The sequence below is a fragment of the Paenibacillus sp. JT22N1 genome (genome assembly GCF_059692155.1).
Window position 1 is genome coordinate 1 of sequence record NZ_JCAUAW010000015.1, and the last position, 230,686, is coordinate 230,686.

Consider the following 230,686-nt stretch of genomic DNA (forward strand, 5'->3'; position numbering starts at 1 on the left):
CAAACGTACTTCTTCTCCTAATCTTTTTCCCATCCCGGATCATCCCCTTTGTAAATAAGTTTAATTTATTTAACGGGAGGACTCCAGTTTATTTAGGGGGCCTAGGAGTTACAACAGTGAAAAGAAGAGGATCATTTGTTAGAACGTTTTAGCTAATGCTTGCGCGCGGCTAATCGCTTCCTCTTTAATTTGCGGAGCCTTATCGGGTGACTGAGCCATGCCCTCAACAAAAAGTCCTTGGAAATCCGTAATGCCGAAGAATGACATGATGACACTTATATAACGATGTCCCATTTCCATAGCGGCAGCAGGTCCTTCCGAATAAACGCCGCCGCTTGCTTGGATATGCAGCGCTTTTTTGTCAGGTAACAAGCCTAAAGGTCCAGTTTCTGTGTACTTAAACGTCTTGCCAGCGATACAAATAGCATCAATATAGGCTTTCATAAGCGGCGGGAATGAAAAATTCCACATTGGCGTAACGAATACATATTTATCCGCTGCTACAAACTGATCCGTTATTTCGCCAAGTCGACCTACTTTTGTTTGTTCTTCCTTGCTCAAATCTGAGAATTGTTGACCGCCTCGTAATTTCCCCCACCCGCTGAATACGTCGGCATCAATGTGAGGTAATTGAATGCTGTACAAGTCCAGATGGATGACTTCATCATTAGGGTTGGTTTCCCGATAGGTATCAATAAAGGCTTTTCCTACAGCCATACTGAATGATGTTTGGTGGTCATGGGGATGTGCTGTGATGTGTAAAACAGTTGCCAATGTAATCCGCCCTTTCATTTGGTTGCATGGTAAAGCCATATATAATGTTCATTAAAAGCAAACAAAATATGCAGGGCAGAGCAAATTGGTTTTTAACGATTGCTAAATTTGTAAACCTATGTACATTGAGCCGAAGCTCCTTTTGGTATATGATGAAAGACGGTGCTTTTGACTTGAATATTTGCCCTTCATATGGCTGCCAACAAATTTATATAAAGTGAGATGGATGAGATGAAACCTAAGGATTTACACTATAGAATGCCAGCAGAGTGGACAACACACGAACGTACATTTATTTCTTGGCCCGTTCAATCTTCGATGGTTTATCCGGAGGATCATGCGGTTGTATCAAAAGGCTATGCTGATTTGGCCAAGGCCATTGCTGAGTTCGAGCCAGTGACAGTGATCGTGAACCCGGCGGATGCTGAGCAAGTAAAGGCTATGTTCGACGAGACGAACGTTGATTTTCTGATCATTCCGCATAACGATGCTTGGTTCCGTGATAACGGGCCGACGTTTTTGTTAAATGAGCAGCAGGAAATCGCAGCTGTGAATTGGAAATTCAACGCATGGGGCGGCAAATATGCGCCGTGGGATCTAGATGATAACGTGGCTCCGCAAATTTTGGAGCATCACGGTGTGAAGCGTTTTGACGCTCCGCTCGTTATGGAAGGCGGCTCCATTCATGTGGATGGAGAAGGTACGCTTTTGACAACGGAGGAATGTCTCCTTAACACGAACCGCAATCCAGACCTAAGCCGTGAACAAATCGAAGAGTATGTGAAAAACTTCGTCAACGTCGAGAAAATCATCTGGCTGAATAAAGGGCTGGACGGCGATGAAACGGACGGCCATGTCGACAATATTGCTTGCTTCGCGGCTCCAGGTAAAATCATTTTGCAGGTTTGCAACGACCCAGAGGATGCGAACTACGCGATTACACAGGAGAATCTAGAAATTTTGCGCCATGCGACGGATGCTAAAGGACGTTCTTTTGAAATTATCCCGATCGAACAGCCTCCTTTAACGTTTTTTGAAGAGCAGCGTCTGACGCTGAGCTATTTGAACTTTTATTTCGTAAACGGCGGCATTATTTTGCCAGTGTTCGGCGGAACGGCAGAAGAGACAGATCGTAAGGCGGAAGAAGTGCTAAGCGCAGCTTTCCCAGATCGCAGAATCCGCACAATAAACGGCATGTCCATCATCAAAGAAGGCGGCAACGTCCATTGCACGACACAACAAATGCCAGCAAGCAAGAAAGGGTGATTCCATTGAGAAATGTCACAGTAGCAGCAACGCAAATGAGCTGTTCCGATAATATAGAAGAAAACATTCGCAAAGCAGAGGCCTTGGTTCGCCAAGCAGCCGCGAAGGGCGCTCAAATTATTTTGATCCAAGAGCTGTTTGAGACACCGTATTTCTGCCAAAAAGAGAAGTCCGACTACTATCATTACGCGACGGAGTTGGAGAACAACAAAGCGATCAAACATTTCCGCGAAATTGCTAAGGAGCTTAAAGTCGTACTGCCGATAAGCTTTTATGAGAAAAAGAATTATGCGCGCTACAATTCATTGGCTGTCATCGATGCAGATGGTGAAGTGCTTGGCCTTTATCGCAAAAGTCATATCCCTGATGGTCCGGGGTATGAAGAAAAGTTTTATTTTAACCCTGGTGATACCGGGTTCAAGGTTTGGAAAACACGCTATGCCAAAATCGGCGTAGGCGTTTGTTGGGATCAATGGTACCCGGAAGCTGCAAGGGTTATGGCATTGATGGGTGCGGAGCTGCTGTTCTACCCGACTGCTATCGGCTCTGAGCCGCAGGACGGTTCGATCGATTCTAAGGATCACTGGCAAATGTGCATGCGCGGCCACGCCGCGGCGAACTTGATGCCGGTTATCGCGTCGAATCGAATCGGTAAGGAAGAAGATGAAGAATCCAGCATCAACTTCTATGGTTCGTCTTTCATCGCAGGCCCGCAGGGCAATATGATTGAGGAAGCTGGCCGCAATGAGGAAACGGTGCTTGTTGCCGAATTTGACCTCGATCAGCTGGAAGTTCAACGTATCGAGTGGGGCATTTTCCGCGATCGCCGTCCGGATCTTTACAAGAAAATTGCTACGTATGATGGTGAGCAGGTACTGTAATCACGATGCTCATTCCGTTGTTGAAAGGAATTTTACTGGGGCTCTCGATCGCTGCACCGGTCGGGCCTATCGGTATTTTATGTATACGAAGAACGATCACCTTAGGCAGACTGCATGGCTTTTTGTCAGGATTGGGAGCTGCGTCGGCCGACGCTTTCTACGGCTTTATTGCCGGTTTTGGTCTTACGCTGATAACCAGCTTCCTGCTTGACCAAAAGGTGCTGCTGCAAGCGGTTGGTGGCTTATTCCTATGTTATTTAGGCGTGCGGACCTTCCGCTCTAAGCCGGCTGCCGATGCAGCCAAAGCCTCAGGCAATACGCTTTTCAGATCGTACGCCTCCACGCTGATGCTGACCATTACGAATCCGATGACCATAATGTCTTTTCTTGGTGCTTTTGCTGGTTTAGGGATGGGCGGCTCACAGACAGGCATTGTTTCAGCTGTTGCTCTGGTGATCGGCGTATTCGTAGGCTCCGCCTTATGGTGGCTTACGCTAAGTACTGTGATTGGCATGCTTCGAGATCGTATTCATGTTACCGCTTTTCGTTGGATCAACCGAATATCGGGTGTGATATTAACCATGTTTGGCTTGGTAGCCATCATAGGGCTGCTCCTTGGGGAGTAGCTCTTTTTTTTATCATTTATGCAACCCAGAAGCTTGACCTGAGTTCATTGTCGAACACAAAATTGGTGGAGGTGGAGAGCGCCTCTACGTTCCCTTTCATGAGGTTGTTTGTGAGTTGGGGACTGCAAACTCTCAAAGCCAGTGAGAAAAATGGTCTCAAAGAATGGATCATGGCTTATGCATGCACAGACATTCTGGGGGAGAAGAACCCGGTGAAAGCATGGGGAAACGGCAAAGAATGGCTGGCTAGCTACGAGATGCTAAGTAAAGAAAAATAACGAGTACCTATAAAAATCAGCGATTGCAAATTCTCAAAATTCATTCCTGAAAATCGAAATTTACTTTTCTCTATGCCTACTTTATGATCAAAAACATCACAAATAGGAATGGGGAGAAGGTACATTGACACTTTCTTTGCGTAACGAAGTAAAGTCCTCCAAGCAGCTGCTAGAGGCATTCAACAAGAAAGCTTACGGTGCGGAAAAGCTTGTTTTCGCAGGCGTTGGCGATAAGGATGTATATAATATTGCGGCTCCTTTTATGGACGGTGGAGAGATGGTTCTTGCTGGTCGTGTGGAGTCCCGTGATTCAGAGCGTTCAGAGGTTATGTTTTTCGTAAATCGCGGCGGTACATGGATACCGAGGGCAGAGACCGTATCCTTTGGTTTACAGGACCCTTTTTTCACGTTTATCTCCGGGGAGTTAGTTTTCGGTGGTGTCGAGGTCGTCTTTGATACGGAGAATCCTAAGCAGGTCGTAACATGGCGCACCTTGTTCTATAAGGGAACGGATATACAAGATTTAACTTACTTTGCTTGCGGTCCTGATCACATGAAAGATATCCGCCTAATCGAGTATGCAAACGGTCGAATAGGTGTATTTACACGGCCATTTGGTGTTGAAGGAGCCCGGGCTGTTATTGGTTATACAGAGCTTGAAAAGCTCGAAGATTTGAATGAAGCTGTGATCAGTGCAGCTCCTGTATTCACGGACCAGTTTCTGAAGGATGAGTGGGGAGGCGTTAATGAGGTACACGTGTTAAAGAACGGGCTTGCGGGTGTTCTTGGTCATATTTCTTACATGGAAGAAGGCGAGATTCGCCATTACCATGCCATGACGTTTGCTTTCGATCCGAAGACTTCGGAAAGAAGTCCAATTAAGATCATCGCAACGCGTGATCAATTTCCGCAAGGACCTGCCAAGAGAAACGACCTCATCGATGTGATTTTCAGCGGAGGACTTCATCGCTTGGAGGATGGAAAGGCGATGCTGTATGCAGGTGTAAGCGATGCAGAAGCACATAGACTGCTTATTGATGATCCATTCGAGGAATACGAATATATGTAAGAACATCGCTCCTCCTGATTATCGTTCAGGTGGGGCTTTTTGCTGATTTTTAAAATAGAGTCATCTTTTTCAAGGATGCTTTAATGAAGGTGGATGAGTTATGATGGAGTCAAGGGGGACTACATCATGGGATTTTTAAAGCGCATACAACATTATCGCGTATATAGAAGACTAATATTGTCCTACTTGTTCTTAATTATGGTGACGATCGGTTTATTATGCACCATTTTATATTCGATGTTTTCAAGCAGAGCAGTCAAAGAAATCGATCTCTCTTCTCGAGAAATACTTTCGCAAGTAAGCTATACGGCGAATGTCGTTTTTGAACAAGTGCAGAACATTTCGAACCAACTGATGAGTGATAACCAGATTATCACCTTCATGTATGCCAATGATGATGATAAAGTCGCGAATTATAACGCTAATCTTCTATTAACGAAGATGCAAAGCGTTTATCCTTTCTTAGCCAATATCAGCATTTATAATTTTACCAATAAGGCTTATGTCGATGTCGCTTCTCTGGCTCCAGACCCGCAAATGGGCGAAAGAAGTCAAACCGGTTATCTTGGCTTTTATCCTCGTAAAGTCTTAGATGGAAATGGGCATTCGCTTCAATTACTAACGTTCAAGATTATTCCTGAACCTGTCTTTTCGGGGCCGACGAAGTCAGCTATCGTACTCGATTTAAAAGAGACGTATATTCAAAATACGATGAGCAGTATTAGCAGTTCGTCTAGCAATACAAGTACCTTTGTTATGGACTCAAAAGGCACCGTGATCTCTCATTCGAATTCTGAACAATTTATGAAAAATTTCTCGGATAACGATTATGTTCAACGTATTTTATCAGAGGAGGGAAGTCAGGGCAGCTTTGTTCAATCACTTGAACATCATAAATTCCTCATTACTTATGTGAAGTCAGAAAAATTAGATTGGGTGTTTGTTAGCGCTCGCCCTTATGATCAATTGCTTTCGAACATTTATGAGCTTCGTAATTGGACGCTCCTTATTGCGCTATTTCTTTTCATTACAGGGGCTTGCATATCATTAATTGTAACTGGTAACCTGTATAACCCAATCAAAGCACTAGTAGACAAGGTAACGGAGGGGGGAACTTCTGAAAGCAAATCACTTCTCCGGTTGGATGAGTACAAACTGTTATCGGAGGCATTCTCTAACTCCATACAGGTGACTAAATCAATGGAAGTGACACTGTCTCGTTCTTCTGATTTACTGAAAAATGGCTATATGTACAACATGCTGAAAGGACGTTTGCAGTCATCTGGCTATAAAGGGGATATTGAACAGCAGCTGCTTTCTCGTATGCAAGGTCCTTATTTTACCGTAATTCAGTTTCAAATTGATCAATACCATAGTTTTAAGAACACGTTCAGCGCTCTTGACAGGGAGCTCATTCGTTTTGCCATAAGCAATATTGCACAAGAGATGCTCAGTAAGATCTATCGAACGGATCAGGTTATTCTCGAAGAAAATGAAATAACGATGATTATTCAATTGGAGCAGTCTTCACCGGATATGCAGTTATATTACATCCTTAATGAAATTCAAGCGACTGTTACAGACTATTACAAGACATCTATATCGGTAAGTATTGGTGATACGGTTTCGGCTATTGGAGACATAGAGCGCTCGTATCGATCTACGCAAAGGTATATGGCATTGAAGCTGTTTTGGGGGTATGGCAGCTTGCTCGATGCGACGAAGTCTATCGTTCCAGGCGAACATATTCGTTATCCAGCAGCAATGGAGCGCAAGATTATCGATGCCATCAAACTTTGTCAGCCCAAAACCATTCAGAAAGAGATCGCGGAATGGACCTCCCTATTATCCCGCTGCGGTTCTCCGTCACTAACGTTCCAGTATGCAAGCTTTTTACATCTGGCTATCACGCGAGAATTTGAAAGTATTGTGGAATGGTGGGATGCAGATCCCAAGGAGCTGTATTTGGCTATGAATGAACTTTCACAGACGGAAACGCTGGATGAAATTCAAGCCATGATGAAGCAGTTTTGCTTAAGAATTGTAGATATGATCGAAGAAAATAAAACGAGTTTGGCCGCTTTGAAGAACTCCAAGGTGATTGAAGAGGTTAAGCTATATTTACTGCAGCACTTCCACGACCCTAATCTTTCACTGGAGATCGTATCGGATCAGGTAGGATTAACTTCGGGCTACATTGGAAAAATGTTCAAAAGTATGGTGGGTACGTCTTTTAATGATCATGTCACACATATTCGCATGGAGCAGGCAAAAACACTGTTGGCAGGTACGAGCGAAACCGTGGCTCAGATTGGCGAGCAAGTCGGGATTTACAATGTTTCTTATTTTTCAACGCTATTTAAGAAAAAATACGGAGTTACGCCCTCACGCTATCGAGAACAACATCAACAAAATACGTAAAAAAAGGACGATTGGGGCTCTAACCGGCACTCAATCGTCTTTTTTGATAGCATATCTTATTTTTAATAAGCCGAAACACGAATTATTGAAAGTAAAACGGATACTCGAAATTTACAGTGCTGGTGCAATCTCCTATGCTGAAGTCAACCCGAAAGTGAGAGGTGCTGTATGCAGACACGAACATCCTTAACAAAAGAGAGCGTTTCCAAAGTCAAGAAGAAAACAGGAGTACTGCAAGAACTTTTCATAAATCGGTTCTCCTACTTATTAATTGTCCCTGCCCTCCTATATGTTTTTATTTTCTCGTATGCCACTTACCCATACCTCTTGATAGCCTTTCAACATTTTAATTACCAAAAGGGTGTGTTCGGCAGTGAGTGGATCGGCTTCAAAAATTTCGAATTTTTCTTTAAGACGAGCGATGCTCTGCTGATTACCGTAAATACGGTGAAGTTAAATGTGATGTTTCTTATCGCCGGCACCATTAGCGCGGTATTCATCGCGATCTTATTTAACGAAATTAGAAGCCGCTTGTTTCAACGATTCGCACAAACAACGATGATATTTCCGAATTTTCTTTCATGGATTATTGTCAGCTACATGATGTACGGACTATTTTCTACTGATTTTGGAATGATCAATCAGGCGCTTACATTCTTCGGGATGGAAACCGTGAATTGGTACACCAAAGCGGAGGCCTGGCCATGGATTCTCGTGGCTATGAAGATTTGGAAAGAAGCCGGAATGGGCTCGATCATTTATTTGGCATCGATAACTGGCATCGATCATTCGCTTTATGAATCTGCTGAAATCGATGGGGCCACGAGGTGGGACAAAATTTGGAGGATTACAATGCCTCTCTTAGCACCGACAATTGCCATATTGACCTTACTAAACTTAGGCAAAATCTTCTATGGGGATTTCGGCATGATCTATGCCATCATCGGCGATAATGGTGTGCTGTACCCAACGACGGATGTCATTGATACGTATGTGTTTCGATCGCTTCGTCAAATAGGAGATCCATCCAATGCAGCAGCTGTAGGCTTGTTCCAATCAACAGTAGGTTTAGTGCTTGTTTTCGTCGCGAATTGGTTTACCCGCAGATATTTCAAGGAAGGGGCGCTTTATTAAGATGAAGACAATGAAACGCTTCGACACGGCGGGGATGTTGATCTATATCGTGCTGGCCATCTATGCGCTCCTATGTATTCTGCCTATGTTCCTTACGGTGATGGTATCCATATCGGATGAAAACAGCATTATTCGGCACGGGTATCAGCTGATTCCAGAGCATTTTTCACTCGAGGCTTATCGCACTTTACTGGGCAATAAGGCCGTATTGCTCAAGAGCTATCTGGTGACGATCACGGTAACCGTGGTCGGAAGTCTGATCGCAGTGGTTATCACCGCCATGGCTGCTTATACGCTCTCTAATCCGAATGTGAAATACCGAGCAGGACTTAATTTATATTTTTTCATTACGCTGCTTTTTAATGGCGGTTTGGTTCCATGGTATATCATGTGCAAAAAATTAGGTCTGGTAGATAATCTGTTTGCTCTTATTGTTCCTATGCTGCTATTCAATGCATTCAATATGTTTCTAGTACGCAACTTTATGGAAGCACTACCCAATGCGTTAAGGGAATCAGCCTATATGGATGGAGCTAATGATGTACGAATTGCTTTTCAGATTTACTTGCCCTTATGCATCCCTGTGTTAGCGACCATTCTTCTTTTCTATGCGCTGGCCTACTGGAATGATTGGTTCAATGCCATCATGCTAGTAGATGATAAGAGCCTATATCCTCTTCAGTACGTTTTATTTAAAATCCGGTCCAACATTGAAATGCTCAGCATGATTCCGGCAGGTGCAAGCAGTCAATATACCGCTCCTGCAGAATCCGCGAAGATGGCAACCGTAGTGATAACACTTGGCCCTATCGTGTTTTTATATCCATTTCTCCAACGATATTTCGTCAAAGGACTTATCGTAGGTTCAGTTAAAGGTTGATATTTTCCTCGGAAGAGGTTTATATAAGATTAACTCAAAGGGAGAGGGTCAAATTGAAAAAATTATCCATGATTTCAATGTCTAGTCTGTTGGCAGTATCCTTTATTGCAGGCTGCGGATCAACAAATGATAAGCCCGTAGCTTCTGCAACGACTAAAACGGATGATAAGGTCATCAAAGAATCAGCAAAACCAGCAGAAGTCGTCACTTTGAAATATGTGTTACCTGGTAATGAACCGAAAGAGTGGGCAGCCGTTAAAGACGCTGTAGATAAGAAGCTGCAAGCAGACGGCGTGAATGTGAAAATCGTCAAAGAATATATTGACTGGGGAGCTTGGGAACAAAAGCTGAACCTCAAGCTTTCAACAGGTGAAGATTTTGATATGTTCCATGTCATGAACGACTTGGTTTCTTTGGCCAATTATATTGGACGCGGAGCTGTCAAAGATGTTGGACCAGAAGTCGCAAAATATGGGCCTGAATTAAAGAAAGCTATACCTGATTCTGTATGGAGCGGCGTACAAAAAGACGGGAAAACATTTGGTATTCCATCCTATTGGTATGAACCTGCTGTTGACGGTTCTTTCACGGCGAATCGCATCCTGTTGAATCAAGCAGGTGTCAAGGAAGTTCCTAAGACCCAGGAAGAAATGCTGGCAGCTATGGAAAAGGTAATGGCAACAGATCATGGAGCTTCCAAGCCGTATCTTCCTATTCGCGGCGGATTGCGTGATGCATCCGATGTGCTGCACCGTGCGTATGATTCGTATCCATTTGCAGTGAAAGATAAGATTGCTTTCATCGATAAGGACGGCAAAGTGAAGAGCTGGGCTGAAACAGAAGAGTTTAAAAAGGATTCGGCTTTCTTCCGTACGGCTTATCAGAAAAAACTTACGAATCCAGATATTCTAGTAGTTAAGCAAGAACAGATCGATAAGCAAATCAATAGCGCTATTTATCCATTCTTATTTGGAACGCCTAATAACGTCAACGAAATGAAAAAGACGTATCCAAACATGAAAGACGAAGATTTTACGCTTCAGCGATTAAATCCTGATAAACCGCATTACAGAATGTTTAACGCGAAGAACGTGAATGCTGTGGCTGTGAACAGCAAACATCCGGAAGCTGCGGTTAAGTTTTTGAATTGGCTATACACTTCACAGGAAAATTATGATCTATTCATGTACGGCATTGAAGGCAAAACATATAAAAAAGTTGGAGACCGCGGCATTGAAAACCTGAAGGATGCCGATGGTAAAACGAATCTCTATGTACAGGAAGACTGGATGATCGGGAACCTAAAATATATTCGTATCGATCCCAATACGTTAAGTGCTAACAAAGCTTTGTTCGTCGCAGATCCGAATGCGAAAACATTCTTCGCAGCAGACTTCTTCTTTGATCCGACTGCGGTTAAATCAGAGATGTCTAATATTCAGGCTGTCTATACATCTGATATCATGCCTATCTATGATGGTGTGCTCGATTATGATCAGAAGAGCAAAGCAGCTATTGATAAGCTAAAAGCAGCAGGTATCGATAAAGTGATAGCTGAGTATCAAAAACAGTTAGATGCTTATAAAGCATCCAAAAAATAATGAACTACGGGGCTACTCCAAAAGAAAAGATGGAGTAGCCTCATCTATAAGTGAGGGGAACATGTACATGTATAGAGATGGTAAGTTGGAATGGGAGCTGGGTCCATTTATCAAAGCTACAGCGGATTCCAAGATCGCTATAGCCAGGTGTGAAGGTTAATATGAAGATACAGACAATCTCAACGCAAGGGAACGGTGTATGGAACGAGGATTCGCTAATTGTTAACGATACTATTCAACTTTATGGTGTCATAGATGGGGCTACTTCGTTAGAACCTTACAGAGGTTTGGGCGGTGAGACGGGCGGTTATTTGGCTGCACAGCTGATTGCTAAAACAATAACGAATATGTCTCAGGATAACGTTGGGCAAAAGCTGTCTCTTCCTACGATGCTGCTTCAAGCCAATAAGCAGCTGCGCAGCGAGATGCTCAAAGCAGGTGTGGATGTGACTCGTAAAGAACAATTGTGGAGCGCTTGTGCTGTACTTATTCGTGTAAATGATACCTATGTTGAGTTCGCACATGCAGGTGATTGTATGCTGATCGCAATGTATGAAGATGGTACGATTAGGCTTGTAACCCGAGACCAGTTGGAGGTTGTGGACCGCCCCACCCGTCAGCTTTGGGCGGAGGGAGTTGCGTCAGGACTCACTTCCCGTGATGAATTATGGCAGCTTGTAATGCCGCAGATTCATGCAGGAAGGGCATTAATGAATACCATAAATGGGTATTCCGTATTAAATGGAGAACCAGAACTGGCAGATCATATGGAATATGGCCGAATTAGCAGAGCACAATTAACATCATTGCTTCTAATCTCTGATGGCCTAATTGATCCTCAGCGGGAGCATTCACTAGAGCAGGGGTTAAAGCAGATCGTCTTGAGAATCAAATCTATGGGGCTGGAAAATTATATCCAGTGGCTTATCCAAGTGGAAGAAGCAGATCCAGAGTGCTTACAATTCCCAAGAGTGAAAAAGTCTGATGATAAAACAGCCATTTATCTAGAATTTTAAATGAGGCATGTGCTTCAAGACGCACTTCTTTGTTAGAACTAGGTCGGAGAGATTCACTCTTCGGCCTAGTTCTTTTTTTTCAGGGACCAAAGGTATGTTTTGACCAAAATACTTGAAGACACCTTGCAAATTGCTGCTCTTCTGTGACAAAATCAACATAGATTCACCTAGTGAGGGAGCAAGATTAGAAACGTGAGTTTCTTGGCGTTAGGGAGAGCACACTAACGAAATAACAACATGTGATCATCATCTGGAAATGCTTTATTTCTATTGTATATGGGTTATATATATAAAAATGATTGGAGTGATCGTGCGATGGACTCTTCCAAATATCAGAAATATTTCTCAACCGACGGCTTCTGGCTGAAACTGAAAAAGGGCGCTAAAAAGGCAGGCAGCAAAGTCATCTACAGCGGATTGCTGCTCTTCTACGCCGTAGAAAGCCCGAAAACACCGCTTAGAGCAAAAGTTCAAATCTACGGTGCGCTGGGCTATCTCATTTTGCCGTTGGATCTCTTGCCTGATTTGCTGCCGATTGTGGGATATGTAGATGATTTAAGTGCTTTGGGGTTAGCGCTGGCATCTGTCGCAAGGAGTATCGATGACGATGTGAAGCGCAAAGCGAAGAATAAGCTGAGGGATTTTCTCGGTGATGATGTGATGAACAGCAAGGGTATTATCGATATCGATGGGCAGCTTGTTGAGCAGAAAGAGAAGGAATCAGAGAGTGATGGGCAAGGAGTAAAATAGGGGGTTACCGATAGAACTCCTGGGCTGTTCGCATACACACTGCAGACCCCTGATTTAAATTACAGTAGTCTCCAAATGAGAAAAGACACCCACGAGGTGTCTTTTTTAATAACAGCTGGAATTCAGCAAGAAATCGTCCACCCGTAAGAATCCTCGATCCTTCCGTATTGAATCCCAGTAATCGTATCGTAAAGCCTACGAACCAAACCACCAATATTACCTTGGTTAATCACCATAGGCGTACCGTTCCACAGGAGACTGCCAATTGGGGACACGACGGCAGCTGTACCGGTACCGAAGGCTTCCTCCAAGGTTCCATTCTCATAGGCTAGAACAATGTCATCGATCGAAATTTTCCGCTCTGTAACCGGAATGCCCCACTCTTTCAGCAGGTGAATGATGCTTTTTCGTGTGATGCCATCCAGAATACTGCCGCTAAGGTTCGGGGTCACAACTTCCCCGTTGATTTTGAAAAAGACATTCATGCTGCCTGCTTCTTCTATATAAAGCTTCTCGATGGCATCCAGCCAGAGCACTTGAGCGCAGTTGTGTTCTTTGGCGAGGGCTTGTGCTTTGAGGGTTGCAGCGTAGTTACCAGCTGTTTTGGCACTGCCTGTACCACCTTGAACGGCCCTGGCATAATGGCTTTCTACAAGGATGTTGATGGGTTGAAGCCCTTCCTCATAGTAGGAGTCTACCGGCGACATAATGATTACGAACGAATAGCACGATGAGGCACGCACACCTAAGCCGGCTTCGGTAGCTATCACAAAAGGGCGAATATATAAAGAGGACCCCTTCTTTCTGGGCACCCACTCGGCATCCACACGAACGAGGGTTTGAATGGCGTCTACGACGAAATTCTCATCCATTTGAGGCATTTGCAGCCGGTCGCTGGAACGGTTTAGTCGTTGTGCATTTTGGTCAGGTCGAAATAGAACAATCTCATCCTTTTCCGTACGAAAAGCCTTTAACCCCTCGAACACGGCTTGCCCATAATGAAAAACCATCGCTGAAGGATCATGGGAAATGCGCCCATAAGGGATAATACGCGGATCGTGCCAGCCCTTTCCTTCCTCGAAATCCATCATAAACATATGATCGGTAAAATGACGCCCAAACCCTAAGTCCTCTTCAAAGCGGGGCTTTGTTTTACAACTCAGATTGTGTTCGATTCGAATCTGTCCATACATCGCCATCAACCACCTTTTCGAATGTTCTTACTTGTTATCGTTACTATAGATAAATAACAATCATTGATCAATTACAAATAATCAATTACCATCATAGTTAATAACTATGATCGGAGGCATACCAAGATGGAGCATCGATTGTTGGAATACTTTTTAGCGGTATGCGAAGAACTTCACTTCACGAAGGCAGCGGAAAAGCTCGGCATCAGCCAACCCACACTTAGCCAACAGATTCGTTTGTTGGAGCATCGGGTAGGATCACCCCTTTTTCAGCGAATCGGAAAAAAGATTTACATCACAGAAGCAGGCGAGATCCTTCATAAACACAGCAGGAACATGTTCCACGAGTTGGATCAAGCTCAGGCGGCTATTAATGAGATCCAGGGTATGCAGCGGGGACGGCTGCGTATTGGCTGCTCCGGTAATCATTTGCTCACCGAGACGATTATTGCCTTCCATGCCCTCTACCCGAAGATCGAGCTATCTGTGACAGAGCTCGCGACCGAGGAGACGAAGGAGCGTCTGCTGAGCAACCAGCTTGACATTGGTGTTGTTTTCCTGCCTGATGAAGATGAACAGTTCCATTACATTCCGTTGTACAATGAACAACTGCGGCTTGTTATTTCGGATAAGCATCCGCTTGCCCAGGCGAAAACCATTCGTTTGGCTGACTTGGCCCAGCTCCCAGTCGCTATGCTCCAGAGAAAGTTTTATGTTCGGCAAATGATGGATGATTGCTGTGAGGTGTCTGGCTTTGAATGGAAGCCGGCGATAGAGCTCTCAACATTGGAGTCACTACTTCAAATGGCCAAAAATAATGTAGGCGGAGCTATTTTGCCACAGTCTTATGTCGACAGCATCCGCAGCAACGGCATCAGGAGCATCCCGATTATAGACCCGATTCCCCAGAAGGACGTCGGCATTGTTTATCGTAAGGATATGTTCCTATGTAAGACGACGGATATGTTTATGAAGCAGTTGATGCAGCAGTTTTTGTAGACATAGGAAAGATAACAGAGAGCGGAAAATTGAAAGACATAAGGCAAAAGACAAAAGACATAAGACAAAAGGAAAAAGGCAAAAGGCAAAAGACAAAAGACATAAGACATAAGACAAAATAGATTTTGCCATTAACATGTAAAATGAGGGATGAAGCATGGAACATATATACGTATACGCCTGCCACGAAGACGAGCAGGCGCTGTGCCAGTTAGAGCTGCGCACCTTACTGGGCGCAGAGGCAGTGCTTGGCGCGCGCTACGCCGTTAGCGCGCGCCGTGTGGAGCCGAGCCGCAGCCCTTTTCTGAAGCTGCGGCTGGATGTTTTGTTCGAGGCCGGCAGTTTGCCGGAGCTGGCCTCGAGGGTGGAGACGTTGACCGTGCAGGGGTCAACGTTCAAGGTTGCGTTCGCGGAGACAGACGCTGCGGTCAGTACGGACCGCCAGCGCGAGGTCGCTCGCGAAATAGGCCGGCATCTCCGCGGCAAAGCCGAGATGCGACGGCCGGAGCAATGGTTCGCCGTGACGGAGCTGGGAGGCCGATGGTTGTTCGGCCACTGCAGCTACGGCGAAGCTGTGTGGCTTCAGCATCAGCAGAAGCCACAGAACTACTCCACCGCCCTGAGTACGCGCGTAGCGCGGGCGGTGGTGAACATTGCCGTGCCCGACGTAGCGGGCACGAAGGCCATTGACCCGTGCTGCGGCATCGGCACGGTGCTGGTGGAGGCGATGTCGATGGGGATCGACATCGTGGGCTGCGACATCAACCCGCTGGCGGTGCGCGGCGCGCGGGTGAATCTCGAGCACTTCGGCATGCCGAACGTGGTGAGCATCGCAGATATGCGGACCCTAGGCTTGGTAGGTGAGGAGGCTTCGTCACCGACCAGCCTTGGACGCATAGGCGAGCAGGTGACTCAGTCACCGACCAGCCTTGGATGCATAGGCGAGCAGGTGACTCAGTCACCGACCAGCCCGCTGCTCCGCTACGATGCGCTCATCCTAGACATGCCGTACAATCTCTGCTCGAAGCTGCCGGAGGACGAGCAGCTTCAAATGCTCCATAGCGCCCGCCGATTAGCGAAGCGCGCGATTATCGTTACGACGGAGCAGATCGATCCACTCATCGCGAAAGCAGGATTTTGCATCGCAGAGCGCTGCACCGTCAATAAAGGTAACTTCAGCAGACAAATTATCGTCTGCGTTTAGCATTAATAAATCATCTTACCAAGCGGTCCATCTTCAGCGATGATATCTTGAATGGCATATACAGAAATAGGAAAATACAAAAATCCATAGACATAAGCGGCCAGCTCATATACTTGAAAATAAATGACCAAAGCCTTATCAGCGATATAAAAATCCTGATCTGGTTTGATACTATTAAATTCTACCAACAAAGGAATATCCCGCGTTTTAAGCTCTGCCTTAATAATGGCACTAAGTTTGGCAACGTAATCGCTGCCGGGCTTAAACAGATCTTTGAGCGCATAGGCTTTGCCCGTTTCCGTGTTGAAGGTCAGTGCGTTTTGGATCGTTAGTCCATGGGCTCCGCCCGAAAAAGCATAATTCCATAAGGTCAAGCTAAGGATGCCGCGTTCATTCGCCTTAAGCTCATAATGAGCCGTCACATCTGTCTGCGGATTTTGTGGATAACCTTGCTCGCGAAGCTGCTTATTAACTGCGTTAACAATCGCTGTGTTCATTGCAAGCTCTGCCGTGTAAGGCGTATGTTTCACAACAGCTGGGTACAGCAGCTTTAATTTATCACGAAGCACTTTATACGTCTGTATACTAACGGGTTCATCTAATCCGTTCATCTTCATCATCCATCCATACGGTTTTGCTACAATTTATTCCGTGGGTGGGCGTTTGGTTCAACGTTATTGGGGATGTTGGGGAATAAGAGTCTCGAAAGGCTCCTATTGCGGAAAAAGTACTGCAAACAGAGGAATAGAAGCCTCCAAAGACTCCTATTTCCCCCATATACCCGTCACTCCACCCTTTTTTCGAGAATAAAAGTCTCTAAAGGCTTCTATTTTTATCATAAAGGATGAAATCGGTGAAATAGCGGCCTCTAGAAACTCTTATTGAATGGATACCCAAAAAAAGAGCTCTTCCTCGGTCTATATAGACCAGCAGGAAAAGCTCTTTTTGCAATACTTTATAGTTATCTAACGGTGCTAATACTTAATCATCTAAAATAATTTGCAGCGGATTACTCTTGTGAGGACGTATCTTCATTGGCGCTGGAGTTTGTTGCTGTACCTTGAAGCAAGGAGTTTAACTCCTCCACTTTTTGTTTAGATTCGCTATCTTCCGCGTTGGCTTGTGCGGCATTAATGCCATGGCTCACCACATCATCACTGCTGTTGTTCGTTGACATTTGAAATCACCTCCTCTAAGTTTCAGTTGATAAGTAAGTATAAGTTGGTAACTTATCTTACTTTGCATCAACCCTGACAAACGCACTCGTCCTAAAGGACAGCGTAAGCCGTTTATCTTTGACTATCTAAGTATGTCTCCATTTTCCAGTAAACATACAGGTTATTTATTTGATATTAGATTGCTATATCTCTAAATCATAGGTAATGACTATAAAGAATGTCTATTTTAACTATTTCACAAATATCGTAAGGGAGAGCATAATAGAAGAAAATGGAAAGGCGATGAGTCGCGTATGGGGAAATCATTTGAAGCACTGCTGCCGGAGCATGAAGCATTTATCGCGAAGCAGCACATTTTTTTTGTGGGGTCGGCACCGTTATCTGCGGAAGGGCACGTTAATCTTTCTCCGAAGGGTCATGATGTGCTGCGTATTTTATCAGCGAATGAAGTGGCCTATTTGGACTTAACGGGGAGCGGGAATGAGACAAGTGCGCATTTGGAGGAAAATGGCCGAATTACGTTGATGTTCACGGCCGTGGAAGGACCTCCTATGATACTGCGCCTATATGGGAAGGGGCAAGTTGTTTTACCAGGGACCCCAGAGTGGGAGAAACTGTCTCCGCGTTTTACGCTGCTGCCTGGAGCTCGGCAAATCATCGTCGTCCACGTTCATGAGGTCAAATCATCATGCGGCTACAGTGTTCCCTTTTATACCTATGAAGGAGAGCGGAAAACCCTGCAGAATTGGGCGACGAAACAAGGCGAGCAAGGGCTGAATGACTATTGGCAAGAAAGAAACGTGACAAGCATGGACGGACTGCTGACAACAATCGGTCAAAAGTTATCCACAGACACTGTGTAAGATCGCATTTTTTTTATTCAAAATGTTTCCGCAACGCCTCCGGCGCTTCTCGGCTTTTACGCGTCGTGCTATCCATCGTTACGCTGGTGACAAGGGCGTCAGCACATAGCTCGCCTTGCTTGTTGAAAATTTCTTGCTTCAGCACGTAGCTGGAGCGTCCCATTTTGTCAGGGCGGCAGGTGACCGTTAGATGATCTCCCTGTTTGCATTCTTTTTTATAATTGATGGTGATGTTCACGGTAACAGTTTGAATCCCCATCGCACCAAAGGTTTCATAGGATAGCTGGGACTGCTCATACCATTCCTCGCGCCCCCATTCTAGGTACTCCAAATATTTGGCATTATTGACGTGTCCATTCACATCAATTTCCGTTGATCTGACGATAATATCGAGTTTGGATTCCATGAAAATGAGCTCCTTCTATACACCTGACATGGGCAGGTGTTTTTGTTCATTATAGCTCGTCTACGGGTGTGAAAACCAGTAAAAGGCTCATACTGCTGCATAACGTGGGCAAACTATGCCATGCGTGTTTGATGATGTCAGTAGATTGGTTAATTTATTTTATCTGCACAAAAAGCTAGGTAACAGGAGGCGGTATAAAATGGCACAAGATTATCGCATTGAAAAGGATACGATGGGTGAAATCAGAGTACCTGTGGATAAGTTATGGGGGGCTCAGACGCAGCGCAGCTATGAGAATTTTAAGATTGGCACAGAACGGATGCCGGTGCGGTTGATTGGGGCTTTTGCCTTGTTGAAAAAGGCCGCTGCGCAGGTGAACCGCGAGCTTGCCGGGTTAACGCCCGAGAAGGCGGCGGCGATTGCGCAGGCGGCTGATGAAATTGTGGAGGGTCGCTGGAACGACGAGTTCCCGCTCGTCGTCTGGCAGACGGGCAGCGGCACGCAGTCGAACATGAACGTCAATGAGGTGATTGCTCACCGCGGCAGCGAACTGCTGGGGGATGGAGGCGAACGCATACATCCTAACGATGATGTGAATCGTTCGCAAAGCTCGAACGATACGTTCCCAACCGCGATGCATGTCGCTGGCGTCATCGCGGTAGAGGAGGAGCTTTTGCCTGCGATGGCGCTTTTGCAGGCTACGCTCCATAGCAAGATGACGGCCTTCGCCGACATCGTGAAAATAGGCCGCACCCACCTGCAGGATGCCACCCCGCTGACGCTGGGGCAGGAGATCAGTGGCTGGTGGGCGATGCTAGAGCAGACGGCGCGCATGGTGCGCAGCAGCGTCGATACGATGCGCGAGCTGGCTATCGGCGGCACCGCTGTCGGCACCGGGCTGAACGCGCATCCCGAGTTCGGCGCACGCGTCGCCGAAGCTTTGTCTCGCGAGACGGGCACGCGCTTCGTCTCAGCCGCGAACAAGTATCATGCGCTGACCAGCCATGATCAGATCGTTTACGCCCACGGCGCGCTGAAGGCGCTGGCGGCGAACTTAATGAAGATAGCCAACGATGTGCGGTGGCTATCGAGCGGTCCCCGCTGCGGGATCGGTGAAATCACGATTCCGGAGAACGAGCCCGGCAGCTCGATCATGCCGGGCAAGGTCAACCCCACGCAGAGCGAAGCGATGACGATGGTCGTTTGCCAGGTGATGGGCAACGATGCGGCCATCGGCTTCGCCGCCAGCCAGGGCAACTTCGAGCTGAACGTGTTCAAGCCCGTGATCATACACAACTTCCTGCAGTCCGTGCGGCTGCTGGCTGATAGTATGCGCTCGTTCAACGATAACTGTCTCGTTGGCATGGAGCCGAATCGCGAGGTCATTCAGCGCAATCTCGAGCAATCCCTCATGCTGGTTACAGCGCTCAACCCGTATATCGGGTATGAGAAAGCAGCCAGCATCGCGAAGCAAGCCCACAAAGAAGGGCTGACACTTAAGGAGTCAGCCGTGCGCAGCGGCTACTTAACGGCTGAGCAGTTTGACAGCTACGTGCGTCCGGAAGACATGGTACATCCGAAGACAACGTGAATAGTAACGGGGGAGACGGAGGGAGTGCCTCCCACCACAAAAGAGGTTGGGTCGCAGTTTAAAACTGCTGCTCAACCTCTTTTTGTGCCTGTCCCGCCCGCACTCAACTGTACGAAATGCAGCAAAATCCCCAAATGCGCTCTATTCTACGAATTTAACTGCACAAAATGCAGCTTTTACTCGCAAAGCTGGCTTTTGAAGTGATTTGCAGGATCGGACGTTGGCGGTGGGTGCTTCAGACATGGTGTACAGGGTATCAGACGGAGGTTGCAGCAGGAATCAGCTGTGATGTGTAGGTTATCAGATGTAGGTTGCAACAGCAATCAGCTATGGTGTACAGGTTATCAGACGGAGGTTGCAGCATTAATCAGATGTGGTGTGCAGTGTACTAGACGTAGGTTGCAGCAGGAATCTTTTATGGTTTGCAAGGTATCAGATGCAGGCGGCAGCTGATATCCAATGTTGTTCACAGGGTTTCAGCAATCTTTTGCAATAGGCTTCAAATGTCGTTTGCATAGGTCTTCAGCCGTCTGTCACAGTTAGCCCAATAACCCCACCCACCTTTTCCCTTCACATGTAGTTATGCATGTTTAATTTTCGTTATATAACGGAATATAAGAATCAAGTACTCTTAGATATGTAAGCACATACATTTTCAGATTACCTGGGAGGTCACATATCAGATGAAAAAATCATTGAAACAATGGGTCGGTGTTGGAACGACAGTTATCATGGCAGCAACGGTTGTTGCAGGATGCGGGAGCACGCCGGAGAAAACGCAGCAACCAACCCCTGCAGCTGGCGCAACTGCTAATGCGAAGCCTTTTGCAGGAAAGACGATCTCTTTAGTAGCAGCGAACCATCCTTGGGCAGATGCGATCAAGCCTTTGCTGCCTGACTTCGAGAAGGAAACGGGCATCAAGGTCAACGTAGAGAGCTTCTTCGAGGATCAGCTAACACAAAAATTAACTGTACAATTTACATCCGGTTCTGCGACACCAGACGTTTTCATGTATCGTCCGCTTCAGGAGGGCAAGCTTTTCTATAAAAACGGTTGGGTTCAACCGCTTGATGATTACGCTCAAAAAGCAAAGAACTATGACTTCGCCGATTTTGCTAAATCCGCTGTTGGTTCCACAACGGTTGATGCGAAGCTAGCTGGTATTCCGATTATTACTGAGCAAGAAATTTTGTACTACCGCAAAGATCTGCTGCAAAAAGCTGGTATTGCGGTACCGAAAACGTTAGATGAGCTGCAAGCAGCAGTTAAGAAGCTGCATGATCCGAAGAACGAAATGTACGGTTTTGTGGCTAGGGGCCAACGTTCACCGCTAGTTACGCAAGTATCTTCCTTCTTATACTCAGAAGGTGCAGACTTCACGAATGGCGACAAAGCGTCGATTAACACGCCAGAAGCAATCAAAGCATTTACAACATACGGCACTCTACTTAAAGATTATGCGCCACCAGGCGTACTCAATATGTCTTGGCCGCAAGCTTTCGGTATTTTCGCTCAAGGGAAAGTTGCTTTCTTAACAGATGCGAACTCACTCTACAAAAATGCGACTGACCCAGCGAAGTCCCAAATCGCCGATCAAGTTGGTTTTGCCGTTATGCCAGGTGGTAAAGCAGGTTCTAAGCCTTACAGTATTACATCTTGGGGTCTTGCAATGAACGCCAAATCGGGTAACAAAGATGCGACTTGGGCATTCATTGAATGGGCGACAAGCAAAGATATCGTGTTGAAAACGCAGCAAAAAGGGAACCCAGGCGCTCGCGCATCGGTATGGGATAAACCAGAAGGTACGACAGGCTTCCCAGCGGATCTTGTTCCTATCATTAAAGAAAGCTCCAAAAACGGTGTTGACCACGACCGTCCAACAGTAATTAGTGTAGGTGAAGCTCGTGATGCCGTTGGTGAAATCGTACAAAAATTAATGACTGGTGAAACGAACATTCAGCCAGTAGCAGACAAAGCGAATGCAGCTTTGCAAGCGATTATGGATAAAGATAAAACGAAATAAATACAGCACGAATGCAACAAATGAGGGTCATCTCAAGTGGCCCTCTTCACCCTTTGCATAAGGGTACAATTTCATCAGGAAGGGTGAATGAAGTCATGCAATATAGTTGGTTTAACCGCAATTTAAAATGGATTTATACACTTCCGGCGGTCATCTTCGTCCTGTTGATGATGCTGTTTCCAATCATCTATACATTCCGAATCAGCTTCTATGAGTGGAGCATGTCCGCAACAACACCGCCACTTTTTGTAGGGTTGTCGAATTATATCGCCTTATTCAAAGATGAGCGCTTTTGGCATGCAACAGGTTCAACGTTCTACTTCACGATCATGGCCCTTGGGCTTGAAGTTATCCTGGGGATCGCGATTGCCTTGCTGCTGTCGAGGGAATTCAAAGGAAAAAACATCGTAAAAACGGTATTCCTACTGCCCATGGTAGCAACACCGGTAGCTATGGGCTTGGTGTGGATGCTCATCTATGAGCCGACCATTGGGGTAGCTAATATGATGCTCAAATCGATGGGCTTGAAGCCTTTACTATGGCTAGCCTCACCTAATCAGGTTATACCTTCCTTGGTTATTGTAGACGTCTGGCAATGGACACCGATGATTGCTCTAATTATTATGGCAGGCTTAGCTACACTTCCAACCGATCCTTATGAGGCGGCGGATGTAGACGGTGCAACGGCATGGAGAAAATTCGTTTCCATTACGCTACCCTTGCTGAAACCAACGATCATTGTAGCAGCGATGCTTCGCTTAATCGATGTGTTGAAGACGTTCGATATTATTTATGCGACCACACAAGGCGGACCGAATTTTGCTTCAGAGACATTGAACTTGTATGGCTATGTGCTCGGATTCCAATACTTTAAGTTGGGTATGGCTTCATCGTTACTTGTTATCTTCTTTGCTCTGGTGATGGGACTGACTTTATTTATGATTTGGATGCGCAAACGATTGGAGGGAACCTCATCATGAAGCCAAAGAAGGGCTTAAGATTTATACAAATGCTGCTAACGTTCCTAGTCCTAATCGCTTTTGGTTTTCCATTTATCTGGATGTTATTGGCTTCTTTTAAGACGCAATCACAGATTTTATCGACAGGCGATATCTTCTTTTTCAAACCGACTTTTCATAACTATGTCAGTGTATTCAAAGAGTACAATTTCCTGAAGTTTATTTGGAATAGTTTCCTTGTTGCTGCTGGTTCGACGCTTTTGTCCCTCATTTTAGGGCTTCCTGCAGCTTATGCCATTGCAAGACATCACCTTCACAAGCTGGGACTTCTCATCTTAGTTGCGAGAATTATTCCGGGAATCACATTCTTGATTCCTTGGTTCATCCTGTTCTCCAAGATCCATTTGGTAGACACGTATACAGCTTTAATTCTAAGTCATATGCTTGTTGGATTACCGTTTATTATTTGGATTATGATTTCATTTTTCGAGGCACTTCCTACGGAAATTGAAGAATCTGGGCTTATCGATGGATGTACGCATCATCAAGTGTTTCTGCGCATTATTTTGCCTATCTCAGGACCAGGTGTCATTACAGCATCGCTGCTCTCGTTCATTTTTTCGTGGAACAATTTTATGTTCTCGGTTATCTTGGCAGGGGACAAAACCAAAACATTACCAATCGCAGTGTTTAACTTTATGTCCTATTCCGAAATCAATTGGGGTGCGCTGATGGCTGCTGCCTGCATCATTACACTCCCAGTTCTGATCATTGCTTTAGTGTCTCAACGCTACGTGGTAAGCGGACTTTCTGCTGGTGCAGTTAAAGGCTAATAACGAAGACATAACGAATACGAGGGAAGTCGTCGCCTTTTCTTTGCATGACTTCTCTCGTATAGTTAACTCTAAGTTAGAAAGCTTAGCAGAAGCATGGAAGGTGAGCCCAGCGTGCCGTATAAACTTAATATTTTTAGCAAAATTCTCATTCTATTGGTTCTACTCCTTATCCCTATTGTGCTGCTCTACAGCTATACGAATCGGATAACGAATAACGTTGTTCAAGACCAGATTCAGTCATCGAATTTAAACCAGCTGTCTTTCTTCATGCATCAATTGGATGGGGACGTGGAGCGATTAGCGATGTCTCCCGTTATTCTTGGCAGCGATCCTTACATAAGGGAATTTATCGACAGGAATGAGTCGCCCGATTATGACATGCTGAAAGAACAGTCGCGTATTATACAAAAACTTAGCCTTCAAAGTGTATCCAGTGGATGGGTGAATGAACTGACCATTGCCATTCCACATGGGAAGCAAGTGTTATCTTCCAGTATTTTTGTGAATGGGACGGATACTTGGCCTTGGGATAGCCCGATAAAGCGAACATGGACGTATGAGGAACGCAAGGGTGACAATGGGGTAGGGTCGTTCGTTAGGGAAATTAGTGAGCCAATACGTGCCCAGGTTGCCGGTCAAGCTAATGTGCTGTATCAAGTAAGGTTCAGCGTGCAGAATATGATTCAACTGCTGGATGTGTACAAGCAAGATAAACGAAGCGATCCTTTTTTGGTTGATGGGCAAAATAGGGCGGTTTTCAACAGCTCGTCGAATCCGTCGATTACACATACAATTCATGAAAGAATGGCTGGTCAAAGCTTACCGCTTACCGGCCAAGTTCAATTTGAAATCGCGAATCAACAGTATTTGATCAGCTTTGTCAAATCGGAACAGTTGGATTGGTACTTGGTTGATTATGTACCTGTGCAGAAGATACTTTCTCCTATTACCATGACGCGTAAATTGTTTTATGTTTCTATTGCTCTGCTGCTTGTGATGAGTATTCTGGCTTCTTTCTTGCTGTATCGCAACGTGCAAATTCCGATTGGCAAGATGATTCAAAGTGTACAGCAAGTGAAGCGAGGCGATTTATCAGCTCGGATCGTCTATAGAGCCAAAAATGAATTTGATTTCCTCATTCAGCGATTTAATGAGATGGCTGAGCAAATTCAAGTGCTTGTAGAGGATGTTTATGCGGAGAAAATACGTTCACGTGAAGCGACCTTGAAGCAGCTGCAATCGCAGATTCACCCGCATTTTCTATATAACTCCTTATTCTTCATTATCAATTCAGCAGAGATGGAAGATAAAGAATCAGTCGTAGCCATGTCGCAGAATTTAGCTGAGTTTTACCGTTACACGACGAGAGTCGAAAAACAAAGCGTGCGATTGCGAGATGAGCTTGATTTGGTAGGCCATTATTTAACGATTCAGAATCTCCGCATACACCGGTTGAAATATGAGATAAATGTGCCGGAAGAGATGTTGGACGAATGGGTTCCCCGACTTATTTTGCAGCCGTTAGTAGAGAATGCCATTGTCCATGGAATTGAGCGCAGCGCAGAGGGTGATCGAATCACGATCACGGGTGAGCAGAAAGACGGTTGGAATCGTCTGATTGTTGAAGATAACGGTGGAGGGTTGGATGAAGCGGGCTTAGACAAGCTGCTTAAACAGCTGGAGGCTCCAATGTCTGATGAGATTGGCTGTGGAACATGGAATGTCCACCACCGTTTGTATTATCAGTTCGGGGAAGGCTCCGGACTTACTTTTGAACGAGTACATGACGGTGGTTTAAGGGCCGTACTGACTTGGAAACACAACTCGCAGGAGAGTGATCTAGCCACCGAGGTGATAAAACGATGATTCAACTATTGATTGTCGATGACGAAGCGCATGTCGTGGATCGGCTTCAGTCTACGATTGACTGGGCATCTATCGGGATTGAGCAGGTTTTTAAGGCTTATTCCGGTAAAGAAGCGCTGGAGCTGCTCGAACAAATGTCGATTAATATCGTGATTACGGACATTCAGATGCCAGGTATCTCCGGTTTGCAATTAATTGCTGAGATCAACCGTCGTTGGGCGAAGACCAAGTGTATTCTCTTGTCCGGATACTCGGACTTCAACTATGCCAAAGAAGCGATTCTACAGGGTTCGGAGGATTATTTGCTCAAGCCTGTCACTGAACAAGCTTTACTGGCTACTGTAAGCCGGGTGATGGAAAAGCTGCAGAAGGAATGGGAGACCGTCATCTCTACGCAGCGTCTTACGTATACTCTCAAGGAAAACCTCCCTCTGCTAAGGGGGAATTTATTGAATGATTTACTTCAAGGGCACAAAATATCGGAGCATTCACTTCGAGAAAAAATGCAGATTCTAGAGCTCCCTGATTACCATGAGCATGCTTGCGTATTGATGATGGTTAGGTTGGAATCGGATTTTCTGGAATATGATACCGGACATTTGTCGTTAATGGAATATGCGATTAGCAATATGGCCGACGAATTATTTGCGGAGAAATTCGATAGCTGGAATACGAAGGATGCTCACGATTATTTGGTATTTGTGATGAAGCATAAGCAGGAAACATCCGACAAGGAAGACGCTGCTTGGCTGGAACGTACGGCTGCTGATCTCCAATCAGCCGTGAACAATTATTTGAAAGGCAAAATTTCCATCCTTCTGAGCAGTTGGGGCGAGTTCCCGGTCGAAATAAATGCGCTATACAATAGCTCGCTTAGCGCCTTTCGCAAACGTATCGGGAGTGAGCACGAGCTGTTCATGCGGCTTGGCGATGAGTCTGTTCAGACCGAACTATCAGCCTTGCAAAGGCTGTACGAGCCGCCAACACTTAATCATTTGTTGGAAGCAGCAAGATGGGAAGATACAGAGGAAAAGCTGTCCCTGATTTTTGATGAAATGGAAGTTAGATTTTCTGAATCTCAGGAACATCTATTAGAGGTTTATTTCTCGATAGCATCCGCTTTTGCTTATATTGCACATAAGAATGGCCGACAGCTGCATCAGCTCATTGGCGGTGATTACGAACGAATGATGGAAGGTATACCTTTTCGTACGGTGAATCAGCTGCGCGAATGGTCGATTCGTTCTTTACATCGCATGAAGGAGGATATGGATCAAGAAAGGCAGGACAGCCGTGCAACGCTGATCAAGGATATTAGGTCTTTCATCGATCAGCATCTGGCTAGCGACGTCTCCTTACAATCGATTGCCGATCATGTGTACATGCATCCGGTTTATATATCGAAGATCTATAAACTTGAAACGGGTGAAAATTTAAGCGACTACGTCAATCATGCCCGGATGGATAAAGCTGCGTACTTGCTGAAGAATGGTCAGGATAAGATTTATGAAATTGCCGCACAGCTTGGGTATCAACGCCCACATTCCTTTAACCATGCGTTCAAGAAGCATTATGGCATGACTCCGCAAGAGTATCGAGATCAATATTCGTAGCGAACAAATCGTGCTGATTGGTGAGAGGAGTTTGGTCTTGCCCAGCGAATTCAACAAGGGAAAGAGGAGGACGATAATCATGAAAATTACGAAGTTGGAACTGTTTAAGGTGCCACCAAGATGGTTATTTCTGAAAATCGAGACGGATGAAGGCATTACGGGATGGGGAGAGCCAGTTGTAGAGGGCAAGGCGGATACGGTTGCAGCAGCGGTGATGGAAATGAGCGATCACATCATTGGCAAGGATCCGATGCGGATTGAGGATATGTTCCAAGTACTGTACCGCGGCGGCTTCTACCGCGGAGGACCCATCTTGACCAGCGCAATCTCAGGCATTGAGCAAGCGCTCTGGGACATTAAGGGCAAATTCTACAATGCGCCTGTCTATGATCTGCTTGGCGGCGCTTGCCGCGATAAGACGCGTGTCTATTCGTGGATCGGCGGAGACCGCCCGAGCGACGTAGGTCAAGCGGCCAAACAGCAGGTCGCAGCTGGATTTACGGCGGTGAAAATGAACGCCACCGAAGAAATGCACTACATCGACTCCATCAGCAAAGTAGATGAAGCTATTGCGCGCATTGCCGCGGTACGTGAAGCCGTCGGCAAGGACGTTGGTATCGGCATCGATTTCCACGGCCGCGTGCACAAGTCGATGGCCAAAATCATCGTCAAGGAACTAGAGCAGTACCGGCCAATGTTCATTGAAGAGCCTGTTTTGCCTGAAAATAATGAAGCGCTTAAAGAGATCGCTCGTTACACCTCGTGTCCGATTGCCACGGGAGAGCGGATGTATACGCGCTGGGGCTTCAAAGAGCTGCTGGCCCAAGGAATCGTGGACATTATCCAACCCGATCTTTCCCATGCTGGAGGCATCTTGGAAACACGCAAAATCGCCGCGATGGCGGAAGCCTACGATATTGCAATTGCGCCGCACTGTCCTTTAGGCCCTATCGCTTTGGCAGCATGCCTACAGCTGGATACGTGCTCTCCGAATGCTTTCATTCAGGAGCAAAGTCTCGGCATTCACTACAATCAAGGCAGTGATTTGCTCGATTATTTGAAAGATCCTTCAGTATTTAAGTATGAAGATGGCTTCGTTGCCAATCTAACTGCTCCTGGTCTTGGTATCGAGATCAATGAAGATAAAGTACGAGAGATGGCTGGAATTGGTCATAATTGGAAAAATCCGGTTTGGCGTCAAGCCGATGGTACAGTAGCCGAGTGGTAAGTGAAAGAGCGTGAAAGAGCAAGAAAGAGCATGAAAGAGCATGAAAGAGCCTCAACTCCATTTTCATGGAATTGAGGCTCTTTTTGTTTTTGTAAAGGAATTTATGATTTTCGCAGTTTGTGGATATGGTGCTTAATCTGCATGGACGCGCGGGATGATCTGCCGAGAAGTCGATTTCCGACTTCTCAGACTCAGTTGGCGGGCTTCGGCTCGCATAGCTCTGGCTGTAAGGGCGGTTTTCGCACTTATTTGCTCTGGCGCTCCTGATTAAGCGCGTTTTCCGCGCTTAATCAGCTTTGATGCGCGGGATGATCTGTCTGAGAAGTCGATTTCCGACTTCTCAGACTCAGTTGGCGGGCATCGGCTCGCATAGCTCTGGCTGTAAGCGCGGAAAACGCGCTTATTTGCTCTGGCGCTCCAGATTAAGCGCGTTTTCCACGCTTAATCAGCTTTGATGCGCGGGATGATCTGCCGAGAAGTCGATTTCCGAATTCTCAGACTCAGTAGGCGGGCATCGGCTCGCATAGTTCAGGCTGTAAGCGCGGTTTTCGTGCTTATTTGCTCTGGTGCTCCATATTAAGCACGTTTTCCACGCTTACTTGCTTATCCTTAACCTACTGAATCGGATCAGGAATCATATTCTTTTCCAGCAGTTCGCTATTCGTCTTCATATGCTTCATTTCATTACCCAACTTCTTCATCTCATCCATATCCTGCGCCATGGAGCCATTGTTGGCTTCTGCCAAGGATCTGCTGGCTGATCCATTACAGAGTCGCTCTAATTCAATTAGTTTGTCCAGCGCCGTCCGGCGAACTTGCAGAGGAACGAATTCGTTCTCTTGAAAGTCGGCTTCATGGAAATGAACGGTTGTGTTCCCATGCTCAGAGGTGAATGTAGTTAACGTAAGCGGGTAGGCAGCTGATGTGGCATCGTGATAAATATCGAATTTATAGACCGATTTCTCCGTGTACTCGATACGTTCCAACCCCAAATCGGTTAACTGTTGATGCAAGGTGCCTTTATCCATCGTAATCTACTCCTTTCAAGCAAGCGGAAATCGTTAATCCGTCCTTACGAATCTATGTGATACCCTTAGTGTTGATTGTTTTGGTAATTCGTTTTGGCAGCCTGTAAAGACTCATCTACAAGCTGTTTGCTTTCTTTGACCTTATCAACGGCTTCTGATGCTTGATGGCTAACGGAGCCCGCCATATCCTTTGTTTTCTCACTGACTCCTGAAGCAACTTCCTGTGTCTTCTCACTAACAGCTGACGCGATATCTTGTGTTTTGTCACTTACGGTCGAGACAATGTCCTGTGTTTTCTGACCTACAGCGGAAGCCAATTGGCTTGTTTTATCATTGAACGTGCGATACGTATTCGACAAGTCTTCACGCAGCTCCGACCCGGCTTTAGGGGCTAATAACAATGAGGTTATTGCGCCTACAGCGCCGCCGATTACTAAACCTAACAATAGTCCGCCTTTGTTTGTTCCGACTGCTTCACTCATGAGTCATCTCTCCTTTAGTTTGGGTGTTGTGGTGTTGCCATGCTTCATACTAGGATGTAACCTTCTTTCTTTTATTTGAAACACAAAAAGCTCATTTTTATTTCCGTTTCATTAATATAAGCGAGGAAGCCCGAGCATCCTTGTGATTGAATTTTTTTCAAATGGGTAGTAAATAAAATAAACGATCAACATGTTTGATAATAAATTATGGTAAACTACGATGAGGGTTTCCGCTAACTTTTACCCGAAAGGGGTTTGAGCAATGAGTATTGTGATAGTAGACGATAACGCGACAAATTTACTTATTATTGAAAAAATCCTGCTTAAAGCCGGTTACACCGATTTAGTTATGGTGTCTTCTGCCAGAGAGCTGTATCAATTATTAGATATGGATTCGCCAAGCACGGTTGAAGTGCCGGTTGATTTGATTTTGATGGATATGATGATGCCGGAAATTGATGGGGTGGAAGCTTGTCGAACGGTGCAAGCCGACGAAAGGTTCCGAGATATTCCGATTATTTTCGTAACGGCGATGGGGGATTCCAATAAGCTGGCTGAAGCTCTGGATGCTGGAGCACTCGATTATGTGATGAAGCCGATTAACAAGGTGGAGCTGCTTGCGCGTATTCGTTCTACGCTCCGCTTGAAATATGAGAAGGATTGGCACAAAGAGCGGGACAAGCGGATTAAATATGAGCTTGATTTGGCCAAACAAGTACAGCTTAGTGTACTGAGCAGCCCCATTAAGGATGAGCACATCCAGATCTCCGCAGTCTATAAGCCCTCTTCTGAGCTCGCGGGTGACTTCTATGCCTGGTATCCGATTGGACCCAATCGGCAAGGGATCATTTTGCTGGATATGATGGGGCACGGCATTTCGTCTTCGCTTGTCTGCATGTATATTTACTCTGCTTTGAAGGATACCATCACGAACATCTGTGATCCGGAAGGCGTGATGCGTGAGCTGAATGGGCGGATGAATCAACTGCATCAATCAGATAACCTGATTAATTACTATTTTACGGCGATTTATATGGTCCTCGACACGGAACGACGTACGATTGAGTATGTGAATGCCGGACATCCTGCAGGTATCGCCCTTCTGGATGGTGAAGTGAAATTAATGACAGAAGGCTGTTGTGCCCTTGGCTTTTTTGAGGGGATTGAGATTACCAAAGGTGTTATTCCCTATGAGAAGGATGCTCGAATTGTCTTGTTCACTGACGGTCTGTCGGAGTGGCTCGATGATGAACAGGAGGACGGCATCACCAAAATCATGGGAAGCTTGAAGGAGACGACGACGCACGATCCCGATGGCTTGGTTGAGCGTATTTATCCTTATGCCAAAACGGGTTCTCCGCAAGACGATATGTGCTTGGTTATGATTACGACGTAGTAGTTAACGATGAAAAACATCGTTTCAGCCAGCCGATTGGCGAAGAATGGTCTATAAGAAAAAACGCACAAGTTTTATCCCAAATAGGGAATAAAACTTGTGCGTTTTTTGTTTCAATAGACCCGAAGGCGTGTAATAAGGAGTATTAGAGTCCAACACGTTGGGAGGAATTGGGATGGCGACATTGGCATCGGAAGCCAGTTCAGACGCTTTGTATTTGTTACATGAGGGTACGCAGTATCAAAGTTATCATTTTCTGGGTTCCCATGTGGAAGAGCGCAGCGGTCAGATGGGGGTTAACTTCGCAGTTTGGGCGCCAAATGCCAAGCAGGTTAACGTTTCAGGCAGCTTCAATGGATGGGATGGCAGCAATCACCAGATGTCGCTAGCAGATGGCGTATGGACGCTGTTCATTCCGGAACTCGGTGAAGGCACGCTATATAAATATGAAATCGTCACATTAGACGATGAATGCTATCTGAAGTCAGATCCTTATGCGTTTCATTCCGAGCTTCGGCCCGGAACGGCTTCCATTGTTACCTCATTGGAAGGTTATGAATGGCAGGACGAGGAGTGGCTGGCGAACAACACGTCAAACCAATTCTTACAACAGCCGCTCCTGATCTACGAGGTGCATTTGGGCAGTTGGAAGCGCAAGGAAGACGGCGGGTTCTACAGTTATGTGGAACTAGCTGACGAGCTGGTCGATTATGTGCATGAACGGGGCTATACCCATATTGAGCTGATGCCATTAGAAGAACATCCTCTGGATGCGTCTTGGGGCTATCAGGTAACCAGCTATTTCTCAGTGACGAGCAGGTTTGGATCACCGAAGGACTTCATGTACTTCGTAGACCGCTGCCACCAGAAGGGGATTGGCGTCATTATGGATTGGGTGCCCGCGCATTTCTGCAAAGACGCTCACGGCTTGACCCGATTCGATGGGACACCGCTTTATGAATATGCAGACATCCGAAAAGGTGAACATCCTACTTGGGGGACACAGGTATTCGATTATGCGAAGCCGGAAGTTCTTAGTTTCTTAATCTCCAATGCCCTATTTTGGATGGATGTCTATCATATTGATGGGTTAAGAGTGGATGCTGTTTATAGCATATTATCGCTAAATTTTGATCGAGAAGAAGAGGACCGTATTGTAAATGAACAAGGCGGCGATGAGAATCTCGAAGGAATTGCCTTCCTCCAGAAGCTGAATGCCGTCGTATTCTCTAGGTATCCCAATGCACTGATGATGGCGGAGGATACGAGCTCTTATCAAGGTGTAACGGCTCCTGTCGAGAATGGCGGACTAGGCTTTAATTACAAATGGAACTTAGGCTTTACTTGGAACACGCTTGCGTATATGAAGAAAAATCAGGAAGAACGCAGCAGTCAGGAAGAACAATTAACGAATTCGCTGCTAAATGCTTGGGATGAGAATTATATTCTCCCCTATGCGCATGATGAAGTGGTTCATTCCAGTAAATCCCTTCTCGGTAAAATGTCAGGTGACGACAACTGGCAGCGTTTCGCTAATTTGCGAGTGCTGTACACCTATATGATGGGTCATCCGGGCAAAAAGCTGCTTTTCATGGGGAATGAATTCGGTCAGATCGATGATTGGAATTCGGAAGCTTCGCTGGAATGGGATTTACTGAAATTCGAAGAACATCAACAATTTGAGCATTTTGTAAAAACGATGAATCACTTCTACATAGCGGAGAGAGCCTTATGGGAGTTGGATTATGAACCGAGCGGCTTCGAACCGATTAACGCTGAGGATAAAAACGATGGACTGGTGTCCTTCATTCGGAACGCGGAAAACGGCGATGAACAGCTCGTCATTCTCTGTAATTTCAAGCCTGAGGCTCATGAGGGATATCGACTAGGGGTGATGAGGCCCGGGCGTTATCAGGAGGTCTTTAATAGTGATAAGCAAGAATTCGGCGGATCGGGTGTGACGAACGACAATACGTTAGTCTCCGAAGAGTGGACATGTCAGGATTGTCCATACAGCATAACGGTATCAATACCTCCCCTTGCAGCAATCGTAATCAAATATATTCCTTCGGAAGGATGAGATGACTATGAAAAAGCAGGAATGTGTAGCCATGCTATTAGCTGGCGGTGAAGGTACTAGACTAGGTCCTCTAACTAAAAATATCGCTAAACCGGCTGTTCATTTTGGCGGAAAATATAGAATTATCGACTTTACCTTGAGCAATTGCCGTAATTCCGGTATCGATACGGTCGGGGTGCTGACGCAGTACAAGCCAGCTGTTTTGCATGCCCATATTGGCAATGGGGAAGCCTGGGGCATGGCGAGTGAAAGCGGCGGCATCTCCATTCTGGAGAGGCAGGCTGGCACGCCGAATGCTTATTCGGGAACAGCGGATGCCATCTATCAAAATATATCCTACCTTCGTAAACATGATCCAAGCTACGTGTTAATTATTTCTGGTGATCATATCTATAATATGGATTACAGAGCTATGCTCGAGCATCATAAAACTTCTGGTGCCGATGCAACGCTTTCGGTTATTCCAGTGAGATGGGAAGAAGCAAGCCGGTTCGGTATTATGAGCACGGATGAGCATCACCGGATTACCGGATTTGCTGAGAAACCGCTCAAACCTGTTAGCAATCTAGCTTCTATGGGCGTTTATATATTTAATTGGGATGTGCTAAAGACGTGCCTGGAACAAGATGCGAAAGATATGACATCTAGTCATGATTTTGGTCATGATATTATTCCTGGACTGTTGACTGCAGGGGCCCATTTATCCGCCTATCCGTTTGAAGGGTATTGGAAAGATGTCGGTACGATCGAAAGTCTATGGGAATCCCATATGGATTTACTAGGTTATACGCCAAGGCTGCAATGGGATCACGAAACATGGCCTGTGCTGACCCAAGAGCGTGATCTTCCGAAAAGCCATGTCGCCCTAAATGCCAGAGTGAACAATGCGGTGATAGGAGACGGCGCAGCCATTCATGGTAATGTAAGTCATTCTGTACTATTTGATGGCGTTAGGATTGGAGAAAATAGTAGAGTCTTGAACAGTGTCATCATGCCGGGCGTTCAGATTGGAAAAAATGCACTTATTCTTAATGCCGTTATTGGAGAAGGATCCATTATTAAAGATGGAGCTATTGTTGGTAAGCCAGGTGGTGCAGAGATTATTGCAGTAGGTGAGAAAACAGTGGTAGGACGCCATTATCCAGCTGCGATACCTGCTATGCTGACGGATACGAGGCTGAATTTCGGCTAATCGGACGTAGTAAATGCTTACGATGCAAGTCTTGCTAAAGCAAGACTCAGTGAATGCTTACGAAGCTAGTTTTGCTAACGCAAAACTCAGTTAATGCTTACGATGCAAGTCTTGCTAAAGCAAGACTCTGAGGAGGAGTGTATGATGAAAAATGTTCTTGGCATGATCAATCTCATGAATGAACAGGATGATTTATCAACGCTTACACGCAATCGTTGTGTCGCTGCTGTGCCTTTTGCCGGTCGGTATCGACTGGTCGATTTCGCGCTTTCCAATATGAGCAATTCGGGCATTCAGAAAGTCGTCGTTCTGGCCAATTCGAAGGCGGATTCGCTGCTTGAACATGTGGGTGACGGGCATCACTGGGGTTTAGATGCTTCGGATGCAGGAGGGGTCTCAATTCTCCCTCCTTTCTCCCTATGGATTGATCCCGCGAGTGATACGCGGACCCTCGACCATGGCGACCTCCTTCATCTATACAGTCATCTCGATTATTTAAAGTCGTGCACCGAAACCTATATTTTACTAGCGCCTAGCAGTGTTATTTATCGCTCTAATTTCGAAAATATGGTCGACTATCACCTCAGCAGCGGCGCAGAAATTACAGTCCTTTTTAAGCATTTGACTGAAATTGACCGTCATGCGCATATTGGTCACGCTTACAACTTGGAGATGAATGATCAAGGACGCGTTATCAGCGCCTCTCCCACTTATCACGCTCTGCCATGCATAACACCGCAAAATATCGATTTGGATACGATGGTTATGGAGCGGAAGCTACTGATTAGTCTTATTGAGCAAGGCTTGAAGCGCGGAAGCGAGATCTATCTGAAAGAGGTCATCTGGGCTCATCTGGCCGATATTCATGTACAAGGTTATGCCAATCATGGGTATATGGCGATTATGGATTCCATAGACAGTTATTATGTGCACAGCATGGATCTCCTGCAACCGCAAGGCTGGAAGCAATTCATGATTAATCAAGAGTTTGTCTATACGCGGAAAGTGGAAGAACAAGAAACGGCCTGTAACCATGACGCGCTGATCCGCAATTCGTTCGTCTCTCATGGCTGCCAGATTGAAGGCTATGTGGAGAACAGCATCTTGTTTCCAGGTGTGACGGTAAGCAAAGGCGCCAGTGTTAAGAATAGTGTCATCATGCATGACTGTGCAATTGAAGCAAGCGTGTATTTGGACCGAGTTATTTTGGACAAGCAGGTCGTAGTAGAGCAAGGGGCCGTGTTATGCGGTCAGTACGCACACCCCTTTGTGGCTGAGAAAAGTGAAGTGATCTAATCCAAAGGTGCGAGAGTAGGAGGATCAGATATGAACGTAATGTTACGTGATAAAGGTGCTAAGCTGCTAACACACATGACAGGCTACCGCAGCCGTGTCTATAAGCTAGCTTTGTTCTTACTAGTCGTTATTCTAGCGATGATTATCGTCAGATGGACAACTTCTGAACAAATCGGTGAACCTGAGATTATCCTTTCACCGGAGATCATCAGTCTGAATCCGGAAGGATCAGATAACACTTTCGTCCCCGTCCTGCCGCCTACTCTCGCCGCTGTCCAAGCGGAGTCTAGCAGTGATAGTAGTGTTAATTTACAGGTAGCTGAAGCTAACTCATTGGTTCCTATGCTCAATAGCCTAGAGGGAATCTCACTTTATGATGATACAGAGTCAGTCATTGCCAAGAAAGGGTACCCACTAACGTTTGTCCAGGATCCCAACTTTGTAGAAGCCTTTACGTATGAATACCCGGATATGAATATTGGCTTCCAAGATGATATCGTGACTTTTGTTCAAATTCCAGCCAAGGTTGGGCACGTTCAAATCAATGATCAACGGATTCCGTTGACGATAACGGATGTGAAGCGGCTGCTAGGAGAACCCGATTATGTGGCGGAGGACGGTATCGTCTTTCAGCGGAGAGAAGCATTAATTAAGCTTTTTATTGAACCAGAGACACAAGAACTGATATCCATCGATTATTATCATCTTTCAAGTACCTAATGTCTGCAGCTGGCCCTATGGTCAGCTTGAAGGCATATGCAGGGAGATCATCCTATTTTAGGCAAAGCTTGTGTAAAAGGTAGAGGCTTGTTACTATTTAGAGAAAGAATAACGTAAGGGAGTGTGGCTGATGTCAGCAGAGAAGTTCCAAGTTGATCAGGAAGAATTGGAGAAATCTATACAGCTTCGTATCAGTGGGGAGCTCGATTTGGCTGCGGCCTTAACGTTCCGTCATGCGCTCGAAGCAGTTGTTCATCGGGCGGATAAGGCGTTAATTCTCGATGTGGGGCAGTTGAGGTATATTGATAGCACGGGGATTGGTATTGTAGTCTCGGCATTGAAAATTCGGGATGAGTTGAAAGCGCCGTTCACGGTCAGTAATATCCCGGCCGGCATTAAGCGGCTGTTTGATCTTACGGGAATCTCTGGATTCCTGAACGAAGGGATCGAAGGAAGCGCATGAATGTGATTCGTTTACAAATACCCGCGGCAGGGGAATACTTGGATATCGTAAGACTCAGTCTTTTTGGGGTTGCTACCAAGTTAGGTTTCTCTTATGAAGATATCGAGGATATGAAGGTAGCGGTTTCGGAGGCTTGCAACAACGCTGTACTTCACGGGGAACCGCAGAGTGGCAGTGGGCAAATCGAAATTAGCTATGAGCCCGGAGACGACAGATTGACTGTGAAAGTGAAAGATGATGGCACAGGCTTTAATTATCAAGAACGCGACGAGCATACGGTGCCATTTTCAGGGGCTTCGCCCAGCGAGCTAGAGTCTGGAGGCCTCGGGATTTATCTCATGCAAGCGCTGATGGATGAGGTTATCGTGAACACAGACCGAGGAACCGAAGTCACGCTCGTCAAATATGTCCAAAACAAAACCACGGATTGACGGGAAAACCGCCGATCCGTGGTTTTTTGTTAAGCTAGGTGAGAGTGTGATACAAGCATGATCTCTCAGTAAGAGAATATATTCTCCTGGATTTTTGTTTTCTGGTTCTTAGGAAAATGGCCAATCAGATAGGCAAGTTGTACAACGTACAACAATTTCCTTGATTACTTCTTGAAAAACTCAGGATGTTGTAGTTTATACAACAATTAATCCCTTTTGTAGGCTGTAGAGCTACTTTAGGCTGGAATTGTTGTATTTTCTGCAACAATCGTACGGAAAACGCGGATTAGATTGCTTAATGTTGTACAAAGTACATCAAGTACACGATAAGCAAAAGAATGAAGATACGTTTTGGGCGCCATAACTTACTTGCACCAACCATTACACACTCACGACCAAGTATGGCCTAAGCCGGTGTTTTTATTTGCCAAGATACGCATCCAGCATCCAGCTGTGCTTCTCAAGCGATGCGCGAATCCCGATGAGCAGATCGGCTGTCGGTTGATCCTTTTGCTCTTCAGCAAGTTCAATTCCCTCAGTCAGCTCCGAGCAAATGCGGGTGAAATCACTCACCAGCTGCTTCACCATTTGCTCAGCCGTCTCCTCATTTTTAGCTTCCTTAATGGACGCTGTGGCCAAATGTTCCTGCAAGGTTGCTGTCGGAATCGTACGAAGAGATAGCATTCTCTCCGCGATAACGTCTAGATGCAAGGCAACCTCTGTATATAATTCTTCGAATTTGATATGGAGGGTAAAGAAATTCTCGCCTTTCACATACCAATGATAATTATGCAGCTTCATATAAAGAACCGAAAAGTTAGCGACCTGCTTGTCAAGAATCTCTGTAATCGGACTTGCTTTCGTTGCAGCTTTGACCATTGTAAAATCCCTCCACTTAATTGGTATAGTTGTGCATACGTATATGTACCCTGCCTTATGCCTCTTGAAACAGAAAGGAAAGTAAATCGAAAATTTCTGCATAAATTGTTTCAGATGCCAAGAACAGGGGTAAGCAATAAGTAATTAAGCAGATAGGGGTGATTGAAATGTTAGTACAAATTAGTGCGATCATTGCAGCCGTTGCGTTTGTGTTCCTTGTCTTCTATTTGATTCAAACTTTGAAATCACTGAAAAACTCATTAGATGAGATCACATTAACGATGGGCCAAATGAAGGATGAGGTCACACAGATCAGTTCGGAAGTACAGGACGTTATTCTCAATACCAATGAGATGGCCATAGATGTGCGTGTGAAGCTGTCGAAGCTTAATCATTTGTTCAGCTCGGTTAACGATGTAGGGCAAGTGATTCACGAGTTAACATCGTCGGTGAAACAATCAGCTACGAGCCTAATCACAGCAGTTAAACAAACGAATTTAACCCAACAAACTCAGCCGCTTAGTACGAAATGGAAGACGATTTTGCAAGGAGTAGCCATCTCGTATGAGATGTTGCAAAAAATGAAAGCCAAGAAATCACCGCAAACTGGAATTACGAAATAGGAAGGGGTCATCTTGTGAACGCTATACGTAAATTTACTGTCTACAAACAATCGAATGGGAAAGAAAATATCATATACTTAAGTGGAGAACTTGATTTATCTGCTGCATCGGAGTTAGCCACAGTGCTTGACTCGGTCGTTCATAAAGGAAATGAGATTCTAACGTTGGATTTAAAAGAGTTGCGTTATATTGACAGTACCGGAATTGGTATGATTGTCTCCGTGCTTAAAGTGAGAGCTGCGATGAAGGCAGCCTTCCATATACATCACATTCCTGCCAAAGTTCAGCGATTATTCGAACTAACCGGCATTGCCCGCTATTTGGTAGATCGTGAAGACCAAAGTCAAAACCAAGGTGTAACAGAAAGGAAAGAAGAAATCATATGAGCCCATACATTGGCCTTACGATACCGGCAAAGGCGGAATATCTAGATATTGTTCGACTCACTTTATATGGCGTTGCCACCAAAGCGGGCTTTTCCTTCGAAGAAATTGAAGACATGAAGGTTGCTGTGGCAGAAGCTTGCAACAATGCGATCCTGCATGCTTACTCTCATGACCAGTCAGGAACCGTGGAGGTTCAATTTGAGCACAGCAGCGGCTTTTTGAGAATTTCTGTGAAGGATGAAGGCAATAGCTTTAATTACGTTCAAACAGATGCCGAAGCTGCCTCGCTGCACCATAAATCCATCAGTGAAGCGACGGTGGGGGGACTAGGTTTGTTCCTGATGCAAGCTTTAATGGATGATGTACAAGTATTGACGCATAGCGGTAAAGGAACCGAGGTTATTCTGACGAAGCAACTGGCAAGCCAGCTGAATAGAAAAGAGGAAATGGTATGAATGCGAATGCATCATCCTCGAAACCGTTATATGAAATGTATTCGAAAATGAAGATTTATCGGGAAACCTCATGTCAAGAGACGGCTACGGCTCTGCTGCTGCACTATGAACCCATTGTTCGTATGGCAGTAGGTAAGATGTCGCGGAGCCGTCCTGATTTATATGAGGATTTATTTCAAGTTGGACAGATGTCGATGCTGCGGCTTTTTGTACAGTATGATAGCACCATGGAGATTCCGTTTGAAGCCTATGCAATGAAAAGCTTAATTGGTCACCTGAAAAATTATTTGCGTGACAAGTCATGGTACATACAGGTTCCAAGACGAATTAAGGAGAAAGGTTCGCTTGTCCAGCGTGCCCTAGATGAGCTAACTGTGAAGTTCGAACGTTCGCCGAGTATCGATGAGATTGCGGCTTATTTAGAGCTGAGTCCGGAAGAAACGATTGAAATTCTAGCAGGCCGCGATTATTATAATTACACATCATTGGATACTCCGCTCACGAGTGATGGGGATAGTGCGACGATTGGTGATATGATCGCCGGTCCAACGGATGACTTTCAAACCCTCGAGAGACGTATGGATCTCGAAGAGGCGATGACTTGTTTGAAAGAGGAAGAACGTACGGTTATTGGTCTCATTTATCATGAAGGACAATCGCAAAGGCACATTGCTGACCAATTAGGGATTTCTCAGATGAGTGTATCCCGGATTCAGAAACGGGCGATTGATAAGCTGAAGACTGTATTAAACCAGAGCACGTAAGGAGGCTACCCGATGCCGGGCAACCATTTTCAATTGGAGTACGGGAAGAAAGTACGCTTAGAAAGCATTGATCCTAATGAAACCGGAGCCCTTCACGATCGTGAAGAGGCCGAACCGAATATAGAACGTCTGAGCGAACGATTAGAAACCTTGCAAAATATCCTGTACGCCGAGAAGAAACAGTCTGTTCTTTTTGTGATTCAGGGCATGGATTGCAGCGGCAAAGACGGCGTCGTTAAGCGTGCGCTCGGAAGACTCCATCCACAGGGCTTTCAAGTAAGCAGCTTCAGAACGCCTACTGAAGAGGAAACGGCTCATGATTTCTTGTGGCGCGCTCATAAGGTTGTGCCTGCGAAAGGAATGATCGGGGCCTTCATTCGGTCTTATTATGAGGATGTACTGATAACCCGAGTACACAACTCGATTAGTGATTCAGAAGCGAAAAAGCGATTCAAACACATTAATCGATTTGAGAAATTGCTGGAGAGCAGCGGTGTGAAAATCGTTAAGATTTTCCTGCATATCTCCAAGGATTTTCAACTTGCAAAGCTGCGGAATCGGCTAACGGATCCAACGAAACGTTGGAAATTCGACAAGAATGATCTCGTGGAGCGAGAATCCTGGGACGAATACCAGAAGGCTTATGAAGATGTGTTTAAGCAGTGCAGCACACCTTCTGCTCCGTGGTATATCGTGCCTGCTAATCATCGCTGGTACCGAGATTGGGCCGTTCTGCAAATTGCTGTAGAAGTGTTGGAAAGCATGAATTTAGCTTATCCAGAATCCGATCCGGAGCTCGATCAGTTACTTGATCAGTTATAGAAGCAAGCTCAAACTATCTCTCTAGCTCTCTTAATGTGGTATAGTGAGAATAGTAGAATGTTAACATAACATTCTCTACGAACTGTACTAGGAGGCACACATGTTTAAATCTATTCCTATCAACATAAAGACGAAAATCACGTTAGGATATGTCTGTATTATTCTATGTTTAGGGGCTGCCCTCTTAGTAGTGAGTGATCGAATAACCTCTCTTCAGAAGGAAGTAGACTACATATCCACGCATGATATTGAAGTGCGCGATCTCCTTAACGTTATACAGAAAAACATGACCGATATGGAAACGGGGATGCGAGGCTACATCATTACAGGGGATGAGCAGTACCTGGATCCCTATGAGGCCGGCAGCCGAGCATGGCTCGATAATTATAATAAGCTGCATTTATTAATAAGTGATAATCCTGCACAGCAGAAAAGTTTGGAGCAGATCAAACCGACGATTCAGAACTGGATCAAGAATGCTGGCGATAACGTTGTTAAGTTGAAAAAAGAAAACAATACTGCAGCCATTAATGATTTTTTTAAACAAAACTCAGGAAAAAAATTGATGGATCAGCTGCGCACGCAGTTTGATTCCTTTCTTAGGGTTGAACAGCAGTTAACGGCTGCAAGAGTCGATCAATTAGCAAAAAGCAACTATAATCTTAGAGTTGTGCTTTTTACCGTTTTGGGCATTACTTCTATTTTTGCGGTTCTGGTGGCTGTATTTTTGTCCAATTCAATAACTAGCACGATCAATCGAGTTATTAAGACAATTCGAGATATTACAGCTGCTGAAGGAAATCTAGACGCAAGAATTGAAGTGAGAACCAATGACGAGATAAGAGTGCTGGCAGAAGCAACGAATGATTTGCTGGCAAGCTTAGACAAGCAAAACTGGATTCAAACCAATATAACCGAAGTATCAACTTTGTATCAGGGGATTAGCGATATCACGGAATTGAGTGAAACTTTCGTGAGTAAGCTAGCTCCTATGCTGGATGCCGTCTATGGTGTTGTTTACCTCCGTAATAACGCTGGGGGCGAGACTCGGTATGTGAAAATAGCAGGGTATGCGGCATCCGGGGTGGATCCCTCAACTGCTAGCTTTCGGTTAGGGGAAGGCTTAGTCGGTCAATGTGCCATAGATAAGAGGATTTTCCTGATGGACAATCTTCCGGAGAACCATGTTAAACTAACGTCAGGTTTAGGCGTTTCCCCACCTCGAAGCTTATTGGTTGCTCCTATCATGGTGGAAGGCAAAGCAGAGGCAGTTATTGAATTAGCTTCACTTCAACCCTTCCAATCGAAGCATCTTACTTTGGTCGATTCGCTGCAAGAGAAATTCGGAACGGCGATTACGAGTGTGCGAAGCCGAATGGAAGTAGAGCGTCTGCTTTCGGAGTCACAGATGTTGACGGAAGAATTGCAGGCACAATCGGAAGAGCTGCAGACACAGTCTGAAGAACTCCAGATGCAGCAAGAACAGCTGCGGATGACGAATGAGTTCCTAGAGGAACAGAACCATTTCGCGGAGCAGAAAGCGTTAGAGTTGAAGAAAGCAAAAGATGAGCTGGAAGAGTTCTCGCTTAAGCTTCAGACGAGTTCGCGGTACAAGTCCGATTTTCTAGCGAATATGTCCCATGAGCTGCGAACACCGCTCAATAGCATAATGATTTTGTCGCAAATGCTTGCGGAAAATAACGGTGACATACAAATGTCGGAGGTTGTGGATTATTCGCGTGTCGTTTATGCCGCAGGCAATGATCTGCTCACGCTGATTGACGATATTCTTGATTTATCCAAAGTAGAAGCGGGTAAAATGGAAATTATGACGGACGAGGTCAATGTGACCGAAATTCCGCAATTAATGAAGCTGATGTTTGATCCCGTAGCGGATAAGAAGGGGCTGGATTTCGAGGTCATTTTGGAGCCTAATGTGCCTAATGTGATTTTGACGGATGGCCAACGCATGCTGCAAATCGTGAAGAATCTGTTATCTAACGCATTTAAATTTACTGAGCAAGGCTTTGTAACCATGAAAATTGCGCTCGCTGACCCTTCCCGAGTCAAAGAGCTGCTTCATAGAGATCCGGAAGAAACCGTACTGGCTATTTCGGTTACAGATACCGGAATAGGTATCCCGATCGATAAGCAACAGGTTATTTTCGAAGCGTTCCAGCAGGTGGATGGTACAACGAATCGTCAATACGGCGGAACGGGACTTGGTTTATCGATATGCCGCGAGTTTACGCGTTTGCTTGGTGGATCCATTGTCGTGAAAAGCGAGCTTCACAAGGGCAGCACGTTCACCCTCTATATGCCTAATGCGCGTGAATTGGAGCCTGAGGTCCAAGAGAACGATCATCCGCGGGGGGAAATTGCAGCAGCTATAGAGGAATTGAAACTAGATACCACTGTAACAGTTTCGACGGAACCTAGTGCCTTAATAGCAGACCAGCAAATGGCTGAGCCCATAAGCTCTGATTCGCAATTGTTTCACGGTAAAAGGGTGCTTCTCGTAGACGATGATGCGCGTAATGTTTTCGCGCTTGTCACAGCACTTGAGACGAAGGGAGTTACCGTGGAGATTGCTGATCACGGCAAGCATGCCCTGGAGCTTTTATCCGTAGATTCCGACTACGACCTTGTGTTAATGGACATTATGATGCCGGTCATGGGGGGCTATGATGCGATGAAAGCGATTCGCGGTCAGCTGCAGCTGAACGATTTACCCATCATTGCACTAACGGCGAAAGCAATGAAGAGTGAGAAAGAGAAATGTCTGGAGTCCGGCGCTTCCGACTATATCACCAAGCCGCTGAATATGGATCAGCTATTCTCGCTTATGCGGGTATGGTTGACGAAGCAGGTGAAGAAACATTGATTCGCCAGTCCTTAGATAATTACTCGGAATTAGAAGAACTGCCCTACGATGAGCTGCAAAATATCGAGATTAATCTGCTCTTGGAAGGCCTATATCAAATGTATGGGTTCGATTTCCGCCATTATGTGCGCTCATCCTTACGCAGGAGAATTCTCAATCGCATGAAAGCAGAGAAATTGCCATCCATCACAGCGCTGCTAGAAAAAGTCCTGCACAAACCCGGCTTCGTGGAACAATTACTGAACGACATGTCGATCCGAGTGACAGAAATGTTCAGAGATCCAAGCTTTTTCAGCGCTTTTCGTAATCAGGTAGTTCCCGAGCTAAGGAAGTATCCTGAGATTCGGATTTGGCATGCAGGCTGTGCGACCGGAGAAGAAGTGTACGCGATGGCGATCCTGATGCAGGAAGAAGGCTTGGCCGAGAGAACGAAGATATATGCGACGGATATGAATGAGAAAGCGATTGAGAGCGCGCAAAAGGGCGCTTTCCCGCTGAAGCAGATGCAGGTCTATACGAAGAACTACTTGGAATCTGGCGGGACCAAAGCCTTCTCCGAATACTATACAACAGACCATCAATATGCTTATTTTCAGCCGCTGATGAAAGAAAATCTGATGTTTGCACAGCACAATCTCGTAACGGACGGCTCCTTTAATGAATTCCATGTCATCCTGTGCCGCAATGTCATGATCTATTTCGATACGAAGCTGCAGCAGCAAGTGCACAGCCTATTTCATGGCAGTTTAATTCCAGGTGGATACCTAGGCTTAGGAAAAAAAGAATCCATCCTTTTCGTGCCTGAAGGTGTGCAATATGATGACTTCGTACCGCAGGAACGAATTTATCGTAAGAGATAATTTTGCTGGACACTCTCCGTTGGAGAGTGTTTTTTGTTTTGAATAGGGGGGAGGCGGAGTCTATTCTACGCGAGCAAATAATGGGGATTTCTGCGGGGAGTACAACTAAATCGATTAAGTTTGCTGTGCTTTATGCATCTTTCTGTTCGGCAACAGACGCGTAAGATACAATGCCCGTACGTGTAATCGCGTAGCGCCAACCTCTGCGGAACGTAGATACCTTATTTCGCTCGAAACCGCGTATTTCATGGTTTCGCGGAACGAGGAGTCGCTATTTCATGATTCAGAAGTGTAAAACTGCAAAAACACCAAAATAGCGTACCCACGTTCCGCATATGGGCTCGATATCGACATATTAACCGAAATAGTGGATCCTCGTTCCCCGTCAGCCTCAGATCAGCAGCTTAGTACCGAGATTTTAGTTGTTCATATGTATTTGAACAAAATCATATCTATTTACCTGCCCTCGCACTCTCCTTTTTACTACAACCCCCATAACGGAGCACGTCCACTGGTCTATACAGGTAATAGGGACCCACATCCCCCTACAATGCTCAGAGTCCTGCTATCTATATCCTCGACTCGACCCAACCCAACCCAACTCGCATGCTGATTATGGTTTTATTGTTGGGAAAATAAGAGTTGTTTCATCAGCAGCGGGGAACGTTTACATATAAAGTAGCTTGTACTTTAGAGCAGAAAGAAGGGAAACGAATGGAAACAGATATCGATGAGAAGAAATCTACAGACGATTGCACGCCTGAGAAGTTGTTTCAGGAACTGGACAACGATCCGAGCACCAAGCTAGATAATGACCAGTTAGATCGCATAACGGCCATGGTGAATGAATATCAAGGGAATATTAAGTCCCATTTGATTGAACAGCAGGAGAAGAAGTCTTCAAGGGCTGATCGTCTTGCTGATCATATCGCCTCTTTTGGCGGCAGTTGGACATTTATAGTGCTGTTTTGCACTTTTTTGGGCATTTGGATGATCATTAATCTGATGAGCTTCGCATTTGATAAACCGCCGTTTATCCTGCTTAACTTGATTCTATCTTGCGTTTCGGCTTTGCAGGCACCGGTTATTCTGATGAGTCAGAATCGTCAAGCGGCGCGAGATAAGCAGGAGGCGATCCTTGATTTCGCGATCAATTACCGAGCCGAACAAGAGAATATGGAGTTAAAGGTACTGCTCGAACGTCTAGATAAAAGGCTGGTAAGAATTGAACAGATGGGCTTAACACGGCAAGCTGAAAGAGAAGAAAACAATGGATGAGATCCTATTTTTCAGTTGAAAAGTGTTTCATTACTAGGCGAAGTGGTTAATAGATAACATAGCAAGAACAACCAATATCCGATGATAAGAAAGGGTGTTTCCTATGTTAGGTTGGGCAATTATGTTTCTAATCATTGCGCTTGTAGCCGGTGTTTTTGGATTTTTTGGGATTGTCTCGGCAGCGGTAGGGATTGCCAAAGTCTTATTCTTCGTATTCCTGATTATGTTCGTCGTATCCTTGATTTTCGGAAGACGAAGAGGCTTTTAGCAAAAGTTTAATACATCACTAACCCAATAAATAATAGCCAAAGAGGAGGAAATACCATGAATACTTATACCAGAGTGAGTGTGACATCGAATCTTCAAGAGGCACAGAATAAAGTGCAGCAATTGTACAGAGAAGGCTTTGAGCGAGAGCATATTTATGTGCTGACGCATAGTGCTGAAGGTACTGATTACGTTGCTAACTATACGGGCGCTGAGCAGATCACCATAGCGGAAGAGGGGGTGCTGACGTCGATCGCTAATCTGTTCCGTTCTCGCGGCGATGAGCTGCGGGCGAAGATGAGGGCACTCGGTGTGCCTGATGTGGAGGCCGGTCGTTTGGAAGGCGAGTTGGATAAAGGAAAAATCCTTGTTCTGGCTACCCCTTCAAACGAGGTTAGAGAATATAATGGCGAAGACTTTCAACGCACTATTTTATGATAAAGGGATGAAAAAAGGGACTCCTTCCTTCAAGGAGTCTCTTTTCTGTGTAGATAAGAAAGTATAAGTTTTATACTTTTGCTTCGCATCTACCTTGACAAACGCGCTCGTCCCTAAGGACGACGGAGTCGTGTATCCTTGCCTCATGAAAAAATAAAAACAAAAAACCCTAAACGCCTCCATTCGAAGACGCTAGGGTTTCTCGTGAAATCAATTGCTACCTTCTTGCATTCATCGCCTGCTGCTTGTGTTCGATAAGGTTGGGAGCATCTTTAAATCCTTGACCATGGATGAATTGCAAATTGGACATGCAGGACTATCAGCGAATGAAAAATTATCTCTCATCCAGCATGAGCACTGTTCTGTGCTGCAGGTCCAGATGCTGGTTTGCTCCTCGGGGACAGGTTCCAACGATTTCTTTGAAAAGTACAATCGAACTCCTCCTTGTCATAGTAGACTCAGACTCGCAAGCAGTTAAAGCAATATGTGGTGAAGGACTACAGCTTGACTACATTTTCAGCTTGCGGTCCGCGGTTACCTTGAACAACTTCAAACTGTACGCTTTGGCCTTCATCCAAGCTTTTGAAGCCTTCCCCAGTAATAGCGCTGAAGTGAACGAAGACATCTTTGCCGCCTTCCATTTCAATGAAACCAAAACCTTTTTCTGCATTAAACCATTTAACCGTGCCTGTTTCCATGTATACAAAAACCTCCAACAATAATTTGTGCCTGCGCTACTGTTTCCGAAGACCACGTAGATCCCGATAGCTTGTTAACGCAGCTTTGATAATATATCCATTTATAGGGGAGCTTATTCCATTTTTACTAAAAATTCATTTATCGAAAAATGTATCACAAGGTCGTTACATCGATAAATATTGACGTACCGCCATTCTCTGCTCTATACTGGGGCTAATTGTAAGCCGATAGACACAACTTCATAGTTCGTATAACCTCGATAATTCGGTTCGGGGGCTCTACTGGGAACCTAAATCCTAACTACGAACACAATATATGCTCATATATTGTGTTTGTTGTTAGGATTTTTTTGGTTTCCTCATTTACGTTGAGGAGGAAGATGGATGGGTTCATTGTTGATTCGTGGTGCAAAAGCAATTATAACGGTGGATGCGGAGGATCGTGTGCTGGAACAGGCGAATATCCTGATTGAAGACAATCGGATAGTGAAGATGGGGAAAGACTTGTATGAGGCAGACCAGGTGATTGATGCTTCACAGATGTTCGTGTATCCCGGTCTCATTAACGTACATCATCATTTATATCAAACGTTCACACGCAATCTGCCGCAGGTGCAGAAGCTGGAGTTATTCGACTGGCTGCGTTATCTCTACGAAATTTGGAGAGGAATTACGCTAGACGCCGTGTATCATAGTTCGCTTACGGGGATTGCTGATCTGATGAAGAACGGTTGTACGACAGTTTTCGACCATCATTATGTGTTTCCACAGCAAAATAGTGCCCATTTTATAGATAAACAGTTCGAAGCCGCGGAGCGCCTTGGTATCCGTTTCGTCGCTTCGAGAGGATCCATGACGCTGGGCAAGGATCAGGGAGGGCTGCCTCCCATGAGCGTTGTTCAGGACATAAATACGATTCTAGTCGATAGTGAGAGGCTAATTGATCTCTACCATGATGCCAGCGCGGGTTCAATGCGGCAGGTAGTGCTCGCTCCGTGTTCACCGTTCAGCGTATCCGCGGATATCATGCTTGAATCGGCAAAGCTCGCCAGGTCGAAGGGTGTGCGGCTGCACACGCATCTAGCTGAGACGAAGAACGAGGAAGCCTACACGCTCGAACGTTTCGGGATGAGGCCTTTGGCCTACATGGAAAGTCTCGGCTGGTTAGGCTCCGATGTGTGGTATGCGCATGGTATATATTTTAACGATGACGAAATGAAGTTGCTTGCACATACCAAAACAGGAGTCGCGCATTGCCCGATTTCGAACATGAAGCTTTCGTCCGGCATAGCCAGGGTTCCCGAAATGCTTGCGATGGGGATTCCCGTAGGCTTAGCCGTTGATGGGAGCGCCTCAAACGATGGCTCGAATCTGCTAGAGGAACTCCGAGTCTCGTATCTCTTGCACAGACTTCAGTCTAGCAGTCAGGCACCGACCGGATATGATCTCTTGAAGGTAGCAACCAGAGGCGGCGCAGAAATATTAGGAAGAAGCGACATTGGGTCGCTTGAGATTGGTAAGACAGCAGACTTGTTCATGGTGCGTGTAGATCAAATTGATGCTGTGGGGACTCTAACAGATCCAAAGTCGTGGCTAGGTACGGTAGGACTCAAACGTCCGGTAGATTATACAATTGTGAATGGGAAGGTTGTTGTCGAGAACGGCAGACTGGTTGGAGCTGATGAGGAGAAATTAGCTAGAGAATGTCAGGATTCGTTCGAAAGATTCATTCAGCAATGAGAAAAGCTCGCTCCACACTGGTCATATAGACCGATGAGGGCGAGCTTTTGGCTTCAGGAGCAGGCTATTCTCTTGTAATGGTTACACTACCCGTTTTATTGTCGAAACCAACCTTACAGCCAAGCTGCTCGGCGATAAAACGAAGCGGTACGAAAGTGGAGCCATTCTTCAGGATCGGGGCGCTGTCCAATTGAACAGATGATCCGTTAACACTCGTTGTTTTACTGTTAAGGGTCAGAATAATCGTCTTGTCGTTAAGTTGATCTTTCACTGTGATTTGATTTGAGGCTGCGTTCCACTTCACTTCAGCCCCCAGTCTCTCCGAAATGAATCGAACGGGCACCATGGACACTTGATCCTCATTGATAAAAGGATGGGAGGAATCGAACTCGTAGTCGTCATCGTCCTGACTCATCAGCAAGTGAATGTCTTTTTTGGCGATTTTCAAATCTTCTCTCAGAAATGAATAGAACTTAGAATCTTTATTGAAATAGGTTAGGAAGGAATCGTTGTTGGCTGTTACCTCGCTCAGGTTCAATACCCCTCCAGAGGTATCAATGACACTAGCTGTAACAGGCTTATTAATATTCCATATTTCACTGGTGTATGTAAATTTAAGCGCACTGACTCCGGCACTAACCTCTGTGATGGGGAGTGTAAGCTCTGCATTTATTTTACGAATCTGTTTATCGTTATCGATGAAGAAGTCTGTCTTAAGTACGGTTTTATCACTCAGTAATGCCTTCACTTGGGAGTCGGATACAGAAGAAAGTGTGTCCTGCATGTTCTTATCCCACTCGTTGAGAGCTTTCCGAAGAAATTGCTGAATGGTTGTATAAACAAACTCAACAGCTAACGTCTTGTTATCAAGGTAAGCCATCATAAGGTCTGGTAATTCAGAACTTAACCCACTCTTAGAAGGGGAAGCTTTCATTTCTTCTTTAATAATAGGCACCAATGCATCATAGAGCTGACCAATCAATTCCTTCATTCCCTTTTCATCAGCGAGGATGTTCGTTAGGAATGCTTTCAGAAGGCCTACGAGCTCATTGCCTTTAATCTCTATGTGGGCCTTTTGCATGGAAAGTGGTTCACTATTCACAGGCTCGGACACGGAAGAAACGGCGAAATGTTCCGGATTGGGAGCATTGGTTAAGAAGAATTTGAGCAATGAAGGCCATAATTCTTCTGCTTTCTTGAGAAGCTGCTGCTGCATATCCGATGATAGCGCTGCAGAAGACGAACCAGCTAAGCCAGCTTGCGCTGCCATCAGATCAAAGAAAAGTGGTTTCTTAGCACCTTCGATATATATAGTGAATTTGGTCCCATTTAAATTGAGCTGGAAGGGGATAGATCCCTTGCTGTAAAAAGTAAGTGCACCATCTACAGTGATGTGCTGCTTATCTTGCATTTTAACGCTCTTCAGCTCTAATTTCACATGATTCAAGACGTCAATCATCCGTTTCTCGTCAGCGGGCAAGCCATCGGTGTTACCTGTGATGATGTCCATTTGAAGCGAGCCTTTGGATTCGGCGGATTGAATGCTGGCACTATTTTGAATAGCTTGCTCCAAATCTAACCCTTGAACAGCCTGACACCCCGTTAACGCCAAAAGCATAATAACTAATGCAGTGGAAATCCACCAAGTAAATCTCTTTCTTTGCATCTACAAATCTACTCCTTAGATATAATAGCTAGTAAAAAATAGCAGTGATAGATTATACGCACAAAAAGAGGGAAAGATGCGCTTGTATTAGAAAAATTTAACAATGTCGTTACGTGCACCTAATAGAAAAGCTCGTTTCTCAAAGGTCTCAATGACCTGATGAGAACGAGCTTTGTCTTAAGCTAGCAGTAAAATCACCAATAGTTCGAAGAGCACAAGCGTTATGATTTGGTTGTATTGAGCTGGCGTATAGATGGGTCTATGCTGACCATGAGGATGCCCATGCGGATTTACTTGAAGGTATGCATGGTGTCCATCCACGTTAACCAAAACACCTTCATACGTATGTCCTTCTAACGTTGTGACACGAATAGTACGACCGATATGAGGGTGGAGTGCACCTACAATCGTATCTCTTTTCTGCCTTAACATGTGCTGCCAATTTTGATCTGCCTGGAAAAGAACATGAGGCCCGTGATGACCGGGATGTACAGGGTGAACAGGATGAACAGGGTGTTGCGATGGATTCGTATACATACGGTTTCGCTCCTTTTTCGTGCGGCTGCGCTTAGCAGCAGGCTTTTTGCCTAGGTTCACTACTAGACTATTCAGCCGCCCAAAAAAGGTGTATCGCCAACTCGTGTCAATTCAACAGGTTAGTCGCGTTTAATCGTAACTACGCGCGTATCGTCATTGAAGGAGACTTTGCCTCCAAGCTGCTCCACGATGAATCGAATCGGCACGAAAGTGGATCCGTTATGGAGCGTAGCCGCGCTTTCCAACTCGATAGAAGCGCCGTTCACGCTTGCGTTCTTACTGTCTAGCTTCAGGATGATCGTTGCACCTGACAAGAGGTCTTTGATGGTAACCTGCTGAAGATCTCCGTTCCAGCCAACCTCAGCGCCAAGCTTTTCGGAAATAAATCTCACAGGCACCATCGTTTTGTTATCTGAATTAATAAAAGGCTGTGGGGTATCGGATTCAGCCCCGGAAGCACTATCGTTCAACTTCAGATTGACTTCTTTTTTCGTTACTTTCAAATCATCTTTGAGCAGCTTGTAAATGAGAGACTGCTTATCTAGGTTATTCAATAAGCTGTAGATAGAAGAAGCTTCAAGACCTACATTTAGCGCACCGCCAGAAATGTTGATGGTATTCGCCGTGACCGGTTTATTGATATTCCACGTCTCACCTACGTAAGACAGCTTGAGTGCAGCAACGCCTGAGTTCGTATTCGTAAGAGGAACATTCAACGCAAGGCTTTGCTTGCGAACTTGCTTATCAGCGTCTGTGTAGATATCTGCTTGAAGGGTTGATTTACTGTTAAATAAATCCTGAACCGGCAGAATGCCCGGCTCGTTGGAAGCATCTCCAGCAATCATTTTATCCAAGGACGCAGCTGTTTTCTTCAGGAAATCTTGAACAGGTGGATAGACAAGTCCAACAGCTAACTGTTTATTACTTAAAATCTTTAGAGAAAAGTCGGTTGATCCGCCCTTGATTTGCTCCTCAATAATGGGTGAGAGGGCATCGTACAATTGGCTAATCAGTTCTTTCAATCCAGCTTCATCAGCGAGAACATTACTCAGCAGCTTTTTGAGAAGGGAAGCCAGTTCCGTGCCGCTAAGCTCGATATGCGCTTTTTGCAAAGAGAGGGACTCGCCATTCACTTTGTCCGTGACAGGTGTGACGGATATGTTCGATGGATTAGGCGTATTAGCTAAAATAAGTCCAATAATCGCAGATTTAATATCTGCAATTTTGTTGCCGAACTGTTCCTGCACAGCTGTTGGTAACAGTTTCGTAAACGATAAATTAGAACCTCCTAAGACATCGAGAACAATCGGTTTCTTCGCGCCCTCGACACTCAAAATGAACTTGGTGCCCTCAGTTGCAAGTTTGAAAGGAATTGTGCCTTTACTGTATGTAATCGTACCATCTGCCGAAAGGTGCTGTGCATCTTGAGTTTTCACATTGGTGAGTTCGATTTTCACGTTTTGCAGAGCGGTTAGTGCCTTCTGCTCCTCAGCGGATAGCTTAGAAGTGTCGCCGGGCACAAACTCGAGCTGCAGGGTGCCTTTGGATTCTGAGGACTTCACGGCCCAGTCATTCTGAATCGCCCCAGCAAGGTCTAATCCTTGCACAGCCTGGCAGCCTGATAAAGTTAACATCATTAAAACCATTGCGGCGGAGATCCACCAAGTCAATTTCTTTTTGTACATGTGATAATCTACTCCTTAGGTTTAATAGAAATAGTAAAAGACGTTCAATGATTATACGCGAAATAAAGACGAAGGATTCGCTGTTAGGAGTAAATTTTTTTGAACGAAACCTTTTATTACCAAATTCGTCTATATTTATAAGGCATACTGCGTACAAGGTAAATTTGCTAAAGCAAAACTCTTAGGAGGTAATTGTCTATGATGACGTTGTTTGCCATATGTTTCTTTGTAGGCCTTGTACTCACGGTACTTGTTACGTTTTTTGGCGGTGAGTTTCATGCGGAAAACGGGGCTACCCATGCCCATGGTGGACCGTCTTTTTTTAACTTATCTTCCATTTTAGCTAGTTTGACGGTGTTTGGCGGCATTGGGTATATGCTGAATCAAGTTGGGATGACAAGTAGTTTACTTATTCTGCTTATCGCAATCGGTGCCGGTCTCTTCGTAGGATGGCTCTTCTTCCTTCTCTACGCCAAAGTTATTTATAAGCATGACCACAGCATGAAAGAGAGCGATTTTGATCTGAGTGGTCAGTTAGGAAAGCTGTCTGTGCCGATTAATGGGAAGGGTACGGGCGAAATGATGTTTGTGATGCATGGCACTACGCGTTCCATCAGTGTTCGTTCTGAGAATGGGGAGTCCATTCCGAAGGGGACGAAGGTCGTCGTTTTGCACATGAATAAAGGGATTGCGACGGTAACGAGGTTTAACCAATAATAGCAGCTGCAATTAACTACTGGGAGGTTATGCGTTTATGTTGGGGATTTTGTATACGGTTGTTGCGATTGTTGTTGTCGTTTTCATCTTACTGGCTTCCATTGTGAGAGCGTACAAGAAAGTACCGCCGAATGAAGCGATGATTGTGTATGGTTTAGGTGGTAAAAGGGTCGTTCAAGGCGGAGGGACGTTCGTCATCCCTGGTTTTCAAAGCTATAAAACAATCTCCATGATGCTCATGAGCTTCGATGTGAAGCCGGATCAACCTATGTTTTCCCAACAGGGGATACGGCTCAAGATTGAGGCGGTGGCTCAGATCAAGATTCAAAGTGATCCAATTGCGATTGGCACAGCCTCGGAGCAGTTTCTTGACCACACACTTTTAGAGCGGGAAATGATGATTTTGCATTCTGTAGAAGGGCATCTTCGTGGGTTGGTTGGGCAGCTGCCGGTTGAATCTATTCTCAAGAATCCGGATGAACTTAACAGCAAGATGAGGGAAACGTGCTCTGAGGATTTGGATAAAATGGGGCTGAGCCTTATCTCCTTTGTGCTCAAACGAGTGGCCGATGATCAAGGATACATTGAGAATCTGGGCGTACCAGAAGTGGAACGTATCCGCAAAAGTGCTAGTATTGCCAGAGCTGAAGTGGAACGGGATATCCAAATTCGTCAGGCAGATACGGAGAAGGAATCCGCGATTCGTCGAGCGGAAGCCCATCAGTTAAAAATTGAAGCGGAGAGCGCCGCTTCGGCGAAGGAAGCGCAGTATCGCAAAGAGCTAAGCATGAAGGAAGCGGAGTTCAAGCAAGAAACGACAAGCCGGCAGGCTGAAGCGGATTTGGCTTATGAGTTGAAGCAGAAGCAGATTCAACAGTCGCTCGTGACTGAACAGGTGAAGATCAGACAGATGGAAGCGGAGGCGAACAAGACCGTTCGCCAGATTGAAGTCGAGCTGAAGGAGAAAGAGCTCGAAGCGTCGGTCATTAAGCCGGCTGAGGCGGAGAAGCTAGCTGCCATTATGCGCGCCGAAGTCAATAAACAGAGGCAAATTCTCGAAGCGGAGGCGGATGCCGAGTCGACGAGAAAACGCGGCGAAGCGACGGCCGAAGCGGAGCTCGCGAAAGGGAAAGCGAATGCGGAAGTCGTCCGCTTGGCGGGGCTTGCGGAGGCTGAAGCGCTGGAGAAGAAAGCGGAGGCTTACAAGCAGTATACGCAGGCGGCGGTTACGGTGGAGATTCTTCGGATACTGCCGGAATTGGCTGAGAAAATTGCGGCTCCGCTGAGCAATGTAGATAAAATTACGGTGATTTCACAAGATGGAACGACCTCAGGCGTGAATCGGATTACAGGCGATATTGCCAAAATGATCGCGCAAGTGCCGGAAATTACACAGACACTAACAGGCAAAAGCGTGACAGATCTTGCGCGTGCATTTCTAGGTAAGGATAATGAACTTATTAAGAATAAGGAATCGGAATAACGTGAATGAACCATGTAAATGAGCAATGTAAATGAGCAAGTCCTCAGCTTCCGGGCTGAGGATTTTTTTTGTTAAGAATGGTTTAGATTTAAAGCGCAAATGGTTGAATTGCTATACAATTAGAAAAACACTAGATTTCAGTGCAATGATTGATAGCTTCAAAGAGATGAGGATCCTACATCGTGGAGATATACAGAAAGTTTCTAAGGAATTTATTACTAAATTATATAATGGGCTCTGGGATCGCTGTTATTGTGGTAGGTGGAGTCATCATTCCTACAACACTAACGATTTCGAATGCGGAAATGGTTCGCGTATTCATCATTATGGTCACCTCGCTATGCGTGATGATGCTTGCTGAAATCGCGGTGTTTCGTAGGCACATGAAGCCGATTCGCGAGATGCTGGAGCAGGAGACTCCAGATCTAGCAACCATCCGAGAAGCCTATCTACAAACGCATCGGTTTCCGGCGCTTTCGGTGATGCGGATCATGGGACCGCACTTTCTTGGCTTATCGATCCCTGCTATGACGATGGCTAGCATCGGGATTGCGAGAGGTTGGTTATCTCTTCCGGTTTTTTACATTGGACTTGCCGGTATTGGCGCAGTTCTTGTGGCTAGCATGCATGCGTTACTAGAGTTCTTCACGACAGCTCAGGCCATCAGGCCGGTGCTCATACATATTCGGGAATTGGGAAGGCGCATATACGGTGAAGATGTTTCCTTGGATGGACGTGTCATCGTTTCGATTCAACGAAAGTTTCAGCTTAGCGCTTTCCTAATTGGAACTATGCCGCTCTTTCTGTTTAGTCTAGCAACTCAAATTCGTTTGATTTCGCAGTCCTCGGATATGACGGTCGATTATTGGAAATGGGCGGGTATCATTCTACTGCTTGGCGTCGGCTTTTCCTCTTTAGGGGCGCGAATGCTGGCAAGAGACATCCAGCAGCCAATTGGAGATTTATATAGGGCAATGAAAGAAGTCCAATCCGGCGATCTGCAGGTAAGAGCCTCAGACTTATATTCAGATGAATTTTCGCGGCTTGTTGCTGGCTTCAACCACATGGTTAAGGGTCTTGAAACGCGTGAACAGATGAACAACCAACTGCTGCAGAGCTATTATTCCACATTAGCTGCTGCACTCGATGCTCGGGATGCTTATACAGCAGGTCATTCGACGCGTGTGGCCAAGTATTCCATGTTGATTGGACGAGCTGTAGATTTGAACGAGCAGGAGCTCGATCTTTTAAACAAGACCGCCTTGCTACATGATATCGGCAAAATTGGTGTGCGCGACGATGTGCTGCTGAAGGAAAGTCGGCTCACCGACGAGGAGTTCGAGCAAATCAAGCTGCACCCCGTGCTTGGCGAATCGATTTTGAAGCAAATCGAGCCTGCTGAGGCTATGGCGCCCCTGCTTCCAGGCGTGCGCTCTCATCATGAGCGCTATGATGGCGGCGGGTATCCGGATGGCCTGAAGGGCCTGGATATCCCTGAATTCGGCCGCATCATTGCGGTAGCCGATGCCTTCGATGCCATGACCTCCGATCGTCCCTATCGGAAAGGGATGCCGATCGAGAAGGCACTCGCCATTCTCGCTGAGGGAAAGGGAACCCAGTGGGATTCCCGGTTCGCTCAAAGGTTCATTGATGTTTATAAGGTTTAAAATGTATGAAGGAAGGGTCCTACAGCCGCAGGAATTGCGAGGTGTGAGGCCTTTTTTTATTGTTGGATTGTGGTGAGGAAGTTGAGTTGAAGTAGATGGCGAGTGAGAGAGAAGGGGAGTTTGGCGACTTTAGTGATGTTTTACATCGCTAAAGTGAGAGTTGACTAGCTAGCTGGTGAGTTAGCGATGTTTTGTAGCGTTAATGTAGCCGATGGGTGGTGGAAAGAGGGCGTCCGGCGACTTTAGTGATGTTTTACATCGCTAAAGTGAGAGTTGACTAGCTAGCTGGTGAGTTAGCGATGTTTTGTAGCGTTAATGTAGCCGATGGGTGGTGGAGAGAGCGTATCCGACGCTTTGTAGCGCTTTACTTCAACATCGTGGGCAGTCTAGCAAAACTCCGCTATAATAGAGAAAAAGATGCTGGAGGTCTGGTTATTATGGATGAGTTACGCTACCCTATTGGAATGTTTGCACACGAAGGAGAAATTTCACGGGAGCAGTTGCAAGAGTGGATGGCTGACATCGAGTCGACGCCAAGTAGGCTGCGTGACGCGGTTGCTGGGCTGTCTGACGAGCAGCTAGATACGCCTTATCGCCCAGGAGGGTGGACGCTGCGACAAGTCGTGCATCACGTCGCAGACAGCCATATGAACAGCTACACAAGGTTTAAGCTGGCGCTGACGGAGGAAGAGCCGACGATCAGACCGTACTACGAGGATCGCTGGGCTGAGCTCAGCGATGGCAAGTCTGCTCCGATAGAGTTATCGCTTACCTTACTTGACGCTTTGCACAGCCGCTGGATGATTGTTCTGCGAGCCATGCAGCATGAGCAGTTTGCGCGTGCATTTGTACATCCAGAATCTGGGGATACGATTCGACTGGATTGGAACGTTGGCAATTACGCATGGCATGGTAATCATCATATTGCCCACATCACGAGCTTGCGCGCTCGCAGGGGCTGGTAAGCAACGAAAACCCGTTAAGTCACAGGACTTAGCGGGTTTTTTCAACTCTACCATTATCCATTTCGTCACTGATGCTCGATTCAGCCTGACCATCATTCAAATAGCGGCCGACTTTATCGATCCACTCTTGTACGTAGTGATCGGTTGCCCACTGCGCCATAACGAGTTTCTCGCCCGGTTGGAGGTCCAAGGTTAGTTGTGGATCATTCCCCGGCGCCTGCCCGTAAGGGTAGAACTTGAGCTTGCCGTTCTCGAAAATCACGATCATATCATTCATCGGCGATGTTAATGCATCGGTTGCTAACGGCCACGAGGACTGAATAGCGCTCCATGAGCAGCAAAGATCATCATGATTGATGACTTTATCAGGCAGCTCGCGCGGGAAGTCGTGCAGAACGTAGCTATCAGGCGTCGCTGCATTAATTCGCGGTGTCTCAGCGACCTTGCCGACCCAGCGGCCTGGTTCACGCTGGACGGTCCAGCTTTGGCCTGTAATCTCACCAAGCAATTTGGTAGAGCTGCTCGGTACATTTGTAAGAATGCTGCTACTGCTGCCATATAAATCGGTGATCGAAACGTGGTTCTTGTCCACCGGTTTGTTATAGAACTGCACAGTATGCCCTTCTTTTAATTGAGGGAGGGTACGAACCCAGATGCGTTCCGCTTGATAAGGGGCATTACCTCGCCAAGCCTCCTCCGATTCAGCGATGGAAACATATTGATTCCCAGCAAATAACAGGGTCTCCACGCGATTTAACTGTTCGTCCGCTTGATCGGGGAATACTTCTGGCTTCACGGGCTGATCAGCTAGATGAGCAGATAAATAGTGGAACTCATCTGTTTTCGTTTTATGAACCAAGGAATCGATTTTCCAAAAATTTTGCTTATAAGGCATGAGAATTCCAGTGCCCTCGGACGTCTTCTGCAGTTGGCCGCGAACCGGCGCTATAAGCATTGTTCGATAAGTACTATAACGAATGGGTCCTAAAGCATGCTGCGCCTCTGTATTGTTAGATTCACGCTCGGTCCTTAGCCCAATAAGCAGTGCGGTGCTTATTGGGGCAGGGGACGAACTAGTGGACGCCGCAGTCGTAACAGAAGCATCCATTGGAGGAGCTGCGTCACTTTGCGTATGGATTGTACGCCATGGAAAGAGCAGTAACGCTGCAGCTATTGCACCGATTCCGGCGAAACAGAGTAGGGGCTTTACCTTCGGTTTCGCTCTTTCCTTCCGCTCAATGGCTTCCTCGATCTCGCCTTGAAGCTTGGAAGTGAAGCCAGATTGCTTAAGCGGTCCTGATTCCAATTGCTTATGTAAATCATCCGGATCAGGAGTTTTCAAGCGCTTCACGCTCCTTCAAACTGATCACCTTGAGTCTGGCGTGGTGAAGTCGGGATTTAACGGTTCCCTCCGAGATGTTAAGGATGGCAGCCATTTCTTTCGTTGAGAGCTGATAATGGGCATGCAAAATTAAGATTTCTCTGTATTTTGGAGACAGAGAAATCACTTTTTTCCATATATCACTAGCATATAATTTCTCCATCGCTTCTGTTTCTGCCGATTGTGATGTGCCAGCAGATTGAATGAAGCCAACAAGTGTAACTTTGCGCCAAAATGCTTTACGTAGGTAGTCATAAGCGGTATTACGTGTAATGGTAAGCAGCCAGGTTTTGACCGAAGCTTCACCGCGGAATGTAGTAAGATTGCGATATACTTTCAAGAAAGCATCCTGCGTAATGTCATCAGCTAAATCTGAATTACGACAAATGCTAAACGCATAATTCCATACATCATTCCCATAAGTTTCCATTATATTGCGAAGGATCACTTTCTGATCCGTTGTTTCAGATACGTACTTTAAGTAATCAAATACATGGACACCGGTCGTCTCCATTCTCTCACCTCTCTGAATTAGACGTTACAAGTACAAAAAAGTTCGCATTTTTATAAAAAAAATCATACTTTATAGGGTTCGAAAGTGAACTGGCAGATGAGTCGGACTTCTACGTGTAATTTGAAAAATAGCTATAGCTCGAAATCTGGAGGAGATTTGCTTCAAGGGAGAGAATCGAAGAGAGACAACAATAAAGAGAGTATTCAGAAATACCAAGAGAACAAGAAGACATTTTAAATGGTAGAAAGTGTTAGCACCTACATGATTAAAGAGGCCGAGAAAGTAAACTCGTTCATGATGTGTCTTGACAATAGAAGGCCTTAACACGCAATATGAAGAAAGGACACTGGATGAAAGATCAGGTCCTTCGGAGAGGGAGAACACCATGAATTTCGTTGAGCATATAGTGGATCATTTGCGGTCTGGACAAATTAAAAACTTTCCGCAGCCGATTGCTCTGAACTTGGGCTTAGTTTATACAGTTAAACTGGAAGACAGGAAGACGAATTTAATTTGGCTGCCTTTCGAATTTACAGGTCTCGCTTACATTGATACGGGGCAACTAGTGAACGTACATCCCTACTATCGAGGCGTTATTATCGAGGAAATCGAACTCTCGCGCGGAACGGATCTACATAAGCCGCAAACGGAGGAAGCTTTCATTAAAGCTATATTTCAGAAAAGCTGGGAGATGCATCAACTGCTGCAGCAGGAAAAGTATGCGAGTTTGCAGGGAAATGCGCCAGACTTCCTGACCAAAATGTTATACATAACAGATTGGCTGCGCTACTATAATTCAGTTATAACCGTGGGTGCTGGGAAAAAGATCGGCTAAATAAGCCGTTTTTCATTGGAAAGTAGGGACTGTATTTTCTACATGTGTAGAAAGCACGGTCCTTTTTTGTACCCATTCCTATGGCTATAGTCCCATGGTGGATAGTTCTTGGCCACTTGGATCACTAGGCTTTAAGCCTGTTCTCAAAGCATTGTAGAAGGCTTATCCTAAAGACTGGTGTAAACGATGCCAAAAACTCATGGAGAAGCGGAGAGTAATAAGATGTTACAGCTCAATAAATGGCTTACAATTGCAACGGTATGTTGCGTAATGACAATAGGTGTCGTACAAGGGAAGAGTGAAGCGGCCGGTATGACGGACGTTCGAGGCCATTGGGCGGAGCAGACGATTAATCAGATGGTGCAGCAGGGGTTACTAGACGGCTTTCCTGATGGGACTTTTCGACCAGATGATTCTGTGACTGCTGATCAATTTGTGAAAATTGTCTTGCTCGCTTTTACAGATAAATATCCGAATGGTGAGCGTAAATGGAAATCGAGCTTTATGCAAACGCTTAGCGCGAGCAACCAAAGTATTTTGCAGCAGGATTATCGGGATTTCACGTTCAAACCTAACACAGTCGGTTATTGGGCAAAGCCTTATTTGGATTTGGCTAGTGATCTTCATTTTATAAGCAAAGGTCAGTTCAGTGACTACAAGGCGATGCTAAAACGCGAAGATGTAGCCGAAATTCTGTACTATTTACTCAAGGAAACGGAGTATTTGGAAGACGAAGTGTACAGTCTCAAAGCAGCTTCACAATTCGGTGATCTTCAAAGTGCGACGGCCAGACAGCAGAAATTCATTGGCGAGGCCATGACGAAGGGAATCATGGAAGGCTACCCCAACGGTTACTTCGGCGTTGGACGAACGGTTACCCGAGCTGAAGCACTTCAAATCATTGCTCGTTTACAGACGAAGTCGAAGCGCATCAGTGTGAACAGCGGAAGTGAAGCGTTCATCAAAGTCGTACCTACGAAGGATGGCAGCTATAAGAAGCTGATATTCCCCGATCAGCGAATGCTGCAAGCCTACGATGTAATGGAGGAAGCGGGCAAGCTGCGAGGTTCGAATTACGACCTTGAAGAAACAACGCTGCGACTATTCCGAGATGCCGAGGCTAAAGGGTTGGCCATGAGCGGTGCGACCACCGAGGTGCGCAATAGCAATGAAGTGTCCTTATGGTTAGATCCACAGTTTACGACCTACGGTGTGACTGTTCACCTAGAAAACGGGACACTAGCCCGCAATACGGAGAGCATCCGGAAATTCACGGATTTCCTTTTTGGCTATGACGCAGACATCTTCTATCGCCAGTTTACTGACGCTTGTGAACGTGCAGCGGCTAAGGGTGTTCTCGAAACTACAACGAAACAAATCGGCAGCTACTCTGTTGAAACACGGTTAGAAGCGGATGGGAAAACGATCATTTTTTCAATTATTCATTCCTAGATATACATAAAACGTGTGTACAAGCTGTACATACAAGTAACCGTAAAAAACTTTATATCACCGATATCTAGATTACATGTACGTACAAGTGTATAATATGAAATCATATATACATTTTATCGGAAGGTGTTGATATCAGGTGCTAGAGAACTTGAAGCGTGCGGTGTTGGAAGCCAATTTGGATTTGCCAAAATATCGGCTTGTCACATTTACCTGGGGCAATGTTAGCGGGATTGATCGTGAGCGAGGCCTTGTTGTGATTAAGCCTAGTGGCGTACCTTATGAGGAGTTAAGAGCGGAAGACCTCGTTGTCGTTGATCTGGAAGGGAAAATCGTTGAAGGCAAGCTGAAGCCTTCCTCGGATACACCGACACATCTTGCGCTATACCGTTCTTTCCCTACAATTGGCGGTATAGTTCACACACATTCAGCTTGGGCAACAAGCTGGGCACAGGCAGGAAGAGGCATACCTGCACTTGGTACAACACATGCGGATTATTTCTACGGGGGAGTGCCATGCACACGTCTAATGACAGAGACTGAGATTAATGGAGCCTACGAGCTGGAAACGGGAAATGTCATTATCGAGACGTTCAAGGAATTGAAATTGAATCCGGCGATGGTCCCAAGCGTGTTGGTGAATTGCCATGCACCTTTCAGTTGGGGCAAGGATCCTCACAATGCGGTTCATAATGCAGTTGTACTGGAAGAGGTAGCGAAGATTGCCTACCGTACTTACAATTTAAACCCATCGGTAGAGCAAATGGACCAAACGCTGCTGGATCGGCACTTCCTGAGAAAACACGGAGCGAACGCGTATTACGGGCAGTAAGGATAAACGACTCCGCGTCCTTTGGGGACGTGTGGGGAGGAAGTATACATCATTAAGAAAAGGGCAGTTGGGCTCTATGCCAACTGTCTTTTTTGCTTTGAAAGCGCGGAAACCGAGGCGAGGTTAGGTTTTATAAGTTGGGAAGTCGATTTCCGAACATATGGCAACGGTGGATACCGATTCGCCCTTTTTTTGCATTTGGGTAGGAAGGTTATCTTTTGGTATGATAAGCAGGTAGGAATGATTTGGGGAAGAGGGATGATGAGAGATGTTTGCGAAATCAAGTTATGAGGGAACAAGAGAACATAATTATGCCTTGCTGATTCAGCAAGTTGAAGCTTTGATACATGATGAACCGAATCGCATTGCGAATTTGGCTAACGCCGCTGCGCTGCTGGGGCAGTTTCTGAGCGATGTGAATTGGGTAGGTTTTTATTTGTTAGATGAGACAAGTGACAAGAAGGAGCTCGTACTGGGGCCGTTCCAAGGACTTCCGGCTTGTGTACGGATTCCACTGGGTAAAGGTGTTTGCGGTACATCGGCTGAACGTCGGGAAACGGTACTTGTTCCAGATGTGCATGCATTTCCAGGTCACATTGCCTGCGATGCGGCATCACAATCGGAGATCGTGGTACCGATCCTTGTAGGAAACGAGCTTATCGGGGTGCTGGATATTGATAGTCCTATCAAGAGCCGATTTGATGACATCGATCAGCAGTACTTGGAACAATTTGTACAGAAGCTTGCAGCTGCTATGTAATCTCATAGGTGGCAGAGAAAATATCTGCCATATCTTCATCGGAACAGAAGCTGCAGCTGGCCAGCATGTTGTTATGTTTTAACCGAGCACCTAATAAGATCAGATGACTGGTAAGCTGCTGTTCCATAATTGGATCTGCGATGCTGAATTCGATCCCGTATTCATAGAGGGATGGCTTCAGCATCGTTTTTCGTGTGAGGACACCTAATACTTTGATCTCTTGATGAAAAAGATGAAAAGTGAATTCCAGCAGCAAGCTCATATCGATAGGAAGATTCAATGGGGTGTGAATACGTATACCGCCTGAGCTTATATCTCTTATCATAATTTTAGAATGTTTGGTGTCAGCTGCCTTGTTTTTGATACCTATGATTTTGAACAAGGCTGATAAAGGAATTTGAAGGTTGAGTCGGAAGCTGGAGCGCTTATTTGCTTGTGACATACTTACTGCTCCTCATGGTTGATAGGTCTATTATACTATATTGATGATTAATTTGAACTACCTTTCATTTGATGAATTTGAAAATAAAGCTGCCTAATCGTATGCAGAAAGCTTGCGGATGAATGATTTCAGGCCTTCTTCTCCGTTAATAAAAAGCCTTTTGAGCAGATAAGGGGACTGCTGGTTTGTGGCATTGCCTTGTTCTATCGTAAATGCATAACGAAATCCATGATCCTTAAGGAGCTTCAACGTCGTTTTGTTATATTCGCCATAAGGGTAGCAATATACATCGGCTTTGGTTCCGAGCTTTTCCTCGATTTGTTTTCTGGCTTCTAAGATTTCGAAGGCTTGTTGATCCGCGGAAAGCTGGGGGAGATGAGGGTGTGTCATCCCATGAGGTTGAATGTCCCAGCCAGCTTCTTGCAGTTTCTTGATCTGTTCCCAGTTCAGGTATCCTTCCTGATCGCTCATACCAGGTGATATAAAGAGGGTAGCTGGGAAGGAGTATTTGGCAAGAAGAGGCATCGCTTGCTCATAATTATCGATGTATCCGTCGTCAAAAGTTAGCAGCACTGGTTTCTCTGGAGCCGCCTCGACGTCTTTTCCTTCGATAAGGCTAATAAAAGTAGATAGAGAGACCGGGGTGTAACCATGGTCGTGAAGATACATCAGCTGCTCTTCAAGCTTGGCTGGGGAAATAACGACAACATTCCCTGGATCAATCGTGACACTGTGGTAGTTGAGAACGGGAATGCTGATTTTGGACGGCAGAGGTGTTGGTCTTGTTGAAGACTGAACTGCCCCTTTAACTGCCAAAGCAGAAGGGGAAGCGGGAATGGGGACGTAAGTATTCAAAGTAACCGTTGAGGCCGCAGGCAATTTAGGTTCCTCTTGGAGCGGAGGTTCTGGTGTTATTTCTAAGCTTGGAGCGGGTTTGTCCTCTACAAAAGTATAGTCCTCGACCGGAGCTTGGGATGGAGATTCGACGATCTGAGCATCGACCTGATGAGGGATCAATGCCGGAGTTGGTGAGGATCCCTCTAATTGATACCCCGAGGAGTCAAGGCTGATGGACACGAGTAGGAGAAGTATAGTAAATAGACCTGCTAGCACCGAATAAACAAGGATTCTCTTTCTTTGGTAGTTCATAGGCACACCAACCATTTCTAGAGGAATAATCTATTACTCTATTTGTAAGCAAAGGTTGGGAGAAATATACCTAGTTAAGCCAGTTAGAGAGATTCCCTCATATAAAAAACTGCTATCCAAACTGTCTCCAGTTCGAATAGCAGTATTTGGCGCGTGCGTTAAACCGCGTTGCTGATGATGGCAGCTAGAAGCTTGCGCATCGATCGAGTTCCGACTTTATCCATAATTTTATCAATATGGACTTTAACTGTTTTTTCGCTAATGTTGCAGTGATCAGCTATTTCTTTGTTACTGTAACCATGGAGCGCGATAAGACCTATAATTTCGGATTCTCGGTTCGTAAGTAAATGTATGGCTGCAAATTGGGTTATGACGGATTGCACACTCTTATGATGAAGGTTCATTACCGGATTCTCTTGCACATGCTGCATGCTTGAACGACCTCAATATCTTAATTAATGTATGGCGTACAGTTCATTGTACCAGAGTTATCCCCTCTAGGATTCATATGAGATTGTCTAATTTAAAAATTTTTTGCTTTAATCTTTACTTTGGATAACAAGTAATAAGCCTGTTTGGAGTTCGATGAGGCCTTCCGATTCCTTAAGTACATTACTAATTCCAAGGGACTGTCCAATCTGAAGAGTTGCTTGCTGAAGCGGATATTGGAAACCATGCAGCGTAATGCCGGTTACTTCCAAACTAAGCGGCAGCAGCGATATATGTGTATAGCTCCCCCGTAATATACGAGTGGATTGGTTAATGGCAATGATTTGGTTGTTAGCATCCACAATGGAACAGGAGACGCCTTGCTCTGTGCCTTTGCGTAGCAGATGCACATTGGCTAACGAGTGATCAAAGCGTGTGCCTAGCGCGCCAAGCAGGACGATATGATCAGGTTGCTGATCCAGTGCCCAGTTAAAGGCCATTTCGGTGTCTGTTAAATCCTTGAAGACCGGATCGCAATCGATGAAAGTGAGACTGGAAGAGCGAATACGGCTCAACTCTTCGTCAGTGACAGAATCGAAATCACCGAGTGAAATATGCGGCGTATAGCCGTGTTGAATCAGATATAGGGCACCACGGTCCGACCCTACGAGAACGTCATCTTCATGAATGTCTCCAAGTGCCCAATCCCCGAGTGTCCCTCCGGTTACAATGATAATTCGTTTTCCGTTCATGCTTGTTCCCCCAACGCTTGATATATCATCCCCTTAGTATATCATACGCAGGCAAAAACCGAGCTGCAATTCATCGCAGCCCGGTTCTATGATTAGGTTCTCGCGTCCACACGCTTGCGCATAGGGTTAAGCTCAGACTGATCATGATCGATCACGGCTTCATCGGCGAAGCCCTTCATTTCCCAAGTCGTTCGTCCCAAAACAAGATCAGCGGGAAACTCGTCGCCGCGCTTGAGCGTAACCTCTCGTCCTGCTTCATTGGCATAAATACCGTCCGTCTCAACCGTGTCGCCAGTCATGGGATCCATCGATTTGTCATTAGACATGCTGTATTCCTCCTTTCCTGTTGCTTATTCATACCATTTCCAATGATGGAGGAAATTATGAGCGGAATCATGTAGAATGAGAAGGTTGTCACAGACTAGAAGGCAGAAAGGGAATGAATCAACATGGCTTTATGGGGGACGATTGTGAATGCAATCGCCATTATTATTGGGGGATTATTAGGAATGATGCTGCCCCGCATCTCGGAAGGCATAAAAAGCACAGTTATGCAGGGCCTTGGGCTCGCCATTACTGTGCTGGGCATTACTATGGCATTAAAGTCGAATCAAATCGTACTAGTTATTATGAGCGTGGTTATTGGAGGTATCATTGGAGAACTGCTGCGAATCGAGTACAGGCTAGAGCAGCTTGGTGACTGGTTGCAGGTGAAACTTCGCAAAGGCTCTTCTGCTCATCCTACAAGCAGTATCTCGCAAGGCTTCGTGACATGTACGTTGGTTTATTGCATTGGAGCTATGGCTATTCTGGGTCCTTTGGATGGCGGCCTTAGGCATAATCATGATATTTTATATACCAAATCATTGCTGGACGGGTTCTTATCCATTATCTTCGCGTCTACTCTTGGGATAGGTGTGATTTTCTCGGCGGTGTCCGTGTTCGTGATGCAAGGGGTCATCGCTCTGGCAGCGACTTTTATAGCCATGGCATTCAGCCAAGCGTCTCTAGATGCTATGATCGTCCAAATTACAGCCGTGGGTGGCGTCCTGGTGATTGGCGTTGGCCTCAACATTCTCCAAATTAAAAAAATGAATGTTGCCAACATGCTTCCGGCACTTGTCATAGCGGCGGCAGCGGTTCCTCTGCAGCATTATTTTACCGTATGGTTTAGCCGACTGTTCTAAACAGCCGAACCGTTAAATTTGTATCCGACACCACGAACCGTAATAATGTAGCGAGGCTCTGCTGGGTTAGATTCAATTTTCTTACGTAGATTACTAATATGTACAATGAGTGTTCGTGGATCGCCCATGCTATCCAGGCTCCATATAAGTTCAAACAGATGCTCGATTTTGTATACTCGATTAGGCGTCTTAGCCATTAAGGAAAGCAAATCGAATTCTTTGGCCGATAACGATATAGTCTGTCCATTCACGCGAACGATGTGGCTAACCAGATCGATTTCGAGGCCAGGGAATTTCACCAACTGGGGATCATCCTGATGCTGCTCTCGAATGGAATTTCGACGTAAATGAGCTTTGACTCTAGCGACGAGCTGACTAGGGCTGAAAGGCTTCGTCATATAATCATCGCCACCCATGCTTAATCCGAGAATAATATCGATATCCTCGCTCTTACAGGAGATGAACAGGATCGGCGTATTGCTCGTTTTGCGAAGCTGTCGGCAAACTTCTATACCATCAAGTCCTGGCAATAGAATGTCCAGAATAATAAGATCGGGCTTATGTTCCTTCACGATCTCAAACACATCGTGACCGTTATTGGCGCTGATGACTTTATAGCCTTCCCGCGCTAGGTAAAGTTGAATCAATTGGACAATTTCTTGCTCGTCATCTACGACTAAAATAGTTTCTCCTGCCATACTAGAAATCCTCCTCAGTAACGGAACAGCTTGGTAGAAAGAACGGTGTTCCCGCTCTAACATGTTACCTTCATTATAGAACGATTCTCCTAGATATTTCTATCCTTTTATTGACAGATAAAGAGATTTGGTACGGTTCATACTCCGAAGTAGGTAATTTGATCTGCTTCTAAATCCCGGAACATGTGAAAAGTATGAAAAAAGAGTCATATTTCGACTTCAATTGACGAAAATTTTGGTTGAACTTAATTGAATCTTTATGTTCCCATGCTAAGCTACCTAAGTCTCTATGTAAAAAGTACGAGAGGGGCTGCGAAGTAATGAGTCATAAGGCTGAGTCGGATATTGCCAAACATTCATCGTTACAGAAGGATACATTCGTACGCCAATTCATCGAGCAAGCATGGGATCTGTTTAGCATATTTGATGTTTATGGAAATTTGACCTACGCCTCCAAGAGTTTTAGTGAGGTGATAGGATTTATACCTAGTGACTTTCAGCAAGTGGTAGACTTTATCGATTCTGAATATGGTATGGATTTACATAAAATGTTTATCAAAACCTTGCAAACATGCAGCAGCAGTAAGCTAGAATTTCGAGCGAGAAGTGCAAGTAAGAATATCATCTGGTTTGAGTGCACCGCCATTCCAATTCGTAACGACGAGGGTGTTCTAGCTGAGATTTCTTTCGTTCTAACGGATATCACGCTGCGCAAAAATCAAGAGAGCCGTCTTATTGCCATGGCTTTTCATGATCCTCTGACAGGTTTGCCTAATCGGCGAATGTTTAAGGAGCATCTGCAGCAAATGCTTTTGCAAGCCAATCGAACGAAGAGACCGTTTGGACTTTTATACCTAGACATAGATGATTTCAAAGTGATAAATGATACGATGGGCCATGATGTAGGAGATGCATTCTTGCAGGATTTTACTCACCGCATCAAAGGATGTCTCCGTGAGGTTGATATGTTCGCCCGCATGGGAGGCGACGAGTTCACTATTTTATTACCCGCGGTTGATTGTAAGGAACACGTGGAAAGCGTCGCTAAGCGCATCATTCAGTGTTTTGAACAGCCATGGGACATACAGGGGCAGCAGTTTCGAGCAACAGTGAGTATGGGGATTACGATGTACCGCTCGGATGAAAGCGATGCGACTAGTATGATGAAAGAAGTAGATATTGCTCTATACAAAGTGAAGGGCAAAGGCCGTAACCACTACCAGTTTTATTAGAAACCGTTACTCGGAGCTGTATGCTCTAAGTAACGGTTTTTTGGTATCACCAATATTTACCATGGCACATTCGATTTCTTTCTAGCAGAATAAAGGAAGCAGCTAGATGCTAGAAATGGGAGGTGGCCGATGAATAAAACCAAAAATCGATGGAACAAATTCGTGATTATACTAGCCGCGGCGGGGCTTTTGACAATAGCAACAAGCTCAGAACCTAGTGTTAAGGCTGAAGCTAGCTCGTCTCAAGGGAAATTTACGATGTCTTATCTCTTTTTTGGCAATTCAAATTCCTATACCTCGCAAGTAGATAAAAGCGGTCAAACACTCGATGTTGTCTTGCCTAGCTATTTTCATATCAATGCAGATGGTAGTTTGCAATTATCTGATTCTCTATTGGACTCGTTCATTACCGATATGCACCAGCGAGGGAAGAAGGTTGTCCCTTTTCTTAGTAACGATTTTGATAGGACCCTAGGTGAGAAAGCCATTGATAATCGAGAAGCGCTTGTGAATCAAATAGTTGAGGCTATCAAGGACCATAAGTTGGACGGCATCAATATGGATATCGAAAATGTGGATGCAGCTTACCGTGATAAATATACGGATTTGGTCAAAATGCTGCGCGATAAACTCCCAAGCGGGATGGAAGTATCAGTAGCTGTAGCGGCGAATCCTACAGGAGCAACGAAAAGCTGGATTGCTTTGTATGATTACAAGGCATTAGCCGCGGTGAGTGATTACTTAATGGTCATGGCTTACGATGAAAGCTATCCTGGAGATCCGACCCCGGGACCTGTGGCAAGTTTACCCTTTGTCGAGAAATCGATTCAATACGCAGTAGCGCAAGCACCAGCCGATAAAATAGTTCTTGGCGTTCCGTTCTACGGGCGGTACTGGAATCAAAATGCTGCCGTTAATGGCTCAGGTGTATCCGCTCAGGCGCTAATGATGCTGATTGACACCTATAAAGGGACTGTGCGGTATGATGCTGCTAGTCAATCACCAGTAGCTACTTTCACGATAAGTCCAACCAATGCAGCGTCTAGCGTATATGGCAATAACCTCGGAGCCGGTGACTACACGGTGTGGTTCGAGAACGAACAGTCGCTCAAAGAAAAGCTGAAATTGGTAGGCAAGTATAACTTGAAAGGGACTGGAAGCTGGAGCCTGAATCAGGAGACGACTGATACATGGGACTATTACAGCCTATGGTCCGATGGGTTTTACTTCGCCGACATGCAGAAGCATTGGGCGCAGGCTGACGTGTTAACCGCGGCGAACCGTGGCTGGATGCTCGGCATAGCCTCTGACCGGTTCGCGCCGGACGCGGCGCTCACGCGGGCTGAAGCCGCGACGATTATCGTGCGCGTGCTGGGCTTGAAGGGCGAGGCGGCAGCGCTCAGCGCCTCGTTCAGTGATGTCCCTGCCACCCACTGGGCGTGGCAGGATATCCGGTTCGCGAAGATGAGCGGGCTGATCCAAGGGATCAGCAGCGATCGCTTCGTGCCGGATCAGATCATGACGCGGGAGCAGATGAGTGTGCTGCTGTCCCGCGCTTTGCAGTTGACTTCGCAGGCTGGCGGTGGAGCCGCTGCGAAGGGCTTTACCGACGTGCCGGCAGGAAGCTGGTCGGCGGGGGCCATCGCTGCGATGAGCAGCAATGGCCTTGTCGACGGCTTCGCGGACGGCACGTTCCGCCCGCGCGCGTCACTGACGCGCGGGGAGATGGCGGCGCTGCTCAGCCGCGCCCAGACGCTGCTCACGAAGTGAGCCGGCTCTAGCAGAGAACCGCACCCTACTCAGGCTTGTCGAGTGGGGTGCGGTTCTTTGTTTTGCTTATCCGTAGCTGCTAAAGCTTGGGTTACTGCCTTGCTTCGTCGCTAATTCTCGATTGTCACCAGATAGCGCCGCCATTGTAAGGATCAGCAAAGAAGCGAATAGCGCCTTTAACGTTAGAACCAACAATTAGCATATAGCACCTCCAACGTCTGAGCCAGCAATGAAGCAAATAGCGCCTTTAACGTCAAACCAGCAATGAGCATATACCGCCTCCGACCCAATTACCAGCGTTCCCAGTATACTGGCTCCCCGCAGCTAATAACAAATTTGATTTAAGTCATTCAGCAGTGTTGTAATTACTACAACAATTCGCACGCCAAAAGGCTATTTTGCAACTTGAAGTTGCAGTTCGTACAACATTTTGAACCCATTTGTGGCAAAATGACCTGTATAGGGTCCAATTGTTGTACATTATGCAACATTGAAGAGGGAGCGCCGGGATAAAGGCCGCAATTGTTGCACTTTCTGCAACATCTCTAATCTTCAACCGAGAATGTGGATTCATTCATCCCATCCCGCTTGGGAGCAGCCTCGAAGAAACCGATGCCTTCTTCTTTGCCCAGTTTGACAAAGGTTGTCTTTTCCTTGGGCCCGGGTTTATCTGTGACGAATTGGCGGATGTTTTTGATGTGTGTTTCGGCACTGGTGATACGATTACAGCCGATCTGCAGCACAGCGGACGAGGAAACGCCTAGAATACGGATATTCTGCACACGAATAAATGAGCCTAAGTTATCCACAGACATTGTGAAGGGTTCCGGAGGCTGGGGGATGGGAAAGGGTCTTTGATAAAAGGGATAAGCCTTGAAGCTCCCCTCATTCCCATAATAGAAGGGAACTTCACGCTGGACAGCGAAGACTCTTGTTTTTAGAGCTGTGTTGATGTTATCGCCAACATGCATGATACTACTCGAGCTTAAGTCGTTGATATAGACATTGCCGACGATGGATAGGCGAACCATGGGTCATTCCTCCGCTGGAAGAGGTACGAATGGTGAAATGATGACCGATTCGGGAGGCGTGTCGAACATGGAGGACAATGAAATGACTTCTGTATCGCCAATGAGAAATACCGAGGAACTGGCTACCCCGATGATTCTCACGTCACCTACGAAAAGTTGTTTGTTTTCCACATGTAAGTTCAGCATATTTTAGCCTTCCTTCCTTGGTAAACTGGATATGTAACTCTCAATTGCACTGATTATGTCTTTTTTTGTTTTCTCAAAGATGCTGGTTGTAACGGCCTCCATCGGTTCTTTGAAACCAACGCCGCGATACTGATTGACATAAAGCTGAATGCGGGTGTCTAGCTGTTTACGGATATCATCGATAATGAGGGCTTTGTAATCCTCGTCCAGTGGATACTGATATTTGTTCTCCAGATTTTGCATATCGGCATGAACACCATATTGCAAATATTGTTCTATCCCGCTAGAGATCTCCTGTTGCATGCCAAAACCAGAAGTATTTCCTTGTCCCTGATCTGGTCTTTGATGCCCCGTCCCTTGACCTTGACCTTGACCTTGACCTTGACCCTGATCTTGCCCTTGCTCTTGTGGTCTCTGCCCTATTCCATACCATTGACTTATTCCTTGCCCTTGCCCTTGCATTTGCCCTTGCATTTGCCCTTGCCCTTGCCCTTGCCCCTGAAAAAAAGCATTCGCATCAGCTCCAGCATTTTTGCCCACGGAGGCACCATTCACTGTAAGGTCATCGATATGGTCAAGTAAGCTGGGGCTGATACCGATTGTTAAGGTTCCGTCGAGCTTTTCGACTTTGAGTTGATCGAATTTATATTCAATTTTATCGATGTGGACGCCCTTCTGATTTTTCAAGGCGTTAAGGTCCGTTTGCAGTTTGGTTACGGTTTGTTCGAGCTTATCGATTCGCTGTTTCTGCATTTCAATATAGGCGGTGACCTGCTGAGCCCATTGCTGCCAAGTTATACAATTATTCATCTAGGAAAGGCACCTCCTTCCATTTTCAATCAGCTTGTAACTTCGCGTTGGGGTATATATTAAGTTGGCGGTGGTAAAGGAACCAGAGAAACTGGGTTGATTGCGCTTGCTCCCATCTCTGGAGCGGATTCAACGAAGCCGCCTGTATTGTAAAGATTAGATAATGATCGGATAGATCCGGCGGTGCCAATTTGCAGAACGGAGGAGTTAGCCACTGAGTCCACTTTTAAATGCTGAATCATAATGGTCTGATGGATGGTCCAGTTCATTTTGGATGAACACCTCGCTCAGGTTAATAGATGAATTGATTTAAATGATTATTCCGCTGGCATTGTTTTCGATAAGGTCGGAATCGTTGGTTACGGTGGTGCTATAGGCATTATAGATACGAGGGAAGTCCCCGGTATTAAATGAGCCTGCTCCGGCAAAAGTTTTGGAGGAGCTGTTAGGTGCGATGATGAAGGAATCGCCGAAATGGACGACGGAGCTCGGCCCCACGCTGATGATTTTGACATTCCCTACGATAGATGGCATAGTCGATCCCCCTTGCGCTTATCACAACTATAGTATATGAGGGTATTCGCCTAGAGGTGCCCTGTTTTTCGTTTGGGTGTCACATCAGGGAGTAGGCACATATACTGCTAGTGAAAATGAGGTGATGGGCTTGAGCGGGTTTAATCGCCATCCTTGGCTAAAGTGGGAGCAAGTTGAGAAGTTTCTTGGGCAAAAGCTGCCTTTCGGTGAAAATGGGCAGACCTTTCTAGATAATATGACGTGGGCCGAGGGATATGTACAGGACATGCTGAAAAAAGCGATGCCGGGTTTGGATGCCAATCTCTCTTCCCAGAGATATGCGGGCTCAGAAACCTTTGAGACGCATGAACATGTCATCATTAAAGTGAAGATTGCCAAAGATGAAGATCCAAGAGCGCTTCAGGTGTTTGTGAAATCCAATCAGATTAAGCTTACCGGCTTTCTCAGCGGCAAGAACCGAATCATTAAGCTACCGACCCTTGTGCAGCCAAGGACGGCTAGAGTGAGCTACAAACAACGTCTGCTGCAGATCAAGGTGCGCAAGCGAGGCTTAAAGGAGAACTATGTTGAGGCGTACATCCGTTACTAGCGAGTCAGGAAGGCGGAATACTTTTTGTCCTTCTGATTCGTAGGTGAAAAACAAAAACCCTCAAGCCATATGGCTTGAGGGTTATCCTTATTGTACTATAGGACGCGGCGAGCGGTCATGTAACGGGAAGACCAAGTTCCGCTGTGAATGTTAGTAATACGGACTCCGCCTGCACCATATGTTTGCAGCAGGTTGCCGTTACCCATATAGATGGCTACATGGTTAATGACGCCGGGTTTACCAGGAATAGAGAAGAACACGAGATCGCCTGTGCGAAGGTTGCTTCTGGATACGTAGCTTCCGACATGGGATTGCTGTTTAGAAGTCCGCGGCAGGTTTACGCCAACCCGCTTGAACACGTATTGAGTGAAGGAAGAGCAGTCAAATGTTCGCGTTTGACCCGCTTTTGCACCGAATTTATAAGGTCTTCCCAAATAGTTTTTACCGATCGAAATTACTTGACTGCCGCGAGAAGTTGCTGTGATTGAGGCATCAATGGCTCCCGCTGCCCCGGCTTGATGAGGCGCACTCACCATTCCTGCAGAAAGTCCTATGGAAACGGTCAAAGCCGCTACGACTAGTTTCTTATACCATGTTTGTTGTTGGTTTTTCATCTGGTTTGCCTCCTTAGAGTTTTCGCAAGAAAACTTGCGTTGTAAGCTTATGCTGAGTTTTCATTAGAAAACTGGCTTCGCATGACTCTTCTACTGAGCTAACTTGTGGGGTGTTCGTCCACCTAAGCCCAAGTATACCAGATGAAATTCAACCTAATATTTACCTTGCAACCCTGAGGCCAGTGGGATCAAAGGTGTTAAGGTGAATTCTGAGAATATGATGAGAATCCCATTATAATGTTCTTATTGACACGTTTTTGGCAGCGTAATCAAAACGGTAGTTCCTTGGCCTAAGCAACTTTTGAGCTGAATGGTCCCCTCGTGCTTCTGAACGATATGTTGCGCAATAGCCAGTCCCAGACCCACTCCGCCTTGCTTACGATTCCTTGCTTTATCCGCCCGATAGAAGCGGTCAAAAAGGTGGGGTAAGTCACTTTCCGCGATGCCAATGCCTTGATCAATGACTTCGATGGTAACCCACTTGTTCTCTGTAGCGCCGATTTTCAACACAACCATTTGCTGGCTGTATTTGAGCGCGTTATCTAGCAATATAATAAGAAGCTGCCTGATCTTATAAGGATCTCCGATCATATGAAGCTCTTTCAAGTCTTGCTCAATCTGTACCTCAATCTCTCTGCAAGAGGTGACTCTAAGAGAGGCTGCGGTTTGCTCTACAATCGGAAGGAGATCGAAGGAGGTCCTTTGTTCACAGTTCTCTCGCCGATTATCGGTAAGGGAAAGCAGGTTTTGCGTAAGAATCTTTAATTGGGCTGATTCGGAGACGATGGCTTCGAGCGCTTCTTCACGCAACTTATCATCCCGGAAAGCCCATCTACGCAGTAAACTAGCATAGCTCTCAATGATCGTAAGCGGTGTACGCAGCTCGTGTGAGGCATCTGCAAGGAATTGCTCCTGCTTTTGAAACATCTCCTGCAGCCTATCAATCATCCTATTAAATGTTGCACCAAGCATCGTTAATTCATCATTTGTGAGCTTGTCAGGCATGGCGATGTGCTTGAATGAGCCGCTTTTCTCAATGTTTTGCATAGTGGTGACTAAATGCTGAAGCGGACGAAAAAGAGCATTCGTGTAGAAATAACCCCCAAGGAGAGCAAGAATAAGAGCACCTATGGAAGTTAATAAAAGAATAGAGATGAGCATATTTGAATATTCGCCCAACCTTCGCAGGCTGCGTCCAATTTCTAAAATAGCGACCTGATGACCTTCTTTGAACACAGGCGTTTTCACAAATATAAAAATACCGTCCGACGCTGTTTCTAAGATTACCGTTTCTTTGTTTACATAACTGGGAGAAAAGTGAAGCAGCTTCGGGTCGGAATATAATTGATAAACGACTTTCGAATCGGGAGCAATATACCGAAGCATTTCTTGCGGAATGAGGAGCTCATCCATCAGCGAGTTGTTCTGCCAATACTCAGGGTGGCTAGGTAAATCCTTCAGAATTAGAGTGCGGGCCTTTTCTTTCAGCAGCTCCACTTCACCCTTGGTCGTAACTCGGATGAACATGTAGTAGACAAAAGTGAAGCTGAAAAAGAGGATCAACATCAGTCCTGCAGAAACCCACAGTGTGATTTTCAGCTTAAGGCTCATGAGGGCGTCTGCCTATCTTTAGGGACAGCTTCACCAGCTGAATCGTCCGCCTCTTTGCTTGTGGAAGGTTCAACCTTCAGCAAGTAGCCGATACCGCGTATCGTCTGAATGAGCTTGGAGGAGAAGGGCTTGTCCACCTTCTGCCGCAAATATCGGATATACACGTCAACCACATTCGTATCTCCTATGAAATCATATCCCCAAACCTCAGAAATGATCTGCTCCCGCGACATCACTTCGTCCTTGTGTTGAATCAAGAAGCGCAGTAAATCAAATTCCGTAGGCGTTAATTCGATCGATGTACCTTCTCGGGTAACGGCTCTACTCTTCAAATCCATGCTCAGATCGTCCACTTTAAGTAAATAAGGCTGCTCTGCCGGCTGATCCTGCAGGCTTCTCTGCCGGAGTAAGCTGCGAATGCGAGCAAGCAGTTCAATTGTGGCAAAAGGCTTTGTCACATAGTCATTAGCGCCTTGGTCGAGTCCGCTGACTCGGTCCCGGACGTCATCGCGTGCCGTCAACAGGATAATGGGAAGGGTAGCGTTTACCTGCCTTATTCGGCGAAGCACCTCTAGACCGCTCAACTCCGGAAGCATGACGTCAAGCAGGATAAGCTCCCAGTCCTCCGACTCGTTTAAGGCTGCATTCAGTCCCGAGCGCCCATCTGCTCTTGTATGTACCTCATAGCCTTCATGCTCCAGCTCCAGCTGAAGCACCCTAGCGATGCGTTCTTCGTCCTCAATTAGCAATATGCGGCTCATGGCGGATAGATTTCACTCCTAACGGCTCGCTGATGGTCAGCGGTGTCGACTCGTTCTTTATTTTCTCTATTCGGTACATTTACATACATATGTGAAAAGCCCAGTCTTTGGGGGAGTGTCTCGTTAGCGTTCATCTGCCTATTCCGCATTCCTTCTTTGTGACATAAGATAACGCATAATAGACTGATGAAGGAGTAGGACAGATGAGTATATCCCCGAAAAAGAAGGTGCACATCAAAACTAACCAGAAAGTAGCGATTTTACTGCAAGACCACGATGCTACCGCAAGAGTCTATGTGGAGATTCAAGGGGAGCTCAAATCGCGGGAGGTTATGGTTGAGGCGCTAAAACGGTTAGAAGACGGATTGATCTATGCAGACGAGAATTGTACGGAGTTAATCGAGAGTGAGTATATTGAAGTTTTCCCTAAAAAAACCCCCTATCGCCGAGAAGAAGAGGATTTCGTTTTCCTCATTGATCGTGCGTATGCAGAAGACTACCTCGTATCAGCCAAAATCATCAAATAATGTTTAGATTAGAGCATATGAAAAACCCCTTATCGATAGTTCTGAAGGCCGAAGCCTTCGAGAACTGTTAATAAGGGGTCTTTTTCAATTGAGACTATTAGTTTTTATGAACAATAGGAGCTGTTTCTACTGAAGTCAAACGGTCATAGAAATCTACAAAGTTATTTCTTTCATCTGAGCTAAGCTGAGCCATAGCAGTACGCGGATGCTCATCAAGCGCTCCTACGATCATGTAAGGAATGAGATAGCCCCAATCCCATTTTTGACGCATAGTAATCATGTGTTTCTCGATAATTTCAAGTACGGGACGAATGTCGTAACGTGCTCCTTTTAAATAGCTAAGAAGTAGCTCCGTCGTACAATTCCCTGCTGCGCGGCCCATTCCATAAACGGAGGAATCAAGGAAAGTCACGCCTTTGGATGCACCGGCAATTGTATTTGCGAAAGCAAGCTGCAGGTTGTTGTGCATATGTAAGCCGAGTTCTTTCTCAGGAAGCAGACGTTGGAACTTCGTTACGAGGTACTCAATATCTTTATGATCCATACTGCCGTAGGAGTCTACGATATAGACAACGTCAACTGGGCTTTTATTGATTTCTTCGAAAGCTTCAACCAGCTCATTTTCCATAACGTGGGAAAGCGCCATAATGTTAAGAGACGTTTCGTAGCCCATGTTATTGAACTTTTGAACAAGCTCAAGGCCTTTATCAACGTCTTTGATGTAACAAGCAACGCGGATCAGGTCAAGTAAGCTGTCTTCACGAGGTAAAATGTCATTCTCATCGACACGGCCGATATCTACAAGAGCAGATAGTTTCGTATCGGTCTTTTTGGTAATAACGTCACGAAGGAAGGATTCATTCAAGAATCTCCAAGGACCGGATGCTCCGCCTTTAAGCAGTTTTTCCGAGTTTTTATAACCAATTTCCATATATTCTACACCGGCTGCACTTAAGCCGCGATACATGTCTTGGACAAATTCCACGCTAAAATCCCAATCGTTCACCAAACCGCCGTCCCGAATCGTACAATCCAAAATCTTGTGCTGATGCTGCTTAACCATACTCGTATTGCCCCTTTCGACTGCTTATATCGCTTCTGATTTTGCTATATTATCACTTATGTAGAGGCTGCTTGTCAATGCAGCAGTGTGCGTTTGTGACAACTTTCGCAGGGAGGATATGGTAAAATATGAAGAGGAGTACTAGATTACTTGAAGGGGCCTAATTGAATGAATCGTAACGAGTGGTCATTAGCAAGAGAGGTTGCTGTTGAAGCGGCAATGAAAGCAGGAGAACTGGCAAGAGAGCGTTTCGGAGGTAAGCTGACCATTCAGCATAAGGATGATCGTGGCGATTTGGTCACCGAAGTAGATGTGCAGGCGGATCGTTTGATTGTGGAAGACATCCTGGCGGTATTTCCGAGTCATCGTATATATAGTGAAGAAGCAGGTGAAGGAGGGGAAGCCAGCGATTGGGTATGGCATGTCGATCCTTTGGATGGAACGAATAATTTCGCATTGGGCATACCGCTTTATGGAGTTTGCATCTCTTTGAGCTATCAGGGACAAATTGTCCTAGGGGTAATCCGTGATTCGGCCTTGGGGCTAAATTACGTGGCTGTTAAGGACGAAGGTGCTTGGCAGGAGGATGTGAAGCTTGAGGCGAAGCCGAAAGGTCCGTTGATCAAGTCAACAATTTCATGGATTCAAGGCCATGGGGTTGGTAAGGACAATCACAGAGCGTTGGGACTAAGGCATCATCTAGAGCATTCGGTTAAAAGAGTGCTGCGCTTGTGGGCACCGTCTTTGACCTGGGCAATGCTGGCCAGAGGCGACCTGCATGGTGTCGTGCTGTACAACTCCGAAGGTGAGGATTTGTACGCGGGCTTGCTGCTCGCGCAGGAGGCCGGCGTGAAGGTGACGGATTTCGCGGGTAATCCGGTAGCTATGCTTGGGGGCTCGGGTGCGAGTGCAAATGCAGGTGTAAGTACAAGCTCCGAAGTTGGGATAGAGATGGCACAGGCGGTTTACTTGGTGGCTGCTGTACCAGAATATCATGCGGAGCTGCTGACATTCGTGCAGAAAGCCATCAAAGTAGAATAATGTGGGAACAATATGCAGATGATAATGGCATACTTTGCATGATGAGGAAGAAAGGATGCTATGCGATGAAGAGCTTTGTTCCTATATTTTTTGAATTTGATAAGGAGCGGGATGCGCTCCTTGCGCTTGATACGCTGGACGAGCTCGGCTACAAGCCGGAACTACTGGGCGGAGATATGTCCACTGTGCACATCCATCTTGATGCACAGGAGATAACATCTGCGCTAGAAATTGCCCAATCGCACGGCGGGCGCTTAATGGATCGCCCGCAGGTCGAGTCAGAGTCAGCGATATACAACATGGCGTATGATCTGGAGGGTTCCATCCGCATTCCGGCCCACACCGTGAATGAGGATTGGTCCGAGAGCTACGCCGAGGCGAACGTATCGCCCGTAACCGACGCAGTGCCGAGCGAGGAAGAGGCGGCCTTTGACCCGTCCGCTGACGATTACAACCATTTCAGCGCCGGTATCCGGATGTGAAATGGTGCGGGGGAGGCTGCGCGGAAGCGAAAGTAAGCAAACTCTGCGCGAATGAGTGAGCTTGTTGAGCGAGGTGCGAACAGGCTTGAGGCACGCGAAAGCAGAGAGATAGCGATGAAAAACATCGCTAACTCGCGCCCGCGGCCGAGCAACCCCGCCATAAGGATGAAAAACATCCTTATGAGGGGCGTAACCCGCGTGAGGCACGCGAAAGCGGAGCCATAGCGATGAAAAACATCGCTAACTCGCGCCCGCGGCCGAGCAACCCCGCCATAAGGATGAAAAACATCCTTATGAGGGGTGAAACCCGCGTGAGGCACGCGAAAGATGAGCCATAGCGATGAAAAACATCGCTAACTCGCGCCCGCGGCCGAGCAACCCCGCCATAAGGATGAAAAACATCCTTATGAGGGGTGAAACCCGCGTGAGACACGCGAAAGATGAGCCATAGCGATGAAATACATCGCTATCTCGGCACCGCGGCCGAGCAACCAGGCCAACCCTCACAAATCTCATATTCCCACTCATCCCGTGGACGCTCCCAAGCACTAACCGAACGAGGTTAGTGCTTTTTATGTATTCCCCTATCTGGATTTTTGGGGAAATTGGGGAATTTAAGGAAGGCAAGTTGTACAGCGTACAACAATTTTCTTAATTTCACCCCGGAAAGCTCAGAATGTTGTATGTTGTACAACAATTTATCCTTTTTATTGGCGATAGAGCCACTTTTGGCTGAAACTGTTGTATTTTCTGCAACAATCGCATGTATAAAGTGGATTTAGCTTGCTTATTGTTGTATAAAGTACAACAACACATGGCTAAGGCATCGAGTGTTTAAACATTCGATGCCTTAGTCGTACCATCAATTCAACCTTTGCAACAACTCTCGCCAAAGGACTGGGTAAGCCGATTATTCAGCTACAATTTCACTTTTTCAATACGATCTAGGCATGCGCCTTTTTATTGTAGATACCACAGAATTCGTAACCTTTACCATCATTACCGCGTCTGGTGAGATAAGGAAGTAAATTTGTGGAGGAGTGATTCGGATGAGACGCATGGTGGAGATCGTTTTGGTGGCAGCAATAATAAGTGTGATGACCGGATGCATGGATGAGCAAACAAAAGGTGCCACGGGTACAAGCAGCAGCAGTCCACAATCGACATCGATTGTCTCTCCTACAGCTTCTCCAGCACCGCCAGCGCCAACCTCCCCAACACCAGCACCAGCACTCACGCCTGCTCCAACAGTACAAGTGCCTCTCCCCACTGCTACGCCTAGTATCAAACCAAGTCCGACCTCGTTCGCCAAAGAAGCCGACGCGAAAAAAGCAATCGAAAGCCGAGCCAAAGAAACGATACAAGTGCTGAAGCAGCAAGACATGAAAAAGCTCACAGAGCTGATCCATCCGAAGAAAGGTGTACAATTCTCGCCGTACTCCTATATTCATGTGACGAGTGATGTCCAGGTTCTAGGCAGCGGGCTTGCAGCCCTTTGGGCAAATACCAGCACGACACACTGGGGCGATTACGACGGTTCAGGTGATCCCATTGATCTCACTTTTCCCGACTATTGGGATAAATTCGTATATAACGAAGATTTTGCAGCCGCACCACAAATAAGTTATAACATTATTCTTGGCAAAGGGAATATGATTAATAATGTATTCAGTGTATATCCGACGACTTCAGCGATTACGGTGGAGTATCATTATCCCGGTCTAGATCCGCAGTTTCAGGGGATGGACTGGACCAGTCTTAGGCTTGTTTACGAGAACTCAGGCACTCAGTGGTATTTAGTTGCTATTGTGCATGACCAGCATACAATGTAATTACATTTTCCAATTTAAATTAAACGTAAAAGCCGTATTAAACCTCGATTGATCCGTGGAATAGTTCGGTTTTTTCGTACTTTTTAAAATAAATCATTGACAGGTTCCGTCGAATGTCATATTCTTATCCCATAAAACCGAGTAACATCGTAGGAATTAAGGAGATGATTCTAGTGAACAACAATCTAGTGACCGCATTTCAATCCAACTGGGTCAGCCTAGTCGTATCAATTATCATTATCGGGGTCCTCGTCTTATTGGCGAAAAAAAGAGTTAGCTTTGGCAACCGTGTTTTCATTGGTTTAGGGCTTGGTTTAGTAGCAGGGGTAGCTTTTAATCAACTGGGGCTCCAATTTAAAAGTGTTAGTACGATCGGAACGATCTATGTAAATTTGATCAAAATGCTCGTTATGCCTTTAGTACTTATTCTAGTCATAAACAGTATTTCATCGTTATCCAGTCTAGGTCAGCTGCGTAAACTGGGTTTGAAAACGATCGGTTGGTTCTTGCTAACAACAGGGATCGCGGCGCTGATCGGTTTGGTTGTCGCCTTGGCGATTGATCCGGGTAACGGAATTGCACAGGCTGTACCGAAAGATTTTAAAGCAAGAGAAATTCCTACGTTCTCACAGGTTATTCTGGACTTGGTACCTTCCAATCCAATTAACGATATGGCGACTGGGAAAGTTGTACCGGTTCTGATCTTCGCGATTTTTGTTGCTGTGGCGATTGTGCATGTCGGTTCGAAAAAGCCGGAAAGTGTAGCAGCCGTTAAATCGTTTATTACATCAGCAACAGCTGTGATCCACCAAGTAGTTAAGTATGTTATTCGTCTGACACCTTATGGGGTGTACGCGTTAATCGCAGCGATGGCTGCCAAATATGGTTTGGATACACTTGCTCCTCTGGCTAAAATTATCCTAACTTCTTATGTAGCTTTGATCATTCACTTCGTGTTGATCTTCGGTGGTTTGGTTCTTTTCGTGGCAAAAGTAAACCCAATCAAGTTCTTCAAAAAGGCTTATCCGACAATTGCTGTCGCATTCACAACACGAAGCAGTTATGCAACGCTGCCTGTGAATTTGGAAGTAATTACGAAGCGCCTTCGTGTATCACCACGTATTGCAAGCTTCGTGGCACCGCTTGGGGCAACGATGAACTTCAATGGCTGTGGCGGGGTTTGGCCGGCGGTTGTGGCTATTTTCGTAGCAAAGGTCTACAATCTTCCGCTTGGCGTTCCTGAATACCTGATTCTTATCTTGGTTAGTGTGGTTTCCTCCATTGGTGTGGCCGGCGTTCCGGGTCCAGCTGCGATTTCGACAACAGTTGTACTTACAGCTTTAGGCTTGCCTTTGGAAGGTATGGGTCTTGTGCTTGGTGTTGAGGCACTGATCGACATGGGTCGTACAGCGGTTAATGCTACAGGTACAACAGTTACGGCATTGCTCGTGGCTGAGTCTGAGGGAGAATTCGATCGTGCAGCATTTGATCGTGACGAAGAAGATGACCTCGATGTGGCTACAGCATAATCAATGAACAAAAGGAAGAAGGACCTGCATCTTAGGATGAGGGTCCTTCTTTTTTTATGCCTGCTGAGCAGCATTTTTGCCAGCCATATAACCAGTAGAAAATGCCGCGGTAATGTTATAACCGCCTGTATAGCCGTGAATATCGAGGATCTCACCGCAGAAATAAAGCCCATTCACCAGCTTAGACTGCATCGTGCTTGGATCGATTTCTTTAAGCTGAACGCCGCCGCCTGTGACGAAAGCTTCCTCTATAGAGAGTGTTCCTTTGACGATAACAGGGAAGGCTTTCATCAGCTTGCAGAGCTCGAGCCATTTTTGCTTCGGGATGTTATCGTACGTAAGCTGATCATCTAAGCCAGACTTCTCGAGCATGATCGGGATTAATCGATCGGATAAAAGAGTCTTAAGCACGTTTTTGATCGCTTTCTTGGCGTCGGCTTTGGCGAGAGCCATGCTTTGGTTGTAAACGTCGTCCGTGCTTTGATCCGGGAAGAGGTCCACAGTGAGCAGGACTTCCTTGAGCTCTGACTTGTTGAGCTCTTTTACGACGAATTGACTACAGCGCAGCGCAATCGGCCCTGATAAGCCAAAATGAGTAAATAATAATCACCCCCAAATCTATTGAAATCAGCATACTCTATGAATATACTGGAAAAAGATTGATTATTAATACAGTTAAATATAGTAGGGGAATTGAAGTTATAGATGGTATCGTCGGATAAGGTGGGATAGCTTGGGGTATCAAGAACTTCTTAAATTGGTAAACATAATGGACAATAAATTAAGGTTAGAAAGTTTTGCTAGAATATACACAGTGAAAAAGTTGGAAGGATTACATTATGCTAGTTTTCTTCCAGATAAGAATATTCTCTCCATCTCAAGGCCTGACCATACAACAGTTCATGAAGCCACATCATTTCTTATTTCAAGGAGAAGTAGTGGTAAGGCAATTAATACAGTAAGAAATGAAGCGAATGATTTGAAAAAATTCTTAGACTTTATTTTGATTTGGGAGATTCAATTATTAGAATCGGATTTGTTAGTTGTATTAGAAGGGTTCACAGACTATTTACAGCTAATTAGAACTGATGTGGGCATAGAAGATGCTTTAGAGTGGGTAGCTCTAAATGCGATTCCTTTAAATAGCTGGGGGGAATCTGAAGGTAAAGTTACTAATATTCATAGAGATGAATTTGGAAAGCTACAGCGCTCTGTGACTAGTAGTTACTCAAGTACGAGTATAAATAAAATTGTGCGTACAACTGTGCAGTACCTTCAATTCTTGAAGAAGAAGTCGTCGTATTATGCTTCACTTCAAATTAACGAGTTACCACATAAGAGTAAAGTGTTGAGAGGTTTTGTTTCGAGTATTGCTGGAGAAAAGCGAGTTGCAACAATTGATATCTCATCAATAACTAGAGACGTAGGAGTTAAACCTCAATACTATGGTTTAAAAAGTTTGAAGGTAGACTCGATATTTACACTGGAACAAACAGATCAATTTATAGATATGGCAAGTAGTTATCAGGATAAGCTTCTTTTTAATATTTTGCGTTTCTTAGGTCCACGGGAAAGTGAAGCAGCAGGCATTTGGATAGATCCTAGTTCCCTTCCAAACAATTTACTAAGGATGGATTACCATAAGGCTAAAAGGCTAATAAAACAAGGCATAAAGGGCGACATAGACTTTTACGAAAAAGATAACAAGGGATTTTGGGTTTGCAAGATTAAGGATAGGGATAATCCGGATTTTAGGTCAGGGCATAAAAAGGATGGGGAATATAGGGAAGTACCATGGCTGTTTTCTCAAGAGGTATTCCTGAACTTACTTTATGAAGCCTTAAGAGAACGTCAAATATTAATGAGAAACATAGAAGTGGATCATGGATTTTTATTTGTATCTAGAGATAGAAAAAATCAAGGGCGCCCAATAACCGGGAAATCTGTAGCGAAGAAATATGAAAACATAAATAGACAACTGACTCGAGAAAGAAATATAGACCTTTCCGATTATAGTCCCCATACGTTTAGACATTTTTATGCTACATATCTATTAAAAAAACTGAATATTCAAATAGATGATGTGAGTAGATGGTTAGGACATAGAAGTACGGAAACGACTCGTACAACTTACTCACACTGGATTCCTAATACAAATAGTTCAGAAAGTGATGGAAAGGTACAAGACATCTTGGAGACCTTTAAAACAACAAAATAATAAGGGGGAGTGCACAAATGAGTTATCAATGGTTGTCATGGGAAGATTTTTCAAATCTTTATTTAGAGGCATTTACCGACGTAAACAAATATCCAGGTAAACATCGAAGAGCATATATTAATAGTAATTTGAAGCATCTGAAGTTAATCGTGGAACAACTTCACTGTAAATTTAACGATGGGAGAGAATGGTTAGAAGCTAGTCAAGAAGACAAAAGAGGCTTTAGGGAAGGACATTTCACCGAAATGTGTTACATAATTCCATGGTACCTAACTATTTATCGTGAGCATAAAAATGAAATCGATCTTGATATGATATTAAAGTATTTCCAATCAGATAATACTTCGTCGCAGATTCAGTATTATTGGTCCAAATTATATGGTTTAATAACAGATCATGAAGATCAGATGATTTCTAAAAGTACCGCCTTTACGCGTACTGGATTCAGAAAATTCCTAGCTATACATACTATAATCACAAATAAGCCATTCCATAGTTTTAACGACGATGATAGCAAATTTGCAACTATGATTAGTTATCCAAATATTAATCGATATAATCCAAAGGTATTACAAGACCTGCGTATTAGATTGGGCTACTCTAATGTTCGAATTATGCAGAAAAAAAGAACGGTTCTTGAGAGGCTCTTAAGCCATGAAAATCCAGTATGGGCGGAGCTCGTATCCAAATATTATAATTATTTGCAAGTTGCTGATGCTGGTGAATTTAATTTAAATAGAATGAGTAATATTTTAAATAAATTATTTGAATATCTAAAAGAAGAGAATAAAAATGATTGTACATCATTTGAAAAATGTGATTTCAGAAAATTAACTAGTAGGTTTAAGCATGGGCGTAAAAAAGAGGTAAGTAAAGCATATCTAATAAGTAAAGTGTTTCATTTAAAAAAGTTTTTTGAATGGGGAGTGGGTGCATTCCCTTTATTTTTCCCAACTCAATTGAATTTCCCAGATGAAGAATGGGCTAGTTTATCAAAGAAAGCCTCAAAGGCATATATAAACAGTGAAGGGTTTGCTCCCTCTTCCGATGAAGTTGCAAAGAAAATGGTAGAAGGTATTTATAATTATGTTCCTGAAAATGAAAGCGAAGCATTATGCAGATGGTTTTGGATGATAGTTGCTAGTGCACCTCCAAGATTTAGTTTTGTAATGAATCTAGAAAGCAAACAAGCTTTGAAACCGTTACCTAACCACCCTGAAGCTTTTGGATTATATTCACAAGATGAAGATAAGGCAGGAAACAAGTACGGACAATTCCCTATTCTAGATCCGATAGGTCTAGAAGCAATTACTGAAATGCAAAATAGAGCTGATCAACTCAAACTAAAACCAATTTGGAATAAAAAGTACAATAGAGAATTCGTACACTTGTTCCAGTTGGATCAACCACCATGGATGATTTCACAAGCTGCTGTTCGACGTTTTTTTGATAAAGTGAAATTAGAGGTACTAAATGAGGATGAACTATCTGAGCGTATAAGTGCTCATGGCTATAGAACTTATTTATTAACTCATATTGCAATGAAAACAGGCAGTCTTGAGGCTGTTCGTGTTGCTGCAGGACATAGAAATGAAGAAATGACAAGACTGTACTTAAAGAGCAGGGTTTCTAGGAACGCTTTACTTCATCGTGTGCTTTCAAAATATGAGCAAGGTGAGGTGAGTGGTAAATTCTATGTAAGGTTGCTTCAGTTTCTCACATCGGAGGATCCCCCAATCGAAGATATGATGAATGCGTTCACAACGGAAATGGCATTAGATGAATTTTTACTTAAATATGGAAAACGAGTGGAAATGGGCTTTTGTTTAAGTCAAGAATCTTGTGATAACTGGTATAAATGCTGGGGGTGTCAGCATTTTCTAATGCGCCGCGAGGAGATACAAGATGCAATAGTTGTTCTAGTTAAACAAATTATTAACATGAGGGCAATAATTAAGCATAGCACTAATTATACGTCCAAGAACTCCATAGCAGCTGGTCAAATGAGATCAATTTCTTTAATAATAAAGAGACTAACTGAACTTGGACTCAAGGAAGAGAAGATAGACGAAATGGTTTTGGAAACTCTAAATAAATACACAAAAAAGGAAGCTAAATAATGAGTTCAGTAGCTACTGTTGAAAGTATTCCAAAAATCATGTGTGAAGTAGGAGTTGATAGACACTTTACAAAAATGGAGTGGGAATTAATCTGCGCTGAATCCTGGAGTAAAATAGAATATCTCACAGAAATTCCAATACAAAAATTTAGTAATCTTACTTTTTATAAATCACTAAAAAAACCCGAAAAACGCTATGTTAATTATTTATTACTGTATCAAAGAGTAGTATTGTCATGGAAGGACACATTCTCATTTAATTTTTTTAACTTACCTATACAGAATATTCCTAATTTTGGACTGTTAAGCAATAATATTGAGGAGCATTTTGAATCATTATTTCAGCTAGAAATAAATAATGAATATAAACAGAAACAATTCGAAAATGCTATTTTGAATATGACTTTATGTATTTGGGCTGCTGGGTACGGGCTTTATAAAAGTGAGGGCAGAAAACAAGTCAATGATGAAATACTAGTGATTTTGAAAAAAAAATTTGAGGAGCGCAACGACAGGAAAAGGAGCAGTGCATTAGTTAAACTAAGCGTAATACTAGAAAAGGAAAAAGAATCACCTGTAACGAGCAGGATAAATACACGAAGGGTTCCAAAATCAAAAATGGAGCTTGAAAAGGATGGATGGGATATTATATTATGCGAATACGATTCAGAATTGACTAAAAGTTTTTATGAATTCGTATTTAGTTACAAGTTAAATCATGTAAAGGATTTAGATATAAAAGTCGCCACCAATAAGGTTGATTTTGCAAATAAAGTAAGAACTGCGACAAGACTAATAACATTATCTAGCTGGGCAAGTGAGTCTGCTATGATGAGAGGGTATTTAAAATATTTTAATAGTTTTGGACTAAATACACCTTCAGAATTAATTTCAGGGGGGATAGAGAAAATACTAATTCATGTTAGTCGTAAATGGGCTCGGCAAAAAATAGTTAATATTCGATATTTACTAAAACAATGGTTAACATTTTACATAGATAAATATGACCTGAATTTGGTTGTTAACACAGTGATTCCACACTCAATGAGAAGGAAACCAAAGCAGTTTGGAAAGGTACTAAATTTAGGTAACGCTTATACATTAATCGAAGCACTATTAGATGAGCAAACACCTTACATTAATGAGAATGTTTTATTAGAGTTTCGTTGTAGAAGAGTATGTCTAATCCAATTAGCGACGGGATCTAGGGTCACAGCGATATGTTTATTGCTAAAAGATTGCATATCAACAGACTATTATGGAAACAAGTGGTTGCATTTACATAAAACGAAAAACGGTAAGCCTCAGGTAGTCAAGGCTACTGACGATGTTCAAAATTGGGTGGAGCAATCCTCTAAGTTAGCTCCAAAAGACAAGGTGCTTTCTCCGAAAAACGATAGGTACTTCGGTGATGGTTTAACTGAGTATCGGTTATTCGCAAACAGAACCGAGATAGCTACTTTAACAATTAACCAAATAAGTAAATTCTTAGTTAAGATTCAAAAAAGACTTTGGCCTGATATTCCTAGAGATGAGTATTTCACGTCTCATGACTTTAGGAGAATGCATGCCATTTATATGGTTATGAAAAAGAAAAGCAAACATGAGATTCAAGATCAATTAGGCCACAGTAGCCCCAATTCATTAATTCCTTATTTAGCGACTTCTTCACCCGAGATTCAACAATATTATAGTGAGATTTATAAAGAAGGTATTTGGGGTAACGTTATAAATAAGCTAGAAGAGCCAACAGATCTTGAACTTGACCCACTTCTTGAACAAGCAGCAAAAGTTGTACAAACTGAAGATAAAGAGCAATTTGTGTCCTCTCTCATCGAGAAGTTCAAGGGCGAAGAAGCGGAGTTTGGCTTTTCTAACGATACTTCGTTTATACCAATAAATAATGTCTCTGCTGGATTTCCGAGATTCACTCATAACTGTGTCGCGCATGAAATGCTAAACTGTGGTCATACAGAACTTCATTGTTTTAAATGCAATTACTATAAACCTGATGACGATAAATATAACGAGCATATTGCCGAAATATTTAGGTTTATGTTACTGGCATTGCGCGGGGAAGAAATGGCGAAATCAAAACGTGATACCATACAGAAAGAACTAGTCAGTATACGTTCACACGACATCATTGAGCTAATTGACGAATCTTTTCCTAAGTTATTAGAGAAAAAATTCTCGATTAGCCCAAAAGAGATACCCAAACTGAAAAAAGGTTTATGGGACAAAGCCAAGAGTTACTGGAAAAAATATAAGCAAACCAAGCCAATATTAACTTTTGAAGAAGCACTTCAATACTTGAAAGAAGGAAAATTGGAATGGGTCGGAAAAGAAGCTTCACAATGAGTGAATTGAAATATGAAGCAGGGCAAGTTAAGAGGCATATTATAAACGAGTACAAAAAGGGTAGATTATTAAAAATAGTTAAAAAGGACGTATTTTTACTCATTGCAAATCGTCCTAAAATTAATTTGAAAAGTGACCGCACTCTATGGGAAGGCGAAGTTTGGATTTACCTTGACGAGTGGTACTCGAAGTTAGAAAAAGAAGTAGAAGAAATTAAGAGTACTCTAGATCAACAAGGTAATAGTCATGAAACTTCAGTTGATCATAAAGATTTAGCTGATCTTATGGATAAGAATCGTAAACAAAGGGATTTAATCTCTGAGTACAGAAAGGCTCTTCAAGTATTAAGAGAAGAGAATGAAAAATTAAGGATCTTACTAATTGAGAAGCATGGCTCTATAGACCTGGTATGAAGATAAGAGTCGGAGGAGGTAGCAATAATTAATAGAGAAGCATACTCAAATCAATTAAGCGAAGGAATATCAGAGATGGAAGCTACCGTTGAGAGACTTCGCGAAGAGATTAAGGAGTTACTAAAAGAGCGAGATGCTTTACTGATTGGAAATTCAACTTTGTATGAAAAACGATGTAAAGTGTTCCCTGATTTTTAAAAAGTGCCCCTTCTCTAGAAGAGCGAGGGGCACTTTTGCTTATTCAGATATAGACATCGCTGCATTTTTACCTGCAGTATAACCTGATGAAAAAGCTGCCGTAATGTTGTACCCACCGGTATATCCATGAATATCAAGGACTTCTCCACAAAAGTATAATCCATTCATGAGCTTGGATTGCATTGTTTTAGGATCGATCTCTTTTAGATTAACACCACCGCCTGTTACGAAGGCTTCTTCAATGGAGAGAGTACCTGATATTTTGATTGGAAAGGCCTTAATTAATTTGCTTAATGCCATCCAATTTTGTTTAGGTATATTATCATGTGTAAGTTGTTCATCGAGTTCAGCCTTCTGTAAAAGCAAAGGGATGAGCCGTTCATTCAGATACCCTCTGAGAACGTTTTTAATGGCCTTTTTAGGCTCGTTCTTAGTTAAAGCGAGGGTTTCATCATATACCTCGCCAAGCGCTTTATTTGGCTGGAAATCAACAGTAAGTATAGTATCTTTTAGGCCGCTCTTCGATAATTCTTTTACAACAAATTGACTACATCTCAATGCAATTGGTCCAGAAATACCAAAATGAGTGAATAGCATATCACCACTATGAGAAATTATTGGCTTGCCTTTACTATTCCATACCGTCAATGTTACGTCTCTAAGTGAAAGCCCCTGTAATTCGCGACTTTTGATAAATGTATCATTAGAGGTTAGAGGGACTTCGGTAGGAAACAGCTCGGTAATGGAATGACCTGCATCTTTGGCCCATAAATAACCGTCTCCAGTAGAACCCGTATGTGGGACGGATTTGCCGCCGGAAGCAACAATCACATTCTTGCTACGAATGGTTTCACCAGATTTTAAACGTACCCCAGAGACTGAGCCATTATTAAAATTGATGTTATCTACAGGGCTATTAATTCTTATATCAACACCTTGTTTCCGAACTTGATTAACAAGCGCGTCTACAACCGTTTTAGCTTTATCACTTACAGGGAACATGCGGCCGTTGTCTTCTTCTTTAAGACGAATTCCGAGATTTTCAAAAAACTCAATAATATCCTTGTTACTAAAATTACTGAATGCACTATGTAGAAAGCGACCATTGCCAGGAATATGTTTGATTAAATCATCTGTTTCTTTATTATTTGTAACGTTACATCTGCCCCCACCAGAGATCCCAAGCTTACGCCCTAATTTATCTCCCTTATCTAGGAGAAGAACTTTAGCTCCACTTAAGCTGGCAGCTATACTTGCCATTAAACCGGCAGATCCTCCACCGACCACAATTACATCATATGCCATACAAAACTCCTTGACTCATTTTTGCAAATTGTATCATTAATTAGAACTAAACCCAAATAAGATGAGAACTCACAACTATTTAAATAACAAGATATCCTTAATAATTCTGTATATCGTCTTCAACTCATCTAATTTAAGGTTAACCAAGAGAAGGTCTATTTTATTAAGGATTTCATTTTTTTCTTTAGTTGTTCTGTCTTTTTTTTCCTCAAATAATTGCGAGGGGTTAATATTCAACACTTCAGAAATTTTTTGTATCGTTTCAAGTGTCATATTTACTTCTCCTCGTTCTATTTTACCGAGATAGGATTGATCTATGTTTAATAGCGCTCCAAGTTCCTCTTGTGATAATTGTGCAGCTTTTCTGTAGAATCTAACTTTCTTTCCAACGCTTGCAAAGAACTTCGACATATCCTCACCTCTCTATTAACAGAGTAGGTAAGTCCATGTAAAGTATGAAGTGTAATATACTACTTAATACCATTTGAAAATAGGTGTTATATAACCTAAAATAAGGTTACACTAACCTATAAGGAGAATAACACCATGAGCAATTTGATGAGCCATCACGTTATTGAAAACGTGATTCAATATAAAATGCGTGGAAAAGTCGCTTATCTGGGTAACTTGTCTACGACATCTGCCTTACAACTCACCTATGTGAAGCCATTTGACCATCCTTCAGGTAAAGGATATCAACGTCCTGTTGATATTAAAAGATGTAATGATTTTGCTATGTACCTTTCAAAGGGGGATAATGCATTATTTACCCCGATTTTGTTGAATGCGGAAGCTAAATGGGAGTTCTCAACTTATGATAAAACTAGGCCGTCCTATGGTAGGCTAATATGCAAGGAAAAGGCATCACTAATGGATGGACAACATAGATTAGGTGGAATTAAACGTTATGCACAGGATACGAACTCAGAAATAAACGTTCCTTTCTTAGCATTTCACTTTCTCGATGAGGATGAAGAAATTCAGCTATTTGATACAATAAATACAAAGGCAAAAGGAATCGGCATTTCTCTAAGTAGATACTTACGCAGATATTCTGATGATTTCAGTTGGATAGCTACCGAGCTTATTGTTCGAAGCGATAGTCCATTTCATTTCATTGGTACGATTACTGGTAAACGGAGTACAGGTAGACATGTTACCTTGCAGAATTTATATAAAATATTAGAGTTTATGTTGAAGGCAAATCATGTAGCAAATTTATCTAAGGATGAAAAACTCATGATAGTCTTGGTGTACTTTAATGCTTTTAAAGAACATTTCAATATGGAATGGTTGGATTATAAGGAATATAGAATCACTCATATCGTTTGTTTAAATGCTCTTGCAATGGCAGGGGCTGTGATTTTTGCGAAATGTGTTTCTGAGGAAAAGAAGCAAATTGATTATAAACGAATGGCAAGCTATGTGAAGAAGCTTAAAGCTATAGATTGGTCCAGTTACGGTCCATTTAAGTATATTAAAGGTATAAGTGGATCTCGAACGTTATCGGCAGAATTGGTATCACAGATGTTATCGGAATAACTAGTAAAAGTTGATTGCCAGATAACATGGTGTCCATTCTAAGTCACTATAATATCACCTGCAAAACATCGAGCAATTGTGTTAAGAGGTAGGATATACTTAATAGATAATAAAATAACACCAGTGTAGGGGAATATCCGTTGTACTGGCCTTTGGGTGCCCGGTGCCAATGTAGATAACTACATTCAATCGGCGATAATCAAAGCGATTAAGTAGAGTAACTAAAAGCCGTAATCAATATGATTACGGCTTTTTCGATTCGAGCTCTGATTCGGGCTTGTTCGCTCAGGGATTCATCTTCCTTTAAGTGCGTAGAAAACTGGGAATGATATTGCAGCTGCAACACTAAAACAAACAATTGAACTGGATATTATTAATTTCTTCATTCTACAAGGCTCCTTACTTCCTTCAAGTTCCATTAGTCATAGATTCCTCTAAGGTGTACCATTATTATGGGTGATGAAGAAAATGTTTATTCCTCCAATGCTACTCCAATACAGTAAAAACAATCTGCCTTTTAATGATCCTTCCACTTTTGCAGAACTCAAGTGGGATGGGATACGTTTAATCGTTTCAAATATGGATGAACTACACTTATATACTAAAAACACGAATGCAACGTTCAAATATCCAGAACTACACAATCCGCCAATCCCAAAAGGAACTATTCTGGACGGTGAAATCGTGGTGCTAGACGAACATGGGAAGGCTAATTTTGAAGCGACGAATGCGGGTTTCCGTTCTAGTAAGAAGCGTAAACCAGTCGTATTTATGGCTTTTGATATCTTATACCACCGCGGCGTAGATGTTACCGCATTGCCCTTAGAGGTTCGCAAGGGATTACTTGAAGAAGCTGTGCAAGAAAATGAAAATTATAGGATAGTTCGGCCAATACAGGGCAGCACAACTGATTTCTTTAAACTTATTTGTCAACATGGCTTGGAAGGCATAGTCATAAAGAAAAAATCTTCTAAGTACGAGAAAGATACACGTTCCTGGTCATGGCAGAAGGTTATCAATTATCAGATGGCTGAATGTTTCATAACGGGGTACAGCAAGAAAGAACATTCATGGCTGCTAGGCTATCCAGATGGTGACAGGATCCGTCCGGTTGGAGCGATGGAACTAGGAATAACACCGTCAGCTCGGCAATCAATGTGGCCAGTATTTCAGGCATACAAAAGTGGAGAGAGCAAGGAATACGTCTACGTGCAGCCGTTAGTGCGTTGCAAAGTGAAATATCGGGACTGGTACAAGTCGGGAGCTATGCGATTACCGGTGTTCGAAGAGTTTATTGTTTAGGGGGGAGATCATGGAATACCGAGTGAAGCACAAGGGAACTGGTGAAGAGAAGACCCTGAGTCACTTTGAAGTGAATGATATGGTGTATGGTGAGGCCGGGCAGGTTATTGTTTTTGACACAGCAATGGTGGCATATGTACTTATTGTCGACGACGAGGATTTGATATGCTCTTGATTGTAAATATATAAAATAATAAAACAGCAAAGAAAATTAAGATATAAATCCAATTATTATAAATGAAAGCAAGTGTAATTAAGAAAACCCAAGCCATAATGTGTTCTACACACCTTTCCAGAACTACTAAAACTAAAAGCCCTATGGGATGCTTTCCCACAGGGCTTTCGTATTGTCCGTCCGGTGCTTCCGGTACAAGTTGATATTACCATCTATTTCCAAGTTTGTCGATTGTTTTTTATTTGAGGCTAATTCGGTTACTTCAAATTTTGAACTTAGACTGCCGCTGCCGTTGATTGATTAAGCTATCGTTCTCCGTTAGTTGAATGCTGCAACGATACCAATAGACCAAATGGCTAGGGCAAAAAATAAAGCGCACCAAAACATTTCAACGCCATAACTTCTTTTATTAACGATTTTTTCAATCGCTTTCAGTAAAGCAACAACAAAGAGAAACCCAAAAATAGGAAGAATATAAGCGGTGATAAAGCCAAAAATCACCATAACAGCACCTCCTCGATGGACTTTTAAGTCATTACCTTTACTACGCTTCCAACGAATGAATGTTGCGTCTTCCACCCAAATCGTATTGGCGTAAACTGCACGTTAGGTGAGCGAAAGGCTGCCGATCGTGCCGGCAGCCTCCCATTGCTGTGTATTGAAACAAACGTTCTGCTATATCTTAATACGCTATTCACTACTTCGTACAACTTCTCCAAATAATTTTGGTTTATTAATTTCAAACTGTTGAATTAAATCTCCGCCAAAGATACTAATTGTTTGTTCCCATGGATGCCCTAAATATCCCCATGTGAAATCTTTATTAATAAATAGATAATAATCACCATCTGGGTAAAAGGAAATGGTTCTCGGTGGACCCAAATGGGGAAAATATCGAAACGATTCGTGTTGCCAATCTAAGGCATACAGATATTCGTCAGGTTCAGTTACTGATTTAAGGCATGCAACGCACTTTCTCTCTAAATCGTCTATGTCGTCATCCGTATAACTAGTCAATTTATAAGTAATATTTGGCGATGGTAAACTAAAGGAAGGCCAATCACTACTATGAATACTTGGTTTAAAATTGAAATGTTCATAAAATTTATCCCATACTATTCGATAAAGATCATTTGATAAAGGAACCCAATTAATCATTAGCACACCTCGGATATACTCATCATTTAAATTCCAGATCAATACTAACATATTTTGTGCAATTTTAATGGATCTGTTTTCCACGCTATACTGCCCGATAGCTTAATGAGGCTGCGGATAAATTTCGCGGCAGCCTCATCAATCTACCTTTAGGCGCTAGATCGATGCGTTAATACAGTGTTATCTGATAGAGCCTTTTCCTCGAAAACCACCAAATCCCTATGAATTCATAATTTTATATCTAGTCTTTTCTATTAGCTTTATTCTCTTCTCGTTATTCAAGTAACGTCCTATAGTTAAGCCATTCGAATTACAGCAATGTGCGTAACTCTTAATTATCAATCCATCTTTCATAAGGATTTGATATTCACCTTCATGTGGTCCCTTACCTAAATAAAAATGAATGGTTCCTATTTCCTCTACTTTATATGCCTCAATTAATTTTATTTCAGATATTTTGATTTCGACATGCTTCATAAAAAATATGTATTTACTAATTTTCTCACCTTCAATTACCCAGTAATATCCGAATTGGAAAACCATAAAAAATAAAAAAATAACAGAAAACAAAACAAATGCCTCAATAACAAAACCGGCCATTAAGTAAAAAAGAAACAGAAATATAGGATAGATAACCAATGTAATTATGATTGTCTTCTTTAAATGAAATTTCATCCTTGATTTAGCTCCATATAATATATTAGTTAGCCTCTTTATTTACGAAGTTCTCAGATATCTTTAACGAATGTATTCGAGAAGTGATTTAATCTATCCTTCCGATATTAATTTCGCGGCAGCCTTAAAAAGGAGCTGATGCCGGTCACTGCGATCAGCTCCCTGATTATTCAACTATCGTTCTCCGTTAGCGTAGCAACTACACAAAAGTCAGTATATTATGGGGAACTATTTGTGAATTTTTCGACTAATTCCCTAAGTATTTTGTTACGCTCTTTCATACCTCTAACATAAGAAACGGCAAACCAAATGATGAAAATTGGACCACCAATACCTAGTAAAAAATAATAAATAATACTTAACCATGATAAAGTTGCAAACGCATTCATCCTATAACCTCCTAACCCAAATTAATTACGTTACTGGAACTAAGCAATTGTTTCTCGTTAGCTAAATAAAATGTGTAATCTCGCTAAAATCATTACACCCTAAAGACTATATAAGTACCCATCTCACTGATCTTAAATGGCTTGCTATATTCCTTGAACACTAATTCAATTCCTGATATATCGTCAGATAGTGGAGGTGATACTACGTAATTATAAGATGAATGCCCTGAAGTGCTTCCACCATTAACCATTCGGCAGTCATAACGTTCTCCTAAATACAACTCAAAATGGCTGTGTTTGTGAGGACTTAATGGAAGTTCCGTTGTCATATCCCAATCTATACTGAAAGTTATTACACTTGCATTACTGTATTGTCGTACAGAGGTAAGCGTATAAAATAACTCACCTTTTTTAACGGATTTTAAGATTGGAATATGCTTTCTGAATCCAGATGGTTCAACCATTGGTTTGAAGTGTTCTTCATTTCTTAAAGTTCCAAATACGGCTTTCAGGAAATCTTCGTAGAGTTCAAAAGTAGTTGCCCAATTAGAGATATACTCAAATGAGGGGAAACCTGGATTATTATCTGATATATCCTTTCGTTGTCTTATCAAATCGCAAATTTGCTCATCAATATTACTAATTCGTTCATCATAATGGTCCGTTGGACGTTCAAATGGCATCCGTTTCATCATTGTCCTCCTCATTGCAACTCATTTACTACAATATCTCTACCTAAAAATTAACATATAATGGATATCCAGTGAAAAATATTCCCCCCGTTAATATCGCCGTTAATTGAGAAAGCTGCCGTCATATGCTAAATGACAATTGAATTTTCTTGTAACTTTTACGATGGCTTATTCGACTATATAATTAGAAAACCTGATAGGAGGTAATGTATTGGAGGAGACAAAGAATATTGAATACATAATTCCAAACATTAATGGCGAAAACCAATTAGAGTCCACCATTCAACTCATCTATGAGCAATATCATAAAGAAGTGTACCAATTTCTAATTTGTTTCATTGGAAATCGTAACGATGCCGAAGATTTGACCCATGAAGTGTTTATTCGGATTTTAAAATCATTGTCCAAATTCAATAAAACATCAGGACTAAAAACATGGATACTTTCAATTGCAAAACATGTTGCTATCGACCATTATCGAAGGAAAAAGTTTTATTCTTTATTCACAGATGCTTTTTTCTTGAAATTAACTTCGAAAGATGATTCACCAATTGAGCAATTAGAGACTAAGGAAACGAAATTGCTCTTATGGGGTGCAATTTCAAAGTTGAAACCAAATTATAGAGCTGTTTTAATTCTTCGTGGTATCAATGAACTTTCGATTAAAGAAACAGCCGAAATTTTGGAGTGTAGCGAATCGAAAGTTAAAGTCAATTACCACCGTTCAATGGGGATGCTTGAGAAAACATTATCTTCTTTAATGGAAAGGAGTACCGGATATGAGTGACCAAACTGAAAAAATCTTGAGGATGATTAAGAATTCACAGGAGATTTATCCAAGTGCTGATTTTATTCATGCCACAAAACGCGATTTAATTGAAAGAGCTCTGAAATTACGTAAGAGACAGAAAACTATTAGAAGTTTCTATGCGGGATCCCTTTCATTAGCAGTTCTGATTACAGTTCTTTGGATTACTTCGTTTGGAGGGAAAGAGGGGATTTTAAATTCAGTCGATGCGGGGTATAGATTGTTTTCCTCCTTAGCTGTAGACAAACCAGAAGCACAGAACCCCCTATTACAAAATCCTGAAGTTTTTATATACCATAGTCATTACGAAGAATCATTTCTACCTGATATGTTAAAAACACCAGGAACTGTTATACCACCCAATCAACAAGCTTATTCAAAAGATATAAATATAACATTTGTGGGAAAACACTTGGCAGTAAAATTAAACGAATTAGGCGTTAGAACCCTTGCTGATAATACTGATTACGAAGAGAAAGAAAAACAAAAGTTCGAATTTTCTAGGTCTTACGACTATTCAAAAGAAACAGTAAGCAAAAATTTGCAGCAATACCCTGGAATTCACATGATATTTGATATTCATAGGGATTCAGTACACCGAGAACAATCAACTGTTAAATGGAACAATCTTGATGTCGCATCAATCAAATTTATTGCAATTCCCTCTGAGAATATAACATTTGCAAAAAAAATCAATAATAAGTTTGAAGAATTGTATCCTGGTGTTTCAGAGGGAGTAGTTACATCCACTGAGACAAAAAATACTTATAACCAGGAAATGCATCCCCATTCAATCCTGATTGAAATCGGTGGTCAAGAAAACAGCCTTGAGGAAGTGTATCGAACAACTGATATGTTGGCGGGTATTATTAAAGATTTACTAAAGCAAGAATAAACCCAAGTTAATCGGGCTCCTAAAGAGGGGCCTTTTCCTATTAACATGGAGCAAGCTCAAATTGTAAAGGATGAATAACTATTGCGCTAAACGCTGCCCGTTACTTAATGAAAACAGAGAGCAGTTGCCGCGCAAACTGCTCCCTGTTTATTGTGCTATCGTTCTTACATTAGCTCAATAGTCTTATGTTTTAATATGGTGTTAGCCGAAGGAAGTTCTGGAAGCAGCCATTGCATTTAAGGCGTTCTCAAAATAGCTATATACTTCATCTGCAATTCCCAGAAACTCTTCAACAAGTACATTACTACTATCCAAGTAACAAGCATACAGATAATCAACTAAAGCGGAGTCAATCTCACAATAGTTTAATATGGCATTCTTCATATTAATAATGTCATCTTGCCATACACCTGAATCTTCTAAAACCAAAGAGTATAATGCACGAATTAATCTCTTAGAGTAACCTTTAATATATCTAGTTTTCATTGTGTTATCACTAGCATTAGAAAGTGAACTATGTACACGTTCTACTTCCCACTTGGTCTCTGTATTTAAGTCTAAAATGAACTCTGGAGAAATAATTATCGGTGGTACTTTTTCACCAACGTCATGACCATATATGCAAACACAAATTATCTTTACCCAAAAACCCCACTCATTTGGTTTACTTAATACATCGTCAATCGAGCAAATTATCGTATCAATCTTAGTTAGTACTGGATATTTTTCCAAAAGCCTGTTTTTAATATTTGACAATCTTTCGTAATCAATATCTTTGGGATCTACACATACAATAGTAAAGTCTGCATCTGACTTATAAGGTTTAGCAGTTCCTTTTGGAATCGAGCCACACATATAAATGCTATGAATCTTACCATTAAATTCGGTAAGTATATTATTTATATACTTATCAACAAAATCCTTATATTCACTTTGAATTACAACTCTATTTATAACTTTTTCTAATATCATATAGACTCCTCCCAAAATAAAAAACGCCCCAAAGCCAAATGCTCTGGGACGATATTAATCGCGGTACCACCCAGGTTGCTGTATTTTCACACAGCCACCTTAATTGACTATAACGGGTCAAATCGATGGGTATTAGCCATACTCTGGAACTGGCATTTTCAATCAGTACTCTAGGGTTTTCTCAGTCGTGAAACCCTTTCCTGTGAAGAGTTTAATGATTTACTTTTGTTCCATCATTGATTTACGGATATTGGTAAAATATTACTCTTTCCCGTCACCTTAGTCAAGAACTTGCTCAAGATAACTGCCCGTTAGTTTAATACTTTTTATTTGCCCGAGGGAAAGTTATCCTTAGGCTTTTTGTTATTGCGCCTATGTTCAAAATATCGCTTGCATATCGAATACGTGTTCGGTATATAATAAATAACACGAATGAATGTTCGTATATGGTGGTGAAAAAATTGAGTGTTTTATCAAGAATTGAGAACGAAGAGGATGTTCAAATTATCAAAGAGTACACGTTGTTACCTATTTTGCTCGATATGTTAACCAGGGACATGGAGGAGCTGAAGATATATAAGGATAAAATTGTTTATAACCATGTACTCTTTTATCTGAAAGAGGTCGAGATCGCTATTTACCCCCAGATACAAAGTATTAAGAACAATATGAAAAAGCGTGATATCAAAGTGCTTAATACAACCACGAATTCAGTCGGTATTAATGTAGAATACAAAGTCCGAGGATACATCTATTATTTCACAATGCTACGAAGTTTGGTTAAAGCAGAACTAATGACCACACTGATGAACATGCGGAGGCGAGTTTAGATGAGCAAAAAATGCGAACGGACAATATTTCTATCCGACTGCCAGTCATTTTACGCAAGCGTTGAAAAGGCGACTCATCCTGGTCTTGATAATTTCCCTGTGGTCGTGGCCGGAGATCCGGCTAGGAGATCAGGAATTATTTTGGCGGCATGTCCAATTGCTAAAAGCTTTGGAGTTACCACGGCTCAGCGGCTTGGTGAAGCGTTGCAACTGTGTCCAAATGCTATCGTAATGCGTCCGCACATGCAGCGATATATTGATGTATCTCTTGCAATTACAGCTATCTACGAAAAGTATACTGATCTTGTAGAGATATTCTCAATCGATGAGCAGTTCTTGGACGTGACAGGTTCGCTCAATCATTTCGGCTGCACGCCAGCTGAGCTCGCAGTAATGATTCAACAGAAAGTTGCTGCATCTATGAATGTACGAATCCGAGTAGGCATCGGACCGACTAAAATACTTGCAAAGCAGGCGACAGATAATTTCGCAAAGAAGAATGATAGTGGAATTTTTACACTAGGAAAGGATGATGTTGAGCGATTCCTATGGCCATTATCCATCGATAAGATGTACGGAGTTGGCTCACGAATGACGCGCCATTTTGTCGCTCTTGGTATGACCACGATAGGTCATGTTGCTAAAACCCCGCTAGCGACACTTAAACAAAAATTCCGCGCCCGTTTCGGAAAACAATCGGATATTCAAGCGGAAGTCATGTGGAGAACGGCAAACGGACTAGATGATAGTCCGGTTACACCTGGAACATTTGATATCGCACCAAAATCGATCGGCCATGCTATGACACTCCCTCGGGATTATTTGACGATCGAAGAGGTTGACATAGTACTGTTGGAGTTAACTGAAGAAGTGTGCCGCGATGCTAGGGCGAAGGGTTTTACAAGTGGGACAGTACATGTTTTCTGTATGTGCTCACCTTATGACTCCCCAACAGGCTTCAGTCAACAACGTAAGATGCCACTGAATACAAATCATACGTTGAAAGTTTACGACTCTGTGCGCGAAATATTTCGCCGTAATTGGAACGGATTTCCTGTCCGGAAGGTAGGCGTTACGCTAGGCACTCTTGTAGAGGAAGATGTAACTCAACTTGATCTTTTCGAAGATGTGACGAAATTGCGTGAGCTTGATCGTGTTGTAGATGGCATAAAGGACCGTTTTGGTAATACAGCAATCATTCGTGCTTCCAGTCTAATGAAAGCAGGATTGGCAACGGATAGAGCAGGTAAAATTGGGGGGCATTATAGATGAGCAAAAAACTAGAATTGAATAGTCTTTGGGAATCAAGTCGGATGATGCTTCCTCAACATAAAGAGTCCGCAATCAGAGGTCAGAAAGAAAAGCAATACATTCAGCGTCAAGTACTAGATGAGCAAGAAATTCATTTCATTTCTGCTACACTTAGCCAATCCCAAATTTACAAAAGAACTGTACAACTCACGATATATGACAAATACCAGTCACGTACTATTTCAGGTATAGTGACACGAACCAAACAAGGGGAATTTCGTTTGGATACTGTTGATCCATTCAGCGGGATAGAGAATTGGGATTGGATCAGATTTCAAGATGTACTTAAGGCGGAGCTTAGTAAAGAATGGACAGTAGATGAGATGATTGATCCGTAGAATATTCAAAAATTCCTATTACAGTAAAACCAAGATCTTGAGAAAATATAGACGAATTATTGATTTACAATTAATGGATGATTGTGTTGGAATATTATTATATTCAGAGTACTGGTGAACAAGCCCGAGGAAAACAATTCCTTGGGTTTGTTTTAGTTTTAATTACACAATCGCATCTAGAAGGAAGGACTTTATTTTTTATTCCAAGGCTACTGCTGTTTCTTTTATTGGGGCGTTCTATCATTTATTAAAGTTCTTGTTGGCTGCTTATGAAATCCGATATATTATTTATACGGTAAATAAAGGGATTTTCTGTCGAATTATGGAGGGGATTTAACTCCGTATGTGGAATGCATAGACAAGCAGGAATTCGAAGGAGCTGATTGTTTGAAACTTACAGAAGAAGAAAGAGATAGTATTTTGGCCACTTTATCTAAGGAGCAAATCCTTTTCTTGAAAGATGGATTGAAAAGGGGGAGAAGGACTGTTTTCGCAAATATCATTGCTTCTCAAAAGGGGTTGAATGTACCAGAAAATGCTTCATATGAAGATATTGAGCATCTGGTAGATTCCTGGATTCTTATTGGGTATGTTGATGGCGGAAGTGTCTCAGCTGATCTAAAATGTGAATGCGGAAGATCTCTACGGTACCAATACCACGTTCTTAATAAACAAAGTGGAGAAGAACGTAAATTTGGGATTGATCACTTAGAACTGCATACTGGCATAGATGCGAAGACAGTCGTGGAAATTCGTAGTGGGTTCTCTAAAATCGATTTAGAAATGGATGAAATATTACTTAAGGTCGATGAGCAATTGGACCTTGATCCTAACATATTAGCTGCTTTGCCTAAACTCATAGATGTACCCTCTGACATCAAACAACATTTAGAGCTGCAGCTGCCATTGTTGAACAGACAGATTGCTCGAGTAAGGAGATTGATTGCTGAGTCCCAAAGTAGTCAATTCAGGGCGCCAGAGCCGTTTAAAACACGATTGACGGTACCGCCTGTTAAAAAAAAGATCGAGAAAAAGCAGGATGTTGATTTGTTTACCTATGATAAACAGCATGAGTCTGAAAGTACAGTAGAAGAACTATCAGGTTCGATTAAAGAAGCTATCTTGTCTTACCTTAATAGCGGTGTTCAGAGCGCTAGAATCATCTGCGAGCTCCTTATTAGAGATAAATTGACCCGTGATGAAAGGTTTATTACGAATAAGCCCAAAATTTACGTTCCAGTTTGCTGGTACATAGAGTCTTTTATTAAAGGTGGTAAGTGTAAAATTACATCGATTGATCAAACTGACCGCGTTTATGAATGGGTTTTTTAGGAATGGATTTCCATGGTCCAAAATAAAGAATGTATGGATAACAAATGGCCGTTTGAATTAACTAAGGGAAAAACTAACATACTTGCACAGTGGAGGAAAGATTAGAGGGGCAGGGTTATTCTGTGTATTCGTAATTACATAGCAAAGGATTGTGAAAAATGTGAGTGTTTATAAAGACAAATTAGTTGCTTTCATTGATATTTTAGGATTTTCAAATCTTGTATTAGCAAGTGAAACTGATAGCACTAAATCAGAACTTTTGTTAAATGTACTAAAGGAAATTGAAGCATTTATAGATAAGGAAAATGATTTATCAGATTTTGCGGAGAGATATAATCAATTTAAAGTGAAAAGTCTCAAGATTAATTATACACAATTCTCTGATAGTATTATTTTGAGTACTGACATAATATTTCCAAAAAAGTACGACATTGAGTTGCCAAATTACAACAATCTTATGCATTTATTTAGTTTATTATCTTTCATCCAAGCTAAATTTTTAAATCAAGGTATTCTAATGAGAGGCGGTATTACTTGGGGACCGATATGTCATGAAAATAATATCTGTTTCGGCCCAGCATTTATAAAAGCCTATTTACTGGAAAGTAAATCTGCGATTTATCCGAGGATAATTGTTGATCCAGAACTTATGAATCAAAAACTAATTCCAACACCATATAAAGATAAAAAAGACTATCCTTACATGTTACAACATTTGAAAAGTTCTTTTTTAATAGAAGATGCAACAGATGGACAATACTGCATTAACTTTATGTTATTACAAACTTTTAAAGATAATGTAGATTCAATATTAGAAAAAGTAAATAATAACATGATAGGTTTAAACCCAAGTGATGATTTAGATAAGAAAATTATTGATAAAAATATTTGGTTACTTAATAAAGTGAAATCTTACATTGAGAGTCAATAAAGAGGTTGCCAAGCAACTTAGGCCAGGAACCTCACCACCCACTAAAAAGCCTAAACGAACAGGGAAGTTACTTGTTCAACTGGGCATATTGCATCCGTCTTGCAGATTCACACAACTGTGAGTACCCGGTGTTTTGGCAATGATTCAAGAAATATAGGCGTGGATCGTGGTGGTTGGCAAGTAGGAGTATTCTTTATTGTGGAATGAAAAGGATATTAAAAAGAATCTTCCAAATTTCAATTTTAGCGGAAATTGGATCGTGCTATTTCTTATGAAACCCGCGTTGTTCGGCCAATACAGGGTAGCACAACGGATTTTTTTAAACTCATTTGTCATCATGGTTTAGAAGGCGTAGTTTGCAAGTATCTACATAAGATTGTATAGAACTGTTGTCCGTAAAATAAATAATAAAGTTTTTTTTTGTTAAGAGACTAAATTTATAAAGGGAATTGTAAGATACTGAAGAATTCTGGATGAAATAGAAAAGAGAGAGGTGCGGTATGTGAGCTGTGGCCAATATGATGTCTGTGAGCATAAAGAATGCGAGATTATCCCGTATATCGAGGAATTCTTGAATGAATCTGTTATCATGTACACCTGCCCGGATAAGGAAGAAGAATACTTGGCAAAGAAGGACAGAGGCAAAGAAATCGACTTGATCCTGCGGACTGCATCGTCCGAGTGGGCGGTGGAAGCAAAGAAGATCGTCTTGGGGAAGAAGGCTGAGGAAGAGAATGTATACCGGATGATCGAGATGATCACGGGGAAATTCGGGGACGCCCAGCATACTGTGTACCTGAAGATCAAAAAAGGGCTGCAACCAAAATGGAACAGCATTGAGGCATTCTTGGATGAATATATAAATGAAGGTGGTAATTCCATATATTCCAACAAATATGTGGATATCCGGCTGAACAAGGAAACGGAGGAAGAGAGCCGGAACCAGTTGTTCCGCAAGGACGCCGCTCGGGAACAATCGGAGCAACATGGGGACTTAAGCAAGGCCAAAGTCGTCAGTTTGATTATGACTTCCAACAATGAGAAGCAGCGGTTCATTGTGAATTTTGCTAAGGCTTTGGACATAAACAGTTTTATCTATATCGGAAGTGATATCGTTGGCAAGATGAATGAGAAGATCCGAACGGACTCGGCCAAATTCAAGGAATATGATGGTTACCGGAAGATGTTCTTCTTTGACTTAGTGTTGCCGCAGCATCTGAAGGAGTTATACGAAGATGAACATCCGTATAATGATTTACTGAAAAGGCTAGTCTTCGAAGATATAGAGAAGGCAATGGAATCCGAGTTGGAACTTCCGGAGTCTATTGCGGTGCTTCTAATGCTATCCATGGATAATCCTGAGGGCACAGAGGATTGTTATTTCTTGGGTGCTGGGATAGATGAAGCTACTTCTTACTCATCCCAAAAATGATGAACTGCTATGTCTGGTACCTTGTAGTGGACATTGGAATGGTAGAAAAACCGTTATTGGAAAAGATAATCGTTCGGATGAAGGAAAGATTGTTTTTTATTGGGTTCTTCATACTGGGAGGATAATGCTTTTTATTAAAATTTTGATGACTAATATGACTGGGATTCCTGGAATCCCAGTCTACTTTATTATAACTGAACATTAATACTTTATTAACAATAATTCTCAAAGACCCCAGACCACACTGTTTCCATATACCAATTAAAGAAAGCTCCATGCTAAGGTCATAGTGGAGGGTTCTGCCTATGTTAAATCAACAATTAAAACCCAAGAAGAGCAAGCAACGTCAGGCAGAAGGAATAGTAGTAGCACAAGATAAAGGTGTGAAGTTCGGAAGACCCCAAAAAAGTATCAATGATCAATTCATTAGGATTTATGATAGATGGAAGTCAAGAAGCATTACAGCAGTAGAAGCAATGAAGCAATTGGATATGAAGCCTAATACTTTTTATCGTCGAATAAAAGAACTTGAGACTACATCTTGAAATCAAACAATCCTTTCATTAGTATTATTAATACGACGATTTTCATTAGGAAATATTTAGTAATATGATTTACATTGGATGGAGGAGGGTATCAGTGCAGTGTTTTCTATGTAAATGCAACAGGGCAGTTGGGGATATTATCGGAACTACTTACCATATGAACTGCCCGACATGTGGTATTTACAATATCACGGATCCTGCAACGTATGACTACGGTAGGGATCAAGATGAATACAAAGATGAACCAGTTCCGGACGCTTATAAATCATCTGCCTATGTTAGAAGGATGAGTTTGTTCGGATATGAACCGATCACAATTGTTGCTAGATTAGCAACAGCTGAATTAAACCATCGGACAAAGAACCAGATGGAAGCAGCCTATCCGGAATGGGACGATGCTTTAAATCTGGTTCTTCTAAACTTGTATCAACTCTCTGAAAAGGGGAGTCGTGAGGTTTATCTAGAAGTGAAAGATTATCCTACTCTTTATTGCTCAGGATCGGAAAAAGAAAATAATAAATCACGTATTCTTTCGGAACTGGTTAGAGAAGATTATATAACTGGGTACACATCGGCGATTCCATGCAAAGTAAGTTTGACGAAAAAAGCAAGGGATTATGCTAAAACTATGGTGTTTATAGAAAAGAAAGGGGTTATTCAATTGCACGACATGCAGAAAATCAGAGAACAGTTTCTTCAGACTTTGTTCGATATTACAGAAGGTTCTTCAAAAAAGATAGTTAGTATTGATGAGGTTGGACAAGCTCTAGGGTTGCCTCGATTGGAAACTAATCGAATTTCGGAATATCTTAATAATGAAGGATATTTGAAGAATGTGACCTTGGGGGGGGGGATGTCGATCACTCACGATGGAATTAAAGCTCTCGAACAAAAATTGTTAACGAACCCGGTCGCGCAAACGCCGTCTGCTGCATCAGTCACGAACATCAATGTTACAAACTCACCAAACGCGCAGGTGGGGCATATGAGTACTCAAACTTACGTAAATAATCAAACTCAGATGTCCATGCCGGTGGACGAACTGAAACAATTGCTAACTAAGATCAGATCCGGAATACCGATGCTGGAGATTGAGAATGATGATAAAGAAACTGCTGAATCTGATTTAAAGGTTCTCGAACGTCAACTTAATTCCGATAGTCCGGATGCTGAAAAAGTTAAGGGCCGGTTACGGACGCTTATGGAAAGCATCGGGACAACAGCTTTGAAGGAATTCGTAAAATCCCAGTCTGGTAATTTAGTGGGTTGGTTTAAAGGTTTCTTTCCAGGAGAATAGGTTGGCAAGCTACGGATCTGCGGCTTCGGTCTTTGACCTGGAGGGCCACTTTTTCATTGAAACACAGCCGTTGGATGTGAGTGAACCGGCGGACGTGTATCACTGGTTGAATTGGGAGGTCCAGTATCAACTATTATGGAAGACCTGCGGAAATAATAAAGGGAGCAGCTGAGGCTGTTGCCTTTTTTATTTGTAAAATTAAAATGTAATGTAATTCCTGGCAGCCTTTAAATTATGTATTTTGCTGTGAAGTAAAACCTGAACTAACGTTTTGCGTATAGATTATAAGGAACGTATTAAAGGAGGAAGTTAACATGGATTTTAGCAGAGGTAATCCGACAAAAGGAAAGCAAATTTTTCGGACAGGCAAACAATATAGAGAGTATGCACACATCGGATCTGGAGATATTCAAAGTCAATTCAATGGATATATTGAGGGATACAAACGTGCAGCTGACGAGCTTGTAGAAAGCGCATTGGATTCTGGAAAGATCGACGTTCTGGATTCATACATTTACCCCATTGTTTTTCTATACCGACAGTTTCTAGAACTTTCGATGAAGTCATTGTATTTAAAGTACGGTAGTGAACCAATGTCTGATAAAATTGAGACAAGTGGCAAAGCAAGTCACAATTTACAAACCATGTGGGATAAGGTGAAACCCATTATCGCGGATGCAGCTGGAGTAAATAGTAAAGACGTTACACTTCTAGCTGTTCAAGATTACATAATGCAATTCCACAAAAAAGATATTGCTTCAATGAGATTCCGATATCCTATAGATAAGGCATATAATCCAATGTTTGAAGATGAGGAACGAATTGATTTTGTGGCCTTGAAGGAATGTATGGACGAGCTAGATTTTTTCTTTGGCGGTGTTGACGGAATGCTAAGTGATCAGCAACAGTTCGCAGATGATAGAATGGCAGAGTACCGGAATATTCTCAGAAGCAATATGGACTAGTCATAGAGACAATAGTGTTTTGATTTGCTTTGTCCATACTTCCACCATTTATTCGAATGTCGAGTCTCAGTCTATGAGACTTTTTTTTGTTTTTGTTCTTTTTGTCATTATGATATTGAACAGGATTAATAACTTAAATCGTCTAAATGTATCTTTATTAATAGATTTTCTACCACAGAGTTAGTTGGGGATTTGATGACTTAAACTGCAGAATAACGAAAAAAAATATATGGATAAATATGGAGGGTAATGGCTCTATTTGTCGAATTTTTACTAATAAAGTAGCAAGTATTTCTTAGTTTAAGTCATCTCAGATAGCTCCCTAAGAAATTCTTGTTTAAACCCTTGATAATGAATTAATCGCGGCGAAGGATATCAGTTCAGAAATATGGAGGTATAGAGTTGTTTAAATTTGATCATCTAATTATTAGAGGTATTAATGGAATAGACGAGTTATTTATGAACTTTAACCCTGGAGTAAATATCATAAGTGGTCCAAATGGAATTGGGAAATCAACAATATTAAATTGCCTCAATGCGTCAGTTAAAGGACTAAGGAAATCATCAAGGTTAAGTACCGGAGGTCGCTGGGAGAAAGGCAGTTGGGAAATAGGTTATCTGGATGACTATAGACAATATGAGTCAAATTTTAAAATCCCATATTCCTATGACTACAATGAACCCCATGGAGACTATTTAAAAAATAAAGAATTTATTTATTTCAATGTCGAAAGTAGAAATCCAAGTAGAGGGATGTTTGCACAAAGTAGATTAAATAGTATTAAGAAATGGTTTTTTTATAATTTTTATTCAGGAGATATTTCAAGATCAAAATATCATAATGTGAGCTTGATTAAAGAATTGTTTCATAGTTTGGATTCGGATGTGTCTTTTAGTAGGGTAGAGGAATTACCCCCTTTGGATAGTAAAGGTTACAGTACAATTAATCGAAACTTTGAACTGTACGTAGAAACAAAACGAGGGGAAATTAAGTTTGAAGAGCTTTCATCGGGATATATTTCATGCCTTAGTATTTTGCTTGGAATTGTGAAATCAGTTGAATCAATTCAAAATAATTTTGTGCGAGACTTTGATGGAACAGTTCTTATTGATGAACTTGATTTACATTTGCATCCTGAGTGGCAAAGTAAAATAATAAAAATATTAAAATGGTTGATTCCTGGTGCTCAAATAATAGTTACTACACATAGCCCTCATATAATACAGTCAGCTAATTATCAAGAAATAATAGCACTCTCTTCTGATCAATATGGGTATATCCATACTAGAAGTATTCCTTCAGTCAGTCATGAATTTGGATACCAAGGTTGGACTGTAGAGGAGATCTTGACAGAGGTTATGGGGTTGAAGAACTCAATGTCGGACCATTTTGTTGAAACACTTAATCTTTATAACGAGGCAAGAAGAAGCGGAAGGCGAGATGAAATGAAGAAGCATTATTTAATATTAAAAGAGATGATTCATCCAAACAATCCCCTAATAAAATTATTAAGCGTACAATCTGGAGAAATGTCAATATGGGAGGAGGCAGACAATGATTCAAATTACACGTCCTTCCTGTCCAGCTGAATTAACAATAGAGAAAAAAAGAGAGTTAACTGAAAGATATAAAAGGAGTAAAAATATTGGTAAAGAAGATTCAGTGTGGAGACAACGATTTATAACAGAACCACTAATTTACATGTCAAACTCAAAATGTGTTTATTGTGAGTGCTTGTTGAATGAGGAGGGAAAGTTCATGCAAGTCGAACACTATTATCCCAAATCATTGTACGAAGATGAGGTTGTTGACTGGAATAATTTGCTCCCAGTCTGTGGTCGGTGTAATACAAAAAAAGGGAATCATGATACTAAGACTTCCCCAATCATTAATCCAACTTTGCACAATCCCAAAAGACACCTAAACTTTTGTGTGTACGAATTTAGCATACTCGGTTCGGATTCATTGGGAGAAAACACAGAATACGTTCTCGATCTAAATGATCAAACAGGTTTGAACTTGACACGATTCAGAATTAGTCGTGCGGTAATAAGGGAAGTTAAAGAATTTCATGTATTACTTTCCGAATACGACCCAAGTAAAGGAGAGATCCGTAAGGAGCGTTCATTGAAAAGAAAAATAAAGAACGTTCTAATTAACGCAATGCCGAACTGTGAGTATAGTGCGACTGTAGCTTCTATATTGCTAGCTTATCCAAGAAAAAAAGATCTGAATGATTTAATGATTCAAAAAGGGGTAATGGATGATGAATTAATATCTTTATTTGAGATTGTTTCTAATAATGCATTGCCTCTTCGAAATGCACTTGCACACACTAATTAGTAATATTGTGAAAAGCTTAGTAGATTTATTTCTTTGGTCCAGAGAGTGAGGTTGTAACAAAGAATAGATTGACCTTGAATCGATACCTATTTTGGTGGCTATAAGGGATATTTTGGTTAATGGGACTTCGTATAGTATAGGTGTTTGTTTTAAGGCAGTTCCTCTTGTTTATTAAGGTGATGAGCAGATATCGTCAGTGAAAAGTAGCCTTTTGAATCACTATAAGTTCAACAAGATGCTCAAGTGCTCCGCTCTTGAGCATCTTGTTGTTATGGAAATAATGATATTTTCTGAAAAAGTTGATGGGAGTAATTGACTTAAATGGGCTAGATTCTACGTCACCTGAGTATTTCTAAACTAATTATACAAGAGCTTATTCGACAGAATAGGTCTATTGGTCTAATTATCTTGTTTTATTTGGGATAGTTTGGTAAAAAAAACAACCAAAAGAAGGAAAAACGCGCTTTTTTGTCGAACTATTTTCTAATAAGTATAGTTCTTGAGGAGGCATTTAAACGTGAATTACGAGAAAGGTTCAATGTGGGCAAAATGGGATTTACATGTCCATACTCCACTTTCAATAATAAAACATTTCAGTGGCACAAATGAAGACGAGATATGGGAAAATTATATAAGCGATTTAGAAAAGCTACCTTCAGAAATTAAAGTTCTTGGTATCAACGATTACATTTTTATTGATGGATACCGCAAAGTAAAACAATACAAGGATAATGGTCGGTTGAAAAATATTGATTTACTATTACCAGTTGTAGAACTGAGACTTAACAAATTCGGGGGAACAAAAAACAAACTAAGTCGTGTGAATTTTCATATTATCTTTTCTGATCAAGTTGATCCCGACATAATTGAGCAGTGTTTTTTAAACGCTTTAACTAGTAAATACGAACTTTCTCCTCAGGCAAGGGACAATCAAATACAGTGGAACTCAGTTGTAAACAGAAGCTCACTCACTCAGCTTGGGCAAATGATCAAATCAACTGTACCAGAGGATCAACTAGTTCACTATAAAAGCGACTTAGAAGAAGGCTTTAATAATCTCAATTTAGACAAAGATAAAATTCTTGAGACTCTACAACAACATCACTTTAAGGGCAAATACATCACTGCTGTCGGTAAAACTGAGTGGGCGGATATCAAGTGGAACGAGGGGTCCATTGCTGACAAAAAAGACATCATCAATGGAGTGGATCTAGTCTTTGTTTCATCATATTCTGAAGAAGATTATTATAAAGCAATTACTTCACTTAAAGATGCAGGAGTTAATGATCAACTATTGGATTGTAGTGATGCTCATTACAATTCTTCTTCCCTAGAAAAAGACAGACTTGGTAAATGTTTTACCTGGCTTAAAGCTGATACTTCTTTTCAAGGCTTGAAACAGGTTTTAAATGAGTGGGAAGAACGAGTTTACGTAGGCCAACTCCCACCTAAACTTCATTCTGTTCTAAACAATAAGGGTAAATTTATTAAATCAATTACAATTAACAAAAAGAACGACACTAATGGCTGGTTTGATACAACTACAATCCAATTAAATCAAGATTTAGTCGCAGTTATTGGTAACAAAGGAAATGGCAAAAGTGCTATAGCAGATATCATCGGTCTTGCTGGAGGAACGAAAAATACTAATGAATTCTCTTTTCTTGCCAAAGGACGATTTAGACAAGGAAACCTGGCAAAAAATTTTGAGGCAATAATTGAATGGGAAAACGATGTTAGAGAAAATATCGCATTAGACGAAAATCCAAAAGAGCATATTTTAGAAAAAGTGAAATACTTACCACAACAATTTTTGGAGAAATTATGTAATGTCGAGGATGATAAGTTTGAAAATGAATTGAAAAAAGTAATCTATTCACATGTGGATGAGAAAGAAAAACATCAGAAATCCTCACTCAATGAATTAATTCAGTTCAAAAGCCAAACTATACTGGAATCGATAAGAATACTTTCGGATCAACTACTACTTAACAATGAACAGATAATTTCTCTTGAAAAAAAAGCTACTACTAATCATCTCTCAGCAAATGAAGAACTTCTCAAAAGCAAAGAACAGGACTATGAAGCACATATAAAAATGAAACCCACTGAAGTGTTTGCACCTGATGCTAACACAGATCTTAATGGTGAGTTATTAGGATTGTCGATTCTACTTGACGAGTTTAAAAGAAACCAGCATCAATTGAATACAACTATAGAATTAAAAAAGACTGAACATACCGATATAAAAGATAAATTAGCGTTAGCGCGGCGGCTAGAAGAAAAAATAAATAATTTTGAGAAGCAGTATTCATTTTTTCTTGAGAACTCCTCTGATGAATTGAGCTCATTAGGTATAGATATTAACAGTATCATTACTCTTAACGTTAATTTAACAAATTTACATCAAATTAATTCTGACTATAATATTAAAGATAAACAGCTTTCAAGTGAATTGGCAAATGACGGTGCAGCCAGCTTATATAAGAAAAGAGAAGAAATTGAGCTTAAGATTAAAGAACATCAAAACAAATTAGATGAGCCGACTCAGAATTATCATCTATACAAGAAATCACTTTCTGATTGGGAAGATAAAAAGAAAGAAATTTTTGATGAGGCAACAAAAATCAAAGAAGATATTACATATCTCAAAACCAAGCTAATTGATGAAATCAGAAAACTTAAAGAAGTAAGATTGATAAAGACCAAAGAAATATTTATTGAAATAATGAAGATCTCAAAAATATATTCGGATTTGTACAAACCAGTCCAAAATTTCATTGATAAACATGCATTAACTGATTCCGACTTTGAATTAAAGTTTGAAGTCTCGATTGATGCTAGCTCAGTACTAGAAGGAATTTTAGAGAAGATAAATCAAGGTGTAAGAGGAAAATTCTATGGCTCAGAAGAAGGGCGGAAATTATTAAAATCTATTATTGAGGAGACGGATTTTAATAAGACCGACTCTGTGGTGGCCTTTATCGAAAAGATATTAGTAAGTTTAACCAATGATTCTAGTCAACCTGATTTGACAAATATTGAAGCGCAGCTCAAGAAAAATGCTACGCCTATAAACTTCTATCAATACTTATTTTCATTAGAATATTTAAAGCCCTTATATAGCTTAAAGCTCGGAGAGAAAGAAATATCTAAGTTATCTCCAGGTGAAAAAGGAGCCTTATTATTAATTTTTTACTTGTTAGTTGATAATGATGATATACCGTTGGTAATTGATCAGCCAGAAGAAAATCTAGATAACCAGTCGGTCTTTAAAATGCTAGTGCCTTGCATAAAAGAAGCAAAGAAGAGAAGGCAAATAATAATGGTCACTCACAATCCTAACTTAGCGGTTGTATGCGACGCTGAACAAATAATTCATGCGAAAATTGATAAAATTAATAACAATCGTATAAGTTATAAATCAGGTTCGATTGAAAATATTGAAATTAACAGGTCTATTGTTGACATCCTTGAAGGAACAAAACCCGCTTTTTCAAACAGACAATCAAAATATTCATTGTTTTAATGTAGGTGTAAAAGGGGGCCTCATAAAGTGACCTCCCCCTTTATAAATATTGATTTCCAATTACTAAATATTGTTGCTTCAGAAGCACATCTAATGGTACCCGCTCATAATTATTTATATTAATCCCAAAGTATCGACCTTTCTTTGTGTCATAACTTACACTAAATGTCTTTACGCCATTAGACAATATATCAGCCTCATACACTTCGTTCCTATTGATATCAAATAATTCTGTTGATTGGACCATCTGGAGGTCCTCAAAATCATAAGTGTTTTCTAATGATCCTCTGAAAAGGACTGATACTTTTTTGTTTTTGAAATCGATCGAAGACACAGGATAAAGCTTTTTATCAAACTCATCTACTGCCCTAAGTTTAAACTCCCTCATCGTTTATCCCTCCATAATAAAAGGTATTCAACTACTATCTCGGTGATGATAATAGTTTCGCCAGCAATGAGGGAGTTAAAACTTACCATTCCTAGACAAGTAACTTATGTATTCAAGTAAGGTGAATGTATTTTTACGACCACGATATTGCCGTTATAAACGTTATCTCCCTAATTCGATGTGTGTGTGTTTGATACCACATTCAAAATACCATTAGAGAAGATCAAAATATTCTAATGTCTACAATCCGTCTACAATTTCTAGACAACACAAAACCCAGTCCGCATGAGGACTGGGAATTTTTCTATATCAGCAAGCTAAAGGTATTTTAAGAAAGTAACTATTTCCTATATTAAAGATCGGCTTAATGCTTATTAGTTGGCTTTTCCTATCTTTCGTTCTAACTAGTAATGCTATTTGGCTCACGTTCATTGATGCTCTTGCAACTCTTAACTGGGGAATTTTTTTTTTAGGCAATACCGAAATGAAATAGTCATTGCTAACTCTATCGGAGATAGCTCCTAAATGAAGCCCTTAACGCGTAGGCGAAGAGAATTATATGAAAGTAGAAGATGTTGAAAAAGAACGTTTTAGTGCTTTATTTAACATTACTTACACCTTCAAAATCTCTCTTTTCTTATGCAAAGAAGGGTGAATGTAAAATAAAAATAAAATATCCCTGAAAGGAGTTTATTTTACTGGGGATTTCAATCTATGCACTTATGCATGTGGGTGATTCATCTGAACATATCGCCGCGATGTGAAATGATCGACTTCCCTTTGGCGTTCCACACGCTGAGTGTCACGTCCCGCAAGGAAAGTCCTTGCAGCTCACGGCTGCGGATAAAAGCTTCCTTCGAGGTTAAAGGCACCTCGGTCGGGAACAACTGCGTGATGGTGTGCCCACCAGCTTCGGCCCAAGCATAACCGTCTCCTGTCGAGCCGGTATGCGGGACAGAGCATCCGCCGGAAGCAATGATGACAGCTTTGCTGTTCATCGTTTCGCCGGAATGCAGACGAACGCCTTGGACGCTGCCGTCCTTGTATAAGACCTGTTTGACCGGACTATTCGTCCGGATCTCAACACCTTGCCTGCGAACTTGGCCGATCAACGCGTCTACGACGGTTTTGGCCTTGTCGCTGATGGGAAACATTCGACCGTTGTCTTCTTCCTTCAGGCGGATGCCGAGATTTTCAAAGAAATCAATGATATCCTTGTTGCTGAAATGAGTTAAAGCACTATATAGGAAGCGCCCGTTGCCTGGAATATGCTTGATCAATTCATCCATATCTTTGTTGTTCGTTACGTTGCATCTGCCGCCGCCGGATATCCCGAGCTTACGCCCCAGCTTGTCCCCTTTATCCACCAAAAGCACCTTCGCGCCATCCATACTCGCGGCAATGCTGGCCATGAGCCCAGCGGAACCGCCGCCAATTACAATTACATCATATGTCATCCGAATAAAGCCCCTACATCGCATATTTTGACACCATCATAGCATGCAAGGCGTGTCTAGTTCAAAGTAGGAGGACAGTCAGATCTCGGATTATATGAGTTTTAACAGGAAATACAGTAAAGATGCACACAGGTTGTGGATAACATGTTGATAAAACAGATTATTTTGTGAATAAATTGTAAGGGTTCTGTGGGTAAAGTGTAACTAAATGTGGACAAAGGGCGAAATCGAAAAAAGTAATGGCTATGACTTGTGTTTAATCGTAATACCTCAGGACACCATGTCCTGAAAGTGATAATGGTCAATGTGCATGTCCAGCCATCTTCTATTCAGAGATGCTTCTTTACCAAAGTAGTGCAGCTCCTGGTTCGTGGAGAGCACAATAGCTTCGCAAACGGAGGTGCGCTTGGCAAGCAAGGCAAACCCTTCCTCGACGCCGAGTTTACACAGTATTCTTGCCCACACTTGGCACTCAACCATATCTTGGCCAGCAACGGTGCACTGGACGACATCGCTGCCGGGGGTGGACATTTTATCCTCAAATGGACTGTAAGTGGACAGGGAGCCCTCCGGCATGGCGATGGCGCCTAGTTTGGCGTTCGCATTCCAAGGGTTTTGGATGCCAATGACCCAAGGGTCAAGATTCGTAGAGCCGCGTCCCCATACTGTGATATCCCCTCCAGCTAAGATGAGGCCTTGATCGAGCGACATGCTCTTCTGCATATATTCAGCTAGCCGTTTAATGGACCAGCTTTTTTCTATCCCTCTTAAATCGATGTTTGAATGACTGGGAAGCTTAATTGATTTCATAGCCGGATCTATTTCCCACTCTAATGAGGCAGAAGCTTTTCCAGGGCCCATTGACGTCCCTTTTTGTAGGAGAGGGTTATAGTTCCCCGCGGTTTTTTTTTGATAAGCCTCAGCAAGAAAAAGCACCTCTAACATCGTAGTAGAAACCATACAATTTTCACCGGCTAATGTATTCAGAAGACTGATTTCACTGTCGGCGAGAAAAGGGCTGAAACGCTTTTCCACACTTCGAAACCAATCGATAGCCAGCTTCTTAATGAGAGTACTTTCTTTCTCTTCACAGTGGAGCAGCATCTCGATATTAGACTCCATAGTTTGTAAATGAAACGGATGCAAGTACTGTGTGATACGCTCCATAAGGTTATCCTCATTTCTTTCGTGTCCTGAAGGTTATGAACCTATTATAGAAGCGTTAACTGAGATTCTATTGATAATTAGCTGAAAAATTACTGAAAAATCAAGCTAGGCGCTGAACTAGAAAGCTGCGATCTGGCTTATTCAGCAATGTCTCAGAATGCTTTCAAGAAACGCTCAGTGCGCATTCAGCTGGAATTCAGCATGGGTGGGTAAAGTTGTACCTGTAAACGAGGGACACGGAAGACGATCCCATCGACGAAGTTGTAAAGAGGAGTGCAATAAAAGATGACTACATCAAAAAGCAGAAAAATCGATTATATTCTCGTGGCGATAGCATTATTAGCGGCTTTTCTTAACATGTTTAACATTTGGCAGGACCAGACCGTGAATGGGTATTACACCGCGGCTGTAACGAGTATGCTGCAAAGCTTTCATAACTTTTTCTTTGCTTCCTTCGATCCGGCCGGATATGTGACGGTGGATAAGCCGCCGGTTACGTTTTGGATTCAGACGATAAGTGCGTATGTATTCGGGGTGCATGGTTGGAGTGTGATTTTGCCTCAAGCGTTGGCGGGGGTTGGTTCGGTGCTATTGATGTACTTCCTTATTAAACCTACGTTTGGCAAAATGTCAGCCCGATTGGCCAGTCTCGCCTTTGCTTGTACCCCGATCGCCGCGGCGGTTAGCCGTACGAATAATGTCGATAGTATGCTGGTTTTCACGCTCGTGCTAGCAACATGGATGCTGTTTCGCGGTATTCGCGGCAACAAGTGGGGTTGGGTTGTAGGCGCGTTTGCTATGATCGGTGTGGCTTTTAATATGAAAATGCTTCAAGCCTACATGGTCATTCCGGCTTTCTATTTGTTCTACTTATTCGCAAGTAAAGTGAACTGGAAAAGCAAGCTGAAGGTACTTACAGGCGCTTCGGCTGCACTTATCGCCCTATCTTTATCATGGGCAGTCATCGTAGATTCGATCCCGGCGGACAAACGTCCTTATATGGGAAGCAGTCAGACGAATTCTGTGCTGGAGCTTGCCTTTGGCTATAACGGTGTTTCCCGTTTGACGGGTAATCAAGGACCAGGTGGGGGCGGAGGTGGCGCCAGACCGGACGGTGGCCAAATGCCGCAAGGAGATGGCGGCACCCAAGATGGTACGAATGCTGCAAGCGGCGATGGTTTAACCCAAAACGGCAGCAGAACGGATGGTTCCAGCGCGATGCAGGACGGTCAGGGCGGTCCCGGAGGATTCCCGGATGGCGGTGGACCCGGCGGAGCCCCAGGTGATAGAAACGGTGGCGGTGGTGCATTCAATACCGGAACAGCAGGGCCTCTGCGATTGTTTCAATCGGCACTTTCCGGTCAAATTAGCTGGCTCATTCCTTTCGCAGCTTTTGGCGTTCTCGCTCTGTTAATAGGTATTCGCAGAAAAAAACCGATGACTGTCAAACAGTTTGAAACTTTATTCTGGTTAGCATGGCTGCTCCCAGCAGCGGCGTTCTTCAGTGTTGCAGGCTTTTTCCATCAGTACTATTTGATCATGTTGGCCGCACCGATCTCGGCTTTAGTGGGAGCTGGTTGGACTGAGCTTTGGAACCTTTACCGTGATAAAGCTTATTGGAAAATATGGCTGTTACCCGCAGCAATCGCGGTGACGACAGCTTTCGAGCTGTACATTATCACGCCTTATAATGGTCAAATTGGCGCAGGACGGGCAATCGGTGTAGGCGCGGCCGGAGCCGTTGCAGCCCTGATCCTTGTGCTCGCTTCTAAGAAAGAGAAACTCGCTCATTCGACAGCTATTCTCGGGTTGTTGGTCTTGCTTGCAGCGCCTCTGTATTGGGCTGCGACACCGCTCCTTTATGGTGGAAACAGCATGCTTCCTGAAGCTGGACCGAGCTTGAAGCAAGGCTCAGGAATAGGTGGTTCCCGCATGGGGGGATCGAGCAACGTGAACACGCAATTGTTAGATTACGTGACCAAGAACAACACAGGGGAAACATACTTGTTCGCTGTCTCTAGAGCGACGGAAGCTTCTTCTTATATTATACAAACTGGCAAAGCGGTGATGGCGATGGGCGGATTCTCAGGCTCTGACCCGATTCTCACGGTAGATAAGCTGAAAGAAATGGTTCAGAACAAAGAAATTAAATATTTCCTGCTCTCTTCTGGCGGTTTTGGCGGCGGCGGTACTAGTTCGGAATTAACGACTTGGATCAAAGCGCACAGTACCGAAGTTCCGAAGAGTGAGTACCAGTCAACTACACAAACGCAGCAAGGTGAGCAAGACCAAGTTTCAACGCAAGATGGGCAAGCCCAAAATCAGGAAATTGATAGTGGCATGAGTGAAGGTCGAGATGGTCAAGTTGGTCGAGACGGACAAGGCGGACCTATGGGTGGTGGCATGAATGGCTCCGGAACGCTCTACGAAATCAATGTTGATTCCCTATAATTCCAAGCAAAAATGAAGGAGGAAACACTATGACTGAGTATGTACGCTATTCCGTTGTCATTCCTGTGTTCAATGAGGAAGCTGTTATTCAAGAAACATACCAGCGGTTGAAGCAAGTGATGAATCGAACCGACTCTTCATATGAGCTGCTGTTTGTCAACGATGGAAGTCGCGACAATTCAGCCGCGATCATCCAAGGCTTCAGTGCAAAAGACGAACGTGTTAAACTCATTAATTTCTCTCGCAACTTCGGTCATCAAATCGCGATTACAGCGGGCATGGATTATGCAAGCGGAGATGCGGTCATCGTCATTGACGCCGATCTCCAAGATCCGCCCGAGCTTATCCTGGAGATGATTGCGAAGTGGAAAGAAGGCTATGACGTTGTCTACGCCAAACGTACGCAGCGCAAGGGTGAGACCTTCTTCAAGAAACAGACAGCGCATTTGTTCTACCGCATCTTACAGGCGTCTACGGATATTGTCATCCCTGTGGATACAGGCGATTTCCGTCTCATGGACCGCAAGGTTTGCGACGAAATGAGCCGGTTAACGGAGAAAAACCGCTTCGTCCGCGGCCTTGTTTCTTGGGTCGGCTTCCGCCAAACAGCCGTCGAATATGTGCGAGATGAGCGCGCCGCTGGGGAAACCAAGTATCCACTAAAGAAAATGCTCAAGCTGTCGATGGACGGAATCACTTCATTTTCGATCAAACCATTGAAGTTGGCTACTTATCTCGGAGGTATGCTTTCTATTTCGGGCCTGGCTTACTTAGTGGTCATCATTTATCTCAAACTATTCACAGAAAGCGCTGTGGCAGGCTGGAATGGAATTGCCATTATGCAACTCTTCTTTAGCGGCTTTATCTTGATCATTCTTGGCCTAGTCGGTGAATACACTGGACGCATTTACGATGAATCCAAAAGCCGCCCTTTATATATTGTTCGCGATTGTCACGGCATGAAGAAAAAAGAAAGAAGAATCAAGAGAATCGTATAAAGGAGTGGTATAAGATGAAAATTAAAAAAGCCGTCATACCAGCAGCGGGATTGGGTACCCGCATACTACCAGCGACAAAAGCACAGCCCAAAGAAATGCTGCCCATTGTTGATAAGCCGGCCATCCAATACATTGTCGAAGAGGCTGTACAGGCTGGAATTGAAAGCATTTTGATCGTTACAGGTCGCAATAAAAAGTCCATTGAGGACCATTTTGATAAGTCAGTCGAGCTGGAGCAGACGCTTTTTGAGAAAGAGAAGCTGGAGCTGCTGAGCGAAATTCAAAGCATTTCGAACATGGCTAATATCCATTATATTCGCCAAAAGGAGCCGCTTGGGCTGGGTCATGCCATTCTTTGTGCCGAGCCTTTTATCGGGGACGAACCTTTTGCTGTACTGCTTGGGGATGACATCATGAATTCCGAGACTTCCGCTTTACTGGAGATGATGCAGGTTTTTGAAGCAACGAACAAGCAGGTTGTCGGTGTACAGCAAGTTCCGCAAGCTGACGTGAGCAAATACGGAATTATCGCGGCAGTCGCGCAGCATAATCGTACGTACCACGTTAGCGACTTGGTCGAAAAGCCTTCTCCGAATAACGCTCCATCAAATATGGCGATTATGGGTAGGTACATTTTGAAACCATCCATATTCGAAGTCTGCAAACGATTGAGCGAGGAGCGGGGAACGAGTATCAGCTGACGGACGCTCTGCGCAAGATGTGTCTGCAGGAAGGACTGATGGCGCTTGAACTCAAGGGAGATCGCTACGATATCGGAGATAAATTCGGATATATGAAGGCGATTGTGGAGCTGGGGCTTCAAAGAGAGGAGCTTCGCCCGCAACTGCTGGCGTATCTGGATATCCTTTTGCAGAAAGAATTGGGGAAGGAGAAGCTTCGAAAGCGAGTCGTGTGACTGAATAGGCAGGGATAAGAAGTCGGGTCCGCGCACAGGGTCCGGCTTATTTGTTTGGAAGTTGAACATTCAGCAACCTTTCAGCAACCACTCAGATTGCTTTTAGGGAGGATATGGGATACTGACTGTAGAAAACGTGTACAATGAACTTCGGGGGGACTTAAACTATGCGCCAATTAAAAGGTATCAAAATTCTGCTTGTCGATGACGAGCCTCATATTCTAGAATTTCTGGAGTTAGGTTTGACGAATGAAGGGTTTGAAGTGATGACGGCACAGGACGGGATTAGTGCGATCACAGCATGCAATAAGTTTCAGCCGCATATCGCTATTCTGGATGTGATGATGCCGGGGATGGACGGATTCGAAGTTTGTCGAATGATTAAGAAGACAGAAAATGTCGCAGTTATCATGCTGACGGCTAAGGATGAAGTCGATGACCGGGTCAAGGGACTTACGCTTGGGGCCGATGATTATATGATTAAGCCGTTCAGCTTTGAGGAGCTGCTTGCCCGTATCTATGCACGAATTCGCAACCATTTCCCGAATTTGTTCGGTGAAGTGATCATTGGACCGCTTCGCATGGATGATCGACGTAAAGAAATTAGCTTATATGATAAGGTTTTGGAGCTATCCCCAACGGAATACGAACTGCTCAAATTTATGTCGATAAACCACGGACTTGTTTTAAGTAAATCGATGATTCTCGATAAGGTGTGGGGCTATGATTTTGGAGGCGAAGAGAACATCGTCGAGGTGTACATTCGCTCCTTGCGCGATAAGCTAGGCGATAAAGAACATAAGCTGATCCGCACGATTCGCGGCGCAGGCTATAGGATGGATTTAACATGAAAAGGCGGGGCCGGTTTGCCGAGCATTTTGTTACCGGTTCGCTAAAATTCCAGTTACTATCGCGGTCTTTATTGGTGATGTCTGTGTTATTGCTGCTGATTGGTGTATTCCAATATATTTTCATGCAGCAATTTCTGTATAAGAACAAGGCGGAAACGATTCGCAACCAGCTTGCGACGTTACCTCCCAATACGTGGCAGCGAGCAGGGGACTTTCCGGATCGAGGCCAGAATCCTTTTATGCCCAGACGAGAATCTAGCGGTAGTAACCGTTCGGACAATACGGGTGGAGAGTTTCCACGAATTTTCGTTCCTGATTTATCCCTTGCTTTGATCGATAGTGAAGGGACTTACAAGCAGTTGTCTTCAGAAAATGGTTCCCCCCCGTTGCAGCTTACGAAGGAGGAATATCAGGAATTATTGAAATCGAAAGAGAAGCCGGGCTACCGAATCATGAAGGATAAGGATGGCAATGAACAGTTGATTGTCTTTCATCAAGTTCGAGAGAGATCCCAAGGCGTACAAGGACTTATTCAAGCGAATACAAGTACAGGACCGATTAAGGATTTGCTGCTCCGTCAGTTGTTCACCTTTTTACTATTGTCCATGACTGCATTGGTTGTAGGGCTACTTGGATTTCTGCCCGTATTAAGGCGGACGTTGGTACCACTTTCTAATATGGTGGATACGGTAAAACAAATCGATTCAGGTAATCTGGGTGAGCGGTTCCCTGCGCATCAGGGGCAGGTGGAGATTGACCGGTTATCGACTTCTTTCAATAGTATGCTAGAGCGATTGGAGTTTTCTTTTGAGGCGGAAAAAGAGGCAAAAGAGCAAATGCGCCGCTTCGCTGCGGATGCCTCGCACGAGCTTCGTACACCGCTGACCTCCATTCATGGCTTTCTGGAAGTGCTGCTTCGCGGAGCGTATCAACAACCGGAGCAACTGCTGAAAGCGCTGAAGAGCATGCACGGCGAATCCGTGCGTATTAATAAGCTAGTTGAAGACCTGCTGCTGCTTGCTCGGTTGGATCGCACGCCATCTTTTCAGAAGTCGGAAGGTCTGCTCGATGAGATGCTGCATGAGATGGAGCCCCAACTTCGTCTACTGGCAGGAGGCAGAAAAGTTACTTTTACGCTGGAGCCCCAGATCCGTTGTCTATATGATCCCGATAAAATCAAGCAGGTCATTCTCAACTTGTTTCACAACGCAGTTCAGCATACGCACCCGTTGAACGGTGAACTAGGGCTTTCGTTAGCAAAGACCGACGCAGGTGTGGAAATTGCTGTTCATGACAATGGGCCAGGTATTGCACCTGAGCATCTCCCTCATTTGTTTGATCGGTTCTATCGAATCGATTCCTCTAGGGCACGAAGGAGCGGCGGTGCAGGGTTAGGATTGTCCATCACTCGATCCATTGTGGAGCTGCATGGCGGAACGATTGAGGTTTATAGCACAGTAGGTGAAGGTAGTACATTTAAAGTGCTGCTGCTTCCATAGAATGAGAGGGCCTTATCTCGACGTGATGTCGGGGTAGGGCTTTTTTGTATTTTTTATAAATAAAGGAATGGCTGAAAGCTTGGTTTTAAGACGGAGGAAGTGAGAAGAAAATGGTATTTGGTCCTGCTCGTTGACTATATTCAACAGCTCTATGGTATACTTAAAGCATACTAACTGATCGGAAAGGTGGCCAATTTCCATGAGTGTGAACCGTGAAGAATTGAAGCGAATGATCGATTTTATACCCGAACAGGACGCCGTAGAAGTTCTCGATTTTATTGGTTATCTCAATATGAAGCGAGAACGTGAAGTTGCTGAACAGTTGAACGTCGATGTGCTTAGTAAGGATGAGGATCTTATTCGACAGGTTCAAAAGAGTCGAGAAGATCGTGAAAATGGACGAATATATAACCAGCAGACAGGTCTCGATTATCTTCGTATGAAGGTAGAGGAGTTAGAGCGTGGATAAAGTTTATAAAGTAAACTGGTCACAAACTGCTCTGAATGAACTAGCTGGAATACGAGCTTACCCTCCCGATGTGAAAGAAAAAATTTACTTAGACTCGTTCACACGGCTTACTTTTACACCCTCTTTAACTGCTAAACAGATACCGTCTGGTATATTAAAAGGCTATTGGGCAAGATTGGGACTATTCCAAGTCATTTTGGTATTCGAAGTTAAAGAGGAAGAATCAGTTGTCTGGATAGATGGAATTAAACATAAGCGTGAAGATTTTCACTGGAAACAAAAGTGATTGAACCTCCCTATCCGAGCGGAGGTTTTTTCATTTGGGTATATAAAGTTCTATTCTCGCTTTCAGCAAACCTTCAGAAACCTCTCAACTAACATTCAGTTCAAATTAAGATGAGATTCAGCTTAGGCGTCTATACTTGGTTTTGTAAGGAAGAAACAAAAAAATAAAGAAAAAGGTGGAAACAAATTATGAAAAACATCGGCAGAAAAATTCTTACAGGTTCATTGGTAGCTTCTTTTGTACTCGGAGTTGGTTTTGTTGGAGCCTTACATAATCAAGCATATGCAGATACGGTGACAGGCACGTCAACGAGCACATCAACTCAAAATGCAGGACCTGGAGGCAAAGGTCGTGGAGATTTCGGAGATCGTGGTGGCTTCAAGGGTGCGAACGTGGTCAAAGAAACAGCAACAATCCTAGGCGTTGAGGAAAGCGTCGTACAAGACGCATTGAAAGCGGACAAAACATTAGCTGCATTTGCAGAGGAAAAAGGACTGGCGAAAGCAGACTTTTTGCAAAAGCTAGTCGCAGCAGAAACCGCTTCGATTACAGCTGATGTAACAGCGGGCAAAATGACACAAGCGCAAGCAGATACGGTTCTCAAAGGTCTAACTGATCAATTGACGAAGCGCATTGAAGCGAACGGGTTCAAAGGCGGAGATGGCGGTCGCGGTGGCATGGGTAAAGGTCACGGCAGCAACCTTGTAGAGCAAACAGCAACAATTCTGAGCGTGGAGCAAAGTGTTGTGCAGGATGCTTTGAAAGCTGGCAAAACATTATCGGCTTTTGCAGTGGAAAAAGGTTTAACGGAAGCAGACTATGTAGCTAAGCTAGTTGCGGCAGAAACTACTTCCATCAACGCTGAAGTTACAGCTGGGAAGATTACACAAGCGCAAGCAGACCAAATATTGACTGGCTTATCCGACCGATTGACAAAGCAAGTGCAAAGCACGCGTCCTGAAGGTGGTCGGGAAGGTAGAGGCGGCGGTCATGGCGGCCCTGGCGGTGGGCAATTTGGGAACGCTGAAGTGCTGACGCAAATTCTGGGCATCACGCAAGATGAGCTGAGAACGGAACTAGAAGCGGGCAAATCGATCTTGGATGTTGCTACAGCTAAAGGCATCAGTGAAGATGATCTCGTTAGCAAAATCAAAGACGGAATGACGGATTCCATTAAGAAGCATGTTGAGCAAAAAGGAACTGATCGTAAGCGCCCAGTAGGCACGCCGTCTGCGAATACAACAACACCAACAGCAACTCCGGCTGCAACGAGCTAAAAATGAATTGAAGGAAGCTGCTCGCTATGCGGGCGGCTTTTTTTGTCGTCTCAGTGAAATAGCCGATGAGTCCGATTTCCGCGCTATAGTGATGATTTTCATCTCTACAGTGTGCGGGCAGAAGAAGATTGACTCGTTAACGATGTAAAACATTCTTAAATGATGGGGAAATTGGCCGAGTAGTCTGATCCCCGCGCTGTAGTGATGATTTTCATCGCTACAGTGTGCTGGTGGAAGAAGATTGACTCGTTAACGATGTAAAACATTCTTAAATGATGGGGAAACTGGCCGTGCTGTCCGATCCCCGCGCTGTAGTGATGATTTTCATCGCTACAGTGTGCGGGTGGAGGGAGAATGACTCGTTAACGATGTAAAACATGCTTAAATGATGGGGAAACTGGCCGTGCTGTCCGAATTCCGCGCTGTAATGATGATTTTCATCGCTACAGTGTGCGAGAGGCGGAATAAATTTTCTTTAACGATGTAAAACATCCTTAAACGATGAATAAGTTGGCGGCTAGATACAATTTGAGCTCATACCGCCCAGCCGTCAATCACCGAGTTAACCACACGGGCGGTCTAATCTTTTTCAGCAAACGCTCAGCCTGTGTTCAACTTATATTCAGCCTACGCTCAGACAGGTTTCAGCCATCCCAATTACACTAAGTCCAGTAGGGATTGTTATGGCCTGGGCGGTGTATAGTCTGGGTAACTGGGAGAGGGGCATAAAGGATGAAATTAGGTCGGAAGAAGAGATGGATCATTGTGGCCCTAGCTGCCATTCTATGCGGAGTCGGAACATACTATTACGTACATAACAAGGCGCAACCAGCGTCTGCAGCAACACAGCAAACAACGATGAAAGTGACCAAAGGGGCGATATCCTCAACGGTATCAGGAACTTCTCAGCTGGATGCTAAGGACAAGCAAAATATTGTGATTCCGATTGAAGGTATCATCAAAACGATGAATTTAACGCAAAATCAGGCAGTCAAGAAAGGCGATGTGCTTGTCGAGCTGTCAGTGCCTTCAACGGAAACGACTCTCAAGGAAGCGCAGGTCAGCTTGCAGCAGCTTGAGAAGGAGCTTGCGGAGCTACAGGAACAACAAAATCATATGAGTGTTACAGCTTTAATGTCTGGCAAGATTACATTAGCAGCCAATCTTGATGTAGGCAGTCAAGTCAATAAAACAACGAAGATCGGCACGATTTCAGATACATCCCAGTTTAAAGTAAAGCTGCCATTCTCCCTGCAAGAAGTTGTGCAGCTGAAAAAAGGTGACCCTGTAGAGCTTAGTGTCGATGGTTATTTACTTTCCAAAGTCGGAGCCGTGGATACGATAGGTCGTGAAATTAAAGCAGATGCTAACGGCAACAAAGTGGTTACGGTGGAGGTTCTGGTTACCAATGATGGAACGCTTTCGGCGGGCCTTAAGGTAAAGGGCAGCATCGGCAGCGGCGATGGTAAAATCGACTCCTCCGAGCAGGTGGCGCTTGAGTATGTACGCACATCTCCAATTTTCGCCGAGGCAAGCGGTACGATTAAAAGCATGAAATTTAAAGATGGCGAAGCGGTGAAACAGGGCGATTTGATTGCTACCTTGTTCAATGACGATCTTCAAAACAATATCATTAGCAAGCAATCAGCCATTGAAAGTCAAAAAATCCGTGTGAACGATGCGGAGCAGAAAGTTAATCAATTGACGATCAAAGCGCCGTTCGATGGCGTGTTCTCGGCTGATTTTGCCAATAGTAAAAATAATGTCCTTCGCAATTATCCGGCAGGTGCGCAGATTAATGCCAACACAACGTTGGGAGCAGTAGCGAGCCTCAGTACGATGCAGTTGGCTATTGCCGTAGATGAGCTTGATTTAACAAGTGTCAAGGTAGGACAGAAGGTGACCGTGAAGGTTGATGCAATCTCCGGCAAGACGTTCCAGGGTGAAGTGACTTCCGTTTCCAATGTAGGAACAACGACGAATGGGGTTACAACGTATGATGCTGTTGTCGCGATTCCGAATACCGATCAGAATGATTTGAAATATGCGATGACGGCGACGGCTGAGATTTTTATACAAGATAAGAAAGATATTCTCGTGCTTCCGATCCAAGTGGTGACAACAACCAGAGGAAAGTCTACCGTTTCGCTGAAGAAAGCGGACGGAACCGTCGAAGAGCAGCACGAAATCAAGGTGGGTATTCGCAGCAAGACGCAGGTTGAGGTGTTAAGTGGTTTGAACGCAGGCGACGAGGTCGTGATGCCGGTGCGCAGAGCGACAACGACAAATCAACAACAGCAAGGTTTCCCTGGGGGTGTAGGTGGTTTTCCGGGTGGCGCAGGAGGCAATTTCCCTGGTGGAACTGGCGGCACAGGCGGTGGCGGAACGCAAAATGGTGGAGGCACGGGCCGCTAGCCGTGAGCCAGCCCCTACGGAGAGGAGCGATTCGATGAATATCATTGAACTAAACGAGGTAACGAAGAGTTATGCTCGGGGTGCAGAAGAATTGCAAATTTTGCGCGGCATTACCCTGCATATTGCGGAAGGAGATTTTGTTGCCATCATTGGTCCCAGCGGATCGGGAAAGTCAACATTAATGAATACAATTGGGCTGCTGGATAGTCCTACCTCTGGCTCTTACATGTTAGACGGTGTAGCGACCGAGAAGATGTCAGACAATGGACTTGCTGATCTGCGCAACCGGAAAATCGGCTTTATTTTTCAACAATTCAACCTGCTGCCCAGACTTACTGCGACGGAGAACGTAGAGCTGCCGATGATTTATGCAGGCATTCCAGCCAAACAGCGGAGGGAACAAGCGCAGCGGATGCTGGAGAAACTGGGGATGGGTGAGCGAGGACATCACAAGCCCAGTGAACTGTCTGGCGGGCAGCAGCAGCGGGTAGCCATTGCCAGAGCTTTAGCCATATCACCGTCATTAATTCTAGCAGATGAGCCGACAGGCGCACTGGATTCGAAGACGGGCATTGAGGTGCTAGAATTGATTAAGGAGCTGAATCAGCAAGGCAACACGATTGTTTTGATCACGCATGATCCTCACATTGCAGACAATGCGAAACGCGTCGTGACACTACGTGACGGAGAAATCATTAGCGATCAGAGAAACGAAATGCCGCCAACACCTGCACGTAAGCTAGAGGGGGCACTTTCATGAGAATCTGGGAGCTTTTCCAAATGGCGCTGGCCACGGTGCGTTCGAATCCGCTTCGTACGGTGCTGACCATGCTTGGCGTTATCATTGGCGTTAGTTCAGTCATTACGCTAGTTTCGATAGGTCAAGGCACATCCAAGGCGATTGAAAAGCAGTACGAAGGGCTGGGAACGAACCTGCTGACGGTTAATCTGATGGGTAACGGACGCGCCACGCAGCTGAATTATGATGAGGTTATGCAGCTTGAAAATACATCGGGAATCAGTGCAATTGCCCCAACGATGACTAGAAATAGTACCAGTATCAAATACGACCGGACAACAGAGACCTACAATGTCATCGGGACTAATGATCGATATCTAAGTTTGCAAAAGGGGACAGTCGCCAGCGGCCGCTTCTTAGCACAAGCCGATCTGGACTTCCGCAATCATGTTGCGGTCATAGGCAGTGATGTGGCCAAGCAGTTTTTCGGCACGGATGATCCGATTGATGAAGAAATTAATGTGAACGGATTTATGTACACGATTATCGGTGTGCTCAAAACGAAAGGCTTCAATACAAACGGGACGTCGCTCGATAGCACGGTTTTTGTGCCTCTCCCTACCATGAGCAGGGATTTTAAACTGGGCAATATTCGGACGGCTTACGTCGAAGCAGCTTCTGGCGATCAGGTGACCCGGGTACAAACAACGTTAGAAATGTATTTATTTAATAAATTTAAAAGTACAACGGGTTATAACATTTTGAATTCATCCGAATTAATTAGCGCCAGACAGACGGCATCCAGCACACTGACCAATCAGCTAGTCGCGGTAGCGGCGATATCCCTCCTGGTAGGCGGGATCGGTATCATGAACATCATGCTTGTAACCGTGAGCGAGCGCACCCGGGAAATTGGGATTCGAAAGTCGATTGGCGCGAAGCGGAGAAACATTTTGCTGCAGTTCCTGGTTGAAGCTACGCTGATTAGCGGCATGGGTGGGTTGATTGGATTGATTCTGGGGATCGGCTTATCTCTAGCGTGGCCTTATATTAACCCCAGTCAGCAAACGAGTTTGTCCATAAATGTAGGACTTTACGCATTCTTATTCTCGGCCTTGGTTGGTGTTATTTTCGGATTATATCCAGCCAATAAAGCATCGAAATTAAAACCTATCGACGCACTGCGTTTTGATTAGGTACACAGGAGGTATGAAAACATGATTCGTAAATTATCATCAGTTTCACTCAAACAGACTGGTCTTGCCCTGCTGTTGACGGGCAGCTTTGCAGCTGCATCGTGGATGGTTCCCGCTGCTCATGCGGCATCCGAAGCGGTTTATATCTCGAATTCCTCCTATTTTACATTAAACCAAGCGGCGCTTTCGTCCTCTTCACTTCAGTTTTCCGTTCTTTTACATAACGGGGTAAGCCAATCGATCGATTTTAACCAATATGGGGTACGGGTTACGGATCAAGCAGGACACAGCTACACGGCGAAATTAAGCGAGAAAAAGAGTGCGAGTGTCCTCCCTGGTCAGGACCAAAGTTTCCGATTCTACGCTAACCTGCCAGCAGGTGAAACAGCCGATCAACTAAAAGTCGATGTGTTCCGTTGGGATTTCGGCAAAGCCGATTTCATGAATCATCTAGGTGATCTTCCTGTTTCTTCGGTTGTGCAGGAGGGGCAGGTAAAGGTGCCTGAGCAAATTATTAATTTGCATGCACTCGACAGTACGCTCTCCAATGACGCATCCGTTGCTTTTCAATTGGGCCAAAGCGTTCGCGTAACGGAGAATGGGAAATGGTACATGTACACGCAAGTTTCAGCGAAAAACTTAGGATCGAGCAGCGTTAAGCTGCCTTCCGGTCTACAAGTCAGACTCGTGGATGCTAACGGACTGAAATATACCTCTACAGTTGCTAGCGGTTCCGATACAACGTTTCTACCGAATCAATCGGATACGATGACGCTCAAAACACTCGTTTCCAGACAAATGCCGACCAGTGGCCTCACGCTGGAATATTATTACTTGAATCAAAGCGAGGATGTCTCGCTTGGTACGCTAAGTCTGAACGCTTCGCTTCAAACATCAGCGCTTGGCACCAAACAAGTTTATGCTGGGCAGCAGGAGGGCGAGCAGGTCACCGTGAAGGCGAATACGTCGACGTATTCGATTCAAGCAGACGGTGTTCATGTGCAGACCGTTGTCACGCTCAGCAATGATGGCGAGGCGATCGCCTCCGTGCCATCCTTCTCCGCTTCTTATCAGTTCGGCGACGCCGGCACATCCGTGACATCGACCGATAACGCCGCTCGCAGTGCCTACCTGGCTCCAAAGGAGACGGCTTCGTATTACTTCAACGCTACTCTGCCAACGGGTGTTGATCCTAATGCGGCTCAATTGGTGCTGTGGCAGACGGCTAGCGCGAGCAGCAACTCAGCATCTGGCTCGACAGCAAGTACATCAAGTGGCGGTGCGGCTTCTGGAACAGCATCCACAGGCTCAGGAGCGGGGACCTCTACTAGCTCGACGTCTGGCAGTGGAGCTGCAGCGACCGGTCAAATGCCTGTTGCCGTCTTCCTGCTTAAGGGGGCAAGTGAAGCGAAAAGCGGCTTTACAACAGCTGTGGACTATGAGCTTGGCAGCAAGCTGATTTTCAACAATAGCTCTGTAGTTAACAAAAATCTAGACGTCGCCCTAGTCGAGCTGCATGCTCACGAGAACGACGATCTAGGCTACAAAACAGCCGTAGCCAAATACAAAATCACAAACAACGGAACAAGCACCATTGCCCTTCCCGAGCTTCAAAATGAGTTGATCGACAGCAAAGGCAACACCTACACGGGCTCTCGCCAAAGCGCTGTTGCGACTCAAATTACACCGGGAAGTTCTTATGTGGTGAGCTATTCCTACCTGCTTCCGAATAAAACACAATCCGATGATGAGACATTCGCATTGAATGTTTATGACGATAAGTCTGTATCCGAGGGTAATGTGTCTGTCGGAACCTATCGGGTAGCGCTGCAGAAAGAGACGGAAAGCGATACGCTTGCCTTGTATCCTTTCTCACTCAAAGTGAATGATAGCTCGATAAGCTGGCTTTATAACAGCGGGACTTACTCCTACCAGCTTAGTCTGGATTTGGACATTACCCATGAAGATCAGGTGATTATCGATTCGAATTTCTCCAAAATTGAATTCGATATGGTCGATTCCCTTGGCCGCATAGTTGGCACTCAAACAGCAACGCTGACGGGTACTGGAAAATTAACCAGCGGCAAGCAAAAAGTTGTTGTCACCGGTTTGAAAAATGAGCAGGTTGATTCCGGCGTGGTCGTCAATATGTACGAAGTGATTGAGACACCGAATGGGACGGCTAAGCGCCTTATCAAGCAATTTCATTAATTTTAGGGAAAGAAATTCATACAAAAGGGATTAAACGAAAAGAATTAAACCAAAAAAGTTAACCAAAAAGACTGTCAGACATTCGGCTGTTTCTAGCCTTGTCGGGCAGTCTTTTTGGTTTGTTTCTTAATAGAGGCAGAAGTGGCTTGGGTTTGCCCTCCAGTTTGGAGTCCGAGAACCGGAATATAGAGGATTTCTCCTGGGTAAAACATTGTTTGGGCATTTAATTGATCATTAAATGTGAGCAGATCGGCAACATTCACCCCGAAGCGCTGCGAAACGGCGTAGAGGGAATCCCCGAACTGAACGATATAAAAACGGCCTTTCACTTGCAAGGCTCCTTTGTTCGTTATGACACGCATGTTGAAGGCACCTCCGCTACTAGCATACGCGGGGAGGGCAGCTGCGGAGACGGCACATGCCTATTTCACGTCGTATCCTTTGGCGATGGATGGCTCAATCCATCGTTTTTTAAAGTGTTCTCGGCGCATGATCACCACGCGGTCCTTGTAGACGTCCACGACGAGACTCTGGCTGATTGCCTGTGTCTCGGGCACGTTTTGCGCGTTCCATACCTCTCGGATGGAGGCACTGGAAGCGGCGAGAAACTTCAACTGCTTCACTTGTCTGGTCGTTTCTAGGTTCCAGTGGGTGTGGCCACTGAACAGAATGACGTTCGGGTGCGCATCGAGCAGCGCCCGCAGCTCCTCATGCTGGACGACGCCCAGCTCCCGATCCGTGCCATCCAGCGTCTGCGGCAGCGGCTGGTGGAGGAACACGAACACGGGCTTGCCGGCGTCCGCCGAGCCCGCGGCCGTAAGCCGCTCGCGCAGCCAGCTGAGCTGCTCGGGCGAGAGGAACGCATCCTCACCGTAGGATGCGTTCACGTCCCTGTACGCTTCCCCGCTAAGGAAAAGGAAGCGGTAGCCCTCCACGATAAGCTCGTGATACGGCTTATCGTAGCCCATCATGCGGTCGAATAACGCGACCGCTTGCTTGCTCGACCATGTTGGATTCATCTTCGATGTATCCAACCCACCCTCCGTCGTGCGCCACACGCCGTAGTAATCGTGGTTGCCCATGGTCGCATGCACAGGGGCATGGTGCTGGCGGCCGAGCAGCGCCAGCAAGCTGCGATAGTCGGCCTCACTCCCATTCGTGAGGTCGCCGTTCAAAACAAGCAGCTTGCTGTCTGGGCGCAGTGCGTGATGATCGGCCAGCGCTTGGCTCAGCCTCAGCTGAGCGACTTGGTCGTAGGAAGTGATGTGAACATCGCTCATCACAGAGAACGAAAACAAAGGCGCAGCCAGCGGCTGTTCAACCTTGCCACTAGCCAAGGTTGTGACTCGCAACGGGGTCAATAATAGAAGAAAACTAAGGATAAGTATTCGCAGCTTTAATGATTTCATCTCGGATTCACCTTCCAATTAGACTTATCGATTGTCCATATTTAGCTTGCTTAGCGATAGATTTGGCTGATTGAAATTATGGAAACATTCAAGCTCACTTAGCAGTGATTTTCTTTCAGGCAATGGGTTTTCTAGTTTTTATTTGAGAGTGAGAGGAGTAGAAGCCTTCGAATCTGTCAGTTCCCGCCTTTGTAATAAGGGGAAGTTGTACGGTGTACAACATTTTTGTCCATTTTTTCTCACCAAGCTGTGATTGTTGTAGTTTGTACAACAATATAGCTTTATTTCTCGTTATGGGGATGTGTTTGGGCTGAAATGTTGTATTTTTTACATCATTCGCCTACAACTCGCGGATTTGCTCACTCAATGTTGTACAAAGTACAACTCAGCTAACCGTGACCGAAAGATTCACATACACACACCCTAGTGGTATTCCCAGTTCCAAGGGAATTTATTTATTTTGCAGCCTAGCCCAAATGTCGGTTTAAGTGTTGACTTTTAAGTGAGTTGGTTGTATGGTTAATTACATGAGTAACTAACTAATGTGGTGGTGAGAGAAATGGGACTAATGATGGACGATAGCCGCCCGATTTTTGTGCAAATCGCAGAACGTATTGAAGACGACATTATAGAAGCAAGAATGCCGGAGGAATCGCAAGTGCCTTCTACGAATCAGTTTGCATCCTTTTATCAAATTAATCCGGCGACAGCAGCGAAAGGTGTTAATTTGTTGGTTGACCAAGGGATTTTGTACAAGAAACGAGGGATTGGCATGTTTGTAGCGGAGGGAGCGCGAACGAAGCTGATGGAGAAGCGAAAAGAACTATTTTATGAGCAATATGTGGTGACGATGGTGAAAGAAGCCGAGAAACTCGGAATTACCGTAGAGCAATTGACGGAAATGGTGCGCAGAGGGGAGAAAGCGTGATGACCAACATTGTGGAAGTGAAAGGACTGACCAAGTCCTATGGGCAAGTGACGGCAGTGGATCATGTTAGTTTCACGATTGAAGCGAATAAAATCTATGGTTTGCTAGGCAGAAACGGTGCAGGCAAAACAACGATCATGCATATGATCTCGTCTCAGCAGTTCGCTACAAGCGGAGAGTTGAAGGTATTTGGGGAAGAACCTTACGAGAATAGTCGTGTGCTCAATCAAATTTGCTTCATTAAAGAAAGTCAGAAGTACCCAGATAGCTTCCGTGTCATAGATGTAATTGAGGTTGCGAGATCACTTTTCCCGAACTGGGATCAAGCTTATGCGCACGCTTTGATTGAAGATTTCCGTCTGCCTTTGAAAAGAAAAATAAAGAAGCTATCCAGAGGGATGCTTTCTTCCGTCGGTATTGTGGTCGGTTTGGCTAGTCGAGCGCCATTAACCATTTTCGATGAACCTTACTTGGGTCTGGATGCTGTGGCAAGAATCCTATTCTATGATCGCTTGCTTGAAGACTATGCCGAGTTTCCACGGACCGTCATCCTCTCTACACATCTCATCGACGAAGTTAGCCGCTTGCTCGAGCACGTACTTGTTATCGATAACGGCAAATTGATTATGAATGAAGATGCGGATGCTCTTCGCGGTCGTGCTTGCACGGTTTCCGGTCTAGCTACAGCTGTGGATTCCTTCACGCGGGGCAAAGAGCTGCTTGAACGCACGGCGATTGGTGCGGCTGCATCGGCCACAATTCTAGGTGTTCTAAGTGACCGGGATCGGAAGGAAGCAGAGAGGTTGGGACTTGAATTCACACCGGTATCTATGCAGCAGCTTATCGTTCATCTGACACGCACACCATCAATCGCGGGAAAGGGGACTGAGGAATAATGAATCAAGTTAACCAGGTAGTAAAACTCCACTTGAGGAATAAAATGGCATCGTGGACTATCCCGTGGATCATTATTGGGGCAAACTTTTTGATCAATTTGCTCATAGCGCTGTCGCTGGACGTAGGTGAATCTATAAATACAGGGGCGATCGCTTCGATTTTCATCTACACCTTTGTAGCAGGAACGATCACTATTAAAGAAACTTTCCCATTTGCCTTGGGACTGAGTATTCGTAGGAAGGATTATTTCTTTGGAACGGCTGTGACAGCTATTATTGTTAATGTTACTTCAGCCCTAGGACTTGCGATCCTGTCTGTGATTGAAGAGGCGACCAATGGCTGGTGGGTGCGATTACACCTTTTTAAAGTCCAATTTCTAAACGATCTTTCGCTGATAGGTACGTTTGGTATTTATCTGATTATTCTTCTTCATATGTATTTCCTCGGTTTCGCGATATCCAGTTTACACCGTCGTTTCGGCGGCGCTTCGATGTATATCTTTTTTACATCCCTGCTTTTAATTGGTACGGTAGGTTCCTATATCTTCACGCACTTTGGACTGTGGGGCGGTCTCCTAGATTGGATCATTCACAATTATATGGATATATTCTGGTGGATGGTACCTTTGGTTCTCTTGTACTTAGCGGCAGCTTATGGATTGCTTCGTAGAGCTACTGTTTAGAACTAAGAATAAGCCTGCTGCAGCTGCAGTAGGCTTATTTTGTTATTTTCCTGATCGAGATCCGCAAGAGGCGGAACCGAGCCACGTATGCGGGTTGCCTGCCCAGCACCAGCCTAGTTTCGGCTTGCCGGCGCTAATCCATAAAGCGGTCACTCTGCGGTCGCCGCAGCGAGAACCGAGCAGAGAGAAGCCGTTATTTTTCTGTAAAATATCCGGGAAATGAGTAATCAAAGCAATGCCTTCCTCGAGGGTGAGGGGGGTGCGATTTTCATTCGTAATGGTTTTGATCGCTTCATTTGGGGTGATGTTAAGCGTTTCTTTACCTGTATCGATATCCACCGCCAGATAGGCGATACCTTTAGGAAGTTCAATACCCTCAATAGGTATAAAGCGCTTGATATCAGCTGCGTCAATGACACTAAAGCCCATTTTGTTATTTCGCTTAACAAGCTGCATCGCTTTTTCACCATCTATCCAGTCACTCTTAACAACGATGACAAATGGAACATATCCTGCTCGTGGTTCTTTGTTTAGCTTTTCGAGCTCCTTGATTCTATCTCTGAGCGGTTCGAGATGCTGCTTAAATGCTTCTTTGGTTACCCCAGCAATGTCAGGGTAGCCTTTATCCACTAGGTTTTCGACTTGCCGATCGAACTCATCATTTAACAAGTGATTCAGCTCCTTCCTGTCCTGTAACCATGTTCTTTTGTTAAAATAATTTTACAACATTCATGCTAATGGTAAACTAATCGAAGGATTGGCATTGAGTGTAGAAGTTTCATTAAAAAAACCTTATAAGTAAGCTTTAATCTTTACAAAAATGTGAACGTAAAGATCATTCTGAGGTGAACACATGAACTTGCGGCCAATTGATATTGCTAGAAAACTTAAGCTAAGTACAAGTGCCTTAAGGAATTATGAAACGAATGGGCTTGTTCCTCCTACGCAACGTTCATCCAGCGGTTATCGGATTTACACCGAAGAACATATAGCTTATTTCGAGTGTATTCAAGCCATGGCACCGGGGTTTGGTATGGATGTAACATCTGAGGTCCTTCGGAAAATTCAGCTAAAAGAAGTAGATGCCGCCCTTTGGTTGGTCAACGACAAGCAGGCCGATCTCCATCGCGATAAAACGTTGGCAGAGAGGAATATTCAAGTTCTAGAGACTCAGGAACCTGACACCAGCCTCGTTTCAATCACAAAGAAAGAGTGGATGACCATCGGAGAAGTTTCAGCGGAGACTTCCATCCCAAGTTCAGCCATCCGACACTGGGAAAAGGTGGGGCTCATTACCTCATCACGAGATCCGGAAAATGGCTACCGCTTATTTAGCCGATCTCAAATGCGTAAAATTTTGCTGCTTCGCGCTTTGCGGCTAGCCGTTTATTCAGTAGATCTTGTTGATCTCAAGCAAGCTATAGCGGAGATGGATATTCATGATGTGGAACATGCCAAAAAGATTGCCCTTGATTCCTTATACTACTTAGTCAAAATCAACAAAGAACAGCTTCGCGGCATGTCCTATTTATATCGACTGTGCCGATTGTTGAGTTTGCTCGATTAAAAAGGCTGTCGCGAGTACGTTTATTACGACGTAGGCTCGAAAACCGCCTTCTCAGCCTACATATTTCAGCGACACCGTACTGCTGACTTGCTACAGGCTCAGAAACCAAGCCTAATCCCCTGGGGTAAACTCGCATCCCCCAAAAAAAAAGCAAAAACGCCACCCTAGCAGCATGCCCGGATCGGCAAGTGCTGCTAGAATGGCGCAGAAAACATCTTTTAAACCGGCAAAAACTCTTATACGACTTTGGCTAAGTAGGCATCGAGTTGATCGAACGTTCCGCCGAAGCCTTGTTTCATGGAATCATGCATGCCCTCAAAGAACTTAAGTTCTTCCTCAGTTGCATTGATAGGGCCTCCACGCATGATCAGTGTAGTTTTTCCTTCATTTTCAGTAAAAGATAACTTATTCATTATTTCAAGCGGAAAGAATTCGCTGAATGGTGCTCGGATAATATTAGCTTCTGCATCGGAGAAAGAATTCACGAAGACGAGTTTCTCAGGGGAATTAATTTCATGGTAGACAAACTTACCCCACATTTCAAAGCCTTCAGCTGATTTCATACTGTAGTGGAAGCTGCCACCTGGGCGTAGATCTAAGGTGTGTACGCTTAATTCGAAGCCTGTTGGTCCCCACCAGCGAGCTAAATGTTCAGCCTCAGTCCACGTTTTGAAGACGAGTTCACGTGGTGCATTGAATGTGCGAGTAAGAACCAATTCGCCACCTTCTAATGTGGCATTGAAGTTGTTCCCTGCTTTTTCTTGAGTCATGTCTAGTCCTCCAAATCAAATTGTTTTTTCTTTTCCTTCTCTAACATTTGCTGCAAATAATCGTCCAAACGATCGAATCTCTCTTCCCACATGCGGCGGAAAGAGTCTAGCCATCCATCCAGCTCCTTGAGCGACTGAAACTGCAGCTTATAGATTCTTTTATTCGCGGACGGTTGTACCTCGACAAGTTCTGCATCACTAAGCACACGGAGATGCTTGGATACTTGTGGCTGCTGGAGCTCAAGCCGATCCGCTATTTCCCCGACAGTAAGGGGGCCGTCGCGCAAAAGCTCGACAATGTGCAAGCGGTTTGGCTCGGCAAGAGCACTGAAAGTCTTATTCATGAACATAATATACTCCGAATGGAATATTCCTGTCAAGGAATATTTCTGAATGCAACCACAGTATGTTGAAAAGCGAAAAGACTGCCACACCGGCAGTCTTTTCTTATTTCACGTTTGTTAGTTTAAGCCGAGATTCGTTTTGTATACTACCTTATGCCTTCTTATTTCTTTACCCATTTCTTCTGTAGTAAATCGATAGACCGTTTTTACTCGGTTTATAAGTTTTCATAGGGTTCTTGTCGCCCTTCCTTTTTGATACTAGTACTATATGTTTCTCTTACGAGGGTGATTGTGTAATTGTCCACATGTCTATCAAAATGAAAAAATTAATACGAGACGTATATAAATCATAGAATTGGACGAATCTAGTAGCTATAACTCTATTATTTTTTAAGAGGAGGAGATACTATGTTTCGTAAAATTCTTTATGTTACTTTGACGCTTCCGTTGCTGCTTTGTTTGTGGCAGGTGCAACCCGCCTATTCGTACCCTGAAAGTGAAGATGGGGGGGAATTACCTCCTACGTATAGTATGGCAAGAAATGCAGCTCCTGTGGAAGAAGCCGCTCAAGCTGACCTTGTTCAGCCTAGGACGCAGTATCAGGTGGACCGAGGAGATACGCTGTTCAAAATTGCACGTGATTTTGGCGTAACCGTAGATGACCTTATCAACTCTAACAATATTTCAAATCCGAACCAGCTAACGATTGGTCAAAGTTTAACGATTCCGATGGGTGGAGATGAGATTGGCTTACCTAAAGGTCAAAAGAAAATTATCAAAAAAGTGTTGAACACAACCCTCACAGCTTATACGGCTGGTGTTGAATCAACAGGTAAAAAGGCTTCCCATCCCATGTATGGCATCACATTTAGTGGTCTTAAAGCCAAAGAAGGACGCACGATCGCTGTGGATCCTGCTGTCATCCCTTTAGGATCGACGGTGTTCATTGACGGCATCGGCATTCGTAAAGCGGAGGATATAGGTTCAGCTATTCGCGGTTCGAGAATTGATGTATTCATGAATGATCTAAATGACGCTCAAGAATTCGGCGTAAAGAAGAATGTGAAAGTCTATTTGCTAGATAGAGAGAATATTTAAGTCGATAGCAATTTACTAGGTTAAGGGTCAACCGGGATATCCGGTTGGCCTTTTTTGTGTGAAAGCACACACTTTGTGTATGGATTTCCTCTATTTTGTAGAAAAGTGTTGAAATATGAAATAATGTGGATTAATATGGAAAACAGTCAGTTCTAAATGACTAGTTCAGATGAGTAAAAATACCTATTAACCAAGCAATAATGAACAAAGGCAAATCCATCGAAAGGTGGAGACGCAAAGCCACGGGTCTAAGCCATGAGTCACATCTCATGGGACGATAGCCGGGTTACCTTTAGGGGCTTGGTTTTTTATTGTCTTAAAAGAGAGGGAGAGAACAGCTAATGGACAAGATCAAAATAATGAAACAGTTCAAAAGAGTAATTTTAGCAATGGTGTTCACAACAATAAGTATGATTTATTTTTCCAATTCAATGCTTTCTGCACGAACGGTCTATTCCTTTCAAGATCAGGCAACGGAGGCTAAAGAACAAACGTTATCGAACATCTCAGGCTCCCATATGGTATGGACGGAGTCGGATGCAGCAGGTTATCTCCAAGTTTTTTATCAGAACATAAAGACGGCTGAAAAAAAGCAAATCACCACATTTGCTTCGCAAAAACATTCACCTCGGGTTGGTGAAACGAAGGACGGCAAGGTATATATCATCTGGACTGATGATAGGGAATTTGCTGCAACTGGGAAGTGGATTATGTATGGATATGAGCTTTCATCAGGACTTGACTGGAAGCTGAATGCGCATACGCAGTATTACACTCGCATGAATATGAATGGCTCAGAATTTGTAGGTCATGACAACTCTACTTATGAAATCTTTCATTACGATCTCATAACGAATACAGAAACGCTGGTTGGTAAAGGTCGTATTCCTGTTGTAGCAGAGGGGAAGGTGCTCTTCAAACATGAGAGAGACGGAGGGTTAAGCCTTACGAATGTCAAAACAGGCGAAACGCGCGCCGTTCTCGATCTACCGTATCATCTGTATGTGTGGGAACTCGCTTTTGATGGTATAACCGCTTTTTATAAGCACTCAGACCTAGATTTGAAGACGAAGTATGCTGTCCTGGATACATCAAATCCTGCGGCCGTACCTGTTGATCTAACATTAGCAACTAAGAAGCCTAATGAGTATTTTCAGATGTACATAGGTAATGGTCAAGTATCCTGGGTTCAAGATGTTGGTGGTATACCTGTACTCAATGGGTATAATCTAGCGCTTAAGGAGGGCTTTAAAGTTACTGAAGGAGATCTGGCTCTACGTGTGGCTGGTTTTGACAAAGAAGGACTGGTTATGAAAAATGCAGATGGCAGTTTTTTTCGCAAATCCATTATTAGAACCGAAGTCCCAGATCAAATCTCGTCAGGTGGTACAGCTCCGCTCCTAGTTACGGATGATTTCATCAAGAAGAAAGTAAACGCACAAGGTGACGAACTCTCGATTAAAGACGGTTCCGTTTCATTGGTCATTCCACCCGGAGCCTTAAGTCAGGATACAGATATAGAAATCAAGTTGAATAAAGACGTTACAGATTCCTTAAGTATTACGAAAAAAGGCTCCATGCGGGAAGCGTCCAAAGCTTGGGTTGTTTCTGTGGGTTCACCACTTCTTCAGAAGGCACAGCTTACTTTTACTTATGACAAAACGAAATGGAGTGAGCTTCAAACGCAGAAAATGGTTGTTTATCGCTGGAATGAGTCCGGAAATAGCTGGGTTGCCGTTCCTACGCGACTAGAGAATGGATTAACAGGAATAACAGCAAATATTGAAGGCTCCGGGACGTATGGGTTGTTTGTTAACGATGTGACTTTTGCTGACGGAAGAGATCATTGGGCCCATTCTTCTATGGAAATTTTGGCATCGAGAGGTATTGTAGACGGTTTAAACGAAAATCAATTTGTACCTGATGGTTTGCTGACTCGAGCACAATTTACAAAAATGTTAGTTGGTGCTCTTCAATTAAGTCCTACAGCTAAAACCTCTTCTACTTTCACTGACGTTTCCCGTGATCATTGGTCTCATGGGTGGGTGGAAGCAGCGGTGTCAGCTGGATTGGTGCAAGGAGATGGGGCGAGCTTTAACCCTGATGCTGAGTTAACCCGTGAACAAATGATGATTATGCTGGTAAGAGCTATGGGCAGCGAACAACAAGCTATCGTTTTGAGCGATAAGGAAACCGAGCAAGGACTTGCTTACTCCGATTCACAGGAAATTAGTTCGTGGGCCCAAAAATATGTAGCTCTCTCCTCAAAAAGTGGATTGATAGAAGGGGACAATGGAGCCATTCGTCCGAAAGATTCTTCGACACGCGCCCAAGCTGCAACAGTGGTTTATCGGCTATTAAAGAAGAACAAATAAATGTAAATAGGGGTAAGCTACAAGGAGGAAGAATATTGTGTATTGGAAAAAAATGAAGCGTTTGATGAAAAGATTAACGAAGCCGGCATTAAGCTGTATACTTGCCGTTGCTGTAGTGGTATCGGGACTTCCTTTGTTCCCTGGAGACGGAATCTCGAGGGCTTCAGCGGCGACGATCAGTGTTTCTGCAGATCCGAATGAATTTAACAATGTGTATGGCGGGCAAACCACAATCTCGTGGAGTTACCAGGATAGTCCGCATGATACCACATTAGAGACGTGCAACGTTTCACCGATGGTACCGCCACCGCCACCACCGCCACCTGCTCCAAACCAACCACCTTACGATCCGCCAACGGCGTATAATCGGGTTACGTTACAATCTATTAAAACGGTTTCTGGTAATGGATCCAGGGCATATACCTATGCATGGAACGGGAATGTGAATAGTAACATTCCGGCCAAAGAGGGCAATCATACCGTATGTGCTGTACCGAATGGAGCTTCTCAATATTTCTACTTTACGGATGTGAAAATTAACAACCCGGCACCTCCGGCGCCTAAATATATCGAGGTTCCTGCTAATCAGGACCTCACGAAAACGAAACACGTTATCCGTGGTGTTGCAGAGAGAGGAACGGAAGTGTTCCTGGATATCCAGTACATCGTTCGAAATGAGAACGATCAGCAGGTGCCGGGAACACGCATTACGAATACCGTACCGATTATCGTTCCATTTGACGAGATCGGGCAGAATGACGGAAGTCATTTAACATGGTCTAAAGGGAAGGATTATTCGGGCTATTTTACCCAATTTCCGCTTCGGGATGACAACAAGCCCGAGAAGTATATTCGGGAGTGGTCTTATGAGCTGGAGTTGAACCCTTACGAAATCGCAAATATTTCGGGCAGGGTGGAACGTCTGTCGAGCAATCCGTATTTTAACTCGGAGAATGCGCAGAAGAATAAATCGGGCATATCTGAGATCGTCAAATACCTTAGGTATGTGGCCCCAGAGTGGAACATTACGTGGGATGCGCTAGCTGGTTATTACTACAAAACGGAAAGTTTGGATGCGTTAGTTGAGGGATCGCGTAGAATCGCATTCTATAACTTATCAAAACCGTATGGTGGCACTCAGCCTCTAAATGTCTGTTTGGACAATCAGAACTGCCCTGGAAAGATTCCTTTGGGCTGGAACTTAATTATTGAAGAGCCGAAAATTGCAGGGCAAATTTCTTATAAAGAATTTAGTGACGACTTGAAATTTGAACAAATCACCCATAATCGGGGCTTCAACAAGCCTGTATGGTGGGATCCAATTAACTTGGCCACAGGTGACTTTGATTTCCATCACACGAACATGTCCTTACAAGCGGTGATGCCGCTTGAGTTTGGTGTTACTTACCATAGTCGTGATACTTATGATGGAGCCGTTGGCTACGGTTGGCATCACACCTATGAATGGCGAATCGAACATCGCGATCAAGGTAATTTCTATCTCATAACACCGGATGGTGCAGCCTACTTCTATACACCTAAAGAAAATGGGACTTACCAAACCCCGGCAGGAACGTACAACCAGATTACCAAGCTTTCTGACGGCACCTATCGCATGGTTAATCCACAAGGTTGGAGCTATATTTTCCGTCAGGACGGCATGCTCTACCAGATTAAAGATACGAACGGAAACCAGACGCAATTATCTTACAAAGGAAGTTCATTAATCAGGGTAGCAACGGATGGTGCCTCGATAGATATCAATTACGAAAAAGGCGGCAAGATCAAGACGTTGACGGATCATACCGGTCGCCAGGTAACTTATGAGTACGACGAACTGACGCATGATTTAAAGGCGATCCACTTGCCAGATCAAGGTATTCTCCAGTTCGGGTACAACAAGAAGCACCAAATGGAAGAAATCGTGAACCCGAATGCAACATCGACGTTGAAAAATACGTACGACGAGCAGGGACGTGTCGTTTTTCAAAGGGATTTTTACGGAGCAGACGGAGAAGTACAGTATTTCCCAGAGGAACATCAAACCGTCACCAAAGATTCATTAGGCAGAATCAAAACGTTTGAATACGATGACCGGTTCCGTCAAACAGCGATTCATTATCCGGACGGCACATCAGAACGTTTTGAATATGACATTAACGACAATATGACGCTCAAAATAGATCGTAGAGGCAATTCGTGGAGATACGTCTATGATCCTAATGGAAATCTGCTTCAAACCATTGATCCGTTAAACCATACAACGACCATGCATTACAATGCCTTCAACAAACCGGATGAAGTTACAGATGCTCTTGGGAGCAAAACCATCATCGGGTATGACGGCAATGGCAATATGGATACCATCACCAACGCCTTGGGTGAGTTAAGCCGAATTAACCGCGATGGACGTGGCGTTCCAACAAGCATCGTGAATCCCAAGGGCGAGACGGTGGTGCTTTCTAACTACAGTAATGGATTTGTAGAATTTGTAACCGATCCGCTTGGCTACAAGAAGCATTTACAACGGGATGGCCTCAATCGCGTAACCGAAATTGTGGACGCATTGGGTCAAGTCAGTTCAATGGAATATGACTCACGCGACCGTGTCACAGCCAAGATCGATGCACTTCATAATCGGGAAGAGTTTCAATACGATAAAGACAGCAATCTGAAATACCATAAGGATGCTGCCGGTGCAGAAACGCGCTTCACCTATGAATTTAATCGAATCAAAACCGTAACGGACGATCTCTCCAATACGACGGAGTTCTTTTATGATGCTGTAGGAAATATGAAGCGGAAAGTAGCTCCGAATGGAGCGGAGACCGAGTATCTATATAATAACGTCAACCGTATGGAGACCATGATCGTTAAGGATAAGAACGAACAAGGTCAAGATATTACGTTAGTGACGGAATTCAGATATGACGGCAATGGCAATCTCAATTGGACCAAGGATCCGGAGGGCGGCATTACGGAAATTCATTATGATGAGCGGAATTTACCTGATCAAGTAAAGGATGCCTCAGGCGCTATAACTACCTATACTTATGATCATGTGGGCCGCTTAATTAACGAAACGAACGCATTAGGCCATGGTACCAAATATGGCTATGACGCAGTAGGCCGTTTAATTAAAGTGACGGATGCGCTGAATTTTGCAACATCTTTTGAATATGATAAAGCCGGACATTTAACCAAGACGATCAAACCGGGTGGCGCTGTTTGGGAAATGTTCTACGATGCTCGTGGATTGTTGACAAGCACGAAGGATCCGCTCGGTAATACGACATCTCTAGAGCGAGATGAACTGGGCCGAGTCCGTACGTCTGCGGATGAGTCGGGAGCAACGACCCAGTACGGTTATAATGCATTAGGTTTTGTTACGTCGATTGTAGACTCGATGAATCAAGCAACCGCAATGAATTATGATCCGCTCGGGCGCTTGAAAAGCATAACCGACGCCAAACAGCAAACGACAGCGTATGACTATGATCCGCTGGGCAGGTTAACATCGGTAACCAATGCGTTGAAAGCAACAACAAGCTACACCTATGACGCTGTAGGGAATATAACGAGTAAAACCGATGCTCTCATGCGTGTAACGGGATACGAGTACAATAAACGAAATCAACTTGTTAAACAGAAAAATCCATTAGATCAACTTACACAATTAAGCTATGATAGAAACGGCAATGTGGATCATATTAAATACCCGGATAACAAACTAACGGCCTATCAATATGATCCGATGAACCGACTAAAGGAAATCGGCTACTCCGATGGGAAAAAGGTCAACTATGCATACGATACCATCGGTCGACGTACTTCTATGAACGATTCGACCGGAACGACCTCATATGCGTATGATGCTTTGAATCGTCTGACTGGGGTCACGAACGGCGCCAACCAGACTATCGGTTATGAGTGGACACCAACCGGACAGCGCAGCAAAGTTGTGTACCCGGATCAGACTGCCGTCACGTATCAGTATGACCTGATGGATCGCATGACGGGCGTCACTGATGTCGGTGGACTGACGACGAGCTACACGTACGACAAGCGTGGCTTGTTAACAGAGAAGAAGCTGCCGACGCAAGGCGTGAGTACATACCAGTACGATGCGCTTGGTCAAGTGCTGAACATTCGACATGCGAATCAACATGGTAAGGTCGTGGAACAACTGCAGTATGCGTATGATCCTGTAGGTAACCGTTCCAGAATAGCCCGCATGGAAGACAGTAACGACGAAGATGATGAGGACAGTGGTGATCATCAGGAATCAATGATTACCGAATACGCTTATGATGCGCTGAATCAATTAACACAAGTGAAACAGTATAATGATCAGACAGCGGCAACGCCATCGTTAACGAACTACAGCTACGACGCGGTAGGCAATCGTCTAGCGAAACAGAGTATATGGGATTCGTTATCGAATACCGAAGCCTATACGTATGATCCCGCAGATAAGCTGCTTCATTGGCAAAGCGGAAGTAACTACAAGGACTTCACATATGATCCGCGAGGCAATTTGTTACGGGTAATGGGGCTAGAAGATGACGAGGATGATGAGGCAATAACAAGCTTGATCAGTCCAACGGTGCTTAGCCAAGTGTACGGTCCAGGATCGGTTACAAACGGTGTATATGGTAGTAACCCGTCCATACGAAGTGCAAGCAGCAATTCTTCCCCAGAGTTGATGGAAGAATACATCTGGGATTCGGCTAATCGCCTGAAGCAGCATCGAAGCGCGAAGAAAGACATCTCCCAATTCTTCTACGATGGAGATGGCAATCGGACGAAGATGATTGTTGACGTGGAACATGGTCCGACGGATCACAGTGTAGGTGGAAACGGACAAGGTAATAGCAATGGTAATGGAAACAACGGAAACGGTAATGGTAATGGTAATGGTAATGGTAATGGCAATAATGGTAACGGTAATGTCAACGGAAACGGCAAAAATAAATGCCATGAAGTACCGCCAGGCTTCATTCCTCCAGGTCTAGCCAAGAAATGCGGACAGGTAGAAGAGCAATACCCAGACATGCATCCGGGAGGACCTCGTGAAGGTTGGGAGAAGCAATTCAAGAAGAAGCATTGGGAGTTCAACTATACCAATGATGTAAGCTTGGCGAATCCCGAACCGCTCCAAGTAACGGATAAAGATCAGTTAAGCGGATCTAACGACTTCTACCGCTGGAAAGAATCCTATACTTATGGAGCTGGCGGAGAACGGATCTCCATGACGTATCTACCAGCCTATGATGCCAATAACGGATGGGATCCTCATGACGGTACAGCAGGAGCTGAAAAGGGCGTAGCGCCAAGAACTTTGTGGTACCTTAACGACGCTCTAGGCAGCGCAGTAGGCTTGATTGAGAAGGATGGCCGCGTCTCATCACGTTACCACTACGATGAATTCGGTACCCCAACGGATGCGAAGAAATTTGACGTCAACTGGCCTGGACCGGATAACCTTTTCGGATATACGGGATTAGGGTATGATTATTATAGCGGGATGTCTTATGCTAGAGCGAGATACTATAAGCCGGAGCTTGGACGGTTTATTAGTGAGGATACGTATAAGGGCACATTAGGGAATCCGCAGAGCCAGAATGGGTATGCTTATGTAAGTAATAATCCACTGTTATATGTTGATCCAAGTGGAAATATAAGCTTGAACACGTCATGGAATGTCACAAAAGGAGCAAGTTCGTATTTATGGAATAATGCTGTCGATAATATTAGTTCCTTAGCTGATTGGGATACGTATGAGGGTATGTGGGAATTTACGAAAGCATTAGTTGGCGGAGATATTGGATTTGATGATTTGAAGGGTGTACTCGCAGAAGAGTACATCACGCCTTTCGTCCATCTTTATCAGAATTTCAACCACATATATAACAATAAAGGGACAAAAGAAGAAGACGAAACGTACGGGGAGTATTTTGGAAAAGCTATATTAGCAGTAGCAGACTTGGCTGTGACGGTAGCGACAGGAGGAGCAGGCAGTAGTGCACTTGCAGCAAAAATTATTGCTAAAGCGCCGAAATTAGCAAAAGTACTAAAAATCGAAAAAGCCTTAAATCCATGTAACTGCTTTACTGCTGGAACTAAGGTTCAAACAGACGAAGGGGAGAAGAATATCGAAGACATTGAGGTCGGAGATAAGGTTCTTTCCAAGAATGAAGAGACTGGAGAACAGGCTTATAAGGAAGTTATTGCCCTTCATCGCAACGAGAAAGATACAACCTATAAGTTGTCGGTGGGTAACCAAATTATTGAGACAACTGACAATCATCCATTTTGGGTATATGGCAAGGGATGGGTGTTAGCAGTTGATTTGAAGGTAGGCGATGAATTAGTACAAAGTAACGGAAATCAACTCACAATTGACAATATTGAAATTATACATCACAAGGAAAAAGTAAAAGTCTACAATTTTACAGTTGCTGATTTCCATACGTATTTCGTCAGTGACATTGGGATTTGGGTTCATAATACAAATTGTTCTTTTGGCATTGGTAGCTATGACAACTTACCACAAAATGCAAAAGCCGCTTTTGATAAATATGACAAAGGTGGTTGGAAAGGTCCTGTTTCTGGTCAAACAAAAGGGACAAAAGCCGGAGGGAAATTTGGTAATGATGATTTAAAGCTACCAACAGTAGATAGTGCAGGAAATTCTATTACTTATAAAGAGTTTGATATTAATAATAAAATTCCTGATCAAGACCGTGACGCAGAAAGGTTTGTATCAGGTAGTGATGGTTCAATTTATTATACAAATGATCATTATGTCAATTTTACAAAAATAAAATAAGGGACGGAATCTATGAGTGAAATTAACAATGAGATATTGAATGTTAACAAAGAGGAAATTGTAGTATTGAAAAAGAACCTTAATTCTAATGATGAAGTGTTTATTGTTGAAATTGATGGAATTAATACACGATCTTGGGGGGACTATATTACCGAGATACAAAGTAAGTTTAGATTTCCGACTTCTTGCATTGACAGTATTGATAGATATTATGATTGGATGAGAGATTTAGAGTGGATAGAAGAGGATAGAATTATACTAATTATAGATAACTATAATTGGTTCATTAAGGATATACCTAATGTTAAAAGTCAAATAATTTCAGGTTTGAAGGATGTTATTTTGCCTTTTTGGCAGGATGAAGTGATTGAGGTAGTGGTTGAAGGAAAAGCTAAATCATTTATGGTTTATCTAGTTAATTAACTACCATTACGAAAAGTTAAAAATCTTATTACTGAAGACCTTGAGGGTAACACCTCCAAGGTCTTTCTTTTACCCCCCCCCCCCCCCCACCCAGTGCCGAATGAATCGGTCGGCTAAGTTCAATCCAACTTAACCCTCATCAGCCCCGTATGAATTTATGGATGGCTAATGCATAAGCTTGTCCAGTTGAACCTCTAAGATTTCACATGAAAGGGCTGAAGAAAAATGCATCAATGGTTAAAGATTCTGTGGCTGTTAGTAACCATTTTTAGTGTTATATCATTTGGATGGTTTCTGTTTGGAACAACAGCAAATTTTCAGCGATCTTTGGATCTCGTGGTACTGTAACATTAATTATGGCGGGGCTTCCTTCTCTCGCTATTACAATATTATCTATTCGAATGCTAATAAAAAGGTGGGTTCCATCCAGTGGGGTAGCTCTTGCAGGATTCTATTCTGGAATGATATTACTTATAATTCTTTCAGTCTATTTAATTCAAAGTGTTAGCACTCAGGGGTGGTTAACCGAAAAAATTACAAGTGATTCATTGAAAATTACTAGGGATGATAAATATGAGTATCGAGTTGATTTAATTAATGTGTTTCAAAAAAACAGTCATGCGCGACTTTATGTAAAAAGTGCTGCCACTGGGGAAGAAATGAGCATCCCTGTTGATATTCATACAAATAAGTTTGTGGGACTTGGAATTAAAAAGGTTAATAATTGGGGAATCATGAAGCCATCAAGTGCATCAAATCGTTATTCTCTATTCACGACAAAGGAACTAGGGATTCCAGAAGAGATATTTGAGATTGATTTAGTGACAGGAACTTCGAAGAGATTAGAGTAATAGATAATAGGCTCTATTAGAAGAGTATGAATAACTTAAGAAAATTGCCTTACCTTATGGGTCAACCAGTACTCTGGTTGGCCTTTTTTGTATGAAATCACACACTTTGCGTAGTAGGTGCCTCTTTTTTGTAGAAATATGTTGAATTTCATTATTTTATGGAATACCATGGAAATAGTTAGTTCTTTACGACTAGCAATAATGAGTGAAACACACCTAATATCAAGCAATAATGAACAAAGGCAAATCCATCGAAAGGTGGAGACGCAAAGCCACGGGTCTAAGCCATGAGTCATATGTCATGGGACGATAGCCGGGTTACTCTTTAGGGGCTTGTTTTTTTATTGCCAAAAAAGGAAGGAGGGTCCCAAAATGGCAACATATCTTATGCTTATTAAAGTGTTCGACGATGCCGAAAAGGTCATATACAAATTTGGTCCAACAGAAGAAAGTTTGGGTGAAATTGAATTTAATATAGTTCATGAAGAATTTCGGCAGCTAGAGAGAGTTCCGGGTACTACCAAAGACCATATGTTCATGAAGGCTGCTTCAGCTATTGCAAGATGTTATGCAGAGGGAGACGGTTTTCCGGACAAAACTTTTTTTGCTTCATAAAAGAGTTGTCTCAATTACCATCTTTCCGCACAATACATTCGACCCGCAGCAAACGTGCCAAGGATTTTGTTCGATTACAAAAACTGCTCGGAATAGTGTGATATTTTCTTTAGTTGAACGATGTATATAAATGATCAACTACCTTGCGGCCTCGTTAGGTAGTTTTTTTATTCCCCTCATAACGCTTCACAAATGCCGGCTCAATCCATCTCTTCTCCGAATGTTCACGCCCTTGAATCACAATACGGTCCGTATAAACGTCCACAACGATGCTCTGGCTAGCCGCGCTGCCTTCAGGCTCATTATTCGAATTCCAAATTTCGTGGACAGCGGCACTAGATACCGCAAGGAACTCCAGCTGTTTAATCTGCTTAGTAGTCTCTAAATTCCAGTGGGTATGTCCACTGAAGAACACAACATTCGGATATGCATTCACAATCGCCCTAAGCTCTTCATGCTGTACAACTCCAAGCTCTTGATCCGAGCCGTCCACGGTATGAACGAGCGGTTGATGCAGGAAGACGAAGATAGGCTTGTCCGGCGCTGCAGCCGCAACTGTCTTCAACTTTTCCTGAAACCAAGTAAGTTGTTCAGTGGATAGATAGGCATCCTCTTTCACGTTAGGATCCACATCGCGATAAAATTCACCCCCAAGAAATAGAAAGTGATAATCATCCATCACGAGCTCATGGTAGGGCTTTTCATAGTTAAACATCTGATGGAATAGGTCTATTGCCTTTTGGCTTGTCCATTTCGGATTCAGCTTGCTGGTATCCTGACCGCCATTCTCCGTTTGCCACATTCCATAATACTCATGATTACCAATCGTTGCATGAACGGGAGGTAAGGTGTGTTCGCTCATAATGCTGACTAGACTCCGATTATCTGCTTCGTTGCCATTGCTGAGGTCACCATTTAGTACCATAAGTTTGCTCTCAGGTCGAATTAGACGATGATCGGCTAAAGCCGTACGGAAGCGCTTTTGTGAATCTTCATCTTCTGCACCCACATGTACGTCGCTTAGCACGGAAAAAGAAAAGAGTGGTTCTTTACTTGCTGTGGACGTTTTTTTGGGAATAGTACGAAAGAGTTTTACCATAGGCAGGGGCTCTTTATTAGTAATATCCGCCTTAAATGATTCCGAAACAGGCGCTATCGCCGTTGCTTCCCAAGCATATGTTGGGAGTAATAGAAGGAATAAGGCAGATAACAGGATGCGTATAGTTAATGTTCGTATTCGTTGTTTCATATAAGATAATCCTTCCTTTTCCATGCTAAAAGCGTGAGTTACCAAGTTTGTTAAGTATTTAACCAATATGTCTGTCGTATAAACACTGTTTTTGCCTGACACAGGTCTTAGATGCGCCCCGACTAAGGTCTAGGAACAAATACCGTCGTTAGTCCGTTTTGGAAAGCTTCGTTTTTACCTAAAATAAAGACATGAACAAGAGCACAGCAAACAACACAGCAAACAACGAAAGGCGGTGACGAAACGATGAAAAGAAATACGGGCTTAGCCGCTCTGCTAATCGCATTCGGTGCACTGATTCTGTTAAATAAGCTAGGCGTTCACATGGGACCTTTTATTGGCTCGGTGATGGGATACTTGATTCCAATAGGAATGGTTGGCCTTGGTTATGTAGGCATACAGAACGGCAGCAAAATCGGTTGGATTATTGCAGGGCTTGGCGGTATCATCCTGATTGGTAAATTAGCTGGTTGGATCATCATTCTACTGGCGATTGGGTTGATAGGTTACGGAGTTTCGATGTTGACAAGAAGAACGGTGTAATGGAATGAAACGAATACAGAGAGTGAAAAAGGTGGTATGAGAGATGAGCCTATTTAGGCGAATGAGAGACATTACCGTAGCGACACTGAATGAACATCTGGAGCGATCGGAAGACCCGGTCCGCTTGATTGACCAGTACTTAGCAGCGCAGCGTGAGCAGCTTCAACAGTCCGAGAGACTGTATCAGCAATGCGTAAGCCACGCAGCTTCACTCCGGCAGCAATATCTGACGGCGCTGGAAACCAAAGAGAAGCGCGAGCATCAAGCGCTGCTAGCTCTGAAGGCCGGCGAAGAACATATGGCAAGGATCGTGCTTCAAGAGAAGCTGCAAGCTGAAGAGAAAAGCGAGCAGTATCATGAATTGTACGACCAAGCGAAGCAGTCAATCCTTGATTTGGATGAAGAGCTGCAGCAGCTAAAAGCCGATTACAAAGAAGTGGCAGACAAACGCAGCTACTACTTAGCGCGAATGGAGTCCGCAAGGTTGCAGCAAAGATTGCATGCTCGCAGCAGTGTGGCGCAGGATGCGACACCACGGATGTTCGGTCGCTTGGAAGAGCGCGTATCCGATATGGAGCTTCATGCCAGAACGCTCCGCGATGTAAGACGAATGGGGCGCGAAAGCTACTATAGCGGGGGCAACCCGGCCGTAGATGCTGAAATGGAAGCCCTGAGAAACAGACTGCAGCAGGAGGGAGCCAAATAATCATGAGCAAACTTTACCGCTCACGAAGAGATAAGAAAGTTACTGGTCTATGCGGCGGACTCGCCGAGGCCATGAATGTAGATGCAACGCTATTACGTTTGTTAGTAGTAATCACCACAATCTTCACCGGAGGAACGGTCATTTTCATCTACTTTGTAGCTGCGCTTGTCATTCCGAAGGAACCTGGGTACGATCAGCCTCCATTTGATCCCTATGCCAGCTCATATGGCCGTCAAGGCTATAATGGCGGTGCTTGGAACACTCACAAGCCGCACCCTAACCATGCGCCACAACATCCGGGCTACAATGCTCCATACGACGCTGGGAAAGTAAACAACATCGACGAGATGATGAAAGACATTGAAAAGAAAGCTCTACAAAGAGAAGTAGAAGAACTAAGAGCCAAAGTCGCTCGCTTTGAACAACAACCAATTGATATTAAAAAAGGAGACGTGTAAACCATGGGAGTATTTACAAGAATGAAGGACATGACAAAAGCATCAATTCACGAGGTATTGGATAAAATTGAGGATCCGATTGTTATGTTGAATCAATATTTGCGGGATATGGAGCAAGAAATCGCGCAAGCTGAAGTTACTGTTGCTAGACAAATCGCCAATGAGCGCAAGCTGAAACAACGTCTGGAAGAGTCTGTTCGTCTCGTGGCTGACCGCGAAGCAAAAGCTTCCGCAGCGATCAAAAATGGCCAAGAGGCTATCGCTCGCCAAGCCGTTGAAGAAAAATTGTACCACGAAGATAAAATTGTTGAGTACACAGATCTATATGCCGCTTCAAAAGCACATGCAGATGAGCTAACACAGCAGCTGCACGAAATGAAAGACGAGTTCTACAAACTGCGTAACAAACGCAACGAGCTTGTGTCCCGTGCTCAACTGGCTAAAGCCAAAAAACAAATGGCACAAGTATCCTACAATGGTGTCATCGAGAGCGGCAACGCATCCCGCGGCTTCCAACGTATGGAAGAGAAAATTATCCAACTGGAAGTTGAAGCGGAAATTGCTCGCAAGCCTTACGTACCAGCAGGTTCAGTAGGCAGCTACACACCTGTTGATGTTGCAAAGCAAGCCAAAGTTGATGAGCAGTTGAATCTGCTGAAAGAGAAATTAAACGGTAAAGAAGCTGAGTAATGAACTGTGTTTGATCGAGAAGCCCCTCCTTGTGAGGGGCTTTTTTGTGTTCGCAAATTAGGGAATGATTCGACTTATTAGTTTTTTAGTTTCTGGTGTTTCTAGTTTTATATTCTGGTTTCTGGTTTTGTGTTTTGGTTTCTGCTTTTTATTTTCTGGTTGCGGGTTATAGATCACAGGCTACAGGGTTCCAGTAATGAAGAAGGGGAATTAGGAGAGGGTGGTGGGAAAGTTGTACAACGTACAACAATTTCGGTGCTTTTTTCTCGCCCAACTATAGATGTTGTATGATGTACAACAATTTAGCCTTTTTTCATCCAATAGAGCTGTTTTTGGCTGAAATTGTTGTATTTTTTGCAACATTAGCGGGGATTACGCCGATTTGGCTTCATAATGTTGCACAAAATACAACACTATTTGGAACAATTGTTTTTTGTTTCTGATCGTTTATGATTTTCAAAATCATAAGATTTTCAACTTTTTTGAAGAGATTTATCCACTCTTTTTCCAGCAGATAGCAGATAGAATAAGCACATAAGTACGAATGGTTAAAGCAAAGCACGAAATGTTAAAACGAACACGAGGTGAGGTTATGAGTGAAGCTCTGGTCCGGATGGAAGGAATTGAGAAGCATTTTCCTGGTGTGCACGCCCTCCATCAATGTCGTCTGGAGTTGGCAGCCGGTGAAGTGCACGCGCTTGTTGGCGAGAACGGCGCCGGAAAGTCCACGCTAATGAAAATCGCCACGGGTGTCTATCAGAAAGATGAAGGTCGAATCATCTTGAAAGGCAAGGAAGTGAATATCCCCAATACGAGAGCGGCTCAGCAGCTAGGTATCTCGATGATTCATCAAGAGTTGAACTTAATGCCGGATTTGACGATTGCGCAAAATATATTTATTGGGCGAGAGCCGAGGAAGGGAATCAAACTGTTCATCGATGAACGGAAGCTAAACGATCAGGCACAGCAACTGCTGAGCGAAATGAATCTCCAACTCGATCCACGCACAAAGGTATCGGAGCTAACAGTCGCCAAGCAGCAAATGGTGGAAATCGCTAAGGCATTGTCATTTCAATCGGAAGTGCTCATCATGGATGAGCCGACGGCAGCACTTACTAATGCGGAAATCGAAGAGCTTTTTCGAATTATTGAACAGCTGCGCGGGCGTGGTGTAGGCATCGTCTATATTTCTCACCGGATGGAAGAGTTGAAGCGAATTACCGATCGCATCACCGTCATGCGTGACGGTCGCTATATCGATACTGTGCAGACGAAAGATACGACCATTGATCAAATCATTGCGATGATGGTTGGTCGCGAACTTTATGTCAGCACTCAGCAGATTACCGTCGATGCATCAGAGACAAGAGTGCTCGAGGTTACGAATCTGAACCGCGGTTCTTCCGTGAAGGATGTCACCTTTCATTTGGCAAAAGGCGAGATTCTTGGCTTCGCAGGTCTCATGGGAGCCGGTCGTACCGAAGTAGCGAGGGCCATTTTCGGCGCAGATGCTATTGATTCGGGCGACATACGCATCCATGGGCACAAGGTTCAGATCACAGCCCCGCATGATGCCGTGAAGCATGGAATCGGTTATTTATCAGAGGATCGTAAACGTTATGGGCTCATGGTGGAGATGGACGTGAAGACGAATATCGCCGTTGCCTCTTATCGCAAAGCGAGACGTCTATTCGGGTGGATGCACGACGGCAAAATTGATCAGTCAGCTTCACATTTTGTGGAAGCGCTTCAAATTAAGACGCCGAGCATTCATCAGCAAGTTAAATTTCTTTCAGGCGGCAATCAGCAGAAGGTCGTTATCGGTAAATGGCTGCTGCGGGACTGCGATATCCTCATCTTCGATGAGCCTACTCGAGGTATCGATGTTGGCGCGAAGACAGAGATTTATAAGCTGCTGGATGAGCTAGCCGCACAGGGGAAATCGATCATTATGATTTCGTCCGAGCTGCCCGAAATATTGCGAATGAGCCATCGCATCATGGTCATGTGCGAAGGACGAATTACCGGTGAGCTTCGTCAACAGGACGCCACCCAGGAAGCGATTATGAAATACGCCACGATGCGAATCAGTTAGCGGATGTCTTAGGAGGAATCATGATGTCAACATGGCTTGTACGTAAAAAAATAGTGCCCACGATTTCAGGTCAAACCGGCGCGGCACAGAAGCTGCTGGCATTCGCCAGCTTGATTATGCTGGTTATTATCTTCTCGGTATCTTCCAGTAATTTTTTTCAATTCAATAATATCGTAGCCATTATGCTCTCAACAGCCGTTATCGGCGTGCTTGCTCTAGGTTCAACGTTCGTAATTATCACCTCCGGTATTGATCTGGCCGTCGGAACCGTGATGACCTTCTCCTCGGTGATGGCGGGAGTGATCATCACAACGTGGCATTTACCAATGCCTCTTGGTATTATCGGGGGCATTGCCACTGGAGGCATTTGTGGTCTCATCAGCGGGCTTCTCGTTGCGAAGATGAAAATTCCGCCATTCATCGCAACACTAGCTATGATGATGGTGACCAAGGGTCTTTCTCTCGTCATCTCAGGGACGAAGCCGATCTATTTTAACGATACGCCGGCATTCTCGCAGATTTCGATGGGATCCATTCTTAATTCAATCATTCCTGGCTTCGAAATTCCGAATGCCATTCTCGTTTTCTTCGGCGCTGCCATCATTGCCAGCATTATTTTATCGAGGACGATCATTGGACGTTATAACTTTGCCCTAGGAAGCAATGAAGAATCCACAAGGCTTTCCGGAGTTAATGTAGACTATTGGAAAATCGTCATCTACTCGCTGACTGGCGTGTTCAGCGGTATCGCCGGCATTATGATGGCCTCCCGCCTCAATTCCGCTCAACCCGCGCTCGGCTCTGGCTATGAGTTGGAAGCGATCGCTGCAGTGGTCATCGGTGGCACTTCCTTAAGCGGCGGCAAAGGATCCATTCTCGGAACTGTTATTGGAGCCCTCATTATGAGCGTACTCACGAACGGGCTGCGTATCTTATCTGTTAAACAAGAATGGCAGACGGTCATTGTTGGGGTAGTCGTTGTACTGGCAGTTTACGCAGATATGATGCGACGCCGCAAAAAATAAGGTCGGTATTCACTCCAAGTCGGAGTCACATACATCAAATTATACGTAAGGGGAGATTGAGATTGCATAAACGGACAAAGAAATTTGCGGTAGCATCATCGCTATTATTATTAACGACAATAGTACTTGGGGCATGCGGTGCCAAAACGACGGATACGAAAACAGCGGCAACAACGGCTGCACCAGCAGCATCAGCAACAGCGGCGCCTGCGGCGGCCAAATCGGATAAAATTTATATTCCGGTAATCTCAAAAGGCTTCCAGCACCAATTCTGGCAAGCTGTCAAACAGGGGGCTGAGAAAGCCGCCAAAGAGTTTAATGTAGAAATTACGTTCGAAGGTCCAGAGACGGAGACGCAAGTGGATAAGCAAATTGAAATGCTGCAAGCTGCATTGGGTAAAAAACCAGCAGCCATTGCTTTCGCTGCTCTGGACAGCAAAGCAGCTACACCGCTGCTAGAGAAGGCAAAAGCAAGCAAAATCCCCGTCATCGGCTTTGACTCCGGAGTCGACAGCGACATTCCGGTGACGACGGCCGCCACCGATAACAAAGCCGCTGCCGCGTTGGCAGCTGATAAAATGGCGTCGCTCATCGGCAACGAGGGTGAGATCGCCCTTGTCGTACATGACCAAACGAGCCGTACGGGCATTGATCGCCGGGATGGCTTCACGAATCGGATCAAAGAGAAATATCCGAATATCAAAATTGTTGATACGCAGTACGGCGGAGGCGATCAACTCAAGTCCACAGACTTGGCCAAAGCAATTATCCAAGCTCATCCGAGTATTAAAGGCTTCTTCGGCGCAAACGAGGGATCCGCGATCGGTGTTATCAATGCCGTGACAGAGCTGAAAAAAGACGGCAAAATCATCGTCGTCGGCTACGACTCCGGCAAGCAGCAAATGGATGCGATCCGCAGCGGTAAGATGGCTGGTGCCATTACACAGGATCCGATCGGCATCGGTTACTGGTCAGTGAAAGCAGCCGTCCAATCGATTAAAGGTGAGACGGTTCCTAAATCGATCGATACAGGCTTCCACTGGTACGACAAAACGAACATTGATGCTGCTGATATCAAGCCGCTGCTCTACGAATAGGAATAAAGAGGCTGCGCCAATACGGGCAGTCTCTATTGTCATTTAATGAAACTGCTGTGTACAATACACATAGAGTTAAATTCGATTTCGCCAGAGGTGACCCATAATGTACAAAATCATCATGATTGACGATGAAGATGAAGTCAGAGAAGGCATCAAGCGGAAGACGAATTGGGAGGCCTGCGGCTTCCAACTGGTTGGAGATTTCGATAATGGCAGAGATGCCTATGAAGCGCTGGAGAGCCTGCAGCCTGATGCCGTCATAACAGATATTTGCATGCCGTTCATGGACGGCCTTCAACTGACAGAGCTAATTGCCGCGAATTACCGGGATGTTAAAGTTATTATTGTAACCGGTTACGAGGATTTTGATTATGCGAAGCAGGCAATTAAACTCAAGGTCAAAGATTATTTACTGAAACCGATCAACTCCGCAGAGTTTACCGAATTTCTTCATAAGTTAAGGCTGGAGCTGGATGAGGAGCGCAAACAACGGGAAGATGTCACCTTTCTCCGTCATCAGTTTCACGAGAGCATGCCGCTTCTTCGAGAGCGATTTCTTGAACGTTTAGTTACTTCCTGCATGAGAAGAGATGAAATTGAACGCAAGTTCCAGATGTTTGGACTCTCTTTGAGCGGTCCTAGTTTCACTGTACTTGCTCTTGATATTGATGAATTTCACCGTGAGTTCCACAGTGACCCAGTGGCTGAGGAGGAGTTGTTACGCTTTGCAGCCTACAACATTTTTCATGAAATCATGGAGAAAGAACAAGGCGGCATCGTATTCCGAACGCGTGATGACAAGCTTGTCGCACTGCTTTCTGGCGATTCGGAAAGGATCGAATTGACCTGTCAAACGCTTGCCGAACATGTGAGGCACAGTATCGAGAAATATTTGAGCATGACGGTTACGATGGGAATTGGGCGCACTTACAGCGATCTTCGAGAGTTGCCAAAAGCATTTCAGGAAGCGCTTTCTGCGCTGGATTACCGCTTTTTGCTCGGGAATAACCGGATTATTTCGATTGGGGATATGGAATTTGGGAGCAGCCTAGACAATCTTAGTTACATCCATATGGAGAAAAAGCTGATTTCTGCCATTAAAACAGGTGAAAAGACAGTCGTAACGCTTACGCTGCAGGATTGGATCAGTGAAATGAAGAAGGGCTCCTGCTCGATGGACAAATGCTACGGCAAACTGAATAAACTGCTCGTAGCCTTAATGAACGTATTGGTGGAGACTGGTTTCGAAGAAGCAGCGGTGCTCGGCGATCATTCTTTTATGCAGTTATATGCGAGGAAAACCTTAGATGATGTACGATTCTGGTTAGAGGAAATTTGTTTAGCGCTCGTGGACTTGCTGGCTGAGAAACGAACCAAAGTGTCTCAAGCCCAGATGGAAGCCGCGGTCGCCTATATTCATGCGAATTATGCAGACGAACAGCTCTCGCTTCAGCAGGTGTGCAATCATATTTATATGAGCATGAGCTATTTCAGCGCTTTGTTCAAACCGCATACGGGCGAGACTTTCGTCGAGTACGTGACCCGTTACCGTTTGGATAAAGCCAAAGAAATGCTCGCTGCTTCGCAGCTGAAAACCTATGAGCTGGCCGCTAAGGTTGGCTACAGTGATCCGCAATATTTCAGCGTTATTTTCAAAAGAAATACAGGCATGACCCCCAAAGAATTCCGAGCAGCGCACAAAGGTCAGCTGAGCCTATGAGAATCTGGCAGCGTCCTATTCAATTCAAAAGCATTCATACGAAGATTGCACTGGCGTTTTCATGCTTAATTCTTTGCACGACCATCATCCTAAGCTACAGCGCTTACCGCCTCTCTACAGTGGCTGTTACGGATACTTCATTGGAATATACTAAGCAGCTTATCGAGCAGGTAAATAAAAATATCCAAACCTACATTGGTAACATGGAAAGTATATCTGCTCTATCGCTGAGCAATGCTGATTTGAAACGATACTTGGCGTTGAAAAACCCGAATGAGGCAGAGGGAGTGCAGCTAGCGAGTCAGATCAGCAGTTATTTTCATGCCATTGTTGCTTCTCGGAATGATATCGCTTCCATCGTATTTGCGGGCTCCAATGGCGCCATCGTATCGGAACGCATGGATGCAAATTTCAAATCGTATGCCGAGTTAATTGCGCAAGAATGGTACAGCAAGGCTAGTAAAGACAATGGTGACGTGGCCATTTCTCCCTCACACGTTCAGCACCTATATAAGGATGAGTACAAATGGGTCGTATCGATCAGTAAGCAAATGCCCAATCCGCTGCCTGGAGCGGCAAGCGGTGTTCTGTTGGTCGATCTGAATTATAACGTCATTAATGATCTATGCAATCAAATTCAGCTTGGGCAAAGAGGGTACGTGTTTATTCTCGACCAAGCAGGCGATCTGATTTATCATCCGCAGCAGCAGCTTATCTACTCAGGGTTGAAATCAGAGGATATTCCTACACTTTTGCAGGCGAAGGACAGCACTTTCCATACGCAAGAAAAAGAGCAAAATAAAATCTATACCGTCCGTACAACGAAATTTGGCTGGAAAATTGTAGGGGTTACCTACGCTGGAGATCTAAGCGGAAATAAGAAGGACATGCAGCTGACTTCTGCGATGTGGGGCGGCATCTCGTTAATCATTGCCTTGGCGATTTCCATTTTGCTATCGGTCACTCTAACCAAGCCGATTAAACAACTGGAAGTGCATATGAAGCAAGTGGAGAAAGGTAACTTCGACATTCGCGTCGATGTAGAAGGGGCGAATGAGATTAGTAAACTGTCACGTACCTTTAATCTAATGATCAGCAAAATCAAAGAGCTCATGAACCAAACTGTGCAAGATCAAGAAGTCAAACGAATCAGTGAGTTGAAAGCGTTACAGGCGCAGATTCAGCCTCATTTTCTGTACAATACATTGGATTCTATCATTTGGATGGCTGAAATGGGTAAGGTGGATGAGGTGGTTACGATGACTTCAGCCTTGTCCAAACTCCTCCGTTCGAGCATTAGCAAAGGGGAAGAACTCATACCAATTGCGGTTGAATTGGAGCACATTCAGAACTATTTGACGATTCAGAACATCCGTTATCGGAATAAATTTACGTACGCGGTTGAAGTAGAATCGGATATTCTCAGCTGTCGAATATTAAAAATTATTTTGCAGCCTCTGGTTGAAAATGCCATATACCATGGAATGAAGCATTCGCCGGAACGCGGTCATATACGCATCACAGGACGCAGGATCGAAGGGCTTATCGAGCTCAAGGTTATGGATAACGGTGTTGGGATGAGCGAAGAGAAACTGAAAACGTTGATGCTCAAAACACGTCAAACAGAGTCAGGCAAAGGCTTCGGCGTGCACAACGTGAATCATCGCATCCAGCTTTATTTCGGGGAGCTTTACGGATTGCAATTTGAGAGTGAGCTAGAAGAGGGCACGACGGTAACTGTACGTATTCCGGCAATACCCTCAATCCATAACGATAGTGAGAATTGAGGTGTGAGGTTGAAAATTAGAGCAAGCTACGTAGCTATTGCAGTCATACTGGTCCTGCTCATGACGACTGCTTATCTCATCGTGTCAAAGGGTATGGAGGCAAAGGACAGGCCGCTTATCCTCATTCCCAAGACGATCGATCCTCATGTGGAATTTTGGCGGGTTTTGAACCAAGGAGTGACTGCGGCGGCCAAAGAGTACAATACAGAGGTGAAAGTGATGGGAACGCCGTCCGAATCAGACATCGACGAGCAGATAAAGTTGGTGGAAGAGGCGATCGCATTGAAGCCGAAAGCCATCATTTTGGCGGCAACGGATTATAACCGGTTGGTGCCTGTTGCTCAAAGAGTAATTAGTTCCGGCATTAAGCTAATTACCGTAGATTCGGGTCTCGAAGGCGGCGTTTCAACCAGTTTGATTGCAACTGATAATTATGCGGCAGGGAGCAAAGCAGTGGAAGCGATGAGACGCTATGTACAGGGACCTGCTACCTATGCGATCGTTAGTTTTGTCAAGAGATCCACAACCCAACTGGATAGGGAGAATGGGGTGCGAGACCATTTGAAGAATGATCCTTCCATACAGATTTTAGATACGTTATATAGTAATGGTTCTGAAGACAAAGCGTATGAGCAAACGAAAAATCTCCTTGCCGAACATTCGGATATTCGCGGCATTTTCGGATTGAATGAAGTCTCTACGGTAGGGGCTGCGAGGGCGTTGAAAGAGCTTGATCCCGAGCATAACATTAAGCTGGTCGGCTTCGATAGCTCGATGAATGAAATAGCTTTCCTGGAGGCTGGGACTCTGCAAGCGACCATTGTGCAAAAGCCTTTTAACATGGGATATCTAGCGGTGAAAACAGCACTTCAGGTTTATAGTGGGGAAAACGTCAAGGTGTCAATAGATACTGGCTCGGAGGTTATCACGAAAGAAAATATGTATACCAGAGAAAATCAAAAGCTGCTGTTTCCATTCGTTGAGAAATAGTAGGTTGTGAGTCGTTTTATAAAGAAGCTCCTCCTTGTGGGGGGCTTTTTCGATTTATTCGGGCGATGCAGATTAAGTTCGTTTTCCGAGCTTAATTTCATGGATGCGTGAGATGGTCTGCCGAGAAGTCGATTTCCGGCTTCTCGGACTCTGTGGACGAGCTTCGGCTCGCATAGCTCTTCCTGTAAGCGCGGTTTTCGCGCTTATTTGTTCGGGCGCTCCAGGTTAAGCGCGTTTTCTGCGCTTATTCTGTGCGGACGGCGCGTGACCGTCTGCCGAGAAGTCGATTTCCGGCTTCTCGGACTCTGTGGACGAGCTTCGGCTCGCAGAGCTCTCGCTGTAAGCGCGGTTTTCGCGCTTATTTGTTCGGGCGCTCCAGGTTAAGCGCGTTTTCTGCACTTATTCTGCACGGACGGCGCGGGACAGTCTGCCGAGAAGTCGATTTCCGGCTTCTCGGACTCTGTGGGCGAGCTTCGGCTCGCATAGCTCTCGCTGTAAGCGCGGTTTTCGCGCTTATTTATGTTATTTAGACGAAGAAAACAGCACTTCTACAAATTTCCCGGGAAATATTGGGTTTAATGTCGAAAGCAAAGGAAGCCATAATAAGAACGGATTCTAATGGAGCGACTATTCGCGAGGGAGAAGAGGGTTTCAGATCCAACAGGGGGGAACATGAATGGGTAACATGATTCGGGTAACAGGTGTACTTGTGACAATGTTTCTGAGTGGATCCAGCTTAATTGGATGCTCGATACCAGAATTACATAAAGGAAAGGCACCGAAATCAGTATCCATCGAGACATTTCCACTTTTACCAAATGGAACAGAAAAAACATCCGTAGCTTCCACAGCGACTTACTTAGAAGACGAAATCGTGGAAACTCAGCATTTCTACACGGGACCTTCACATGTCTCTTCTTCTGGCAAAATTGCATACCTCACCTTCGATGACGGTCCCTCTGAGAGTACAAGCAAGATTCTTCATATTTTAAAAAAATTCGGTGTCACCGCCACTTTTTTTGTTGTCGGCGTGGATACGGACGAGGGGCGCGCGCTTTATAAGCAAATCGTCGCTGAAGGCCATGCCCTAGGGAATCATTCATACACGCATGACTATAATCGTATTTATAAATCCCCTGAAGCATTCATGAAGGATGTTCGTAGGTTGGACCAGCTCTTGGAGGAAACGGTCGGCTATCGTCCTGATATTTTGCGATTTCCGGGAGGGTCGAATAATCACTTGAGCTGGAAGCCTGGAGGCAGAGGCATTATGAGAAAAGTTGCCAGTGTAGTGAAAGAGGAGGGTTACCAGTATTTCGACTGGAACGTGAGCTCAACCGATGCGGCTGCTCCTGTGCAAGACAGGGAAATGATTATCGACTCCGTGCTTAGCGCAAGCCGCGGCAAGAAAAGCATTATTGTGCTGATGCACGATAACACCTACAAGACAACAACCTTAGAAGCGCTGCCAATCGTGATCAAAAAGCTGCAAGCAGCCGGCTTTCATTTTGAGAAATTGAAGAAATCCTCATTCACGTTTCAATTCTTGGAACCTTAACAGTTGCAGATGCCTCTTACTTTGACTACGATAAAGAGAGTCGAAAGAGAGAGGCTGGCGTTATCTATGCCTGATGTGTTACAGATTGGACCGTTTCAACTGCAAGGAAGATTACTGGCGCTGCTGCTGGCGTGTGCTCTGGGACTGTGGCTAATCCGGAGGGTATCGCAGCGTTTATTGAATGACACCCAATTCGTGATTGCCAAGCCTATTGAGGATCTTATTTTTAACAGTGCTATTATCGTTTTGTTGACTTGGAAGCTAGGGATCATTGTGACGCAGCCATCCCTATTGTGGAACAATCCATTAAAGCTGCTCATGGTGTCTGGCTCGGGCACGGAGATTGGATTAGGTGTGCTGATTGCTTGTATTTACATGTACTATCAAATTCACAAAAATCGAACTCCACTCTTACCTATAATGGATGTTATCGCAATTGGAATAACGGCTTGTGTTTTCTTATTCTGTGCACTGATTCCCGCATATGGACTTCCTACAACGGTACCTTGGGGCATTGGGGTCGAAGGTACGGTATCTCGTTTCCATCCTTATCATGCTTATATTTCACTGCTTCTTGTGCCACTGCTTATTTGGCAGCATGTTATAGAGCCGCGTAAGAAGATGCTTGGACAAGGCGTACTGCTCAAATATTCGATGTTGTATGGGGGCTCGGTAGGGATGCTGGCTAGCTTTTTTACTGCTGCTAAACCGACACTGCTGTATCTTAGCTTAGCGCAGCTAGTTTTTCTATCCATGCTCATCATTGGAATGCTTCTCCCCGTTTTGACACATAATACTAGCAGAAAGGAGCTGAGTGCATTGAGTCAAAACGATTCGAAGACGCAAATCCAGCAAGAACAGCAAAACCAAGAGCGCGAGAAGGCCGCAACACCAGCAGGAAAAGAGGGTTTTGTTGATAAGAAACTGGACGGTCCAAACCGACCTTCCACATGAGTCCAGACAAGAATAAGATGGCCAAATCAGCTCAGGACCAGAGCAATCAGAACCAAAGCGATCTCGATCCGTTCGAGATTGAATTTCTTCCTCAATTCGAGCAGGGGCGCGGTCCTCGAGAAGCTTTTGTGAATGAGCATGGCGTCGTTATCGGTGATCATGAGTATGAATCGAACAATTCCCCGCTAGAGCAGTGGACGGCAGAGACAGACCCTGAGGTCATGGCCGGAGATGAATGGGTTCATCCTTTTAAGGATGTTGGTTTCCAAAGCGCCGAGAATCGAGACTATTTTGAAAAAGGCATCGTGCCGCAAAGCGGAATTTTCACGCATCCGGATAAAGATGTTTCCTATGAGCCTGGACAGGCTTCAAGTAAGAAGAAGGAAGATGAAGCGGAAGCGTAAAAGCTTTCGCTTTATTTCTATTTGGGACATAAGACTTTGCTTTCATGGCTATCGGATGTATAATATAAGTGGTAACGATTACGTTTTGAGAGTAACTAATAAATCCTAAGGGGTGGCACATATGGCAATGTCTTTTGATTCTTACATGAAAGATATGGTTAAACCGATGAGAGAAGATTTGACTCGTCTGGGTATCACAGAACTTCTTACACCAGAGCAAGTAGAAGAAGCGATTGAAAAATCGAAGGATGGCACGATGCTGTTAGTCGTCAATTCCGTTTGTGGTTGCGCAGCCGGCCAATGTCGTCCTGGTGTAGCCAAAGCACTTCAAAACGATACACTTCCAACGTACACATACACCGTGTTCGCTGGACAAGAGAAGGATGCAACAGCGAAAGCTCGTGAATTCTTGGCGCCATACCCGCCATCATCCCCTTCCATCGCATTATTCAAGAATGGTGAACTCGCACACTTCATTCAACGTCACCAAATCGAAGACCGCTCCGCAGATATGATTGCTGGCGACTTAATTAGTGCTTTCAATGAATTCTGCAAATAATAAATAGCTTAAAGTATTAGTTTAAAGGTCCACCTTGCAGTTGTTGCAAAGGTGGCCTTTTCTTTTTTGGACTCATGTCCGATGGATTTGCCTTTGAAATTTCAGGAATGAAAGTCTATACTAAATCTTAAAGAACGATGGTTTCAAACTATAGAAAAGGTGGAGAGATGCATGAGTTTGCAAACGGAAATTATCGCGAAGCTCGGCGTTAAGCCGGAGATTGATGTGGATGAAGAAATCCGCAAACGTGTGGACTTTCTGAAAAACTATGTGCTGGGTGCGAATGCAAACGGCCTGCTGATTGCCATCAGCGGCGGCATCGATAGTGCTGTAGCTGCGGGTTTATGCAAGCAAGCGACGGACGAGCTGGCGGCCGAAAAGGGCAAAGAGTACAAAACCGTCGGTGTGTTTCAGCCATACGGTCAGCAAGTGGATATCGAGGACAGTTACGCGGTGGCAAAAGCTTTCGATTTGAAATATCAAATCGAGAATAATATTGAAGAAGCTGTCGACGAAATCGCTATTGAAGTTGAGTATGGTCTCAAGCATATCGGTGTTCATCAGCATGTGAGCCGCGGCGGTAAAGGCAACATCAAAGCGCGGACACGCATGGTTATGCAGTATGCACTTGCTTTTGAACTTGGCCTGATTGTTGTAGGGACAGACCATGCATCTGAAGCAATCACGGGCTTCTTCACCAAATATGGCGATGGTGCGGTCGACATTACGCCGTTGAGCACACTGAACAAGCGGCAAGTACGTTCACTTGCTTCAACGCTTGGCGTACCGCAAAGCGTGTTGGATAAAGCTCCGACAGCCGGACTCTGGGACGGCCAGACGGACGAGAATGAGCTGGGTATTACATACGGAGATAACAGTGACTACCTCGAGGGCAAGCAGATTGATCCCGCTGTGCAGGAAAAGCTGGAGAAGCAATATTTGAAAACGGAGCATAAACGAATCCCGATTCCGGGTGTGTAGGGCTTCGCAAAGACATAAAACAACCCCCGACCAAAGAGGTCGGGGGTTGTTTTCGGTGAACTACGCCTAAGGCATCTGTTGGCCGCGGGAGCTCACATAGAGGCCGTACCACTCTTCGCGAGTTAGGGATTCAGATATTTTCACGGCGTCTTTGCAAGCGACAATGCGTTCTGCGGAAGACGTACCGATAACCGGTTGAATGCGAGCAGGGTGCTTCATGAGCCATCCGAGCACGATGGATTCTGGTTTAGTTTCATATTTGTCGGCTAATTGTTGTACGAGAGCCGTTGTTTGTCTTACGGTTTCAGGCGCATCATCTAGACTGCTGCCAGAGAACTTCCCATTGGCAAGAGGGCCCCAAGCCTGGATTTGAATATCTTGCATTTGGCAATGCTCCATGATGCCGTCTGCGAAATTGGTGTCCAAGCCGGCCTTTTGGTTGACTGAAATGCCTTGATCCAGCCAGTCAAGACGGGCTAGGCTCATTTCCAGTTGGTTCACAACGAGCGGTTCCGGCAATGAATTTTGAATGAAACGAATTTGTGCGGAAGACATGTTGGATACACCGAAATGACGCACTTTTCCAGCTGATCTCAATTGATTGAAAGCTTCAGAAATCTCTTCCGGTTCCATAAGCGGGTCTGGACGATGCAGTAAGAGAATATCCAGATGTTCCACGCCAAGACGCTGCAGAATCCCATCAACCGAGCTTATGATATGGCTTTTGGAGAAGTCAAAGCGAGTTGGAAGCACGCCGTCACTAGGGCGAATTCCACATTTGGATTGCAGAATGATTTGGTCGCGCAGATCAGGTCTTTTTTTGAGGATTTCTCCGAAAATAGACTCGGATTTGCCTTTTCTATAAATATCAGCATGATCGAACATCGTAATGCCAATCGACAATGCAGCTTCTACAGCTTTTTCAGCGATGATGATATCTTCCTTTGTATAAGGAGTCGAATTCCATTCCCCGCCAATTCCCATACATCCATAGACGACTCGGCTATTCGATATTCCACGTTTCTCAAGTGGCATGATTCTCATTATGTTTGGCCTCCCAGCTTTTAAATCTATACACAGTATACCCCTAGTCGAGGCTCGGCAGAAGAGCTGAAAATAGTGTAACTTACTTACCTCGAAGTAAGCATTGGGGGGGAGCAAGCGGATAGCAGGGGGAGTGCGGACGGAGTAGGGGGTAATTACGGTCTAGCTCCCTCCCCCTTGACCGCGAACGTGGAATCATGTAAATTGTACGCACAACGTTGCAAGAAAAGTGGGGCTCAGGTGTCTATGATTATTGGGGTCGGAACAGATTTAGTAGAAATTGCACGGCTTCGCAAAATGCTAGAGGGTTCTACGGGCGAAAGGTTTCTCGAGCGGATTCTGACGCCTCAGGAGAGAGAGTTGGCGCAGAGACGGCGAGGCCGACTTGCTGAGTTTGCTTCAGGCCGTTTTGCTGCTAAGGAGGCCATTGTCAAAGCGATTGGCTGCGGCATTGGTAAGCAAATTGGCTTTCAAGACGTCGAGGTGCTGCCGGATGAACTTGGCAAACCGGTATGCCATGTGAACGAGGCAGCGCTGCTGCGGGCAGGCCTAATAGGCAGCCACCGCATCCATATTAGTATTACCCATACGGAATCGATGGCTGCCGCCTATGCAATCGTGGAAAAAGTCTAAATCGGCGACTACTTTTTCGAATTGAGCCAGTCGGATAGAAGTCCGATTTCCTCTTCGGAAATCGTGGTTTTATAGACGGGCATGCCGCCTCCGCCATTCTTGATCTTGTTCGCGATTTGCTCGCTGCTCAATCTGCTGCCGACCTTTTGCAAATTCGTCTTAGGGCCGACTTTGCCAGCAAGATCAACGCCGTGGCAGCTGATGCACTTGTTCGTTGTGAAGAGCTCCTGCGCCTTCACGAACGCAGGGTTGCTCTCGGCTGCCGAGGTTGCTGCCGGTGTCTTCGTGGCGGCGCTGCCACCCGAAGTACCACCGCCGCACGCGGCGAGCGTTAGAACCATCGGCGCAATGACGAGCGCGCCGATTAGATATTTATTCAGGCTTGCGCGAGTGCAAGCCTTTTTGCTTTGTTCCATAGCGAGCTTCCTCCTATGCTGGGGTTAATTCAAACGCTCGTCCCTCTAAACCCCTTTTTGGGTAAATTAAACCTTGGCAGAAAGGGGGGATAGGGTGGGCAGCGGTAGATTTCCAGAAAGATGCAAAAAGTGCAGCAAATAATCATTTATTTTCTGATTTGAAGAGTTATCATGCAATTTGTGCATCAAATTCCCATGTTATAGCTGGAAATGGAGGCTTTCCGCCGTAATAGATGCACTTTTTGCATGATCTCTTCTGAAACGGGAGGTGTAAGCGAGAATTTGATGCGCTTTTTACATCATTTTTGCATTTCTGCTCATTCCACTTACCGTCCCCAAACACGCAGCATATACCCGCTTAGAATAAGGCTAATGCCGCCCATTCCTTCCAGCACAACACCGGAGTAACCTAAATACCACACGCCCATCAGCGCAGACAAAGCGAACAGCCACAAGCCAAGATAAACAAGCGGTTTACCTAGCAGGAGTCCAACCTGCACGAACCCGATGGCGAGAATGAACGCTCGCAGCACTGGCGCGAAGAGCGGGCTAACAGCGCCAATGGCCTCGAGCAGAGCAACGGCTGCAATGAGCATCGCTCCAGGCAGCACTAGAAGCGCTGGATGTCCCCAGCCGCTGCGCACACTTGATCTTTCTTCCGCATGTCCACCGGAGGCAGCAGAATGTGCTCTTTCACGCGCGCCTTCAGCAGAGTCAGCCCTAAATTCCTTCCGCAGGCTCCATATCTGAATCAAGCTGGCCACAACCGCTGTGATAAAAGCCGCCTGCTTCAACCAATCCAAGTCGCGCCAATAAATCGCTACATCGACAAGCGCGCTGAACATCCATTCCGCGCCCCAAATGAACAGAAGCGGGATTAATGCGTTAGCTTGACCGATCCAGGCTTTTCTTTTATTCTCCAAGTCCTGCCGCTTTTTATTCTCCAAGTCCTGTTGATTCGTATTTGCCAGATCTGTTTGTTTTGAGTTTTGCATACATTCACCTCTAGTTTTATGTTCCACACTTCTCGTATAATGGAAACATGTCTATTCATTCATTATAACTGGAACGTGTCCCATAGAGAAGGAGAGCTCATGTACAGCGAAGAACAGAAAGTTTATTTTTCCAAAAATCTATTGGATTGGTACCAAACGCATAAACGGGATTTACCATGGAGAAGAAGCAAAAACCCTTATTATATATGGATTTCCGAAGTCATGCTGCAGCAAACTCGTGTAGATACGGTGATTCCGTATTTCCATCGCTTCGTCGATCAATTTCCGACGGTTGAAGCATTGGCGACTGCACCAGAGGAGAACGTGCTCAAGGCTTGGGAAGGGCTCGGCTATTACTCGCGCGCTAGAAATCTTCAAACGGCAGTCAGAGAAGTTCACGAGCGCTATGACGGTATCGTCCCGCAAAATAAAGAGGAGATATCCTCGCTCAAAGGCGTCGGCCCATACACATCAGGAGCGATCCTCAGCATCGCCTATAATAAACCAGAACCTGCCGTGGACGGAAATGTTATGCGAGTCCTGTCGCGCTATTTTCTAATAGAAGAAGATATTATGAAGCCTGCAACCCGGACCAAAATGGAGAAGTTGGCACGCGAACTCATCCTAGAAGGTACAGCAAGTGATTTCAATCAAGCATTGATGGAGCTTGGGGCTATGGTATGTACGCCTCGTTCACCGCACTGTTTGACGTGCCCTGTTATGGCGCATTGCTCCGCGCGTGAAGCTGGTATGGAAGAAGCCCTGCCCATCAAAAAGAAAGCCAAACCCCCGCGTCCAGAACTGCGTGCAGTGGCTTTGATAGAAGGTACGGGTGAGAACGAAGGGAAATGGTTGATTAGGCAGCGCCCGCAAGAGGGATTGCTCGCACGTATGTGGGAGCTGCCGCATGTGGCCTGGAAGTCTGAGGGATGGAATTCGGATGAGGATAATAGGAGCGAGCTCCGTCAAGCTCTTGTGGATCAGGAACAAATCGGTATTGAGCCTAACGAGTGGTTTATGGATACAGAGCATATTTTCAGTCATATCGTTTGGAAAATGAAAGTATACCGGGCCAAGCTAAGTAACGCGAACCGCTCAAGTCATGGGGGAGAATGGATCCCTTTTCATTATCGCTGGGTAGGCCCGGACGAGCTCGATCAATACGCTTTTCCGAACGTTTTTATACGGATTATGAAAGAGTGGCAGGAGAGAAACGAGGAGTAACTTCCTCAGCTTTCTCTTTTTTTTTACCACATAAGAAAGTATAAGTTTTCGGTTCCCGAAAACCGCTTTCTTATTGGCGATAAAACCTACATTTAAACGCGGTCGCTCATCCTTGAATGGCCTCGATAGAGGTTTTCTCATCGAATCTCGCCCTTAATGGCATCTACATTTCTTAATGTGATTAACTTTTTATCAATTTGTATAAGTTCGTCGTCGAGGAGCTCTTGCAGCACCTTGGTTACGGACTCTCGCACAGTGCCAACCATATTAGCTAGCTGCTGATGTGTAAGTTTTACATTAATCAGAAGACCTTCCGGTGTAGGGACACCATGCTGCTCGGATAAACGGATAATGGTCTTCATGATACGAGAGCGAACCCCTAAGAACGTAAGGTCGTAGATTTGATCATTGGCCAGACGCAGTCGTCCCATCGTGGTTTCTAGGAGCTTTAAACATAGTTTAGGGCTCTTCTCCATGAACTGAGTGAATACCGTTCGTTTAAGGATATAGAGTGTACAAGACTCCATCGTTTCGGCGGTTGCTGACCGAGTATGACCGCTGCCTATCAAGGACATTTCACCGAAAAAATCCCCATCACGAAACAAAGCTAGAATAATTTCCTTGGCTTCATCCAAGCGATATATTTTCACGACACCTGATTTAATAAGAAATAATTCCTCACCTTCGTCACCCTCGAAAAAAAGAATTCCGCCCTTTTTTGCTTTTTTTTCTGTGAATAAAGGGGCAATTGCCTGTAAATCTTCTTCCGAAAGCTCTTGAAATAAGGGGACATTTTGTAGTAAAGAAACGATTGTTTTCACCAGGTATTCATCTCATTTCGGCCATATTAAACGACCAGCTGTTCGGGCTTAGAAAGGATATCGCGACGTTGCCTATGGAACAGCTTGACCATGTCTATATCGTACAGCTTTCCGGTGTTTGCGTAAAGAACTTCCAGCGCGTGATGAGCGGGGAGGGTTTAGTAGTTGAAAAAAATTAAAATCTTTCTATATACAACTTGCTTTAATGTGATAAAATCGTAAAAAAATAGGGGGTGCGAATATGTATGGAATAATTAATTATGAGGTATTTTTGCTAACTGGAATTCTTCTGAATCTTATTCCTGGTGCTGACACCATGTATATTGTGGGAAGAAGTATTTCCCAGGGGAGAAATGCGGGTATTTACTCGGTTTATGGTATTATCAGTGGCTCTTTAATCCACACCTTATTAGTTGCTTTTGGTTTATCAATCATACTTACAAAATCACTTCTCCTATTCAATATCATTAAAATAGTTGGAGTTATCTATCTAGTTTATCTTGGCATTCGAATGTTACTTGATAAATCAAATGTAAACTTTAGTGCGGCTGCTGAGTCCAACAAACAAAACATAAGCAAAATATATATGCAAGGGCTTGTGACCAGTCTTACGAACCCAAAAGTTTCCTTATTTTTCATTGCCTTTCTCCCGCAATTTATTGACAAAAAGGCTTCTGGTCCTATCCCATTTATCATTCTAGGACTTACATTTACGCTCACTGGATTGCTATGGTGTCTCTTTATTGCCTATTTTTCTTCGCACCTTACAAAAAAAGTAAGAGGAAGCGCAAAGATTGGCACGGTTTTAAACAAAATAACGGGTGTTATCTTTATTGGAATGGGATTAAAGCTGCTTCAAACCAAGGCTCCTCAATAATTCTCTTTTGCTAATAAACAGAACGCATCAAAAAGCGACCCCTCAGGGGTCGCTTTTTGATTTCAAGAACTGCTTGGTGGCCTTACTTTTGCAGCAATAGTTGCTAATCAACGCTAGACATTTTTAGTAAAAGCAAGGTGAATTGCTGGATGGATAAAATAAATCGTTGAACCAATGAATTATTTGGGGCTGTCCCTAAGGCGTTCATCTTTAGGCTGCCTCCTGTTTTCACTGTTGCATTACATGGAAAACCTACCGTTAATTTAGGTGTTTTTTCATAAAAATCTAGTTTACATGGAAAATCTCCCGTTATTTCAGAGTTTTCTCGCTGAATAGCGATTCTCCCCCTAAATTAGAGGGAGGTTTTCCAGTTAGATGACCGTTTAGAGCAATTAACGCCAAATAACTGGAGGAATTCCTGTTAGATTTCGCTCCGTATCGAAACAAAATAGAGGCCGCTCTCTAATTTATTAACCTTTGAGTCAGCCTCTTCCCGTTCAGGCCTAACAATGACATTTACCATTGGATTATTTCCAATCGAACTGCCTCCAAGTGCTAATATTCATGGAAAATCTTAGATGCCATTGGATTTTTCCAATGTAAGTAGGATATCTAAAGTCTGATTAGGTGTTTTATTGGAGTTTATCCAACGGAAATTTCAATACCACAGCCTATGGAAGTCCAGTTTGTTCTATGAACTTCATGACTCAGTATAGCCACACTTATGCTAATAGTGTTACGCATCATGCAAAAAAAGCGACCCCGCGGGGTCGCTTTTACTATGCACAGATATTACTTCGCAGCGTCGTAACGTTTGCCAACTTCGTTCCAGTTCACAACGTTCCAGAAAGCCGCGATGTAGTCAGGGCGTTTGTTTTGGTAGTTCAGGTAGTAAGCATGCTCCCATACATCAAGACCAAGGACTGGCGTTTCGCCTTCCATGATCGGGCTGTCTTGGTTAGGCAAGCTGTATACTTTCAATTTGCCAGCTTTGTCAACAGCTAGGAAAGCCCAGCCAGAGCCAAAACGTGTTGTAGCTGCTGCAGCGAAGTCTGCTTTGAACTTGTCAAAGCCGCCAAGCTCGCTCTCGATAGCTGCTGCTAAAGCGCCAGTAGGTGCTCCGCCAGCTTCTGGTCCGATAGTTTCCCAGAAAAGGGAGTGGTTCGCGTGTCCGCCACCATTGTTGCGTACGGCTGTACGGATATCTTCAGGAAGGCTGTTCAGGTCAGCGATCAGGTCGTTTAAGGATTTGTCATGCAGAGCAGGGTGTTTGTCCAGAGCTGCATTCAGGTTGGTTACATAGGCGTTATGGTGACGATCGTGGTGAATTTCCATCGTTTTTGCATCGATGTGTGGCTCAAGTGCGTTGTTCGCGTACGGAAGAGCTGGTAATTGATGTGCCATTGTATAAATACCTCCTAAAATTATGTAGTTTCAACTTCATTATGAAGGAATTTCGATAATAAAGCAACATGTATGTTTACTAAGTCAGACACCGCGACGCTCAATTTCCTGGATGATTTGACTGTGAATATGGGTTCCTTGTTCATTAAGCCAAGGGGATAAATCACTCATTGCTCTGTGATTATATTGGAGTTCGATCTCCGTCCATTCACTAGGCTTCATTGAGCTTAACTCCTGGAAATCACGTATATTTCGTGGGTATGACGCCGCGGAATCATCTTTGTTTGACATAGATTCACCTCCCATTCCTTGCACATCCTTCTATAAAATCCGACGTTAGCACGATTTTTATACATGAGGTGATACCATTTAGACAATATATAAGCTAAATATTTGAAACAATTTGGTGAAAACGCTTGCATTTAAGCGCTTTCAAGAGGAAAATCGAAAAAAACAAAGTTTTTTGTGAATTTTGACACATTTTTAGCAGGATTCCGTACTTTTTTGTCGTATTTACTATTTTACCAAAAAAATTATTCCTAACAAATAAAAGTGGAATTGGGAGAGAACCGTATGCACGTTCGTTCATTTCAGCTTGGTGATACCTCTTCGGTGAAGACACTTCTGCAGGATGTTTTATCGGAAACCTGCTATGAGGAAACGATTGAAGCTTTCGCACGTCAGCTATCATGGGATACAGAGCTTGTTTTAATCGCTCAAGAAGAAGAGCAAGTTGTAGGCATGATTATCGGTACGATTGATAACAACAATGGCTACTACTATCGGATCGCAGTTGCAACAGAGTATCAACGCAAAGGTATCGGTAAAGCTTTGATCGAAGCAATGAAGCAAAGGTTCCTTCAACGGAACGTGAAGAAGATTATGGTGACGGTAGATATCCATAATGAAATGGTGCTGCCTGTGTACGAGTCTGCTGGTTACAGCACATCGGACTTTTCCCGTACCGCACATCGTCTCAGCATTGTGAAGAAAGTCAGTGTTTAACTGATCGTTCGGATGTCCATGAAATGAATAGATTTGGAACGAGGGAAGCATATCTGTGCCGCCATTGCAATTGGGGGTCAGATATGCTTTTCTATATAATATGGGAACTTTTCGGCAGCTATGAATAGAGGAGCTTTGGACATGGATAACTTCGCGCCGTATGTGATAAAAAGCTTCAAACATGATGGACATCTTCACCGGATGTGGCTGACGAATTGGCGAGTACCGCAGCACATCCTTCATGCCGATCATCAGCAGCAAGAAATGATGGTGTTTATTAACAGCCAGACCAAGATTCAGGAAGCAGACGGCAAGGAGTGGGTTAGCCGCATTCCAGGGGTATCTTTTTTTATTCCTAAAATGTGGTTTAATATTGTTGCACTTATAGAAGAAACAGGTGTTAGATACTACTGCAATGTCGCATCTCCACTGTATGTGACCCAGCAAGTACTGACTTATATTGACTACGACCTTGATGTTATTCGGATGCCGGATCGTTCCGTGCATATCGTAGATCAAGATGAATATGAACGCCATAAACTGAATTATCACTATTCTTCTCTTGTGGAAACGAAGGTGAAGGAAGGTCTTGCAGCTTTACTCGCGTTGGTTAACGCAGACAAGCCGCCGTTTCAAGATGATATGGTTATGTATTATTACGAGCAGTGGGAAAAGTATAAGAACGGAGGAGCATAAATGAGCTTCTTTGTAGGACGCAGTGAATCGAATAAGACAGCTTCTCAGCCTAAGAACTATCATGAGGCTAAAAGCCTAACCCATGAGCTATGGGATTGGACGAAATCCATTCTTGTAGCTCTTCTTGTCGTTATTCTCGTACATCAATTTGGATTCAATCTCTCCACGGTTCGAGGTCACTCTATGCAGCCCACCTTGCAGGAGGGGGAGTGGTTGTTCGTGAACAAGGCTATAACGTACCTGAAAGCACCCAAACGCGGAGAAATTGTCATTCTCAAAGAGTCTGAGGAGTTTGTCACAGTGACACATCCTTTTTTGGTTAAAAGGATTGTCGCGATTGCGGGCGACGAGGTGCAGGGCCGAGCCGGTTTTCTTTATGTAAACGGCGACAAGATCGAGGAGCCATATACAGATACGCTCATCGAGGACGGAGACTTTGGACCGACACGCGTCGGGCAAGGCCACGTCTTCGTGATGGGCGATAACCGCCATGCGGCGGCAAGTGGCGACAGCCGCAGGTTCGGGGCTGTTCCGATCGGCCTGATTCAAGGCCGGGCCGAATATGTGCTGTGGCCATTCGCGATGGTCACGAAGCTTTAAATGTAACAGACGCGAAAGAAGAGAGAGGTGAGAGGGTTGGCGGTTTCCATAGCAACAGGAACAGATGCGGATTGGCGCAGGCTACAACAAGAGATCTTGGAAGCCGCGCCGTCCCTCGGTATTGATAAGATCGGCTTCACTTCAGCGGAGCCGTTCACAGAACTGAAAGAGATCCTTCTCCGCCATAGGGAGAAGGGGTTTGAATCCGGCTTCGAGGAGCCGGATATCGAGAAGCGGGTACATCCAAGCTTAAGCTTCGACGCGCCGCAGTCGATCATCTCCATCGCTGTTGCGTACCCGTCGAAGCTGCCGAACCCTCCCCGATCCGAGCCTGGGGCTTATCGGGGGATTATTTCGCGCTCCTCGTGGGGGAGCGACTACCACGACGTGCTTCGCGATAGGCTCGCGAAGCTGGAGGCTTTCATCGCGCAGCGCGTACCTGACGCGAGGCTAATGAGCATGGTCGACACCGGTGCACTCGTCGACCGCGCCGTAGCCGAGCGGGCTGGGATCGGCTGGACCGGCAAAAACTGCGCCGTCATCACCCCCGAGTGGGGATCGTGGGTTTATTTGGGCGAAATGATCACGAATATACCGTTTACATCCGATACATCTATTATGGATCAGTGCGGGGACTGCACGATTTGTATCGATGCTTGTCCGACGGGAGCGCTGGTCGGACCAGGGCAGCTGAACTCAAGCCGCTGCATCTCCTTCATCACGCAGACCAAGGGCTATGTCGATGACGAGTTTAAGCTCAAAATCGGCAACCGCCTCTACGGCTGTGATACCTGCCAGATCGTCTGTCCGAAGAACAAGGGGATGAACTGGACGCATCATTCCGAGCTCGAGCCTGACCCAGAGAAGGTCAAGCCTTTATTAATCCCCTTGCTGACCATGTCGAACAAGGATTTCAAAGAACAGTACGGGCGCATCGCAGCGTCCTGGAGAGGCAAGAAGCCGATCCAGCGCAATGCGATTATCGCGCTCGGGAATTTCAAGGACAGGACAGCTGTACCCGTCCTCAGAGAGCTGCTGCTGACCGATCCGCGCCCTGAGATCAGGGCTACTGCAGCGTGGGCGTTAGGGCGGATTGGCGGCGAAGACTCGGCGGCTGCTCTCGATAAAGCAAGAGCAGCCGAGCAGGAACCCGCTGTTATGCAGGATATCGAGAAGGCGCTCGACGTTGTAAGCCATTCAACAGCTGATAAGGGGGAGAAAGAGCAGATATGACACAGCAAACACAAGCTGCGACCGTCCTCTCCTATACGGAGGTTAATTCTCCAATAGGTCCTCTTGTTCTTGTATCGACCTTACAGGGACTCTGCAAGGTCGATTTCGGCACCTACGAACAGAACCGAGAGAAGCTGCAGCAATGGGCTAACCGCTGGTTTGGCAGGCATGAGCTGCAAGAGAATGCCTCACGGCTCGAACCGGTTGTGCAGCAGTTGGAGCAGTATTTTAGAAGAGAACGTTTAAGCTTTGAGGGTGAACTGGATTTACAGGGAACTGAATTTCAGAAACAAGTCTGGACAGCACTGCTTTCTATTCCATATGGAGGGACAGCTTCCTATAAACATATTGCAGAAGCCATAGGCTCGCCGAAAGCTGTCAGAGCGGTTGGTGGAGCTAATAATAAAAACCCAATTCCCGTCATTATCCCCTGTCATCGCATCATTGGCGCTAGTGGCGACCTTGTTGGCTACGGTGGAGGTCTCCCTATTAAAGTGCTCTTGCTCGATTTGGAACGAAACCCGAATACTTAATAACTAATAAATAAAACGTGGAGTGAATCCTATGAAATATGTGCATTTGGATTCCGTTGAGCCGGGTCAATTTTTGGGCCGAACGATATTTGCCAGCAATGGAGCTATTTTGCTTTCAGAAGATGTGCAATTAACGGTGTTTATGATTAACACGCTTAACCGAATCGGAGTCACAATGATTTACATCAAAGACCCGAACCTAGAGGATGTTGAAATCCCGGAAATCCTTTCGGATGAAACCAAACGTATCGTTATGCAGCATATGGGTCAAACGTTCGCGGCTATCCAGTCAGGTAAGGAATTTAACTCGCGTGCTATGAGTATTTCGATTAATACGCTGCTGGATGAGATCATGAAAAATCGCGATGTCCTCGTGCAGTTGACGGATATTCGTACGCAGGATAACGAGATGTATGTCCATGCTACGAATGTCTGTATGATGGCCGTGCTCATTGGGATTAATATGGGATTCAATGGAACCCAATTGAAGGAGCTCGCCATTGGTGCGCTTCTGCATGATGTGGGTAAGGTAGAGCTTGTTTGCGATGATGAATCGCCCGACATGAAGAAGCATCATACCTGGCGCGGCTTCGAGCTTCTGAAGAACAAGCGTGAATTCAGCCTGCTCATTGCCCATGTAGCCTTCCAGCATCATGAAACGCTTAACGGCAAAGGGGTTCCAAGAGGACTTATGAGTGAAGATATTCATATTTATGCGAAAATTACGGCTGTCGCGAATATGTATGATAATCTCCTCTTTGATGTCTCCTTAGGGCGTCGTATGCTGCCGCATGAGGCTTGCGAGCATATGATGGCGGTAGCGGAGACCCAGCTTGATCGCGATGTCTTGATTCAGTTTCTGAAGATCGTCTCGATCTATCCGACGGGAGCTTCCGTTCGATTGTCCAATCGGGAGACGGGTGTCGTAGTCGGACAGCATAGAGGACTGCCAAGTCGTCCGATTGTGCGAATCGTGAAGCAAAATACAATGGATAAAGAGCTGGATATCAAAGAAATTGATCTGGCTAAGCATACGACCATTTTCATCGAACAGGTTCTGTAATAAAAGGGTAGTCATTTGTAAAAAGATGAACAGAAATGATATGATAAGGCAAGCAATCGATACCAATTTGTACATGCAGGGGGTATAAAATATGTGGAGTTATCTGATTCCCATTCTCACGTTAATTGTTGGCTTGGTCGGTGGGTTCTTCATCGGCGTATTCTATTTAAAAAGACAGCTGGAATCCATGCAGAACAATCCGGAAATGCTGCAAAAAATGGCCAAGCAAATGGGCTACAACATGAACAAGCAGCAGCTAAACAAAGCACAGCAAATGATGAAAAACCAAAAGTGGAAATAAGACGTAGGGTTAGAATAACCCTTCAAAAGGGCTTTGCTGTTTAACCGTACGAACGGTGGGCAGCACGAGCCCTTCCTAATTATAGGGATCTTTGAGTGTAGCTCAAAGTAGGACGTACCAGTACTATTCAGAGGTGGCTCAAGCGATGGCTAGCAACAAAGACCGCATCATGGAAGCAGCCATGGATTTATTTCATGATCATGGTTTTCAAGGAACGGGTCTGGAAGATATATTGACGAGCAGCGGTGTATGCAAAAGCAATTTTTACTACCATTTTAAAAGTAAAGAAGAACTAGGTTTGAAAGTTATTGAGCGCAAGGTGCAGGAGATGCGGCAATCTGTGATGGAGCCTAGTTTGGGTAATGCGCAATTATCGCCGAAGCAGCGGGTGCTGGCATTGTTTGAACGCATGCTGGCTTTTTGTGAGGAGCATGAATGCCGTAGAGGCTGTTTCTTCGGTAATCTGGCCTTGGAGTTGAGTGATAGCTCAGAGGAGCTGCGTAAGCCGTTGAGCCGCTTTTTCAATGAGTTGGAAACTGAAGTAGAATCCTGTTTGCAGGAAGGTAAGAGACGAGGCGAGCTGCTGCTGCAGGGATTAACCCCCGTGGAGTTGGCGACCCCGATAGTATCCCTTCTGCAGGGTGGGATGCTGCTCACCAAAACGCATAAAGACAGTAGAGCGTTGCGCGACAGTATCAAGGTTTTGACCGTTTGTATGGGGTAGAGGATAAGAAAGAGGAGTGATAGAAAGATGGCGTCCATTGACTACAAAAATACAAGAGTTGCTGAGAATCGGGAGCTGATTGAACAGCATGTCCGAGAGATTTTAAGGCTGATTGGCGAAGATGTAGATCGGGAAGGCTTATTAGACACACCTGCTCGCGTAACCCGTATGTATGAAGAAATTTTTTCGGGCTATGAGGCGAATCCACGCGATGTGATGGGTGTAACTTTTGATGAACAGCACGAAGAGTTGGTTATTATTAAGGATATTATCTATTACAGTCAATGTGAGCATCATATGGCGCCCTTTTTCGGGAAAGTGCATGTAGGGTACTTACCTAGCGGAAAAGTGGCTGGACTTAGCAAATTTGCTCGTCTGGTTGATGTGATCACTCGTAAGCTGCAGGTGCAGGAGCGGATTACTTCAGAGATCGCCGACATTCTAGATGATGTCCTGAAGCCGCACGGCGTCATGGTTGTGGTGGAGGGAGAACATATGTGTATGTGCTCCAGAGGCGTGAAGAAATACGGGAGCCAAACGATTACCTCAGCTGTTCGCGGTTCTTTCCGCTCAGACTCGACACTTCGTGCTGAATTTCTGTCTTTGTTAAAATAAGCAATGCGTACGAGGGATGTGCATGGAGACAATAGTCTTGTGCATCATCCCTTTTTTGGTTCAGAAAGTGCGGCATGACTTGTTGCGAGGTAGTCGATATAGTATTATTTTACCACATAAGAAAGTTTAAGATTTTCGGACCTCGAGAGAGGTTTATCTTACATAATACACGATCCCTAAGTGACTATCGTACATGCTGTAGCATAAACTGATAGGAAACAGGCAGAGGTATACAGAGTGGCTTATTGAACCAAAGAGAATAAGAACTATACCGGGCGTCCGGCAACAGCACTAGAGGAGGCAAGCTTATGAACAACATACGAAAATATCGGCCAGGTGAGGCTGGTTCCTCTAAATTGAGTGAAGAACGGGATGAATTTGAGCGGGATTATGCGAGGTTAATCCAATCTCCGACCTTTCGTCGGCTGCAGGGGAAGTCGCAGGTGTTCGGCGCAGGATCAGGTGATTACTATCGAACACGTCTGACCCATTCGCTCGAAGTTGCTCAAATCGCCAGAGAAGTGGCGAAGCGGCTAGAACGGACGAATCCTTTTTTGAGTAAAAGAGAGCACCCTGGCTTGATCATTGATCCTACTGTCGTCGAGTGTGCGTCAATCGCTCACGACTTCGGTCACCCGCCTTTCGGGCATAAAGGGGAAGAGGTTCTGAATCATATTCTGATGAGGGATCATGGCTTAAAATATGAAGGCAACGCCCAAAATTTCCGCATCCTGATGTTTCTAGAAAAAAGAGCAGGCAGTGAAAGCGGCCTGGATCTTACAGCCGCGGTGCTTCTTGGTATTAATAAGTATCCATTTTTGATCGAGGAAGAAGGCCGACTTAAGGGTGTCTATGCCTCGGAGTGGGAAATCATTCGTGAGCTGCGCTCGCAATGGAACATGCCGGAGGGCTGTTCGACCTTAGAAGCACAATTGATGGATTTATGCGACGATATCGCGTACTCCACCCATGATATTGAAGATGGAATTCGTGCTGGCAAAATTCAAATGAATGCAACCTTTTTTGAGGATCAAAGACTGATTCGTCATGTGGTCATGGAAATATTAAATGATCCCAACAAGCATAAATTCGGCTGGGAGCAAGTCAATATCGAGCAAATGGTCAGGCAAGTTCTGTCGGACTACCTGGAGCAATGGGAGCAAATTTTCTCAGAGTGCAACGGGGAAGAATCACGAACGCGTAGAGAGATGAAAGCCCGCTGGGTGAGCTCTTTCGCAAGTAGCCTGGACATTCTGGATGACCCTGACCGAGGTTGGAAAAAGGTTGCGCTCGTGAAAGACGGAGCCGAGGATATGAATTTGCTGCGAACGATGGAAATTCTCAAGAAGCTTGCGTGGGTAACGCTGATCAAAGACTTCCGCGTGCTGCGCCTGCAAAAACGCAGCGAGATCATCGTCGAGCGTCTGTGGGACAGCTTCATCGACAAGGAGAAGGGGCAGTGGATCATGCCTCCCGACTGGATAGATAGCTATGAACGCCGTAATGCCACATGGAGCTGGCCGCGTTTCGTCGCGGATTACATTTCCGGTATGACCGACGCCTACGCGGAGAAAGTCTACGCCGAATTGTTCGCGAGCAAATCCGGCTCGATTTATGAGATGGATTAGTTGGGGAAAACGATGCAAAAACGAGTAGGCGCGATATAAAAGCATTTGCATGGGATTCTCGCCATGTTCAAAGATATGGAAGATGTAAAGAGTGCAGTAAATTTAGTCCATTTCGACGATTTCAAGAGAACAAATGCAAAAAGTGCATCTAAATCGGGAAATCTGGCCCATTTTAGGCTAGGATGCAAGAATTTGATGTACAAAATGCATCACTGTTACTCAAAATGAAGAATAGACGATGATTTACTGCACTTTTTGCATGATGTTGTGAGTAGACCTAGTTAGGTGCTGCCGAAATGTTGATTAGAGGCAAAAAAATATCGGCCCACGAGGGGCCGATTTTATAGGGAGGAGGGAATACCAAGGTTAGCTTGCATAGGAATAGTCGTGATACCGTTAAGGAAATTCATCGTTCGGCGCATATACGTTTTCGGTTCTGCTCGGTAAAGCAGCTCATGCTGCGCTTTTGGGATAATCCACAGCTTGGATTTGGAGTCTTTCTGCTGCTTGAACATATCCTCTACCATGCCATAGGGTGCTTTGTAATCTTCCGTGCCATGGATGAAGAAAATCGGCATCGGATAAGCTGTTGAGGTTACTTTGTTGTAAGGCACTTCTTGCAAGCTTACACCATTGAGCAAAGGGAAGAATAAGCGTACAAGCGGTAGAGATGGAAATTTTGGCACATTAACGACTTGCTTCATATTATGATAGAGTGTATCTGGATTGAGCAAAAAAGTGCTGTCCAGAATCATCCCCGAAATATCGTTGCCACTTTGAAGAGCAGTCTGTAGTGCTGTTCCTGCTCCCATAGAGAAGCCCCAAATATAGATAGGACCGCTGGATTCCTGCTTGATATAATGGATGGCGCCAAGCAACTCTTGCGATTCTTGAATGCCGCCAGTCATAATTCGTTTACTATTAGGGTGCACATAGCCATAGTCGAACATGAGTACATTATAGTTTTGCAAATGAAGTTCGCGGGCTAAATTGTAAATGGGAACCCAAAGTTCTTCGCGATTGCCGCCATAACCATGGGAGAAGATGACGGTTTTGTCGGATTTGCCAGGTATGAACCAACCGTCTAGGTTTGACGTACCATTCAGACTTGGGAAGGTCACACTGTTGTAAGGAAGACCAACGGCCCTCATCGGATCCGAATGAAGCGGGTCAATATGCGGTCGAGCTAGTGTCCAAGCAATATAGGCGTGAAAACCAAGAAGTAAAGAAGTACATAGGATTAGGAATGAAATGAGGATGGTTAAAACCAGCCTTTTTTTGCGCAAAAGCGGTCGGGTGACCACTTGCTCAAGTGTGGGTTGTAGTGAACCAGTTCCAGGGGATAGAGATGTTGTTGACATCGTAGTACCCTCCCTCCATTAAAATTAGTGTGATTATGCTGCTGCGGGCTAGAGGTTAAAGGGAGAATGAATTATTTAAATATTCAGATAAGTGTTCTATTAACTTAATATTATTCTGAATGCGCTTACAAGTCAATGAGGTTGCGCTAATTGTAAGCCCTTTGTAATCGTCTTGTAACAATGAGAAAACGGACGTTTGACCATATATAGGGATCTTTGGTCTTGACCTAAGTCTCTCCTCTATAGGGATCTTTGGTGACCAAAGTCTCTCCTTTACGGTTTACACGAGTTTCGTTATACTGAATATAACTGAGTTTCATATAGTGAAACTTTTTGACACGGATGAAAGTGGTGAAAAACGATGGAAGATGGCAAGCTGACGGTGCGTGCTGTAGAGCGCGCTTTAGATATTATGCTTTGTTTCACGGGGGCGTCGGAATTGACGCTGACCGAAATAGCAAGTCGTGCTGGGCTTCACAAAAGCACGGTGCACCGCCTTCTGGCATCCCTAGAAGGCAAAGGCTTCATCATGCGTGATGGCTCGACAGATAAATACAGACTCGGTTATCGGTTATGGGAGTTGTCCGCTAACCTCTCCAAAGAGGGAGACCCCGGCGTCATTCTGCTGCCGGAAATGGAACGACTGCGCGATCAACTCGGCGAGACGATCTCGCTTTACGTACAGGACGGCCTGGTGCGCGTACGCGTCCAAGCCGTACAGAGCAACCACGCCATTCGCCGCGTTGCCCCTGTCGGGGCGCGAATGCCCCTATACGTCGGCGCCTCGAGCAAGGTGCTCGTCGCCTTCGCTGAGCCAGCGCTGCAGGAGCAGCTTCTAGCCTCGGCCGATTGGCCGACTGGGCTAGATAAGACTGCGTTCCTGCAGCAGCTCAGCGACACCCGACGCGCAGGCTTCGCCACGAGCGTCGAAGAGCGCGAACCCGGTGCGGCGGCTGTGGCCGCACCGGTTCTGGACCGCGGCGGCCGGCTTGTCGCCGCCCTCGCGGTCTCGGGTCCAGCGAACCGGCTCACGCTGGAGCTGATGCAAGAGCAGGCGCCGCTCATTGTGGAGGCGGCGCGACGTATGGGAACGATGCTGCGATAGCGCATCGTCCTTTTATGCGGCTTCGTGCTGACGCGAAGCCGCGGCCCTACTCGTCATCCGTAGTCAGGATGACGGATGCTTTGCTTCTAGGAGGTCATACTAGAAGAGGGAAGGGAGTGGCAAGTAATGAATAAGACAGCCTCGATGCTGGCGATCTGGATCAGTCTTGCCAGTAATATCGTGCTGACCGCCATCAAAATCATCGTCGGCCTCAATTTCAAAAGCCAAGTGCTTATCGCCGACGGCATACATAACGCGGGAGATGTCATTGCGACCGCAACTGCTTATAGCTCGATGCGCGTTTCCTCCAAACCAGCGGATATTGATCATCCTTACGGGCATGGCAAAGCCGAGGTGCTCGGAGCCTTCATTGTCGCTATCATCTTAGGTGGAGCAGCCATTTACATGGGCTACCACTCTATTCATGCGCTATTTGAGCCCGCTGGAGAGGCGCATATTATTGCATTTATCGCGGCGATCATCTCGCTAGTTTGGAAGCAAATTCTTTATGTCTACACGAAACGTATCGGCAGTAGGGTCAACAGCAAAGGATTAATAGCCACTGCTTATGACCATTTGGCCGATGTATATGCTTCCATTGCGGCTTCGGTCGGCATAGGTCTGGCCTTAATCGGGGATCACTACAACTATGATATTTTGGCTTATGGCGACCCCGTGGCTGGTATCATCGTTTCTTTTTTAGTGCTGAAATTGGCGTACGAAATGGGCAGCGAATCTTTCGACATTCTCATGGAGCGCAGTGTAAGTACGACATACATTGAACAATACGCGGCATTGATCCGATCTGTACCAGAGGTCAAACGGATCGACCGCCTGCGAGCACGCGAGCACGGTCATTACATATTAGTTGACGCCAGACTGGCTGTTTCGGGCAAATTAACCATCCAAGAAGGCCATGACATTAGCCGCCTTATTAAGCAAAAGATCAAGGAAGCGCATAGTGATGTGGATGAGGTGTTGGTTCATTTAAATCCTTGGTATGAGGAGTCAATTAAATCAGGCGGTAACTGATCTTAACTCTTGATCTAACCTCCTGAGCTAAGAATTCGCATTCTATGTAAAAACACCTCTACGCGAGGTCGCTCACCATGGAGCGGCTTCGATAGAGGTCTTTGCTTCTCTTACATCTTTTTTTTCTTTGATTACCCAGCAAAAATATGATTCCCAATCCGCACAGTCTGCGGACGTGACCAGATCCATTTGCTCGTCGCAGTTTTAGGATTAAAATAATACAAGGCACCCTGGGTAGGGTCTAAGCCCCGGACAGCATCCTGTGCTGCCATATAGGCTGTCGAATCCGGTTTCAACCAGTATTGGCCGTCACTAACGGCTGTAAAAGCCCCAGGTTCAAATATAATGCCTTGGATTGAATTCGGGAACTTACTTGATTGTAGACGATTCATGACTACGGCCCCAACGGCCACTTGTCCTTCATAGGATTCACCGCGAGCCTCGCTGTAAATCACCTTCGCTAACATATCCAATTCAGCTTGATTCACCGAATAGTTACGTAAAGCCTCCCAAGTTTTCGCTCCAATCATGCCGTCAACGGTTAGACCATAATTATATTGAAAATTGCGAACAGCAGCGGCCGTAACCGGACCATATTTGCCATCCACAGGTTGCTGATAGTAGCCTAAAGTCTCGAGTCGGAACTGAGCGTCCCAGACATCACCGTTTTGACTGCCTTGCTTCAAAGTAGTTGCAGCAGAAGCCGGTTGGCTCCATTCGCTTACGGTAAAACCTAATCCCATTGAAGCTAGCAGCACGACAAGGACGAGTTTTTTTATCAACTTCATTTTCATCTCCCCTTTCGTTCTATCAGTATAGGTGCCGAGGAGGGGAGGCTCAACCCGCAGTTATTGGCAATACAGCCCAAACCCTTGGCGCCGTAAGGGAATTTAATATGTAAAAATAGCTTTACAAATGCTGATTTTATCTTTTTGTAACAATAAAAAGCCCGAGACCGCCAATAAGGCAATCCCGGACTTTTGCTGTGTAATGCGTTTTGTGTGTGTTTTGCTGTATTAGTTTTTCTCTGCAAGGATTGAACGAAGAACAGTTTGTAGAATACCACCATTGCGGTAATAGTCTACGTCCACCAAGCTATCCAAACGCACAAGTGCGGTGAATTCGAAGCTTGTGCCATCTTCACGAGTAGCAGTTACTTTTACAGTGGAACCCGGTTGTACATCGTTGCTCAGACCTGTGATATCGAATGTTTCACGACCTGTGATACCTAGTGTTTTCCAACCATTTCCTTCAAGGAATTGAAGTGGAAGAACGCCCATACCAACAAGGTTACTGCGGTGAATACGCTCGAAGCTTTCCGCGATAACGGCTTTGACGCCAAGTAGGAATGTACCTTTTGCCGCCCAGTCACGGGAGCTTCCAGTTCCGTATTCTTTACCCGCGATAACTACGAGGTTTTGGCCTTCAGCTTGATACTTCATGGAAGCATCGTAGATGGATTCAACTTCGCCAGTTGGCAGGTAAGTTGTTACGCCGCCTTCTGTTCCTGGTGCCACTTGGTTACGAATACGGATGTTCGCGAACGTTCCGCGCATCATCACTTCGTGGTTACCACGACGGGAACCGTAGGAGTTGAAGTCTTCTTTTTTCACACCATGGTTAATCAGGTATTGGCCTCCAGGGCTGTCAACTTTGATGTTACCGGCAGGGGAGATATGGTCCGTTGTAACGGAATCTTCCAAGAGTGCCAACGTTTTTGCATTGCGAATATCTGCGATATCATCCAGAACCGTGCCCAGATCTGTGAAGAACGGAGGCTCTTGAATGTAAGTGGAATTGTTGTCGAACTCGTATAGATCGCCTTCCGGAATTGCGATTTGGTTGAAACGCTCATTCGCACGGAATACGTTGCTGTATTTATCACGGAACATATCAGCACTCATTGCAATACCAAGAGCTTCTTGAATCTCTTGGTTTGTAGGCCAAATGTCTTTGAGGTAGACAGGTTGATTGCTTTGATCGTAGCCGATTGGATCGTTAGCCAAATCAATGTTCACTGTTCCTGCAAGTGCATAGGCAACAACAAGCGGAGGTGATCCCAGGTAATTTGCTTTCACTTGAGCATGAACGCGGCCTTCGAAGTTACGGTTACCCGAAATAACGGCAGCCACAGTCATATCGTTGTCGATGATGGCTTTGCTTACTTCTTCTGGAAGCGGACCGGAGTTACCGATACAAGTTGCGCAGCCGTAGCCTGCAACGTGGAAGCCAAGTGCTTCTAGAGGCTCAAGCAAGCCTGCTTTAATCAAGTACTCGGTAACAACCAGGGAACCTGGTGTCAATGAGCTCTTAACGAAAGCTGGTTTTCTCAAACCGCGAGCTACCGCTTTTTTCGCCACAAGTCCGGCACCTAGCATAACGCTCGGGTTCGATGTGTTTGTACAGGAAGTGATTGCTGCTATGACAACTGCTCCTGTACTCATTTTGACAGTTTCGCCGTTTGGATAAACAACATCAACGACTTCTTCGATTTTCTCATCAGTAAGGCCATAGCCACCTTTGTCGATAGGTGTACGGATGATGGAGTTGAAAGACTCCTTCATGTTCGTAAGCTCGACGCGGTCTTGTGGACGTTTAGGACCAGCTAAGCTTGGTACTACAGCGCCAAGATCAAGTTCAATTACATCTGTGAACTGAGGATCTGGTGTGCTGTCTGTACGGAACATACCTTGTGCTTTGTAGTAAGCTTCTACAAGTGCGATTTGATCTGCTTCACGACCCGTACTTCTCAGGTAGTTCAACGTTTCGTTGTCGACTGGGAAGAAACCGATTGTTGCGCCGTACTCAGGAGCCATGTTCGCTACCGTTGCACGGTCAGCCAAGGAAATGTTGCTCAGACCAGGACCGAAGAACTCAACGAATTTACCAACAACGCCTTTTTTACGTAAAATTTGTGTAACAGTCAGAGCCAAGTCAGTTGCTGTAGCGCCTTCTGCCAGGTGGCCTGTCAATTTGAAACCAACAACGTCTGGAGCTACGAAGTAAAGCGGTTGTCCAAGCATACCAGCCTCAGCTTCAATACCGCCTACGCCCCAACCTACAACACCAAGTCCGTTGATCATTGTAGTGTGGGAATCTGTACCTACGAGGGAATCAGGGTAAACAACAGTTTCGCCATCGATCGTTTTCGTAGCTGCTACGGAAGCCAGGTACTCCAAGTTAACTTGGTGAACGATACCTGTTGAAGGTGGAACAGCACGGAAGTTATCGAACGCTGTTTGTGCCCAACGTAGGAAACGGTAACGCTCTTCGTTTCTTTCGAACTCTAGGTTAATGTTGTAGTCAAGTGCATCCGGGGATCCGAAAGCATCGACCATAACAGAGTGGTCAATTACAAGGTCTACAGGAACGAGTGGGTTGATCCGTTTTGGATCTCCGCCTTCACGAGCCATCGTCGCACGCATTGCCGCAAGGTCAACAACGACGGGTACGCCTGTGAAATCCTGAAGAACGATACGAGCAGGAATGAAAGGAATTTCTTTGTTTTCATCGCGGCCTTCAGCCCAACCAGCGATTTGTTTAACGTGTTCACTTGTAATAGCACGACCGTCGAATTGACGAATAGCGGCTTCGAGTAAAACGCGAATGGAGACAGGTAGATTGCTAACAGTTCCGTGGCCTTGATTTTCAAAGTCAGGAAGACTGTAATACTGGAACGATTTCGTTCCCACAGTTAACTGCTTACGCACAGAAAAAGAGTCCTTGTTGGACATGGGTAATTCCTCCTCAAAATATTATATCCATTGGTTTCATCTAATGAAACTCAATTTCATTAATCCCTCTACATCAAGTATAGCGTTTCGCTGTGTATGAGTAAAGATTAATTTCAATCATTTTTACCGTCAAAATGTCATATATTGAATCAATTCAAAGCAATTCGGGCTCGTCCTAAGGAGGATACCAAGATGTCCTGGAAAACAGCGCTCTATAACTACGTCCACGCTAAGAACCAGGCAGAGATCGAAGGCTCTGCTGCACCTTTGGAAGCTTATGTCTCAGACAGCGCTTATGTACGGAAACAGGATGTCAAGGTGCGTAGGCTCCTGAACAGTTACCGCGACCGTGATGCTAAATTGCTGCGCGGAGAAACAAAGCTGCGTCTTACTGGTGTCAAAGAATCACCCCAAGTGATTATTGCGGATATCCAATTACATCGATTTCTAAATTATCGGATTGGATCCATCGAACATTTTGAGGAACGTATTGAACCTGAACGTGTGTTCATAGATAGCGCGGAGAACCGCTGGCATGTCCGGTACACAGAACCTCTCCATGGAGAAAAGTCGCTTCCGAGCAAGCAGCGAGGCGTCTTTTTGCCTGACCATGAAGGTTTTGTGGATGGGCTTCGCAGAGCGCCCTCACTTCCTTATATCAATCATAGTATACTCAACAGCAGTGCTCAGGAATCAGCTCCTCGCAAAATCATTTATAATCGCGCCAAAGCGGCCCATTATGCAGAAACTTGGTGGCAAACCCCGAATCCGAAATACGAGGAGTTTGAAGTCGACTGTACGAATTTTGTATCGCAATGCCTCTTTGCAGGCGGGGCTCCAATGGACTATACTGGGAAAAGGGATTTGGGCTGGTGGTATGCTGGCAAAAGAGGCAATCAAGAGCTTTGGAGCTTCAGTTGGGCTGTTGCCAATAGCCTACAAACATTCCTCTCACATAGCCGCAGAGGTCTGCAAGGTCATGCGGTAGATGATCCAAGAGAGCTTCAACAGGGAGATACAATTAGCTACGACTGGGATGGCGATGGCCGCTATCAGCACAATACGATTGTGATAGGCAAAGATGCCAACGGGATGCCGCTGGTCAATGCGCATACATATAATAGCCGTAATCGCTATTGGGCTTATAAGGATTCACCTGCTTGGACAGAGAGGACGAAGTACGTTTTCGTTCGGGTTGCTGATTATATGTAATAGGAAAAGAAAATGCAAATACTAGACGGAGGTACGTAATGAGCCGCAAAATACGAATTGGACTAATTTATGGGGGGAAATCCGGAGAGCATGACGTGTCCCTGCAAACAGCATTGGCGGTTATGAAAGCTGTGGACTTCAATAAATATGAGATCACACCGTTTTATATATCCAAAAAAGGCGAATGGAGAAGCGGCGCACCCCTATTAGCTCCGGCTGAATCCAAGGAAGTATTGACTTTTAGCAGTGGAGAAACCGCTGCAGCCGCACCTGTTTCCAATGCTTTGGCACCCATATTCGGGGCCATTCAGACAAAAGGCGATGTGGCTATTGTTGCAACGAATACAGCTGGCATGAAGGACACTGGCTTAGACGTTATTTTCCCTCTTTTACACGGTACTTTCGGCGAAGATGGGACCATTCAAGGATTACTTGAAATGGCCAACATTCCATACGTAGGTGCAGGCGTGCTTGCATCAGCCGTCGGGATGGATAAAGTCATGATGAAGAAGGTTTTCGCACAAGAAGGGCTTCCACAGTGTATTTTCCGCCATTTCACTCGTACCGAGTGGGAAAAGAACCGTGCGTATCACCTGATTGAGCTCGAAACGGCTATCGGATATCCGTGCTTCGTGAAGCCGGCTAATCTAGGCTCCAGTGTCGGTATTTCCAAAGCAAGAAATCAAGAAGAATTAATTAAAGCGGTCAATTTCGCTTTCCAATATGATCGTAAAGTCATTATTGAAGAGAATATCGATGCCCGCGAGATCGAAGTAGCCGTTTTGGGCAATGATGAACCTATTGCTTCTGTTGCTGGTGAAATCGTGTCCTCGAACGAATTTTACGATTACAAAGCGAAATATATGGACGGCAAATCAGCGATGGTTATACCTGCAGACATCCCCGAAGAAACGTCCGAACAGATCAGACAGCTAGCGCTTCAAGCATTCCTTGCTGTGGACGGCAGCGGCTTATCGCGTGTTGATTTCTTCTTAGGCAAAATCGATCAGAAGATCTACATCAATGAAATCAATACGATGCCCGGCTTTACACCATTCAGCATGTACCCGCTGCTATGGAAAGAAACCGGTAAACCATACACAGAGCTGCTCGACGATCTTATTCGTCTGGCTATCGAACGGCATACAGCGAAGCAGAATATCCAATATTCTTTTGATGTGGAGTAGATGCATATGGGATTTCAAACGGAGTTCAATTCGGTTTGCAAGTTTAAGTCCGCGCAGGAGCTCTATGAGCTTCTAGAGTATGGCCGCGGCAAAATGGTGAAAAGCGGCTTCCGCGTCTTTCCAACCGGTCAGAAGGTCATTGCTTACACGCCAGAGAATCAAGCGATTGCCATTGTCCGAATCGTTGCCTCCATCGCGGAAATCAATTTCCAAGGTGATGAAGTGACGCAAGTGGAGATGGAGCTCATTCGCCGTCTGACGGAAGAAGAGTCACGGATTCAGACCTCACTTGCTTTTGAGATGTTTTTTGGTGAGCAAGCATAGTCGCATAGCGTAATTAAAAGACATCGTCCGATATGGACGGTGTCTTTTTTTGAATACATCACTAAAATAAGCTCAAGAAGAAAAAGTGCCACCATAGCGATGAAAAACATCCTTACAAGATGAGGTTGACGCCGAAATAGTCTGTTTCTCGCTTCGTATTGATGTTTTTCATCACTAAAATAAGCTCATGACGAAAAAGTGCCACCATAGCGATGAAAAACATCCTTACAAGATGAGGTTGCAACCGATGTAGTCCGTTTCTCGCTTCATAGTGATGTTTTTCATCACTATAAGAAGCTCAAGACGAAAAAGTGCCTCCATAGCGATGAAAAACATCCTTAAAAGATGAGGTTGCAGCCGAAATAGTCCGTTTCTCGCTTCTTAGTGATGTTTTTCATCACTAAAATAAGCTCAAGACGAAAAAGTGCCTCCATAGCGATGAAAAACATCCTTACAAGATGAGGTAGCAACCGATGTATAGTAAGTTTCCTGCTGCCCTCGTACTCGGTACTACAAGAACTTAGTACTTATTCAATCTAGCTGGAAGAACTACAATGTACCTAGTAGATATTCAGATTGGAGCGTGAAAAGGATGAGACAAACGTTATTGACGGACAGAAAGTTCATTGCCTATTGGCTTTTCAATATTGGCTTAGGTATACCAACTCCATATGCACTTATTTATATGATTTTTGGGTTTTATGGCTTTATGTCGCCTCCATCGACGCAAGATCGGTATATGGCTGCGGGGGTGCTTTGCGTCTACTTGTTGGTTTGGTTTATCGGAAACTATATATGTTTGCGAAAAGAAGATCGAGGCACCAAGTACGGTATGTTAGCGTTAAGCTTGCTGCCACTGGCGATTTCGTCTTTTATAAGCTTCAAAATCATAACATCCATCTCATCCTAATTAGGTGAGTTGTGTATGTGCGGCTCCTCCAGAGGGTACCCTATGAAAGGAATTTTTTCATAACAAATAACAAATGCATTCGTCCAACAGGACGATGTAAGCCATTTATCCTTGCATACTCTTCTTGGAGGTTACCTTGCATGATTATTCGCCTTGGGTATGTGGCTATGTCGACGATAGTCAAGAATGCGTCCCCTTCCAAAACGATGACAGTGACGAACTTCAGCAAGCTTTTGGATCGAGAAGCGGCCATTCGGAAGCTAGAGCGACTTGGCGCCGAAAATTTGCATAATACGCTTAGATTGCTCAGGCACAACCGTGCGCATGACATCATGGTGTTTCGCTTTTCTTCTAGGCTGATCCCTCTCATAGGACATGAAATGTTAGGTGACTGGGACCCAATTACCACGCTTTCTGCGGAATTCCAAGAGCTTGGCAGCTACGCTAAGCAGTCTGGCATGCGCGTAAGCTTTCATCCGGATCATTTCACCGTCCTGAGTACGCCAAAGGAAGATGTGCTGCAGAAATCAGTGGAGGATCTAGAACGCCATACGGCTATGTTTAACGCGATGGGGCTGGGTATGGAAGCTATGTGCAATATTCATGTAGGAGGTTCCTACGGTGATAAAGAGAAAGCGGCTAAGCGGTTTATTCAGAATTTTTCCGCGCTGCGCCCTGAAATTCAGAGGCGGATTACACTTGAGAATGATGATAAAACCTTCACTGCGCAAGAGACACTCGATATTGCAGAAAAGGTGGGAGTGCCTATGGTGCTGGATATTCATCATCATGCGGTCAATAACAACGGAGAGGATGCAGCAGATCTCTGGCCGCGGATTCGACAAACGTGGTCGAGCCAGGAGAGTGAGCTGTCCGAACAGACTGCAAACGTACTCCCACCGAAAATCCATGTTTCAAGTCCAAAAAGTGAAACGGATCTAAGAAGTCATGCAGATTACGTGGAGGTAGGACCTCTTTTCGGATTCCTACGTGCGATAGCTCCAAACACGCCAAATCTAGATATCATGATTGAAGCGAAGAAGAAGGATGAAGCGTTATTTCGCCTCATGGAAGACCTCAAGATGCAAGAGGGAGTCAAGGTTCTCGACCAAGCCTCGATCCAGCTATAACCGTTCAGATTTAATTCTTGAATTGTTGGACAAAATGGGGTACTTTGGAGAGTGGGAATGAACGACGCACAATCCATTGTGAGAGGGGCTTCTTAATACCATGAGTCAATTGTTAACCGGAAAAAATATACTTGTAATGGGTGTTGCCAACGACCGCAGCATCGCTTGGGCTATTGCTCAATCCTTAGCGGCACAAGGAGCTAATCTCGTTTTTACCTTTGAAAATGAGCGTGTTGAGGAACGCGTTCGCAAGCTCGCAGACACGATTCCAGGCTCAACATTGATGCCTTGCAATGTAACTGTAGATGCTGAGATCGAAACACTTGCATCCACACTCAAAGAGAAGTTCGGTGTGCTTCACGGTCTCGTACATAGTATTGCTTTTGCTAAAACCGAAGAGCTGGACGGGCTATTCGTTGACACATCGCGCGATGGTTTTGCTTTAGCGCATGACATCAGCGCTTATTCCCTTGTTGCGGTATCGAAACGGATTTACCCGCTGATGACAGAGGGCGGCAGCATCATGACGATGACCTACCTCGGCGCTGAGCGCGCGATGAAGAACTACAACGTCATGGGCGTTGCCAAAGCTGCGCTGGAAGCTAGCGTGCGCTACCTGGCGAATGACCTCGGTCAATTCGGCATTCGCGTCAACGGTATCTCCGCTGGCCCGATTCGTACCTTGGCTGCCAAAGGCATCAAAGACTTCAACTCCATCCTGCGCCAAGTGGAAGAGAAAGCGCCGCTGCGCAAAACAACGGATACAGCCGAAGTAGGCGACACAGCGATGTTCTTGATGAGTAACCTTTCCCGCGGCATCACGGGTGAAGTTATCTATGTAGACGGTGGATATCATATCGTTGGCATTTAAACCCGTATACTAAGAAATTCCGTATTGCCTTATGGGTGATACGGTTTTTTTACGCAAAAAACAGGCTGATTCTAGTTAAAATGTAAAATTATACGAATATTTTGGGATGAAACGCACTAGTATTTAAAACGTATTATTTACTATACTGGAGTTACCAATTAAATAAATGAAAAGAAAGAGTTGAGATAAATGGTTGAGAGTAAGGTGGAGCCTTTCGTGGTGGGCAGTAAGAGCTTTACAGCGGTGGCCATTAATACGGCAGCTAAGGCTGGGCAATGGATTAAGAGCAAGCTGGGGGACATTAATCGCGTGGATACGAAGTACTCCTCTCAAGATTTGGTCACTGAAGTGGATAAAGGTTCGGAGAAGCTAATTCGTAATTTGATTATGACTCATTTCCCAGATCACTCCATTCTTGGTGAGGAAGGCGTGGAGCCAGGGCCAGAGGCTTCGGCCAAAGCGCTTCAAGCGATGAGCGATGAGGAGTATCTCTGGATCGTGGATCCGATTGATGGGACGACGAATTTTGTTCACGGTTTTCCGTTCTATTCTGTTTCGATTGCGCTGGCACATAAGGGTGAAATTATTGTAGGTGTCGTCTATGATCCTTCGCGTGACGAACTATTCGTCGCTGAAAAAGGGAAAGGTGCCTATATGCACGGCAATAAGACGACGGTTTCGCTCGATAGCAAGCTATCCGAGAGCTTGGTTGCAACCGGCTTCCCTGCGGACCGTGACGGCGCGCTCCCGATCAATCTTAAAGGGACGCTTGCTTTGGCGCCGAAGGTAAGAAATCTTCGCTCGGGTGGGTCAGCAGCGCTGCATATGGCGTACGTTGCTGCAGGACGATTAAGCGGGTTCTGGGAGATTGGTCTTAGCGCATGGGATGTTGCTGCAGGCTCGTTGTTGATTCAAGAATCCGGCGGTAAAGTGAGCGATACGGCTGGGAATCCATACCGGCTTGCCGTAAGAAATGTGCTTGCTACCAATGGTCAAATTCATGACGAACTTCAGCAGGAGTTGGCTGGAGCGGGAGCGACAGGTTTGTAAGGTTGAGCAGCTTACAAGATTTTCTTGTTGACAATCCAGCTATTTAAAGTATTATAAGACTATAATTTAATTTAGCTGCGGAGCTTAGGAGAACAGCAAGTTTATTTCAAATTGTACGTTACCATGCGTGCATTTGGAATAACTTGCTGTTTTCTTTTTGTTCCCAGAAAAGAAGGCGGTGAAAATGAAAGCGTTTTAAAAAAAAGGGTGGTTTAAATAAGGAGAGACTTTGATCTCCGATCAAAGCCCCAAAGCGGAGAAATTTTGACCTATGGTCAAAAGATCCCAAAGCGGAGAGACTTTGATCTACGCTCAAAGATCCCTATATTAGGAGGAACAACATGAGTCCATTTTTTGGTGAACTGATTGGTACTATGATTTTAATTATTCTTGGTGGCGGCGTTTGTGCAGGGGCAAGCTTGAAGAAGTCGTATTCGAATAGTCCTGGCTGGATTGTTATAACAATGGGTTGGGGGATGGCGGTTGCAATGGCAGTTTTCGCAGTTGGGAAGTTTAGTGGAGCGCATCTGAATCCAGCGGTGACTATTGGCTTGGCAAGTGTCGGGGAATTCCCTTGGAAAGATGTTCCTTCATACATTTCAGCGCAGTTGTTGGGAGCCATTGTAGGAGCGACTTTCGTGTGGGTGTTCTACTTCCCGCATTGGAAAGAGACGGAAGATCCAGCTACAAAGCTTGGCGTATTCTCGACGGGTCCTGCAATCAAGAACACAGGAGCTAATTTTGTAAGCGAAGCATTGGGTACGTTCTTTCTCGTATTTGGCATCATGGCGATTGGCGCGAATAAATTCGCAGATGGGTTGAATCCATTGATCGTTGGGTTTTTCATTTTAGCTATCGGCTTATCATTGGGCGGAACGACAGGTTATGCGATCAACCCGGCACGTGATTTGGGACCGAGAATAGCTCACGCGATCCTGCCTATTCATGGTAAAGGCGGTTCCAATTGGGGGTATGCTTGGATTCCGGTTTTCGCTCCGATTATAGGTGGAGTTGCTGGAGCGCAATTTTATAAGATGGCTACCTCAGGAAATCAAACGCTTACAATTATAGTGATGGCTGTATTTTTCCTAGTTGCAATTATCGTTGGTAAAATGACTTCCTCTACCGAAGTGAGCAGTCAGGTACTTAGACAGAAAAAAGCCGGTTAACAAGTAACCGACAAAAGAAAATATATTCCAATGTAAGTGTATCATAGATGAAATAAAAATTCTAATTATACTTTTTGGAGGCTAATAACCATGGAAAAGAAATATGTGCTTTCATTAGATCAAGGAACGACGAGCTCTCGTGCTATTTTATTTGATAAATCCGGTGCCATTATGGGTGTTGCTCAAAAAGAGTTTACACAAATTTACCCGAAACCAGGTTGGGTTGAGCATAATGCCGAGGAAATTTGGGAGACGCAGCTTGAGGTGCTCAAAGAAGTTTTGATCAAAAATCATGTGCATCCGCACCAAATTGCAGCTATCGGGATCACGAACCAACGCGAGACAGCGGTTGTTTGGGATAAACTTACTGGCAAACCCGTGTACAACGCCATCGTTTGGCAAAGCCGACAAACCATGGACATTTGTAATGAACTGAAAGAACAGGGCTTTGATCCTACAGTGCGTCAGAAAACAGGACTGCTCATTGATGCTTACTTCTCCGGTACGAAAGTGAAATGGATATTGGACAACGTACAAGGCGCTAGAGAAAAAGCCGATAACGGCCAATTGTTGTTTGGCACCATCGATACTTGGCTTATCTGGAAATTGACCGATGGTAAGGTCCATGTAACGGACTATTCCAACGCATCGAGAACGATGATGTACAACATCCACGAATTGCAATGGGATCAAGAGCTGCTTAATATGCTGAATGTCCCTGCATCCATGCTGCCTGACGTGCGTCCTTCCAGTGAAGTGTATGGTGAGACGTCCAAAAGTTTGTTTGAAGTGCAAATTCCGATTGCCGGAATCGCTGGTGACCAGCAAGCGGCATTGTTCGGACAGGCTTGCTTCGAAGAAGGGATGGCCAAAAATACTTACGGCACAGGCTGTTTCATGCTTATGAACACGGGCACCAAAGCTGTTGCTTCCCAGAACGGACTGTTGACTACGATTGCATGGGGCTTGGATGGCAAAGTGGAGTATGCGCTGGAAGGCAGCATTTTCGTTGCGGGCGCTACGATCCAGTGGTTACGTGACGGTCTTAAACTTATTGAGAAGGCTTCTGATTCTGAAAAGCATGCTTCCGCTGTAGCTAGCACAGATGGCGTGTATCTCGTGCCTGCTTTTGTAGGACTAGGCGCACCTTACTGGGATATGGAAGCTCGGGGTGCGATCTTTGGGTTGACGCGTGGAACGACGCAGGACCACTTTATACGTGCAGCGGTAGAATCCTTGGCTTACCAAACGAAAGATGTGCTGGAAGCTATGGAAGCAGATTCGGGCATCCAATTACAAAAGCTGGCGGTTGACGGAGGTGCAGTGGCGAACAACTTCCTGATGCAGTTCCAAGCGAATCTTTTAGGCGCAGCTGTAGATCGCCCTCGCGTACTGGAAACGACAGCACTGGGCGCAGCTTATCTGGCTGGTCTAGCGGTTGGCTACTGGGCAGGAAAACAAGATATTATCCAGAACAAAGTGATCGAGCGTACGTTCGAATCTTCCATGGAATCTGCTGAGCGCGATGGGTTATATGAAGGCTGGAAAGCAGCGGTTCAAGCAACAATGGGCTATAAACAGAAAAAAGAGCAATTGGCCTAATCGAATAGATGCAAAGCATGGAGAAGAGAGTCATAATGTGGCTCTCTTTTTTCTGCGCTATGATCAGGATGGGAGAGAAGGGGGAGATTGTTGAGATTACCCATCACATGATCGAAGCTCTCGGGCTCTGTGCACGGTAAGTCAAGTCTGGTGTAAACGCTCAACATGCACTATAATTGGAGATATATCGTTTATTTAAACGTTTCAATTAACTGGACACGCTCAGGCGTGATCGGGAAATGGATGGAGTGCTTCTATGACGGCAAATACACACGTGCAATCAGGATCTGGTCCGGATATTATCACTTTTGGAGAAACCATGGCACTGCTCATGCCCTCCGGTGGCAAGGGGTTGGAATATTCATCTGAGCTTCACAGCTTATTTGGTGGAGCCGAGAGTAATGTAGCTATTGGCATATCGCGCCTTGGTGGCAAGGTTGGTTGGTTCGGACGTTTAGGTAAAGATCCATTAGGTCGTATGATTTATAAAAAAATTCGCGGTGAAGGCGTCGATGTTTCCCGTGCTGAGCTGACAGCAGAAGCTCCTACGGGGTTAATGATGCGTGAAGTGCTTATGGGCAAAACATCTGTTTACTACTATCGTAAAAATTCAGCAGCGAGTCTGATGAGTGCGAAGCATTTGGATGAGGCTTATATCGCTGGGGCCAAAATCCTGCATATCACAGGCATCACTCCTGCCTTGAGCGAGTCTTGTAAAGAGACGGCTTTCGAAGCTATTCGGATGGCTCGTAAGCATGGCGTCAAGGTCAGCTTTGACCCCAATTTGCGTTTGAAGCTATGGAGTATTGAAGATGCGCGTCCTGTGCTGTTAGAACTAGCTAAACTGTCTGATATTTTCTTACCTGGTTTAGATGAACTGAAGCTGCTCTACCAGACAGAGGACTGGGATGTTATCGTGAGCAAGCTGCGTGAATTATCAGCGATATCCATCGTCAAAGGTGGAGAAAATGAGACGTACGTCGTAACCTCAGATAGCGTTACAGCAGTTCCATATTTTAAAGCGGAGCATGTGGTTGATACCGTTGGAGCGGGTGATGGTTTTTGTGCGGGCTTTTTGGTTGGCGTGTTAAAAGAGTATGAATATGCGGAAGCCGTGCGTATCGGAAATCTCGTGGGCTCCTTGATCGTTCAGACCGAAGGGGACTGGGAAGGCGCTCCGACTTGGGAACAAGTGGATGCCGTACTTAACGATGTTAAACATATAGAACGTTAAAAGCTTGAAATAGAAGGGTGTAGATTCTAATGAAAAAAATTAAACTGATTCAACAAATTTCAAATGAAGGCGTCGTTGCCGTTCTACGTGGCGATACGCCAGAAGAAGTCGTGGAAATGGCCGATCAAGCCATTGCTGGCGGAATTAAGGTCATCGAGGTCACAATGACCGTGCCTTTCGCGCTGCGCGCTATCGAGGAGCTCGCGAAGCGCTACTCGAGCACAGCGCAGGACGCGGCTAAGTACGCGATCATCGGGGTGGGCACAGCCCTTGACCCAGAGACGGCGCGTGCCGCGATCCTCAGTGGGGCCGAGTTCGTCGTCGGCCCATCGCTTAACCCGAAAACGGTTGAGCTCTGCAACCGTTACAGAGTTCCCGTCATGCCAGGGTGCATGACGATTCAAGAGATTCAGACGGCGCTTGAGCTCGGCGTCGATATCGTCAAGCTCTTCCCGGGCAATCTCTACTCGCCCGCGATGATTAAGGCCATTAAAGGTCCGCTGCCGCAGGCGAACATCATGCCGACCGGTGGCGTCTCGCTGAGCAACCTCGGCGAGTGGATCCAGGCCGGCGCCGTTGCCGTCGGCATCGGTTCCGATTTGACTAGCGAAGCCGTCAAAACCCGTAACTACAGCCTTGTTGCTGACAAGGCAGCTCAATATATCGAGGCCTACAAAGCGGCCAAGAAGTAGGAAATGCGTACGCTCCGTCGAAATGATGACGGAGCGTATTTTTTTTGAACTTGCTTCCTCTCGAAGATAGTTTGATTGATGAAAGGAAAAGAATCTATGAGTCATGGCAAAGCGAGGCTGCTGCTGCAGGTCGATAATCTTCAGAAGTCGGTGTCTTTTTATACAAGACAGCTTGGCTGGGAATTGGCGGAGGCAGCTCCGGAGGGTAATGCAGCATTGCTTCGCATTTGGTTGAATGATGAGGTTGTATTGATACAGAGAGGTCAGCTAACCAAGCAGGAGCATGAATTACAAGAGGCTTACCTAGCTCGTTGGTTGCAGTCTAAATCCTCTAGCCCGCAAGCGGGGGATCTCGTTTATATAGGGGTTAACTCCGTTAACGATGTGGAAAAAAGCTTGCAAGAAAAAGGATGGAATGAGCTGAGAAAAGAAGAAGAAAAGGGGCATATTCGTAAGGTTTTTGTTCCCGCTATTGATGGGTATACCTTCGTTTTCTGGGAGGAACTATTTGCTTCGGATGATGAAATAAGGAAGATGTACACTGATGGAATAGTTGAGTTGGAATGTGCCGTAGATGGCTTGTCTGATGAACGGCTCAATTTAACGGAAGCACCAGGTAAATGGTCGATTCGTGAACAAGTGCTGCACCTGATTGACTTGGAATTAGTCACGATTCACAAAGTGAAATTTGCACTAGCTGAGCCGGGGCGTACCTACCAAGGAAATCGTTTTTCACAGGATGATTGGAGTGTTAGTCTTCATTATGCGGCGAGACCAATTACATACGAAGTGCAGATGTTTCGTAGTTTGAGACAGCATATCCTTGGATTATGTGAACATCTCCCCGGTGCGCTTGAACGGACAGTTATAACTACAAATAATCGCGAAGAGTCGGTTGCTAGATTGCTCAAAATGATGGCAGGACATGCTAGGCATCATGTACGGGCTGTGGAGCGTATTCGTGAACTTCATGGCTGTTAATTACAGTTACGACATTCTATATAAAAAAACGAGCTGACTTTGCTGCCTTACCTCTTTGAAATTATGAAAGAGGTGAGGTTACTCTATTTTTCGGATGAGGCTTAAATGACATATATGGTATATACTATATGACAAATCATTAGAGATGAATAGAGTATCTGAATTCTTTTTATCATACGAGGTTTGAACAGAAATGGTTTGGAAATGCTTAGGGCTATATGCTATATTTGATATGAGATCTTTATAACCATATATGAGAGTAATCTTGGAGGCTTGTAGTAGGATGAGCACAGACAGGGAACCGCTATATATTCAGATTCAAAACCATTTTAAAGAACTGATCAGCTCTAGAAAATTGCAAGAAGACGATAAGATTCCGACCGAGAAGGAAATTCTCGAACAGTTTAATGTTAGCCGGATCACGGTGGCTAATGCATTGAATGAGCTTGCTCGTGAAGGTTGGATTTACCGCATTCCGGGTCGGGGGACCTTTGTTAAGGGTATCCCAGAAACTTATATTCCTACTGCGAAGACAGTTGCCGTTCAAACGCCGTCCGTTAATCACTCGGAACGTCCGAAGATCGGGCTTGTCTTTCCATTCGTTGACGATTTTTTTGCTATCCGGCTGATCCGGGGCATTACTTCCGTTCTTGAGAATAGCGGCTACGCGCTGCTAATGATGTTCTCTTTCAATTCAAAGGAGCGGGAAAAGGAAATTATTCGGGATTTGAAGGATAAAGTAGCTGGCTTGATCATTTTTCCAGTGGATGCTGAAGTCTATAATGAGGAAATCATTACACTTAAAATGACGGACTATCCTTTCGTCCTTATTGACCGATATTTGCCTGGCGTAGAGACGAACACGGTTTATTCCGACAGCGCTTTGGCAGCCAAATTGGCCGTGGATCACTTGTGGGGCCTCGGTCACCGCAACATCGCAATTTGTTCCGATTCGCCTCAACCTACTGTATCCGTAGAAGATCGGGTGAATGGCTACATCAGCGCACTCAGGGATAAAGGCGAGATGATCAACCCAGCGTTATTCTTGACGGACTTTGCATCCCCGCTCTCATCTGTTAATCCAGAACACCCTCTGTACCGGTTTATCAAGAACCGGATGGCAACTGCATACATTGCGCTGAACGGAAACCTAGGTGTACACATTTTGTCCATCGCCAAGCGTGAAGGGCTCCGCGTGCCGGAAGATTTGTCCATCGTGACCTTTGATAATCCGAGTCCGATGATGGATGAGCTAAGTCTGTTCACATATATCGACCAAAACGAGGGCGAAATAGGGGCTAGAGCTGGGGAGCTGATTATGGACGCTATAAAAGGAAATCGAACCCAACTTAAAAATAGCAGAGTAGTCTTGGAGCCGAGATTGGTTGTCAAACAGACGTCGGGTCCAGTACTTCCGCAAGAATAAGAGAACGAAAGAGACTGATCTCTGGCATTGCAGCCGAGGTCAGTTTTTTTGTTTGTATTTTTCTTATTAAAACATTGAAATAATTGATATATATGATATATTTATTAGTGTTATATAGTTATAAGCTAACCAAGGCGTATTACATTAAACATTATCTTCATACATAATGATCAAAGGACGGTGCAGCATATATGCCATACACCCCAATAAAGTTGGAAACCCTTAAGCAAACACTAAATCGAATCGAAAATCATATCTACGTGCAGGTAGCGCCCTTGTCAGCTGTCGCATATGTAACGAAGGAGCCCGTATCCTTCGAGCAAAGAATGTCGGGACAATGCCTTGAAGTTCGCTCGGGAGAGAAGTGGGGAGAGCTGTGGGATTGCGCCTGGTTTCATTTCCAGGGTCAAGTGCCCCGAGAGGCTGCGGGAAGCAAGGTCGTGCTCCTGATCGATGTCAACGGAGAGCTATGCCTTGTCGATGAGGAAGGGACACCGACGCAAGGGCTCACAAACGTGAACTCGGAGTTTGACTTAACGCTTGGTTTGCCTGGCAAACGCGTCGTGCAGGTCGTATCTACCTCAACGGGGGTAGAAGTTATCGATCTCTGGGCTGACGCTGGCAATAACGATTTGTTTGGGCGTTACCAAAGCGGAACGCTGAAAGAGGCTCAAATAGCCATCTGCAGTGAGGAAACGAGACAGCTATTTTACGATTATGAGGTGCTGCTCGATCTGGCCAAGCATCTAGAGGATCAATCTGCAAGAAGAGCGCGTATCCTTCAGGCCCTTTATGACGTTCATCTATTGCTCAGAGATATGTCGGATGAGAACGTGGCGCAGGCTAGACGTATTCTGGCTCCGTCATTAAGCAAGCAGGGCGGGGATCCAACACTGACGGCTACCGCAATTGGACATGCGCATATCGATCTGGCGTGGCTGTGGCCTATTCGTGAGACTTACCGCAAAGGGGCTCGGACTTTTGCCACTGCACTGCGGATGATGGAGCAATATCCCGATTATGTATTCGGAGCCAGTCAGCCTCAATTATACGAGTGGATCAAGCAGCAGCATCCCAAATTATATGCTGAGGTTAAGCAGCGCATTGCAGAAGGGCGCTGGGAGGTACAAGGAGCCATGTGGGTGGAACCGGATTCCAATCTTGCGGGAGGAGAAGCGCTTGTAAGGCAAATCCTCTACGGGAAACGTTTTTTCCAGGAGGAATTCGGTCAAGATATGAAGATGCTGTGGGTTCCCGACATCTTTGGTTATTCGGCTAGCTTGCCGCAGCTTCTGCGGAAGTCTGGAGTCGAGTATGTCATGACGCAGAAGCTGTCGTGGAACGTCCATAATGATCATCCGCATCATACGTTTTTCTGGGAAGGGCTGGACGGAAGCCGCGTGTTGACGCATTTGCCGCCAGAGGATACCTACAATGGCCCAGCGTTACCTAGGTCGATTCTTAAGGCCGAAAGGGATTACTTGGATAAAAACGTATCTGACCATTGCCTTGTCGTGTTCGGAATCGGAGATGGCGGCGGCGGACCAGGAGAAGAGCACCTGGAGCGCCTTCAGCGCGAGCAGAATCTCCAAGGGCTTATCCCGGTGAAACAAGAGCCTGCCCTGAACTTTTTCGAGAAGCTGGCTATGAATAAAGAGAAATATAAGACATGGAAAGGTGAGCTCTACCTAGAGAAGCACCAAGGGACGTTCACCAGCCAAGCTCGCAATAAACGATATAACCGGAAGATTGAGAAGGCGCTGAGGGAGCTGGAATTCGCTGCTTCGCTCCATTTCGTATACGGTAACGAATATCCGTCCGAGGAGCTTGAAACGATCTGGAAGGAAGTACTGTTGTACCAATTCCACGATATTTTGCCCGGTTCTTCTATTAAGCGTGTATTCGACGAATCCCTTGAGCGATACGAAATATTACTAGCTAGAGTAACGGAGCTAACTGATCAAATGTACCGCGGCTTTGCATCCTCCATAGGGACGCAGGGAGCAGTACGTCCGATGGTCATCTTTAACTCCCTTCCATGGGAACGCCGCGAATGGATGCAGCTAGATAATCAATGGATACAGGTCACGACTCCTGCTATGGGCTATCAGGTTATAGATTCGGCAGCGTTATGTCCTGTCTCCTCATTCGAAGTAACGGCCGTGAGCGATACACTCGAGAACGAGTTGATCAAGATAACATTCGGATCGGATGGAAGCATTTTATCGATCTTCGATAAAGAGTTGGTAAGAGAGGTAATCGCTGCCGGTGAATCGGCTAACGTGTTATCCATTTATCACGATGACGGCGACGCTTGGGATTTCCCTGAAGATTATGCGGGAACGAAGCCTGCGCAGATGAAGCTCATGCAATCGAAGGCTTACGTCATTGGACCTAATGCAGTGGTTGAGCAGGAGTATCACTACGGCAAGTCGGTGCTAACGCAAAAAATCAGTCTGACGGTGGGCAGCAAACGCATCAATTTTGAAACGGATGTCGACTGGCAGGAAGACAGCAAAATGCTTCGTGCGTCTTTCCCGGTCAACGTGTATGCCGATCAAGTGAATTGCGAAATTCAATTCGGTCATCTCAAAAGACAGACTCACCGAAATACGTTGTGGGATTACGCGAAGGACGAAATATGCGCTCATCAATGGATCGATCTTTCCCAACCGGACTTCGGTGTCGCTCTCTTGAACGATTGCAAGTATGGTTATAGTGTTAAAGGCAACGTTATGGATATTAACTTGCTTCGAAGTCCATCATACCCGGATCCAACTTGCGACAGGGCGCGCCATCAGTTCGTATACGCCATATTGCCGCATGAAGGGGATTACATCAAGGCAGAAGTCTTCAAGCAGGGCTATGAATTAAATGCTCCAATTTCCGCGGTCATGGCGAGTGCAGAAGAAGGCGGACTGCCGAAGAAGTATTCCGGATTTGAGATTGAAGGCGCCAAGGTCATGATTGAAGCGGTGAAAAAGGCGGAGGACGAAGACGCGCTCGTGGTTCGCCTTTACGAAACTTCGGGAGCGAATGGCGATATCAAGCTTTCGGTTCATCTTCCTCACCGAGAAGCAGTGCTAGCAGATTTGATGGAAAACCCATTGGAGCCGCTGAGCGGCGATGAAGGCCACTACCTGCTTTCTTTTACACCGTTCGAGATTAAAACCGTACTCATCCGCTTGTTACATTAAATGCCAACTTAGGCCTTCCTAGTGTATTAATACCAAAGAGCCCGATAACCGCGTTTCATTAGAAACGAGATTACCGGGTTCTTTGTGTTGGTCCCTCTTTCGACGGAGGAGGGGAGTTACTTACTTCTTATGTTCCGCTTCGTACTCAATGGCGAATTCCTCCAGAGACTTCACCTTACCATGTGGATGCTGAGCTTGTTTGCGGCTTTTCCATGCTGCTTCATCGCGGCGTTTCGAGTGGCTCATAGCTAAAAACCTCCTATGGTATGCGGATGGGTGCTGCACTAATAAAATGCGATGGTTGAGCGTATTTTATGCACCCGATGCAAACTCTTTCCAAGAAAAAAGCTCCACAAGACCAGCGAAGGTCCTGTGGAGCTTTTTGAACGATCTATTCCGTAGCAACGGATTGGTCAGCTTGCATGTTGACCGGGGAGATACGGATGAAGTTAGCTTCAAGATTGCTTAGCAAACCTTCGATTTTTGCTGCTGCATCGGATTGACCGGATTTAGCAAGCTCAGCGTGGTAAGCTGTGAGCAATTCAGTAAGATCTTTTTTGCTTTGTACGCCAATGGTCTCAAGTTTAACTTTCGCGCCTTTGGCAATACGACGTTCGATTGCTGCTTGATCTAGACCCATTTCTGGCACGAGGCGTTGGTAGATCACGCCACCTGTCATACCTGCGCAAATCCATGGACCTGGATCGCCCATAACAACGGCACGGCCATTTGTCATGTACTCGAACGCGAAGCCTTTGAGGTTCGCACGAGCGGCAAGTCCGCCAAGCTCATCACGAAGAGGAGTTGTAATCTCTCCACCGAATACAACGTCTGCACCAGAGAAACGGATACAAGCACGTGTATCTGCACTGCCTTGAATCAAGAACAAACCTTTTTGCGCGCCGTAACCGAAGGATTTACCAACGCTACCGTTGATGAAGGTGTTGTTTTTGCCAAGTGATTTAACAATTGCAACTTTACCACCGAAGGCCATTTTACCAAGACCATCCTCAGCACCGCCGTGAACAGTAATGTCTACGCCACGAGCATTGAATGCGGCCAAACCGTTTCCTGGTACGGAACCATCGATCAAGTTCAGCGCGACTGTAGGTAATTCATCGTAGCTGCCGTCGAAGCGATCTCTTACGCGATGGCTGGAATAACGAGCTCCGAGAATACGGGACTCAGCATCCACTTTGGACCAGTTGCGCACGATTGGAGCATCCGTAGCCAGGGATTCTGGGAAGAATTCTAGACCTTCTGCACCTGCAGCGATACGGATATCGGATGATACGGCCACTTCTTCCATTGCTCTTTCAGCATCAGAGATGAACTGAAGTGGAGCCGGACGAAGGATGTCGGACAAGTCAATACGATCTACGTGGCTGATTTGTTCCAATAGATCAGAACGGCCAACGAGTTCTTGTAAGCTGTTGAAACCAAGGGATGCAACAACTTCACGTACTTCTTCACCAATACCACCAAACAAACGAACCAAGCTGTCTACAGCTACGTCAAATTGACGAGGTACGAAACGGCGAAGACCTTTTTCTTCCGCTTCTTCCATGGAATCGATTTGTGTAGCAATACCAACGTGACAAGTATCTAAATGACAGCCGCGACAAGTTGTACAGCCGATCGATTGCATTGCGATACTACCGAAACCTGCACGGTTCGCACCGAGCATAACCATTTTAACAACGTCAGCGCCTGATTTCAGACCGCCATCGGACCACAGCTCAACGCGGTGACGAAGACCAGCTTCAATCAAAGCAACGTGAGCAAGCTTCGTACCGATCTCCGTTGGAAGACCGACATGGGTCAAGGAGTGAATACGAGCCGCACCTGTACCGCCGTCAAAACCGGAAAGCGTAATAACGTCAGCGCCTGCTTTCGCTACACCAACCGCAATCGTACCGATACCTGGTACAACCGGGATTTTAACGATAATTTTCGCTTTACGACCGCTACCTTCTTTAAGCTCGGAAATGATTTGCGCCAAATCCTCGATCGAGTAGATGTCATGGTTGTTAGAAGGAGAGATCAGGTCAGAACCAATCGTTGCGTTACGAGCAGCAGCGATTTTCGCTGTTACTTTGGAACCTGGCAAGTGACCGCCTTCACCCGGCTTTGCCCCTTGACCGATTTTGATCTCAAGGAAAGCAACTGCGTTAGCTAGTTCTACGTTAACACCGAAACGTCCGGATGCGACTTGCGCACCGCGCGTTTTTTTGTAACGGCCGAGCATATCTTTAATTTCTCCGCCCTCGCCGTTCATGGTAACCATGTTCAGGCGTTCGCCGGCTTCAGCGTAGGCACGGAAAGCTGTTTCATTTTGTGAACCAAATGACATCGAAGAAATCAGCATCGGCAAGGAATGACCGCCAATGGAGATATCAACTTTTGACGGATCGAGTGCCTTACGGCCTTCGCTCAGTGCTTTGTCAATGTTGAATCCAGCAATGTGACGAATGGAAATCGGGTTCTTCTTCTCTTCTTCACGCAGTTTGTCGCGGTAGTCGCTATAAGGAGCAGCGCCTGAAGCGGCGTCGCCTAATGCTTTCCACATACGTTGGAAGAAACGGAAGTTTTTCGCTGCTTTTGCTTTTGGATTTGTATAGTCTGTATAACGTAATTCGGCATCAGCTTCGAGCTGGGCAAAGCCAGTTCCTGCTTTTTCGCTGCCGAGGTAGTTCACGATATCTAATACTTCAGCAACCTCCGGATGGAAGCCGATGGAGGAGAAGAAACGTGTATACCCGCGAAGCTCATGAGTACCGATCGTGGAAATAACTTTCTCAAGACCTTTAGTTAGTGCTGCATACACTTTACGTGCTGCTGCAGCATGGCCTTCTTTATCAGAAGCCGTTGAGAACAACAGGTATGGTGAGATTACGTCTGCGCCAAGACCGCAAGCTACAGCGATATCATGCAAGCTGCGAATTGCAGCGGAACGCAGGATCAAAGTAACATGGCGGCGCAGGTTGTCGCCGAAACCGAGCTTCTCCGCACGAAGTGCGATATCGATTTTGGAAACGGCAAGATGCGGTTCAAGCCACAAACGGTCATTTTGATGAGCTTCTGCATCGTCAAGAACGATCAGTGCAGCACCATTGCGGGCAGCAGCGATAGCGGCAGCAGCTAGAGCGTCCAAGCCATCACTCAGAGAAGTTCCACGAGCGAAAGTACTGGAAAGCACGGCTACAGCATTATCTCCTTGTGCACGGAACAGGGCCAACAATTGCTCATAAGAAGGTTGTGACAGGTGCTCTTCGCTATCTACACCATTCGTACCTTCGAGTACAAGTGGAGCTAGAAGCTCAAGGCGCAGGTTGTTATCTACTTGTGCATAAACAGGAGTGCGAGTACCGGCAATGATGCGTGTGGAGAAATGCTCCATCTCACGGTCACGGTCAATCGCTGGATTCGTAACAACAGCTACGCTTTCTTTAATGAAGTCAGGCACGTTCTGGCGTTCCCAAGCAAGAGCAGCATGAGGTGAATCGTGACCCAGGGAGCGGATAGGTTCTGCACCTGTTTCAGACATCGTTTCGATGTGTTGAATACCGTCACGATCCCAACCGAATGCACTGTACAATTGGTCTGTCGCTACAATGTTCTCATTAAGCTCAGCTTGAGTATCTGTTTTGACAGGATTCAGATATTTGCGAAGTCCGCCAATATTCAGACGTTTGCTAGCACGCTCGTACACTAAAGTTTGCACTTCATGATAAGGAATAACTTGAACGTGTTCACCTGGTGTAAGCACAACGCCCACTTTTTCACCTGGTGCAATTGGTTTCGGATCAGCGACCATGTCACCAACCGTAATAACACCCTGCTCCGAGGAGAAGTACAAGGAAGTATCGCTCTCAACCATCCATACCGGACGAAGACCAAGCGCATCCACGCTGAAAATACATTCGTTGCCATAACGAGAAACGATACCAGCAGGACCTTGTGCAAAATGGCCCCATACTTGACGGTAGTACACATATAAATCTTGAAGTTCCGGACGGAACTGTTTCATTTCATTAATAATAGGAGGGAATACCATTTCCATCGCTTCGAAAAGGGACAATCCAAAACGGTGAATGAACGTTTCAATCGTTCTGTTCATGTCTTGGGAGTCAGAACCACCGCTAACAAGTGGAACACCAACCATGTCGGCCTCAATACGAAGTTTCTTAACCGTGTTAATTTCACCATTGTGCCCGAGTAGGGAGAACGGTTGAACGCGGAAGAAGCTGGACAATGTGTTCGTCGAATAACGGTTATGACCAATAGTAACTTGGGAAGCGAACAAGGAATCACGTGTATCGTTAAAGTATTTAGGAAGAATGCTAGCAGCGCCTAATACTTTGTAAGCAGATGTAACATTGCTTAGTGAAGCAACGTGAACGTTGTAACGATCTTCAATTGCGATGTGCAGTTCAAAAAGGTGATCGGCTACTTGGCCTTCCGTTTTGTTCGCAATCGCAGCAATTTGCCAGAAAGTAGGCTCATCGTTCATGCCGTTAGGACCTAAAACGCTGCTATCGACTTGATTCTCTTGCTCGAGAATGATGGATACATCATGGGAAGCGAAGAGCTCGCGAATGCCATTCTGGATTTCGGTAACGGTCAGGTCAAGCTTGCGTGGAACAAAGATATGTCCAACAGAAAAACGGTTGTCGTAGGCAAGCTTGCCGTCAAGACCCGCATCTGTTAATTTCTTTTCCCAAAGAGCACGTGGAATATCCGTTAAAATCCCGCAACCATCGCCTTCACCGTTGATAAAACCCGAACGATGCTCCATTTTTACAAGGGCTTCAATCGTTTTTTGGATGTTATCACGGGAAGGGTGACCGTTCTTTTCAATAATACAAATAATACCGCAGCTGTCGTGTTCGGTTCCTAGTAGATCTTGAAAACGGCCTTCATTACGCATCAATTCATTCATTGCTCTGGTCAGTCGCCTGACCGTCACCTCCCATACATATTTAAACTCCTCTTGCACTACGCTTCTTGCATTCTGGCATTGATGAGCCCGCAACCCTAGCATTTTCAAGGAATTACCCACAAAGGGGTCAAAACCGAAATATGCAAGAATGTGAATAAAAATGCAATATTATTGAATAGCATACCAATTTCAAGGAAATAATCCCCTCGAAATGAGGCTCTAATCGACCTGTATTAAAGTAAGGCATTCACACAAAAATCGGCAAAAAATTTGTAAATCATGCCCTAACTTTCTAGGAAAATACTATGAAAACAAGACATTTCGTGAAAAGGGTAAAAGTACTCTTAGAATAGCATGAAAAAGTTCATCCGACAATAGTTGCAGATCGAAATCATGAATGTAAGCGTTACCTTTTTTGCATACTGGTGAATAAAACCATATTTCTCATGGCTTGGGGTACCCTTAAAATACGAACGAACTACAATCCATATAGGATCATAGTTCGTTTTTGGGACATGTAGTGGTAGAAGATGGAGAAGTTTAAGCTTATGAAAGTTGCTGAGATTGTGAGAATGATGGCCACAGAACAAGGGCTAGGGCTAGAGCAAGGGTAACCCATAACCCGTAACAGTCATCACATAACACAAAACACATGACACATGACACATGACACATGACACATGACACATGACACATAACACATAACACATAACACATAACACATTACACAAAACACAAAACACAAAACACAAAACACATGAGAAGCAATTCTAGCGCATTTTCATGGTTTTGAAAGCTTGATCAACGGCATCTAGCGTCTGCGCGATGTCGTCATCAGTGTGGGCGATGGTCATGAACCACGCCTCGTATTTGGACGGAGCGAGGTTAATGCCTTGCTCCAGCATAAGTCGGAAGAAATCAGCGAAGCGTTCGCCATCGGTATCCTGTGCTTCGTCAAAGTTCGTGACTGGATGGTCACAGAAGTGGGTGGAGAAGGCGCCGCCGATGCGATTAAGCGTCAAGGCGATGCCATGCCTTGCGGCGGATTCTGCGATGCCGCCCGCAAGCGTTGCGCCAAGCTGCTCGAGTTTGGCGTAGACTCCAGCCTGCTGGAGCACCTCCAAGCAGGCGATGCCGGCCGAGATGGAGGCGGGATTCCCCGCCATCGTGCCGGCTTGATAAGCAGGTCCGAGCGGAGCGACCTGCTCCATCACGGCCTTGCGGCCCCCGTAGGCACCGATCGGCAGCCCGCCGCCGATCACTTTGCCGAGGGCCGTAAGGTCCGGCTCCACGGCGGCGAAGCGCGCCGCCGCCTCGGAAGTGCCGCCCTCCACGAGTGGGAGGCCGGGGTAGGTCTGTGCCGCTCCATAATGGAAGCGGAAAGCTGTGATGACCTCGTCGTAGATGACGAGGGCACCATATCTATGAGCAGCTTCGCAGAGCTGCTCGAGGTAACCGGCATGGGGCATGACCATGCCGAAGTTGCCGACGATGGGCTCCACCATCACCGCGGCAATTTCTTCACCCCAACGCGCAAGCGCGGCCTCGAGTGCCGGAATGTCGTTGAACGGCACCGTAATGACCTCTTGCGCGATGCTCGCAGGCACGCCCGCGCTGTCTGGCGTGCCTAGCGTGGACGGCCCGGAGCCGGCCGCCACAAGCACTAGATCCGAGTGGCCGTGGTAGCACCCGGCGAACTTAATGATCTTGGTGCGCTTCGTGAAGGCGCGCGCCACGCGAATTGTCGTCATCACGGCCTCTGTGCCGGAGTTGACGAAGCGCACTTTGTCGAGCGAAGGAATCGCCGACTTCAGCATCTTGGCGAACTCGATCTCGAGTTCGGTTGGGGTGCCGTACAGCGTGCCGTTCTGTGCGGCGCGGCAAATCGCCTCGGTCACATGCGGATGCGCGTGACCGGTAATGATAGGGCCATAGGCGGCGAGATAGTCAATGAAGCGATTCCCGTCTACATCCCAGAAGTGTGCGCCTTGCCCACGCTTCATGAAGACGGGCGCGCCGCCGCCGACGGCTTTGAATGAGCGGGAAGGGCTGTTGACCCCGCCGACGATATGTTTCAGTGCTTCTTGATATAACAGCTCGGATTGTTTACGTTCCATTAGAAAATCATTCCTTTACGTAATGTAGTCGTTGTTTAGTATCTTACTTAAGTAGTCGTATAATCTCTTATTTATGTAGTCGTTTAGCATCTTACAAAAAGCCCCTACTTGAAGGGCGCTAAGCCCTCTAGCCAAGTAGAGGCAAGTATGATTTCATTTTTGTTTAACTTACTTAGTCGACGTCTTCACCGCAGACTTCGGTGTAGGTGAAGGCGATGGCTTCGTAGGACCAGCATCAGCCTCAGCCTTCCCTGCAAAAAGGTCCTTCACATAAAGCTGCAGCTTCTCTTTGTTCGCCGTAATGACAGCTGCGCCGCGGACATTTTTCTCGATCAGCAGTTCAGTTGGCGGCAATTGGGAGCTGACGATTCCGTCAGCTTTAGCCTCGAAACCAAGACCACCTAGCTTCAGCATATCCGTCACACTGAGGTTCGTATCGATATAAGGATCGATGGCATTTAGAATTCTTGGCAGCTTAATTAATGAAGAAGTTGTTTGCATTTTTTGTGCGACCGCAGTTAGGAACTTTCTTTGACGTTCTGTACGCGAGAAGTCAGACAAAGCGTCGTGTCGAAAGCGTACATACTGCAAAGCCGTTTTGCCATCGAGATGTTGAAGGCCTTTTTTCAAATTAATATCATACACATGATCATCTTCCGAGTCCGAATATTTCATATCTTTCTCGACGTCAATATCTATCCCGCCAACGGCATCAATAAGTGCAATGAATCCTTTAAAGTCTGTATAAACATAGTACTGAATAGGGATGCCGAGCAAATCGCTGACCGTTTTCATCGCTAGATTCGGACCACCTGATGTAATGGCTGTGTTGATACGATCTTCGCCTTCGCCTGGAATCTTCACATATGTATCTCGAAGGATAGAGAATAGGTGAGCCTTTTTGGTTACGGGATCAATCGAAGCTAGCATTATACTGTCTGAGCGGGGCAGCTCATTCTTCGTCATCCCACGCGAATCTCCACCTAGAAGCAAGATGTTCACTCGCTGTTTGCCCTCCCATTTTGGTGGAGTAAATTTATCCCCTTTATCTTTAATATTCTGGGAAATCATGGTGCCACTGCCTTGTGGATTGTCCGATTTATGGGAGATATTGTTCGCAAAATTATAGAAAGAGTAAGAATAATAACCAGCTACCACCATAAGCAGCAAGCCGATCAGGAGCAAGGTTCGTTTTATGATTCTCAAGGTTCAGCGCTCCTTTCGTAGGTAAAGGTAATCTGTACTTTTTTTTCTTACAGAATTCATGTATCATGAGTGTGTTGTACATTTCATCTTTATGATCCATATTATAGAGGTTATGAAACTTCGATAGCAAGTTACGGCGAATTTTGCCATTATATGTAGCCGAGTCTACAAGGACAGGAGGTAAGTTCATGTTAGCGATTGATGTTCAAGATCTGCGCAAGGAATTTCAAGTTCAGCAGAGCCGCGGGGGTTTAAAAGGCGCGTTTCAAGATTTATTTCAGAGAGAATATAAGCAAATTACAGCTGTGAAAGACATTAGCTTTCAAATTCCAAAAGGCGAAATTTGTGGATATATAGGAGAAAATGGAGCTGGCAAGTCTACTACCATCAAAATGCTGACAGGTATCCTAGTACCTACATCAGGACATATCAAGGTCAATGGTTTCGTTCCATTTAAAGAGCGTGAGAAATTCGTCGCCGGGATCGGTGTTGTTTTCGGTCAACGCAGTCAGCTCTGGTGGGATATCGGTGTCGTCGAATCTTTTCAACTATTGAAAAAGGTGTATCGCGTATCAGAAGCCGATTACAAAAAGCGTCTCGACGAGCTCGTTGATCGTCTGCAATTATCCGATTTGTTATCACGTCCCGTTCGTAAGCTAAGTCTAGGTCAGCGGATGCGCTGTGAGTTAGCCGCTTCCCTTATTCATAATCCAGCGATTCTGTTCCTCGATGAACCGACCATTGGTCTAGATATCGTAGTGAAAACAGAAATTCGCGAATTTCTCAAATCGCTTAATCAGCGTTACGAAACGACGATCTTGCTTACAACGCATGACCTGCAGGATATTGAAGCATTGTGTTCTCGTGTTATCATGCTCGATGATGGCCGTATTATTTATGATGGCGGACTTGAAGAGCTGAAGGTGAAATGGGGCAAAGGCAAAGAAGTCGTGCTGCAATTTGAGCATCCTACCACATTGGCTCGTCTTCAAGAGCTTACGCGAGGCCTAGATGTTGCTTGGCAGCTTGAAAATGAACTGTCCGCCAAAGTGTTCATACCGCACGAACGCGCGAATGTTTCTGAGGTGCTTAGCCGCGTAGTCGGCGTTTTGCAAATCCAAGATATCAAAATCAATGAAACGAATACGGATGATATCGTCCGTGAAATTTATAAAGCCGGCTCAGCCGATGTGAAACGTCAAGAAGAAGTGCCGCAGCCAGAGGGAGTCGCGTCCCATGCTTAGTGCATATTTAGAAGTTATCCGCATGCGATTTCTCATGATGCTCGCTTACCGTGTTAATTACTACAGCGGCATTTTGATTTATGCACTCAATATTGGTTCCTATTATTTTGTATATAAAGCGATTTATGGTGAGCAAGCTATAATTGGAGGTCTGACGTTAGGTCAGATGACGACTTATGTGGCCATTTCTTGGATGGGGCGCGCTTTTTACTTCAATAACTTAGATCGTGAAATTGCCAGTGAAATTCGTGACGGCAGTGTAGCCATCCAATTCATTCGTCCTTATAACTACGTTTTTGTGAAAATGATGCAAGGATTGGGAGAAGGCGTATTCCGTTTACTTCTCTTCACAACTCCGGGAATGATCTTCATATGGCTTCTCTTGCCGATTGAGTTCCCAACCGATCCAAGCCTGTGGGTTATCTACTTCGTGATGCTGTTTTTCAGCTTTCTGATTAACACGCAGCTTAATATTATTACGGGATTATTTGCTTTTTTCTTGGAAAATAACGAAGGTCTTATGCGCATGAAGCGCGTTGCCGTCGATCTGTTCTCCGGTTTAATTATTCCGATCTCCTTTTTCCCAGGATGGTCCAAATCGGTCTTAGAGTGGCTGCCTTTTCAAGCGATTACTTACTTGCCGAGCGCTGTTTTCACAGGCAAAATCTCAGGCACCGCGATATTCCAAAGCCTTGGCGTCCAAGTACTGTGGTTCCTACTCTTAATTATTCCGATCTATGTCCTGTGGATTAAATCCAAAACGCGTCTTTTCGTACAGGGGGGTTAGCACATGAAGTTCTATATCTCCCTAGTTGTGGAATATTTGAAGAATTACATGAAAACGCGTCTCACCTACCGATCCGATTTCTGGATTGAGGTTCTTTCTGACTTGATGTTCAATGGTTTGAATCTATTCTTCATTCTCGTCGTATTTCTGCAAACACAGTCGCTTGGCGGCTGGAATCAAGAACAAATTTTGTTCATTTACGGTTATTTTATGATTCCATACGGCATATTCATCACTTTTTTTAACTTATGGGGCTTCAGTGAACGTTATATTGTCAAAGGGGAGATGGACCGCATCCTGACGCGTCCCGCATACAATCTATGGCAATTGATGCTCGAAAACCTGAGTCCATCTTCATTATTTAGCGCATTAGCAGGTCTGATTGTCATGATCTATTCCTGGGTTCAGCTCGGGATTCCGTTTCATTGGCATGATCCGCTGGTCTTTATCGTACTGGTCATTGGATCGATTCTCATTTATGCAGGAGTATACATCTCACTGACGTCGCTGGCCTTTTTCTCCGATGCGCCGACAGGTATTCTGCCGTTGATTTGGAACATCCAAAACTATGGACGATATCCGGCTACGATTTACAATAAATTGCTCCGAACGATTTTGACGTGGATTTTGCCTTTTGCATTCGTCGGCTTCTATCCGGCTGCCTATTTCATCGATCCAGAGAATTGGAAGTGGTTCGCCTTGCTGACACCGGTTGTTGGGATTGGTTTCAGTATCTTGGGAATTACGGTTTGGAATATTGGCGTGAAACGGTACCGCGGCGCGGGATCATAAAAATAAAATGAAAAGCCTAGTTCTTGCTAAAAAAGCAGGAACTGGGCTTTTCTTTTCATACAGCATCATGACTATTTGTTTCGCTTAGGTGCTTTCTTCGCCTTGGAACAGGTCAAGCAGTAACACCTGCCATAGGCTTTGGCATAAGTGATAATTTTACGGATGATCGCTTTATCTTCGAGCTTAGTGAAAGGGCAAGGGTCAGGTCGTGTATTCACTTCCAAGATCCAGGGATTCAGTTTGCGGTCGACTGCGATATCGAGTCCGAGTTCATTCATGGCTGGATAGGAGCGGCTGAATTGAACAGCTGTTAGCTTTGCTAGTTGCTCCATCTTTTGCAAAAGCAAAGTCGTGGCTTGGCTTCCGTGCTTAGGTTCAATGAGATCAGCGGCTTTGTAAATGGTGCCGCCTTGGCTGCCGTTGGTAACGGCTTTGCGTGGATGAGCGACACGCCCAGCTGTTCCTGTACATTCCCACCCACCGGATGGTTTTTTTTGAATCATGACACGAAAATCGAAGGGGTTTCCTTCGTGCTTCAAGACGTGAATGCCTTTCTGAATGAGATAACGTTTGCTGCCGCAGCGACTCTGTATGGATTGGAACAGCTTCTCAAACGTTGCAAAGGTGAATATTCGTACCCCGCTTTGATAGCGGTAAATCCCGCCATTTTTATCAACTCGCATCACGCCTATACCTAGAGAGCCAGCATCGGGTTTGACATATAGCATTCCGTACCTCTCGAGCATATCTGATAACCGTTTTTGAGTAAAAGGGTGAGTGGGTGGCACGTGTTTTTGCAAATTCTTACTTCTAAGTACAATTCGAGTTTTTATCAGCTTGCTTGCAATAATTTTGCGGGTTTTGTTCATGGATACGATCCTCTTCTCTATAGAGAAAATAGAATTTCTTTAACATATGAATTGGATTACATATAGGTGTAAATGCCAGACCAGGTTTTGTTACAACTAAATCAGGGATAAAGAACTAAGGGCGGGCAAAACGCATAAGATGTAGTTAGCAGTGTCATGGATTATCGGTTGTTTATCTTGGAAAAGCGGAGAGGAGGAACAGTCCTTCCATGCACATTATGGAAACGATACAAGGGATGAAACGGCAATTTTCTTGGTATCCACAAGGGAACGGGCTTGAGCAGTCGGATGAAGAATGGCAGAGTGCTTTGACTGCGCTCCCCTTAATGTCAGCAGCTACTCTTGAAACGTTTTACTACACGGAAAATAACCCTTTTCTGCAGCGCGCTGATTTGAATCGGTATCAGACATCAGGTACGAGTTCCAAACGGCGAAAAACAATTTTTTACTCAAAATCGGATGAAGAGGCTTACCTGCGCATTAAGCTGGATATTTTCCGTAAGATTCTTGATGGACACAAGTATCGGACCGCGATGGCGGATATGGGTACTGGACACGCGGAGGCGACGGCTGTAGAGGTGTTCCGTGAGCTGGGTATGGAGGTTGATTCTTTATCTTTCCAGCTTCCTATCAAGAAGCATATTGAAAGACTGGCGAGCTTTAGGCCAGAAGTGCTGTATACAATGCCGTCCATTCTAGATCGCATTCTGCTGGCCTCTGTTGACCCTGCTGCATATGGGATTCGGCATGTTATTTTGGTTGGGGAAATTGCTGCGCCAGGCTGGGTCAAGCGGGTAGCTGAGAGGCTCCGCATCTCTGTGGAACAAATATCAGATACGTATGGCTCTATTGAGATCGGGACTATTGCTTACTTTTCCCACGAACATGGGAGGTATCTGTTGGCGGATGGACTCTTGGCCGAGGGGAACAGCGCGGAGTCGCTCGGAGAAGGTTTGGAGCCTCTGGGGGATGAGCAAGAGCAGGTGCTTATACTGACATCAACAGTGAGAGACTCGTTTCCTGCATTGCGTTACGTTACTTACGATGTTGTTCGTGATTTGCGTCCTATTATGGTGGATGGTGTTCCTAGACAAAGTTTTCAAAGTATAGTGAAGCGAATAGGGCCTGATTTGAAGCATGGAGAGAAAATAAGTATCTACGACATTGAAGATGTCGTTTATAGCCACCTAGATGAAGCCAGTGTTCGTGTTAATGTGGCAGGCAATTCATTACTTGTATATGTATACAGTCCAAGTGCAACAACAACGGTTCTGGAAAGTATTCAGTTTGATGTGGAAAATCGCATTCCAGAAATCGGCATGATGATTCGAGCCCGGATATTAGAGGGAATTCAGGTTATCGGAGGTACCTTTGAAGATTCGCTAAGCCGCGCCTCCGTGAAGAATAAAAAAATCTTTTATACGTGATGGAGGGAATGCGTATGCAGCTTGAAGGAGGTATTGTTGAAGCGATCGGAGCCACGCCGCTCATTCGACTTGGGCGGTTGTTCAAAGATCAGCCATTCGAAGTTTACGGGAAGATGGAGTGGATGAATCCAGGAGGCAGCGCGAAGGATAGGCCAGCACTTTATATGCTTCGAGAAGCGATACGGCGAGGTGAAGTGACCAGGGACAGCGTCATTGTGGAATCGAGTTCAGGTAATTTGGCTATTAGTCTCGCGCAGCTATGCTGTTATCTAGGACTGCGATTCATCTGTGTGGTGGATCCCCGCACAACCGAGCAACATAAGCAGATTATCCGCAGCTTCCATGGAGAAATCGATCTTGTCACGGAACCGGACGCGGAGACTGGTGAATTTTTGCCTGCGCGGATTCGGAGAGTAGGCGAGCTGGTTGGACAAATACCGAATGCGTATTGGACCAATCAGTATGCAAGCCCTGACAATGCCAAGGCACATATGGAGACGACCATGTTGGAAATCGGAGAACAATTGGGACCGATCGACTATTTATTTTGCGGTGTAAGCTCGTGTGGGACGATTCGAGGGTGTATGGAATATATCCGAAGTCGTGGATGGTCCACGCAAATTGTTGCTGTAGATGCGGAAGGCAGTGTCATTTTCGGCGGGGAAAAAGGTTCAAGAAGGTTCCCTGGGCTCGGCGCCGGAATAACACCAGGTCTGTACAGGCATGATGTAGCGGACCTTGTCATGTACGTTTCAGACTTGGACTGCGTGGAAGGCTGCCGTGCTTTGGTGCGGAGTGAAGGGATTTTGGCGGGGGCCTCTTCTGGAGGCGTTATTTCCGCGATCCGCAAAATGAGCGGAAGCATCTCTGAAGGAGCGGTTTGTGCTGCCATTTTGCCAGATCGAGGCGAGCGTTATTTGAATACCGTGTACAACGACGAATGGGTGCTGCAAGAGATAGGCTCTAATCCGAGTACCTGGCATGGGAGACTGGAGTATGATTTATTTACATGATGACCATATCCGAGAAATCGGAATCGATTGGACGAAGCTAACTGACATCATCCAAGATGTCGTTGCCATAAAAGACAAGGGTGACTGTGTACACCCCTTAAAGCCGTACTTACGATTCCGTGAACAGGCCAACCGGATTATAGCGATGCCTGCGTTCGTAGGCGGAACTATCGAGATGTCGGGCATTAAGTGGATTGCGAGCTTTCCGAATAATGGCCGCCTCGGCCTTCCCAGAGCGCATAATACCATTATTCTAAATAAGCCTACTACTGGTGAGCCTCTGGCATTTATCCACAGCGGCTTGCTGAATGGCTTGCGGACAGCGGCGGTTAGCGGTGTCATGCTTAGTCATTACATCGCAACCAGGCAGCCTGCAGATTTGCGCATCAGTATAATAGGGTGGGGACCCATTGGTCGGTTGCACCTCGATATGTGTATTGCGTTATTTGGAGATAAGATTAAACGGGTGACTGTGTACGATCTGAAGGGTGTAGATCCAAGCACAATCCCGGCTTCCGTTGAAGGGATTACTGACATCACAAGCGATTGGCGGTCCGGCTATCGAAGCGCTAACGTAATTGCCACATGTACCGTATCTGCACAAAGGTATATCGACGAGGCTCCGCCAAAAGAGGCTCTGCTGCTCAATGTATCGCTAAGGGATTATAGGCCGGAAAGTGTGGCCAAGGTGAAGGCTATTATCGTGGATGATTGGCGAGAGGTGTGCCGTGAAAATACGGATATCGAACAGCTGCATCTGCAGTATGATTTACAGGAATCAGATGTTATAACGTTGGCTGATATTGTGCTGCGTAATCGATTGGCAGCTATTGCCGCGGAGGAGCCCGTTTACTTCAATCCGATGGGTTTAGGCGTCTTCGATATTGCTTTAGCCGGGTACTATTGGAAGGAAGCGTTGCAGATGGACAAAGGGATAAGGTTAGAGAGCAGTCGATCTGTTTGAAAAATGGGGACTAGAAGAAGCACTGGCTCTGGTGGAGCAGTGCTTTTTTGATATTTGATAAGTGGTGGATATGGGATATAAGGAATTGGGAAGGCGAGTTGTACAGCGTGGAGCAATTTTCTTGATTTCTTCTGGGCTAGCCCAGAATGCTGTATGTTGGAGACCGTAGATTCATTCTCACAACTGGCAGGCATAACTCCAAAATTCGATTTTTGAGTCGCTCGGCAGCTAATGTTGCATTTTCTACAACAATTCACAAGCCCAGAGGCTGTTTTGCAGCTTGAAGTTGCAGTTTGTACAACATTTCGAGACCATTTCGTACGAAATGGCCTGATTAGGGCCAAATTGTTGTACAAGATGCAACATAGAGGGGAAATAGGCGGGATATAGGCTGGAATTGTTGCACTTTTTACAACATCATTTCGACAGAGAAGATGGTTTCATTCATCCGGCAACCTCTAGTGAGCCTATAATACGATGAATTCCGATTTAAGACATCTCTATGTAGAATAATATTCGATGAATGAATCGGCGGACTGGGTTATCCACACAATTGTCCACAATTCCACAGGGTAAAAAGTCCCGTTGTGTATAACTTTCGTGCACAGTGTCAACATATCCACAGATAAAGATATCCACAAAGAAAGTTTGGTTTTGAAACCATTTCTGTCACAAAACACATCCCTATTTCGCCTTATACATGAAAAGCGAAAACGGAGGGTGATGAACATGAGAAAATACGACACAGCGATTATTGGTGGAGGCTTAGCTGGATTAATTGCGGCCATCGAATTAGCTAAGGGTGGAAATAAAGTGGTTATTTTGGAGAAGTCGGGGCGCTTGGGCGGTAGGGCCATTACAAATAAGAAAAATGGTGTTTTCTTTAACTTAGGAGGGCATGCGTTATATCGCGCTGGGAAAGCGTACTCGATTTTACAAGAGCTCGGAGTTCGCATAGATGGGGGGGCGCCTTCATCCAAAGTTAACGCCATCTGGAACAATCAAATTCTGCCAATGCCCGCGAGTCCGTTCAGTATGTTATCATCTAAGCTTCTATCATGGTCTGGCAAAATGACTCTCCTGCGATTGGTCATGAAGTTAAACAAAATCGACTCAACCACATTAAGAAATTCAACCTTGAGGGATTGGGCTGAAGGTGAGATTCCTGATCCGATGGTGCGTCATATTTTCTATGCGCTGTGCAGAACTGCCACATATACGTACGATCCCGACTATCAGCTGGCTGGTCCCGTACTGGCACAAGTACAGCGTTCACTTAAGGGAGTCTTATACCTCCATGGCGGCTGGCAAACGATCGTGGATCAGCTGCAAGAGAAAGCGGTTCAAGCGGGGGTGCATATCGTTAACGACAAAGATGTGAAAGAGATCGTGCATCAGGATGGCAAGGTTCAAAAGCTTAAACTTACTGATGAGGAATATATAGAAATCTCAAACGTGATCAGCACCGCTTCCGCTTCTGAGACCTACAAGCTCGTTCGTGATGCTGATCACACGGTATTGAAACGGTGGAAGGATGAGGCACGTCCATCGAAAGCGGCATGCCTTGATTTAGGATTGAAGAAGCTGCCCGTCCGCGGACGAGATGTTGCGATCGCTCTGGATCAACCCATCTTTTTCTCCCATCATACCTTCCAAGCCAAACTAAGTGATGACGGTACATTGGTTGTGCATATGGTGAAGTATAACGGACCTGGGGAAAGCGATCCTAAGGCAGACGAGCAAATGCTCACAGCTACCATGAATGCACTTCATCCAGGCTGGGAACAAGAAGTTGTCGCAAGACAGTTCCTACCCAATATAACGGTTGTCCACGACTCTATGCATATAGGTAAATCGGATAGGTTAACAGGTCCGGCTGTTCAGGGTATACGTGGCCTTTATGTGGCTGGGGACTGGGTTAGTCATGGTGAAATGCTCGCTGATGCATCAGCTGCAAGTGCGAAACGAGCGGCGGAAGCTATTTTAAAAGAAAGCCATTTAGCGTAAAATTACCATATCAACTAGTTAGAGTCGGGAGGTGTACGATATGGAGTTAGCTGGATCTTCCGAGCTGATGTATACGTCGTATAAACCGCTTTTGTTCTCATTAGCTTATCGGATGCTGGGGAGTGTCATGGATGCTGAAGATGTCGTGCAGGAGGCATTTCTATATGTGAATGAGACGAATCCGGCGCATGTTCACAATCCTAAAGCGTATTTATGCAAAATCGTGACCAATCGGTGTATCGATAAGCTGCGTTCCGCCAGCAAAAAGCGCGAGATCTACGTAGGTCCATGGCTGCCGGAGCCGCTTATCATGAATGGTGACAACCAGACAGAACCTGATCTCTATTATTCGCAAAAAGAGTCACTTTCGACCGCGTACCTACTGCTGCTGCAACAGCTGTCTTGGGTAGAGAGGGCGGTATTCTTATTAAGAGAGGTACTCCAATACGAGTATGACGAAATTGCGGATATTGTTGGGAAAAGCAGCACCAATTGCCGGCAAATTTTTCGCAGAGCCAAGAGTGCCATCAGCAGCTTTCCAGATCGTGGTGATGATCCAAAGGTGCTGCAGAAGCAGCCTGTAATGGAACAAACTTCAGCCGCCGTGGAACAGTTCGTGCAGGCATTAGTATCTGGCAACATCGGTCAGTTGTTGAGCATCGTCAAAACGGATGCCGTCCTTTACTCTGACGGTGGAGGTAAGGTTAAAGCGGCTGTTAAGCCTATTATGGGGGCGGAACGTATCGCCATGTTCATGTCAGGGGTGCTCTCCAAAGTGCCGCCTGGCTTCAGTTATTCATTAACAACTGTGAATGGAGAATTGGGCATTGTGGCTTACGATGATGGCCAACCGTACAATGTGACATCCTTCCATGTTGTTGATGGTCAGATTGCTGCCGTGTATCTCGTAGTTAATCCTGACAAGTTGAGGCATCTATAAATTAGCTCCTGCCCAACCTTCTTGCGCATGATCTCTCAGGGATTGTGCGGAGGAAGGTATTTTTGTGCAGCAATTTGCAAATAGATCAAACAAAATTAGCTGTAAAGCCTACATATATTCAGCCCCCAAACAGCTCTTTAGCTCTTAAGTTGGTTGCTGCCAGTTCTCGCTAAGCGCCAAGTCTTTCTCTCAGGGATTTTGAGTAAAAAGGGTTATTATGCAACAATTGGAAATTCTTTGCGTCTAAGTAGTAAAGAATCTAAAGATTTGAGGTGTAGTTAATAGATGAAGTCCATACTCTTATTGCTTGTATTTGCATTTGGTTTGTCTAGTATCGGGCATCAAGGTGACATCGCCGTTCCTCCAACTGAGGTGGAAGGGGTTTATGAGCTGCCATTCCCTAATCCTACAGCTCCACTTCCTGAAAACCTGCAGGATCGAATATTTCAATTAGAAAATGTGTATAGACAATTGTCAGTTAAGCCAATGAGTATTTATAAGTCTGAGGGTGAATACCCCGATGGCGCATTTCATCTTCAGCTTTTGAAGCTAGGTAATCATCGTGAGGAATTGAGCTTACAGGAGAAAGGCCAGATTAAAGAAGCCATCTATAAGGCCATAGGGTCACGTTTCTCACTTGATATTACAACTTTGGTTATATCGAAAGAGGAGGAGTTGGTTGGGGTTATATCCGAAATAGATAGGGAGGAGCAAAAGATGCTCCTTGTTAATCCTGAGGCCTGTTTAGATAAGGAATGCAAGGAAATAGAGAAGTTTTGGGTGAGTCTCGAAGACGATGCCGTAATCGTAACGAATCGCAGTGACGGTTCAAATAAGTTTGAGGATTTAAAACTAGGAGATTTGCTCCATATATGGACTACACAAGCAGTATTACAAAGCTCTCCTCCGCAATATACAGCACTTGATATTGAGGTGGTGGAGCCTGAAGATGAGACGCCAGTTGCACTTTCAGCTTTAATGAAGACAGAATTTAATGGCATTAAACAAATCGATGTCAGATTCGGCGACGGTAAAAAGCTGGCCATTACTGATACAAAGTCTCTTGAGGAGATATCATCAAAATTGAAAAGAATTGAGCTTGTCCGAGCCAATGATAAAAGAACCTTTTATGGGTTTCTGTACGGTATGGAATTAACCATTGGGGATAACAAGTTTCAGTATGGCACCAGTCTAACGTTTGATAAAATTAAATATAAGCATAATTCAGTTACAATCGAACTAAACGACTATATTGTAGCTTTGAAGAGCAAGTAATCCGAATCTCTTTGTTGGTATACGATGATAAAAAGAGCTGCTCACGAAGTCTTCGCGATTCGTAGCAGCTTTTTCATGTTAATCAAAGAGCTTTTCGGATCACCTTTTTATAGTGCAGAACGGAGAGTATGCCGAATATTGAGTACAAGACGGTATACAGCACCATCACAATGATCATTGGCGTCCATAGCTCTGCACCGAAAAGAAACCATCCCGACTGGACGGCAAAATAGCTGTGGACCAGCCCGACGACCAAGGGGATTCCAAAATTAAAGATTTGTTTGATCTGAATGCCTTTTAACAAATCGTCCTGCGTAAAACCAAGCTTCCTTAAAATCGTATACGACGGCTTTTCATCTTCGCTTTCATCCATTTGTTTGAAATAAAGGATGCAGCCGGATGTAATCAGGAAGGTTAGTCCTAAGAAGCCAACGATGAACATAATGAGTCCCATTCTATTTTTCTGG

The 230,686-nt window shown here is 44.7% G+C and carries 214 protein-coding genes, 3 pseudogenes and 3 riboswitches (1 of these 220 cut by a window edge); of the genes and pseudogenes, 153 read left to right on the forward strand and 64 right to left on the reverse strand.

Annotation, left to right across the window (positions count from 1 at the left end; translation table 11 throughout):
• Window positions 1-138 precede the first annotated feature (138 nt).
• Window positions 139-774, reverse strand: coding sequence for an FMN-dependent NADH-azoreductase (locus AC58UU_RS26285; RefSeq protein WP_497320083.1), 636 nt, complete (start codon window positions 772-774; stop codon window positions 139-141).
• Between the two features lie 231 nt (window positions 775-1,005).
• Between AC58UU_RS26285 and AC58UU_RS26290 the strand changes: the two genes are divergently transcribed.
• From AC58UU_RS26290 to AC58UU_RS26340, 11 genes are all read left to right on the forward strand, one after another.
• Window positions 1,006-2,040 (forward strand): agmatine deiminase family protein, encoded by a 1,035-nt coding sequence (locus tag AC58UU_RS26290; protein WP_497320084.1) that lies wholly within the window; start codon window positions 1,006-1,008, stop codon window positions 2,038-2,040.
• 5 nt (window positions 2,041-2,045) lie between these two features.
• Window positions 2,046-2,921: an N-carbamoylputrescine amidase gene (aguB, locus tag AC58UU_RS26295; RefSeq protein WP_497320086.1), complete on the forward strand. Its 876-nt coding sequence runs from the start codon at window positions 2,046-2,048 to the stop codon at window positions 2,919-2,921.
• 5 nt (window positions 2,922-2,926) lie between these two features.
• Window positions 2,927-3,547: a LysE/ArgO family amino acid transporter gene (locus AC58UU_RS26300; RefSeq protein ID WP_497320088.1), complete on the forward strand. Its 621-nt coding sequence runs from the start codon at window positions 2,927-2,929 to the stop codon at window positions 3,545-3,547.
• A gap of 98 nt (window positions 3,548-3,645) precedes the next feature.
• On the forward strand, window positions 3,646-3,825 hold the full coding sequence (locus AC58UU_RS26305) for a hypothetical protein (protein ID WP_497320089.1): 180 nt from the start codon (window positions 3,646-3,648) through the stop codon (window positions 3,823-3,825).
• A gap of 124 nt (window positions 3,826-3,949) precedes the next feature.
• On the forward strand, window positions 3,950-4,894 hold the full coding sequence (locus AC58UU_RS26310; protein WP_497320090.1) for a DUF1861 family protein: 945 nt from the start codon (window positions 3,950-3,952) through the stop codon (window positions 4,892-4,894).
• Window positions 4,895-5,020: 126 nt separating this feature from the next.
• The gene (locus tag AC58UU_RS26315) at window positions 5,021-7,315 is read left to right on the forward strand and encodes an AraC family transcriptional regulator (protein WP_497320092.1); all 2,295 of its coding nucleotides are present in this window, start codon (window positions 5,021-5,023) and stop codon (window positions 7,313-7,315) included.
• Window positions 7,316-7,483: 168 nt separating this feature from the next.
• On the forward strand, window positions 7,484-8,449 hold the full coding sequence (locus AC58UU_RS26320) for an ABC transporter permease (protein ID WP_497320093.1): 966 nt from the start codon (window positions 7,484-7,486) through the stop codon (window positions 8,447-8,449).
• A 1-nt stretch (window position 8,450) separates the two neighbouring features.
• A complete protein-coding gene (locus AC58UU_RS26325; protein ID WP_497320095.1) occupies window positions 8,451-9,329 on the forward strand; it encodes a carbohydrate ABC transporter permease in 879 nt (292 codons plus the stop codon).
• Window positions 9,330-9,382: 53 nt separating this feature from the next.
• The gene (locus AC58UU_RS26330; protein ID WP_497320097.1) at window positions 9,383-10,930 is read left to right on the forward strand and encodes an extracellular solute-binding protein; all 1,548 of its coding nucleotides are present in this window, start codon (window positions 9,383-9,385) and stop codon (window positions 10,928-10,930) included.
• Window positions 10,931-11,091: 161 nt separating this feature from the next.
• Window positions 11,092-11,946 (forward strand): protein phosphatase 2C domain-containing protein, encoded by an 855-nt coding sequence (locus tag AC58UU_RS26335; protein WP_497320099.1) that lies wholly within the window; start codon window positions 11,092-11,094, stop codon window positions 11,944-11,946.
• Between the two features lie 315 nt (window positions 11,947-12,261).
• The gene (locus tag AC58UU_RS26340; RefSeq protein ID WP_497320100.1) at window positions 12,262-12,696 is read left to right on the forward strand and encodes a YkvA family protein; all 435 of its coding nucleotides are present in this window, start codon (window positions 12,262-12,264) and stop codon (window positions 12,694-12,696) included.
• A 122-nt stretch (window positions 12,697-12,818) separates the two neighbouring features.
• Here AC58UU_RS26340 and AC58UU_RS26345 read toward each other — a convergent pair whose 3' ends face one another.
• A complete protein-coding gene (locus AC58UU_RS26345) occupies window positions 12,819-13,889 on the reverse strand; it encodes a branched-chain amino acid aminotransferase (protein WP_497320102.1) in 1,071 nt (356 codons plus the stop codon).
• A 126-nt stretch (window positions 13,890-14,015) separates the two neighbouring features.
• On the opposite strand from AC58UU_RS26345, the gene AC58UU_RS26350 reads away from it, so the two are divergent.
• Together AC58UU_RS26350 and AC58UU_RS26355 are read left to right on the forward strand one after the other, a co-directional pair.
• Window positions 14,016-14,888, forward strand: a complete 873-nt coding sequence (locus tag AC58UU_RS26350; protein ID WP_497320103.1) for a LysR family transcriptional regulator — start codon at window positions 14,016-14,018, stop codon at window positions 14,886-14,888.
• Window positions 14,889-15,045: 157 nt separating this feature from the next.
• Window positions 15,046-16,092: a TRM11 family SAM-dependent methyltransferase gene (locus AC58UU_RS26355; RefSeq protein ID WP_497320104.1), complete on the forward strand. Its 1,047-nt coding sequence runs from the start codon at window positions 15,046-15,048 to the stop codon at window positions 16,090-16,092.
• A gap of 2 nt (window positions 16,093-16,094) precedes the next feature.
• On the opposite strand, the gene AC58UU_RS26360 is transcribed toward AC58UU_RS26355, so the two are convergent.
• A complete protein-coding gene (locus tag AC58UU_RS26360) occupies window positions 16,095-16,703 on the reverse strand; it encodes a DUF3298 and DUF4163 domain-containing protein (protein WP_497320106.1) in 609 nt (202 codons plus the stop codon).
• A 398-nt stretch (window positions 16,704-17,101) separates the two neighbouring features.
• Entirely contained in the window at window positions 17,102-17,269 is a 168-nt protein-coding gene (locus AC58UU_RS26365) for a hypothetical protein (protein WP_497320107.1), read from the reverse strand.
• Window positions 17,270-17,563: 294 nt separating this feature from the next.
• On the opposite strand from AC58UU_RS26365, the gene AC58UU_RS26370 reads away from it, so the two are divergent.
• Window positions 17,564-18,133, forward strand: a complete 570-nt coding sequence (locus AC58UU_RS26370; RefSeq protein WP_497320109.1) for a pyridoxamine 5'-phosphate oxidase family protein — start codon at window positions 17,564-17,566, stop codon at window positions 18,131-18,133.
• A gap of 13 nt (window positions 18,134-18,146) precedes the next feature.
• On the opposite strand, the gene AC58UU_RS26375 is transcribed toward AC58UU_RS26370, so the two are convergent.
• The gene (locus AC58UU_RS26375; protein ID WP_497320111.1) at window positions 18,147-18,539 is read right to left on the reverse strand and encodes an acyl-CoA thioesterase; all 393 of its coding nucleotides are present in this window, start codon (window positions 18,537-18,539) and stop codon (window positions 18,147-18,149) included.
• Window positions 18,540-18,738: 199 nt separating this feature from the next.
• On the opposite strand from AC58UU_RS26375, the gene fumC reads away from it, so the two are divergent.
• The 7 genes from fumC (at window position 18,739) to dgoD (ending at window position 28,656) form a co-directional block, all read left to right on the forward strand.
• Window positions 18,739-20,130 (forward strand): class II fumarate hydratase, encoded by a 1,392-nt coding sequence (gene fumC, locus AC58UU_RS26380; RefSeq protein ID WP_497320112.1) that lies wholly within the window; start codon window positions 18,739-18,741, stop codon window positions 20,128-20,130.
• Between the two features lie 683 nt (window positions 20,131-20,813).
• A complete protein-coding gene (locus AC58UU_RS26385) occupies window positions 20,814-22,154 on the forward strand; it encodes an ABC transporter substrate-binding protein (protein ID WP_497320114.1) in 1,341 nt (446 codons plus the stop codon).
• A gap of 95 nt (window positions 22,155-22,249) precedes the next feature.
• Window positions 22,250-23,134 carry a carbohydrate ABC transporter permease gene (locus AC58UU_RS26390; protein WP_171644436.1) on the forward strand — a complete coding sequence of 295 codons (885 nt, stop codon included), beginning with the start codon at window positions 22,250-22,252 and terminating at the stop codon, window positions 23,132-23,134.
• Complete coding sequence (locus AC58UU_RS26395) at window positions 23,131-23,946, forward strand: carbohydrate ABC transporter permease (protein ID WP_497320116.1); 816 nt, start codon at window positions 23,131-23,133, stop codon at window positions 23,944-23,946. Before AC58UU_RS26390 ends, AC58UU_RS26395 begins: the two co-directional genes overlap by 4 nt.
• Before the next feature lie 114 nt (window positions 23,947-24,060).
• Window positions 24,061-25,815 carry a sensor histidine kinase gene (locus AC58UU_RS26400; RefSeq protein ID WP_497320118.1) on the forward strand — a complete coding sequence of 585 codons (1,755 nt, stop codon included), beginning with the start codon at window positions 24,061-24,063 and terminating at the stop codon, window positions 25,813-25,815.
• A complete protein-coding gene (locus AC58UU_RS26405) occupies window positions 25,812-27,428 on the forward strand; it encodes a response regulator (protein WP_497320119.1) in 1,617 nt (538 codons plus the stop codon). The genes AC58UU_RS26400 and AC58UU_RS26405 overlap by 4 nt, the downstream gene beginning before the upstream one ends.
• Window positions 27,429-27,507: 79 nt before the next feature.
• A complete protein-coding gene (dgoD, locus tag AC58UU_RS26410) occupies window positions 27,508-28,656 on the forward strand; it encodes a galactonate dehydratase (RefSeq protein WP_497320121.1) in 1,149 nt (382 codons plus the stop codon).
• Window positions 28,657-29,270: 614 nt separating this feature from the next.
• Here dgoD and AC58UU_RS26415 read toward each other — a convergent pair.
• Both AC58UU_RS26415 and AC58UU_RS26420 read right to left on the reverse strand, forming a co-directional pair.
• Window positions 29,271-29,684, reverse strand: coding sequence for a hypothetical protein (locus AC58UU_RS26415; protein WP_497320123.1), 414 nt, complete (start codon window positions 29,682-29,684; stop codon window positions 29,271-29,273).
• A gap of 65 nt (window positions 29,685-29,749) precedes the next feature.
• A complete protein-coding gene (locus AC58UU_RS26420) occupies window positions 29,750-30,166 on the reverse strand; it encodes a YtxH domain-containing protein (protein ID WP_497320124.1) in 417 nt (138 codons plus the stop codon).
• Window positions 30,167-30,428: 262 nt separating this feature from the next.
• On the opposite strand from AC58UU_RS26420, the gene AC58UU_RS26425 reads away from it, so the two are divergent.
• The 7 genes from AC58UU_RS26425 (at window position 30,429) to rsbW (AC58UU_RS26455) (ending at window position 37,744) form a co-directional block, all read left to right on the forward strand.
• Entirely contained in the window at window positions 30,429-31,562 is a 1,134-nt protein-coding gene (locus tag AC58UU_RS26425; RefSeq protein ID WP_497320126.1) for a PP2C family protein-serine/threonine phosphatase, read from the forward strand.
• A gap of 175 nt (window positions 31,563-31,737) precedes the next feature.
• Window positions 31,738-33,642 (forward strand): 1,4-alpha-glucan branching protein GlgB, encoded by a 1,905-nt coding sequence (gene glgB, locus AC58UU_RS26430; protein ID WP_497320128.1) that lies wholly within the window; start codon window positions 31,738-31,740, stop codon window positions 33,640-33,642.
• Between the two features lie 7 nt (window positions 33,643-33,649).
• Entirely contained in the window at window positions 33,650-34,834 is a 1,185-nt protein-coding gene (locus AC58UU_RS26435; RefSeq protein WP_497320130.1) for a glucose-1-phosphate adenylyltransferase, read from the forward strand.
• A 141-nt stretch (window positions 34,835-34,975) separates the two neighbouring features.
• Complete coding sequence (gene glgD, locus AC58UU_RS26440) at window positions 34,976-36,130, forward strand: glucose-1-phosphate adenylyltransferase subunit GlgD (RefSeq protein ID WP_497320132.1); 1,155 nt, start codon at window positions 34,976-34,978, stop codon at window positions 36,128-36,130.
• 30 nt (window positions 36,131-36,160) lie between these two features.
• A complete protein-coding gene (locus AC58UU_RS26445; protein WP_497320133.1) occupies window positions 36,161-36,850 on the forward strand; it encodes a hypothetical protein in 690 nt (229 codons plus the stop codon).
• 130 nt (window positions 36,851-36,980) lie between these two features.
• Complete coding sequence (locus AC58UU_RS26450; RefSeq protein ID WP_171644424.1) at window positions 36,981-37,313, forward strand: STAS domain-containing protein; 333 nt, start codon at window positions 36,981-36,983, stop codon at window positions 37,311-37,313.
• Complete coding sequence (rsbW, locus tag AC58UU_RS26455; protein ID WP_497320134.1) at window positions 37,310-37,744, forward strand: anti-sigma B factor RsbW; 435 nt, start codon at window positions 37,310-37,312, stop codon at window positions 37,742-37,744. The genes AC58UU_RS26450 and rsbW (AC58UU_RS26455) overlap by 4 nt, the downstream gene beginning before the upstream one ends.
• A 420-nt stretch (window positions 37,745-38,164) precedes the next feature.
• On the opposite strand, the gene AC58UU_RS26460 is transcribed toward rsbW (AC58UU_RS26455), so the two are convergent.
• Window positions 38,165-38,623: a Dps family protein gene (locus tag AC58UU_RS26460; protein ID WP_497320136.1), complete on the reverse strand. Its 459-nt coding sequence runs from the start codon at window positions 38,621-38,623 to the stop codon at window positions 38,165-38,167.
• Window positions 38,624-38,790: 167 nt separating this feature from the next.
• Here AC58UU_RS26460 and AC58UU_RS26465 point away from each other — a divergent pair, with 167 nt between their 5' ends.
• The 10 genes from AC58UU_RS26465 to AC58UU_RS26510 all read left to right on the forward strand — a co-directional run bounded on the left by AC58UU_RS26465 (window position 38,791) and on the right by AC58UU_RS26510 (window position 47,400).
• Window positions 38,791-39,246 carry a DUF948 domain-containing protein gene (locus AC58UU_RS26465; RefSeq protein ID WP_497320138.1) on the forward strand — a complete coding sequence of 152 codons (456 nt, stop codon included), beginning with the start codon at window positions 38,791-38,793 and terminating at the stop codon, window positions 39,244-39,246.
• Between the two features lie 14 nt (window positions 39,247-39,260).
• Entirely contained in the window at window positions 39,261-39,632 is a 372-nt protein-coding gene (locus AC58UU_RS26470; RefSeq protein WP_497320140.1) for an STAS domain-containing protein, read from the forward strand.
• Entirely contained in the window at window positions 39,629-40,087 is a 459-nt protein-coding gene (rsbW, locus tag AC58UU_RS26475) for an anti-sigma B factor RsbW (RefSeq protein ID WP_497320142.1), read from the forward strand. Before AC58UU_RS26470 ends, rsbW (AC58UU_RS26475) begins: the two co-directional genes overlap by 4 nt.
• Window positions 40,084-40,851, forward strand: coding sequence for a sigma-70 family RNA polymerase sigma factor (locus AC58UU_RS26480; RefSeq protein WP_497320144.1), 768 nt, complete (start codon window positions 40,084-40,086; stop codon window positions 40,849-40,851). Before rsbW (AC58UU_RS26475) ends, AC58UU_RS26480 begins: the two co-directional genes overlap by 4 nt.
• Before the next feature lie 12 nt (window positions 40,852-40,863).
• Window positions 40,864-41,673, forward strand: coding sequence for a PPK2 family polyphosphate kinase (locus AC58UU_RS26485; RefSeq protein ID WP_497320146.1), 810 nt, complete (start codon window positions 40,864-40,866; stop codon window positions 41,671-41,673).
• A 100-nt stretch (window positions 41,674-41,773) separates the two neighbouring features.
• Entirely contained in the window at window positions 41,774-44,557 is a 2,784-nt protein-coding gene (locus tag AC58UU_RS26490; RefSeq protein ID WP_497320147.1) for a CHASE3 domain-containing protein, read from the forward strand.
• The gene (locus AC58UU_RS26495) at window positions 44,527-45,417 is read left to right on the forward strand and encodes a CheR family methyltransferase (protein WP_497320378.1); all 891 of its coding nucleotides are present in this window, start codon (window positions 44,527-44,529) and stop codon (window positions 45,415-45,417) included. The genes AC58UU_RS26490 and AC58UU_RS26495 overlap by 31 nt, the downstream gene beginning before the upstream one ends.
• A 714-nt stretch (window positions 45,418-46,131) precedes the next feature.
• Window positions 46,132-46,695: a DUF1003 domain-containing protein gene (locus AC58UU_RS26500; RefSeq protein WP_497320148.1), complete on the forward strand. Its 564-nt coding sequence runs from the start codon at window positions 46,132-46,134 to the stop codon at window positions 46,693-46,695.
• A gap of 103 nt (window positions 46,696-46,798) precedes the next feature.
• Window positions 46,799-46,963 (forward strand): DUF1328 domain-containing protein, encoded by a 165-nt coding sequence (locus AC58UU_RS26505; RefSeq protein WP_029196203.1) that lies wholly within the window; start codon window positions 46,799-46,801, stop codon window positions 46,961-46,963.
• Between the two features lie 56 nt (window positions 46,964-47,019).
• Window positions 47,020-47,400: a YflT domain-containing protein gene (locus tag AC58UU_RS26510; RefSeq protein ID WP_497320150.1), complete on the forward strand. Its 381-nt coding sequence runs from the start codon at window positions 47,020-47,022 to the stop codon at window positions 47,398-47,400.
• Between the two features lie 231 nt (window positions 47,401-47,631).
• Here AC58UU_RS26510 and AC58UU_RS26515 read toward each other — a convergent pair whose 3' ends face one another.
• Both AC58UU_RS26515 and AC58UU_RS26520 read right to left on the reverse strand, forming a co-directional pair.
• Window positions 47,632-47,832 carry a cold-shock protein gene (locus AC58UU_RS26515; RefSeq protein ID WP_082562262.1) on the reverse strand — a complete coding sequence of 67 codons (201 nt, stop codon included), beginning with the start codon at window positions 47,830-47,832 and terminating at the stop codon, window positions 47,632-47,634.
• Between the two features lie 65 nt (window positions 47,833-47,897).
• A complete protein-coding gene (locus AC58UU_RS26520; protein WP_029196201.1) occupies window positions 47,898-48,098 on the reverse strand; it encodes a cold-shock protein in 201 nt (66 codons plus the stop codon).
• A gap of 227 nt (window positions 48,099-48,325) precedes the next feature.
• Window positions 48,326-48,422, forward strand: a riboswitch (purine riboswitch).
• Between the two features lie 60 nt (window positions 48,423-48,482).
• Between AC58UU_RS26520 and AC58UU_RS26525 the strand changes: the two genes are divergently transcribed.
• Window positions 48,483-49,838 (forward strand): 8-oxoguanine deaminase, encoded by a 1,356-nt coding sequence (locus tag AC58UU_RS26525; protein WP_497320152.1) that lies wholly within the window; start codon window positions 48,483-48,485, stop codon window positions 49,836-49,838.
• A gap of 64 nt (window positions 49,839-49,902) precedes the next feature.
• On the opposite strand, the gene AC58UU_RS26530 is transcribed toward AC58UU_RS26525, so the two are convergent.
• From AC58UU_RS26530 to AC58UU_RS26540, 3 genes are all read right to left on the reverse strand, one after another.
• On the reverse strand, window positions 49,903-51,504 hold the full coding sequence (locus tag AC58UU_RS26530) for a copper amine oxidase N-terminal domain-containing protein (protein WP_497320154.1): 1,602 nt from the start codon (window positions 51,502-51,504) through the stop codon (window positions 49,903-49,905).
• A gap of 177 nt (window positions 51,505-51,681) precedes the next feature.
• Window positions 51,682-52,041 (reverse strand): LSm family protein, encoded by a 360-nt coding sequence (locus AC58UU_RS26535; RefSeq protein WP_497320156.1) that lies wholly within the window; start codon window positions 52,039-52,041, stop codon window positions 51,682-51,684.
• Window positions 52,042-52,160: 119 nt separating this feature from the next.
• Entirely contained in the window at window positions 52,161-53,726 is a 1,566-nt protein-coding gene (locus AC58UU_RS26540) for a copper amine oxidase N-terminal domain-containing protein (RefSeq protein ID WP_497320158.1), read from the reverse strand.
• 198 nt (window positions 53,727-53,924) lie between these two features.
• Here AC58UU_RS26540 and AC58UU_RS26545 point away from each other — a divergent pair, with 198 nt between their 5' ends.
• The 4 genes from AC58UU_RS26545 to AC58UU_RS26560 all read left to right on the forward strand — a co-directional run bounded on the left by AC58UU_RS26545 (window position 53,925) and on the right by AC58UU_RS26560 (window position 58,558).
• A complete protein-coding gene (locus AC58UU_RS26545; protein ID WP_497320160.1) occupies window positions 53,925-54,443 on the forward strand; it encodes an NfeD family membrane protein in 519 nt (172 codons plus the stop codon).
• A gap of 37 nt (window positions 54,444-54,480) precedes the next feature.
• Entirely contained in the window at window positions 54,481-55,926 is a 1,446-nt protein-coding gene (locus AC58UU_RS26550) for a flotillin family protein (RefSeq protein WP_497320162.1), read from the forward strand.
• 230 nt (window positions 55,927-56,156) lie between these two features.
• Window positions 56,157-57,593, forward strand: a complete 1,437-nt coding sequence (locus AC58UU_RS26555; protein WP_497320164.1) for an HD domain-containing phosphohydrolase — start codon at window positions 56,157-56,159, stop codon at window positions 57,591-57,593.
• Window positions 57,594-58,030: 437 nt separating this feature from the next.
• The gene (locus tag AC58UU_RS26560) at window positions 58,031-58,558 is read left to right on the forward strand and encodes a YfiT family bacillithiol transferase (protein WP_497320379.1); all 528 of its coding nucleotides are present in this window, start codon (window positions 58,031-58,033) and stop codon (window positions 58,556-58,558) included.
• Between the two features lie 28 nt (window positions 58,559-58,586).
• On the opposite strand, the gene AC58UU_RS26565 is transcribed toward AC58UU_RS26560, so the two are convergent.
• Both AC58UU_RS26565 and AC58UU_RS26570 read right to left on the reverse strand, forming a co-directional pair.
• A complete protein-coding gene (locus AC58UU_RS26565) occupies window positions 58,587-59,900 on the reverse strand; it encodes a hypothetical protein (RefSeq protein ID WP_497320166.1) in 1,314 nt (437 codons plus the stop codon).
• Window positions 59,887-60,453: an RNA polymerase sigma factor gene (locus tag AC58UU_RS26570; protein ID WP_029196193.1), complete on the reverse strand. Its 567-nt coding sequence runs from the start codon at window positions 60,451-60,453 to the stop codon at window positions 59,887-59,889. Before AC58UU_RS26570 ends, AC58UU_RS26565 begins: the two co-directional genes overlap by 14 nt.
• Before the next feature lie 304 nt (window positions 60,454-60,757).
• On the opposite strand from AC58UU_RS26570, the gene AC58UU_RS26575 reads away from it, so the two are divergent.
• The 4 genes from AC58UU_RS26575 to AC58UU_RS26590 all read left to right on the forward strand — a co-directional run bounded on the left by AC58UU_RS26575 (window position 60,758) and on the right by AC58UU_RS26590 (window position 64,332).
• On the forward strand, window positions 60,758-61,288 hold the full coding sequence (locus tag AC58UU_RS26575) for a hypothetical protein (RefSeq protein ID WP_497320168.1): 531 nt from the start codon (window positions 60,758-60,760) through the stop codon (window positions 61,286-61,288).
• A gap of 270 nt (window positions 61,289-61,558) precedes the next feature.
• Window positions 61,559-62,740: an S-layer homology domain-containing protein gene (locus AC58UU_RS26580; protein WP_497320170.1), complete on the forward strand. Its 1,182-nt coding sequence runs from the start codon at window positions 61,559-61,561 to the stop codon at window positions 62,738-62,740.
• A gap of 139 nt (window positions 62,741-62,879) precedes the next feature.
• Window positions 62,880-63,572: an L-ribulose-5-phosphate 4-epimerase gene (gene araD / locus AC58UU_RS26585; RefSeq protein ID WP_497320171.1), complete on the forward strand. Its 693-nt coding sequence runs from the start codon at window positions 62,880-62,882 to the stop codon at window positions 63,570-63,572.
• A gap of 268 nt (window positions 63,573-63,840) precedes the next feature.
• Window positions 63,841-64,332 (forward strand): GAF domain-containing protein, encoded by a 492-nt coding sequence (locus AC58UU_RS26590; protein ID WP_497320172.1) that lies wholly within the window; start codon window positions 63,841-63,843, stop codon window positions 64,330-64,332.
• Here the strand turns inward: AC58UU_RS26590 and AC58UU_RS26595 are convergent.
• From AC58UU_RS26595 to AC58UU_RS26615, 5 genes are all read right to left on the reverse strand, one after another.
• Window positions 64,325-64,774 carry a PilZ domain-containing protein gene (locus AC58UU_RS26595; protein WP_497320173.1) on the reverse strand — a complete coding sequence of 150 codons (450 nt, stop codon included), beginning with the start codon at window positions 64,772-64,774 and terminating at the stop codon, window positions 64,325-64,327. The two genes, AC58UU_RS26590 and AC58UU_RS26595, sit on opposite strands and share 8 nt — an antisense overlap.
• Window positions 64,775-64,867: 93 nt before the next feature.
• Window positions 64,868-65,923, reverse strand: a complete 1,056-nt coding sequence (locus AC58UU_RS26600) for a polysaccharide deacetylase family protein (protein ID WP_497320174.1) — start codon at window positions 65,921-65,923, stop codon at window positions 64,868-64,870.
• Between the two features lie 158 nt (window positions 65,924-66,081).
• Window positions 66,082-66,354 (reverse strand): response regulator transcription factor, encoded by a 273-nt coding sequence (locus AC58UU_RS26605; protein ID WP_497320176.1) that lies wholly within the window; start codon window positions 66,352-66,354, stop codon window positions 66,082-66,084.
• Between the two features lie 108 nt (window positions 66,355-66,462).
• Window positions 66,463-67,104 (reverse strand): thiamine diphosphokinase, encoded by a 642-nt coding sequence (locus AC58UU_RS26610; protein ID WP_497320177.1) that lies wholly within the window; start codon window positions 67,102-67,104, stop codon window positions 66,463-66,465.
• Between the two features lie 92 nt (window positions 67,105-67,196).
• A complete protein-coding gene (locus tag AC58UU_RS26615; RefSeq protein ID WP_057303652.1) occupies window positions 67,197-67,430 on the reverse strand; it encodes a hypothetical protein in 234 nt (77 codons plus the stop codon).
• Window positions 67,431-67,553: 123 nt separating this feature from the next.
• Between AC58UU_RS26615 and AC58UU_RS26620 the strand changes: the two genes are divergently transcribed.
• Window positions 67,554-68,291 (forward strand): DUF554 domain-containing protein, encoded by a 738-nt coding sequence (locus tag AC58UU_RS26620; protein WP_497320178.1) that lies wholly within the window; start codon window positions 67,554-67,556, stop codon window positions 68,289-68,291.
• Here the strand turns inward: AC58UU_RS26620 and AC58UU_RS26625 are convergent.
• Entirely contained in the window at window positions 68,288-68,989 is a 702-nt protein-coding gene (locus AC58UU_RS26625; protein WP_056833708.1) for a response regulator, read from the reverse strand. The two genes, AC58UU_RS26620 and AC58UU_RS26625, sit on opposite strands and share 4 nt — an antisense overlap.
• A 320-nt stretch (window positions 68,990-69,309) precedes the next feature.
• Here AC58UU_RS26625 and AC58UU_RS26630 point away from each other — a divergent pair, with 320 nt between their 5' ends.
• Entirely contained in the window at window positions 69,310-70,221 is a 912-nt protein-coding gene (locus tag AC58UU_RS26630; RefSeq protein ID WP_497320179.1) for a diguanylate cyclase domain-containing protein, read from the forward strand.
• Window positions 70,222-70,350: 129 nt separating this feature from the next.
• Window positions 70,351-71,991, forward strand: a complete 1,641-nt coding sequence (locus AC58UU_RS26635) for a glycosyl hydrolase family 18 protein (RefSeq protein ID WP_497320181.1) — start codon at window positions 70,351-70,353, stop codon at window positions 71,989-71,991.
• Window positions 71,992-72,057: 66 nt separating this feature from the next.
• Here the strand turns inward: AC58UU_RS26635 and AC58UU_RS26640 are convergent, their stop codons facing one another.
• The 6 genes from AC58UU_RS26640 to AC58UU_RS26665 form a co-directional block, all read right to left on the reverse strand.
• Window positions 72,058-72,186 carry a hypothetical protein gene (locus AC58UU_RS26640; RefSeq protein WP_497320182.1) on the reverse strand — a complete coding sequence of 43 codons (129 nt, stop codon included), beginning with the start codon at window positions 72,184-72,186 and terminating at the stop codon, window positions 72,058-72,060.
• Window positions 72,187-72,536: 350 nt separating this feature from the next.
• On the reverse strand, window positions 72,537-73,022 hold the full coding sequence (locus AC58UU_RS26645; RefSeq protein WP_497320183.1) for a spore germination protein GerPE: 486 nt from the start codon (window positions 73,020-73,022) through the stop codon (window positions 72,537-72,539).
• Window positions 73,023-73,025: 3 nt separating this feature from the next.
• On the reverse strand, window positions 73,026-73,208 hold the full coding sequence (locus tag AC58UU_RS26650; protein WP_497320185.1) for a spore germination protein GerPD: 183 nt from the start codon (window positions 73,206-73,208) through the stop codon (window positions 73,026-73,028).
• Between the two features lie 3 nt (window positions 73,209-73,211).
• On the reverse strand, window positions 73,212-74,018 hold the full coding sequence (gerPC, locus tag AC58UU_RS26655; protein WP_497320186.1) for a spore germination protein GerPC: 807 nt from the start codon (window positions 74,016-74,018) through the stop codon (window positions 73,212-73,214).
• 59 nt (window positions 74,019-74,077) lie between these two features.
• The gene (locus AC58UU_RS26660; RefSeq protein ID WP_497320187.1) at window positions 74,078-74,287 is read right to left on the reverse strand and encodes a spore germination protein GerPB; all 210 of its coding nucleotides are present in this window, start codon (window positions 74,285-74,287) and stop codon (window positions 74,078-74,080) included.
• Window positions 74,288-74,327: 40 nt separating this feature from the next.
• Entirely contained in the window at window positions 74,328-74,552 is a 225-nt protein-coding gene (locus tag AC58UU_RS26665; RefSeq protein WP_047678721.1) for a spore germination protein, read from the reverse strand.
• A 76-nt stretch (window positions 74,553-74,628) separates the two neighbouring features.
• Between AC58UU_RS26665 and AC58UU_RS26670 the strand changes: the two genes are divergently transcribed.
• Complete coding sequence (locus tag AC58UU_RS26670; protein ID WP_497320188.1) at window positions 74,629-75,141, forward strand: Hsp20/alpha crystallin family protein; 513 nt, start codon at window positions 74,629-74,631, stop codon at window positions 75,139-75,141.
• 95 nt (window positions 75,142-75,236) lie between these two features.
• On the opposite strand, the gene AC58UU_RS26675 is transcribed toward AC58UU_RS26670, so the two are convergent.
• The 3 genes from AC58UU_RS26675 to AC58UU_RS26685 all read right to left on the reverse strand — a co-directional run bounded on the left by AC58UU_RS26675 (window position 75,237) and on the right by AC58UU_RS26685 (window position 78,127).
• A complete protein-coding gene (locus AC58UU_RS26675) occupies window positions 75,237-75,755 on the reverse strand; it encodes a C40 family peptidase (RefSeq protein ID WP_497320189.1) in 519 nt (172 codons plus the stop codon).
• Between the two features lie 243 nt (window positions 75,756-75,998).
• Window positions 75,999-77,366, reverse strand: a complete 1,368-nt coding sequence (locus AC58UU_RS26680) for a sensor histidine kinase (protein ID WP_497320190.1) — start codon at window positions 77,364-77,366, stop codon at window positions 75,999-76,001.
• Window positions 77,363-78,127, reverse strand: coding sequence for a response regulator transcription factor (locus tag AC58UU_RS26685; protein ID WP_497320191.1), 765 nt, complete (start codon window positions 78,125-78,127; stop codon window positions 77,363-77,365). Before AC58UU_RS26685 ends, AC58UU_RS26680 begins: the two co-directional genes overlap by 4 nt.
• Before the next feature lie 203 nt (window positions 78,128-78,330).
• Between AC58UU_RS26685 and AC58UU_RS26690 the strand changes: the two genes are divergently transcribed.
• The gene (locus AC58UU_RS26690; RefSeq protein WP_497320193.1) at window positions 78,331-78,654 is read left to right on the forward strand and encodes a hypothetical protein; all 324 of its coding nucleotides are present in this window, start codon (window positions 78,331-78,333) and stop codon (window positions 78,652-78,654) included.
• Between the two features lie 97 nt (window positions 78,655-78,751).
• On the opposite strand, the gene AC58UU_RS26695 is transcribed toward AC58UU_RS26690, so the two are convergent.
• On the reverse strand, window positions 78,752-79,717 hold the full coding sequence (locus tag AC58UU_RS26695; RefSeq protein WP_497320195.1) for an aldolase catalytic domain-containing protein: 966 nt from the start codon (window positions 79,715-79,717) through the stop codon (window positions 78,752-78,754).
• Window positions 79,718-79,885: 168 nt separating this feature from the next.
• On the opposite strand from AC58UU_RS26695, the gene AC58UU_RS26700 reads away from it, so the two are divergent.
• The 4 genes from AC58UU_RS26700 to AC58UU_RS26715 all read left to right on the forward strand — a co-directional run bounded on the left by AC58UU_RS26700 (window position 79,886) and on the right by AC58UU_RS26715 (window position 84,601).
• Window positions 79,886-80,758 (forward strand): inositol monophosphatase family protein, encoded by an 873-nt coding sequence (locus AC58UU_RS26700; RefSeq protein WP_497320196.1) that lies wholly within the window; start codon window positions 79,886-79,888, stop codon window positions 80,756-80,758.
• 65 nt (window positions 80,759-80,823) lie between these two features.
• Complete coding sequence (locus tag AC58UU_RS26705) at window positions 80,824-81,240, forward strand: hypothetical protein (RefSeq protein ID WP_497320198.1); 417 nt, start codon at window positions 80,824-80,826, stop codon at window positions 81,238-81,240.
• Window positions 81,241-82,289: 1,049 nt separating this feature from the next.
• The gene (locus tag AC58UU_RS26710; RefSeq protein ID WP_497320199.1) at window positions 82,290-83,072 is read left to right on the forward strand and encodes a hypothetical protein; all 783 of its coding nucleotides are present in this window, start codon (window positions 82,290-82,292) and stop codon (window positions 83,070-83,072) included.
• 173 nt (window positions 83,073-83,245) lie between these two features.
• Complete coding sequence (locus tag AC58UU_RS26715; RefSeq protein ID WP_497320201.1) at window positions 83,246-84,601, forward strand: dicarboxylate/amino acid:cation symporter; 1,356 nt, start codon at window positions 83,246-83,248, stop codon at window positions 84,599-84,601.
• Window positions 84,602-84,655: 54 nt separating this feature from the next.
• Here the strand turns inward: AC58UU_RS26715 and AC58UU_RS26720 are convergent.
• Window positions 84,656-85,207: pseudogene (locus tag AC58UU_RS26720) on the reverse strand (aminoacetone oxidase family FAD-binding enzyme); the annotation flags it as partial.
• 127 nt (window positions 85,208-85,334) lie between these two features.
• Between AC58UU_RS26720 and AC58UU_RS26725 the strand changes: the two are divergent.
• Genes AC58UU_RS26725 through AC58UU_RS26740 form a run of 4 tightly spaced genes read left to right on the forward strand, consistent with a single transcriptional unit; the run spans window position 85,335 to window position 91,712 of the window.
• On the forward strand, window positions 85,335-86,819 hold the full coding sequence (locus AC58UU_RS26725) for a tyrosine-type recombinase/integrase (RefSeq protein WP_497320203.1): 1,485 nt from the start codon (window positions 85,335-85,337) through the stop codon (window positions 86,817-86,819).
• A 17-nt stretch (window positions 86,820-86,836) separates the two neighbouring features.
• The gene (locus AC58UU_RS26730; protein ID WP_497320205.1) at window positions 86,837-88,939 is read left to right on the forward strand and encodes a site-specific integrase; all 2,103 of its coding nucleotides are present in this window, start codon (window positions 86,837-86,839) and stop codon (window positions 88,937-88,939) included.
• Window positions 88,939-91,299: a tyrosine-type recombinase/integrase gene (locus AC58UU_RS26735; RefSeq protein ID WP_497320206.1), complete on the forward strand. Its 2,361-nt coding sequence runs from the start codon at window positions 88,939-88,941 to the stop codon at window positions 91,297-91,299. Before AC58UU_RS26730 ends, AC58UU_RS26735 begins: the two co-directional genes overlap by 1 nt.
• Window positions 91,296-91,712, forward strand: coding sequence for a hypothetical protein (locus AC58UU_RS26740; RefSeq protein WP_497320207.1), 417 nt, complete (start codon window positions 91,296-91,298; stop codon window positions 91,710-91,712). The genes AC58UU_RS26735 and AC58UU_RS26740 overlap by 4 nt, the downstream gene beginning before the upstream one ends.
• 237 nt (window positions 91,713-91,949) lie before the next feature.
• Here AC58UU_RS26740 and AC58UU_RS26745 read toward each other — a convergent pair whose 3' ends face one another.
• Complete coding sequence (locus AC58UU_RS26745) at window positions 91,950-93,215, reverse strand: BaiN/RdsA family NAD(P)/FAD-dependent oxidoreductase (RefSeq protein ID WP_497320208.1); 1,266 nt, start codon at window positions 93,213-93,215, stop codon at window positions 91,950-91,952.
• 75 nt (window positions 93,216-93,290) lie between these two features.
• Window positions 93,291-93,626, reverse strand: coding sequence for a helix-turn-helix domain-containing protein (locus AC58UU_RS26750; protein WP_497320209.1), 336 nt, complete (start codon window positions 93,624-93,626; stop codon window positions 93,291-93,293).
• 135 nt (window positions 93,627-93,761) lie between these two features.
• Here AC58UU_RS26750 and AC58UU_RS26755 point away from each other — a divergent pair, with 135 nt between their 5' ends.
• From AC58UU_RS26755 to AC58UU_RS26765, 3 genes are all read left to right on the forward strand, one after another.
• Window positions 93,762-94,757 carry a DGQHR domain-containing protein gene (locus AC58UU_RS26755; protein ID WP_497320211.1) on the forward strand — a complete coding sequence of 332 codons (996 nt, stop codon included), beginning with the start codon at window positions 93,762-93,764 and terminating at the stop codon, window positions 94,755-94,757.
• 468 nt (window positions 94,758-95,225) lie between these two features.
• Window positions 95,226-96,059 (forward strand): ATP-dependent DNA ligase, encoded by an 834-nt coding sequence (locus AC58UU_RS26760; protein ID WP_497320213.1) that lies wholly within the window; start codon window positions 95,226-95,228, stop codon window positions 96,057-96,059.
• 10 nt (window positions 96,060-96,069) lie between these two features.
• Entirely contained in the window at window positions 96,070-96,234 is a 165-nt protein-coding gene (locus AC58UU_RS26765) for a hypothetical protein (RefSeq protein WP_497320215.1), read from the forward strand.
• Between the two features lie 318 nt (window positions 96,235-96,552).
• Here AC58UU_RS26765 and AC58UU_RS26770 read toward each other — a convergent pair whose 3' ends face one another.
• The 5 genes from AC58UU_RS26770 to AC58UU_RS26790 all read right to left on the reverse strand — a co-directional run bounded on the left by AC58UU_RS26770 (window position 96,553) and on the right by AC58UU_RS26790 (window position 99,151).
• Entirely contained in the window at window positions 96,553-96,738 is a 186-nt protein-coding gene (locus AC58UU_RS26770; RefSeq protein ID WP_497320217.1) for a hypothetical protein, read from the reverse strand.
• Window positions 96,739-96,924: 186 nt separating this feature from the next.
• The gene (locus AC58UU_RS26775; RefSeq protein ID WP_497320218.1) at window positions 96,925-97,443 is read right to left on the reverse strand and encodes a DUF2716 domain-containing protein; all 519 of its coding nucleotides are present in this window, start codon (window positions 97,441-97,443) and stop codon (window positions 96,925-96,927) included.
• A gap of 168 nt (window positions 97,444-97,611) precedes the next feature.
• The gene (locus AC58UU_RS26780; protein WP_497320219.1) at window positions 97,612-98,067 is read right to left on the reverse strand and encodes a hypothetical protein; all 456 of its coding nucleotides are present in this window, start codon (window positions 98,065-98,067) and stop codon (window positions 97,612-97,614) included.
• A gap of 218 nt (window positions 98,068-98,285) precedes the next feature.
• A complete protein-coding gene (locus AC58UU_RS26785) occupies window positions 98,286-98,456 on the reverse strand; it encodes a hypothetical protein (RefSeq protein ID WP_497320221.1) in 171 nt (56 codons plus the stop codon).
• A gap of 92 nt (window positions 98,457-98,548) precedes the next feature.
• Complete coding sequence (locus AC58UU_RS26790; RefSeq protein ID WP_497320222.1) at window positions 98,549-99,151, reverse strand: hypothetical protein; 603 nt, start codon at window positions 99,149-99,151, stop codon at window positions 98,549-98,551.
• 208 nt (window positions 99,152-99,359) lie between these two features.
• Between AC58UU_RS26790 and AC58UU_RS26795 the strand changes: the two genes are divergently transcribed.
• Window positions 99,360-99,935 carry an RNA polymerase sigma factor gene (locus AC58UU_RS26795; protein ID WP_497320223.1) on the forward strand — a complete coding sequence of 192 codons (576 nt, stop codon included), beginning with the start codon at window positions 99,360-99,362 and terminating at the stop codon, window positions 99,933-99,935.
• Complete coding sequence (spoIIP, locus tag AC58UU_RS26800) at window positions 99,928-100,851, forward strand: stage II sporulation protein P (RefSeq protein WP_497320224.1); 924 nt, start codon at window positions 99,928-99,930, stop codon at window positions 100,849-100,851. Before AC58UU_RS26795 ends, spoIIP begins: the two co-directional genes overlap by 8 nt.
• A gap of 201 nt (window positions 100,852-101,052) precedes the next feature.
• On the opposite strand, the gene AC58UU_RS26805 is transcribed toward spoIIP, so the two are convergent.
• Window positions 101,053-101,823 (reverse strand): nucleotidyltransferase domain-containing protein, encoded by a 771-nt coding sequence (locus tag AC58UU_RS26805; protein ID WP_497320226.1) that lies wholly within the window; start codon window positions 101,821-101,823, stop codon window positions 101,053-101,055.
• A 461-nt stretch (window positions 101,824-102,284) separates the two neighbouring features.
• Here AC58UU_RS26805 and AC58UU_RS26810 point away from each other — a divergent pair, with 461 nt between their 5' ends.
• From AC58UU_RS26810 to AC58UU_RS26870, 13 genes are all read left to right on the forward strand, one after another.
• Window positions 102,285-102,653 (forward strand): YhjD family protein, encoded by a 369-nt coding sequence (locus tag AC58UU_RS26810; RefSeq protein WP_497320228.1) that lies wholly within the window; start codon window positions 102,285-102,287, stop codon window positions 102,651-102,653.
• Complete coding sequence (locus tag AC58UU_RS26815) at window positions 102,654-103,925, forward strand: DNA polymerase IV (protein WP_497320230.1); 1,272 nt, start codon at window positions 102,654-102,656, stop codon at window positions 103,923-103,925. It begins immediately after the preceding gene.
• Window positions 103,922-104,302 carry a YolD-like family protein gene (locus AC58UU_RS26820; RefSeq protein WP_497320232.1) on the forward strand — a complete coding sequence of 127 codons (381 nt, stop codon included), beginning with the start codon at window positions 103,922-103,924 and terminating at the stop codon, window positions 104,300-104,302. The genes AC58UU_RS26815 and AC58UU_RS26820 overlap by 4 nt, the downstream gene beginning before the upstream one ends.
• A 387-nt stretch (window positions 104,303-104,689) precedes the next feature.
• A complete protein-coding gene (locus tag AC58UU_RS26825; RefSeq protein WP_497320234.1) occupies window positions 104,690-105,634 on the forward strand; it encodes a DUF3895 domain-containing protein in 945 nt (314 codons plus the stop codon).
• Between the two features lie 160 nt (window positions 105,635-105,794).
• Entirely contained in the window at window positions 105,795-106,565 is a 771-nt protein-coding gene (locus tag AC58UU_RS26830) for a hypothetical protein (RefSeq protein ID WP_497320236.1), read from the forward strand.
• 502 nt (window positions 106,566-107,067) lie between these two features.
• Window positions 107,068-107,997, forward strand: a complete 930-nt coding sequence (locus tag AC58UU_RS26835) for a hypothetical protein (RefSeq protein ID WP_497320238.1) — start codon at window positions 107,068-107,070, stop codon at window positions 107,995-107,997.
• Between the two features lie 305 nt (window positions 107,998-108,302).
• Entirely contained in the window at window positions 108,303-108,542 is a 240-nt protein-coding gene (locus tag AC58UU_RS26840; protein WP_497320239.1) for a DNA recombinase, read from the forward strand.
• A 157-nt stretch (window positions 108,543-108,699) separates the two neighbouring features.
• Window positions 108,700-109,839, forward strand: a complete 1,140-nt coding sequence (locus AC58UU_RS26845; protein WP_497320241.1) for a hypothetical protein — start codon at window positions 108,700-108,702, stop codon at window positions 109,837-109,839.
• Between the two features lies 1 nt (window position 109,840).
• Window positions 109,841-110,011: a hypothetical protein gene (locus AC58UU_RS26850; protein WP_497320243.1), complete on the forward strand. Its 171-nt coding sequence runs from the start codon at window positions 109,841-109,843 to the stop codon at window positions 110,009-110,011.
• A gap of 142 nt (window positions 110,012-110,153) precedes the next feature.
• Complete coding sequence (locus tag AC58UU_RS26855; protein ID WP_497320244.1) at window positions 110,154-110,804, forward strand: hypothetical protein; 651 nt, start codon at window positions 110,154-110,156, stop codon at window positions 110,802-110,804.
• A 402-nt stretch (window positions 110,805-111,206) separates the two neighbouring features.
• Window positions 111,207-112,394 carry an AAA family ATPase gene (locus AC58UU_RS26860; protein WP_497320245.1) on the forward strand — a complete coding sequence of 396 codons (1,188 nt, stop codon included), beginning with the start codon at window positions 111,207-111,209 and terminating at the stop codon, window positions 112,392-112,394.
• On the forward strand, window positions 112,360-113,148 hold the full coding sequence (locus AC58UU_RS26865) for an HNH endonuclease (protein WP_497320246.1): 789 nt from the start codon (window positions 112,360-112,362) through the stop codon (window positions 113,146-113,148). The genes AC58UU_RS26860 and AC58UU_RS26865 overlap by 35 nt, the downstream gene beginning before the upstream one ends.
• A gap of 517 nt (window positions 113,149-113,665) precedes the next feature.
• Window positions 113,666-116,677, forward strand: a complete 3,012-nt coding sequence (locus tag AC58UU_RS26870) for a TrlF family AAA-like ATPase (RefSeq protein WP_497320248.1) — start codon at window positions 113,666-113,668, stop codon at window positions 116,675-116,677.
• A gap of 40 nt (window positions 116,678-116,717) precedes the next feature.
• Here the strand turns inward: AC58UU_RS26870 and AC58UU_RS26875 are convergent, their stop codons facing one another.
• The 3 genes and pseudogenes from AC58UU_RS26875 to AC58UU_RS26885 form a co-directional block, all read right to left on the reverse strand.
• Complete coding sequence (locus tag AC58UU_RS26875; RefSeq protein WP_497320250.1) at window positions 116,718-117,065, reverse strand: YopX family protein; 348 nt, start codon at window positions 117,063-117,065, stop codon at window positions 116,718-116,720.
• Between the two features lie 746 nt (window positions 117,066-117,811).
• A pseudogene (locus AC58UU_RS26880) lies at window positions 117,812-118,522 on the reverse strand (aminoacetone oxidase family FAD-binding enzyme); the annotation flags it as partial.
• Between the two features lie 270 nt (window positions 118,523-118,792).
• A complete protein-coding gene (locus AC58UU_RS26885; RefSeq protein WP_497320251.1) occupies window positions 118,793-119,689 on the reverse strand; it encodes an FAD:protein FMN transferase in 897 nt (298 codons plus the stop codon).
• 285 nt (window positions 119,690-119,974) lie between these two features.
• Here AC58UU_RS26885 and AC58UU_RS26890 point away from each other — a divergent pair, with 285 nt between their 5' ends.
• The 12 genes and pseudogenes from AC58UU_RS26890 (at window position 119,975) to AC58UU_RS26945 (ending at window position 134,997) form a co-directional block, all read left to right on the forward strand.
• Entirely contained in the window at window positions 119,975-122,140 is a 2,166-nt protein-coding gene (locus AC58UU_RS26890) for an ArnT family glycosyltransferase (RefSeq protein WP_497320252.1), read from the forward strand.
• A 29-nt stretch (window positions 122,141-122,169) separates the two neighbouring features.
• Complete coding sequence (locus AC58UU_RS26895; protein ID WP_497320254.1) at window positions 122,170-123,138, forward strand: glycosyltransferase family 2 protein; 969 nt, start codon at window positions 122,170-122,172, stop codon at window positions 123,136-123,138.
• Between the two features lie 14 nt (window positions 123,139-123,152).
• Window positions 123,153-124,054: pseudogene (gene galU, locus AC58UU_RS26900) on the forward strand (UTP--glucose-1-phosphate uridylyltransferase GalU).
• Window positions 124,055-124,221: 167 nt separating this feature from the next.
• Window positions 124,222-124,905: a response regulator transcription factor gene (locus AC58UU_RS26905; protein WP_497320256.1), complete on the forward strand. Its 684-nt coding sequence runs from the start codon at window positions 124,222-124,224 to the stop codon at window positions 124,903-124,905.
• Window positions 124,902-126,404, forward strand: a complete 1,503-nt coding sequence (locus AC58UU_RS26910; protein ID WP_497320257.1) for a sensor histidine kinase — start codon at window positions 124,902-124,904, stop codon at window positions 126,402-126,404. Before AC58UU_RS26905 ends, AC58UU_RS26910 begins: the two co-directional genes overlap by 4 nt.
• A gap of 199 nt (window positions 126,405-126,603) precedes the next feature.
• Window positions 126,604-126,873, forward strand: a complete 270-nt coding sequence (locus AC58UU_RS26915) for a hypothetical protein (protein WP_497320259.1) — start codon at window positions 126,604-126,606, stop codon at window positions 126,871-126,873.
• The gene (locus AC58UU_RS26920) at window positions 126,866-127,159 is read left to right on the forward strand and encodes a type II toxin-antitoxin system RelE family toxin (protein WP_497320260.1); all 294 of its coding nucleotides are present in this window, start codon (window positions 126,866-126,868) and stop codon (window positions 127,157-127,159) included. The genes AC58UU_RS26915 and AC58UU_RS26920 overlap by 8 nt, the downstream gene beginning before the upstream one ends.
• A 188-nt stretch (window positions 127,160-127,347) precedes the next feature.
• Window positions 127,348-128,436 carry a hypothetical protein gene (locus AC58UU_RS26925; RefSeq protein WP_497320262.1) on the forward strand — a complete coding sequence of 363 codons (1,089 nt, stop codon included), beginning with the start codon at window positions 127,348-127,350 and terminating at the stop codon, window positions 128,434-128,436.
• A gap of 732 nt (window positions 128,437-129,168) precedes the next feature.
• Entirely contained in the window at window positions 129,169-130,851 is a 1,683-nt protein-coding gene (locus AC58UU_RS26930) for a permuted SH3 domain-containing protein (protein WP_497320263.1), read from the forward strand.
• A 34-nt stretch (window positions 130,852-130,885) separates the two neighbouring features.
• Entirely contained in the window at window positions 130,886-131,611 is a 726-nt protein-coding gene (locus AC58UU_RS26935; protein WP_497320381.1) for an ABC transporter ATP-binding protein, read from the forward strand.
• A complete protein-coding gene (locus AC58UU_RS26940) occupies window positions 131,608-132,786 on the forward strand; it encodes an ABC transporter permease (protein ID WP_497320264.1) in 1,179 nt (392 codons plus the stop codon). The genes AC58UU_RS26935 and AC58UU_RS26940 overlap by 4 nt, the downstream gene beginning before the upstream one ends.
• A 21-nt stretch (window positions 132,787-132,807) precedes the next feature.
• A complete protein-coding gene (locus AC58UU_RS26945; protein WP_497320265.1) occupies window positions 132,808-134,997 on the forward strand; it encodes a hypothetical protein in 2,190 nt (729 codons plus the stop codon).
• 92 nt (window positions 134,998-135,089) lie between these two features.
• On the opposite strand, the gene AC58UU_RS26950 is transcribed toward AC58UU_RS26945, so the two are convergent.
• Both AC58UU_RS26950 and AC58UU_RS26955 read right to left on the reverse strand, forming a co-directional pair.
• Window positions 135,090-135,359 carry a LysM peptidoglycan-binding domain-containing protein gene (locus tag AC58UU_RS26950; protein ID WP_497320266.1) on the reverse strand — a complete coding sequence of 90 codons (270 nt, stop codon included), beginning with the start codon at window positions 135,357-135,359 and terminating at the stop codon, window positions 135,090-135,092.
• A gap of 60 nt (window positions 135,360-135,419) precedes the next feature.
• Complete coding sequence (locus tag AC58UU_RS26955; protein WP_497320267.1) at window positions 135,420-136,406, reverse strand: metallophosphoesterase family protein; 987 nt, start codon at window positions 136,404-136,406, stop codon at window positions 135,420-135,422.
• A 559-nt stretch (window positions 136,407-136,965) separates the two neighbouring features.
• Here AC58UU_RS26955 and AC58UU_RS26960 point away from each other — a divergent pair.
• From AC58UU_RS26960 to AC58UU_RS26970, 3 genes are read left to right on the forward strand one after another with little or no spacing between them, the layout of a single operon-like run.
• Window positions 136,966-137,334: a GntR family transcriptional regulator gene (locus AC58UU_RS26960; protein ID WP_307435581.1), complete on the forward strand. Its 369-nt coding sequence runs from the start codon at window positions 136,966-136,968 to the stop codon at window positions 137,332-137,334.
• On the forward strand, window positions 137,334-138,230 hold the full coding sequence (locus tag AC58UU_RS26965) for an ABC transporter ATP-binding protein (RefSeq protein WP_497320268.1): 897 nt from the start codon (window positions 137,334-137,336) through the stop codon (window positions 138,228-138,230). The genes AC58UU_RS26960 and AC58UU_RS26965 overlap by 1 nt, the downstream gene beginning before the upstream one ends.
• A 44-nt stretch (window positions 138,231-138,274) precedes the next feature.
• A complete protein-coding gene (locus AC58UU_RS26970; RefSeq protein ID WP_497320269.1) occupies window positions 138,275-138,913 on the forward strand; it encodes a hypothetical protein in 639 nt (212 codons plus the stop codon).
• 42 nt (window positions 138,914-138,955) lie between these two features.
• On the opposite strand, the gene AC58UU_RS26975 is transcribed toward AC58UU_RS26970, so the two are convergent.
• On the reverse strand, window positions 138,956-139,582 hold the full coding sequence (locus tag AC58UU_RS26975; protein ID WP_497320270.1) for a DUF5701 family protein: 627 nt from the start codon (window positions 139,580-139,582) through the stop codon (window positions 138,956-138,958).
• A 184-nt stretch (window positions 139,583-139,766) separates the two neighbouring features.
• Between AC58UU_RS26975 and AC58UU_RS26980 the strand changes: the two genes are divergently transcribed.
• The gene (locus AC58UU_RS26980; protein ID WP_497320272.1) at window positions 139,767-140,480 is read left to right on the forward strand and encodes a MerR family DNA-binding transcriptional regulator; all 714 of its coding nucleotides are present in this window, start codon (window positions 139,767-139,769) and stop codon (window positions 140,478-140,480) included.
• A 236-nt stretch (window positions 140,481-140,716) separates the two neighbouring features.
• On the opposite strand, the gene AC58UU_RS26985 is transcribed toward AC58UU_RS26980, so the two are convergent.
• Window positions 140,717-141,250, reverse strand: coding sequence for an SRPBCC family protein (locus AC58UU_RS26985; protein ID WP_497320273.1), 534 nt, complete (start codon window positions 141,248-141,250; stop codon window positions 140,717-140,719).
• A 2-nt stretch (window positions 141,251-141,252) separates the two neighbouring features.
• Window positions 141,253-141,594 (reverse strand): ArsR/SmtB family transcription factor, encoded by a 342-nt coding sequence (locus AC58UU_RS26990; protein WP_156396625.1) that lies wholly within the window; start codon window positions 141,592-141,594, stop codon window positions 141,253-141,255.
• A gap of 408 nt (window positions 141,595-142,002) precedes the next feature.
• Between AC58UU_RS26990 and AC58UU_RS26995 the strand changes: the two genes are divergently transcribed.
• The 6 genes from AC58UU_RS26995 (at window position 142,003) to AC58UU_RS27020 (ending at window position 153,788) form a co-directional block, all read left to right on the forward strand.
• The gene (locus AC58UU_RS26995; protein WP_497320274.1) at window positions 142,003-142,692 is read left to right on the forward strand and encodes a 3D domain-containing protein; all 690 of its coding nucleotides are present in this window, start codon (window positions 142,003-142,005) and stop codon (window positions 142,690-142,692) included.
• Between the two features lie 199 nt (window positions 142,693-142,891).
• Window positions 142,892-142,986, forward strand: a riboswitch (cyclic di-GMP riboswitch).
• Between the two features lie 47 nt (window positions 142,987-143,033).
• On the forward strand, window positions 143,034-145,067 hold the full coding sequence (locus tag AC58UU_RS27000) for an S-layer homology domain-containing protein (RefSeq protein ID WP_497320275.1): 2,034 nt from the start codon (window positions 143,034-143,036) through the stop codon (window positions 145,065-145,067).
• Window positions 145,068-145,104: 37 nt separating this feature from the next.
• On the forward strand, window positions 145,105-151,899 hold the full coding sequence (locus AC58UU_RS27005) for a polymorphic toxin-type HINT domain-containing protein (protein WP_497320277.1): 6,795 nt from the start codon (window positions 145,105-145,107) through the stop codon (window positions 151,897-151,899).
• Window positions 151,900-151,911: 12 nt separating this feature from the next.
• On the forward strand, window positions 151,912-152,322 hold the full coding sequence (locus AC58UU_RS27010; RefSeq protein ID WP_497320278.1) for a barstar family protein: 411 nt from the start codon (window positions 151,912-151,914) through the stop codon (window positions 152,320-152,322).
• A 356-nt stretch (window positions 152,323-152,678) separates the two neighbouring features.
• A complete protein-coding gene (locus AC58UU_RS27015) occupies window positions 152,679-153,173 on the forward strand; it encodes a hypothetical protein (protein ID WP_497320279.1) in 495 nt (164 codons plus the stop codon).
• 231 nt (window positions 153,174-153,404) lie between these two features.
• Window positions 153,405-153,499: riboswitch (cyclic di-GMP riboswitch) on the forward strand.
• 46 nt (window positions 153,500-153,545) lie between these two features.
• Window positions 153,546-153,788 carry a hypothetical protein gene (locus tag AC58UU_RS27020; protein ID WP_497320281.1) on the forward strand — a complete coding sequence of 81 codons (243 nt, stop codon included), beginning with the start codon at window positions 153,546-153,548 and terminating at the stop codon, window positions 153,786-153,788.
• A gap of 154 nt (window positions 153,789-153,942) precedes the next feature.
• Here the strand turns inward: AC58UU_RS27020 and AC58UU_RS27025 are convergent, their stop codons facing one another.
• Window positions 153,943-155,037 carry a metallophosphoesterase family protein gene (locus tag AC58UU_RS27025; protein ID WP_497320282.1) on the reverse strand — a complete coding sequence of 365 codons (1,095 nt, stop codon included), beginning with the start codon at window positions 155,035-155,037 and terminating at the stop codon, window positions 153,943-153,945.
• Between the two features lie 246 nt (window positions 155,038-155,283).
• On the opposite strand from AC58UU_RS27025, the gene AC58UU_RS27030 reads away from it, so the two are divergent.
• The 15 genes from AC58UU_RS27030 (at window position 155,284) to nadE (ending at window position 170,607) form a co-directional block, all read left to right on the forward strand.
• Entirely contained in the window at window positions 155,284-155,580 is a 297-nt protein-coding gene (locus AC58UU_RS27030) for a hypothetical protein (protein ID WP_497320283.1), read from the forward strand.
• Between the two features lie 43 nt (window positions 155,581-155,623).
• On the forward strand, window positions 155,624-156,286 hold the full coding sequence (locus tag AC58UU_RS27035; RefSeq protein WP_029194523.1) for a PspA/IM30 family protein: 663 nt from the start codon (window positions 155,624-155,626) through the stop codon (window positions 156,284-156,286).
• 2 nt (window positions 156,287-156,288) lie between these two features.
• Window positions 156,289-156,744, forward strand: coding sequence for a PspC domain-containing protein (locus AC58UU_RS27040; protein ID WP_497320284.1), 456 nt, complete (start codon window positions 156,289-156,291; stop codon window positions 156,742-156,744).
• Window positions 156,745-156,747: 3 nt separating this feature from the next.
• Window positions 156,748-157,434, forward strand: coding sequence for a PspA/IM30 family protein (locus AC58UU_RS27045; protein WP_171643108.1), 687 nt, complete (start codon window positions 156,748-156,750; stop codon window positions 157,432-157,434).
• A gap of 592 nt (window positions 157,435-158,026) precedes the next feature.
• Window positions 158,027-159,529 (forward strand): sugar ABC transporter ATP-binding protein, encoded by a 1,503-nt coding sequence (locus AC58UU_RS27050; protein WP_497320286.1) that lies wholly within the window; start codon window positions 158,027-158,029, stop codon window positions 159,527-159,529.
• A gap of 20 nt (window positions 159,530-159,549) precedes the next feature.
• Window positions 159,550-160,554: an ABC transporter permease gene (locus AC58UU_RS27055; RefSeq protein WP_497320288.1), complete on the forward strand. Its 1,005-nt coding sequence runs from the start codon at window positions 159,550-159,552 to the stop codon at window positions 160,552-160,554.
• Window positions 160,555-160,616: 62 nt separating this feature from the next.
• Window positions 160,617-161,651, forward strand: a complete 1,035-nt coding sequence (locus tag AC58UU_RS27060) for an ABC transporter substrate-binding protein (RefSeq protein WP_497320290.1) — start codon at window positions 160,617-160,619, stop codon at window positions 161,649-161,651.
• 106 nt (window positions 161,652-161,757) lie between these two features.
• Window positions 161,758-163,374 (forward strand): response regulator transcription factor, encoded by a 1,617-nt coding sequence (locus AC58UU_RS27065; protein WP_497320291.1) that lies wholly within the window; start codon window positions 161,758-161,760, stop codon window positions 163,372-163,374.
• Window positions 163,371-165,161 (forward strand): cache domain-containing sensor histidine kinase, encoded by a 1,791-nt coding sequence (locus AC58UU_RS27070; protein WP_497320293.1) that lies wholly within the window; start codon window positions 163,371-163,373, stop codon window positions 165,159-165,161. The genes AC58UU_RS27065 and AC58UU_RS27070 overlap by 4 nt, the downstream gene beginning before the upstream one ends.
• Window positions 165,162-165,164: 3 nt before the next feature.
• Window positions 165,165-166,151: a substrate-binding domain-containing protein gene (locus AC58UU_RS27075; protein WP_497320294.1), complete on the forward strand. Its 987-nt coding sequence runs from the start codon at window positions 165,165-165,167 to the stop codon at window positions 166,149-166,151.
• 676 nt (window positions 166,152-166,827) lie between these two features.
• Window positions 166,828-167,709 carry a polysaccharide deacetylase family protein gene (locus tag AC58UU_RS27080; protein WP_497320295.1) on the forward strand — a complete coding sequence of 294 codons (882 nt, stop codon included), beginning with the start codon at window positions 166,828-166,830 and terminating at the stop codon, window positions 167,707-167,709.
• 66 nt (window positions 167,710-167,775) lie between these two features.
• A complete protein-coding gene (locus AC58UU_RS27085; protein WP_497320296.1) occupies window positions 167,776-168,663 on the forward strand; it encodes a prolipoprotein diacylglyceryl transferase family protein in 888 nt (295 codons plus the stop codon).
• Complete coding sequence (locus AC58UU_RS27090; protein WP_497320297.1) at window positions 168,660-169,067, forward strand: DUF3905 domain-containing protein; 408 nt, start codon at window positions 168,660-168,662, stop codon at window positions 169,065-169,067. Before AC58UU_RS27085 ends, AC58UU_RS27090 begins: the two co-directional genes overlap by 4 nt.
• 121 nt (window positions 169,068-169,188) lie before the next feature.
• Window positions 169,189-169,626: a BrxA/BrxB family bacilliredoxin gene (locus AC58UU_RS27095; protein WP_029194512.1), complete on the forward strand. Its 438-nt coding sequence runs from the start codon at window positions 169,189-169,191 to the stop codon at window positions 169,624-169,626.
• Window positions 169,627-169,797: 171 nt separating this feature from the next.
• Window positions 169,798-170,607, forward strand: coding sequence for an NAD(+) synthase (gene nadE, locus AC58UU_RS27100; protein ID WP_497320299.1), 810 nt, complete (start codon window positions 169,798-169,800; stop codon window positions 170,605-170,607).
• 66 nt (window positions 170,608-170,673) lie between these two features.
• On the opposite strand, the gene AC58UU_RS27105 is transcribed toward nadE, so the two are convergent.
• Entirely contained in the window at window positions 170,674-171,651 is a 978-nt protein-coding gene (locus tag AC58UU_RS27105) for an aldo/keto reductase (protein WP_497320300.1), read from the reverse strand.
• Between the two features lie 246 nt (window positions 171,652-171,897).
• On the opposite strand from AC58UU_RS27105, the gene acpS reads away from it, so the two are divergent.
• Window positions 171,898-172,284: a holo-ACP synthase gene (gene acpS / locus AC58UU_RS27110; RefSeq protein ID WP_497320382.1), complete on the forward strand. Its 387-nt coding sequence runs from the start codon at window positions 171,898-171,900 to the stop codon at window positions 172,282-172,284.
• Between the two features lie 8 nt (window positions 172,285-172,292).
• Here the strand turns inward: acpS and AC58UU_RS27115 are convergent, their stop codons facing one another.
• Both AC58UU_RS27115 and AC58UU_RS27120 read right to left on the reverse strand, forming a co-directional pair.
• Entirely contained in the window at window positions 172,293-172,625 is a 333-nt protein-coding gene (locus AC58UU_RS27115; protein WP_497320302.1) for a c-type cytochrome, read from the reverse strand.
• 401 nt (window positions 172,626-173,026) lie between these two features.
• Entirely contained in the window at window positions 173,027-173,695 is a 669-nt protein-coding gene (locus tag AC58UU_RS27120) for a hypothetical protein (protein ID WP_497320304.1), read from the reverse strand.
• 99 nt (window positions 173,696-173,794) lie between these two features.
• Between AC58UU_RS27120 and mutY the strand changes: the two genes are divergently transcribed.
• Window positions 173,795-174,919: an A/G-specific adenine glycosylase gene (gene mutY / locus AC58UU_RS27125; protein ID WP_497320305.1), complete on the forward strand. Its 1,125-nt coding sequence runs from the start codon at window positions 173,795-173,797 to the stop codon at window positions 174,917-174,919.
• 137 nt (window positions 174,920-175,056) lie between these two features.
• Here mutY and AC58UU_RS27130 read toward each other — a convergent pair whose 3' ends face one another.
• On the reverse strand, window positions 175,057-175,740 hold the full coding sequence (locus AC58UU_RS27130) for a Crp/Fnr family transcriptional regulator (protein WP_497320307.1): 684 nt from the start codon (window positions 175,738-175,740) through the stop codon (window positions 175,057-175,059).
• Window positions 175,741-175,981: 241 nt separating this feature from the next.
• Here AC58UU_RS27130 and AC58UU_RS27135 point away from each other — a divergent pair, with 241 nt between their 5' ends.
• On the forward strand, window positions 175,982-176,617 hold the full coding sequence (locus AC58UU_RS27135) for a LysE family translocator (protein WP_497320309.1): 636 nt from the start codon (window positions 175,982-175,984) through the stop codon (window positions 176,615-176,617).
• Window positions 176,618-177,409: 792 nt separating this feature from the next.
• Here AC58UU_RS27135 and AC58UU_RS27140 read toward each other — a convergent pair.
• The gene (locus tag AC58UU_RS27140; protein WP_029194504.1) at window positions 177,410-178,021 is read right to left on the reverse strand and encodes a superoxide dismutase; all 612 of its coding nucleotides are present in this window, start codon (window positions 178,019-178,021) and stop codon (window positions 177,410-177,412) included.
• Window positions 178,022-178,105: 84 nt separating this feature from the next.
• Entirely contained in the window at window positions 178,106-178,312 is a 207-nt protein-coding gene (gene yfhS / locus AC58UU_RS27145) for a mother cell protein YfhS (RefSeq protein WP_047687546.1), read from the reverse strand.
• Between the two features lie 282 nt (window positions 178,313-178,594).
• Here yfhS and AC58UU_RS27150 point away from each other — a divergent pair, with 282 nt between their 5' ends.
• The 10 genes from AC58UU_RS27150 (at window position 178,595) to AC58UU_RS27195 (ending at window position 186,419) form a co-directional block, all read left to right on the forward strand.
• Window positions 178,595-179,026: a GNAT family N-acetyltransferase gene (locus tag AC58UU_RS27150; RefSeq protein ID WP_171641230.1), complete on the forward strand. Its 432-nt coding sequence runs from the start codon at window positions 178,595-178,597 to the stop codon at window positions 179,024-179,026.
• A 141-nt stretch (window positions 179,027-179,167) separates the two neighbouring features.
• The gene (locus AC58UU_RS27155; RefSeq protein WP_497320312.1) at window positions 179,168-179,722 is read left to right on the forward strand and encodes a DUF402 domain-containing protein; all 555 of its coding nucleotides are present in this window, start codon (window positions 179,168-179,170) and stop codon (window positions 179,720-179,722) included.
• Window positions 179,723-180,322 carry a signal peptidase I gene (gene lepB, locus AC58UU_RS27160; RefSeq protein ID WP_497320314.1) on the forward strand — a complete coding sequence of 200 codons (600 nt, stop codon included), beginning with the start codon at window positions 179,723-179,725 and terminating at the stop codon, window positions 180,320-180,322.
• Window positions 180,323-180,358: 36 nt separating this feature from the next.
• Window positions 180,359-181,555: a tRNA epoxyqueuosine(34) reductase QueG gene (queG, locus tag AC58UU_RS27165; RefSeq protein WP_497320316.1), complete on the forward strand. Its 1,197-nt coding sequence runs from the start codon at window positions 180,359-180,361 to the stop codon at window positions 181,553-181,555.
• Complete coding sequence (locus AC58UU_RS27170) at window positions 181,552-182,088, forward strand: methylated-DNA--[protein]-cysteine S-methyltransferase (protein ID WP_497320318.1); 537 nt, start codon at window positions 181,552-181,554, stop codon at window positions 182,086-182,088. The genes queG and AC58UU_RS27170 overlap by 4 nt, the downstream gene beginning before the upstream one ends.
• A 31-nt stretch (window positions 182,089-182,119) precedes the next feature.
• Entirely contained in the window at window positions 182,120-183,151 is a 1,032-nt protein-coding gene (locus AC58UU_RS27175) for an HD-GYP domain-containing protein (protein WP_497320320.1), read from the forward strand.
• Window positions 183,152-183,242: 91 nt separating this feature from the next.
• Window positions 183,243-183,452: a YneF family protein gene (locus AC58UU_RS27180; protein WP_036632513.1), complete on the forward strand. Its 210-nt coding sequence runs from the start codon at window positions 183,243-183,245 to the stop codon at window positions 183,450-183,452.
• Window positions 183,453-183,597: 145 nt separating this feature from the next.
• Window positions 183,598-184,176, forward strand: coding sequence for a TetR/AcrR family transcriptional regulator (locus AC58UU_RS27185; protein WP_497320322.1), 579 nt, complete (start codon window positions 183,598-183,600; stop codon window positions 184,174-184,176).
• A gap of 27 nt (window positions 184,177-184,203) precedes the next feature.
• Complete coding sequence (gene folE, locus AC58UU_RS27190) at window positions 184,204-184,791, forward strand: GTP cyclohydrolase I FolE (RefSeq protein WP_056833970.1); 588 nt, start codon at window positions 184,204-184,206, stop codon at window positions 184,789-184,791.
• Window positions 184,792-185,099: 308 nt separating this feature from the next.
• Window positions 185,100-186,419, forward strand: coding sequence for a deoxyguanosinetriphosphate triphosphohydrolase family protein (locus tag AC58UU_RS27195; protein ID WP_497320323.1), 1,320 nt, complete (start codon window positions 185,100-185,102; stop codon window positions 186,417-186,419).
• A 341-nt stretch (window positions 186,420-186,760) separates the two neighbouring features.
• On the opposite strand, the gene AC58UU_RS27200 is transcribed toward AC58UU_RS27195, so the two are convergent.
• Window positions 186,761-187,780 (reverse strand): alpha/beta hydrolase, encoded by a 1,020-nt coding sequence (locus tag AC58UU_RS27200; protein ID WP_497320325.1) that lies wholly within the window; start codon window positions 187,778-187,780, stop codon window positions 186,761-186,763.
• Between the two features lie 361 nt (window positions 187,781-188,141).
• Here AC58UU_RS27200 and AC58UU_RS27205 point away from each other — a divergent pair, with 361 nt between their 5' ends.
• Both AC58UU_RS27205 and AC58UU_RS27210 read left to right on the forward strand, forming a co-directional pair.
• The gene (locus tag AC58UU_RS27205; protein ID WP_171694145.1) at window positions 188,142-188,885 is read left to right on the forward strand and encodes an IclR family transcriptional regulator; all 744 of its coding nucleotides are present in this window, start codon (window positions 188,142-188,144) and stop codon (window positions 188,883-188,885) included.
• 126 nt (window positions 188,886-189,011) lie between these two features.
• Complete coding sequence (locus tag AC58UU_RS27210) at window positions 189,012-189,917, forward strand: cation diffusion facilitator family transporter (RefSeq protein WP_497320327.1); 906 nt, start codon at window positions 189,012-189,014, stop codon at window positions 189,915-189,917.
• 131 nt (window positions 189,918-190,048) lie between these two features.
• Here AC58UU_RS27210 and sleB read toward each other — a convergent pair whose 3' ends face one another.
• Together sleB and acnA are read right to left on the reverse strand one after the other, a co-directional pair.
• Window positions 190,049-190,705, reverse strand: coding sequence for a spore cortex-lytic enzyme (gene sleB, locus AC58UU_RS27215; RefSeq protein ID WP_497320328.1), 657 nt, complete (start codon window positions 190,703-190,705; stop codon window positions 190,049-190,051).
• Window positions 190,706-190,933: 228 nt separating this feature from the next.
• On the reverse strand, window positions 190,934-193,651 hold the full coding sequence (gene acnA, locus AC58UU_RS27220) for an aconitate hydratase AcnA (protein ID WP_497320329.1): 2,718 nt from the start codon (window positions 193,649-193,651) through the stop codon (window positions 190,934-190,936).
• A gap of 192 nt (window positions 193,652-193,843) precedes the next feature.
• Between acnA and AC58UU_RS27225 the strand changes: the two genes are divergently transcribed.
• From AC58UU_RS27225 to AC58UU_RS27290, 14 genes are all read left to right on the forward strand, one after another.
• On the forward strand, window positions 193,844-194,863 hold the full coding sequence (locus AC58UU_RS27225) for an amidase domain-containing protein (RefSeq protein WP_497320330.1): 1,020 nt from the start codon (window positions 193,844-193,846) through the stop codon (window positions 194,861-194,863).
• A gap of 38 nt (window positions 194,864-194,901) precedes the next feature.
• Window positions 194,902-196,050, forward strand: coding sequence for a D-alanine--D-alanine ligase (locus AC58UU_RS27230; protein ID WP_497320331.1), 1,149 nt, complete (start codon window positions 194,902-194,904; stop codon window positions 196,048-196,050).
• 6 nt (window positions 196,051-196,056) lie between these two features.
• Window positions 196,057-196,374 (forward strand): hypothetical protein, encoded by a 318-nt coding sequence (locus AC58UU_RS27235; RefSeq protein WP_029194487.1) that lies wholly within the window; start codon window positions 196,057-196,059, stop codon window positions 196,372-196,374.
• Window positions 196,375-196,966: 592 nt separating this feature from the next.
• On the forward strand, window positions 196,967-197,284 hold the full coding sequence (locus AC58UU_RS27240) for a hypothetical protein (RefSeq protein WP_497320332.1): 318 nt from the start codon (window positions 196,967-196,969) through the stop codon (window positions 197,282-197,284).
• Between the two features lie 140 nt (window positions 197,285-197,424).
• Window positions 197,425-198,414, forward strand: a complete 990-nt coding sequence (gene uvsE / locus AC58UU_RS27245; protein WP_497320333.1) for a UV DNA damage repair endonuclease UvsE — start codon at window positions 197,425-197,427, stop codon at window positions 198,412-198,414.
• Window positions 198,415-198,514: 100 nt separating this feature from the next.
• Window positions 198,515-199,285, forward strand: a complete 771-nt coding sequence (fabI, locus tag AC58UU_RS27250; protein WP_029194483.1) for an enoyl-ACP reductase FabI — start codon at window positions 198,515-198,517, stop codon at window positions 199,283-199,285.
• A 189-nt stretch (window positions 199,286-199,474) separates the two neighbouring features.
• Window positions 199,475-200,335, forward strand: a complete 861-nt coding sequence (locus AC58UU_RS27255) for an inositol monophosphatase family protein (protein WP_497320334.1) — start codon at window positions 199,475-199,477, stop codon at window positions 200,333-200,335.
• A 341-nt stretch (window positions 200,336-200,676) separates the two neighbouring features.
• Window positions 200,677-201,504, forward strand: a complete 828-nt coding sequence (locus tag AC58UU_RS27260) for an MIP/aquaporin family protein (protein WP_497320335.1) — start codon at window positions 200,677-200,679, stop codon at window positions 201,502-201,504.
• A gap of 90 nt (window positions 201,505-201,594) precedes the next feature.
• A complete protein-coding gene (gene glpK, locus AC58UU_RS27265; protein WP_497320336.1) occupies window positions 201,595-203,106 on the forward strand; it encodes a glycerol kinase GlpK in 1,512 nt (503 codons plus the stop codon).
• Between the two features lie 256 nt (window positions 203,107-203,362).
• Window positions 203,363-204,340, forward strand: coding sequence for a sugar kinase (locus tag AC58UU_RS27270; protein ID WP_497320338.1), 978 nt, complete (start codon window positions 203,363-203,365; stop codon window positions 204,338-204,340).
• 29 nt (window positions 204,341-204,369) lie between these two features.
• Window positions 204,370-205,032 carry a bifunctional 2-keto-4-hydroxyglutarate aldolase/2-keto-3-deoxy-6-phosphogluconate aldolase gene (locus AC58UU_RS27275; RefSeq protein WP_497320339.1) on the forward strand — a complete coding sequence of 221 codons (663 nt, stop codon included), beginning with the start codon at window positions 204,370-204,372 and terminating at the stop codon, window positions 205,030-205,032.
• A 96-nt stretch (window positions 205,033-205,128) separates the two neighbouring features.
• A complete protein-coding gene (locus AC58UU_RS27280) occupies window positions 205,129-206,013 on the forward strand; it encodes a VOC family protein (RefSeq protein WP_497320341.1) in 885 nt (294 codons plus the stop codon).
• 283 nt (window positions 206,014-206,296) lie between these two features.
• Window positions 206,297-207,439, forward strand: coding sequence for a GntR family transcriptional regulator (locus AC58UU_RS27285; protein ID WP_497320343.1), 1,143 nt, complete (start codon window positions 206,297-206,299; stop codon window positions 207,437-207,439).
• A 212-nt stretch (window positions 207,440-207,651) separates the two neighbouring features.
• Entirely contained in the window at window positions 207,652-210,636 is a 2,985-nt protein-coding gene (locus AC58UU_RS27290) for an alpha-mannosidase (RefSeq protein WP_497320344.1), read from the forward strand.
• A gap of 120 nt (window positions 210,637-210,756) precedes the next feature.
• Here AC58UU_RS27290 and AC58UU_RS27295 read toward each other — a convergent pair whose 3' ends face one another.
• The 4 genes from AC58UU_RS27295 to AC58UU_RS27310 all read right to left on the reverse strand — a co-directional run bounded on the left by AC58UU_RS27295 (window position 210,757) and on the right by AC58UU_RS27310 (window position 218,856).
• Window positions 210,757-210,882, reverse strand: coding sequence for a DUF6254 family protein (locus AC58UU_RS27295; protein ID WP_246321359.1), 126 nt, complete (start codon window positions 210,880-210,882; stop codon window positions 210,757-210,759).
• A gap of 145 nt (window positions 210,883-211,027) precedes the next feature.
• Window positions 211,028-215,578, reverse strand: a complete 4,551-nt coding sequence (locus AC58UU_RS27300; RefSeq protein WP_497320346.1) for a glutamate synthase-related protein — start codon at window positions 215,576-215,578, stop codon at window positions 211,028-211,030.
• A gap of 770 nt (window positions 215,579-216,348) precedes the next feature.
• Complete coding sequence (locus AC58UU_RS27305) at window positions 216,349-217,695, reverse strand: glutamate-1-semialdehyde 2,1-aminomutase (RefSeq protein ID WP_497320347.1); 1,347 nt, start codon at window positions 217,693-217,695, stop codon at window positions 216,349-216,351.
• Window positions 217,696-217,863: 168 nt separating this feature from the next.
• On the reverse strand, window positions 217,864-218,856 hold the full coding sequence (locus AC58UU_RS27310; RefSeq protein WP_497320383.1) for an LCP family protein: 993 nt from the start codon (window positions 218,854-218,856) through the stop codon (window positions 217,864-217,866).
• Between the two features lie 233 nt (window positions 218,857-219,089).
• Between AC58UU_RS27310 and AC58UU_RS27315 the strand changes: the two genes are divergently transcribed.
• The 3 genes from AC58UU_RS27315 to AC58UU_RS27325 are packed head-to-tail and all read left to right on the forward strand — an operon-like array spanning window position 219,090 to window position 221,724.
• Window positions 219,090-220,145 (forward strand): ABC transporter ATP-binding protein, encoded by a 1,056-nt coding sequence (locus tag AC58UU_RS27315; protein WP_171641283.1) that lies wholly within the window; start codon window positions 219,090-219,092, stop codon window positions 220,143-220,145.
• Window positions 220,138-220,932, forward strand: a complete 795-nt coding sequence (locus tag AC58UU_RS27320; protein WP_497320349.1) for an ABC transporter permease — start codon at window positions 220,138-220,140, stop codon at window positions 220,930-220,932. The genes AC58UU_RS27315 and AC58UU_RS27320 overlap by 8 nt, the downstream gene beginning before the upstream one ends.
• Before the next feature lie 3 nt (window positions 220,933-220,935).
• Window positions 220,936-221,724, forward strand: a complete 789-nt coding sequence (locus AC58UU_RS27325) for an ABC transporter permease (RefSeq protein ID WP_497320350.1) — start codon at window positions 220,936-220,938, stop codon at window positions 221,722-221,724.
• A 71-nt stretch (window positions 221,725-221,795) separates the two neighbouring features.
• On the opposite strand, the gene AC58UU_RS27330 is transcribed toward AC58UU_RS27325, so the two are convergent.
• Window positions 221,796-222,593, reverse strand: a complete 798-nt coding sequence (locus AC58UU_RS27330; RefSeq protein ID WP_497320352.1) for a YheC/YheD family protein — start codon at window positions 222,591-222,593, stop codon at window positions 221,796-221,798.
• A gap of 209 nt (window positions 222,594-222,802) precedes the next feature.
• Between AC58UU_RS27330 and AC58UU_RS27335 the strand changes: the two genes are divergently transcribed.
• From AC58UU_RS27335 to AC58UU_RS27360, 6 genes are all read left to right on the forward strand, one after another.
• Window positions 222,803-224,020 carry a phenylacetate--CoA ligase family protein gene (locus AC58UU_RS27335; RefSeq protein WP_497320353.1) on the forward strand — a complete coding sequence of 406 codons (1,218 nt, stop codon included), beginning with the start codon at window positions 222,803-222,805 and terminating at the stop codon, window positions 224,018-224,020.
• A gap of 14 nt (window positions 224,021-224,034) precedes the next feature.
• Entirely contained in the window at window positions 224,035-225,033 is a 999-nt protein-coding gene (sbnA, locus tag AC58UU_RS27340; RefSeq protein WP_497320355.1) for a 2,3-diaminopropionate biosynthesis protein SbnA, read from the forward strand.
• Window positions 225,017-225,997, forward strand: coding sequence for a 2,3-diaminopropionate biosynthesis protein SbnB (locus AC58UU_RS27345; protein ID WP_497320356.1), 981 nt, complete (start codon window positions 225,017-225,019; stop codon window positions 225,995-225,997). Before sbnA ends, AC58UU_RS27345 begins: the two co-directional genes overlap by 17 nt.
• 729 nt (window positions 225,998-226,726) lie before the next feature.
• Entirely contained in the window at window positions 226,727-228,004 is a 1,278-nt protein-coding gene (locus tag AC58UU_RS27350; protein ID WP_497320357.1) for a phytoene desaturase family protein, read from the forward strand.
• Between the two features lie 40 nt (window positions 228,005-228,044).
• Entirely contained in the window at window positions 228,045-228,944 is a 900-nt protein-coding gene (locus tag AC58UU_RS27355; protein ID WP_497320359.1) for an RNA polymerase sigma-70 factor, read from the forward strand.
• 324 nt (window positions 228,945-229,268) lie between these two features.
• Window positions 229,269-230,219: a DUF3221 domain-containing protein gene (locus AC58UU_RS27360; RefSeq protein WP_497320360.1), complete on the forward strand. Its 951-nt coding sequence runs from the start codon at window positions 229,269-229,271 to the stop codon at window positions 230,217-230,219.
• An 82-nt stretch (window positions 230,220-230,301) separates the two neighbouring features.
• Here AC58UU_RS27360 and AC58UU_RS27365 read toward each other — a convergent pair whose 3' ends face one another.
• Window positions 230,302-230,686, reverse strand: partial view of an FtsX-like permease family protein gene (locus AC58UU_RS27365; protein WP_497320361.1) — the 3' portion only. It continues 1,562 nt past the right edge of the window; only the last 385 of its 1,947 coding nucleotides appear in the window; the start codon falls outside the window, past its right edge — the gene reads right to left on this strand; it ends in the stop codon at window positions 230,302-230,304.

Coding starts and splice junctions, on each gene's coding strand:
- AC58UU_RS26290 (WP_497320084.1), top strand. CDS start 1,006: ATGAAACCTAAGGATTTACACTATAGAATGCCAGCAGAGTGGACAACA.
- AC58UU_RS26300 (WP_497320088.1), top strand. CDS start 2,927: ATGCTCATTCCGTTGTTGAAAGGAATTTTACTGGGGCTCTCGATCGCT.
- AC58UU_RS26305 (WP_497320089.1), top strand. CDS start 3,646: ATGAGGTTGTTTGTGAGTTGGGGACTGCAAACTCTCAAAGCCAGTGAG.
- AC58UU_RS26315 (WP_497320092.1), top strand. CDS start 5,021: ATGGGATTTTTAAAGCGCATACAACATTATCGCGTATATAGAAGACTA.
- AC58UU_RS26320 (WP_497320093.1), top strand. CDS start 7,484: ATGCAGACACGAACATCCTTAACAAAAGAGAGCGTTTCCAAAGTCAAG.
- AC58UU_RS26325 (WP_497320095.1), top strand. CDS start 8,451: ATGAAGACAATGAAACGCTTCGACACGGCGGGGATGTTGATCTATATC.
- AC58UU_RS26335 (WP_497320099.1), top strand. CDS start 11,092: ATGAAGATACAGACAATCTCAACGCAAGGGAACGGTGTATGGAACGAG.
- AC58UU_RS26340 (WP_497320100.1), top strand. CDS start 12,262: ATGGACTCTTCCAAATATCAGAAATATTTCTCAACCGACGGCTTCTGG.
- AC58UU_RS26345 (WP_497320102.1), bottom strand. CDS start 13,889: ATGTATGGACAGATTCGAATCGAACACAATCTGAGTTGTAAAACAAAG.
- AC58UU_RS26350 (WP_497320103.1), top strand. CDS start 14,016: ATGGAGCATCGATTGTTGGAATACTTTTTAGCGGTATGCGAAGAACTT.
- AC58UU_RS26355 (WP_497320104.1), top strand. CDS start 15,046: ATGGAACATATATACGTATACGCCTGCCACGAAGACGAGCAGGCGCTG.
- AC58UU_RS26360 (WP_497320106.1), bottom strand. CDS start 16,703: ATGAACGGATTAGATGAACCCGTTAGTATACAGACGTATAAAGTGCTT.
- AC58UU_RS26365 (WP_497320107.1), bottom strand. CDS start 17,269: ATGTCAACGAACAACAGCAGTGATGATGTGGTGAGCCATGGCATTAAT.
- AC58UU_RS26370 (WP_497320109.1), top strand. CDS start 17,564: ATGGGGAAATCATTTGAAGCACTGCTGCCGGAGCATGAAGCATTTATC.
- AC58UU_RS26375 (WP_497320111.1), bottom strand. CDS start 18,539: ATGGAATCCAAACTCGATATTATCGTCAGATCAACGGAAATTGATGTG.
- fumC (WP_497320112.1), top strand. CDS start 18,739: ATGGCACAAGATTATCGCATTGAAAAGGATACGATGGGTGAAATCAGA.
- AC58UU_RS26385 (WP_497320114.1), top strand. CDS start 20,814: ATGAAAAAATCATTGAAACAATGGGTCGGTGTTGGAACGACAGTTATC.
- AC58UU_RS26390 (WP_171644436.1), top strand. CDS start 22,250: ATGCAATATAGTTGGTTTAACCGCAATTTAAAATGGATTTATACACTT.
- AC58UU_RS26395 (WP_497320116.1), top strand. CDS start 23,131: ATGAAGCCAAAGAAGGGCTTAAGATTTATACAAATGCTGCTAACGTTC.
- AC58UU_RS26405 (WP_497320119.1), top strand. CDS start 25,812: ATGATTCAACTATTGATTGTCGATGACGAAGCGCATGTCGTGGATCGG.
- dgoD (WP_497320121.1), top strand. CDS start 27,508: ATGAAAATTACGAAGTTGGAACTGTTTAAGGTGCCACCAAGATGGTTA.
- AC58UU_RS26415 (WP_497320123.1), bottom strand. CDS start 29,684: ATGGATAAAGGCACCTTGCATCAACAGTTAACCGATTTGGGGTTGGAA.
- AC58UU_RS26420 (WP_497320124.1), bottom strand. CDS start 30,166: ATGAGTGAAGCAGTCGGAACAAACAAAGGCGGACTATTGTTAGGTTTA.
- AC58UU_RS26425 (WP_497320126.1), top strand. CDS start 30,429: ATGAGTATTGTGATAGTAGACGATAACGCGACAAATTTACTTATTATT.
- glgB (WP_497320128.1), top strand. CDS start 31,738: ATGGCGACATTGGCATCGGAAGCCAGTTCAGACGCTTTGTATTTGTTA.
- AC58UU_RS26435 (WP_497320130.1), top strand. CDS start 33,650: ATGAAAAAGCAGGAATGTGTAGCCATGCTATTAGCTGGCGGTGAAGGT.
- glgD (WP_497320132.1), top strand. CDS start 34,976: ATGATGAAAAATGTTCTTGGCATGATCAATCTCATGAATGAACAGGAT.
- AC58UU_RS26445 (WP_497320133.1), top strand. CDS start 36,161: ATGAACGTAATGTTACGTGATAAAGGTGCTAAGCTGCTAACACACATG.
- AC58UU_RS26450 (WP_171644424.1), top strand. CDS start 36,981: ATGTCAGCAGAGAAGTTCCAAGTTGATCAGGAAGAATTGGAGAAATCT.
- rsbW (WP_497320134.1), top strand. CDS start 37,310: ATGAATGTGATTCGTTTACAAATACCCGCGGCAGGGGAATACTTGGAT.
- AC58UU_RS26460 (WP_497320136.1), bottom strand. CDS start 38,623: ATGGTCAAAGCTGCAACGAAAGCAAGTCCGATTACAGAGATTCTTGAC.
- AC58UU_RS26465 (WP_497320138.1), top strand. CDS start 38,791: ATGTTAGTACAAATTAGTGCGATCATTGCAGCCGTTGCGTTTGTGTTC.
- rsbW (WP_497320142.1), top strand. CDS start 39,629: ATGAGCCCATACATTGGCCTTACGATACCGGCAAAGGCGGAATATCTA.
- AC58UU_RS26480 (WP_497320144.1), top strand. CDS start 40,084: ATGAATGCGAATGCATCATCCTCGAAACCGTTATATGAAATGTATTCG.
- AC58UU_RS26485 (WP_497320146.1), top strand. CDS start 40,864: ATGCCGGGCAACCATTTTCAATTGGAGTACGGGAAGAAAGTACGCTTA.
- AC58UU_RS26490 (WP_497320147.1), top strand. CDS start 41,774: ATGTTTAAATCTATTCCTATCAACATAAAGACGAAAATCACGTTAGGA.
- AC58UU_RS26495 (WP_497320378.1), top strand. CDS start 44,527: ATGGTTGACGAAGCAGGTGAAGAAACATTGATTCGCCAGTCCTTAGAT.
- AC58UU_RS26500 (WP_497320148.1), top strand. CDS start 46,132: ATGGAAACAGATATCGATGAGAAGAAATCTACAGACGATTGCACGCCT.
- AC58UU_RS26505 (WP_029196203.1), top strand. CDS start 46,799: ATGTTAGGTTGGGCAATTATGTTTCTAATCATTGCGCTTGTAGCCGGT.
- AC58UU_RS26510 (WP_497320150.1), top strand. CDS start 47,020: ATGAATACTTATACCAGAGTGAGTGTGACATCGAATCTTCAAGAGGCA.
- AC58UU_RS26520 (WP_029196201.1), bottom strand. CDS start 48,098: ATGGAAACAGGCACGGTTAAATGGTTTAATGCAGAAAAAGGTTTTGGT.
- AC58UU_RS26525 (WP_497320152.1), top strand. CDS start 48,483: ATGGGTTCATTGTTGATTCGTGGTGCAAAAGCAATTATAACGGTGGAT.
- AC58UU_RS26530 (WP_497320154.1), bottom strand. CDS start 51,504: ATGCAAAGAAAGAGATTTACTTGGTGGATTTCCACTGCATTAGTTATT.
- AC58UU_RS26535 (WP_497320156.1), bottom strand. CDS start 52,041: ATGTATACGAATCCATCGCAACACCCTGTTCATCCTGTTCACCCTGTA.
- AC58UU_RS26540 (WP_497320158.1), bottom strand. CDS start 53,726: ATGTACAAAAAGAAATTGACTTGGTGGATCTCCGCCGCAATGGTTTTA.
- AC58UU_RS26545 (WP_497320160.1), top strand. CDS start 53,925: ATGATGACGTTGTTTGCCATATGTTTCTTTGTAGGCCTTGTACTCACG.
- AC58UU_RS26550 (WP_497320162.1), top strand. CDS start 54,481: ATGTTGGGGATTTTGTATACGGTTGTTGCGATTGTTGTTGTCGTTTTC.
- AC58UU_RS26555 (WP_497320164.1), top strand. CDS start 56,157: ATGGGCTCTGGGATCGCTGTTATTGTGGTAGGTGGAGTCATCATTCCT.
- AC58UU_RS26560 (WP_497320379.1), top strand. CDS start 58,031: ATGGATGAGTTACGCTACCCTATTGGAATGTTTGCACACGAAGGAGAA.
- AC58UU_RS26570 (WP_029196193.1), bottom strand. CDS start 60,453: ATGGAGACGACCGGTGTCCATGTATTTGATTACTTAAAGTACGTATCT.
- AC58UU_RS26580 (WP_497320170.1), top strand. CDS start 61,559: ATGACAATAGGTGTCGTACAAGGGAAGAGTGAAGCGGCCGGTATGACG.
- AC58UU_RS26590 (WP_497320172.1), top strand. CDS start 63,841: ATGTTTGCGAAATCAAGTTATGAGGGAACAAGAGAACATAATTATGCC.
- AC58UU_RS26595 (WP_497320173.1), bottom strand. CDS start 64,774: ATGTCACAAGCAAATAAGCGCTCCAGCTTCCGACTCAACCTTCAAATT.
- AC58UU_RS26600 (WP_497320174.1), bottom strand. CDS start 65,923: ATGAACTACCAAAGAAAGAGAATCCTTGTTTATTCGGTGCTAGCAGGT.
- AC58UU_RS26605 (WP_497320176.1), bottom strand. CDS start 66,354: ATGCAGCATGTGCAAGAGAATCCGGTAATGAACCTTCATCATAAGAGT.
- AC58UU_RS26610 (WP_497320177.1), bottom strand. CDS start 67,104: ATGAACGGAAAACGAATTATCATTGTAACCGGAGGGACACTCGGGGAT.
- AC58UU_RS26615 (WP_057303652.1), bottom strand. CDS start 67,430: ATGTCTAATGACAAATCGATGGATCCCATGACTGGCGACACGGTTGAG.
- AC58UU_RS26620 (WP_497320178.1), top strand. CDS start 67,554: ATGGCTTTATGGGGGACGATTGTGAATGCAATCGCCATTATTATTGGG.
- AC58UU_RS26625 (WP_056833708.1), bottom strand. CDS start 68,989: ATGGCAGGAGAAACTATTTTAGTCGTAGATGACGAGCAAGAAATTGTC.
- AC58UU_RS26630 (WP_497320179.1), top strand. CDS start 69,310: ATGAGTCATAAGGCTGAGTCGGATATTGCCAAACATTCATCGTTACAG.
- AC58UU_RS26635 (WP_497320181.1), top strand. CDS start 70,351: ATGAATAAAACCAAAAATCGATGGAACAAATTCGTGATTATACTAGCC.
- AC58UU_RS26645 (WP_497320183.1), bottom strand. CDS start 73,022: ATGGTTCGCCTATCCATCGTCGGCAATGTCTATATCAACGACTTAAGC.
- AC58UU_RS26650 (WP_497320185.1), bottom strand. CDS start 73,208: ATGCTGAACTTACATGTGGAAAACAAACAACTTTTCGTAGGTGACGTG.
- gerPC (WP_497320186.1), bottom strand. CDS start 74,018: ATGAATAATTGTATAACTTGGCAGCAATGGGCTCAGCAGGTCACCGCC.
- AC58UU_RS26660 (WP_497320187.1), bottom strand. CDS start 74,287: ATGAACTGGACCATCCATCAGACCATTATGATTCAGCATTTAAAAGTG.
- AC58UU_RS26665 (WP_047678721.1), bottom strand. CDS start 74,552: ATGCCATCTATCGTAGGGAATGTCAAAATCATCAGCGTGGGGCCGAGC.
- AC58UU_RS26675 (WP_497320189.1), bottom strand. CDS start 75,755: ATGAAAAACCAACAACAAACATGGTATAAGAAACTAGTCGTAGCGGCT.
- AC58UU_RS26680 (WP_497320190.1), bottom strand. CDS start 77,366: ATGAGCCTTAAGCTGAAAATCACACTGTGGGTTTCTGCAGGACTGATG.
- AC58UU_RS26685 (WP_497320191.1), bottom strand. CDS start 78,127: ATGAGCCGCATATTGCTAATTGAGGACGAAGAACGCATCGCTAGGGTG.
- AC58UU_RS26690 (WP_497320193.1), top strand. CDS start 78,331: ATGAGTATATCCCCGAAAAAGAAGGTGCACATCAAAACTAACCAGAAA.
- AC58UU_RS26695 (WP_497320195.1), bottom strand. CDS start 79,717: ATGGTTAAGCAGCATCAGCACAAGATTTTGGATTGTACGATTCGGGAC.
- AC58UU_RS26700 (WP_497320196.1), top strand. CDS start 79,886: ATGAATCGTAACGAGTGGTCATTAGCAAGAGAGGTTGCTGTTGAAGCG.
- AC58UU_RS26705 (WP_497320198.1), top strand. CDS start 80,824: ATGAAGAGCTTTGTTCCTATATTTTTTGAATTTGATAAGGAGCGGGAT.
- AC58UU_RS26710 (WP_497320199.1), top strand. CDS start 82,290: ATGAGACGCATGGTGGAGATCGTTTTGGTGGCAGCAATAATAAGTGTG.
- AC58UU_RS26730 (WP_497320205.1), top strand. CDS start 86,837: ATGAGTTATCAATGGTTGTCATGGGAAGATTTTTCAAATCTTTATTTA.
- AC58UU_RS26735 (WP_497320206.1), top strand. CDS start 88,939: ATGAGTTCAGTAGCTACTGTTGAAAGTATTCCAAAAATCATGTGTGAA.
- AC58UU_RS26740 (WP_497320207.1), top strand. CDS start 91,296: ATGAGTGAATTGAAATATGAAGCAGGGCAAGTTAAGAGGCATATTATA.
- AC58UU_RS26745 (WP_497320208.1), bottom strand. CDS start 93,215: ATGGCATATGATGTAATTGTGGTCGGTGGAGGATCTGCCGGTTTAATG.
- AC58UU_RS26750 (WP_497320209.1), bottom strand. CDS start 93,626: ATGTCGAAGTTCTTTGCAAGCGTTGGAAAGAAAGTTAGATTCTACAGA.
- AC58UU_RS26755 (WP_497320211.1), top strand. CDS start 93,762: ATGAGCAATTTGATGAGCCATCACGTTATTGAAAACGTGATTCAATAT.
- AC58UU_RS26760 (WP_497320213.1), top strand. CDS start 95,226: ATGTTTATTCCTCCAATGCTACTCCAATACAGTAAAAACAATCTGCCT.
- AC58UU_RS26765 (WP_497320215.1), top strand. CDS start 96,070: ATGGAATACCGAGTGAAGCACAAGGGAACTGGTGAAGAGAAGACCCTG.
- AC58UU_RS26770 (WP_497320217.1), bottom strand. CDS start 96,738: ATGGTGATTTTTGGCTTTATCACCGCTTATATTCTTCCTATTTTTGGG.
- AC58UU_RS26775 (WP_497320218.1), bottom strand. CDS start 97,443: ATGTTAGTATTGATCTGGAATTTAAATGATGAGTATATCCGAGGTGTG.
- AC58UU_RS26780 (WP_497320219.1), bottom strand. CDS start 98,067: ATGAAATTTCATTTAAAGAAGACAATCATAATTACATTGGTTATCTAT.
- AC58UU_RS26785 (WP_497320221.1), bottom strand. CDS start 98,456: ATGAATGCGTTTGCAACTTTATCATGGTTAAGTATTATTTATTATTTT.
- AC58UU_RS26790 (WP_497320222.1), bottom strand. CDS start 99,151: ATGATGAAACGGATGCCATTTGAACGTCCAACGGACCATTATGATGAA.
- spoIIP (WP_497320224.1), top strand. CDS start 99,928: ATGAGTGACCAAACTGAAAAAATCTTGAGGATGATTAAGAATTCACAG.
- AC58UU_RS26805 (WP_497320226.1), bottom strand. CDS start 101,823: ATGATATTAGAAAAAGTTATAAATAGAGTTGTAATTCAAAGTGAATAT.
- AC58UU_RS26815 (WP_497320230.1), top strand. CDS start 102,654: ATGAGCAAAAAATGCGAACGGACAATATTTCTATCCGACTGCCAGTCA.
- AC58UU_RS26820 (WP_497320232.1), top strand. CDS start 103,922: ATGAGCAAAAAACTAGAATTGAATAGTCTTTGGGAATCAAGTCGGATG.
- AC58UU_RS26840 (WP_497320239.1), top strand. CDS start 108,303: ATGTTAAATCAACAATTAAAACCCAAGAAGAGCAAGCAACGTCAGGCA.
- AC58UU_RS26845 (WP_497320241.1), top strand. CDS start 108,700: ATGAACTGCCCGACATGTGGTATTTACAATATCACGGATCCTGCAACG.
- AC58UU_RS26855 (WP_497320244.1), top strand. CDS start 110,154: ATGGATTTTAGCAGAGGTAATCCGACAAAAGGAAAGCAAATTTTTCGG.
- AC58UU_RS26865 (WP_497320246.1), top strand. CDS start 112,360: ATGATTCAAATTACACGTCCTTCCTGTCCAGCTGAATTAACAATAGAG.
- AC58UU_RS26875 (WP_497320250.1), bottom strand. CDS start 117,065: ATGAGGGAGTTTAAACTTAGGGCAGTAGATGAGTTTGATAAAAAGCTT.
- AC58UU_RS26885 (WP_497320251.1), bottom strand. CDS start 119,689: ATGGAGCGTATCACACAGTACTTGCATCCGTTTCATTTACAAACTATG.
- AC58UU_RS26890 (WP_497320252.1), top strand. CDS start 119,975: ATGACTACATCAAAAAGCAGAAAAATCGATTATATTCTCGTGGCGATA.
- AC58UU_RS26895 (WP_497320254.1), top strand. CDS start 122,170: ATGACTGAGTATGTACGCTATTCCGTTGTCATTCCTGTGTTCAATGAG.
- AC58UU_RS26905 (WP_497320256.1), top strand. CDS start 124,222: ATGCGCCAATTAAAAGGTATCAAAATTCTGCTTGTCGATGACGAGCCT.
- AC58UU_RS26910 (WP_497320257.1), top strand. CDS start 124,902: ATGAAAAGGCGGGGCCGGTTTGCCGAGCATTTTGTTACCGGTTCGCTA.
- AC58UU_RS26915 (WP_497320259.1), top strand. CDS start 126,604: ATGAGTGTGAACCGTGAAGAATTGAAGCGAATGATCGATTTTATACCC.
- AC58UU_RS26925 (WP_497320262.1), top strand. CDS start 127,348: ATGAAAAACATCGGCAGAAAAATTCTTACAGGTTCATTGGTAGCTTCT.
- AC58UU_RS26930 (WP_497320263.1), top strand. CDS start 129,169: ATGAAATTAGGTCGGAAGAAGAGATGGATCATTGTGGCCCTAGCTGCC.
- AC58UU_RS26935 (WP_497320381.1), top strand. CDS start 130,886: ATGAATATCATTGAACTAAACGAGGTAACGAAGAGTTATGCTCGGGGT.
- AC58UU_RS26940 (WP_497320264.1), top strand. CDS start 131,608: ATGAGAATCTGGGAGCTTTTCCAAATGGCGCTGGCCACGGTGCGTTCG.
- AC58UU_RS26945 (WP_497320265.1), top strand. CDS start 132,808: ATGATTCGTAAATTATCATCAGTTTCACTCAAACAGACTGGTCTTGCC.
- AC58UU_RS26950 (WP_497320266.1), bottom strand. CDS start 135,359: ATGCGTGTCATAACGAACAAAGGAGCCTTGCAAGTGAAAGGCCGTTTT.
- AC58UU_RS26955 (WP_497320267.1), bottom strand. CDS start 136,406: ATGAAATCATTAAAGCTGCGAATACTTATCCTTAGTTTTCTTCTATTA.
- AC58UU_RS26960 (WP_307435581.1), top strand. CDS start 136,966: ATGGGACTAATGATGGACGATAGCCGCCCGATTTTTGTGCAAATCGCA.
- AC58UU_RS26965 (WP_497320268.1), top strand. CDS start 137,334: ATGACCAACATTGTGGAAGTGAAAGGACTGACCAAGTCCTATGGGCAA.
- AC58UU_RS26970 (WP_497320269.1), top strand. CDS start 138,275: ATGGCATCGTGGACTATCCCGTGGATCATTATTGGGGCAAACTTTTTG.
- AC58UU_RS26980 (WP_497320272.1), top strand. CDS start 139,767: ATGAACTTGCGGCCAATTGATATTGCTAGAAAACTTAAGCTAAGTACA.
- AC58UU_RS26985 (WP_497320273.1), bottom strand. CDS start 141,250: ATGACTCAAGAAAAAGCAGGGAACAACTTCAATGCCACATTAGAAGGT.
- AC58UU_RS26990 (WP_156396625.1), bottom strand. CDS start 141,594: ATGAATAAGACTTTCAGTGCTCTTGCCGAGCCAAACCGCTTGCACATT.
- AC58UU_RS26995 (WP_497320274.1), top strand. CDS start 142,003: ATGTTTCGTAAAATTCTTTATGTTACTTTGACGCTTCCGTTGCTGCTT.
- AC58UU_RS27000 (WP_497320275.1), top strand. CDS start 143,034: ATGGACAAGATCAAAATAATGAAACAGTTCAAAAGAGTAATTTTAGCA.
- AC58UU_RS27010 (WP_497320278.1), top strand. CDS start 151,912: ATGAGTGAAATTAACAATGAGATATTGAATGTTAACAAAGAGGAAATT.
- AC58UU_RS27015 (WP_497320279.1), top strand. CDS start 152,679: ATGGCGGGGCTTCCTTCTCTCGCTATTACAATATTATCTATTCGAATG.
- AC58UU_RS27020 (WP_497320281.1), top strand. CDS start 153,546: ATGGCAACATATCTTATGCTTATTAAAGTGTTCGACGATGCCGAAAAG.
- AC58UU_RS27025 (WP_497320282.1), bottom strand. CDS start 155,037: ATGAAACAACGAATACGAACATTAACTATACGCATCCTGTTATCTGCC.
- AC58UU_RS27030 (WP_497320283.1), top strand. CDS start 155,284: ATGAAAAGAAATACGGGCTTAGCCGCTCTGCTAATCGCATTCGGTGCA.
- AC58UU_RS27035 (WP_029194523.1), top strand. CDS start 155,624: ATGAGCCTATTTAGGCGAATGAGAGACATTACCGTAGCGACACTGAAT.
- AC58UU_RS27040 (WP_497320284.1), top strand. CDS start 156,289: ATGAGCAAACTTTACCGCTCACGAAGAGATAAGAAAGTTACTGGTCTA.
- AC58UU_RS27045 (WP_171643108.1), top strand. CDS start 156,748: ATGGGAGTATTTACAAGAATGAAGGACATGACAAAAGCATCAATTCAC.
- AC58UU_RS27050 (WP_497320286.1), top strand. CDS start 158,027: ATGAGTGAAGCTCTGGTCCGGATGGAAGGAATTGAGAAGCATTTTCCT.
- AC58UU_RS27055 (WP_497320288.1), top strand. CDS start 159,550: ATGATGTCAACATGGCTTGTACGTAAAAAAATAGTGCCCACGATTTCA.
- AC58UU_RS27065 (WP_497320291.1), top strand. CDS start 161,758: ATGTACAAAATCATCATGATTGACGATGAAGATGAAGTCAGAGAAGGC.
- AC58UU_RS27070 (WP_497320293.1), top strand. CDS start 163,371: ATGAGAATCTGGCAGCGTCCTATTCAATTCAAAAGCATTCATACGAAG.
- AC58UU_RS27080 (WP_497320295.1), top strand. CDS start 166,828: ATGGGTAACATGATTCGGGTAACAGGTGTACTTGTGACAATGTTTCTG.
- AC58UU_RS27085 (WP_497320296.1), top strand. CDS start 167,776: ATGCCTGATGTGTTACAGATTGGACCGTTTCAACTGCAAGGAAGATTA.
- AC58UU_RS27090 (WP_497320297.1), top strand. CDS start 168,660: ATGAGTCCAGACAAGAATAAGATGGCCAAATCAGCTCAGGACCAGAGC.
- AC58UU_RS27095 (WP_029194512.1), top strand. CDS start 169,189: ATGGCAATGTCTTTTGATTCTTACATGAAAGATATGGTTAAACCGATG.
- nadE (WP_497320299.1), top strand. CDS start 169,798: ATGAGTTTGCAAACGGAAATTATCGCGAAGCTCGGCGTTAAGCCGGAG.
- AC58UU_RS27105 (WP_497320300.1), bottom strand. CDS start 171,651: ATGAGAATCATGCCACTTGAGAAACGTGGAATATCGAATAGCCGAGTC.
- acpS (WP_497320382.1), top strand. CDS start 171,898: ATGATTATTGGGGTCGGAACAGATTTAGTAGAAATTGCACGGCTTCGC.
- AC58UU_RS27115 (WP_497320302.1), bottom strand. CDS start 172,625: ATGGTTCTAACGCTCGCCGCGTGCGGCGGTGGTACTTCGGGTGGCAGC.
- AC58UU_RS27120 (WP_497320304.1), bottom strand. CDS start 173,695: ATGCAAAACTCAAAACAAACAGATCTGGCAAATACGAATCAACAGGAC.
- mutY (WP_497320305.1), top strand. CDS start 173,795: ATGTACAGCGAAGAACAGAAAGTTTATTTTTCCAAAAATCTATTGGAT.
- AC58UU_RS27135 (WP_497320309.1), top strand. CDS start 175,982: ATGTATGGAATAATTAATTATGAGGTATTTTTGCTAACTGGAATTCTT.
- AC58UU_RS27140 (WP_029194504.1), bottom strand. CDS start 178,021: ATGGCACATCAATTACCAGCTCTTCCGTACGCGAACAACGCACTTGAG.
- yfhS (WP_047687546.1), bottom strand. CDS start 178,312: ATGTCAAACAAAGATGATTCCGCGGCGTCATACCCACGAAATATACGT.
- AC58UU_RS27150 (WP_171641230.1), top strand. CDS start 178,595: ATGCACGTTCGTTCATTTCAGCTTGGTGATACCTCTTCGGTGAAGACA.
- AC58UU_RS27155 (WP_497320312.1), top strand. CDS start 179,168: ATGGATAACTTCGCGCCGTATGTGATAAAAAGCTTCAAACATGATGGA.
- lepB (WP_497320314.1), top strand. CDS start 179,723: ATGAGCTTCTTTGTAGGACGCAGTGAATCGAATAAGACAGCTTCTCAG.
- AC58UU_RS27170 (WP_497320318.1), top strand. CDS start 181,552: ATGACACAGCAAACACAAGCTGCGACCGTCCTCTCCTATACGGAGGTT.
- AC58UU_RS27175 (WP_497320320.1), top strand. CDS start 182,120: ATGAAATATGTGCATTTGGATTCCGTTGAGCCGGGTCAATTTTTGGGC.
- AC58UU_RS27180 (WP_036632513.1), top strand. CDS start 183,243: ATGTGGAGTTATCTGATTCCCATTCTCACGTTAATTGTTGGCTTGGTC.
- AC58UU_RS27185 (WP_497320322.1), top strand. CDS start 183,598: ATGGCTAGCAACAAAGACCGCATCATGGAAGCAGCCATGGATTTATTT.
- folE (WP_056833970.1), top strand. CDS start 184,204: ATGGCGTCCATTGACTACAAAAATACAAGAGTTGCTGAGAATCGGGAG.
- AC58UU_RS27195 (WP_497320323.1), top strand. CDS start 185,100: ATGAACAACATACGAAAATATCGGCCAGGTGAGGCTGGTTCCTCTAAA.
- AC58UU_RS27200 (WP_497320325.1), bottom strand. CDS start 187,780: ATGTCAACAACATCTCTATCCCCTGGAACTGGTTCACTACAACCCACA.
- AC58UU_RS27205 (WP_171694145.1), top strand. CDS start 188,142: ATGGAAGATGGCAAGCTGACGGTGCGTGCTGTAGAGCGCGCTTTAGAT.
- AC58UU_RS27210 (WP_497320327.1), top strand. CDS start 189,012: ATGAATAAGACAGCCTCGATGCTGGCGATCTGGATCAGTCTTGCCAGT.
- sleB (WP_497320328.1), bottom strand. CDS start 190,705: ATGAAGTTGATAAAAAAACTCGTCCTTGTCGTGCTGCTAGCTTCAATG.
- acnA (WP_497320329.1), bottom strand. CDS start 193,651: ATGTCCAACAAGGACTCTTTTTCTGTGCGTAAGCAGTTAACTGTGGGA.
- AC58UU_RS27225 (WP_497320330.1), top strand. CDS start 193,844: ATGTCCTGGAAAACAGCGCTCTATAACTACGTCCACGCTAAGAACCAG.
- AC58UU_RS27230 (WP_497320331.1), top strand. CDS start 194,902: ATGAGCCGCAAAATACGAATTGGACTAATTTATGGGGGGAAATCCGGA.
- AC58UU_RS27235 (WP_029194487.1), top strand. CDS start 196,057: ATGGGATTTCAAACGGAGTTCAATTCGGTTTGCAAGTTTAAGTCCGCG.
- AC58UU_RS27240 (WP_497320332.1), top strand. CDS start 196,967: ATGAGACAAACGTTATTGACGGACAGAAAGTTCATTGCCTATTGGCTT.
- uvsE (WP_497320333.1), top strand. CDS start 197,425: ATGATTATTCGCCTTGGGTATGTGGCTATGTCGACGATAGTCAAGAAT.
- fabI (WP_029194483.1), top strand. CDS start 198,515: ATGAGTCAATTGTTAACCGGAAAAAATATACTTGTAATGGGTGTTGCC.
- AC58UU_RS27255 (WP_497320334.1), top strand. CDS start 199,475: ATGGTTGAGAGTAAGGTGGAGCCTTTCGTGGTGGGCAGTAAGAGCTTT.
- AC58UU_RS27260 (WP_497320335.1), top strand. CDS start 200,677: ATGAGTCCATTTTTTGGTGAACTGATTGGTACTATGATTTTAATTATT.
- glpK (WP_497320336.1), top strand. CDS start 201,595: ATGGAAAAGAAATATGTGCTTTCATTAGATCAAGGAACGACGAGCTCT.
- AC58UU_RS27270 (WP_497320338.1), top strand. CDS start 203,363: ATGACGGCAAATACACACGTGCAATCAGGATCTGGTCCGGATATTATC.
- AC58UU_RS27275 (WP_497320339.1), top strand. CDS start 204,370: ATGAAAAAAATTAAACTGATTCAACAAATTTCAAATGAAGGCGTCGTT.
- AC58UU_RS27280 (WP_497320341.1), top strand. CDS start 205,129: ATGAGTCATGGCAAAGCGAGGCTGCTGCTGCAGGTCGATAATCTTCAG.
- AC58UU_RS27285 (WP_497320343.1), top strand. CDS start 206,297: ATGAGCACAGACAGGGAACCGCTATATATTCAGATTCAAAACCATTTT.
- AC58UU_RS27295 (WP_246321359.1), bottom strand. CDS start 210,882: ATGAGCCACTCGAAACGCCGCGATGAAGCAGCATGGAAAAGCCGCAAA.
- AC58UU_RS27300 (WP_497320346.1), bottom strand. CDS start 215,578: ATGAATGAATTGATGCGTAATGAAGGCCGTTTTCAAGATCTACTAGGA.
- AC58UU_RS27305 (WP_497320347.1), bottom strand. CDS start 217,695: ATGGAACGTAAACAATCCGAGCTGTTATATCAAGAAGCACTGAAACAT.
- AC58UU_RS27310 (WP_497320383.1), bottom strand. CDS start 218,856: ATGGTGGTAGCTGGTTATTATTCTTACTCTTTCTATAATTTTGCGAAC.
- AC58UU_RS27315 (WP_171641283.1), top strand. CDS start 219,090: ATGTTAGCGATTGATGTTCAAGATCTGCGCAAGGAATTTCAAGTTCAG.
- AC58UU_RS27320 (WP_497320349.1), top strand. CDS start 220,138: ATGCTTAGTGCATATTTAGAAGTTATCCGCATGCGATTTCTCATGATG.
- AC58UU_RS27325 (WP_497320350.1), top strand. CDS start 220,936: ATGAAGTTCTATATCTCCCTAGTTGTGGAATATTTGAAGAATTACATG.
- AC58UU_RS27330 (WP_497320352.1), bottom strand. CDS start 222,593: ATGAACAAAACCCGCAAAATTATTGCAAGCAAGCTGATAAAAACTCGA.
- AC58UU_RS27335 (WP_497320353.1), top strand. CDS start 222,803: ATGCACATTATGGAAACGATACAAGGGATGAAACGGCAATTTTCTTGG.
- sbnA (WP_497320355.1), top strand. CDS start 224,035: ATGCAGCTTGAAGGAGGTATTGTTGAAGCGATCGGAGCCACGCCGCTC.
- AC58UU_RS27345 (WP_497320356.1), top strand. CDS start 225,017: ATGATTTATTTACATGATGACCATATCCGAGAAATCGGAATCGATTGG.
- AC58UU_RS27350 (WP_497320357.1), top strand. CDS start 226,727: ATGAGAAAATACGACACAGCGATTATTGGTGGAGGCTTAGCTGGATTA.
- AC58UU_RS27355 (WP_497320359.1), top strand. CDS start 228,045: ATGGAGTTAGCTGGATCTTCCGAGCTGATGTATACGTCGTATAAACCG.